The sequence below is a fragment of the Acidovorax sp. 59 genome, assembly GCF_002754175.1.
GTDB lineage: Bacteria > Pseudomonadota > Gammaproteobacteria > Burkholderiales > Burkholderiaceae_C > Acidovorax > Acidovorax delafieldii.
In genome coordinates, this window is record NZ_PEET01000001.1 from 4,764,653 (window position 1) to 4,942,500 (window position 177,848).

At 66.6% G+C, this 177,848-nt stretch carries 160 protein-coding genes and 1 pseudogene (2 of these 161 running past the window's edge); 100 read left to right on the forward strand and 61 right to left on the reverse strand.

The window, feature by feature from the left end:
* The 10 genes from CLU87_RS21810 to glnE form a co-directional block, all read right to left on the reverse strand.
* On the reverse strand, nt 1–97 hold the beginning of the coding sequence (locus tag CLU87_RS21810) for a cyclopropane-fatty-acyl-phospholipid synthase family protein (RefSeq protein ID WP_099732305.1). The gene continues 1,127 nt to the left of window position 1, outside the view; the window shows 97 of its 1,224 coding nt (coding positions 1–97); its start codon is at nt 95–97; its stop codon lies beyond the left edge, outside the window.
* A gap of 23 nt (nt 98–120) precedes the next feature.
* Nucleotides 121–912: a DUF1365 domain-containing protein gene (locus CLU87_RS21815; protein ID WP_099731785.1), complete on the reverse strand. Its 792-nt coding sequence runs from the start codon at nt 910–912 to the stop codon at nt 121–123.
* Nucleotides 909–2,219 (reverse strand): NAD(P)/FAD-dependent oxidoreductase, encoded by a 1,311-nt coding sequence (locus CLU87_RS21820; RefSeq protein ID WP_099731786.1) that lies wholly within the window; start codon nt 2,217–2,219, stop codon nt 909–911. The genes CLU87_RS21815 and CLU87_RS21820 overlap by 4 nt, the downstream gene beginning before the upstream one ends.
* Nucleotides 2,220–2,463: 244 nt before the next feature.
* Nucleotides 2,464–3,048, reverse strand: a complete 585-nt coding sequence (locus tag CLU87_RS21825; RefSeq protein WP_056742863.1) for a glutathione peroxidase — start codon at nt 3,046–3,048, stop codon at nt 2,464–2,466.
* Nucleotides 3,049–3,379: 331 nt separating this feature from the next.
* Nucleotides 3,380–4,591: an HD-GYP domain-containing protein gene (locus CLU87_RS21830; RefSeq protein ID WP_056067843.1), complete on the reverse strand. Its 1,212-nt coding sequence runs from the start codon at nt 4,589–4,591 to the stop codon at nt 3,380–3,382.
* A 107-nt stretch (nt 4,592–4,698) separates the two neighbouring features.
* Nucleotides 4,699–7,833: an efflux RND transporter permease subunit gene (locus CLU87_RS21835; RefSeq protein WP_099731788.1), complete on the reverse strand. Its 3,135-nt coding sequence runs from the start codon at nt 7,831–7,833 to the stop codon at nt 4,699–4,701.
* A 12-nt stretch (nt 7,834–7,845) separates the two neighbouring features.
* Complete coding sequence (locus tag CLU87_RS21840) at nt 7,846–9,060, reverse strand: efflux RND transporter periplasmic adaptor subunit (RefSeq protein WP_099732306.1); 1,215 nt, start codon at nt 9,058–9,060, stop codon at nt 7,846–7,848.
* Nucleotides 9,061–9,327: 267 nt separating this feature from the next.
* Entirely contained in the window at nt 9,328–10,710 is a 1,383-nt protein-coding gene (locus CLU87_RS21845; RefSeq protein ID WP_099731789.1) for an efflux transporter outer membrane subunit, read from the reverse strand.
* A gap of 7 nt (nt 10,711–10,717) precedes the next feature.
* On the reverse strand, nt 10,718–11,401 hold the full coding sequence (locus tag CLU87_RS21850) for a CerR family C-terminal domain-containing protein (RefSeq protein ID WP_099731790.1): 684 nt from the start codon (nt 11,399–11,401) through the stop codon (nt 10,718–10,720).
* 257 nt (nt 11,402–11,658) lie between these two features.
* On the reverse strand, nt 11,659–14,424 hold the full coding sequence (gene glnE, locus CLU87_RS21855; RefSeq protein ID WP_099732307.1) for a bifunctional [glutamate--ammonia ligase]-adenylyl-L-tyrosine phosphorylase/[glutamate--ammonia-ligase] adenylyltransferase: 2,766 nt from the start codon (nt 14,422–14,424) through the stop codon (nt 11,659–11,661).
* 143 nt (nt 14,425–14,567) lie between these two features.
* Between glnE and CLU87_RS21860 the strand changes: the two genes are divergently transcribed.
* From CLU87_RS21860 to CLU87_RS21875, 4 genes are all read left to right on the forward strand, one after another.
* Nucleotides 14,568–18,725, forward strand: a complete 4,158-nt coding sequence (locus CLU87_RS21860) for a YhdP family protein (protein ID WP_099731791.1) — start codon at nt 14,568–14,570, stop codon at nt 18,723–18,725.
* Nucleotides 18,722–19,537 carry a carbon-nitrogen hydrolase family protein gene (locus CLU87_RS21865; protein WP_099731792.1) on the forward strand — a complete coding sequence of 272 codons (816 nt, stop codon included), beginning with the start codon at nt 18,722–18,724 and terminating at the stop codon, nt 19,535–19,537. The genes CLU87_RS21860 and CLU87_RS21865 overlap by 4 nt, the downstream gene beginning before the upstream one ends.
* A 95-nt stretch (nt 19,538–19,632) precedes the next feature.
* The gene (locus tag CLU87_RS21870) at nt 19,633–21,582 is read left to right on the forward strand and encodes a nitrogen regulation protein NR(II) (protein WP_233193888.1); all 1,950 of its coding nucleotides are present in this window, start codon (nt 19,633–19,635) and stop codon (nt 21,580–21,582) included.
* Nucleotides 21,583–21,667: 85 nt separating this feature from the next.
* A complete protein-coding gene (locus tag CLU87_RS21875; protein WP_056067854.1) occupies nt 21,668–22,297 on the forward strand; it encodes a response regulator transcription factor in 630 nt (209 codons plus the stop codon).
* A 36-nt stretch (nt 22,298–22,333) separates the two neighbouring features.
* On the opposite strand, the gene CLU87_RS21880 is transcribed toward CLU87_RS21875, so the two are convergent.
* Both CLU87_RS21880 and CLU87_RS23385 read right to left on the reverse strand, forming a co-directional pair.
* Nucleotides 22,334–22,984: an OmpA family protein gene (locus CLU87_RS21880; protein ID WP_056067856.1), complete on the reverse strand. Its 651-nt coding sequence runs from the start codon at nt 22,982–22,984 to the stop codon at nt 22,334–22,336.
* A 197-nt stretch (nt 22,985–23,181) separates the two neighbouring features.
* Nucleotides 23,182–23,325 carry a hypothetical protein gene (locus CLU87_RS23385; RefSeq protein WP_165836524.1) on the reverse strand — a complete coding sequence of 48 codons (144 nt, stop codon included), beginning with the start codon at nt 23,323–23,325 and terminating at the stop codon, nt 23,182–23,184.
* Between CLU87_RS23385 and CLU87_RS21885 the strand changes: the two genes are divergently transcribed.
* On the forward strand, nt 23,258–24,481 hold the full coding sequence (locus CLU87_RS21885) for a murein transglycosylase A (protein ID WP_099732309.1): 1,224 nt from the start codon (nt 23,258–23,260) through the stop codon (nt 24,479–24,481). The two genes, CLU87_RS23385 and CLU87_RS21885, sit on opposite strands and share 68 nt — an antisense overlap.
* Nucleotides 24,482–24,554: 73 nt before the next feature.
* On the opposite strand, the gene CLU87_RS21890 is transcribed toward CLU87_RS21885, so the two are convergent.
* Entirely contained in the window at nt 24,555–25,040 is a 486-nt protein-coding gene (locus tag CLU87_RS21890) for an Lrp/AsnC family transcriptional regulator (RefSeq protein ID WP_056067858.1), read from the reverse strand.
* 187 nt (nt 25,041–25,227) lie between these two features.
* Here CLU87_RS21890 and CLU87_RS21895 point away from each other — a divergent pair, with 187 nt between their 5' ends.
* From CLU87_RS21895 to CLU87_RS21915, 5 genes are all read left to right on the forward strand, one after another.
* Complete coding sequence (locus CLU87_RS21895) at nt 25,228–28,797, forward strand: indolepyruvate ferredoxin oxidoreductase family protein (protein WP_099731793.1); 3,570 nt, start codon at nt 25,228–25,230, stop codon at nt 28,795–28,797.
* Nucleotides 28,798–29,095: 298 nt separating this feature from the next.
* Complete coding sequence (gene yajC, locus CLU87_RS21900; RefSeq protein ID WP_015016243.1) at nt 29,096–29,431, forward strand: preprotein translocase subunit YajC; 336 nt, start codon at nt 29,096–29,098, stop codon at nt 29,429–29,431.
* A gap of 106 nt (nt 29,432–29,537) precedes the next feature.
* Nucleotides 29,538–31,421: a protein translocase subunit SecD gene (gene secD / locus CLU87_RS21905; RefSeq protein ID WP_099731794.1), complete on the forward strand. Its 1,884-nt coding sequence runs from the start codon at nt 29,538–29,540 to the stop codon at nt 31,419–31,421.
* A 12-nt stretch (nt 31,422–31,433) separates the two neighbouring features.
* Complete coding sequence (gene secF, locus CLU87_RS21910; protein WP_099731795.1) at nt 31,434–32,384, forward strand: protein translocase subunit SecF; 951 nt, start codon at nt 31,434–31,436, stop codon at nt 32,382–32,384.
* Nucleotides 32,385–32,401: 17 nt separating this feature from the next.
* The gene (locus CLU87_RS21915) at nt 32,402–34,801 is read left to right on the forward strand and encodes a DUF1631 domain-containing protein (RefSeq protein ID WP_099731796.1); all 2,400 of its coding nucleotides are present in this window, start codon (nt 32,402–32,404) and stop codon (nt 34,799–34,801) included.
* A gap of 126 nt (nt 34,802–34,927) precedes the next feature.
* Here the strand turns inward: CLU87_RS21915 and dprA are convergent, their stop codons facing one another.
* Together dprA and CLU87_RS21925 are read right to left on the reverse strand one after the other, a co-directional pair.
* On the reverse strand, nt 34,928–36,094 hold the full coding sequence (dprA, locus tag CLU87_RS21920) for a DNA-processing protein DprA (protein ID WP_099731797.1): 1,167 nt from the start codon (nt 36,092–36,094) through the stop codon (nt 34,928–34,930).
* Nucleotides 36,095–36,173: 79 nt separating this feature from the next.
* On the reverse strand, nt 36,174–37,376 hold the full coding sequence (locus CLU87_RS21925) for a LysM peptidoglycan-binding domain-containing protein (protein ID WP_099731798.1): 1,203 nt from the start codon (nt 37,374–37,376) through the stop codon (nt 36,174–36,176).
* 199 nt (nt 37,377–37,575) lie between these two features.
* Between CLU87_RS21925 and def the strand changes: the two genes are divergently transcribed.
* The 12 genes from def to CLU87_RS21985 all read left to right on the forward strand — a co-directional run bounded on the left by def (nt 37,576) and on the right by CLU87_RS21985 (nt 47,663).
* Nucleotides 37,576–38,085: a peptide deformylase gene (def, locus tag CLU87_RS21930; RefSeq protein WP_099731799.1), complete on the forward strand. Its 510-nt coding sequence runs from the start codon at nt 37,576–37,578 to the stop codon at nt 38,083–38,085.
* Entirely contained in the window at nt 38,085–38,591 is a 507-nt protein-coding gene (locus tag CLU87_RS21935) for a hypothetical protein (protein ID WP_099731800.1), read from the forward strand. The genes def and CLU87_RS21935 overlap by 1 nt, the downstream gene beginning before the upstream one ends.
* A gap of 62 nt (nt 38,592–38,653) precedes the next feature.
* Nucleotides 38,654–39,628 carry a methionyl-tRNA formyltransferase gene (gene fmt / locus CLU87_RS21940; protein WP_099731801.1) on the forward strand — a complete coding sequence of 325 codons (975 nt, stop codon included), beginning with the start codon at nt 38,654–38,656 and terminating at the stop codon, nt 39,626–39,628.
* A gap of 47 nt (nt 39,629–39,675) precedes the next feature.
* Nucleotides 39,676–40,449 (forward strand): AzlC family ABC transporter permease, encoded by a 774-nt coding sequence (locus CLU87_RS21945; RefSeq protein ID WP_369804346.1) that lies wholly within the window; start codon nt 39,676–39,678, stop codon nt 40,447–40,449.
* Nucleotides 40,446–40,781 (forward strand): AzlD domain-containing protein, encoded by a 336-nt coding sequence (locus tag CLU87_RS21950; protein WP_099731803.1) that lies wholly within the window; start codon nt 40,446–40,448, stop codon nt 40,779–40,781. The genes CLU87_RS21945 and CLU87_RS21950 overlap by 4 nt, the downstream gene beginning before the upstream one ends.
* An 83-nt stretch (nt 40,782–40,864) precedes the next feature.
* Nucleotides 40,865–42,064, forward strand: a complete 1,200-nt coding sequence (locus tag CLU87_RS21955) for a phosphoglycerate kinase (RefSeq protein WP_099731804.1) — start codon at nt 40,865–40,867, stop codon at nt 42,062–42,064.
* Between the two features lie 216 nt (nt 42,065–42,280).
* Nucleotides 42,281–42,967: a hypothetical protein gene (locus tag CLU87_RS21960; protein ID WP_056067885.1), complete on the forward strand. Its 687-nt coding sequence runs from the start codon at nt 42,281–42,283 to the stop codon at nt 42,965–42,967.
* Nucleotides 42,964–43,521, forward strand: coding sequence for a FlgO family outer membrane protein (locus tag CLU87_RS21965; RefSeq protein WP_056742900.1), 558 nt, complete (start codon nt 42,964–42,966; stop codon nt 43,519–43,521). The genes CLU87_RS21960 and CLU87_RS21965 overlap by 4 nt, the downstream gene beginning before the upstream one ends.
* Before the next feature lie 185 nt (nt 43,522–43,706).
* The gene (gene pyrF, locus CLU87_RS21970) at nt 43,707–44,531 is read left to right on the forward strand and encodes an orotidine-5'-phosphate decarboxylase (RefSeq protein WP_099731805.1); all 825 of its coding nucleotides are present in this window, start codon (nt 43,707–43,709) and stop codon (nt 44,529–44,531) included.
* Nucleotides 44,532–44,630: 99 nt separating this feature from the next.
* Nucleotides 44,631–45,530, forward strand: coding sequence for a LysR family transcriptional regulator (locus tag CLU87_RS21975; RefSeq protein ID WP_099731806.1), 900 nt, complete (start codon nt 44,631–44,633; stop codon nt 45,528–45,530).
* 169 nt (nt 45,531–45,699) lie between these two features.
* Complete coding sequence (locus tag CLU87_RS21980; RefSeq protein ID WP_056067894.1) at nt 45,700–46,674, forward strand: tripartite tricarboxylate transporter substrate binding protein; 975 nt, start codon at nt 45,700–45,702, stop codon at nt 46,672–46,674.
* Nucleotides 46,671–47,663 (forward strand): succinylglutamate desuccinylase/aspartoacylase family protein, encoded by a 993-nt coding sequence (locus tag CLU87_RS21985; protein WP_099731807.1) that lies wholly within the window; start codon nt 46,671–46,673, stop codon nt 47,661–47,663. The genes CLU87_RS21980 and CLU87_RS21985 overlap by 4 nt, the downstream gene beginning before the upstream one ends.
* A gap of 48 nt (nt 47,664–47,711) precedes the next feature.
* Here the strand turns inward: CLU87_RS21985 and CLU87_RS21990 are convergent, their stop codons facing one another.
* Complete coding sequence (locus CLU87_RS21990; protein ID WP_099731808.1) at nt 47,712–48,683, reverse strand: EamA family transporter; 972 nt, start codon at nt 48,681–48,683, stop codon at nt 47,712–47,714.
* Nucleotides 48,680–49,120: an acyl-CoA thioesterase gene (locus tag CLU87_RS21995; RefSeq protein WP_099731809.1), complete on the reverse strand. Its 441-nt coding sequence runs from the start codon at nt 49,118–49,120 to the stop codon at nt 48,680–48,682. Before CLU87_RS21995 ends, CLU87_RS21990 begins: the two co-directional genes overlap by 4 nt.
* A 323-nt stretch (nt 49,121–49,443) precedes the next feature.
* Here CLU87_RS21995 and CLU87_RS22000 point away from each other — a divergent pair, with 323 nt between their 5' ends.
* A complete protein-coding gene (locus CLU87_RS22000; protein WP_099731810.1) occupies nt 49,444–51,414 on the forward strand; it encodes a methyl-accepting chemotaxis protein in 1,971 nt (656 codons plus the stop codon).
* 102 nt (nt 51,415–51,516) lie between these two features.
* On the opposite strand, the gene CLU87_RS22005 is transcribed toward CLU87_RS22000, so the two are convergent.
* Nucleotides 51,517–51,894 carry a DUF779 domain-containing protein gene (locus CLU87_RS22005; RefSeq protein WP_099731811.1) on the reverse strand — a complete coding sequence of 126 codons (378 nt, stop codon included), beginning with the start codon at nt 51,892–51,894 and terminating at the stop codon, nt 51,517–51,519.
* Nucleotides 51,895–52,076: 182 nt separating this feature from the next.
* Complete coding sequence (locus CLU87_RS22010) at nt 52,077–53,600, reverse strand: aldehyde dehydrogenase family protein (RefSeq protein WP_099731812.1); 1,524 nt, start codon at nt 53,598–53,600, stop codon at nt 52,077–52,079.
* 312 nt (nt 53,601–53,912) lie between these two features.
* On the opposite strand from CLU87_RS22010, the gene CLU87_RS22015 reads away from it, so the two are divergent.
* Entirely contained in the window at nt 53,913–55,871 is a 1,959-nt protein-coding gene (locus CLU87_RS22015; protein WP_099731813.1) for a sigma-54-dependent Fis family transcriptional regulator, read from the forward strand.
* A 122-nt stretch (nt 55,872–55,993) separates the two neighbouring features.
* Here CLU87_RS22015 and CLU87_RS22020 read toward each other — a convergent pair whose 3' ends face one another.
* Together CLU87_RS22020 and ompR are read right to left on the reverse strand one after the other, a co-directional pair.
* On the reverse strand, nt 55,994–57,382 hold the full coding sequence (locus CLU87_RS22020) for an ATP-binding protein (RefSeq protein ID WP_099731814.1): 1,389 nt from the start codon (nt 57,380–57,382) through the stop codon (nt 55,994–55,996).
* Nucleotides 57,379–58,143: a two-component system response regulator OmpR gene (ompR, locus tag CLU87_RS22025; RefSeq protein WP_099732310.1), complete on the reverse strand. Its 765-nt coding sequence runs from the start codon at nt 58,141–58,143 to the stop codon at nt 57,379–57,381. Before ompR ends, CLU87_RS22020 begins: the two co-directional genes overlap by 4 nt.
* Nucleotides 58,144–58,400: 257 nt before the next feature.
* Between ompR and CLU87_RS22030 the strand changes: the two genes are divergently transcribed.
* Together CLU87_RS22030 and CLU87_RS22035 are read left to right on the forward strand one after the other, a co-directional pair.
* Nucleotides 58,401–58,973 (forward strand): hypothetical protein, encoded by a 573-nt coding sequence (locus CLU87_RS22030; RefSeq protein ID WP_099731815.1) that lies wholly within the window; start codon nt 58,401–58,403, stop codon nt 58,971–58,973.
* Nucleotides 58,974–59,010: 37 nt separating this feature from the next.
* On the forward strand, nt 59,011–59,991 hold the full coding sequence (locus tag CLU87_RS22035; RefSeq protein WP_099731816.1) for an alpha/beta hydrolase: 981 nt from the start codon (nt 59,011–59,013) through the stop codon (nt 59,989–59,991).
* 6 nt (nt 59,992–59,997) lie between these two features.
* Here CLU87_RS22035 and CLU87_RS22040 read toward each other — a convergent pair whose 3' ends face one another.
* Together CLU87_RS22040 and CLU87_RS22045 are read right to left on the reverse strand one after the other, a co-directional pair.
* A complete protein-coding gene (locus CLU87_RS22040) occupies nt 59,998–60,699 on the reverse strand; it encodes an aspartate/glutamate racemase family protein (protein WP_099731817.1) in 702 nt (233 codons plus the stop codon).
* Nucleotides 60,700–60,776: 77 nt separating this feature from the next.
* Nucleotides 60,777–61,703: a LysR family transcriptional regulator gene (locus CLU87_RS22045; protein WP_099731818.1), complete on the reverse strand. Its 927-nt coding sequence runs from the start codon at nt 61,701–61,703 to the stop codon at nt 60,777–60,779.
* Between the two features lie 141 nt (nt 61,704–61,844).
* Here CLU87_RS22045 and CLU87_RS22050 point away from each other — a divergent pair, with 141 nt between their 5' ends.
* Nucleotides 61,845–62,642, forward strand: a complete 798-nt coding sequence (locus CLU87_RS22050) for an SDR family oxidoreductase (protein WP_099731819.1) — start codon at nt 61,845–61,847, stop codon at nt 62,640–62,642.
* A 178-nt stretch (nt 62,643–62,820) separates the two neighbouring features.
* Here CLU87_RS22050 and CLU87_RS22055 read toward each other — a convergent pair whose 3' ends face one another.
* Nucleotides 62,821–63,804 carry a LysR family transcriptional regulator gene (locus CLU87_RS22055; RefSeq protein WP_099731820.1) on the reverse strand — a complete coding sequence of 328 codons (984 nt, stop codon included), beginning with the start codon at nt 63,802–63,804 and terminating at the stop codon, nt 62,821–62,823.
* Between the two features lie 157 nt (nt 63,805–63,961).
* Between CLU87_RS22055 and CLU87_RS22060 the strand changes: the two genes are divergently transcribed.
* On the forward strand, nt 63,962–64,903 hold the full coding sequence (locus CLU87_RS22060; RefSeq protein ID WP_233193838.1) for an oxidoreductase: 942 nt from the start codon (nt 63,962–63,964) through the stop codon (nt 64,901–64,903).
* Between the two features lie 99 nt (nt 64,904–65,002).
* Here the strand turns inward: CLU87_RS22060 and CLU87_RS22065 are convergent, their stop codons facing one another.
* Both CLU87_RS22065 and CLU87_RS22070 read right to left on the reverse strand, forming a co-directional pair.
* The gene (locus CLU87_RS22065; protein WP_099731821.1) at nt 65,003–65,539 is read right to left on the reverse strand and encodes a hypothetical protein; all 537 of its coding nucleotides are present in this window, start codon (nt 65,537–65,539) and stop codon (nt 65,003–65,005) included.
* Nucleotides 65,540–65,589: 50 nt separating this feature from the next.
* The gene (locus tag CLU87_RS22070; protein ID WP_099731822.1) at nt 65,590–66,318 is read right to left on the reverse strand and encodes an NIPSNAP family protein; all 729 of its coding nucleotides are present in this window, start codon (nt 66,316–66,318) and stop codon (nt 65,590–65,592) included.
* 136 nt (nt 66,319–66,454) lie between these two features.
* Here CLU87_RS22070 and CLU87_RS22075 point away from each other — a divergent pair, with 136 nt between their 5' ends.
* The gene (locus CLU87_RS22075) at nt 66,455–67,441 is read left to right on the forward strand and encodes a YafY family protein (RefSeq protein ID WP_099731823.1); all 987 of its coding nucleotides are present in this window, start codon (nt 66,455–66,457) and stop codon (nt 67,439–67,441) included.
* A gap of 127 nt (nt 67,442–67,568) precedes the next feature.
* Here the strand turns inward: CLU87_RS22075 and CLU87_RS22080 are convergent, their stop codons facing one another.
* Nucleotides 67,569–68,234, reverse strand: coding sequence for a TetR/AcrR family transcriptional regulator (locus CLU87_RS22080; protein ID WP_099731824.1), 666 nt, complete (start codon nt 68,232–68,234; stop codon nt 67,569–67,571).
* A gap of 112 nt (nt 68,235–68,346) precedes the next feature.
* On the opposite strand from CLU87_RS22080, the gene CLU87_RS22085 reads away from it, so the two are divergent.
* The 6 genes from CLU87_RS22085 (at nt 68,347) to CLU87_RS22110 (ending at nt 73,541) form a co-directional block, all read left to right on the forward strand.
* Entirely contained in the window at nt 68,347–68,775 is a 429-nt protein-coding gene (locus CLU87_RS22085; RefSeq protein ID WP_099731825.1) for a VOC family protein, read from the forward strand.
* A gap of 44 nt (nt 68,776–68,819) precedes the next feature.
* The gene (locus CLU87_RS22090) at nt 68,820–69,479 is read left to right on the forward strand and encodes a glutathione S-transferase family protein (RefSeq protein WP_099731826.1); all 660 of its coding nucleotides are present in this window, start codon (nt 68,820–68,822) and stop codon (nt 69,477–69,479) included.
* 34 nt (nt 69,480–69,513) lie between these two features.
* Nucleotides 69,514–70,002 carry a DUF1579 domain-containing protein gene (locus tag CLU87_RS22095; RefSeq protein WP_099731827.1) on the forward strand — a complete coding sequence of 163 codons (489 nt, stop codon included), beginning with the start codon at nt 69,514–69,516 and terminating at the stop codon, nt 70,000–70,002.
* A 149-nt stretch (nt 70,003–70,151) separates the two neighbouring features.
* Nucleotides 70,152–71,597, forward strand: coding sequence for an MFS transporter (locus CLU87_RS22100; protein WP_099731828.1), 1,446 nt, complete (start codon nt 70,152–70,154; stop codon nt 71,595–71,597).
* Between the two features lie 226 nt (nt 71,598–71,823).
* The gene (locus CLU87_RS22105) at nt 71,824–72,903 is read left to right on the forward strand and encodes a pirin family protein (RefSeq protein ID WP_099732312.1); all 1,080 of its coding nucleotides are present in this window, start codon (nt 71,824–71,826) and stop codon (nt 72,901–72,903) included.
* A 161-nt stretch (nt 72,904–73,064) separates the two neighbouring features.
* Nucleotides 73,065–73,541: a peptidylprolyl isomerase gene (locus CLU87_RS22110; protein WP_099731829.1), complete on the forward strand. Its 477-nt coding sequence runs from the start codon at nt 73,065–73,067 to the stop codon at nt 73,539–73,541.
* Nucleotides 73,542–73,589: 48 nt separating this feature from the next.
* On the opposite strand, the gene CLU87_RS22115 is transcribed toward CLU87_RS22110, so the two are convergent.
* Together CLU87_RS22115 and CLU87_RS22120 are read right to left on the reverse strand one after the other, a co-directional pair.
* Nucleotides 73,590–74,723, reverse strand: a complete 1,134-nt coding sequence (locus tag CLU87_RS22115; RefSeq protein ID WP_099731830.1) for a thiolase family protein — start codon at nt 74,721–74,723, stop codon at nt 73,590–73,592.
* Nucleotides 74,724–74,753: 30 nt separating this feature from the next.
* On the reverse strand, nt 74,754–75,581 hold the full coding sequence (locus CLU87_RS22120; protein WP_099731831.1) for an SDR family oxidoreductase: 828 nt from the start codon (nt 75,579–75,581) through the stop codon (nt 74,754–74,756).
* A gap of 114 nt (nt 75,582–75,695) precedes the next feature.
* On the opposite strand from CLU87_RS22120, the gene CLU87_RS22125 reads away from it, so the two are divergent.
* A complete protein-coding gene (locus CLU87_RS22125; protein ID WP_099731832.1) occupies nt 75,696–76,289 on the forward strand; it encodes a TetR/AcrR family transcriptional regulator in 594 nt (197 codons plus the stop codon).
* 153 nt (nt 76,290–76,442) lie between these two features.
* Here CLU87_RS22125 and CLU87_RS22130 read toward each other — a convergent pair whose 3' ends face one another.
* Nucleotides 76,443–76,769, reverse strand: coding sequence for a hypothetical protein (locus tag CLU87_RS22130; protein ID WP_099731833.1), 327 nt, complete (start codon nt 76,767–76,769; stop codon nt 76,443–76,445).
* Nucleotides 76,770–76,854: 85 nt separating this feature from the next.
* Nucleotides 76,855–77,793 (reverse strand): LysR family transcriptional regulator, encoded by a 939-nt coding sequence (locus tag CLU87_RS22135; RefSeq protein WP_099732313.1) that lies wholly within the window; start codon nt 77,791–77,793, stop codon nt 76,855–76,857.
* A 117-nt stretch (nt 77,794–77,910) separates the two neighbouring features.
* Here CLU87_RS22135 and CLU87_RS22140 point away from each other — a divergent pair, with 117 nt between their 5' ends.
* Together CLU87_RS22140 and CLU87_RS22145 are read left to right on the forward strand one after the other, a co-directional pair.
* Nucleotides 77,911–78,552 carry a glutathione S-transferase family protein gene (locus tag CLU87_RS22140; protein WP_099731834.1) on the forward strand — a complete coding sequence of 214 codons (642 nt, stop codon included), beginning with the start codon at nt 77,911–77,913 and terminating at the stop codon, nt 78,550–78,552.
* Complete coding sequence (locus tag CLU87_RS22145) at nt 78,549–79,550, forward strand: pyridoxamine 5'-phosphate oxidase family protein (RefSeq protein WP_099731835.1); 1,002 nt, start codon at nt 78,549–78,551, stop codon at nt 79,548–79,550. Before CLU87_RS22140 ends, CLU87_RS22145 begins: the two co-directional genes overlap by 4 nt.
* On the opposite strand, the gene CLU87_RS22150 is transcribed toward CLU87_RS22145, so the two are convergent.
* The 4 genes from CLU87_RS22150 to CLU87_RS22165 form a co-directional block, all read right to left on the reverse strand.
* Nucleotides 79,444–80,433 (reverse strand): TIGR03915 family putative DNA repair protein, encoded by a 990-nt coding sequence (locus CLU87_RS22150; RefSeq protein WP_233193839.1) that lies wholly within the window; start codon nt 80,431–80,433, stop codon nt 79,444–79,446. The genes CLU87_RS22145 and CLU87_RS22150 overlap by 107 nt on opposite strands.
* Nucleotides 80,434–80,448: 15 nt before the next feature.
* On the reverse strand, nt 80,449–81,723 hold the full coding sequence (locus tag CLU87_RS22155; RefSeq protein WP_099731836.1) for a putative DNA modification/repair radical SAM protein: 1,275 nt from the start codon (nt 81,721–81,723) through the stop codon (nt 80,449–80,451).
* Between the two features lie 136 nt (nt 81,724–81,859).
* Nucleotides 81,860–82,705, reverse strand: a complete 846-nt coding sequence (locus CLU87_RS22160) for a class III extradiol dioxygenase family protein (RefSeq protein ID WP_099731837.1) — start codon at nt 82,703–82,705, stop codon at nt 81,860–81,862.
* A gap of 12 nt (nt 82,706–82,717) precedes the next feature.
* Entirely contained in the window at nt 82,718–83,065 is a 348-nt protein-coding gene (locus tag CLU87_RS22165; RefSeq protein ID WP_099731838.1) for a protocatechuate 4,5-dioxygenase subunit alpha, read from the reverse strand.
* 76 nt (nt 83,066–83,141) lie between these two features.
* Here CLU87_RS22165 and CLU87_RS22170 point away from each other — a divergent pair, with 76 nt between their 5' ends.
* Nucleotides 83,142–84,095, forward strand: a complete 954-nt coding sequence (locus CLU87_RS22170; protein WP_099732314.1) for a LysR family transcriptional regulator — start codon at nt 83,142–83,144, stop codon at nt 84,093–84,095.
* Here the strand turns inward: CLU87_RS22170 and CLU87_RS22175 are convergent.
* Nucleotides 84,078–84,953, reverse strand: a complete 876-nt coding sequence (locus tag CLU87_RS22175) for a gamma-glutamyl-gamma-aminobutyrate hydrolase family protein (RefSeq protein WP_099731839.1) — start codon at nt 84,951–84,953, stop codon at nt 84,078–84,080. The two genes, CLU87_RS22170 and CLU87_RS22175, sit on opposite strands and share 18 nt — an antisense overlap.
* A 293-nt stretch (nt 84,954–85,246) precedes the next feature.
* On the opposite strand from CLU87_RS22175, the gene CLU87_RS22180 reads away from it, so the two are divergent.
* The 3 genes from CLU87_RS22180 (at nt 85,247) to CLU87_RS22190 (ending at nt 91,294) form a co-directional block, all read left to right on the forward strand.
* Nucleotides 85,247–88,816, forward strand: a complete 3,570-nt coding sequence (locus tag CLU87_RS22180) for a TonB-dependent receptor domain-containing protein (RefSeq protein ID WP_099731840.1) — start codon at nt 85,247–85,249, stop codon at nt 88,814–88,816.
* Nucleotides 88,788–90,809, forward strand: coding sequence for a CHASE2 domain-containing protein (locus tag CLU87_RS22185; protein ID WP_099731841.1), 2,022 nt, complete (start codon nt 88,788–88,790; stop codon nt 90,807–90,809). Before CLU87_RS22180 ends, CLU87_RS22185 begins: the two co-directional genes overlap by 29 nt.
* Before the next feature lie 128 nt (nt 90,810–90,937).
* A complete protein-coding gene (locus CLU87_RS22190) occupies nt 90,938–91,294 on the forward strand; it encodes an HPF/RaiA family ribosome-associated protein (protein ID WP_056742968.1) in 357 nt (118 codons plus the stop codon).
* 122 nt (nt 91,295–91,416) lie between these two features.
* On the opposite strand, the gene CLU87_RS22195 is transcribed toward CLU87_RS22190, so the two are convergent.
* The gene (locus CLU87_RS22195) at nt 91,417–92,382 is read right to left on the reverse strand and encodes a PDR/VanB family oxidoreductase (protein ID WP_099731842.1); all 966 of its coding nucleotides are present in this window, start codon (nt 92,380–92,382) and stop codon (nt 91,417–91,419) included.
* Nucleotides 92,379–93,434, reverse strand: coding sequence for an aromatic ring-hydroxylating dioxygenase subunit alpha (locus CLU87_RS22200; RefSeq protein ID WP_056742972.1), 1,056 nt, complete (start codon nt 93,432–93,434; stop codon nt 92,379–92,381). Before CLU87_RS22200 ends, CLU87_RS22195 begins: the two co-directional genes overlap by 4 nt.
* 270 nt (nt 93,435–93,704) lie before the next feature.
* Between CLU87_RS22200 and CLU87_RS22205 the strand changes: the two genes are divergently transcribed.
* The 8 genes and pseudogenes from CLU87_RS22205 (at nt 93,705) to CLU87_RS22245 (ending at nt 101,440) form a co-directional block, all read left to right on the forward strand.
* Nucleotides 93,705–94,481 carry a GntR family transcriptional regulator gene (locus tag CLU87_RS22205; RefSeq protein WP_056742974.1) on the forward strand — a complete coding sequence of 259 codons (777 nt, stop codon included), beginning with the start codon at nt 93,705–93,707 and terminating at the stop codon, nt 94,479–94,481.
* Nucleotides 94,482–94,623: 142 nt separating this feature from the next.
* A pseudogene (locus tag CLU87_RS22210) lies at nt 94,624–95,811 on the forward strand (ABC transporter substrate-binding protein); the annotation flags it as partial.
* Nucleotides 95,812–96,127: 316 nt separating this feature from the next.
* Nucleotides 96,128–97,000, forward strand: coding sequence for a branched-chain amino acid ABC transporter permease (locus CLU87_RS22220; protein ID WP_056067972.1), 873 nt, complete (start codon nt 96,128–96,130; stop codon nt 96,998–97,000).
* Nucleotides 97,000–97,995 carry a branched-chain amino acid ABC transporter permease gene (locus CLU87_RS22225; RefSeq protein WP_056742977.1) on the forward strand — a complete coding sequence of 332 codons (996 nt, stop codon included), beginning with the start codon at nt 97,000–97,002 and terminating at the stop codon, nt 97,993–97,995. Before CLU87_RS22220 ends, CLU87_RS22225 begins: the two co-directional genes overlap by 1 nt.
* 1 nt (nt 97,996) lies before the next feature.
* Nucleotides 97,997–98,770 (forward strand): ABC transporter ATP-binding protein, encoded by a 774-nt coding sequence (locus CLU87_RS22230; protein WP_099731844.1) that lies wholly within the window; start codon nt 97,997–97,999, stop codon nt 98,768–98,770.
* The gene (locus CLU87_RS22235) at nt 98,763–99,494 is read left to right on the forward strand and encodes an ABC transporter ATP-binding protein (protein ID WP_056067978.1); all 732 of its coding nucleotides are present in this window, start codon (nt 98,763–98,765) and stop codon (nt 99,492–99,494) included. The genes CLU87_RS22230 and CLU87_RS22235 overlap by 8 nt, the downstream gene beginning before the upstream one ends.
* Before the next feature lie 8 nt (nt 99,495–99,502).
* A complete protein-coding gene (locus CLU87_RS22240; RefSeq protein WP_099731845.1) occupies nt 99,503–100,483 on the forward strand; it encodes a tripartite tricarboxylate transporter substrate binding protein in 981 nt (326 codons plus the stop codon).
* Between the two features lie 42 nt (nt 100,484–100,525).
* On the forward strand, nt 100,526–101,440 hold the full coding sequence (locus CLU87_RS22245) for an NAD(P)-dependent oxidoreductase (RefSeq protein WP_099731846.1): 915 nt from the start codon (nt 100,526–100,528) through the stop codon (nt 101,438–101,440).
* 116 nt (nt 101,441–101,556) lie between these two features.
* Here CLU87_RS22245 and CLU87_RS22250 read toward each other — a convergent pair whose 3' ends face one another.
* Nucleotides 101,557–102,522 (reverse strand): LysR substrate-binding domain-containing protein, encoded by a 966-nt coding sequence (locus CLU87_RS22250; RefSeq protein WP_099731847.1) that lies wholly within the window; start codon nt 102,520–102,522, stop codon nt 101,557–101,559.
* Nucleotides 102,523–102,685: 163 nt separating this feature from the next.
* On the opposite strand from CLU87_RS22250, the gene CLU87_RS22255 reads away from it, so the two are divergent.
* From CLU87_RS22255 to CLU87_RS22290, 8 genes are all read left to right on the forward strand, one after another.
* Nucleotides 102,686–103,378 (forward strand): substrate-binding domain-containing protein, encoded by a 693-nt coding sequence (locus CLU87_RS22255; RefSeq protein WP_099731848.1) that lies wholly within the window; start codon nt 102,686–102,688, stop codon nt 103,376–103,378.
* A gap of 35 nt (nt 103,379–103,413) precedes the next feature.
* Complete coding sequence (locus CLU87_RS22260; RefSeq protein ID WP_056742987.1) at nt 103,414–104,448, forward strand: amidohydrolase family protein; 1,035 nt, start codon at nt 103,414–103,416, stop codon at nt 104,446–104,448.
* 1 nt (nt 104,449) lies between these two features.
* Entirely contained in the window at nt 104,450–105,133 is a 684-nt protein-coding gene (gene ligK / locus CLU87_RS22265) for a 4-carboxy-4-hydroxy-2-oxoadipate aldolase/oxaloacetate decarboxylase (protein ID WP_056067987.1), read from the forward strand.
* Nucleotides 105,134–105,219: 86 nt separating this feature from the next.
* Nucleotides 105,220–106,224, forward strand: a complete 1,005-nt coding sequence (locus tag CLU87_RS22270; protein ID WP_099731849.1) for a tripartite tricarboxylate transporter substrate binding protein — start codon at nt 105,220–105,222, stop codon at nt 106,222–106,224.
* 33 nt (nt 106,225–106,257) lie between these two features.
* The gene (locus CLU87_RS22275; protein ID WP_099731850.1) at nt 106,258–107,187 is read left to right on the forward strand and encodes an amidohydrolase family protein; all 930 of its coding nucleotides are present in this window, start codon (nt 106,258–106,260) and stop codon (nt 107,185–107,187) included.
* Nucleotides 107,188–107,191: 4 nt separating this feature from the next.
* Nucleotides 107,192–107,632: a protocatechuate 4,5-dioxygenase subunit alpha gene (ligA, locus tag CLU87_RS22280; protein ID WP_099731851.1), complete on the forward strand. Its 441-nt coding sequence runs from the start codon at nt 107,192–107,194 to the stop codon at nt 107,630–107,632.
* Nucleotides 107,633–107,634: 2 nt separating this feature from the next.
* Nucleotides 107,635–108,501: a class III extradiol dioxygenase subunit beta gene (locus CLU87_RS22285; RefSeq protein WP_099731852.1), complete on the forward strand. Its 867-nt coding sequence runs from the start codon at nt 107,635–107,637 to the stop codon at nt 108,499–108,501.
* Between the two features lie 24 nt (nt 108,502–108,525).
* Nucleotides 108,526–109,479 carry a Gfo/Idh/MocA family oxidoreductase gene (locus CLU87_RS22290; RefSeq protein WP_099731853.1) on the forward strand — a complete coding sequence of 318 codons (954 nt, stop codon included), beginning with the start codon at nt 108,526–108,528 and terminating at the stop codon, nt 109,477–109,479.
* Between the two features lie 76 nt (nt 109,480–109,555).
* Here CLU87_RS22290 and CLU87_RS22295 read toward each other — a convergent pair whose 3' ends face one another.
* From CLU87_RS22295 to CLU87_RS22305, 3 genes are all read right to left on the reverse strand, one after another.
* Nucleotides 109,556–110,161 carry an ATP-dependent Clp protease proteolytic subunit gene (locus CLU87_RS22295; protein WP_056743000.1) on the reverse strand — a complete coding sequence of 202 codons (606 nt, stop codon included), beginning with the start codon at nt 110,159–110,161 and terminating at the stop codon, nt 109,556–109,558.
* A gap of 134 nt (nt 110,162–110,295) precedes the next feature.
* Nucleotides 110,296–111,615: a flavin-dependent oxidoreductase gene (locus CLU87_RS22300; protein WP_099731854.1), complete on the reverse strand. Its 1,320-nt coding sequence runs from the start codon at nt 111,613–111,615 to the stop codon at nt 110,296–110,298.
* Between the two features lie 232 nt (nt 111,616–111,847).
* A complete protein-coding gene (locus CLU87_RS22305) occupies nt 111,848–112,648 on the reverse strand; it encodes a nucleotidyltransferase domain-containing protein (protein WP_108499261.1) in 801 nt (266 codons plus the stop codon).
* A gap of 183 nt (nt 112,649–112,831) precedes the next feature.
* On the opposite strand from CLU87_RS22305, the gene CLU87_RS22310 reads away from it, so the two are divergent.
* The 3 genes from CLU87_RS22310 (at nt 112,832) to CLU87_RS22320 (ending at nt 115,384) form a co-directional block, all read left to right on the forward strand.
* Nucleotides 112,832–113,635: a sigma-70 family RNA polymerase sigma factor gene (locus CLU87_RS22310; RefSeq protein WP_233193840.1), complete on the forward strand. Its 804-nt coding sequence runs from the start codon at nt 112,832–112,834 to the stop codon at nt 113,633–113,635.
* Between the two features lie 62 nt (nt 113,636–113,697).
* Nucleotides 113,698–114,306, forward strand: coding sequence for a YdeI family protein (locus tag CLU87_RS22315; RefSeq protein ID WP_099731857.1), 609 nt, complete (start codon nt 113,698–113,700; stop codon nt 114,304–114,306).
* Nucleotides 114,307–114,364: 58 nt separating this feature from the next.
* Nucleotides 114,365–115,384, forward strand: a complete 1,020-nt coding sequence (locus CLU87_RS22320) for an aldo/keto reductase (RefSeq protein ID WP_099731858.1) — start codon at nt 114,365–114,367, stop codon at nt 115,382–115,384.
* A gap of 79 nt (nt 115,385–115,463) precedes the next feature.
* On the opposite strand, the gene CLU87_RS22325 is transcribed toward CLU87_RS22320, so the two are convergent.
* Together CLU87_RS22325 and CLU87_RS22330 are read right to left on the reverse strand one after the other, a co-directional pair.
* Nucleotides 115,464–116,384, reverse strand: a complete 921-nt coding sequence (locus CLU87_RS22325) for an OmpA family protein (protein WP_099732315.1) — start codon at nt 116,382–116,384, stop codon at nt 115,464–115,466.
* A 107-nt stretch (nt 116,385–116,491) separates the two neighbouring features.
* Nucleotides 116,492–116,869, reverse strand: coding sequence for a DUF4398 domain-containing protein (locus CLU87_RS22330; RefSeq protein WP_099731859.1), 378 nt, complete (start codon nt 116,867–116,869; stop codon nt 116,492–116,494).
* Nucleotides 116,870–117,242: 373 nt separating this feature from the next.
* Between CLU87_RS22330 and CLU87_RS22335 the strand changes: the two genes are divergently transcribed.
* Nucleotides 117,243–118,346 (forward strand): mechanosensitive ion channel family protein, encoded by a 1,104-nt coding sequence (locus CLU87_RS22335; RefSeq protein ID WP_099731860.1) that lies wholly within the window; start codon nt 117,243–117,245, stop codon nt 118,344–118,346.
* Nucleotides 118,347–118,454: 108 nt separating this feature from the next.
* Here CLU87_RS22335 and gap read toward each other — a convergent pair whose 3' ends face one another.
* A complete protein-coding gene (gap, locus tag CLU87_RS22340) occupies nt 118,455–119,453 on the reverse strand; it encodes a type I glyceraldehyde-3-phosphate dehydrogenase (RefSeq protein WP_099731861.1) in 999 nt (332 codons plus the stop codon).
* Between the two features lie 88 nt (nt 119,454–119,541).
* Nucleotides 119,542–121,623, reverse strand: a complete 2,082-nt coding sequence (tkt, locus tag CLU87_RS22345; protein ID WP_099731862.1) for a transketolase — start codon at nt 121,621–121,623, stop codon at nt 119,542–119,544.
* Nucleotides 121,624–121,746: 123 nt separating this feature from the next.
* Between tkt and speD the strand changes: the two genes are divergently transcribed.
* The 5 genes from speD (at nt 121,747) to pyk (ending at nt 126,648) form a co-directional block, all read left to right on the forward strand.
* Nucleotides 121,747–122,136, forward strand: a complete 390-nt coding sequence (gene speD, locus CLU87_RS22350) for an adenosylmethionine decarboxylase (RefSeq protein ID WP_056068022.1) — start codon at nt 121,747–121,749, stop codon at nt 122,134–122,136.
* Entirely contained in the window at nt 122,133–122,909 is a 777-nt protein-coding gene (locus tag CLU87_RS22355; protein WP_099731863.1) for a nucleotidyltransferase family protein, read from the forward strand. Before speD ends, CLU87_RS22355 begins: the two co-directional genes overlap by 4 nt.
* Nucleotides 122,906–124,303, forward strand: coding sequence for an aminopeptidase P N-terminal domain-containing protein (locus tag CLU87_RS22360; protein ID WP_099731864.1), 1,398 nt, complete (start codon nt 122,906–122,908; stop codon nt 124,301–124,303). Before CLU87_RS22355 ends, CLU87_RS22360 begins: the two co-directional genes overlap by 4 nt.
* Nucleotides 124,304–124,317: 14 nt before the next feature.
* Complete coding sequence (locus CLU87_RS22365; protein WP_099732316.1) at nt 124,318–125,103, forward strand: CPBP family intramembrane glutamic endopeptidase; 786 nt, start codon at nt 124,318–124,320, stop codon at nt 125,101–125,103.
* 108 nt (nt 125,104–125,211) lie between these two features.
* On the forward strand, nt 125,212–126,648 hold the full coding sequence (gene pyk / locus CLU87_RS22370) for a pyruvate kinase (RefSeq protein WP_056743254.1): 1,437 nt from the start codon (nt 125,212–125,214) through the stop codon (nt 126,646–126,648).
* A gap of 73 nt (nt 126,649–126,721) precedes the next feature.
* Here the strand turns inward: pyk and CLU87_RS22375 are convergent, their stop codons facing one another.
* A complete protein-coding gene (locus CLU87_RS22375; RefSeq protein ID WP_056068027.1) occupies nt 126,722–127,285 on the reverse strand; it encodes a phosphatase PAP2 family protein in 564 nt (187 codons plus the stop codon).
* Nucleotides 127,278–128,039: a phosphatase PAP2 family protein gene (locus tag CLU87_RS22380; protein ID WP_099731865.1), complete on the reverse strand. Its 762-nt coding sequence runs from the start codon at nt 128,037–128,039 to the stop codon at nt 127,278–127,280. Before CLU87_RS22380 ends, CLU87_RS22375 begins: the two co-directional genes overlap by 8 nt.
* Nucleotides 128,040–128,131: 92 nt before the next feature.
* On the opposite strand from CLU87_RS22380, the gene CLU87_RS22385 reads away from it, so the two are divergent.
* The 8 genes from CLU87_RS22385 to CLU87_RS22420 all read left to right on the forward strand — a co-directional run bounded on the left by CLU87_RS22385 (nt 128,132) and on the right by CLU87_RS22420 (nt 138,178).
* Complete coding sequence (locus CLU87_RS22385) at nt 128,132–128,836, forward strand: response regulator transcription factor (protein WP_099732317.1); 705 nt, start codon at nt 128,132–128,134, stop codon at nt 128,834–128,836.
* Nucleotides 128,833–130,224 carry a histidine kinase dimerization/phospho-acceptor domain-containing protein gene (locus tag CLU87_RS22390; RefSeq protein ID WP_099731866.1) on the forward strand — a complete coding sequence of 464 codons (1,392 nt, stop codon included), beginning with the start codon at nt 128,833–128,835 and terminating at the stop codon, nt 130,222–130,224. The genes CLU87_RS22385 and CLU87_RS22390 overlap by 4 nt, the downstream gene beginning before the upstream one ends.
* A gap of 91 nt (nt 130,225–130,315) precedes the next feature.
* Nucleotides 130,316–131,380, forward strand: coding sequence for a class II fructose-bisphosphate aldolase (gene fba / locus CLU87_RS22395; protein WP_099731867.1), 1,065 nt, complete (start codon nt 130,316–130,318; stop codon nt 131,378–131,380).
* 317 nt (nt 131,381–131,697) lie between these two features.
* Complete coding sequence (locus CLU87_RS22400) at nt 131,698–132,423, forward strand: hypothetical protein (protein WP_099731868.1); 726 nt, start codon at nt 131,698–131,700, stop codon at nt 132,421–132,423.
* Nucleotides 132,424–132,486: 63 nt separating this feature from the next.
* Nucleotides 132,487–134,085, forward strand: coding sequence for a Re/Si-specific NAD(P)(+) transhydrogenase subunit alpha (locus CLU87_RS22405; RefSeq protein WP_099731869.1), 1,599 nt, complete (start codon nt 132,487–132,489; stop codon nt 134,083–134,085).
* A 35-nt stretch (nt 134,086–134,120) separates the two neighbouring features.
* On the forward strand, nt 134,121–135,533 hold the full coding sequence (gene pntB / locus CLU87_RS22410) for a Re/Si-specific NAD(P)(+) transhydrogenase subunit beta (protein WP_099731870.1): 1,413 nt from the start codon (nt 134,121–134,123) through the stop codon (nt 135,531–135,533).
* Nucleotides 135,534–135,627: 94 nt separating this feature from the next.
* Nucleotides 135,628–137,307 carry a long-chain-fatty-acid--CoA ligase gene (locus CLU87_RS22415; protein WP_056068036.1) on the forward strand — a complete coding sequence of 560 codons (1,680 nt, stop codon included), beginning with the start codon at nt 135,628–135,630 and terminating at the stop codon, nt 137,305–137,307.
* 118 nt (nt 137,308–137,425) lie between these two features.
* Nucleotides 137,426–138,178 carry a 5'-methylthioadenosine/adenosylhomocysteine nucleosidase gene (locus tag CLU87_RS22420; protein WP_099731871.1) on the forward strand — a complete coding sequence of 251 codons (753 nt, stop codon included), beginning with the start codon at nt 137,426–137,428 and terminating at the stop codon, nt 138,176–138,178.
* A gap of 202 nt (nt 138,179–138,380) precedes the next feature.
* Here the strand turns inward: CLU87_RS22420 and corA are convergent, their stop codons facing one another.
* The 5 genes from corA to CLU87_RS22445 all read right to left on the reverse strand — a co-directional run bounded on the left by corA (nt 138,381) and on the right by CLU87_RS22445 (nt 142,696).
* On the reverse strand, nt 138,381–139,367 hold the full coding sequence (corA, locus tag CLU87_RS22425) for a magnesium/cobalt transporter CorA (RefSeq protein ID WP_099731872.1): 987 nt from the start codon (nt 139,365–139,367) through the stop codon (nt 138,381–138,383).
* 222 nt (nt 139,368–139,589) lie between these two features.
* Nucleotides 139,590–140,378: a uracil-DNA glycosylase family protein gene (locus CLU87_RS22430; protein ID WP_233193841.1), complete on the reverse strand. Its 789-nt coding sequence runs from the start codon at nt 140,376–140,378 to the stop codon at nt 139,590–139,592.
* Nucleotides 140,379–140,432: 54 nt separating this feature from the next.
* Nucleotides 140,433–140,933, reverse strand: coding sequence for a ribosomal protein S18-alanine N-acetyltransferase (rimI, locus tag CLU87_RS22435; RefSeq protein ID WP_056068154.1), 501 nt, complete (start codon nt 140,931–140,933; stop codon nt 140,433–140,435).
* Between the two features lie 22 nt (nt 140,934–140,955).
* Nucleotides 140,956–141,669: a tRNA (adenosine(37)-N6)-threonylcarbamoyltransferase complex dimerization subunit type 1 TsaB gene (gene tsaB / locus CLU87_RS22440; RefSeq protein WP_099731873.1), complete on the reverse strand. Its 714-nt coding sequence runs from the start codon at nt 141,667–141,669 to the stop codon at nt 140,956–140,958.
* A 46-nt stretch (nt 141,670–141,715) separates the two neighbouring features.
* Nucleotides 141,716–142,696, reverse strand: a complete 981-nt coding sequence (locus CLU87_RS22445) for a DMT family transporter (RefSeq protein WP_099731874.1) — start codon at nt 142,694–142,696, stop codon at nt 141,716–141,718.
* Between the two features lie 78 nt (nt 142,697–142,774).
* Here CLU87_RS22445 and dacB point away from each other — a divergent pair, with 78 nt between their 5' ends.
* From dacB to CLU87_RS22470, 5 genes are all read left to right on the forward strand, one after another.
* Entirely contained in the window at nt 142,775–144,250 is a 1,476-nt protein-coding gene (dacB, locus tag CLU87_RS22450; protein WP_099731875.1) for a D-alanyl-D-alanine carboxypeptidase/D-alanyl-D-alanine-endopeptidase, read from the forward strand.
* Nucleotides 144,251–144,281: 31 nt separating this feature from the next.
* On the forward strand, nt 144,282–144,551 hold the full coding sequence (locus CLU87_RS22455) for a SemiSWEET transporter (protein WP_056743054.1): 270 nt from the start codon (nt 144,282–144,284) through the stop codon (nt 144,549–144,551).
* A 133-nt stretch (nt 144,552–144,684) separates the two neighbouring features.
* The gene (locus CLU87_RS22460) at nt 144,685–145,983 is read left to right on the forward strand and encodes a lipase family protein (RefSeq protein WP_099731876.1); all 1,299 of its coding nucleotides are present in this window, start codon (nt 144,685–144,687) and stop codon (nt 145,981–145,983) included.
* 165 nt (nt 145,984–146,148) lie between these two features.
* The gene (locus CLU87_RS22465) at nt 146,149–147,291 is read left to right on the forward strand and encodes an SGNH/GDSL hydrolase family protein (protein ID WP_099731877.1); all 1,143 of its coding nucleotides are present in this window, start codon (nt 146,149–146,151) and stop codon (nt 147,289–147,291) included.
* 25 nt (nt 147,292–147,316) lie between these two features.
* Nucleotides 147,317–148,003: an OmpW family protein gene (locus tag CLU87_RS22470; RefSeq protein ID WP_199170864.1), complete on the forward strand. Its 687-nt coding sequence runs from the start codon at nt 147,317–147,319 to the stop codon at nt 148,001–148,003.
* An 89-nt stretch (nt 148,004–148,092) separates the two neighbouring features.
* On the opposite strand, the gene CLU87_RS22475 is transcribed toward CLU87_RS22470, so the two are convergent.
* The 4 genes from CLU87_RS22475 to purE form a co-directional block, all read right to left on the reverse strand.
* Entirely contained in the window at nt 148,093–149,046 is a 954-nt protein-coding gene (locus tag CLU87_RS22475) for an SGNH/GDSL hydrolase family protein (RefSeq protein WP_099731878.1), read from the reverse strand.
* A gap of 75 nt (nt 149,047–149,121) precedes the next feature.
* The gene (locus tag CLU87_RS22480) at nt 149,122–150,138 is read right to left on the reverse strand and encodes an L-threonylcarbamoyladenylate synthase (protein ID WP_099731879.1); all 1,017 of its coding nucleotides are present in this window, start codon (nt 150,136–150,138) and stop codon (nt 149,122–149,124) included.
* A 14-nt stretch (nt 150,139–150,152) separates the two neighbouring features.
* Nucleotides 150,153–151,322, reverse strand: coding sequence for a 5-(carboxyamino)imidazole ribonucleotide synthase (locus tag CLU87_RS22485; RefSeq protein WP_099731880.1), 1,170 nt, complete (start codon nt 151,320–151,322; stop codon nt 150,153–150,155).
* Entirely contained in the window at nt 151,319–151,813 is a 495-nt protein-coding gene (purE, locus tag CLU87_RS22490) for a 5-(carboxyamino)imidazole ribonucleotide mutase (protein ID WP_055395445.1), read from the reverse strand. The genes CLU87_RS22485 and purE overlap by 4 nt, the downstream gene beginning before the upstream one ends.
* A 156-nt stretch (nt 151,814–151,969) precedes the next feature.
* Here purE and trxA point away from each other — a divergent pair, with 156 nt between their 5' ends.
* Nucleotides 151,970–152,878 carry a thioredoxin gene (gene trxA, locus CLU87_RS22495; protein ID WP_099731881.1) on the forward strand — a complete coding sequence of 303 codons (909 nt, stop codon included), beginning with the start codon at nt 151,970–151,972 and terminating at the stop codon, nt 152,876–152,878.
* 20 nt (nt 152,879–152,898) lie between these two features.
* On the forward strand, nt 152,899–153,762 hold the full coding sequence (locus tag CLU87_RS22500) for an META domain-containing protein (RefSeq protein WP_233193842.1): 864 nt from the start codon (nt 152,899–152,901) through the stop codon (nt 153,760–153,762).
* Nucleotides 153,763–153,804: 42 nt separating this feature from the next.
* On the opposite strand, the gene CLU87_RS22505 is transcribed toward CLU87_RS22500, so the two are convergent.
* On the reverse strand, nt 153,805–154,728 hold the full coding sequence (locus CLU87_RS22505; RefSeq protein WP_099731883.1) for a phosphoribosylaminoimidazolesuccinocarboxamide synthase: 924 nt from the start codon (nt 154,726–154,728) through the stop codon (nt 153,805–153,807).
* A 220-nt stretch (nt 154,729–154,948) separates the two neighbouring features.
* Between CLU87_RS22505 and CLU87_RS22510 the strand changes: the two genes are divergently transcribed.
* The 4 genes from CLU87_RS22510 (at nt 154,949) to hprK (ending at nt 158,338) form a co-directional block, all read left to right on the forward strand.
* Nucleotides 154,949–156,178, forward strand: a complete 1,230-nt coding sequence (locus CLU87_RS22510) for an MFS transporter (RefSeq protein WP_099731884.1) — start codon at nt 154,949–154,951, stop codon at nt 156,176–156,178.
* Between the two features lie 243 nt (nt 156,179–156,421).
* A complete protein-coding gene (gene hpf, locus CLU87_RS22515) occupies nt 156,422–156,757 on the forward strand; it encodes a ribosome hibernation-promoting factor, HPF/YfiA family (RefSeq protein ID WP_015016131.1) in 336 nt (111 codons plus the stop codon).
* 113 nt (nt 156,758–156,870) lie between these two features.
* Complete coding sequence (locus tag CLU87_RS22520) at nt 156,871–157,338, forward strand: PTS sugar transporter subunit IIA (protein WP_056068066.1); 468 nt, start codon at nt 156,871–156,873, stop codon at nt 157,336–157,338.
* A gap of 43 nt (nt 157,339–157,381) precedes the next feature.
* Nucleotides 157,382–158,338, forward strand: a complete 957-nt coding sequence (hprK, locus tag CLU87_RS22525; RefSeq protein ID WP_056068067.1) for an HPr(Ser) kinase/phosphatase — start codon at nt 157,382–157,384, stop codon at nt 158,336–158,338.
* A gap of 110 nt (nt 158,339–158,448) precedes the next feature.
* Here the strand turns inward: hprK and fur are convergent, their stop codons facing one another.
* Nucleotides 158,449–158,865, reverse strand: a complete 417-nt coding sequence (fur, locus tag CLU87_RS22530; RefSeq protein ID WP_056068069.1) for a ferric iron uptake transcriptional regulator — start codon at nt 158,863–158,865, stop codon at nt 158,449–158,451.
* A gap of 89 nt (nt 158,866–158,954) precedes the next feature.
* Here fur and CLU87_RS22535 point away from each other — a divergent pair, with 89 nt between their 5' ends.
* From CLU87_RS22535 to lptE, 6 genes are all read left to right on the forward strand, one after another.
* Complete coding sequence (locus CLU87_RS22535; RefSeq protein WP_099731885.1) at nt 158,955–159,518, forward strand: outer membrane protein assembly factor BamE; 564 nt, start codon at nt 158,955–158,957, stop codon at nt 159,516–159,518.
* Nucleotides 159,519–159,581: 63 nt separating this feature from the next.
* Complete coding sequence (gene dapB, locus CLU87_RS22540) at nt 159,582–160,421, forward strand: 4-hydroxy-tetrahydrodipicolinate reductase (RefSeq protein WP_099731886.1); 840 nt, start codon at nt 159,582–159,584, stop codon at nt 160,419–160,421.
* A gap of 13 nt (nt 160,422–160,434) precedes the next feature.
* Nucleotides 160,435–161,223, forward strand: a complete 789-nt coding sequence (locus CLU87_RS22545; protein ID WP_099731887.1) for a MotA/TolQ/ExbB proton channel family protein — start codon at nt 160,435–160,437, stop codon at nt 161,221–161,223.
* A gap of 82 nt (nt 161,224–161,305) precedes the next feature.
* Nucleotides 161,306–161,758: a biopolymer transporter ExbD gene (locus CLU87_RS22550; RefSeq protein ID WP_099731888.1), complete on the forward strand. Its 453-nt coding sequence runs from the start codon at nt 161,306–161,308 to the stop codon at nt 161,756–161,758.
* Nucleotides 161,759–161,857: 99 nt separating this feature from the next.
* A complete protein-coding gene (leuS, locus tag CLU87_RS22555; RefSeq protein WP_099731889.1) occupies nt 161,858–164,551 on the forward strand; it encodes a leucine--tRNA ligase in 2,694 nt (897 codons plus the stop codon).
* A 4-nt stretch (nt 164,552–164,555) separates the two neighbouring features.
* Nucleotides 164,556–165,053, forward strand: coding sequence for an LPS assembly lipoprotein LptE (gene lptE / locus CLU87_RS22560; protein WP_056068079.1), 498 nt, complete (start codon nt 164,556–164,558; stop codon nt 165,051–165,053).
* 127 nt (nt 165,054–165,180) lie between these two features.
* Here the strand turns inward: lptE and rocF are convergent, their stop codons facing one another.
* Nucleotides 165,181–166,158: an arginase gene (gene rocF, locus CLU87_RS22565; RefSeq protein WP_056068081.1), complete on the reverse strand. Its 978-nt coding sequence runs from the start codon at nt 166,156–166,158 to the stop codon at nt 165,181–165,183.
* Between the two features lie 188 nt (nt 166,159–166,346).
* Here rocF and holA point away from each other — a divergent pair, with 188 nt between their 5' ends.
* Both holA and CLU87_RS22575 read left to right on the forward strand, forming a co-directional pair.
* Complete coding sequence (gene holA, locus CLU87_RS22570) at nt 166,347–167,402, forward strand: DNA polymerase III subunit delta (RefSeq protein ID WP_099731890.1); 1,056 nt, start codon at nt 166,347–166,349, stop codon at nt 167,400–167,402.
* Nucleotides 167,375–168,769, forward strand: coding sequence for an FAD-binding oxidoreductase (locus CLU87_RS22575; protein ID WP_233193843.1), 1,395 nt, complete (start codon nt 167,375–167,377; stop codon nt 168,767–168,769). Before holA ends, CLU87_RS22575 begins: the two co-directional genes overlap by 28 nt.
* Nucleotides 168,770–169,263: 494 nt before the next feature.
* Here CLU87_RS22575 and CLU87_RS22585 read toward each other — a convergent pair whose 3' ends face one another.
* A complete protein-coding gene (locus CLU87_RS22585) occupies nt 169,264–169,602 on the reverse strand; it encodes a hypothetical protein (protein WP_099731893.1) in 339 nt (112 codons plus the stop codon).
* A gap of 46 nt (nt 169,603–169,648) precedes the next feature.
* On the opposite strand from CLU87_RS22585, the gene CLU87_RS22590 reads away from it, so the two are divergent.
* From CLU87_RS22590 to CLU87_RS22615, 6 genes are all read left to right on the forward strand, one after another.
* Complete coding sequence (locus tag CLU87_RS22590; protein WP_099731894.1) at nt 169,649–170,929, forward strand: glutamate-5-semialdehyde dehydrogenase; 1,281 nt, start codon at nt 169,649–169,651, stop codon at nt 170,927–170,929.
* A gap of 60 nt (nt 170,930–170,989) precedes the next feature.
* Nucleotides 170,990–172,453: a Trk system potassium transporter TrkA gene (trkA, locus tag CLU87_RS22595; RefSeq protein WP_099731895.1), complete on the forward strand. Its 1,464-nt coding sequence runs from the start codon at nt 170,990–170,992 to the stop codon at nt 172,451–172,453.
* 175 nt (nt 172,454–172,628) lie between these two features.
* Nucleotides 172,629–174,095 carry a TrkH family potassium uptake protein gene (locus tag CLU87_RS22600; RefSeq protein WP_099731896.1) on the forward strand — a complete coding sequence of 489 codons (1,467 nt, stop codon included), beginning with the start codon at nt 172,629–172,631 and terminating at the stop codon, nt 174,093–174,095.
* A 95-nt stretch (nt 174,096–174,190) separates the two neighbouring features.
* The gene (gene gshA, locus CLU87_RS22605; protein WP_015016114.1) at nt 174,191–175,486 is read left to right on the forward strand and encodes a glutamate--cysteine ligase; all 1,296 of its coding nucleotides are present in this window, start codon (nt 174,191–174,193) and stop codon (nt 175,484–175,486) included.
* 257 nt (nt 175,487–175,743) lie between these two features.
* The gene (locus CLU87_RS22610) at nt 175,744–177,612 is read left to right on the forward strand and encodes a potassium transporter Kup (RefSeq protein WP_056068096.1); all 1,869 of its coding nucleotides are present in this window, start codon (nt 175,744–175,746) and stop codon (nt 177,610–177,612) included.
* Between the two features lie 172 nt (nt 177,613–177,784).
* A protein-coding gene (locus tag CLU87_RS22615) for a benzoate/H(+) symporter BenE family transporter (protein ID WP_099731897.1) crosses the window boundary here: on the forward strand, nt 177,785–177,848 show its beginning. 1,124 nt of this gene lie beyond the right edge of the window; the window shows 64 of its 1,188 coding nt (coding positions 1–64); the start codon lies at nt 177,785–177,787; its stop codon lies off the right edge, out of view.

The window sequence follows — 177,848 nt, forward strand, 5'->3', positions numbered from 1 at the left end:
GCTGCAGCTTGTGCAGCAGCTTGAGCGCTGTGCGTGCGGCTGCGGGGGTGCCGGCGGGCAGGGCTTGGGCAGAGCGGGGGGCGGTGGTGGAGTTCATGGCGGTCTCGTTCGTCATGGAAATCAACGGGTCACGGCGGCGGCGGGCGCCTCGGGCTTGCGGTGGAAACGCACGCGCTTGAGCCACAGCTGCAGCGCGTGCCAGTGGATGCGGGCGATGATGGCCAGCGTCATGGCGGGGTAGCCCCAGAGCGCCTGGCGCAGGGTCTGTGCGGTGATGGCCTGCAGGGTGCCGCTCACGCTGGTCTGGATGAGGGGGCCGGTGTCGTCGTCGTGGTCGATACGCACCACGGTGCGGCCTGCGTCCTGTGCACCTGCCTCGGTGCGCATGAAACGAAAGCGGTAACCGCCGCTCACCTCGCAGAAAGGAGACACGTGGAACACCTTGCGTGCTTGCTGTTCCGCGCCGTACTGCGGCGCATCCAGCAGGTAGCAGTGGCGCTCGCCAAAGGTGTTGTTCACCTCTACCACGATGGCGCGCAGGTGGCCGTCCGCACGGTGGCAGTACCAGAAGCTCACGGGCTTGAAGGTGTAGCCCAGCACGCGGGGGTAGCAGTGCAGCCAGACCTCGCCCGTGGCGTCGGTGATGCCTTCGGTGCGCAGCAGTTCGTCCAGCCAGGCCAGCGCCCCGCCCTGTGCCGCGCTGCGGCCGTCGCCGTGGTCCACGTCATGGAAGCTGATGGCGCCACGCCGGTTCACAGCCAGCTCCCCACGCATGCCGGGCAGGCTGCGCATCGGCAGCATCAGGAAAAACGTGGGGTAGGCGAACGCATGCCGCCGGGGCCGCAGCCGCGTGTGGCGCACCTGGCCGAAGCCGATCAGGGGCGCTGCGGTGGGGGCCGGCGCGTGGCTCACGCGGCCTCCGCCAAGGGGGCTGGCAGGGCCGCCCGCAATTGTTCGGCCACGGCCAGGCCGGATTTCAGCCCGTCCTCGTGGAAGCCGTAGCCCGTCCAGGCGCCGCAGAACCAGGTGTGCTGCTGCCCTTGCAGCTTGCCCACCTGCTGCTGCGCGCGGATGGCGGCCATATCGAACACCGGGTGGGCGTATTCGTAGCTGCCGATCACGTGCTCGGGCGCAATGTCACGCACCGGGTTGAGCGACACCACCACGGGCTGCGCGAACGGCACGGGCTGCAGCTGGTTGATGAGGTAGTGCAGGCACACGCGGGCCGACTCTCGGCTGCGCTGTTGGGCGCGCTCATAGTTCCACGCGGCCCAGGCGGCGCGGCGCTGGGGCAGCACCGACGTATCGGTGTGCAGCACGGCGCGGTTGGCCTGGTAGCGGATGGCGCCGAGCACGGCGCGCTCCTGGGTCGTCGGCTGGGCCAGCAGCGCGAGCGACTGGTCAGAGTGTGTGGCCAGCACCACCTTGTCAAAGTGTTCGGTGCGGTCTGCAGTCACCACGCGCACACCGGCGGCATCGCGCTCAATGCGGCGCACGGGCGTGTTCAGGCGCTTGTCGGCAATGCCCGCCACGATCTTGTCCACATAGTGGCGCGCGCCGCCGGACACCGTCCACCACTGCGGCCGGTTGCTCACCTGGATCAGGCCATGGTTGTGGCAGAACCGGATCATGGTGGCCACGGGGAACTTCAGCATCTGGTCCGTGGGGCAGCTCCAGATGCAGCCCAGCATGGGCAAGAAGTACCAGTCGCGGAACGCGTCGCCAAAGCGGTGCTCGCGCAGGAAGTCACCCAAGGGCTGCATCAGCGCGGCCTCGGCCTGCTTTTCGGCAATGCGCGTGCACAGCTTGTTGAAGCGCAGCAGGTCGCGCAGCATGCCCAGAAAGCGTGGGTTGACCAGGTTGGAGCGCTGGGCAAACACGGTGCTCAGGTTGGTGCCGCTCCATTCCAGCGCGCGGCCACCGCCCAGGGCTGCGGGCACCTGCACCGAAAACGACATGTCGGATTTGGCCGTCTCCACGCCCAGCTCGGCCAGCAGGCGGATCAGATGGGGATAGGTGCGCTCGTTGAACACCAGAAAGCCGGTGTCCACGCCGTGTGTGACCGGGGCGCCTGACGCATCGGGCAGGGTGACATCGACGGTGTGGGTGTGGCCGCCGAAGTAGTCGCCCGCCTCGAACAGCGTGATGTCCGCCTGGCCGCGCAGCTGGTGCGCGACGGAAAGCCCGGAGATGCCGGAGCCGATGATGGCGATTTTCATGACCGGCTCCCTCTGGCCGGTGCACGGAATAAAAAGGTTGCGAAGCGTCCCGAAACGAATAAGAGAGGGAGGGAGGAGAAGCGCTCCAGGAGGTCAGTCGGAACCCGGGGGCCCGAAAGGCTTCGCAACATTAAAACTGTACGCTGCGCAATCGTCTTGCGCAATGGATAGAGTGAGGCCGCTCCGGCGAAGTTCCAGAGGGCGCCTGTATTTTTTTTCAAGAAATGTAAAGAAGTCATTGCGCTCACCGGGGTGTGGGCAGGGCGAGCTGCTGTTCGATGGCACGCACCAGGCCCTTGTTGTCCGGCCCGGTCAGGCTGGAGTAGTTGTCCACCAGCTTGCCGTCGCGCCCCAGCAGGTATTTGTGGAAGTTCCAGCGGGGCGCCGTGCCCGACAGCTGCGCCAGTTGCTGGTACAGCGGCGAGGCCTCCGGGCCCTTCACGCTGCTTTTGGCAAACATGGGAAATTTCACCCCGAAGGTGTTTTCGCAGAAGTCGGCGATTTCCTTGTTGCTGCCTTTTTCCTGGGCAAAGTCGTTGGACGGGAAGCCCAGCACCACCAGCCCCTTGTCCTTGTAGCGGGCATACAGCTCTTCCAGCCCCTTGTACTGGCCGGTAAAGCCACAGAAGCTGGCCGTGTTGACCACCAGAACCACTTTTCCGCTGTACTGGCAAAGCGACTGCGGCTTTTCGTCCTGCAGGCGCGGAAAGGTGTGCTGCAGCGTGGCCGGGCACGCTGCAGGCGCATCGGCCGCTTGGGCGGCGGGCGCCAGCAGCAGCCAGGCCGCCAGCGCGGTGGCTGTCGAGAGGAGTCTTGTCAGGCGGTTCATAGGACTTTGGGCAGTGAGTACGGCCAATTTAACCATTTCATCATTTTTTGTCCACATGAGTTTTTATTTGTACTGAATGGTTTACGTGGTGCGAACGCATTTGGATTCAGATTTCGGAAGTAACGGGGTGAGGGGGCCCAAAACGGCCGTGCAGCCCAAACGGCGCCGGCCGATCACCCGGCAGGGAAAAGGGGCGAGCGCGGCGTCAGACCCGGTGCCAGGCACCAGGAGCCAGGCATGAGGCGACGCTCAATGCTGAAAACAGGGGGGTTGTCCGCCGCAGACAGCGGCGGCACGCAGAACCGGGGGGCTCGCAGCGCCCTCCCAGGCGTCAGACCATCTGCAGCAGGCGGTCCAACGACAGGTTGACCCGCACGTCCTTGAAAGCCACCACACCGGTGACCTTCCAGGGCGGCATGCCCGTATCGCGGGGAATGGGCTCGCCCGTGGCCATGCCGTCGCGGTTGGTCACCACGGCCACGCGAGGGGTGGTGGCGGTGGTGCCCCGGCGGATGACCACGCCCACTTCACGGCTGGCCAGGCGCACAAAGGCACCGGGGGGATAGACGCCCAGGGTCTTGACGAGGGCGGCGCCGGCCTCGTCCACCTGGTGCTCTTCGTCGTAGTAGCTGGCCTGCATGGCGGCAGTGACAGGCATGGGCAGCCGCGCGGCGCGGGGGGCCAGGCGGGCACCAAAAATGTCGGCGCGCTGCAGCAGGCGGGCCATTTGCTGGGCTTCGGTCTTTTTGGCCAGGGGCCCGGGCGTGCGGTGGTGGTGGCAGCGCACGGCCTCCAGCCACACCGGGTCGGCCACGCCCAGATGGCGCAGCAGCGCCTCGGACCGCGCCGCGTGGTCTTCCACGGCGGCAATCTGGGTCGCGGTGAGGGGCTGGGTCTGCAGCACCAACTGGTCCTGCAGCTCGGTCATGGCGATGTTCATGCTCAGCGCTGCGTGCCCCAATTGCTGCACCCGGCCGCTGGGCCAGCGCAGCATCTCGCGGGCCACCACCATGCACACGCAGCTGACCAGCATGGAATGCGTGGCGCTGTACATGCGCGTTTCCTGCGCCGAGAGATAGATCAGTGCCAGCAGCGTGGCGTCGGGCGTCTGCTCGCAATGGCGCACCAGCTCGTCGTGCAGCGCCTGAAACCGCCCGCCAAAGTCGCTGGGCGATGGGGCGCGCAGCAGCTGCGTGGCGCGCAACTGCAGCTCGGGCCAGTCGGGCAGGGTTTTGCCCGCACGCGCAGCGGCCGCTGCGGCGGCCTGCTCGCCGGCCGTCATCTTCATGGCGGCGATCTCGCCCAGGTTGGTGTCGGCGATCAGCATGCGCTGCAGCTGCGCCAGGTAGGCGCGGTGGCTGCCGCCGGATTCGTCGGTGTCCACGCACAGCTCGCGCCCGCGTTCGACCAGCTTGGCCAGTTCGTCGCGGGTGCGGATCACATAGCCCTTTTGCGCCAGCAACACGCCATCGGCCCCCCGCAGCACAAAAGGCAGGGGATGGCCCAGCTGGATGGATTCGATGTTGAGGCTGACGAGGTTCATGGTGCGCGTTGCATTATCCGACGGCTACCTCCCGCCAAAGCCCGCGCGACCCCCGTGATTGCCCTGCTTTTTGGGCTCACGCCGGGGGGCGGCGCCAAGACTCGGCGTCAGGGGGCGGAGGGAGGTGCTGGTTGCGCCGTGGCTGCGGCTGTGGGGGCCGCCGGTGCGCCCGGGGCATGGCGCCCCCCGCGCAGGCGGCGGGCCAGCCGGCCGAACCCTTGCCCCAGGTCGTCCACCCCAGTAAACACCGCCGGAATCACCAGGAGGCTCAGCAGCGTGGAGGTGATGAGCCCGCCAATTACCGCCACCGCCATGGGCGAGCGAAAGCTCGCGTCCGCAGCACCCAGGCCGATGGCGATGGGCAGCATGCCTGCACCCATGGCCAGCGTGGTCATGATGATGGGCCGTGCGCGCTTGTGGCAGGCGTCGATCAGCGCCTCAAAGCGCGTCATGCCATGCTCGCGCCGCGCCAGAATCGCGTACTCCACCAGCAGGATGGAGTTCTTGGTGGCAATGCCCATGAGCATGATCAGCCCGATGAGCGAGGGCATGGAGAAGCTCTTTTGCGCTATCAGCAGCCCCACAAACGCGCCACCCAGCGACAGCGGCAGCGCCGCCAGGATGGTCACCGGGTGCAGGAAATCCTTGAACAGCAGCACCAGCACGATGTAGATGCACAGCACGCCGGTGAGCATGGCCAGGCCGAAGCTGGCAAACAGCTCGCCCATCATCTCGGCGTCGCCAATCGTGATCTGGCGCACGCCGGCTGGCAGGTTCTGGATGGAGGGCAGCGCTTCCACCGCCTTGGTCACGTCGCCCAGCGGCTGGCCCGAGAGTTCGATCTCGAAGTTCACGTTGCGCGCGCGGTCGTAGCGGTCCACCACGGCCGGGCCGCCGCTGAACTCCAGCGTGGCCACCTGGCCCAGCATCACCGGGCCCTTGGCGCCGGGCACCGGCAGGCGTTCCAGCAGCGACAGGTCCTTGCGCGCATCGTCCTGCAGCTTGACGACGATGGGCACCTGGCGCGCGGCCAGGTTGAGCTTGGGCAGCGACACGTCGTAGTCGCCCACGGTGGCAATGCGCAGCGTTTCGGCAATCGCACTGCTGGTCACGCCCAGGTCGGCGGCGCGCGCAAAGTCGGGGCGCACGGCAATTTCGGAGCGCACGAGGCTGGCGGTGGACGAGATGCTGCCCAGGCCGGGGATGGTGCGCAGGTCTTTCTCGACCGCCAATGCGGCCGTGGTCAGCGCCTGCGGGTCGTCGCCCGTGAGCACCAGCACGTACTTCTCGCCCGAGCCGCCCAGGCCCACCTTGCTGCGCACGCCAGGCAGCGTCTCCAGCGCGGCGCGGATCTGGTTCTCGATGCCCTGCTTGCGCGGACGGTCGCCGCGCTCGGACAGCAAGATGGTCAGCGTGGCCTTGCGCGTTTCGGTGCTGGCGCCTCCCATGAAAGGATCAGTGCCGGCCGATCCGCCGCCGATGGTGGTGTACACACTTTGCACATGCTCCACCTTGGCGATGCGCTGACGCGCGTCTTCGGCCACGGCACGCGTCTGCGCCAGCGTGGCGCCGGGTGGCAGCTCCAGGTACACCTGGGTCTGCGAGTTGTCGTCCGGCGGGATGAAGCCCGTAGGCAGCAGCGGGATCAGCGCCAGCGAGCCGATGAAAAAGGCCGCCGTGGCAATGAAGGTCATCCACCGGTGCTTGATGCACCACGCGGCCCAGCGCAGGTACACCGTCATCCAGCGCGGGTCCTTGTGGTCGCCCACGATGGGCTTGAGGATGTAGGCCGCCATCATGGGCGTGAGCAGGCGCGCCACCACCAGGCTGGCAAACACCGCGAGCGACGCCGTCCAGCCAAACTGCTTGAAGAACTTGCCCGCAATGCCGCTCATGAACGCCGTGGGCAGAAACACCGCGATCAGCGTGAAAGTGGTGGCGATCACGGCCAGGCCGATCTCGTCGGCCGCCTCCATGGCCGCCTGGTAGGGCGTCTTGCCCATGCGCAGGTGGCGCACGATGTTCTCCACCTCCACGATCGCGTCGTCCACCAGGATGCCCACCACCAGCGACAGCGCCAGCAGCGTGATCACGTTGATCGAGAAGCCCAGCCAGTACATGCCGATGAACGCCGGGATCACCGACAGCGGCAGCGCCACGGCCGACACGAAGGTGGCGCGCCAGTCGCGCAGGAAGAGCCACACCACCAGCACGGCCAGCAGCGCGCCTTCGTACAGCAGGTGCATGGAGCCATCGTATTCCTCCTGCACGGGCTGCACGAAGTTGAAGGCCTCGGTGATTTCCAGGTCCGGGTGCTGCGCGCGCATCTCCTGGAGGGCCGCCTGCACGGCAGCGCCCACTTCCACTTCGCTCGCGCCCTTGCTGCGTGCGACCTCGAAGCCCACCACCGGCTTGCCGTTGAGCAGGGCCAGCGCGCGGGGCTCGGCGATGGTGTCTGTCACCGTGGCCACCTGGTCCAGCCGCACGTGGCGGCCGTCCGACAGTGCCAGCGTCAGGCCCGCCAGCTCCTGCGCCGACTGCACGGTGGCCAGTGTGCGCACCGGCTGCTCGCTGCCGCCCAGGTCGGTGCGGCCGCCAGCACTCTCCGTCTGCACCAGCCGCAGCTGGCGTGACACATCGGCCGCCGTGGCGCCCAGGGACTGCAGCTTGACCGGGTCGAGTGCCACATGCACCTCGCGCTGCACACCGCCCACGCGGTTGACGGCGCCCACGCCGCGCACGGTGAGCAGCTTCTTGGCCACGGCATCGTCCACAAACCAGGACAGCGCCTCATCGTCCATGCGGGCCGACGCGATGGTGAAGGCCAACACGGGCTGCGCGGCCAGGTCCATCTTGGTGACGATGGGGTCGCGCACGTCACCCGGCAGGTCGCCGCGCACACGGGCCACGGCGGAGCGCACGTCGTCCAGCGCCTCCTGCGTGGGCTTCTCCAGCCGGAACTCGGCGGTGATGGTGGCGCCGCCGTCCTGCACCTTGGTGTAGATGTGCTTGAGGCCCTGCAGCGTGGCGATGCTGTTCTCGATCTTGCGCGCCACGTCGTTCTCCAGCTGCGCGGGCGAGGCGCCCGGCAGCGCCACGGTCACGGAGATCGTGGGCAGGTCGATGTCGGGAAAGTTCTGCACCTTCATGGCGTTGAAGGACAGCAGGCCGCCGAAGGTCAGCAGCACAAACAGCATCAGCGCCGGTATGGGGTTCTTGATGGACCAGGTGGACACATTCATGTGGAATGCTCCTTAATTGATAGCTGTTTGCGCATGATTCACTAGCGCTACAGGCACTTTTTGCATGAAATGCTGGCTGGAGGACTGCTTGCCAGCCGCTGGCGCCGCCGCAGGGGCCGCCACGCGCACCAGGTCGCCATCGTTCAAAAAGCCCGCACCGCGCACGGCGACGGAGGCTCCAGCATCCAGGCCCGACAGCACCTCGACCCGGTCGGCCACGCGGCGGCCGGTCTGGACCTTGCGCATCTGCACGCGCTGGTCTCCGCCCACCACAAACACGTACGAGAACCCGTCGCGCACCACCAGCGCCTCTTGTGGCACGGTGAGTGCGTCGCTGCTGCCCAGTGCAAACTCGCCCCGCGCAAACATCCCGGCACGGAAGTCGGTGTTGGCGGGCAGGTCCACATAGACCAGCGCATTGCGCGTTTGCGGGTCCACCGTGGGCGCGACCATGCGCACGGTGCCCTCGGCCACGGCGCCGCTGGCGGCGGTGACACTGACCTTGGCCCCAGGCTGGATGCGTCGCAGCTCGGTGGACGTGACCTCGGCGCGCCACTCCAGGCGGCCCTTGCGCACCATGCGGAACAGCTCCGTGCCTGCCCCCACCACCGCGCCCACGGTGGCCGTGCGGGCCGAGATCACGCCGCTGTCAGGCGCCACCACCTGCGTGTATTTGAGGCGCAGCTGCTGCGCGTTCAGCGCGGCCTTGGCCGCTTCCACGCGGGCCTGGACGGTTTGCTCAGCCGTCGTGAACTGCTGGATCTGCTGCTGGCTGAGTGCGCCCGTGGCTTGCAACGAGCGGGCGCGGTCGGCATTGGCGGAGGCCTCGGCCGCATTGGCCTGGGCTTCGAGCAGGCTGGCGCGGCTCTGGGCCACATCGGCCAGCACCGTGTCGGCCGAGAAGGTGGCCAGCACCTGCCCGGCCTTGACCACATCGCCCACGTTCACACGCACCTCGGTCAGGCGCAGGCCGTTGCTCTCGGCCCCAATGCTCGCCTCTTGCCACGCGGCGATGTTGCCGTTGGCCGCCAGGCGCAACGGCACCTGCATGCGCTGTGGCTGTGCCGTGCTGACGGTGAGCGCAGGCCGGGGCTGGCCCGCCTTGGGTTCATCGGCGGCACGCGATGCGCCCGAGAAAACCAGCGCACCGCCCGTGGCCAGCACGCAGGCGGCGATCACGGCGAGGGCGGTGGGGGAAAACTTGAAGGAGAAAGAGGAGTGTTGCATGTGCATCTGTCCTGGGGAGTTCATATCAGCTGTGCATGGTGTTGGGCGTGGCCCACTGCGCTCGAAACTGGCGATGCGCAGACGAGGGCAGCCCAGCAAGGGCCGCCCCGCAGCGAGGGCTGCGTCCCCCTGCCAGGATTGCGCAGCAATGCGAGAGCGGGGGCTGAGCGCCGCGGCTCCGAGCCTGCCTGCGCAGGCTTGGACGGCGGTGAAGAGCGGCCGCCTCCGGCGGACGCACCGAGGCGCAAAGCGCCTCAGGGGGGTGTCTCATAGCTTCCATCCACCACCGGCGGCGCGGTACAGCGCAATCCAGGCGGTCTGGCGTTCGTGCTGCAGCGCGACCAGCGCGTTCTCGGCGGCCAGTGCTGTGCGCCGGGCATCTTCCAGCTCCACCAGACTGGCCAGGCCACCACGCCAGCGCGCCTCGGTCGCGTCGAACGACGCGCGGTAGCCCTCGGCGGCCGTGCGTGCACTGGCACTGCGCTCGGCCGTGCTTTGCAGGCGCACCAGGGCTTGCTCGACCTCGCTCACAGCCTGGCGCACCTTGGCGCGGTACTGCGACGCGGCCTCGTCGTAGCGGGCCTGCGCCGCATCGGTCTGCGCGGCGCGGCGGCCGCCGTCAAAGATCGGCACGCTGAGCGCCAGCGGGCCGATGGTCCAGGTGTTCAGGTCGGTGGTCACGCCCCCCGTGCGCACCTGGGCTGCACCCACACTGCCGCTGAGGGTCAGACGTGGGTAGCGCTGGGCCTGGGCGCTGGCGACGTCCTCACTGGCGGCAGCCACTTCGCGCTCGGCGTTGTACACGTCGGGGCGCTGGGTCAGCACCTGGGCGGGCAGTGCGTCAATGGTGAACAAAGCGTCCGGGGCCGCAGCCACCGGCTGGGCCAGCCGGGTGCGCAGCGTGGGTTCTTCCCAACCGGTGAGCGCCACCAGGGCCTTGACCTCCACATCGCATTGCATGCGTTGCTGTGAGGCGCGGGCCTGGGCCTCGGCGGCGCTGGCGCGTGCCAGTGCGGCCGTGGCGGGCGCAGTAAAGCCCGCACGTTCGCTGAGTTGGGACAGGCGGGACGTTTCGCTACGGGACTGCGCATCGCGCTCGGCCACCTGTTGCTGGGCCAGGCAGGTGCGGATGCTGCTGGTCTGCTGTGCCACCTCGGCTGCCACGCTCACGCGCGCCTCGTGCCACAGGGCCTGCGCGCCGGCCAGCCGCTCATCGGCAGCGGTTTTGGCGGCGCGGTTGGCGCCAAACAGGTCCAGCTCCCAGCTGGCCTGCAGCCCTGCCTGCGAGGTGGTCGCCACGCGCGCCAGCTGGTCATTGAAGCCCCGGCTGGCGCTGGCCTGTGCGTCGAGCGAAGGCAGCAACGCCGCCCGGCTGCCCACCTGCGTGGCGCGGGCCTGCGCAATGCGCGACTGGGCCTGCGCGATGCCCGGGCTCACGGCCTGGGCGGCGTCGATCAGCTCGACCAGCAGCGGGTCTTGCAGCTGGGTCCACCAGTGGGCCATGCCCGTGAGGGAGCCCTGGTGCGGCAAGGGTGCGTTCCAGGCCGCAGGTGCGGGTGCCGATACCTGCGCAGGTGGTGCGGTGGTGGAGCAGGCCACCAGTGGCAGGACCAGCGCCAGCCACAAGGGTTTGTGTGAGATCAGTCGCATGTGCAAGTCACTCTGGGGTACGGGGAGAGGAGTTTTTTTTGGCGGGGGCGGCCGCGCGGGCCGCAGCGCGGCGCTGGCGTTCCCCGTCCACCATGAACTGGGCAAAGTCCACCAGCCGGGATGTGGTGGCGGCCAGCCCCCGTGGCGTGGCGGTGAGTCCGGGGCGCACGGCCTGCACCACGTCGCGGCCCACGTAGTACTGCAGCGCCAGGGCGGTGATGGCCATGGCCAGGCGGTGCACATCGTCATCGTCAGTTTTCAGGCCGAACTCCTTGCACAGTAGGCCGACGAGCGCGGCGTGGGCAGGCTTGATCTCGCACTCCAGCTCCTGCTGCCACAGCCCGGTGGGGTCCAGCATTTCGCGAAAGTGCAGGCGCATGCACAGCTCGACCAGGTCGCCTTCGTGCAGGGGTTGCATGAAGCTCTGGATCAGCAGCTCGATGAACGCAGGCAAGGTGTCCGGCCAGGCATCCACAGCGATGGGGCTGCCCATGGGCTCGGTGAACGCTGCGCAGTACAGCCCGTTCTTGTCGCCAAAGTAGTAGCTGATGGAGGCCGGGTTGACACCCGCCGCCTGGGCAATGTCGCGGATGGACGCCTTGGCAAAGCCGTTTTCGGCAAAGAGGCGCAAGGCGGCGTGTAGCAGCCGCGCGCGCGCCTGTGCGCCTTCCGTGGGCGGTGGGGGGGGCATGGAAGGCCGGGCTGGCTTGGGGGCTGAATCTGGCATGGAGCCGGATTACAGCACTATTTAATCAAACGATTGATTAAATTTTTGTTTCAAAAAATATCGTGGGTGTTTCGGCCGTGTTTTTGCCAGGGATGACCTGTTGAATGCAGCGAGGGACGGGCAGATGGGATGGAGGTTTTGCACCGTTCCAATATATGGCGGGGAGGGGGAAGGCGACCCCTCCAGAAGTCGGCCATCCCTTGCGCAGTGCGCCCGGCCGATCAGGCCGATGGGGCTGCGGAGCCGAAGACCGCCGACCACAGCGCCAGCACGGCATCGCGCTCGGCCTGCAGTGCGGGTGGCGTGACCTGGGTGGGCGCCTCGTCCAGCCGCGCCACGTGCTGTACACGGCGCAGTTCGCGGTAGGCGTCGGCGGCTGCGTGGCCCACGCCTGGGGGCAGCAGGCCCACTTGCTCGGCCCGCTGCAGCAGTGCAATGTTGCCCAGGTTGCCACGCAATTCAGGGTGGGCGGCAGACTGCGAGAGCACTAGGTACTGCACGGCAAATTCGGCGTCCACCATGCCCCCCGGGCTGTGCTTCACGTCGAAGCGACCGGCGGGCGTGGGGTGGGCTGAGCGCACCCGCTCGCGCATGGTCACGATTTCGTCTTTCAACGCCAGCGGGTCGCGGGCAGAGGTGATGACGGCCTCGCGCACAGCGTCAAAGCGCTCGCGCAAGGCCTCGCTGCCCATCACGAACCGCGCACGTGTCATGGCCTGGTGTTCCCAGGTCCAGGCGGTATTGCTGCCGCGTTGCTGCTGGTAGTTGGCGTAGGCCTCGAAGCTCGTCACCAGCAGGCCCGAGTTGCCATTGGGCCGCAGGGCCGTGTCGATCTCGTACAGGTCGCCCTCGCCGGTCTTGACGGTGAGCCAGTTGATGAGCTTGCGCACAAAGGCCGCGTACACCTCGGGGGCGCGTTCGTCGTCGTCGTCAAATACAAAGACGATGTCCAGGTCGCTGCCGTAGCCCAGCTCCTTCCCGCCCAGCTTGCCGTAGCCAATGATGGCGAACTGGGGCTCGTCGCGGTGGCGGTTCTTGAGGCGGCTCCAGCACCACTGGCTGGTGATGCGCAGCACGCTGTCGGCCAGCGCGCTCAGGTCGTCGGCCACCTGCTCGACGGTGATGCGGCGCTCCACATCGCGCGCCAGGGTGCGGAAGGTTTCGGCATGTTGCGCACGGCGCAGCAGGTTGAGCAGGGTTTCGTCGTCGTCCTCGCCGGTAGAGCGCAGCGACGCCAGGCGCATGCCCAGCTCGCGTTCAAAGTCGGCCACCACAAAACGTTCGGACAACAGTGCATCGCCCACCAGCTCGTCGATCACACCGGGGTGCTGCAGCAGGTACCGTGCGGGCCATTTGGCCGCGCCCAGCAGGTGCAGCAGCTGTTCGTGCACCGACGGCCGCTCCAGCAGCAGCGCCAGATAGCTTTCGCGCCGCAGCAGCGGCTCCAGCCAGTTGGCCAGGCGCACGGTGGCCTCTTCGGTGACGCGTCCTTCCTTGAGCCACTGGGCCGTGCGCTGCACCAGGCGGAACAGGCGGGCCCGCGCCTCGTCACGGAGTCCGGCCACGCGTGGGTGGTTGCGCCACTCGGCCACACGTTCGCGAAAGCCCGGTGGCAGTTGCTCCAGCAGGCCTTCCAGCTCTGGAGGCGGTGGTGCCGCCGCCCGGGGGCCACCACAGCCACCGCCACTGCATTGTTTTTTGCCGTTGCCACCCAGCAGGGTGTCGAACTCCTGGGCCACCAGCTCGCGATGTGCGTCCAGCTCGTGCAGGAAGGCGCAGCAGTCCTTGTAGCCCAGGGTGCTGGCGATCCAGGCCAGGTCGTCGTCGCGGGTGGGCAGCACGTGGGTCTGCTGGTCGTCCAGGTATTGGATGCGGTGCTCCACCCGGCGCAGGAATACATAGGCCCGGGCCAGCGCGTCGGCGGTTTCCTGCGGCATCAGGCCCGCATGGGCCAGGCGCTGCAGCGCATCCAGCGTGGGGCGGCGGCGCAGCTCGGGGAACTGCCCGCCGCGCACCACCTGCAGCAGCTGCACGGTGAATTCGATCTCGCGGATGCCACCGCGCGAGAGCTTGACGTCGTTGGCACGCTCGGGGTGCCCGGCGCTGCGTTTGGACGCATGGTCCCGGATCTGGCTGTGCAGCGAGCGCAACGCATCGAACACGCTGTAGTCCAGGTAACGGCGAAACACAAACGGCAGCACCACGCCGCGCAGCGCCTGCACCTCGGGGCGGCCGATGCACTCGCGGGGGGCCACCACGCGGCTTTTGAGCCAGGCAAAACGCTCCCATTCGCGGCCCTGCACCTGCAGGTATTCCTCCAGCGCGGCCAGGGACACCGATGCGGGGCCCGAGTTGCCGTTGGGCCGCAGGGCCAGGTCCACCCGGAAGACGAAGCCATGCTCGGTGGTGTCGCCCACCAGGCTGTAGATGGCCTTGACGGCGCGCGCAAAGTATTCGTGGTTGGAGATGCGCCCACGGCCATCGGGCATGCCGGCAGTTTCCCCATCGTGCTCATACACATAGATGAGGTCGATGTCGCTCGAGACATTGAGCTCGCGGGCGCCCAGTTTGCCCATGCCGATGATCCACAGCTGCACGGGCCGGCCCTGTGGGCCGCACGGGGCACCATGGCGTTCGTCCAGCTCGCGGCGGGCCTGCTGGCAGGCGCGGTCCAGGGCCAGCTCGGCCAGTTCGGTCACGGCCCGGGTGATGTCGGCCAGCGGTGTCTGCGCTTCGCAGTCCAGCTGGATCAGTCGTTCCATGACCAGCTGGCGCAGCACCCGCAGCGCGGTGCCCGTGTCGCAGCCGCGCGCGCACAGAGCGTCGTAGGCCTGCTCCATGGTCGCAAGCACCGGAACACCGGGTGGCAGCAGCGGCAGGTCGTTGGCGTAGCGGCGGTGCAGGCGCTGGTAGAAGCGGGAATGCTCGGCCAGAGGTCCCTCGGGCAGGGGCTGATGGCAGCGGGGGTCAGACAGAGAAGGATGCATGGCAGCCACAGCCGGATGTTGGACGGGAAGCGGGGTGCTGGTCTGCGGGCCCGACGGCATACAAAAGCTCACTGGGCACTCGGGACACGAGTGAACCCACGCCAGGGCTGCGGGTCATAATTCCTGCCACTTTCCATCTCACCATGATCGATCCCACCTCGCACCCCTCACGCCTGCTGAAAATAGTCGCAGGTTTTGCACGGTGGTCGCTGGGCTTGTTGCTCGCCTTCTGGCTGTTGCTGACCATCGCATGGGGGGCTCTTCATGGCTGGATTGTGCCGCGAATCGGTGATTTCCGCCCACAGTTGCAGGCGCAGGCCGCACGGGTATTGGGGGTTCCCGTGCAGATCGGCGCCATCGTGGCCCGCACCGAGGGGCTGATCCCGTCCATCGAGCTGTCTGATGTCGCGCTGCTGGATGCCTCGGGCCGCACTGCGTTGCGCCTGCCCCGGGTGGTGGTGGCGCTGTCACCCCGTTCGTTGCTGCAGTGGGGGTTCGAGCAGCTTTACATCGAAGGCCCCGACCTGGATGTGCGCCGGGCGAGTGACGGACGCATCTATGTGGCGGGGCTGGAGTTTGCCCAGAACCAGGGCGACAGCAGCGCTGCGGCCGACTGGTTGTTCTCGCAGGGCGAGGTCTACATCAAGGACGGCACGGTGCGCTGGACCGATGAGCAGCGCGGCGCTCCCGAGCTGGCGCTGGAAAAGGTGGATCTGGTTTTGCGCAACGGCAACTGGCGCCACAACCTCCGGGTGGATGCCACGCCGCCGCCGGAATGGGGGGACCGTTTCAGCCTGGTCGGCTTGTTTCGCGCGCCGCTGCTGCGCGCCCGCGATGGCAACTGGAAGCACTGGAACGGTCAGGTGTTTGCGCACTTCACGCGGGTCGATGTGTCGCATCTGCGGCACCACGCCGATGTGGGCATCGAGGTGGCGCAGGGCCGGGGCGCGCTGCGGGCCTGGGCCGATGTGCGCAGCGGCCAGGTGGTGGGGGGCACGGCCGACCTGGCGCTGGCCGATGTGAACACCACGCTGGCCGCCGATCTGCGCCCGCTGGTTCTTCCTTCCATCCAGGGCCGGCTGGGGGGGCGGAGGTTCACCGGCGGCTTTGAGTTCTCGACGCAGGCGCTGCAGTTCCAGACCGATGACGGTCTGACCTGGCCCGGCGGCAACTTGCGGCTGGTGCACACCGATGCCAACGGCAAGGCCCCGGCGCAAGGCGAGTTGCGGGCTGACCGGCTGGACCTGGCGGCCCTGGCGCAGGTGGCCAGCCGCCTGCCGCTGGGGACGGTCGCCCACGACGCCTTGCGCTCTTACACGCCCCAAGGGCTGGTGGAAGAGATCCAGGCCACCTGGAAGGGACCTCTGGATGCGTTGCAGCAGTACCAGGTCAAGGGGCGTATCCAGGGGCTGGCACTGGCGGGTGCCACGGATGGCTCGGCCCCCGCCCACCTGGGTCTGCGTGGCGCCAATGTGGACATCGACATGAACCAGGCAGGGGGCAAGGCGGCACTGACCATGGCGTCAGGTGCGCTGGTGCTGCCAGGGGTGTTCGAGGAACCCGTCCTGCCGCTGGACCGGCTCAGTGCCGACGTGCGCTGGCAGCTGGATGGCAGCCGTATTGCCGTGCAGGCCAATGATGTGCAGTTCGCCAACGCCGATGCGCAGGGCGATGCCCGTGCCACCTGGCACACCAGCGACGCATCCAAGGCGCCCCACCGGTCGCGCTTTCCGGGGGTGCTGGACCTCACCGGCACGCTGCACCGTGCCGACGGCATCCGGGTGCACCGCTACCTGCCCCTGTCCATTCCTGCCGATTCGCGTCACTATGTGCGCGACGCGGTGGTCGCCGGCAGCGCCAGCAATGTGCAGTTCCGCGTCAAGGGCGATCTGCACGACCTGCCCTTCAACGATCCCAAGCAGGGCGAATTCCGCATTGCGGCGCGCGTCAAGGACGTGACCTATGCCTACGTTCCTACTGCGCTGCAGCTTGCGGGCACCCTGCCCTGGCCTGCGTTGACTGACCTCGGCGGCGAGCTGATTTTTGAGCGTTCGTCCATGCAGGTGCGCGGCGCCAGCGGCGGCTTTGCAGGCAGCAAGGGCCTGCGGCTGTCCAAGGTCGATGCCCGCATTCCAGACCTGGCGCAGACCGTGGTGGGCGTGAGCGCCGATGCACGCGGCCCGCTGGCAGAGCTGCTCACGCTCATGACCACATCACCGCTGGGCCGTATGACGGGCAATGCGCTGGAGCAGGCCAGCGGCACGGGCAATGCCGACTTCCAGTTGCGACTGAGCCTGCCCATCAGCGATATCAACAAATCCAAGGTGCAGGGCAGCGTCACGTTGGCTGGCAATGAGCTGCGCATCACCCCCGACACCCCGGCGCTCACCCGCGTTCGGGGCGCCGTGCAGTTCAGCGAGACCGGGTTTTCACTGTCCAATGTGCAGGCCCAGGCGCTGGGCGGCCCCGTGCGGCTGGAAGGCGGCATGCGTGCGCTGGCGGCCAATGCCCCGGCCACCGAGTCGGCGGTGCAGATCCGTGCGCAGGGCACCGCCACGGCCGAAGGCCTGCAGCAAACCCCGCAGCTGGGCATGTTGTCGCAACTGGCGCGGCGTGCCACCGGCAGCGCACCTTACGCGCTGGCCCTGTCGTTTCGCCGCGGGGTGCCCGAGCTGCAGGTCAACACCAGCCTGCAGGGCCTGGCCTTGGCCTTGCCGCCCCCGCTGGGCAAGACGGCGGACAGCAGCCTGCCCCTGCGCTTTGACAACCAGGTGGCGCGTGAATCACTGGTGGGGTTGGCGAACAACAACGGCAACGGGAGCAACGCCCCCCCGCTGCGAGACCAGATCGTGCTGGACTTGGGGCCGCTTGGATCGGCCACCTATGTGCGCGACCTGAGCGGCGCCCAGCCGCGCGTGCTGCGCGGCGCCATCGGTGTGGGCCTGAGCAACGGCGAGTCCGCCCCGATGCCTGCGCAAGGCGTGGCTGCCAACATCAACCAGGGCAAGCTGGATGTGGACGCCTGGGACGAGGTGCTCACCCGGGCCACTGCCGCCGAGCCCGCCCCCCGGGGTGCCGCAGTGGCGACCACGCCTGCCGGGCAGGCCGTGGCACAGGACTATCTGCCCACCACCCTGGCGCTGCGCGCGCGCGAGCTCACGTTGCAAGGCCGCACGCTGCACAACGTGGTGGCAGGTGCGCTGCGCGACGGCTCCACCTGGCGTGCCAACCTCGATGCCACCGAACTCAATGGCTACCTGGAGTACCGCCAGCCCGGATCGCCCGACTTCAGCAACGGCCGTTTGTTTGCCCGGCTGTCGCGTGTGAACATGCCGCAAAGCGACGTGACCCAGGTCGAAGAACTGCTCAACGAGCAACCGGGCAACCTGCCTGCGCTGGACATCGTCGTGGAGGATTTCGAGCTGCGTGGCAAGCGGCTGGGACGGGTGGAGATGGAGGCCCAGAACCGGGGCGGCGAGGGGGTGCAGCGCGAGTGGCGCCTGTCCAAGTTCAATATCACGGCGCCCGAAGCAGCTTTCACTGCCAACGGCAACTGGGCGGTGCTCAATGCGGCCTCTGCAGGCCCCCGTTCGACCGAGCGGCGCACCGTGCTCAGCTTCAAGCTCGATATCCGCGACTCGGGCGATCTGCTGGCCCGCCTGGGCATGGCCAACGTGGTGCGGCGCGGCAAGGGCCGCATGGAAGGGCAGGTGGGCTGGATTGGCGCTCCCTTCAGCCCCGATTACCGCAGCATGACCGGGCAGATCAACCTGAATGTCGAATCCGGCCAGTTTCTGAAGGCTGATCCTGGTCTGGCCAAGCTGCTGGGCGTGCTCAGTCTGCAATCATTGCCGCGCCGCTTGACACTGGATTTTCGCGATGTGTTCAGTGAAGGTTTTGCGTTTGATTTTGTGCGCGGTGATGTACGCATCGAGCGCGGTGTGGCCACCACCAACAACCTGCAGATGAAGGGCGTCAATGCGGCCGTACTGATGGAAGGCAGCGCCAACATCGACCAGGAGACGCAGGACCTGCGTGTGGTGGTGGTGCCAGAGATCAACGCCATGACGGCGTCGCTTGTGGCCACGGCCATCAACCCGGTGATTGGCCTGGGCAGCTTTTTGGCACAGGTGTTTTTGCGCGGTCCGCTCATCGAGGCTGCCACGCAGGAATTCCGCATCGACGGCACCTGGGCCGACCCGCGGGTGGTGCGCGTGGCCCGCCGCGGGCGCGAATCGAGCCCTGCCACCGAGGCGACGCCCCGGGCCAACCCACCCCCCAAGACTGGAGAACCTTCATGAAAGTCGCCGCCATCCAGATGGTGTCTGGCATCGCGCTGGACGATAACCTGCGCGTTGCGCGCCAGCTGCTGGAACAGGCTGCGCAGGGCGGCGCTGAGTTGGCGGTGCTGCCGGAGTATTTTTGCCTGATGGGGCACAAGGACACTGACAAGCTCGCCTTGCGCGAGACCGCTGGTTCCGGCGTGATCCAGCAGTTTCTGGCCGATATCGCGCGCGCGCTTGAGATGTGGATCGTGGGCGGCACGCTGCCGATGGCCACGGGTACGCCGGACCGTGTGCGCAACACGACGCTGGTCTTCGACCCGACGGGTGCCTGTGTGGCGCGCTACGACAAGATCCATCTCTTTCGCTTCAGCAACGGCGCTGAACAGTACGACGAAGGCCGTGTCATCGACGCCGGTGACACCCCGGTGCAGTTTGATCTGCAAGCGCGCAGCGGTCAGCGCTGGCGGGTGGGGTTGTCCGTGTGTTACGACCTGCGCTTTCCGGAGTTGTACCGCGCGCATGCCCGCGCGAGTGCGGACCTGCTGCTGGTGCCGAGCGCCTTCACGCACACCACGGGTCAGGCGCACTGGGAAGTGTTGCTGCGTGCCCGCGCGGTGGAAAACCTGGCCTATGTGCTGGCCCCTGCTCAAGGCGGTGTGCACGCCAACGGCCGCCATACCTGGGGCCACAGCATGCTGGTGGACCCCTGGGGCAGCATCATCGCGCAGCGCGATCAAGGCGCTGGCGTGGTAGCCGGCGAGCTGGACGCGCAGCGCCTGAGTGCCGTGCGCGCTCAGCTGCCCGCATTGACCCACCGCGTGCTGTGAAGCCAACGCCCGTTAAACGCACCCTGCTGCAGCGCTGGCGCGGAGCCTGGCGTCGCTGGTCGTTATGGACGGCGCTGGTACTGCTCGTGGTGTCCATGCTTGCCACCATGGTGTGGCTTGCCGGGCGCTATGAAGCCAGCCAGGTGCAGACCCGTCTGGAGCGGGACACAGCCGATGCAGTCTCGGACATCCGCACCGCGCTGACGCACAACCTGCAAAGCCTGCAGGCACTTCCCAGCGACAACCCGAGCCATCTGGCCTGGGAGGTCGAGGCGTCTGACCTGCTGCGTAACCGGCGCGAGCTCGTGCGCATTGAGCTGCGCGATGCGAATCTGCGCATGCGCACCCACGTGCAGTCGCCCTACCGCCCGGTGGCCTGGGACATGCGGCTGCGCGACAGTGGCCAGTCGGACCTCACCATCGCCTGTGCCAACGCGCGTCGCCTGGGGGGGCCAGCGTATTCCAGCAGCTACTTTCAGCCCCATGGTGACGGCCTGGGCTCGGAGATGATGGAGCTGTGTGTTCCGTTGTCTGCCAGCGGACGCACCATGGGGTATCTGGTCGCGACGTATGCGCTGCAGGACATCCTGGCCAATCTGGTGGGGCACAACCTCACGCGCAGCCAGGAAGCCTCCTTCACAGAGGCCGACGGCACCCGGCTGGCGGTGCTGGGAGCGGCGCGACGGGGGTCGCGCATGTTCTCGGCGCAGCATCTGCTGGACTTGCCAGGCAGTACATTGGTGCTGCGCATGGACAGCTGGCACAGTGCACCCAGCCTGTTCCCCAATGTGTTGACGGCCCTGGTCACGGCCATGTCGATTGCGCTGGTGACGGTGATGGTGGTGCTGGTGCGCGACAACCGCCGCCGCCTGCGCGCCGAGCGTGACCTGGCCGATGCGCTGGCCTTTCGCAAGGCGATGGAGGACTCGCTGGTGACCGGGCTTCGCGCGCGCGACCTGGAGGGGCGCATCACCTACGTCAACCCGGCCTTCTGCGAGATGGTGGGCTTCAGCCCGCAGGAGCTGCTGGGCCTGAGCATGTCGGCACCCTATTGGCCCCCCGAGCGTGTGGAGGAATACCGCCAGCGCCAGGCCATCCGTTTTGCCGGCACCATGCCGCCGCGCGAGGGGTTTGAGTCCGAGTTCATGCGCAAGGACGGCACGCGGTTTCCCGTGCTGATCATCGAGGCCCCGCTCATCAATGCCCAAGGCCAACACACCGGCTGGATGAGCGCGTTCCTGGACATCAGCGAACAGCGCCGGGTCGAGGAGCTGTCCCGCGCCTCGCAGGAGCGGCTGCAGGCCACTGCGCGGCTGGCCACGGTGGGCGAGATGGCTTCGTTGCTCAGCCATGAACTCAACCAGCCGCTGGCCGCCATCTCCAGCTACGCCAATGGTTCCATCAACCTGCTGGAACATGCCGCTCCCGCCAGTGCGTCTGTACCCGAGCCCGACGCGCTGGAGGATGTGCGCATGGCCATGCGCCAGATTGCCCGCCAGGCCGAGCGAGCGGGCCGAGTGATCAAAAGTGTTCACGACTTCGTCCGGCGCCGCGACCAAGCCCGTGAGGCAGTGCATGCGCAGCAATTGCTCGATGCCATCCTGCCGCTGGTGAGCCTGCAGGCCCGCAAACTGGGCGTGCGCGTCAACACATCGGTGGAGCAGGGCCTGGCGCCCGCGCTGTGTGACCGTACGATGGTGGAGCAGGTGTTGCTGAACCTGGCGCGCAATGCCATGCAGGCGATGGATGATCCCGGCGTGCGCAATCGCGTGCTGGATATCCGGGTGCGGCGTGCTGCCTCCAACCCGCATAACGGCTGGATTGAATTTGCTGTGACCGATGTGGGAACCGGGATTCCCCCCGAGGTCGCAGAAAAACTGTTCACCCCGTTTTTCACCACCCGCCCGGAGGGCATGGGCTTGGGGTTGAGCATGTGCCGCACCGTCATCGAACAACACGGCGGTTTTCTCGGATTTGCGCCGAATGAGCCCCGTGGTACGGTATTCACCTTCACGCTGCCCGTTAACAATGGACCCACCCCCTGAGGCAGTTACGGCGGCCAGCGATGGGGCTTTGGTGCTTTCATCGTCTGCGCGTGACTGACATTGCAATGGACAACTGAACTGATCTATGGAGCCCATCACCAACGCCACCGTGTACATCGTGGACGATGACGCCAGCGTGCGCGAGGCGCTGGCCTGGCTGCTGCGCTCGCGCAGGCTGCCCAGCGAGTCCTTTGATTCGGCCGAAGCCTTCGATGCCATGCTGCAAAAGCGGCCCCCCCAACGCCAGCCCTGTTGCCTGCTGCTGGATGTGCGTATGCCTGGCATGAGCGGGCTGGCACTGTTTGACGTGTTGGCCGCGCGGGGCGACCTGGCCACCATGCCGGTGATCTTTCTCACTGGCCATGCGGACGTGCCCACCGCCGTGGACACCGTCAAGCGGGGCGCCTTTGATTTTTGCGAGAAGCCGTTTTCCGACAACGCGCTGGTGGACCGCATCGAGCAGGCACTCGCCCAATCGGCCGAGCGGCTGGCCCAGGTGCGCGAACGCAGTGACTTGCAGGTGCGGCTGAGCGAACTGACCGAGCGGGAGCGTGATGTGATGGACCTGGTGGTGGCCGGTCTTCCCAACAAGCTCATCGCTGACCAGCTCGACATCAGCGTGCGCACGGTCGAGGTTCACCGCTCACGGGTGTTCGACAAGATGCAGGTCAAGTCCGCTGTGGAGTTGGCCAACCTGCTGCGCACGGGTAACTGAGCCCACCTCCTGGCGGGGAGTTCGCAGTCCGGGCGATCAGCCCCGTGGTCGTTCGCCCACAAAAATCTCGACCCGCCGGTTGCGCGCACGGCCCTCGGCGGTGTCGTTGGTAGCGATGGGGTAACGCTCGCCCATGCCTTCGATCACGATGCGGCGGCCATCCACACCGCGCGCTGTCAGGTAGCTGCGGGTGCTTGCGGCGCGGTCCATCGACAGGGGGTTGTTGGTGGCATCGCTGCCTGTGCTGTCGGTGTGCCCCACGATACGTACGTCCGTGTTCGGGTTGTTGCGCAGGCCTGCGGCAAACTGGTCCAGGACCGGCGCGAAGTTGGGCTGGATGTCCGAGCGGCCCACGGCAAACGAGATGTCGCTGGGGATATTGAGCTTGAGCTGGTTGTCAGCCGTCTGGGTCACGGCGATGCCGGTGCCCTGGGTGGCCTGTTCCATCTCGCGTTTTTGGCGCTCCATGTTCTGCGACCAGATGTAGGTGCCGAGTGCCCCGACACCGGCGCCCACCACGGCGCCGGTCCCGGCGCTGCCGCCGGTGGCGGATCCGATGACCGCGCCTGCCAGCGCCCCAATGCCCGCTCCGGTGGCAGTGCGGCGCTGGGTGTCGTCCATGCTGGCGCATCCGGTGACCAGAACGATGGCGGCGGCAGCCCCGAGAATTTGAATGTGTGTGCGCATGTGTGTGCTCCTGGAAAATCGGTGGCGCTGGGTGGGCGGGCCTTGCACCCGCCGCGCTGTCGGAGCGTTATCGCGTCCCGTGCAGTGGCATCACCCAGCTCACGCCATCGTGGGGCCCGCGATGAAGCTGTGCCATCGGCGCGCTGGCCCATCGGTTGTAGGACAGGGCCGTCCCTGGGGCGCAACTCACTGCCCGTTCAAGGCGCTGGCGGATGCTTGTCGCTGTCGGCGGGCGGTGGGGACTTCAGTTCCCCTCCCTTGCGGCCCGAGAACATGGTCCACCACACGATAGCCACCAGTACCACCAGCGCCAGCAGCGCTTCAAGCAAAATCAGCCCCATGAAATTGACACTCCTGCGCGTTGCGTTAACCGCGCTGATTGTAGGAACGCTGGCCGCCTGCTCCACGCCCCCTGCCCCAGTCCCCGCACGCCCTGGGGGCACTCCTGCGCCGCTGCCGCCCAGTGCGGTGGTGCTGCCGGGCGACACCGGCCCGCTGCCATCGCCCATGGCGCAGCCCAAAAGCCGCTGGATTCCCGTGCGCTGGGCCGAGCTGCCGGGTTTTACCGAAGACGCGCTGCACGAAGCCTGGAACGCGTGGATCAAGAGCTGCGAGCGGCCCCAGCCGCCCTTCACTGCGCTGTGCAGCGAGGTCCGGCAGCTGAGCATTGCCACGGCCGATGAGCAGCGCGCCTGGCTCATCGCACGCTTGCAGCCCTACCGCGTCGAGGCCACTGACGGCAACGCCGATGGTCTGCTGACGGCCTACTACGAACCCATGATGGACGCGGCACGGCAGCCCGGCAATGGCTTCACGGTGCCTATCTATCGGGTACCCGCCAGCCTGGGGGCGCGCAAGCCCTGGTACACCCGCCAGCAGATTGACACCCTGCCGGAGGCCCAGGCCGCGCTCGCGGGTCGGGCCATTGCGTGGCTGCGTGATCCCATCGAGTCCATGGTGCTGCACATCCAGGGGTCGGGCCGTCTGCGCATCACCGAGCCCGATGGCTCGGTCTCGCTGGTGCGGGTAGCCTACGCAGGCACCAATGACCAGCCCTACCAGAGCGTGGGCCGCTGGCTGCTGGACCAGGGCCTGACGCGCGATGCGTCCTGGCCGGGCATCCGAGCCTGGGTGGCCGCGAACCCCCAGCGCACCAATGAGCTGCTGTGGAGCAACCCTCGCTATGTGTTCTTCCGCGAAGAGCCTTTGAGCCCGCTGGACGCCGGGTTTGGCCCGCGTGGTGCGCAGGGCGTGCCCTTGACGCCGGGCCGATCGATTGCGGTGGACCGGCAGAGCATTCCCTACGGCACACCCGTGTGGCTGGCTTCGTCCGGCCCGCAGGTGCAGCTCAACCGCCTGGTGCTCGCACAGGACACAGGCAGCGCCATCCTCGGTGCAGTGCGTGCGGACTATTTCACGGGTTGGGGGCCAGAGGCGGGTGACATCGCGGGCCGGCTCAAGCAGAACTTGCGCCTTTGGGCGCTGTGGCCGCGCTGAGGCGCTCATGAAATGAGGCGTGGCCCCAATCTGCCCTGCCTTTTGGAGCTGGCAGAGCCAGGGCGGCGCGCCTTCAAGCCCGTGTGCGTGTGAGGTGTGTCAGCGGCAGCGCCCCGCTGGCCTTCACCTCACCCAGCGAGAAGCTGGTGTGCATGTCTTTCACATTGGGCAGGTTCAGCAGCACGTCGCGCGCAAACTGCGAGAAGCTGTCCAGATCCCGTGCCACCACCTGCAGCTCGAAGGTGCCGGTGCCGCTGATGTAGTGGCACGACACCACTTCCGGAATCTGTCGGATGGCTTCCTCCATCTTGCGCGTGAGGTTGCCCGTGCTGCGGTCTGCATCCAGCCGCACGAAGGCCAGTACCCCGAGGCCGATCTTGTGCCGGTCGATCTCTGCGCGGTAGCCCTTGATGAAGCCTTGCTCCTCCAGCGCCCGCACGCGGCGCCAGCAGGGTGCGGCCGACAGGCCCACCCGCTGGGCCAGCTCGGCATTTGTCAGTCGGGCGTCAGCCTGCAGCTCGTTGAGGATGGCGATATCGAATTTGTCGAGAGTGTTCACAAAGTGGCAGAAAAGAGAAAGATCCTTTCTCAGAATAGCCTAAACACGGCACAGAACGCAAAGACATATCAGCGGCGCAGACATACACTTACCTGCACATTAGTGCCGTGGCCCTAAACGGGCCGCAGGTGCTGCCCCAGCGTGCCCACAAGGCGCGGACCCCACAAAAGCCATTGGAGACATAGCCATGAACGCCCCCCTGCCCGAGTCCATCCGCAAAGCGCTAGAGACGGTCACTTTGGATGACAAATACACCTTGGGCGAGGGCCGCGCCTTCATGAGCGGCGTGCAGGCCCTCGTGCGCCTGCCCATGCTGCAGCGCCAGCGCGATGCGGCGGCGGGGCTCAATACAGCGGGCTTCATCAGTGGCTACCGGGGCTCGCCCCTGGGCACGTACGACCAGGCGCTGTGGGCCGCCAAGAAGCACCTGGCGGCCAACAACATCGTCTTTCAGCCCGGCGTGAACGAAGAACTGGGCGCCACGGCCGTGTGGGGCACGCAGCAACTCGACCTGTACCCGCAAAGCAAAAAGTTCGATGGCGTCTTCGGCATCTGGTACGGCAAGGGCCCGGGCGTGGACCGCTGCTCGGACGTGTTCAAGCACGCCAACATGGCGGGCACCGCCAAGCACGGCGGCGTGATCGCGATTGCGGGCGACGACCACATCAGCAAGAGCAGCACGGCCGCGCACCAGAGCGACCACATCTTCAAGGCCTGCGGCACGCCGGTGTTCTTCCCGAGCAGCGTGCAAGAAATTCTGGACATGGGCCTGCACGCCTTTGCCATGAGTCGTTTTTCGGGCGTGTGGTCGGGCATGAAGACCATTCAGGAGGTGGTGGAGTCGTCCAGCAGCATCAACATCGACCCGGACCGCGTGAAGATCGTGATGCCCGAGGACTTCGTGATGCCGCCCGGCGGCCTGCACATCCGCTGGCCTGATGCGCCGTTGGAGCAGGAGGCGCGCCTCATGGACTACAAGTGGTACGCGGCCCTGGCGTACATCCGCGCCAACAAGCTCAACTACAACGTCATCGAAGGCAAACAGGACCGCTTCGGCATCATCGCCAGCGGCAAGGCCTACAACGACACGCGCCAGGCGCTGGTGGACCTGGGCCTGGACGACGACACCTGCCGCAGCCTGGGCATCCGCGTACACAAGGTCAACGTGGTGTGGCCGCTCGAAGCCACCATCACGCGTGACTTTGCCCAGGGCCTGCAAGAGATTCTGGTGGTGGAGGAAAAGCGCCAGGTCATCGAATACCAGCTCAAGGAGGAGCTGTACAACTGGCGCCCCGATGTGCGTCCCAACGTGCTGGGCAAGTTCGACGAGCCCGAGGGCGACGCCACCGGCGGCGAATGGAGCATGCCCAACCCCAGCCAGAACTGGCTGCTGCGCGCCAAGGCCGACCTCACGCCCGCCATCATCGCCAAGGCAATTGCCAAGCGCCTCAAGAAGCTGGGGGTGCCCTCTGACATCGTGGCCCGCATGGAGGCGCGCCTGGCCATCATCGAGGCCAGCGAACGCGCCATGACGGAGTTGAAGGTGGACACGGGCGAACGCGCTCCGTGGTTCTGCAGCGGCTGCCCGCACAACACCAGCACCCGCGTGCCCGAAGGCTCCCGCGCCGTCGCCGGCATTGGCTGCCACTACATGGTCAACTGGATGCCCGACCGCCGCACCAGCACCTTCACGCAAATGGGCGGCGAGGGCGTGACCTGGGTCGGTCAGCAGCCCTTCACCACTGACGCGCACATCTTCGCCAACCTGGGCGACGGCACCTACTTCCACAGCGGCCTGCTGGCCATTCGCCAGAGCATTGCGGCGGGTGTGAACATCACCTACAAGGTGCTCTACAACGACGCCGTGGCCATGACCGGCGGCCAGCAGGTGGGCGAGCGGCCCGAGGGCCACTCGGTGCTGCAGATCATGAACAGCCTCAAGGCCGAAGGTGTGGCAAAGCTCGTGATCGTGACCGACGAGCCGCACAAATACGACGGTGTGGCCCTGGCCGATGGCGTGACGGTGCACCACCGCGACGAGCTGGACACCATCCAGCGCCAGTTCCGTGAGATCAAGGGCTGCACGGCCATCATTTACGACCAGACCTGCGCCACCGAAAAGCGCCGCCGTCGCAAGCGCGGCAAGCTGGCCACCCCTGACAAGACCGTGGTCATCAACGACCTGGTGTGCGAGGGCTGCGGCGACTGCTCGACGAAGTCGAACTGCCTGAGCGTGGAGCCCGTGGAGACCGAGTTCGGCCGCAAGCGCCGGATCAACCAGAGCACGTGCAACAAGGACTACTCCTGCGTCAACGGCTTCTGCCCGAGCTTTGTGACGGTGGAAGGTGGCCAGCTCAAGAAGCCCAAGAAGGAGAAGAAGGGCGACCTGTCGGCGCTGCCCTTCATTCCTGAGCCCGTGCTACCCGTGGCTGAAAGCGCCTGGGGTATTGTGGTGGGCGGCGTGGGCGGCACGGGCGTGATCACCATCGGCTCGCTGCTGGGCATGGCCGCGCACCTCGATGGCAAAGGCGTGATCACGCAGGACGCCGGGGGCCTGGCGCAAAAGGGCGGCGCTACCTGGAGCCACATCCAGATCGCCAATCGCCCCGACGCCATCTACACCACCAAGGTTGATACCGCCAAGGCCGACCTGGTGATCGGCTGCGACTCCATCGTGGCCGCGCACAAGTACACCCTGGCTGTCATGCAGCCCGGCCGCACCTTTGTAGCGCTCAACACCCACAGCACGCCTACGGCGGCGTTTGTGAACAACCCGGACTGGCAGTTCCCTGGTGGCAACTGCGACGCCGCCATTGCCACCGCCGTGGGCGCGGCAGGTGTGGGCAGCTTTGACGCCGAGCAAGTGGCCACCCAGCTGCTGGGCGACAGCATCTACACCAACCCGCTGATGCTGGGCTACGCCTGGCAAAAGGGCCGCGTGCCACTCACCTACGCATCGCTGATGCGCGCCATGGAATTGAACGGCGTGCAGGTGGACAACAACAAGGCAGCGTTTGAATGGGGCCGCCGCTGCGCGCACGACCTGGCGGCTGTGCAGGCGCTGTTCCAGGCCGCGCAAGTGATCCAGTTCGTCAAGAAGCCGTCGCTGGCCGAGATGGTGGCCAAGCGCGTGGAGTTCCTGACGGGTTATCAGAACGCCGCTTACGCTTCCGAGTACCAGGCCTTCGTCGAGAAAGTGAAGGCGGCGGAAGCAAAACTGGGCAGCGGCACCCGCCTGTCTGAGGCGGTGGCCCGCTACCTGTTCAAGCTCATGGCCTACAAGGACGAGTACGAAGTGGCGCGCCTGCACACCGACAAGGCCTTCACGGACAAGATCGCGAACATGTTCGAAGGCGATTACAAGCTGGTGCACCACCTGGCACCACCCCTGACCGCCAAGAAGAACGACAAGGGCGAGCTGGTGAAGCAGCCGTTTGGCCCTTGGATGCGCAGCGCCTTCGGCCTGCTGGCCAAGATGAAAGGCCTGCGCGGCACGGCACTGGACATCTTCGGCAAGACCGAGGAGCGCCGCATGGAGCGTGCACTGATCGTCGAATACCGCGCCTGCGTCGACGAGCTGCTGGCCCGCCTGAACGCTGACAACCTGGCCTTGGCGGTGGAAATTGCCCGCATTCCCGAAGAGATCCGTGGTTACGGCCACGTGAAGGAACGGCACCTGAAGGCGGCGCGTCCCAAGTGGGACGGCCTGATGGCCCAGTGGCGCACGGGCGCCCCGGTCCAGCGTCAGGTCGCCTGATAGGTCCTTCTGCCGTCAGTGTCTCCCACAAAGCCCGCCTCTGTGCGGGCTTTTGCTATTAATAGTGTAGCTATCGAGGCATGAATCCCTAGCGCATCACCCGTTTTTGGCCTGTATTTCCGCTGGCAGGCCCTTGTGGGGCCCGCAGGTGGCAAACACCCGCTGCGCGCTTGGGTCTTCCCCCTTGGGCGGCGCTCGAGGCGCCGCATACAATGCCCTGTTCTGCCCCCGCAGGCGCTTTGGCGCTTGGTGTGGGCGGGTTGTGTGAATTTTGACCATCCGTTGTGGAGTCCAGTCCGTGTTTATTTCTTCCGCTTTCGCCCAAACCGCACCTGCCGCAGCCGCTGGCGGCGGTGACATCATGTCCTCTCTGACCGGCATGCTGCCCCTGGTGCTCATGTTTGTGGTGCTGTACTTCGTCATGATCCGCCCCCAGATGAAGCGCCAGAAAGAACACCGCGCCATGATCGACGCCATTGCCAAGGGCGATGAAGTGGCTACCGCCGGTGGCATCGTGGGCAAGGTGACGCGCCTGTCCGAAGGGTTTCTGCACATCGAGATCGCCAGTGGCGTGGAAGTGCAAATGCAGCGCAGCGCTGTGGTGCAGGTGCTGCCCAAGGGCTCCGTCAAGTAATCCATGAACATCCCCCTGAGGCGCTGCGCGCCCCGGCCCGTCCGGGCGCGGGGTCAGGGGGCGCTGGCGCGTAGGGCGCCAGCACAACTGAGGTGAGAGCGCGATCATGAACCGTTATCCGGTCTGGAAGTACGCGATCCTGGTGATCGTGCTGCTGGTGGGTGCCTTGTACACCCTGCCCAATTTCTTTGGCGAGGCGCCTGCTGTGCAGGTGTCGTCGGCCAAGGCCACCATCAAGGTGGATACCGCCGTGCAGCAGCGGGTGGAAGAAGCCCTCAAGGCCGCCGGTGTGACGCCTGACTTTGTGGCGCTGGAGGGCAACTCGGTGCGCGCGCGTTTCGACACGCCCGACACCCAGCTCAAGGCCAAGGACGCCATCCAGAAGGCGCTGGTGCCTGACGCCAACGACCCTTCCTACATCGTGGCCCTCAACCTCGTGTCGCGTTCGCCGCTGTGGCTCAAGGCCCTGCACGCCAATCCGATGTACCTGGGGCTGGACCTGCGCGGTGGCGTGCACTTCATGCTGCAGGTGGACATGCAGGCGGCGCTGACCAAGAAGGCCGAGTCCTATGCGGGTGACATCCGCACGGCACTGCGCGACAAGAACATCCGCCATGGCGGCATCAGCCGCGATGGCCAGTCCATCGACATCAAGGTGCGCGATGAAGCCACGGCCACGGCCGCGCGCAACCTGATCGCCGACCAGTTCGCCGATCTCCAGGTCACCACCACGCCAGAAGGCACTGAGTTCAAGCTGCGCGCTTCGATCAAGCCCGAAGCCACACGCCGCGTGCAGGAGCAGGCGCTCAAGCAGAACATGGTCACGCTGCACAACCGGATCAACGAGCTGGGCGTGGCCGAGCCCGTGATCCAGCAGCAGGGCCTGGACCGCATCGTGGTGCAGCTGCCCGGCGTGCAGGACACCGCCAAGGCCAAGGACATCCTGGGCCGCACCGCCACGCTGGAAGTGCGCATGGTGGACGAGGGCACCGAAGCCCGTTCTGCAGAGACAGGCCGTGGCCCCGTGCCGTTCGGCTCCGAGCGCTACCTGGAACGCAACGGCCAGCCCGTCATCGTCAAGAAGCAGGTTATCCTGACCGGCGAAAACCTGACCGATGCGCAGCCGGGCTTTGACGGCCAGACGCAGGAACCCACTGTCAACCTCACGCTGGACGCCAAGGGCTCCCGCATCTTCAAGGACATTACGCGCGAGAACGTGGGCAAGCGCATGGCCATCGTGCTGTTCGAAAAGGGCAAGGGCGAGGTCGTCACGGCCCCTGTCATCCGTTCCGAAATCGGTGGCGGCCGCGTGCAGATCTCGGGCCGCATGACCACGGCCGAGGCCAACGACACCGCCCTGCTGTTGCGCGCTGGCTCGCTGGCCGCGCCCATGGAAATCATCGAGGAATACACCATCGGCCCCAGCCTGGGCGCCGACAACATCGAGCGCGGTATCCACAGCGTGGTGTGGGGCATGGTGGCCATTGCGGTGTTCATGTGCATCTACTACGCACTGTTCGGCATTTTCTCCACCGTCTCGCTGGCGGTGAACGTGCTGCTGCTGCTGGCCATCTTGTCCATGCTGCAGGCCACGCTCACGCTGCCCGGCATCGCTGCCATGGCGCTGGCGCTGGGGGTGGCGATTGACTCCAACGTGCTGATCAACGAGCGCATCCGCGAAGAGTTGCGCGAGGGTGTGTCGCCCCAGGCGGCCATCCACGCGGGGTATGAGCGTGCCTGGGCCACCATCCTGGACTCGAACGTGACCACCTTGATCGCGGGCTTGGCGCTGCTGGCATTTGGCTCCGGCCCGGTGCGTGGCTTTGCTGTGGTGCACTGCATCGGCATCCTGACCAGCATGTTCTCGGCAGTGTTCTTCTCGCGTGGCCTGGTGAACCTGTGGTACGGCCGCAAGAAGAAGCTCAAGAGCGTGGCCATCGGTCAGGTGTGGAAGCCTGAGTCCGATAGTGCTGTGGCCAAGACAAACTAAAGGAGGAAGACCATGGAATTCTTCCGTATCCGCAAAGACATCCCTTTCATGAAGCACGCGTTGGTCTTCAACGCGATCTCCTTCATCACTTTCGCTCTGGCGGTGTTCTTCCTGCTTACGCGTGGGCTGCACCTGTCGGTGGAGTTCACGGGCGGCACCGTGATGGAAGTGGCCTACAGCCAGCCCGCCGAACTGGCCAAGGTCCGCGACACCGTGGCCGCACTGGGCTACCCCGACGTGCAGGTGCAGAATTTCGGCACCTCGCGTGACGTGATGATCCGCCTGCCCGTGCAAAAGGGCGTGACGTCCGCACAGCAGAGCGAGCAGGTGCTGGGCGCCTTGAAGGCTGCAGACCCCGCAGTGATCTTGCGTCGCACCGAATTTGTAGGCCCGCAGGTGGGCGAGGAACTGGTGCACGGCGGCCTGATGGCGCTGGCCATGGTGGTCGTGGGCATCGTGATCTACCTGGCCTTCCGCTTTGAGTGGAAGTTCGGCGTCGCTGCAATCATTGCCAACCTGCACGACGTGGTGATCATCCTGGGCTTCTTTGCGTTCTTCCAGTGGGAGTTCTCGCTGTCGGTGCTCGCCGGCGTGCTCGCAGTGCTGGGTTACTCGGTGAACGAATCGGTCGTGATCTTCGACCGGATCCGCGAGGCCTTCCGCAAGTACCGCAAGATGACCACGCACGAGGTGATCGACCACGCCATCACCAGCACGATGAGTCGAACCATCATCACCCACGCCTCTACCGAGGCGATGGTGCTGTCAATGTTCTTCTTTGGCGGCCCGAGCTTGCACTACTTTGCATTGGCGCTGACCATCGGTATCCTGTTCGGTATCTATTCCTCGGTGTTCGTGGCGGCGGCTATTGCCATGTGGCTGGGCGTCAAGCGCGAGGACCTCGTCAAGCCCGCCAAAAAGGAGGGGGATCCCAACGATCCCCATGCCGGAGCTACCGTCTGACCCGCTAATATCTGTTCATGCACACCACGCCCCCTTCTGTTCCGCAACGCCGCCTGGCCCGCCAGGCGCGCCAGCGGTTTGTAGAGGGGATCTGTGGAGGGTTGGTGGATCTGGACAAGACCGTCCAGGACTTCCTCACCGCGTTGATGAACCAGACGGGCACAGCCCGCGAGATGCAGTCGCGCCGGGATGCGTGGCTGCAGTACCAGCAAAAACATTCCGCATGGACGGAGCGCGCCGGCAAGGCCTGGCAAGAGGCGCTGGCTCCCCACGTCAGCTCTACACGTGGCCAGCTGGCGGCTGGTGGTGGTGGGCTCAGTCAGTTCGAGCTGCTCAGTGACGATGTGGTCGAGAACAAGATCCTCGCCTCGCGCATGGCATTGACGGTGAACGAGCAGGTCAGCCATCAGTTCGACACCTTGCGCCAGCGCACCCAGTCGCTGGAGGGGCAGGAGCTGGACAGTAGCGACATCCTGCGACCCGATACGGTATGCCTGTTGCTGGTGGAACAATGGGTGGAGGCAGGGCTACCCCGCACGGACCTGCAAACCGTGGTGGACCCCCTGCAGCGCGAGTTGGCCAACCTGCTTCAGAAGCACTACCAGGCGGTCAACGTGTTCTACGTAGAGCAGGGCATCACGCCGCAGGTCGATCTCAAATCCAAGGTGCGCCGCACGCAGGGGGGCACCGCCACGGGCAGTGGCGGGGGCGATTCGGGTTCTGGAGGCTTGGCTTCGCAGGCCCTGGCGCAGACCCGCCAGGCCATGATGGCCGCGCGCGGAGGAGTGCAGCAGCCTCCCGGCATGCCCGCTGGGGCTCGGCCGATGGGGCCACCGGGCACGCAGATGCCGCCCCCCGGACATGGCGGCTACCCCCGGCCACAACACGGAATGCCCACGGCCTTTGCCACGGGCATGACGCCGCTCGCCCGGGCACGCCAGCGTGCGCAGGGTGTGATGGGGCAGTTGCGACGGCTGCTCACGCAGCCCGCCACCGGCTTTGACATGGTGAATGCGCCGCCCGCTTCGGCCGCGCTGGCCCATGCACTCACGGCGCACCGCGTGCATGCGGACACCTACTACAGTGGCGTGGCCACGCTGATGGAAGACTACAGCCCTGCAGCCGTGGTCCAGTTGGTGGGCGCCGTGCGGGAGCGCTCCACCGAACTCAAGAAGAAAGCGACCACCTCGGGCGAGAAGGCCATCATCGAGGTGGTGGCGTTGATGTTCCAGAGCATCCTCGCAGAGGACCGGATACCGCCCGCCGTGCGGGTGTGGTTTGCCCGGCTGCAGGTGCCGGTGCTGCGTGTGGCCTTGGCTGAGCCCGAATTTTTCAGCAATCTCGACCATCCCGCCCGCAAGCTGATCGACCGCATGGGTGCCTGTGTACTCGGGTTTGACGCGACCAGCATCAATGGCAGCGCGTTGGAAGCCGAGATTCGCCGTGTGGTGCAGGTGATCGAGCAGTACCCCGAGACCGGACGCCGCGTCTTCCAGCTCGTCTATGACGAGTTCGAGAAATTCCTGGCCAAGTTCCTCACTGAAAAGCAGGTCACCTCGCGCCTGGTAAGCGTCGCCCAGCAGGTCGAGCAACGGGAAACGCTGGCGATCCAGTACACCATCGAGCTGCGCACCATGTTGCGCGACATGCCAGTGCGCGACGAGATCCGCGAGTTCCTGTTCAAGACCTGGGCCGAGGTGCTGGCGCTGTCGGCCGTGCGCGATGGCCCTCAACATGCCGACACGGTGGCCTTCAAGCGCACGGCAGCAGACCTCGTCTGGGCCGCCAGCGCCAAACCCAATCGCAGCGACCGGGCCCAGGTCATCCAGAACCTGCCCGCGCTGCTGCAACGCCTGCGCCAAGGGCTGACCCTGCTGGGCGTGAACGGCGCGGCGCAGGATGCGCAGGTCAAAGTGTTGACAGACACCCTGGCCGACGCCTTTTTGTCCAAGACGGCGTCCATTCCCCAGGCGCACATCGATGCCATGGCCAAGCGCCTGGCCAACCTCGAAGACTTCATCAGTGACGCCACGCTGGGTGACATGCCGCTCAATGCGGACAACATCGAGATGATGCTGGGCATCGACGCCTCGTCCATCCACGTGATTGCTGACAACGGTGCTCCGGTGGACGATGCCATGGTGGTCTGGGCGCAGGATCTGCAGCCGGGCACCTGGTACACACTGGACCACAACGGTGCATCGGCCCAGGTGCAGTACGCCTGGCAAAGCCAGCGCAAGCAGTTGCACCTGTTTGCTGCGGTGGATGGCAGCAGTTACCTGATCCAGTTGCGCCGCCTGGCGGCGTACCTGCAGGCTGGCTTGCTGGTGGCCCAGGACGAGGAAGGGCTCACGCTGCGCGCCACGCGCGATGCCCTGGCCAAGCTGGACGCCAACCCGGAACGATTGCTGGACTGAGCCCCCCGCAGGCGTTGCTCAGTGCCTGTGTGAGATATCCTGTGAGATCGTCAACAGGCGCTTATCCGGGATGCGTGTTGGCATCCCTTGCGCCCCTCTGGCCCCGGGCGATCACTGAGTGATCAGCTATCCCCTGCCGACCCGCTGAAACAACCCCCCCGGCAACCGCGCAATGCTGCCGTCGAGTTCCAGTTCCAGCAGGGCCACCTGCAAGGCCGATGCGCCCATGCCCGTGCGGGCGACCAGAGCATCCAGCCCCATGGGGTCGTAGCCCAAGGCGGCGAGCACGGGGTCTTCGCTGCCGTCCGATTCAGCGACTCCTGCGGCGTTCGCGCCTTCGTGGGGCAGGCCGGACATGGTGGTGGCGGGGATCTTGAGTTCTTCCAGTACATCCTGGGCAGACTCCACCAGCTTGGCGCCTTGACGGATCAGCGCATGGCAGCCGCGTGACTGCGGTGCATGAATGGAACCTGGAATGGCAAACACTTCACGCCCCTGCTCGGCCGCCATGCGGGCTGTGATCAGCGAGCCCGATGCCAGTGCGGCTTCCACCACCAGCGTGCCCTGCGAGAGGCCCGAAATGATGCGGTTGCGTTTGGGAAAGTTGGCTGGCAGCGGTGGAGTACCCAGGGGGTACTCGCTGACGATCAGTCCGAGTGCGGCAATGCGATGGGCCAGGTCCAGGTTCTTGCGCGGATACACGCGGTCGAGCCCGGTGCCTACCACGGCGATGGTGGCGGCCCTTGCGCAAGGGGGTGTCGCCGAGTCCAGCGCGCCTTCGTGGGCAGCAGTGTCTACCCCCAGCGCAAGCCCCGACACGATGGTCAAGCCTGCGCTGTGCAGCGCGCGGGCAAACAGGCGAGCGTTCTCTGCACCCTGGGCGGTGGGATTACGGCTCCCGACTACAGCGAGACAGCGATCACTGGGAAAAGGCTGGTGCTCCAGCAGTGATGCCGGGCCTATGAGGTACAGCAGCAGCGGCGGGTCTTCCGTGTCCAGCAGGGCTTGGGGATAGCGCAGGTCGCCCAGGCTCACGATGGCGCGCGCGGGGCCTTGTGGGACAGCACTGGCAAGCCATTGGGCGGTGGTCTGCCACAGGGCTTCCCACCCCTGCGGAATCTCGCGCAACGCCTTGGCCTGCGCGGCGGGCACACAGAGTTGCAGGGCGGCTTCGGTCTGCTGAAAGATGGATTGCGGCAAGCCAAAGCGTGCCAGCAGACGCCGCGCGGCCCCGTTGCCAATGCCTGGCGTCAAGGTCAGCCGCAGCCAGGCGCCGAGTTCGTCGTGGTCCATGGATACCAGTACGGCGCGGCAACGTGACTACCGCAGCGCAGGAACCCCGCGCGGCGATACGTACTACCGGCCCTCAGCGTTACTTGGGGTTGACCAAGCGGTCGCCGACGCGCACACCGTTGCGGATTTCCAGCAGCAGCACATAGGACACGCGCTCGAAGGTGCGGAACACCATGGCAGTGCCGTTGATTTCACTGGGCAGCTTGACCATCGCCCTGTTGCTGTCGGTCATGTCCTTGATGCGGTCGCCCTTGGTGAGCAGGCTGAGCACATGGCCAGGCTCCAGTCCGTCCTGCGAACCCATATTGATGGCTACCACCTGATTTTGGGCTGCGTAGGCCACGGCCGAACTGCCATAAATGGACACCACGCGGGCATCCACTTCCATCTCGGGGGCTCGGGGGGTGTAGCTCAGGAACGGACGCGCTGGCGCGGGGAGAAGGCGGTCACCAGCGCGGACCTCTTCTTTGGTGGCCGACAGATCCACGGTGGCGGGGATGTATTCCGCCGTGTATCCACCCTTGCCGTTCGGAATTTCTTCGAACGACTCGCCACGCACCAGTTCCGCTTTGCCCAGGTACTGGGCTTCGTATCCCAGCACTTCGGCCGTCACGGGGTCCTTGAGCGCCACGGCATTGCGGAAAACACGGTAGTACCGGGGTTCGCCCGCTTCTGCCAGCATGGGCGACGCGGCGTCCCCACGCACATAGACACGGTCGCCCGCCGCCATCAGCACGCGCTCTTCGGTCGTCGCGATCACGCGCGGGGCGCTCAGCAGCACTTGCTCGTCCACCACCAACGGCTCGACCAGGAACGGCTCAATGAGGTGCTGCTTGAGTGTGGGCAGCGCAGAATCGGCCAGACTGTCGCTGCGCGTGCGCGGCGAGATGCGTACGGTTTCGGGTTCGTTCGAGCGGCTGGTGCTCAGGCGGGCGTAGCCCCCTTCCTTGATGAGGTACAGCGTCTGGCCCGGGAAGATCAGGTGCGGGTTGGGGATGGCCTTGAGGTTCATGCCCCAGAGCTCGGGCCAGCGCCAAGGGCGCTTGAGGTACATGCCCGAAATGCCCCACAGCGTGTCGCCCCGCTTGACGGTGTAGGTGTCGGGGGCGTTGGGGGCCAGCTCTTCCAGGGGCACACCCCGCTCGGACACCTGCTGCGCTGTGGCGCGCTGGCCGCTGGAGATCGGGTAGTTTTGCGCCTGGGCCGGCATGACCAGCAGGGCGCCAGCAATGATGGTGAGCGCGCCCAGGGCGGTCCGCCGCACGCTGGTGAATGCCGTCATGTTGTTCCTTTTCTCATGCATTGGGAAACGCCCCCTCGCTGGCACCTCGGCGCACAAAGCAGGCGTGCGGCCGGGCAAATACGTTACAAAGCTTCTTAGATTCTCTGCTCAAGCCCTTGATTCGGCAACGATTATTGGCTCGCAGGGCGGCAGTAGGCCGCAAAAGTGGCGAAAATAGCGACATCTCTTACCTGCAGCCATGGCAATCCTTCCCATTCTCTGTTACCCGGACCCCCGGCTTCACAAGGTCGCCCGCCCCGTCCAGGCGGTGGACGACCGCATCCGCACGCTGGTGGCAGACATGCTGGCCACGATGTACGACGCGCACGGCATTGGCTTGGCGGCCACCCAGGTGGATGTGCATGAGCGGCTGGTGGTCATCGACGTGTCGGAGGAGCGCGATCAGCCCCTGGTGTTGATCAACCCCGAACTGGTCTGGACCAGCGCCGAAAAGCACCTGAACGAAGAAGGCTGCCTGTCGGTGCCTGGCATTTATGACGGCGTGGAGCGTTTTGACGCGGTGCAGGTGCGCGCGCTGGACGCTCAGGGCCAGTCCCGCGTCATCGAGGCCGACGGACTGCTGGCGGTCTGTATTCAGCACGAGATGGACCACCTGATGGGCAAGGTGTTTGTGGAATACCTCTCTCCCCTCAAGCGCAACCGCATCAAGACCAAGATGGTCAAGCAGCAGCGGGAGGCGCGCGGGTGATGCACGCAGCGCTCTGCGTCCGCCGGGGCGTCAGAGTGCTGGCGCTGGTGGCGCTGGCTTGCCAGTTGGTGGGCTGTGTGCTGCCGGCCCGTGAACGGCCCGGCGCGTTGCGGGCCGAAGTGATCGCTCGCCTGGGCCCGCCAACCGCCACGATAGCGCTGCCCTCTGGCGAGCGGCTGCTGTACTCGGAATTACCCGCCGGGTTTGCCGCCTACAACCTCGACTTTGATACCAGTGGCCGGCTGGTGCGCAACGAGCAGGTGCTCACGCAGCAGCGATTCGAGAACCTGCCCGTGGGCACCTGGACCCGTGCCGACCTGCAAAACACCTTCGGAATGCCCTTGCGTGTCGAGCATGTGGCGCGCTTTGATGGTGATATCTGGACCTACCGCTTCCGGCAGAACTCGGACCTGCGACAGGCCCATGTGCACCTGGATCGCCAAGGGGTGGTGCGCCAGGTGTTGTTCACCGACGAACTGCCGAATTTTGACAACGCACGCGATTGACTGGTTGGGTGGTCCCGCTGGGCCACTGAGTCCCGCGCCCACCTGAGCCGCTATCTGCTTTCATGAGAGTCATTTTTGCTGGTACCCCCGAATTCGCCCGTGTGGCCCTGGAGCGGCTGTTGTCTGCAGGCTTCACCGTTCCACTGGTTCTCACGCAACCGGATCGCCCCGCTGGCCGTGGCATGAAGCTGCAGGCTTCGCCTGTGAAGCAATGCGCACTGGAGCACGGCATTGCTATCGCACAGCCCCGCAGCCTGCGCCTGGATGGCAAATACCCCGAGGATGCCGCTGCAGCGCGCGAAGCCCTGCTCGCAGCCCAGGCCGATGTGATGGTCGTGGCCGCCTACGGGCTGATCCTGCCGCAGTGGACCCTGGATCTACCGCGCCTGGGCTGCCTGAACATCCACGCGAGCCTGCTGCCGCGCTGGCGCGGGGCCGCCCCCATCCACCGCGCCATCGAGGCAGGCGATGCGGAAACGGGCGTCACCATCATGCAGATGGACGCCGGGCTGGACACGGGCGACATGCTGCTCACCGAGCGCCTGCCCATCGCCCCGAGCGACACCACGGCCACCTTGCACGACCGCCTGGCCGCGCTGGGCGGTCGCATGATCGTCGAGGCGCTGGAGCTGGCCGCCTGCGGTGGCCTCACTGCCGTGCCGCAACCGGCAGACGGCATCACCTACGCCCACAAGATCGAAAAGGCCGAGAGCACGATCGACTGGACACTGCCTGCCGCAGTCATTGGCCAGCGCATTCGCGCGTTCGATCCCTTCCCGGGGGCCAGCACCGAGTGCAACGGCGAGACGATCAAGATCTGGAGCTATGCAATTGATAGCGTTCAAGGCATATCCGACCAGCGCCCCGGGCAGATTTTGGCTGCAGATGGCGCCGGAGTGACTGTCGCATGCGGTAGCGGCACGGCCTTGCGCCTGACCACGTTGCAGCGGGCGGGTGGCAAGCGGCTGGCGGCGGCTGATTTCTTGCGCGGCTTTGACCTGCAGCCGGGCATGGTGCTGGGCGCCAACCCTGCATGAGCGTGTCTGCTGCCCTGGGCCGGACACTGCGCCACCCCTCCTTCCGCATGGCTGCCATCGACATGGCGGGCACGTCGCTGGGCATCGCCGCCTGGGGGTTGGTCACCGGGGTGGCCATGGTCAAGAGTGGCATGTCGGTCGGCATGGCGGTGTTCATGTCGCTGCTGGTGTATGCCGGCAGTGCCCAGCTTGCCGTCATTCCGCTGCTGTCCGTGGGCGCGCCGCTGTGGGTGGTGTGGCTCACGGCCGCCTGCGTCAACCTGCGGTTTGTGATCTTCAGCAGCATGTGGCGCAGCTACTTTGCGCACCTGCCGCTGCGCCAGCGCCTGGCCGTGGGGTATTTCAGCGGGGACGTGATCTATGTGGCGTTCATGAAGCGCTTTCCGGAACCCCGACCGGCGCCAGAGCAGGTGCCGTACTTCTGGGGCGCTGCCTCTACCAACTGGCTGGCTTGGCAGGTGCCGTCCATCGCCGGCATCCTGCTGGCCAACGCGGTGCCCCTGTCTTGGGGGCTGGGTTTTGCGGGGGTGCTGGCCTTGCTGGGCGTGCTGCTGTCCCTGCTGTTCGACCGGGCCACCTGGCTCGCTACGGGCGTTGCAGCGACCGCGGCGATTGCTGCGTTTGCCTTGCCGCTCAAGCTCAACATCCTGGTGGCGTTGGCGGCCGCCGTGGCCGCGGGACTGCTGATGGAGGCCGTGGACCGCCGCCGTCGCCAACCCGAGTTGCTGCTGGTGCCCGCTGACAGCGTCATGCCGCCCGAGGAACGTGAGCATGTCGAGGCGGGCGATGTGGTGCCGCTGCGCCAGGAACGCCACCCATGAGCTGGTCCTGGATCTATCCCTTGCTGGCCACTGTGGGCCTGGCGGTGATCACGGTGGTGTCACGCTCTTTTTTCATGATCCCGGAGCGTGAGCTGCCCCTGCCCGACTGGCTCAAGCGTGGCCTCAAATATGCCCCGCTGGCCGCGCTCACCGCCGTCATCGCGCCCGAGATCCTCATGGTGCAGGGCGAGTTGATCGACACCTTCATGGACGCCCGCCTGCCGGCTGTGCTGTTGGCCAGCGTGTATTACTTCTGGCGCCGGGGCATCCTGGGCACCATTCTGGTGGGCATGGCGGTGTATCTGCCACTGCACATCGGCTGGGGCTGGTAGGTGCTGGCGGCGGCCGGCCGCGTCAGCAGGGCCGCCTAAAATGGCGCCCCTGATCCACCGGCCCCTCCAGGAAACCTTCCCCCATGAACATCCTTCGCTTTTCCGATCTGTGCGCCCAGGGCAAGGCCCGCAACCAGCGCGTCTTCATCCGCGCCGACCTGAACGTGCCGCAAGACGACGCCGGCAACATCACTGAAGACACCCGCATCCGTGCCTCCATTCCCGCGGTCCGCATGGCGTTGGACGCTGGTGCCGCCGTCATGGTCACCAGCCACCTCGGCCGCCCGACTGAAGGCGAATTCAAACCCGAAGACTCCCTGGCCCCCGTGGCCCAGCGCATGGCCGAACTGCTGGACCGTGAAGTGCCGCTGGTCGCCAACTGGGTGGATGGCGTGCAAGTGGCCCCCGGCCAGATCGTGCTGCTGGAAAACTGCCGCCTGAACGTGGGTGAGAAGAAAAACAAAGAGGAGCTGGCACGCAAGATGGCCGCGCTGTGCGACATCTTCGTGAACGACGCGTTTGGCACCGCCCACCGCGCCGAAGGCACCACCTACGGTATCGCCCAGTACGCCCCCATCGCCTGCGCCGGCCCGCTGCTGTCGGCCGAGATCGATGCCCTGACCAAGGCCCTGGCGCATCCCCAGCGCCCGCTGGCGGCCATCGTGGCGGGCTCCAAGGTGTCCACCAAGCTCACCATCCTGCAAAGCCTGGCCGACAAGGTGGACCAGCTCATCGTGGGCGGCGGCATTGCCAATACCTTCATGTTGGCGGCAGGCCTGCCCATCGGCAAGAGTCTGGCTGAGCCCGATCTGCTGGACGCCGCCAAGTCCGTGATGGCTGCCATGAAGGCGCGTGGCGCCGAGGTGCCGATCCCCACGGACGTGGTCGTGGCCAAGACATTTGCTGCGGATGCCCCCGCCACGGTGAAGGCCGCCACGGACGTGGCGCCCGACGACATGATCCTGGACATCGGCCCCGAGACGGCTGCCCGCCTCGCGGCCCAGCTCAAGTCTGCTGGCACCATCGTCTGGAATGGCCCCGTGGGCGTGTTCGAGTTTGCCGCTTTTGAGAACGGTACCAAGCAACTCGCCAAGGCGATTGCCGAATCCTCGGCCTTCAGCATTGCGGGTGGTGGCGACACGCTGGCCGCCATTGCCAAGTACGGCATCGACAAACAGGTGGGTTACATCTCCACCGGTGGCGGTGCTTTCCTGGAAGTGCTGGAAGGCAAAAAGCTGCCCGCTTTCGACATCCTGGAGCAGCGCGCAGCCGCTTCCGTGTAAGCAAATGCAAGGCGGGCCACCGCAAAGGTGGCTCTGCCTGCTTACACGCCTTGCATCGGCACACAACTGTGACCAAAAACAACGAACTGTGTACGCCGGAGCGTAGTTAGCGTAATTTTTTCTTGTTTTTGTTGAGGATACCGCCCAGAATTATTTTTCAATCGTGCGGGTCGCATCTGTTCGGATCCTCGCAAATTCAGTCCGTAGGAGGGAATCATGTCGTTTTCAAAGGCAATCAGCTTGGCCGTGCTGGCTGGCGCTGTGGCAACTTTGGTGGGGTGCGCACAGAGGGCGCCTATTCCCGTCGCGGAAAATTTCGAGTACACCTCGCAGCCCAAGGTTCGCTCCGCCGGACATTGGGACCTGGTCTCGCGCGATGTGGTCAATCAGACGCTGAGCACCCTGGACAAGGCCGGCGTGGCCCCCAACACCCCCCTGCATGTGTCCTTGCCCGCCAATGCCACGCAGTTTGAGACCGCGTTCCGCGAGTTCCTGATCACCAAACTGGTCCAGAACGGCGCCGTGGTGCAGCAGAACCTGGGCCAGGCCCTGGAAGTCTCCTACGGTATCCAGGTCGTGCGTCACAACAGCGACCGCCCGCACTTCATCCCTGGTCAGTTCACCATGCTGGCTGCAGGCCTGTTTGCCGCCTACGGCTTGCGCCATGAGCACATCGACGCCCAGCTGGCCGCAGGCCTGGGTCTGTCGATCGCCGCCGACTATGCCAACAGCATCAACTCCGGTGGCCCGACCAACACCGAGCTGATCCTGACCACCACCGTCACGCGCGGCGGCCAGTACCTGGCTCGCAAGACCGACGTGTACTACCTGGAAAACGCTGACACCCCGTTGTTCACGCGCCCCTCGTACAAGAACGTCAACATGAAGGTTGTCTCGCAATGAAAACCCCCGCACTTCTTCTGACGGTGCTGGCCGGCGTGGTGCTGGCCGGTTGCGCCAACAACGCTGCGCCGGTGCGCGTCGAGCCCACCTACCAGGAAGCCGCCAGCAGCCAGTTCATCCAGAGCAGCCGTGACGCGGTGACCAAGCTGACCACCGGTTTTGACATGAACTCGCTGGGTGGCGGGCCCGTGCTCGTGGCCACCGTGGTCAACGTCAACGACCTCAGCCGCGCCGCCCCGCTGGGTCGCACGTTGTCCGAGCAGTACGCCACCAGCATGGCGGCCAGCGGCTTCAACGTGAAGGAAATCAAGCTGCGCGGTGACGTGTTCGTGCGCGAAGGCCAGGGCGAGCTGCTGCTGTCGCGTGAGATCAAGGACATTGCCCGCAACCACAACGCCTCGCTGGTGCTGGTGGGCACCTACTCAGCGGCTGCCAACTACACCTACGTGAGCCTGAAGCTGGTGCGCACCGAAGACAGCCGCATCGTGCGTGGCTACGACTACGCGCTGCCCAACGACCGCGACGTGCAACGCCTGTTGGCTGTGCCCCGCTGATCTTTCGTTCTCACCAGGGACTTGTTGCTCCCTGTACTACCGCAAAAAGGCCGTCTCGACGGCCTTTTTTGTTGCCCGTCGGCACACCCCGGGGTGCCCGAAACCCCCGCTTCGCAGAACCTCTCTTCGACGATCACGGTCCCCGGCGGGGGCATCCCGTGCCCACCCACCTAAAATCACGCCCCATGAACTTCACCGACATGCTGCGCGACGCCACGGCACAGAACAACTCCCTGCTGTGCGTGGGCCTGGACCCTGAACCCACGCGGTTTCCCGCCGCGATGCAGGGCGACCCCCGCAAGATCTATGACTTTTGCGCGGCCATCGTGGACGCTACCGCCGACATGGTGTGTGCCTTCAAGCCGCAGATCGCCTACTTCGCTGCGCACGGTGCCGAGGACCAGCTCGAACGCCTGATGCAGCACATGCGGGCCAACGCACCGCAGGTGCCGGTGATCCTGGACGCCAAGCGCGGCGACATCGGCTCCACGGCCGAGCAGTACGCCAAGGAGGCCTTCGAGCGCTACGGTGCCGATGCCGTCACGCTGTCGCCCTTCATGGGCTTCGACTCCATCGAGCCCTATCTGGCCTACCACGGCAAGGGCGCGTTTTTGCTCTGCCGTACGTCCAACCCCGGCGGCGATGACCTGCAGACCCAGCGCCTGGCCAGCGTCGAGGGCCAGCCGCTCATGTACGAGCATGTGGCGCGTCTGGCGCAAGGCCCCTGGAACAAGAACGGCCAGCTCGGCCTGGTGGTGGGCGCCACCTACCCGCAGGAGATCGAGCGCGTGCGTGCCATCGCGCCCACGCTGCCGCTGCTGATTCCGGGCGTGGGTGCCCAGGGTGGTGATGCCGCCGCCACCGTGCGCGCCGGGCTGCGCAGTGACGGGCCGATCATCGTGAACTCGTCGCGGGCCATTCTCTACGCGTCCAAAGGGGAGGACTTTGCTGCGGCCTCGCGTGCAGAAGCCATGCGCACCCGAGGCGTTCTGGAAGCTGCCCGGGGCTGAGCCCTCTCACTCCGACCGCGGTGTCTGGTCCTACAAAGGGGCCGGCACAGCCCGGGCACCAGCCCACCGACCGGACAGCCGCCCCTTCAGGAGCCGACGATGCAGTTGAAATGGCTGGAAGACTTCATCGTGCTGGCGCAGGAGCGCAGCTTCACCCGCGCGGCGGAGCTGCGGCATGTCACCCACCCCGCGTTTGGCCGCCGCATTCGTGCGCTGGAAGCCTGGGCTGGCACGCCGCTGGTGGAGCGCGGCAGCGGTGGCCCGGTCACCCTCACGCCCGCCGGGCAGAGTTTTCTGGAGACCGCCGGCCACCTGGCCCGCAGCCTCACCCAGTCGCACGAAGAGCTGCAAAGCCTGGCCGGGCGGCAGGCCCGCACCGTGACCCTGGCCACGGGCCGCACCTTGGCGCGCACCGTGGTGGCCGACTGGCTGGTGCGCCTGCAGCCCATTTTGCAAGGCGGCGAGCTGTGCATTCGCACCCGGGCGCTGGCCGACACCGTGGGCATGCTGGAGCGCAACGAGGCCGATTTTTCGCTCGTGTACCACCACCCGGCTTTGGCCATCCGTCTCGATGCGCGGCAGTTCACGCACCTGACGGTGGCCTCCGACCGGCTGGTGCCCGTCTCGCGCGCCACGGCGCAGGGACAGGCGTTGCACCGGTTCGGGCCCGACGCCACGCGGGTGCCCTACCTGGCCTACGCCCCCCAGCTGGCCTTGGGGCGGCTGGTGGAAGACCACCTGGCGCACAACCCCCATGCGCCTCGGCTGCAGCGCGTGGTGGAGTGCGACTCGGCCGACGCCCACTACGAATACGTACAAAAAGGCCTGGGCGTTGCGTGGCTGCCCTGGTCCATGGTGTTTGCCGACTGCAAGGCCCAGCGCCTCGCGCTGGCGGGTGACGCCCGCATGGAGGTGCGTTTTGACGTGCGCCTGTACCGCCCCAAGCGCCGCCTGGGGCCGCTGGCCGAGGCGCTGTGGAAGGCCCTGGCGCAGCGCTGATGAGCGCGTGTCCACGGTGAGAGACCTGCGGGTTTCCCCGTGGCAGGCATCGCGAATCAGCACGACCTGGTGCCGTTTTGGCACCAACAGCCAGGGGCCGGTTTTTCACAATCCAATCCATACCTCACCCGCCCCATTCAGCCCCACGCCTTTGCCAAGGAGTTTCACCATGACCACCGTCCGTCCCTTGCGCCGTGCTGCACTGCTGTGCGGCCTGGCCGTTCTCGCTGCCCCTGCCATCGCGCAAGACGCCTACCCCAGCAAGCCCATCACCATCGTGGTGGGCTATCCGCCCGGCGGCAGCACCGACCTGACCGCACGCACGGTGGCCACCGAGCTGGGCAACAAGCTCGGCGTGCCGGTGGTGATCGAGAACCTGGGCGGTGCAGGTGGCGCGATCGGTGCGCAGAAGGTGGCCAACGCCGCACCCGACGGCTACACCCTGCTGGTGGGCGCCAACAACGAGATCGCCATCAACAAGCTCGTGACCAAGAAGGTCAAGTACGACATCAAGGACTTCACCGCCATCGGCCTCATTGCCTCCCAGCCGCTGGTGCTGGTGGCCTCCACCGGCGCGGGCGTCAAGAACATGGCGGAGTTCACGCAGAAGGTGTCCAAGAACCCCGGCAAGTTCAGCTACGGCAGCTCGGGCGTGGGCACGGCGCTGCACCTGGCGGGCGAGGCCGTGAAGGAGCAAGGCAAGCTGTTCATGACCCACATCCCCTACCGGGGCGTGGCGCCGCTCACCAGCGACCTCATGGGCAACAACCTGGAGTACGGCGTGTTCGTGCTCTCCAGCGGCCTGCCGCACATCAAGAGCGGCAAGGTGATTGCATTGGGCACCACCGAGGCCAAGCGCTCCGCCACCACACCCGACATCCCCGCGCTGGCCGAGTCGCCGCAGTACAAGAACGTGGACATCAGCGTGTGGTTTGCGCTCATGGCGCCTGCCAACCTGCCCAAGCCGGTGACCGACAAGCTCAAGAAGGCGCTGGCCGACAGCCTGCAATCGCCGGACTTCCGCAAGAAGATGGAAGCCAGCGGGTCCACCGTGGCCTCGCCCACCGTGAACATCGACCAGTTCCTGACCACCGAAGTGGCCAAGTACAAGAAGATTGTCGAATTCGCCAAGATCGAAGAATGAGCAGCAGCACTCTCCCCCCCGCATCCGTGCAACCCCTGGTGTTTGCGCTGCCCGCCCCCGACATCGGCGCCTGGCGTGCAGGCAACACCGGCACCGAAGGCGTGTGGCACTTTGACTCGGGCCGGCCCGGCCGCCACGTGATGATCAGCGCCCTGGTGCATGGCAACGAGCTGTGCGGCGCCTGGGCGCTCAAAGGCCTGCTCGACGCCGGTGTGCGCCCGCAGCAGGGCACGCTCACGCTTGCGTTCTGCAACCTCGATGCCTTCGACCGGTTTGACCCTGGCAACCACGACGCCTCGCGCTTCACCGACGAAGACCTCAACCGCCAGTGGCTGGACGAGCGCATCGATGCGGCCGACACCAACGAGCGCCGCCGCGCCGCCGCGCTGCGCCCGTGGGTGGCGCAGGCCGACTGGCTGCTCGACATCCATTCCATGCACGAGCCCTCGGCGCCGTTGCTGCTCACCGGCATCCAGCCGCGCAACCTGGCGCTGGCGCGTGCCATGCGCTCGCCCGAGCACATCGTGGTGGACGCCGGCCACAAGGACGGCGTGCGCATGCGCGACTACGGCCGGTTTGGTGACCTGGACGATAACGGCACCCGCTCGCTGCTGATCGAATGTGGCTTCCATGGCGACCCGGCCAGCCGCGCCGTGGCGCAGGACCAGTGCGTGCGCTTCATCGAGCAGTCTGGCGCCCTGAGCGCCGACGCACTGGCGCAGCAGCTGCCCGGCTGGCGCCTGCCCGACGCACCGCGCCAGTGGGCACTGGAGGTGACCGGCCCCGTGGTCGCCACCAGCAGCGCCTTCCGCTTCGTGGCGCCGTACACGGGCCTGGAAGTGTTCGAGAAGGCGGGCACGGTGATTGGTGACAACGACGGCGTGCCGGTGGTCACTCCGTACGACGACTGCGTGCTGGTCATGCCCTCGGTGCGCCAGGCACGTGCCGGGGTGACCGTGGTGCGCTTTGCGCGGCGCAGGTTGCTGTAGCCGGTGCGGTGGCTGAATGCTATCCAATTGATAGCTTTTGCAGCATATTCAACTAGCGCTACCGGCCATTTTGGCTTGTAGTCTGGGCCCCAGCACCACACAGGCCAGCGCCGCCACCACCAGCGCAATGCCCGCCCACTGCCAGGGCGCCACGCCCTCGTCCAGCAGCAGCCAGCCTGCGGTGAGGCCCACCACTGGCACCGCCAGACTGAACGGCGCCACGCGGTTGGCGGGGTAGCGCTGCAGCAGGTTGGTCCACAGCGCGTAGCCCACGATGGTGGCGGCCCAGCCCAGGTAGGCCACGGCGGCCCATGACAGCAGCGGCACGCTGGCCAGCGTCTGCCACTGCAGCCAGCGCGCGGCGTCAGGGTCGAACAGGGCGGACAGCGCCATGAACGGCAGCACCGGCACCAGGCTGCTCCAGATCACAAAGGCCAACGGATCAAAGCCCGGGCTGTGCTGCTGCGCCAGCCGCGCCACGATGTTGGACGACGCCCACATCGCCGCGCCACACAGCGTGAGCAGCAGGCCCGCCAGCGTGGTGGCTGCCGCCACCCCCATGCCGGAGCCCGGGCTCACATAGTTCATCGCAAAACACACCAGCCCCAGTGCGGCCAGCCCCATGCCCACGCGCAGCGGCAGCCCCGGCCGCTCGCGCAACAGCGCAAAGCCCAGCAGCGCCGTGAAGAACACCTGGGTCTGCAGCAGCACGCTGGCCAGCCCGGCCGTCATGCCCACCTTGAGTCCCATGAACAAAAAGCCGAACTGCCCAACGCCCTGGAACAAGCCGAACAGCAGCACCCAGCGCCAGTGCATGCGCGGCGGGCGCACCAGCAGCACCAGCGGCAGCGCTGCACACAGGTAGCGCGCGGCGCCCAGCTGGAAGGGGCTGAAGCTGCGCAGCCCCCACTTCATCGCCACAAAGTTCACGCCCCAGAGGATCACCACCACCAGCGCCGCGAGCAGGTCGCGCGCACGCAGCGGGCTGGTGGCGGATGCGGCCTGTGCAGCGCCGCTCATTGCGCCGCGCGCGCTGCGTCGATGTGGGCCTTCACGCGCTGGGCCAGTGCAATGTCGCCGGGCGTCTCGGGGCTCCATTTGTCTACGGTGCGCGGCTGGTCGCTGGCATCCACGGCGGTGTACACGGCCACGCAGTGCACCACATCCTCCAGCGGCGCGCCGTGGACGGCGCCGCTGCGCACCTCCACCGCCAGGCACATGCTGGTGTCGGTGGTGTAAGCCAGGCGCGCGTGCACCTCGACCAGATTGCCCGGCCGGATAGGGCGCACAAAGTGGGCGCCGCCCACAAACTCGGTCACGCAATCCCCTTGGGCCCAGGCGCTGGCGCAGGCAAATCCAGCCTCATCCACCCAGCGCAGCACCGTGCCACCGGGCACGCGGCCCGCCTGGGGCAGGGTGGACTGGGACGCCAGGAAACGCAGGGTGATCGAGTGCATGCCAGGGGCTCCAGAGGATGGGGATGTGTTCATTATTCTCCAGCGCACCGGCGGCCGTAGCCCCTTTGCGCACCGGTACACAGCCCGATACCGGCCGTCCAGCCACGGGCGGGGAAGCTCTGCGTGACTTGACCTGAGTCAAAACCATACTGCGGACACGTCCCTACATTGAGAACCATTCCGTTTGGCCTTCAGAGCGTGTTGGTGATCCCCTGCGAGATCGTCAACAGGTTCTTGAGAGGGCCGCTATCCAGTCGGCGGTGCCGACACCCGCCCCTGGGGCCTACTCTAAAGCGCACGCCGTGTGGCCTGCGTCCATTGCCATGTCATTGCTTCACCGGTTGAACCTGCTCGAAAAATTCCTCATCCTGGGGACCATCGGGCTCATGATGAGCGCCTTGCCCACCTTCCTGGTGGTGCGCGACTCCCTCCACGCCATCGACCACGCGCGCCTGGAAGCGCAGGGCGTGGCCCCGGCCCAGGCGCTCACGCTGCTGGTGCAGCGCATGCAGGTGCACCGTGGCCTGTCGGTGGGCATGCTGGGGGGTGACGAGTCGCTGGCCGCGCGCCGCCCTGCCGCGCGCGATGCGGTCAACACCGCGCTGGACGACGTGAGCGCCCGCTTTGCCGCCGCCAAGGTGCCTGCGGCGCAGATGGCGGCCTGGACCCAGGCGCAGCAGACCTGGCGCACCCTGGAGCAGGCCGTGGCCGCACGCAGCATCGAACAGGTGCAAAGCACCGCGCAGCACACCCAACTCATCGCAACGCTGCTGCAGCTCAACGAGGCGCTGGTGCATGCCTATGGCCTGCAGATCGACCCCGAGGCCGACACCCACGCGCTGGTGCAGGCGTCGCTGGCCCAAGCCCCCATGCTGGGGGAAAAGCTGGGCATGCTGCGCGCCCAGGGCGCCAGCGCCTTGGGCAAGCGCGAGCTCACGCCCCAGGGCAAGGGCCAGCTGCTGGTGCTGCAGCAACGCGTGGCCGAGCTGCAGGGCGACACCTTCCGGGGGCTGGACCGCGCCCTGCAGGGCAATGCCGAGCTGCAGCGCGCGCTGGGCAGCAGCGTGCAGGCCGTGCAAGGGCAGATCCAGCAGTCGCTGCAGATGGTGGAGCGCGACATCCTCAACGCCACGGAGCTGCAGCTGCCGTCCAAGGATTACTTTGACGCGTTCACCCGCACCATCGAGGCGCTGAACGCGCTCAACAACCTGTCGATGACCAGCCTGGACCAGGCGCTGCAGGCGCGCGTGGCGGGGCTGCAGCGCAACCTGCTGTGGGTGGCGCTGGCCTTGGTGCTCACGCTGTCGGCCACCAGTGCAATGGCGCTGGTGTTTGTGCGCTCCATGACCGGGCCGCTGTCGCAGGCCGTGGCGCTGTCACGCGCTGTGGCGCAGGGAGACCTGAGCGGCGCCCCCATTGCCCATGGCACCAACGAGGTGGGTCAGTTGCTGGAGGCGTTGCAGCAGATGCGCACACAACTCACGCAGGTGGTGCGCAACGTGCGCAGCGGGTCAGAAAGCGTGGCCACCGCCAGCGTGCAGATTGCCCAGGGCAACACCGACCTGTCGGCCCGCACCGAAAGCCAGGCCAGCGCGCTGGAAGAAACCGCCGCGTCCATGGAGCAGCTCAACGCCACCGTGCGCCAGAACGCCGACAGTGCCCAGCAGGCCAGCCAGCTGGCCGCCAATGCCAGCACCGTGGCCGTGCAGGGCGGTGAAGTGGTGGCGCAGGTGGTGGACACCATGCACGGCATCAACGCCTCGTCGCAGAAGATCTCCGACATCATCGGCGTGATCGACTCCATCGCGTTCCAGACCAACATCCTCGCGCTGAACGCCGCGGTGGAGGCGGCCCGTGCGGGCGAGCAAGGCCGGGGCTTTGCGGTGGTGGCCAGCGAGGTGCGCAGCCTGGCCGGGCGCAGTGCCGAGGCCGCGCGCGAGATCAAGACGCTCATCAGCGCCAGCGTGGAGCGCGTGGCCCAGGGCAGCGCCCTGGTGGACCGCGCCGGCGCCACGATGAGCGAGGTGGTGGGCGCCATCCGCCGCGTGACCGACATCGTGGGCGAGATCAGCGCCGCCAGCCACGAACAGTCCCTGGGTGTGGCCCAGGTGGGCGAGGCCGTGACGCAGATGGACCAGGTGACCCAGCAGAACGCTGCACTGGTCGAAGAGATGGCCGCCGCCGCCAGCAGCCTCAAGAACCAGGCCGAAGACCTGGTGCACGTGGTGTCGGTGTTCCGCCTGGGGGATGAAGCGGGTGGCCGTGGTGCCATGGCGGCGCTACGAATTCAATAGCTACAGCGGCATATTGCACTAGCGCTACCGGTCTGAATGACCCGAATTGTGCTGGAGCGGGCATGAAGGGGCGTCATGGAGGGCCGTACAGCCCCCGGGGGGTCACGCCGCAGGCCCGTGCGCGATGCCCAGTTCGGTCAGCTCGGCGTCGGTGAACACCCGCGAGCGCGTGTGAAAGGCCTTGCCCTCCGGCCCCTCCAGCGAAAACGTGCCGCCCGTGCCTTCGATCACATCGATGATGAGCTGCGTGTGCTTCCAGGTCTCGTACTGCGCACGCCCGATGTAGAACGGGCAGCCGCCAATATCGCCCAGGTACACGTCGCCCGCACCCATCGTGATCTCACCCGGCAGATAGCAGTTGGCCGCGCTGTTGTCGCAGCAGCCGCCACTCTGGTGGAACATGAGCGCAGGGCCATGCTTTGCTTGCAGAAAGGCCACCAACTGCAGCGCGGCAGGGGTGGCGGTGACTTTTTCGACCATGGGGTGTCTCCAGCGTGCAATGCAAAAAACGCGGCCAGTTGGAACAACGAGCCGCGTCAGTAGAAACGTTTCCAGCGGTTCACAAACCGTCTCTGGCTAGGCGCCTCCGTCGCAGACAGTGGCAGCGCCACGGCCAGACGGAGCAACGACGCCAGGGGCGGTTTTTGGACCGCCACCCCAGATCAGAAGAAGCCCAGCTTGTTTTCCGAGTACGACACCAGCAGGTTCTTGGTCTGTTGATAGTGGTCCAGCATCATCTTGTGCGTCTCACGCCCAATGCCCGACTCCTTGTAGCCACCAAACGCCGCATGCGCGGGGTACGCGTGGTAGCAGTTGGTCCACACCCGCCCGGCCTTGATGGCGCGGCCCATGCGGTAGGCCACATTGCCGTTGCGGCTCCACACACCGGCGCCCAGGCCATACAGCGTGTCGTTGGCAATGGCGAGGGCTTCGGCTTCGTCCTTGAAGGTGGTCACGGCCAGCACGGGACCGAAGATTTCTTCCTGGAAGATGCGCATCTTGTTGTGGCCCTTGAACAGCGTGGGCTGCACGTAGTAGCCGCCTTCCAGGTCGCCGCCCAGGTGGGCCTGGCCGCCACCGGCGAGCACTTCGGCGCCTTCCTGCTTGCCCAGGTCCAGGTAGCTCAGGATCTTGGTGAGCTGCTCTTTGCTGGCCTGCGCGCCCATCATGCTGTCGGTGTCCAGCGGGTTCTGGTGTTTGATAGCGGCCACGCGCTTCAAGACACGCTCCATGAATTGGTCGTAGATGCTTTCCTGGATCAGCGCGCGGCTCGGGCAGGTGCAAACCTCGCCCTGGTTGAACGCAAACAGCACCAGGCCTTCAATCGCCTTGTCCAGAAACGCATCGTCCTTGTCCATCACATCGGCAAAGAAGATGTTGGGGCTCTTGCCGCCCAGCTCCAGCGTAGCGGGGATCAGGTTGTTGGCAGCGGCCTGCGCAATCACGCGGCCGGTGCTGGTGGAACCGGTAAACGCGATCTTGGCGATGCGCTTGCTCTGCGCCAGCGGCATGCCCGCCTCGCGGCCGTAGCCGTTGACGATGTTGAGCACGCCGGGCGGCAGCAGGTCGGCAATCAGCTCGACCAGGATCAGGATGGAGATGGGCGTGGACTCTGCAGGCTTGAGCACCACGCAGTTGCCGGCACCCAGCGCGGGGGCCAGCTTCCAGGCGGCCATCAGGATGGGGAAGTTCCACGGAATGATCTGGCCCACCACGCCCAGCGGTTCCTGGATGTGGTACGCCACCGTGTTCTCGTCGATGTTGCTCAAGGCACCTTCCTGCGCACGCACGCAGCCCGCAAAGTAGCGGAAGTGGTCCACGGTGAGCGGGATGTCGGCGTTCAGCGTCTCGCGGATGGCTTTGCCGTTGTCCACGGTTTCGGCGTAGGCCAGGCGCTCCAGGTTTTCTTCGATGCGGTTGGCGATCTTGAGCAGGATGTTGGCGCGCGTGGCGGCATCGGTCTTGCCCCAGGCGTCGGCCGCAGCGTGGGCGGCGTCCAGGGCCAGCTCGATGTCTTCGGCCGTGGAGCGCGCGGCCTGGGTGTAGACCTTGCCGCTCACGGGCGTGATGACATCGAAGTACTGGCCCTTGACGGGCGGCACGAATTTGCCGCCGATGAAGTTGTCGTAACGGGGCTTGTAGGTGATCTTGGCGCCAGCGGCGCCGGGGGCTGCGTACACGGTCATGGTGTTGTCTCCTGCGATGGTTGTGTGCATCGGGCGGTCTCTTTAGGCCTGTCCGATGCCAATCCCTTACTCAAAACACATGCCAGCAGGCCACGGCGCGCGAAGTGTTGATTTCATTGGATTTTTTCGGCAGCCCAGGGCGGACACCTGTTGCAGCCGCCCGCATCGCGGTGTGCCGGGCCGCGACACCTGTCACGAAATGGAACAGTTGGCACACCGCTTGCGCCCACACCCTTGCCCCGCGCCGTCGAGCCCGCCATACTGGCCCACACACCACAAGCGGGCCGCCCTGAGCCTGCACGGAGACAAAGCGTGCGCCCCAACACTTCTCCCGTCGCCCTGCGACAGGCTCGCCAGCACCTGCTGGACTCTGGCCAGTGCCCCAGCGGCCTGGTGGACGAGCGCCTGGCGCGCTCCTGGTCGCGCAGCATGGCGGCCGGCCTGCTGCCCACCGGGCGGCCGCAGGCCATCGACCACCCCAGCAGCGGCACGCTGCGCCAGGTGCTGGCCAGCAACCCTGAGCTGCTTGCGCATTCGCGGCCGGTGATGGAATACCTGTTCGAGCAAGTGCGCCACAGCCAGAGCGTGGTGGTGCTGGCCGACCGGCGCGGCATGCTCATGCACACGCTGGGCGATCCGTACTTTGTGGACAAGGCCGAGCGCGTGGCGCTGACCAGCGGTGCCTCCTGGCACGAGGCCCACCGGGGCACCAATGCCATCGGCACGGCGCTGGCCGAGGCCTGCGCGGTGGAGGTGCACGGCGGCGAGCATTTTCTGGAGCGCAACAACTTTCTCACCTGCGCGGCTTCGCCCATCCTGTCGGCCACGGGCGAGTTGCTGGGCATCCTCGACATCTCGGGCGACTACCGCCACGGCCACGCCCACACGCTGGGCCTTGTGAGCACGGCCGCCCGCATGATCGAAAACCGCCTGCTGGCGGCCACCTGCAAACGCAACATCCGGCTGCACCTGCACAGCGCGCCCGAGGGCATTGGCAGCGTGGCCGAGGGCATCGTGGCCGTGTCGGCCGACGGCTGGATCGTGGGTGCCAACCGCGTGGCCCTGGCGCAGCTGGGCCTGCATGCGGGGGACGTGGGCGCCACCTTGCTGGAGCGGGTGCTGGATGTGCGGCTCGATGACCTGCTCTCGCACCACAAGCGCCGCCCCCAGCAGCCGCAGGCCTTGCGCACACTGCAAGGCGCCTTGCTGTTTGCCCAGGTGCAGATGGACGCCGCCTGGGTCGCCACCCCCACACGGCCCACCGCTACGGCTGCCGCAGTGTCCCAGCAAGACGCCCTGGCCCAGCTGGACACCGGCGACGCGCGCTGGCGCGCCGCCGCCGACAAGGCCCGCCGCGTGGTGGGCAAACCGATTGCGGTGCTGGTGCAGGGCGAGTCGGGCGTGGGCAAGGAGGTGTTTGCGCGCGCGCTGCACGCCAGCGGCCCGCGCCGCGATGCGCCGTTTGTGGCCATCAACTGCGCAGCCATCCCCGAGCACCTGATCGAATCAGAACTCTTCGGCCATGTGGCCGGTGCCTTCACCGGCGCGCGCAAGGAGGGCCACCTGGGCCGCCTGCGCGAGGCCCATGGCGGCACGCTGTTTCTCGACGAAATCGGCGACATGCCGCTGGCCCTGCAGACCCGTCTGCTGCGTGTGCTGCAAGAGCGCAGCGTGACGCCCGTGGGCGCCAGCAAGGCCGTGCCGGTGGACTTTGCACTGGTCTGCGCCACGCACAACCAGCTCATGCAGGCGGCGGAGCAAGGGCGCTTTCGGCAAGATCTGTACTACCGCATCAACGGCCTCACGGTGCAGCTGCCCGCACTGCGCGAGCGCAGCGACTTTGTGGCGCTGCTGCAGCGCCTGCTGGCCGACCTGGCGACGGAACAGGGTCTGGGTTTTGAAGTGCAGGTGGCGCCCGACCTGCTGGCCCGCCTGGCCGCCTACCCCTGGCCCGGCAACCTGCGCCAGCTGGCCAACGTGCTGCGCACCGCCTGCGCCATGCTGGCCGAGGGTGAAGACACCCTGGGCTGGGAGCACATGCCCGACGACCTGGTGCAGGCGCTGACGGCGGTGCCCGCCAGCCCGCGCAGCGATGCCGCAGCGGGCGCCGTTGTGGACGGCCTGCCAGCCAGCCTGAGCCTGCAGCAGCTGTCCCAGGCCGCCATCGACCAGGCGCTGCAGGCTGCGCGCGGCAACATGTCGCAGGCCGCGCGCCAGCTGGGCATCAGCCGCCAGACGCTGTACCGCAAGCTGAAGATGCCGGTGGCCTGAGGGCCTGCCAGGTTCATTGATTTGCTATTGATTTGACAGCTGCTGTCGCATATTCCACTAGCGCTCGCGGCACTTTTGGCTGAATTTCAGGGTGCAGCGTGCCCTGGGCGCGCCCGGCGGCCTCAGGCCTGTCCGCCGAGAGGTAGCACCAGTCGCGCCCGCAGGCCCGCGCCCGCCGCGCTGCGCAGCTCCAGCCGCCCGCCGTGGCTGCGCGCCACGCGCTCCACAATGGCCAGGCCCAGCCCCGCGCCCGGTGCGCCCGAACGTGCCGCTCCATCGCCGCGCGCAAAGGGCTGGCGAATGCGGTCCAGCTCTGCCGGGGCGATGCCGGGGCCCTGGTCCTGCACCTCCAGCCACACGCCGTCGGCATCCGCCCCCGTGCGCAGCAGCACCGGCGGCGTGCCGTGGCGCCAGGCGTTTTCCACCAGGTTGTCCAGCGCGCGGCGCAGGGCCTGGGGGCGCACCGGCACGTCGGGCAGCGTGCCCAGCGCCAGCCGCACGGTGCGCCCATGGTCGGCCTGCGCCTCGGCCACGGCCTGGGCCAGGTCGTTGAGCGATGCGGGGGTGGGCGCCTCGGCCTCGCCTGCGTTGGAACCGACCCGCGCAAACTGCAGGAACTGGCCCACGATGCCGTCCATCTCGTCAATGCTGCGCGCCATGCTCGCGGCCAGGGGGGCATCCACCTGTGCACCGGCAATCTCCACGCCCAGGCGCAGCTTGGTCAGCGGGGTGCGCAGGTCGTGCGACACCCCGGCCAGCATCAGCGCGCGTTCCTGCTCGGCAGCGGCCAGGCTGTGCGCCATGTGATTGAAGCTGCGGCCCACGGTGGCGATTTCTTCGGGTCCGTCTTCGGGCAGCGGCGCAGGGGGCCGGCCCTGCGCCAGCTGCCGGGCCGCCGCCACCACCTGTGCCAGCGGGCGGTTGATGTGCCGCTGCAGCCACCAGGCCCCCAGCAGCGCCAGCAGCATGCTGGCCAGCGTGGCGGCCAGCCAGGCGCCGGTGAACTCGCGCGTGGGGAACACGCTGGGCAGGTTCAGCCAATAGGTCTCCGCCCCCTGCGGCCCCTGGTGCACCACACGCAGCGCCAGCACGCCGGTGCTGTCGCGGCGCCATACGGGTTGCGATGTGCTTGTTGTCGCATCGTCCGCCCCCAGGCGGCGCGACACCGCCTGCACAAACTGCCGCTCCATGGGCGACAGCAGTGCACGCCGCGCAGCGTTCTCCGCTGCCACCGGCGGGGCCGACCGCACAGCCTGCTGGTTGAAGGCCTCGACAAAGGCGGCCCGCTGTGCCGGGGGCAGTGCCTGCAGCCCTGCGCGCAGCGCGCCCACATTGCGCGCCACGCCATCGGCCACCTGTGCCACGCGGGGCTGAAAGATCATCTGCCGCACCAGCACGGCCGCCACCAGCTGACCCAGCACGATGAGCACCGCCATCAGCAGCAGGTTGCGCCCGAGCAGGCTGCGCGGCCACCAGCCTCCGGCGGCCTGGGGTGTGGCGGAGGGGGTCATGCCCTGCCTCCGCCGCCCGGCGCTGCGCCATCGGGCACAAACACATAGCCCACGCCCCACACGGTGCGGATGTGGCGCGGCTGGGCAGGGTCGGCCTCGATGAGTTTGCGCAGGCGCATCACCTGCACATCGATGCTGCGGTCGGTGGCGGTGTGGTCGGGGCCATAGGCCAGTGCGATGAGCCGGTCGCGGCCCAGAGGCCGGTGCGGTTGCTGTACCAGCGCCTGCAGCAGCGCGAATTCGCCCGTGGTCAGGGGCACGTCTTGCGCACCTTGGCCGCCCTCGCCACCGTTGCGCTCCAGCCGGCGCTCGTCCAGCCATAGCGTGAACGCGCCAAACGCAATGCGTCCGCCCGTCTGGCGCGGCCCGGTGTGCGCACCCAGCAGGCGCTGGCGGCGCACCATGGCCTGGATGCGGGCCAGCAGCTCGCGCGGGTTGAAGGGTTTGGGCAGGTAGTCGTCGGCGCCCATCTCCAGGCCCACGATGCGGTCCACGGGGTCGCCCCTGGCCGTGAGCATCAGGATGGGAATGGTCTCGCCCTGCGCGCGCAGGCGGCGGCAGATCGACAGGCCATCCTCGCCCGGCATCATCACGTCGAGCACCAGCACATCAAAGCGCTCGCGCTGCAGCAGCACATCGAGCGGGCCCGCGCCATCGACCGTGCGTACGCTGTAGCCCTGGTCGCTCAGGTAGCGCTGCAGCAGCGCACGCAGGTCGGGTTCGTCGTCGGCGACCAGGATCTTGGCCAGGGCTTCCGTCATGGGGCGGTGTGTGGGTGTGGCAGCGGGTGGGTGCAGCCAAGGCTGCGTGCCAATGGTAGGGCCGAAAACACCGGGTGCCAGCGCGGGCAGGTGCTCCGGTGCATGACAACGCATGACACGCGACGGTGGTTTGTCATGCTTTGTCATACATCGTGCAGCGGGCGCCACAACTGGCTCATACCTGGCGGCCATAGTTCAGGCCAGCGCAGCACCCCGCTGCTTCGTACCCCCTGTTCTGTTGCAAGGAGCCCACCGCCATGTTCCCTTCCGTCCCGACACCGACCGCCCCTGTTGCCACTTACCGGGCCATGCTGCTGGCCGCCTTGGCCGTGGCGGCACTGTTGCTTCTGGCAGCGAACGATGCCAACGCACGCAGCCGCCACACGGTGGAGCACAACGCCGACGGCAGCACCACCGCCCGCACCGGCGTGGTCCGCGCAGCGCCGGGCGGTGGGGGCGTGCTGCGCGGCCGCAGCGTGTCCACCGACGGCCAGGGCCACGGCAGTGTGCGCAGCGGCGCTGCCGTGGTGGGCCCCAACGGCGCCATGGCTGTGCGCCAGGGCCAGAGCGCAAGGAATGCCGATGGCACGGCCAGCCACAGCAGCACCTTGGCCGCACAGGGCGACCGGGGCACGCTGCAGAGCACGGGCGCCGCTACGCGCAGCGCCGACGGCAGCGTGACCCAGGGCCGCACCACCACGGCCACCAGCGCAGCCACTGGCAACAGCGTGCAGACCAGCAGCTCGTACACCGCGGACACCGGCCGCACCCGCAGCGCCAGCTGCTTTGACGCCAGCGGCGCCCCGATGACCTGCCCTGCGCGGCCCTGATTTTTCATCTCTACTTCATTGAGCCAGGAGATCCCGCATGTCCCGTCCTTCCACCCCACTCTTCGAGTTCGCCTCACTGCGCACAGGCCTCGGCGCAGCGCTGTGCGCGCTGGCCGCCGTGTTGACCCCACCCGCCCACGCCCAGCTGCGGGGGCTGGGGCCTTTCGCGCAGGTGCGCGACACCGCTGCGGCCTTGCCCGTCGGTGTGCAGCGCGTGGCCGATGTGCCCTATGGTGCGGACCCGCTGCAGCGCATGGATGTCTACCTGCCCGCTGCTGGCGACGCCGCCAGCAGTGCTGCGGTGGCCAGTGGTACGCGCGCGCCGGTGATCTTCATGGTGCATGGCGGCGCCTGGCGCACGGGCGACAAGGCCATGTCCCGCGTGGTGCAGGAGAAGGTGGCGCGCTGGGTGCCCAAGGGCTTTGTGTTCATCTCGGTGAACTACCGCCTGTACCCCACCGTGAACGTGCTGCAGGAGGCGCAGGACGTGGCCATGGCGCTGGCCGCCGCGCAAAGCCGCGCCGCCAGCTGGGGCGCCGATGCATCGCGGTTCATCCTGATGGGGCACTCAGCGGGCGCGCACCTGGTGTCGCTCATCAATGCATCACCCACCCTGGCCCAGCGCGAGGGGGCCTGGCCCTGGCTGGGCACCGTGTCGCTGGACAGCGCGGCGCTCAATGTGCCCGTGGTGATGACCGCGCCGCACTACCCGTTTTATGACGAGGTGATGGGCGCCAACCCGTTGTTCTGGGCCGCAGTGTCGCCGTACCACGCGCTGTCGGGGCCGGTGCCGCCGTTCCAGTTGGTCTGTTCCATCGAGCGCCCCGATCACCCCTGCCTGCAGGCCCAGGGCATGGCCCGCCGCGTGCGCGACCTGGGGGGCCGTGCCGAGGTGCTGCCGCAGGAGCTGACCCACGGCGAGATCAACGCGCAGCTGGGCCTGGAGAGCGCCTACACGCGGGCCGTGGAGACCTTCATGGCCTCGCTGGATGCGGTGGTGGCGCAGCGGCTCAAGTAGTTGCGTTCAGTCCGCTTGCACGGCCCGCCGCAGCGCGGCACGGGCCAGCAGGCGGGTGGAGTCCAGCGTGGGCAGCGGGGAGTTGGCGTCGCTCAGGATCAGCGGGATCTCGGTGCAGCCCAGCACCACGGCATCGCAGCCGTCCTCGCGCTGCATGCGGGCGATGATCTGCTGGAACATGGCCACGCCCTCGGGGCGAATGACGCCGGGCACGAGCTCGTCCATGATGATGCGGTTGATCTCGCTGCGCTCGGCCTCCGTGGGGCGCACCCATTGCAGGCCCCGGCCCTGCAGCGCGTCGGGGTACACGTTGCTGTCCACCAGCCAGCGCGTGCCGGTGAGTGCCAGGCGCCGGTGGCCGCGCACTGCCGCCTCGGCCGCCACCACTTCGGCAATGTGCAGCCAGGGCAGCGGCGAATGGGGCAGCACCCGGTCCATCGCCTGGTGGATGGTGTTGTCGGGGCAGATCAGAAAATCTGCGCCTGCACGCGCCAGCTTGTGGGCGGAGGCCAGCATCAGGTCGGCCACGCCTTGCAGGTCATGCCGGTCCAGGCAGTCCACATAGTCGGCCAGCGACGGCGTGTGCAGCGTCACCTCGGGGTGCGCATGCGGGCGGCCCAGCAATGCGGCGCCTTCGGCGCACAGGGTGCGGTAACACAGGGCGGCACCTTCGGCGGAGCAGCCCACGATGCCGATGTGTTGGGGCATGACGGTGGTCCAGAGCGGTTGCAAAGGCCCATTATTGCCACCGCGCTGCCGCGGCCTGGCACCACACGCTGTGTCTGTCAGTCTCCACGCACCCTTTGCGCAAATCCGCGCGTGCTGAACTGCTCCAGCACAAAGTCCACAAACACCCGGGTGCGGGCGGGCAGCAGCTTCTTGCTGGGGTAGTACAGCGAGGTCGGCCCTGCATCGGCCCACCAGCCGGGCACCACCCGCACCAGGTCGCCCCGCGCCAGCCAGGGCTGCGCAAACGGCATGGGCAGCACGGCCAGGCCCAGGCCCATCAGCGCGGCCTGGCACATGGCCTCGGGGTCGTCGAACACGACGCGCGGGCGCAGCTCCACGGGGGCGGCATCGCCCGCCTTGTTGCGCAGCGTGGTGAGGTTGATGCGCCCGGTGCGGATATTGCGCCGTGCAATGCCGTCCCACTGCGCCAGGTCCGCCGGGTGGCGTGGTGCCCGCTTGCGGCCCTGCAGCAGTGCAGGCGCGGCCACAACCACCAGGTGGATGGGGCCCAGTGTGCGTGCCACCATGTCGGGGTTCAGGTTCAGGCCGCCGCCGATGCCGGCGTCAAAGCCCTCGCCGATCAAGTCCACCTGCCGGTTTTCAAAGCGCCAGTCGGGCTGGATAGCCGGGTAGCGCTGCAAGAACTCGGTGAGCAGCGGCACCAGGTACGCGCGGCCAAAGGCCTGGCCCATGCTGACCTTGAGCGTGCCCGCAGGCTGCTGCTCGGCCTCGGCCGCGTGGTCCACCGCATCGGCCAGGGCGGTGAGTGGCGGGCCCACTTGCGCCAGCAGGCGCTGCCCGCCCTCGGTCAGCGTGAGGCTGCGCGTGCTGCGCTGGAACAGCCGCACGCCCAGGCTGGCCTCCAGCCTCGCCACGTTCTTGCTCACGGCGGCGGGCGTCAGGCCCATGAGCCGTGCGGCGGCCGAAAAGCTGCCCGCTTGGGCGGACTGCACAAACGATTCGAGGTGGCTGAGGGGTTGCATGCGGTGTATTTTCAACCAAGGGTTGAAAGACATACAGCCCATTCATGGCTACCGGAGCATGAGTGTTTTTCTGACACTGCAGGTCTTCCCGGTTCGGTTGCGAACTATTTTCTGCATGCATCTTGTTGGAGAAACAACACCATGTCTTCCGTGTCTGAAACATCCCAGGTCTCCGCCCCTTCATCGCCTGGTCGCCCGCTGGCGGGCAAGGTCGCGCTCGTCACCGGCGGCGCGCGCGGCATTGGCGCGGCCATCGTGCGGCGCCTGGCGCGCGACGGGGCGGCCGTGGCCTTCACCTACAGCAGCTCCGCAGCGCCTGCGCAGGCGCTGGTGGCGGACATTGCTGCGAGCGGCGGCAAGGCCCTGGCCCTGCAGGCCGACAGCGCCGATGCCGTCGCCCTCACGCAGGCGGTGGACCGCGCCGCGCGCGAGCTGGGCCGCCTGGACATCCTCGTCAACAACGCGGGCGTCGCCATCGCGGGTGAAATCGGCAGCTTTGCGCTGGCCGACTTTGACCACACGCTTAACGTCAACGTGCGCGCTGTGTTCGTAGCCACCCAGGCCGCCGTGCGCCACATGGGACAAGGCGGTGCCTATGGCCGCGTGATCACCATCGGCAGCACCAACTCCGACCGCGTGCCATGGGCCGGATTCAGCGTGTACGGCATGAGCAAGGCCGCCATCGTGGGCCTGACCAAGGGCCTGGCGCGCGACCTGGGCCCGCGTGGCATCACGGTGAACAACGTGCAGCCCGGCCCCGTGAACACCGACATGAACCCCGCTGACGGCCCCATGGCGGGCGACATGCACGGCCTGATGGCCCTGAGCCGCCATGCCCACCCCGATGAGATCGCGGGCATGGTGGCTTATCTGGCCGGGCCGGAATCGGGCATGGTGACGGGGGCGAGCTTGCTGATCGACGGTGGGTTTGCGGCTTGAGAAGGTGTGAACGCACCCATCATGCCCGCTCATCCCGCCAAAACACACCCGCTCGTCGTTGCAAATGCTCGCCATAGCCCGCGCCATGGCTGTGCTTTGCGCCTAGACCGGCCGTGCTTTAGCGGCCTGCTCGGACACGCCGGATCCGTTCACACCTTCTGAGCTGTCAGCACGGCGCTCACTGCGTGGGCTTTCGCGCCCGGGGCGTTTTCTGCACCGCAGGGCCGTGGGTCGCCAGCTCTTTGGGCGTGAGCAGATAGGCGGGGTTGTTGGCCACCGTCTCCACCGCCAGGTCGATGAAGGCCCGCACGCGCGCTGGCAGCGCCGTGCGGCTGCCGTAGTACACGTAGAGCGCCAGGTGCTGCGCCACATGCTGGGGCAGCAGCGGCACCAGCTGGCCGCTGCGCACCAGCGGCGCGGCCGTCACGCCCACCAACTGGCCCACCGCGTGGCCGCCCAGCACCGCACGGGCCTCCACCTCGATGTCGTTGGTGCAGAAGGTGGGGTGGATGGTGCGCGCCACGATGTCGTCGGCCACCTGGAATTCCCAGGGCATGGGCTTCCCGGTCGATGCATGGCGAAAGCCGCTGCAGCGGTGCTGCGCCAGGTCGTCGATGCTGGCCGGCGCACCGTGGCGTGCGATGTAGGCGGGCGCGGCGCACACGATGAGCTGCAGCGTGAGCAGCCGCCGCGCCACCACGCCACCCTCGGGCGGGTAGCCCGAGCGGAAGCCGACATCCACGCGGTCTTCCACCCAGTTGCCGATGCGGTCGTCGAGCTGCACATCGGGCTCCACCAGCGGGTGGCGGCGGCAGAACTCGTGCAGCACCGGCCAGATCACCTCCAGCAGGATGGAGCGTGGCGCCACGATGCGCAGCGGCCCCGCCATTGCCTCACGCCCGCGCCGCGCGCCCTGCACCGCGTGCTGCAGCGTGGCCAGGCCCGGCTGTGCCGACGCCAGGAACTGGCGCCCTTCTTCGGTCAGGCTCAGGCTGCGCGTGGTGCGGTGGAACAGTCGCACGCCCAGGTGCGATTCGAGCTGCACCAGCAGCTGGCTGGACGCCTGTGGCGTGATGCCCTGCGCGGCCGCCGCCTGGCGCAGGCTGCCCAGCTCGGCGGCCTTGACGAAGTTGGCGATGGCGCGCAGTTCATTGATGGCCATGGTGGACAGGCATTGTGCGGGGTGGGTGTGTGGTGGATTGGCAAGCGTTGCTTGTGAATGAATCCAGAGATTATGGGCTAGTTGCATGGCAATGGCTTGCCTAAAGTCCACCGTCATGGGCACCGCCCATTGCTCAACACCACCTCAAGGACCAACCATGAACGCCGCACACACCACCCCCACCACAGCCACGACCACCACAGCCACGACCACCACAGCCACGACCACCACCCGTTCTTCCTACCCCCGCGTCTGGCTGATCACCGGCGCCTCGCGTGGCATCGGCGCGCGCATTGCCGAGGCCGCGCTGGCCCAGGGCGATGCCGTCATCGCCACGTCGCGCGATGCCGCATCGGTCGAAAAGCGCTTGGGCGCACACGATGCCCTGCTGCCCCTGGCGCTGGACGTGACCGACGAGGCCCTGGCCCGCCATGCTGTGGGCGCGGCGCTCGACCGCTTCGGCCGCATCGACGTGCTGGTCAACAACGCAGGCTACGGCCTGCTCGGCGCGGTGGAAGAGGCCACAGCCGACGAGGTGCGGCGCCTGTACGACACCAACGTGTTCGGCCTGCTGCATGTGACTCGCGCCGCGCTGCCCGCCATGCGCGCGCGCCGCGCCGGGCATGTGGTCAACATCTCGTCGCTGGGCGGTGTGCAGTCGGCCGCCGGGTTTGGTCTGTACTGCTCCACCAAGTTTGCGGTCGAGGGCATCACCGAGGCGCTGCATGCCGAGCTGGCGCCGCTGGGCATCCACGCCACGGTGGTGGAGCCGGGGTACTTCCGCACCGAGTTTCTGGACAGCGCCTCGCTGGCCGTGTCGCCCCGGGTGCTGGACGACTACGCCGAGAGCGCCGGTGCCGTGCGCGAGGCCGCCCGCCGCATCAACCTGAACCAGCCCGGCGACCCGGTGCGCCTGGCCCAGGCCGTGATGCAGCTGGTGGCCAGCCCCACGCCGCCGCTGCGCCTGCCGCTGGGCACGGACACGCTGCAGACCATTGCCGACAAACATGCCTTTGTGGCAAAAGAGACGGCGCAGTGGCGTGCGGTGGCGGTGTCCACAGACTTCCCGGTGCAGGAAGCTGCGCTTCAGGCGGCGTGAGTCCCTGCTCCTGTTGGGGTAGCTGGCAGCACCCTGCCGTCAGGCGGCAGGGGCTGTTGGGCCTCCCATTTTTGGGTCGGTGCTGGGGGCTGACCACGCTCACACAGGCCGTGCAAACTCCATCACCCAGTTCACCTCCCAGGTCGCGCCGCCATCGTCCGAAAACGCCTGCTGCCAGCGCGGGGCGCCGGTGTGCATCTGCGACCACTCGAAGCGCACGCGCACCGGGCGGCCCTCGAACAGCTCCTCGCCTTCAAACAGGCCCACACCGCCCTGGAAGCCACCCACCACGGGCGGCAGCAGCAGGCCGTTGGCCGGGTCCAGGCCGCCCGTGAGGTTGTCCAGCCAGTAGATGCTCCAGCGCTGCGTCACGGGGTTGAACACACGCAGTGCCATGCCCACGTAGCCGGGCTTCCATGCCAGCGGCGTGAAGTCGTCGAAGTTGCCGATGCCACCGGGCAATGGATGTGCGGTGCCCGTGGCGTCGAACACCTCCCAGTCGTGGCAGCCCGCGAGCCGGTGCACCAGCCGCGTGTTGCGAATGCGCCAGGGGCCCATGAGAAAGTCGAAGTCGCGCGCGGCACTGGGCGCGATGGTGGGCGACGGGATGGGAGTGAGGCGGGCTGGGGTGGACATGGTGGGGCTCCGTGGTGGTCGATGCGTCAGGGGGAGAGGTGTGCGGTGCGTCACGCATGCAGCGCCGAACGCGCGGTGGGCTGCAGGCGGAGCACCTCGGGCTCTGCCGCCAGCCAGGGCGCAAGACCGGGCGCCACGTCACGCGCCCAGGCCCCGCTGTCGGTAAACGATGTCAGCGCAGCCTCGTCGCCAAACAGGGCCAGGCCCACCAGCACGGGTTCGCCTTCGCGCACCGGCAGGCGGGCAAACGTGTTGGGGCTGGGCTCGGTGCAGAACCAGGCGAGCTGGCGCGCGCCGCCGCGCTGCAGGGTGGGCGTCATGCGGTGGCGGCAGAAGTCCAGCAGTGGTGGTGTGGCGGGCTCACGCAACGGCACCACGGTGACCTGCAGGACGCCAGCGGTGGCACCCTGCGCGCCCGGCTGCGGCCTTGCATGGTGCGGCAGGGCCGCCGTGGCGCCGGGCCAGGCGGGGCAGAGCAGGTGCACGTTGTCCGAATCGATCATGGTTGCATTGGCGGCGTGGCGGTGTGCCGCCCACACGGGGCCGCCATAGAAGCCCTCCAGCGCGCGGTGGCGCACCTGCATGTCGGCAAAGCTGCGCAGCCAGACGAACCGGTCGGGCCGGTCCAGGTCGCGGAACTGGCCCAGCACGCGCATGCCGACCGCCTCCTGGGTTTCCACAAACTCCCGGTCGAACAGGTCGATGAGCACCTCGCGCTGCTGGGGGTGCAAGGTGTACTGGCGCAGTTCAACGATGGCGTGGGGATCGGTGGTGGGCATGGGGGCTCCTGAAAAGGTAGGGGGGGCAACAAGGCAAAGACAGGCCTGCAGTGTGCGCACCGATACCTGCCAACCCATGGCAGGTATTTGCGCTATCTTTGGTGTTCTGTCTTTTTCACCACCCCTGCCAAAACCCATGCGCGCCAGCCGTTTGTTGTCCCTCCAGATGCTGCTGGAAACGCGCGGCCGCATGAGCGCGCAGGCGCTGGCCGAGGCGCTGGAGGTGTCGGTGCGCACGCTGTACCGCGATGTGGACCAGCTCAGCGCTGCGGGTGTGCCCATCTATGCCGAGCGGGGGCGCCACGGTGGCTTTGCGCTGCTGCCGGGCTGGAAGACCACACTCACAGGCCTCACGCCGTCGGAGGCGCAGGCCGTTTTCTTGAGCGGCCTGCCCGGCCCTGCGCAGGACCTGGGCCTGGGCGGCGATGTGGCGGGGGCGCGCCTGAAGCTGCTGGCCGCACTGCCCGCCGCCTGGCGCGACGACGCGCAGCGCGTGAGCACGCGCCTGCACCTGGACCCGGTGGACTGGTACCGCGAGAGCGACCCCACGCCGTATTTGCCCACGGTGGCAGCCGCCGTGTGGAGCGGCCACCAGATCACTCTGCGCTACGAGGGCTGGGCGCGCACGGCAGAGCGCACGGTGAGCCCGCTGGGCCTGGTGCTGAAAGCGGGTGTGTGGTACCTGGTGGCCTTGCCCACGGGAGCCGACACGCGCGGGCCCCGCACCTACCGGGTGTCGAACATTCACGCGGCCACAGCGCTGGACCAACCAGTCAGGCGCCCCGCACGCTTTGACCTGCCGGGCTACTGGGCCGCGTCGATCCGGCGTTTTGAGTCAGGCCTGTACACGGGCGAGGCTGCACTGCTGGCCACGCCCGAAGGGTTGCGCGGTCTGCGAGCGCTCAGCAGCGCCGTGGCGCGTGCGGTGGCCGCCGCTCCTCCGTCCCGTCGCAAGGACGGCCGCATGGCCGTGACGATCCCCATCGAGTCGGTGGAGCATGCCTGCGGGCAGCTGATGCGGTTGTCGCCGCAGGTGGAAGTGCTGCGGCCCCTGGCATTGCGCCGCGCGCTGGTGGCGCGGGTGCAGGCCACGGCGCGGCTGTATGGGCTGGTGGCCGGATGAGGCACGGGCGATATTTGCTGCAAATTAAATAGCAGCAAGGGCATTATTTGTGGGCGCTATCGGCCCATAGGATCATCGAAGCCCGTTCCAAGGCAGTTCTTGAGTGGACCCGGCGTGCGCGGTGCGCTCACAGCCCCCGTTCCACCATGTCCAGCAACCGCTGGCCCAGCAGGTCCAGCATCTGTTGGGGCGTGCCGCGCAGCGGCCCGTCGATGGCTAGCAGCGCCATGCCATGCACGGTGGACCAGGCCAGGTATTCGGCGCCGGGGCGGCGCGCGGGCGGCAGGGCGCCCGCGGCCACCAGGTCGTCCAGTGCGGCGCTCAGGTGCTGGAAGGGGTTGAGCCCCGTGGCACCGCCCATGGCGGGGTCGGGGGTTTGCTGCACCGTGAACCGGCCTCCGAACGCGGTGCGAAAGAGCCCTGTCTCGGTGTGCGCAAACCGCAGGTAGCCGGCGCCCACGGCGCGCACCTTGGCGTGGGCCTGCTCGGTGGGTGTGCCGGTGGTGGGCACAAGGGCCAGCTCGGCCTCCATGGACCGCGCGGCGGCGGCCACGGCAGCGGCGCGCACGGCGCCCAGCAGGTCGTCGCGGTTGGCGAAATGGCGGTAGGCCGCATTGGGTGCCACACCCGCGCGGCGTGTGGCCTCGCGCAGCACCACCGCATCCGGCCCGCCCTGGCGCGCCAGTTCGATGCCCGCGTCCAGCAGCGCACGGTGCAGATCCCCGTGGCGGTAGGTGGCGCGTGCGGCGGGTGCGCTGGAGGGGGCAGCTTTGTTGCGGGTGCTTACGGTCATGGATCGTTGGGATGTGGACACTGTCCATTATCTTTGTTATTGTTTGTGGACGGTGTTCACAATTGCGCGCCGAAACCCTTCCTGCCCCGTCCATGTTCCCCAGGAGACCCCCATGAAAGTCGAGCCCTACCTGATGTTCGAAGGCCGCTGCGATGAAGCGCTGGAGTTTTACCGCCACGCTTTGGGCGCCCAAGTCACCATGCTCATGCGCTACAAGGACAACCCCGAGCCCGCCGCCGGCGAGGGCTGCGCCGATGGCAGCGGCCCGGGCCCCACGCCCGAGATGGTCATGCACGCCTCGTTCACCGTGGGCGACACGCAGATCATGGCGTCGGACGGCATGGGCTCGGGCCACGCCAGCTTCCAGGGCATCTCGCTGGCGCTGAGCCCCGCCAATGCGGCCGATGCCAAGCGCTATTTCGATGCGCTGGCCGATGGCGGCAAGGTGCAGATGCCGCTCACCAAGACCTTTTTCTCGCAGGCGTTTGGCATGGTGGCCGACCGCTTTGGCGTGCCCTGGATGGTGGTGGCCCCCGAATGAGTGCAACCGCCATCACTACCACCGACTCCCCCACAGGAACCCGCATGCTCGCTCTCTATGGCCACCCTTTTTCGTCCTACACCCAGAAGGTGCTGATCGCACTGTACGAGAACGGGACACCGTTCGAACTGCTCAATCTTGACCCCGCAGAGCCCGTCAGCCATTCCGCCGACTGGTTGCGCCACTGGCCGCTGGCGAAGTTTCCGGTGCTGGTGGACGGTGACCACACGGTGGTGGAAAGCAGCATCGTGATCGAGCACCTGCAGCTCGCGCACCCGGGGCCTGTGCCGCTGATTCCCGCCGACCCCCGGGCGGCACTGGACGTGCGGTTCATGGACCGCTTCTTTGACCTGCACGTGATGGCCCCGGTGCAGCACGCGGTGAATGCCGCGCTGACCGGCAACGCCGAGCGCAAGGCAGAAGGCGTGGCCTGGGCTGCGGAGAAGCTGGAGAAAGCCTACGCCTGGCTGGAGGGCATGTGGGCAGGGCGCACCTGGGCGGCGGGCGAGTCGTTCTCGCTGGCCGACTGCGCTGCGGCGCCGTCGCTGTTCTATGCCGACTGGACGCACCCCATCGCAGCCACCTACCCGCAGCTGCGCGCCTACCGTGCCCGGCTGCTGGCACGCCCCTCGTTTGCACGCGCGGTGGAGGGCGGGCGCCCCTACCGCCACTACTTTCCGCTCGGAGCGCCCGACCGCGACTGAGCAGCGCCCGCAACACGGCACCAGGAGACCCCCCATGATGAACCCCGAACCCCACGCCATGCACCGCTGGCTGCAGCAGCTGCTGGGCGACTGGACCTGCGAGTCCCTGGCCGACATGGGCCCGGGCGAACCCCCCGCGCAAAGCCGGGGCACCGAGCAAGTGCGCGCGCTGGGCAGCCTGTGGGTGCTCTGCGAAGGGGCGGGCTCCATGCCCGGCGGGGGCGGCGAGGCCCGCATGCTGATGACGCTGGGCTACGACCCGGATCAGCAGGCGTTTGTCGGCACCTGGGTGGGCTCGATGATGACGCATATGTGGGTGTACCGCGGCACGCTGGATGCCGACCAGAAGTTGCTGACGCTGGAGACCGAAGGCCCCAGCTTCAAGGCCGACGGCGCCACCATGCGCTACCGGGACGTGATCACCGTCATCAGCGCCAACGAGCGCACGCTCACCTCATTCGGCCAGCAGCCGGACGGCGGCTGGAAGCAGTTCATGCAAGCCAAGTACACGAGAACCTCCTGAGCCGCTGCGCGGCTTCCCCCTGGAGGGGAACGCACCCGGTGGACTGGCCAAGCCAGCTCCACGGGCGCACTGGCCTGGCCCTCCGCCAGTCGCAAGTGCAACGCGCGTGACACACTGCGCTGCCAATCTCTTTTGATTTCCACCGTCCCATGACCCTCCGCATCGAAGGCCGCGCACGCTGGCCCGCACTCATCCTGCTGTGCCTGGGCGAGCTGATGATCGTGCTCGACACCACCATCGTGAATGTCGCGCTGCCCAGCATCAAGGCCGACCTGGGCTTTACCGAAACCTCGCTGGTGTGGGTGGTCAACGCCTACATGCTTACCTTTGGCGGCTGCCTGCTGCTGGGTGGGCGGCTGGGCGATCTGTACGGCCACCGGCGGCTGTTCCTGGCGGGCATCACGCTGTTCACCATCGCATCGCTGGCCTGCGGGCTGGCCAATACGCAGGGGCTGCTGGTGGCGGCGCGCGCGGTGCAGGGCGTGGGCGGCGCGGTGGTGTCGGCCGTGGCGTTGTCGCTCATCATGAATCTGTTCACCGAGCCCGGCGAGCGTGCGCGCGCCATGGGTGTCTACGGCTTTGTATGTGCCGGGGGCGGCAGCATTGGGGTGCTGTTGGGCGGGGTGCTCACCAGCGCATTGAGCTGGCACTGGATCTTTCTGGTCAACATTCCCGTGGGCGTGGCCATCTACCTGGCCTGTCTGGCGCTGCTGCCGGGCGGCAAGGGCCAGGCCCACGGGCAGCGGCTGGACGTGGCGGGCGCCCTCACCATCACCGCGTCGCTGATGCTCGCGGTGTACGCCATCGTCAACGGCAACGCGGCCGGGTGGACCTCGCTGCAGTCGCTGGGGCTGCTGGGGGCTGCGGCGGCACTGCTGGCGGCGTTTTTGTTCATCGAGTCGCATGTGGCTGCGCCGCTGGTGCCCCTGCCGCTGTTGCGGCTGCGCAATTTGGCCATCTCCAACGTGGTGGGCGTGCTGTGGGCGGCGTCGATGTTTGCGTGGTTCTTTCTGTCGGCGCTGTACATGCAGCTGGTGCTGGGCTACGACGCCATGCAGGTGGGCCTGGCGTTCCTGCCGTCCAACCTCATCATGGCGGGCTGCTCGCTGGGGCTGTCGGCCTGGGTGGTGATGCGTTTTGGCATCCGCCGCACGCTGGGCTGGGGGCTGCTGCTGGCGGCGGTGGGTCTGGCCCTGTTTGCGCTGGCGCCCACCGAGGGGCGCTTTGTGATCCACGTGCTGCCCGGCATGCTGCTGCTGGGCGTGGGCGCCGGCATTGCGCTCAACCCGCTGCTGCTGGCCGCCATGGGCGATGTGAAGCCCGAAGACTCGGGGCTGGCCTCGGGGGTGGTGAACACGGCCTTCATGATGGGCGGCGCCCTGGGCCTCGCCATCCTGGCCAGCCTGGCCGATGCGCGCACCGACCACCTGCGCCAGGCCGGGGCCAGCGTGCAGCAGGCGCTCAATGCGGGCTACCAGCTAGCGTTCTGGGTGTCGGCCTTGTGCTCGCTGGTGGCCGCAGTGCTGGGTGGTTTCGTGTTGCGCCCGGCACCGCCTCCGTCCGCCGCCGCGCCTTCCCACGCGGGTGCCGTGTGAGGAGATGGGGTGCTATTCAATTGATAGCTGTTCAGGCATATTCCACTAGCGCATGCAGTCATTTTGGCTTGAAATGGTGGCGAAGCTGTGTGCGCACGCTGTGCGGCACTGTCCTGTATGCCGCACCGCACTGTTCCACCCAGCGCACTTCTGAAAGCGGCCGCTGGCCTTATCTTTGGCAGGCGTGCTGCCCGATAGCCGGTGGCGCAAACCCAAGGAGTCCTTGATGTCGTCCTCCCCCACCGTGTCTTCGTCTGCCGCCAGCCTGCCCGTCGTGCAGGCCCAGGCGCTGGGTCCGCTGTGGCCCACGATGGACCCGTTCCTGTTCTGTGCCCACCATGACGACGCCTACCCCGCAGGCAATGGCGCGTTTGCGCCCGCCGTGTCGCTGGAGGGCCGCCAGATCGGCAGCGACTTCAGCCGCAAGGACGGCTGGAGCATGTACCACGGCGACACGGTGCCCGGCTTTCCGGGCCACCCGCACCGGGGCTTTGAAACCGTGACCCTCGTGCGCAAGGGCCTCATCGACCATTCCGACTCGCTGGGCGCCGCCGCGCGTTTTGGCGGGGGTGATGTGCAGTGGGTCACGGCGGGCAAGGGCATCGTGCATTCGGAGATGTTCCCGCTGCTCAACGCCACCGAGCCGAACCCGCTGGAGCTGTTCCAGATCTGGCTGAACCTGCCCGCGAAGAACAAGATGGTGGAGCCGCACTTCACCATGCTGTGGAACGAGCGCATTCCGCGCCTGGTCCACCACGACGACGCAGGCCGTGCCACCACGGTGACGGTGGTGGCGGGCGCCCTGCCCGGCGCGCCCGCGCCGCTGGCGCCGCCACCCGAGTCCTGGGCTTCGCAGCCCGAGGGCGATGTGGCGATCTGGACGCTGCGCATGGACCCCGGCGCGCAGTGGACGCTGCCTGCCGCGCGCGGCCAGGGCACGCGCCGCATGCTGTACTTCTTTGTGGGCGACAGCCTGCGCGTGGGCCCGCAGGACGTGGGCCAGCACGCTGCGCTGGAGCTGGTGGCCGGCCAGGACTGGCTGCTGACCAACACCGGCGCCACGCCGCTGGAATGCCTGCTGCTGCAAGGCCAGCCCATCGCCGAGCCCGTGGCGCAGTACGGCCCGTTTGTGATGAACACACAGGCCGAGATCATGCAGGCCATGAACGACTACCGCCGTACCCAGTTCGGCGGCTGGCCCTGGCCCGACCAGGACCCGGTGCACGGCACCGAAGCGCGGCGTTTTGCGCGCTACCCCGGCCAGACGAAGGAAGAGCGCCCGGCTGAGGCCCCGGCGGGCGCATAGGGTTGTTCAACAGGCCCTGCCAAGCTTCCACGAGGCCCTGCGGCAGCCGTCCGGCGCCTCGTGGACAATCCGGGGTTTCGTTCTGACCCGCGCGGCGGCTGGTGGCATACCCCTGCCAGCCCCGCGCCGATTCTTCACCGCCTGAAAGCGCAAGCACCACCATGGCCACCACTATCACCAAAGACTCCGCCGTCACCATCACCTACAAGGTCACCACCCCCCAGGGCAAGCCGCTGGATGCGGGGCACCTGTCGTACCTGCACGGTGGCTACGAAAACATCTTCCCCAAGGTCGAGGCCGCACTCGATGGCAAGGCCGTGGGCTTCAGCACCACACTGCAGCTGGCGGTGGAAGACGCCTTCGGCGCGCGCGATGAAAGCCTGGTGCGCACCATTCCCAAAAGCGAGTTCCCGCCCGGCGTGAAGGTCGGCGGCCAGCTGCAAGGCGTGGGCAACGACGGTCAGCCCGCCGTGTTCAACGTGGTCAAGATCAAGGGCCCTGAAGTGCATCTGGACGGCAACCACCCGCTGGCAGGCCAGGCGTTGACCTTCAGTTGCAAGGTCACTGAAGTGCGCGCTGCCAGCCCCGAAGAAGTTGCGCACCGCCATGTGCATGGTGCGCATGGCCACCACCACTGATAGTCATTCCAGAGGCCGCTGCGCGGGCCTCTGATTTGCCTCTGCTGGTTATAGGGCCTCCAGCACCGTCGCAATGCCCTGGCCGCCACCAATGCACTGTGTGGCCAGCGCATAGCGGCCCTTCTCGCGCTGCAGCAGCGCAGCGGCCTTGCCCGTGATGCGCGCACCGGTGGCGCCCAGCGGGTGGCCGATGGACAACCCACCCCCATCCAGATTGACGGTGTCTTCGCGCAGGCCCAGTTCGCGGATGCACGCCAGGGCTTGCGATCCAAACGCTTCATTGATCTCCACGACATCCAGATCACTGACCGACAGCTTCGCGCGGGCCAGTGCCTTGCGTGTGGCGGGTACGGGGCCCATGCCCATGTACGCGGGATCTACGCCCGCAGTGGCCATTGCGCGGATGCGGGCTAGCGGGGCCAGGCCGTGCCGCGCTGCATATGCGTGGGTGGTCACCAAGACAGCCACTGCACCATCGGTCAGCGGCGACGAGGTGCCTGCGGTCACCACACCATCTGCGCGGAATGCGGGCCGCAGCGCCGCCAGTGCTTCCAGTGTGGTGCCGGGGCGGATGCAGCCGTCCTGAGTGACCCAGTCGCCCGACGCCAGGGTAATGGGCACGATTTCGTCTTTCAGCAGCCCCGCCTCACGCGCCGCCGCAGCCTTGTGGTGCGACGAGACGGCCAGTGCTTCCTGATCAGCGCGGCTCACCCCGTATCGGTGGGCAACATTCTCGGCCGTCTCTCCCATGCCGATGTACGCATCGCTGTGCTCGTACAACGTGGGGTGGGCCGAGAAGTTGAAGCCCCCCTGCGGAACCATGGTCATGGACTCGACGCCAATGCACAGAAAGGCCTCGCCCAGGCCTGCCTCAATCTGTGCGGCGGCGATATGGATGGCGGACATGGACGATCCGCAAAAGCGGTTCACCGTCATGCCACCCACTTCGTGTGGCAGGCCCGCCAGCAGCGACACGATACGCGCGATGTTGTTGCCCTGTGCCGCCTCCGGGTAGGCGCAGCCGGCAATCACGTCTTCAAGGGTTGCAGGGTCGATGCCGGTACGCTGTAGCAGGCCCGTGACCACCTGCGCGGCCAGAGTGTCGGGCCGCACATCGGCCAACGCTCCCTTGCGGGCGAAGTGGAACGGGGAGCGGGCATAGGCAGAAATCAGTGCTTGCATGGTCAGACCTCGGTTGTGGTGCAGGAAGGCTCAGGCGCTGGTGGTGACCGCGTAGCGTTGGGCAGGCTGACGCAGCGACAGGAAAGGCCCGAGCGCCCGGCGCGCGTCTTCCAGCGCGTTCCACTCGTGCACCGCTTCCAGCGAGGGGATGGTCACCGCTTCGCCCTGATCCAGACCGGCCAGCGCGGCATCCACCATGGCGTCCACGTCCATCAGCATGTCTTGCGGCAGGTGGCTGATGGGTGTACCCGCGCGGTCCCAGATCTCGGTGCGTGTTGCACCCGGCATCACAGCCTGCACGCGGACGCCTATCGGCCCCAGCTCCTGCTGCAGGGACCGGGTGAGGTTCAGCAGGTAAGCCTTGGTACCGCTGTACGTGCCGCTGAACATCTCCGGCAGCAGTGCCAGAACGGAGGCAATGTTGATCAGCGTGCCTGCCCTCCGCGTCGCAAAGCCCTTGGCTGCGGCCGCAGCGAGCCGGGTGGGTGCCAGCACGTTCAGCGCCACCATGCGTTCCACGGCATCGATATCGGCGTCCAGCAATGTCCCTGTCACCGCAATTCCCGCGTTGTTGAGCAGCAGCGTGATGCTGGCGTCGCTGTGCAGACGCTGCTCCACACGGATCAGGTCGCTGCGGTCCATCAGGTCCGCCTGCAGCACCTCAGTCTTCACCCCGGTCTCCTGCGCCAGACGGTGGGCGAGTGCAGCCAGGCGTGCGGCGTCACGCGCTACCAGGATCAAATCGTAACCACGGCGCGCCAGCCGGTCTGCGTACACGGCACCAATGCCGGACGAAGCGCCTGTGATGAGGGCTGTGCCCAGAGATGGGCGCGAAGAATGGTTTGCTGTGGTGGTCATGGCAGTTTCCTGAAAGCTTTTTTAGATGATGATCGTCACGTTTAAATTATATGATGATCATCATATAAAATGTCAAGACCAAGTTTCAGTGCATGTTGCCCAGGGAGATACACAATGAAAGTCAGCAAGGAACAGATGGCGGAGAACCGTGAGCGCATCCTTGATGCGGCCGCGCAGTTGTTTCGCGAAAAGGGTTTCGACGGCATTGGTGTGGCCGACCTCATGAAGAGCGCGGGGCTCACGCATGGCGGGTTCTATGGGCACTTTGCGTCCAAGGACGAGCTGATGGCGCAGGCCAGCGCAAGGGCCTTGCACCGGCTGCAGACTGCCTGGGCAGCCATTGCGCGTGACGCTGTGGATAAGGGGCAGGACCCTTTGGCAGCTATCGAGGCGGCTTATCTTTCGCCCCGCCACCGAGATGCACCCGGTCAGGGTTGTCTGCTGGCCGCACTGGGCGGTGATGCAGCCCGGCAGGGGCCGGCCGTGCGTCATGCCGTGACCGAGGGCGTGCGCGCCCAACTGGAAGGACTGGCCACCTTGGTGCCTGGCCGTACCAAGGCTGCGAAGCGCCAGCGTGCGCTGGCCGACTATGCGAATCTGGTAGGCGCCATGGTGTTGGCGCGCGCGGTGGACGATGAAGAGCTGTCGAACGAAATCCTGAATGCAGCCGCAGCCTCACTGCGCTTGCCGGAGCCTGTCCCGCGGTGAGTGCCCACGGTGCATGAAATGAAGCGCGCTGGATCTTGCGATCGCATTTCTTGTCCTCGCATTTCTGCGGGTGCTACAGCGACAGCATGGAACCCTGAGATAGAAAAACTCAAAGCCCGCAGAGCGGGCTTTGTGTAGTGGTCGACTGGGAACTTACTTGGCTGCTTCAGGCTTGGCAGCGTCGGCCTTTTTCTCTGCTGCTGCCTTGGTCTTCTTGGCCTTCGCCTTCTTCTCTGCCTTCTTTTCTGCAGGGGCAGACGCTGTGGCGGTTGGCGTTACTGCGGGCTTGGCTTCGGCTTTGGCCGCTGGTGTGGCGGGCGTGGCCGGAGTCGCTGGGGTGGCAGGCATGGCCGATGTGGCAGGGGTCGCAGGCGCCGCGGCCTTCGCGGGGGTTGCTGGCGTTGCGGGGGCCGCAGGGGCTTGGGCAAACGATGCGGTCACAAAGAAACCGGCGAGCAGGGCAGCGAGGAGCTTGTTCATGAGAAATCCTTTCAGATCGGATGACCGCCCGACACAGCGTCGGACTTAGCTATGCAACGGCGCTCGGAGGCGTTGCGATGACAGGTTACGAAGTCATTGGCAACAAGGCGTTACCGCGGCCCAGACCGCGCCCGTTCAGCACCGGCTCCTTGGTCAAGCGCTCGCGTGCCCATTCGACAAAGGCGCGCACTTTCGCCGGGGCCCGCCGGCCTGCGGGGTACACGATGTGCACGGGCACGGGGGGCAGTTCGTGGTCGGCCAGCACGATGCGCAAGCGCCCTGCGCGCAGGCCGGCTGCGGCCTGGTAGGCAAGGCAGCGGGTCAGGCCGATGCCTGCCTCTGCGGCGGCAATGTCCACCTCGTTGCTGTTGCTGATCCAGGTGAATTGCGGCTGGCCGGTGGCGCCATCGCGAAACTTCCAGGGCGCTGGCGTGCGTGCATCAAAGGCGAAGCCGATGGCCCGGTGGCTGCTCAGGTCGGCCGGGTGGCGTGGCTTGCCGTGTTGCGCCAGGTAGGCGGGAGACGCCACCACCAGGCGGCGCAGCGCACCCACTTGCACGGCAGTGAGGCCGGAGTCAGGCAGGTGCGCGATGCGGATGGCCACGTCCATGCCTTCTTCGAGCAAATGCACCAGGCGGTTGACGAACAGAGTGCGCACCTGCACGCGCGGCTGGGCCTGCAAAAAGCCCTGCACGATGGGGGCCACATGCTGGATGCCGAACATCTGCGGTGCCGTGATGGACAGCAGCCCCTGGGCCTCGGCCTGTGCACCGCTGGCGGCCTGCTCGGCCTCGTGCAGGTCGTTCAGGATGGGGCGGCAGTCTTGCAAAAAGCGCTCGCCCGCCTCGGTCAGCCGCACCAAACGTGTACTGCGCTGGAACAGCAGCACACCCAGCCGCGCCTCCAGCGCCGCAATGGCGCGCGTGACAGCCGTGGCCGAGCAGCCCAGCCGCCGGCCTGCCACGGCAAAGCCGCCCGCATCGGCCACGGTCACAAAACAGCGCAAGGTGTCGAGGTAGTCCATGTGACCCATTATTGCGGATGCCGCAATTATGAAAAGCGGTGATTGGCTATTCACATCGCCGCTTGCAATAGATATCGTCGAGCCATCTTTTCACTCACCCACCGACGAGGCTTCACCATGTTCCCCTCCACCCCGCTCCAGCTGTACCGCATGCCCATCTCGGGCCATTGCCATCGCGTGGAGCTGATGCTGTCCCTGCTCGGCTTGCCCTATGAACTGATTGATGTGAATCTGCTGCGCGGCGAACACCAGCGCGCGGAGTTTCTGGCGCTCAACCCGCTGGGCCAGGTGCCCGTGCTGGTGGACGCGGGCCAGGTGCTGAGTGACAGCAATGGCATCCTGGTTTATCTGGTGCAGCGCTACGCCCCCGGCAGTGCCTGGCTGCCACAAGACGCCGTGGGGCAGGCTCAGTTGCAGCGCTGGTTCAGCCTGGCGGCGGGCTTTCTGGCGCCGGGCATCGGAGGGCCGCGCTTTGCGGCGTTGACGGGCCGTGCCGTGAACGAGGTGGCGCAGGCCACCGGCAAGCGCCTGCTCGCCTTCATGGAGGACGAACTGCAGGGGCGGGCCTGGTTGCTCGGGGGTTCAGCGCCCAGCCTGGCCGATGTGGCCATGGTCAGCTACACCTCGCAGGCCCACCTGGCGGGGCTGCCGCTGGATGCCTACCCGCGCATTGCGGCCTGGGTGGCGCGCATGCAGGCCTTGCCGGGCTACCCGGTGCTGGCCGACCAGCTGCCCACTGCCGAGCAGGTGGCGGCATGACAGCCACCGTGGCCGCTGCATCGGTTGCGGCGCCGGTGCCGCCCGAGGCTTTCCACCGCGGTGAGCAGGCCCTGCAGGCGCGCGTGGGTGTGCGCGAGCGCATGGCGGCCGTGGGTGCGATGGTGCTGCGTGATCACATGCCCGACCAGCACCGTGAGCTGTTTGAAAAGCTGCCCACCTTGCTGCTGGGGACGCTGGATGAACAGGGCCAGCCGTGGGCCACGATGCTTGCCGGACCTCCCGGGTTTGTGCACACCCCCGATGCGCAGCACATGCAGATCGCGACTGCGCCGGATTCCAAGGACCCGGTGCTCACACACCTGGCGCCAGGCGCGGCCGTGGGCGTGCTGGGGCTGGAGCCGCACACGCGGCGGCGCAACCGCATGAACGGGCGGGTGGCAGCGTTTGGCGATAACGGCCTGGACGTGCAGGTGGTGCAGAGCTTTGGCAACTGCCCCAAATACATCCAGGCGCGGCAGCCAGGCCTGCGCGCTGCGCTGGCCGCTCCGGGCCCGGTGCAGTGGCTGGGCGCCGGACTGGACGCCGCCGCCATCGAGCGCGTGCAGCGTGCCGACACCCTGTTCATCGCCAGTGCCTCGGCGCCACGCCCTGGTGCCGAGCACAGCGAAGGCGTGGATGTATCGCACCGGGGCGGCGAGGCAGGCTTTGTGCAGGTGGCGAACACGGAGGCCGGCGTGGTGCTGAGCCTGCCGGACTACCCTGGCAACCAGTTCTTCAACACCCTGGGCAACCTCGCTCTGCACCCGCTGGCAGGCTTGCTGGTGGTGGACTATGAAGAGGGCGGCTTGCTGCACATTGCCGCGCAGGCCGAGGTGCTGTGGGACCGCGCAGCGCGTGCGCCCTGGCCCGGTGCACAGCGTGTGCTGCGGCTCACGGTGCTGCGCGCCCTGTGGCGGCCGCAGGTGCTGCCGTGGCGCTGGACACCGCCGGTGTCGGCCCCTCAGTTCCGGGTGATGCGCGAGGCAGCGCTGGACTGAGTGGGGCACCACCAGCGGGCCGCGCACGGGGTGCCGTTGTCCCCGCGATGCGCCTGCGCGGCACGGTGGCCTCGGCCTCCACCATCTTGGCGCTGCGCTCGTGTGCTGTCTGCGCCAGCTCAGTGATGAGCGCGGCCTCGGGCAGGTTGTGCCAGTAGTGCGTGGGCATCTCCTTCTTCATCATGGCCAGCTTGAGCCGCGCGGGGTTGAAGATGTGGCGGTAGTAGGTGAGCCACAGCGCCTCGCCCGCATCGGGCGGCGGCGCGTCGCTGCGCTGCGCGCCGGGGCCGGTGTGCAGCTGCTGGCCGTCCCAGCGCACGCTGGCGTCGGGCGTGAGGATGGCCCAGCGCATCTGCGTGAAGCGGCGGATGAAGAAGCCCGCGTTGGCCACGGTGATGTAGTGGTCGGGCTCGAACCAGGCCATGTGCAGGGTCTGGCCGTCGGGTTCCACCACGGGCCGGAAGCGCACAAAGGCGTGCATCTTGTGGATGTCCCGCCGCACGCTGCGTACCATGTGGTGGGCCAACATGCGGTCGGCGTCCAGCGGGTCGTGCCGCGCGGCGTCGGCTTCATGGCCGCCCTGCGCCATGCGCCACAGCAGGCGGTACATCAGCGCAAAGCGGCCCGGGTCGCGGTGCAGGATGAGCTGCTCGCACAGGTGCACAAAGTCGGGCGGTACGCGCAGCGGCGGCGCATCGGGGGCTGCGCTGGGCCAGGTGTCGCTGGCAGCAGGCTCGGGCGCGAACAGGTCTTCAGCGGCATCCGCCAGGCAGCGCCAGTCCACAGCCTGCGGAGGCACGTTGGCTTGCACCAGGGCGCGTGCCGCTTGGCGAAAACCGGGCCAGTCGGTGGCGTGGTCCAGCGTGATGGTGTGGCGCTGCATCCGTGCCGCTCCAGCTCAGAACAGGCTGCGCTGCACCGGCGGCGGCGTCAACTGCGCGGCGAGGTCGGCAGCGTCCAGCGCACGGCCGGGGCAGTAGTCGGCCGCCTCTACAAACGGTAGCACTTTCTTGAGCGGCACATGCAGCCGCGCCAGGTCCGCATGCCGCAGGCGGCGCACGCGGCGCGCGGCCAGCAGGCGGTCCACCGTCTGCACACCAAACCCGGGCACGCGCAGCAGCAGTTCGCGCGGGGCAGTGTTGAGGTTGACCGGAAAGCGCTCGCGGTGCGCCAGCGCCCAGGCCAGCTTGGGGTCCATGTCCAGCGCCAGCATGCCCTGCTGAGATGTCGGCACGATCTCGTCGTGGGTGAAGCCATAAAAGCGCATCAGCCAGTCGGCCTGGTACAGCCGGTGCTCGCGCACTGTGGGCGGCGCTGCCAGCGGCAGGGCGTGGGCGGCGTCGGGGACGGGGCTGAAGGCTGAGTAGTACACGCGCCGGAGCTGGTGCGCGCCATACAGCCGCGCGCTGGTGGCGAGGATGATGCGGTCGCTGGTGGCATCGGCCCCCACGATCATCTGCGTGCTCTGCCCGCCGGGCGCGAAGTGCGGCACGCCGGCACGGCGTGTGGTGCGCGACTGCGGCATGGACACGATGGGCTGTGCAGCCTGCTCCTTGCGCGCGGCGCGGGATTCGCCAATGTGCACCGCCATGCGGGCCATGGACCGGTCGATGGCGGCGCTGTTTTTCTCAGGGGCCAGCGCCTTCAGGCCCTCGGCTGTGGGCAGCTCGATGTTGATGGACAGGCGGTCGGCATAGCGGCCAGCGCGCTGCATCAGCTCGGGCGATGCGTCGGGAATGGTCTTGAGGTGGATGTAGCCGCGAAAGTCGTGCTCCTCGCGCAGCACGCGGGCCACCTCCACCACCTGCTCCATGGTGTAGTCGGGGCTCTGGATGATGCCGCTGGACAGGAACAGCCCCTCGATGCAATTGCGGCGGTAGAAGTCCAGCGTGAGCCGCACCACCTCATCGACCGTGAAGCGCGCGCGGGACACGTTGCTGGTGACACGGTTCACGCAGTACAGGCAGTCGTACTGGCAGAAGTTGGTGAGCAGAATCTTGAGCAGCGAGATGCAGCGCCCGTCCGGCGCATAGCTGTGGCAGATGCCCATGCCCTCGGTGGACCCCATGCCGCGCCCGCCCACCGAGTCGCGCGGCGCAGCACCGCTCGATGCACACGAGGCGTCGTACTTGGCGGCGTCGGCCAGGATGGCGAGTTTGGACTGTAAATTCACTGGATGAATTTACAGTATTTTGATTGTCTGACGCCAGCCTGGGGTCAAGCGATAGCGGCAATGTGCTCCTGATTTGATAGCTGCAAACGCATGAAAATCATGCGCTTGCAGCCAAAATCATCTAAAAATTGCTGGACTACACCGTTTCGAGGGCCATCACCGCCGTGGCCGTGTTCGAAATGGGGATGTGATAGTTGCTGTGCACCCGCCGCACCCCCGCGCTGGCGGTGGACAGCGCCCCGCGCATGGCCAGCCACATCAGCAGTTCCACGCCCTGGGTGCCGGTCTTTTCCACCAGCTCGTGCACGCTGAACTGCGTGGCCCACTCGGGGTTGGTGGTCAGGCTTTCGATGAACTGCAGGTCAAACGCCTTGTTGATGAAGCCCGCGCGCTCGCCGTCGAGCTGGTGGCTGAGGCCGCCCGAGGCGATCACCGCCACCTTCTTGTTGCTGTCCCAGCTCTGGATGGCCTGGCCCACGGCCTTGCCCAGGGCGTAGCAGCGCTTGGCCGAGGGCAGCGGGAACTGCACGGTGTTGATACACACTGGCACCACCGTCACGGGGCAATCGCCCTCGGGCCAGAAGAGTTTGAGCGGCAGCGTGCAGGCGTGGTCCACCAGCATCTCCTGGCAGGTGGTCACGTCAAACTCTTGCTCGATGAGTGTGTTGATGAGGTGCCACGACAGGTCCACCTCGCCCGGGAACGGCGGCAACGTGGGGATGCCCCAGCCTTCGTCGGCATTGTTGTATTGCGCCGCTGCGCCCACAGCGAAGGTGGGCATCTTGTCGAGAAAAAAGTTCAGGCCGTGGTCGTTGTAGAACATCACCACCACGTCGGGCTTCTTCTCGCCCAGCCATTGGCGGATGGGAGGAAAACCGTCGAAGAACGGCTTCCAGTAAGGCTCGTTCTGCAGGCCCTTGTGGATGGCGTTGCCAATGGCCGGGATGTGCGAGGTGCCGAGGCCGCCGATGAGTTGTGCCATGGGTTTGTCTCCTTATTTGCCTGCGGCCACGAGCATGGCCTTGAATTCGTCTTTGGTCATGCCCGTCTGCTGCGCGCCGATGTCCTGCATGTCCAGCTTGAAGATGCCCGCAAACTTGGCCAGGTAGTAGGCGTTGCCGCCTGCGGCGATGAGCTGCAGCACGTTCTTGGCGCGGATGGCGGCGGCCTGCTGTTCGTTCAGGCCGTACGTGCGCATGTACGCCTCTTCGTCGGCCACAAAGGCCTTGCGGTTGGCCTCGTTGTTGAACGAGAAGCACATCTTGTTCAGCGCATAGCCCTTGCGGGCCTGGTCGCCATCGAACGGCGTGGTGCCGGGGATCGGGGGGTTGAGGGAAGGCATGGAAGTCTCCGGGGCTTGATGTAAGTCAGCCCGCAGTGTCGCGACGGCATTGCCAAAGATGAAGGGGGCCAAGATCATCGAATGCATGAGCAAATTCGATGGATCACAGCTGGACGGGCACCTGCTGAAGCTGCTGCTGGCGGTGCTGGAGACGGGCAGCATCACGGCGGCGGCCGATCGCCTGGGCGTCACCCAGTCGGCGGTGAGCCATTTGCTCGACAAGCTGCGCGCCATCACCGGCGACCCGTTGTTTGTGAAGCGCGGGCGCGGCATCGTGCCCACCGCACGCGCCGAGGCCCTGGCCCAGCCCGCGCGCGACATGCTGCACCAGATGCAGCGGTTTGCCCAAGGGGCCGACTTTGACCCGCGCGCTTGGCAGACCGAGCTGACCATCGCCGCCAACGACTTCCAGCGCGATTTGCTGCTGCCCGCGCTGGCTGCCCGCCTGCGCAGCGCCGCACCGGGCGTCACGCTGCGCATCGTGCCCAGCGGCGCACCCAGTGCGGAGCTGTTGCGCTCGGACGCCTGCCAGCTTGTCATCAGCCCCCGCCCGCCGGAGGGCACCGACATCGTGCAAAAGCGCTTGTTGGAGGATCAATACCGCGTGTTCTACGACCCCGCCGTGCGCAGTGCTCCGCTGTCAGAGACCGAGTACCTGGCCGCGGACCACGCCACCGTGGCCTACGAGGCGCGCCGGGGGCTGGAGCTGGACCAGCTGCTAGAGGCGCGCGGCGTGCGCCGTCGCATGGTGGTGCGTGTGCCGGGCTTTGCGGCCCTGCCCGCGTTCGTGCGGGGGACTGCGCTGCTCACCACCGCGCCATCGCTGATGGCGCGCACCGCCTTGGCAGCGCTGGCGCATGTGCCGGTGCCAGTGGCTTGCCCCAGCCTGCCCATGTACCTGATCTGGCATGTGCGCTACCAGCAGGACGCGGCGCACCGCTGGTTGCGGGCACAGCTGCAGGAAGTGCTGTTTGCGGTGTTGCCGCCGGGCAGGGGTGCACCGGCGTCTGCGTCAGTTGCGCTGCCGTGACAGTGCTTGACGCAGCCGCCGCGCGGCCCGCTCCCGCAGCGAGGGCGCGGGGCGCGCCGCAGGTCGCGGGTGGGCCTTGGCTTGTTCACAAGCCGCCAGAAAGTCATTCAGGATGGCCGTGTCGTCCAGCGTGTCCGAGCCCTGCTTGTGGAACTCGGGGTGCCATTGCGTGGCGGCGATGTAGCCGCGCCCTGGCGCGGGCTTGAGGCGAATCGCCTCGGGCACGCCATCGGGTTCGCTCAGTGCCTCGACCACAAATTCCGGCGCCACCCGCTTGATGCCCTGGTGGTGGATGCTGTTGACCCGGGCGCGTGGCATGTTGGGGTACAGCGTGGCCAGGTGCGAGTCCGGCAGGATCTGGATGTCGTGGAAGTGCTGGTCGTAGGTGGTGGCGTTGCGGTGCTGCTGCGCGCCGGGGTGCTGGGTCTCGATGTCTTGGTACAGCGCGCCGCCAAAGGCCACGTTGATGAGCTGCAGGCCCCGGCACACGCCAAAGATGGGCTTGCCCACCTGGGCAAAGGCTTTGACCACGGCCAGGTCGTACAGGTCGCGCACACGGTCGCCCACCCACTCCTCGCGCAAGGGCTCCTCGCCATAGTTGCCCGGCCACACGTCGGCGCCGCCGTGCATCACGATGCCGTCGAGCCATTCGGCGTAGTGGTCTAGCGTCACGTCACCACGCGCGGTCTCGCCTGTGGGGCAGGGCACCATCACCACCATGGCACCGGCCGACATCAGCCAGTGGGCGATGGACTGCTCGACGTATTGCAGCGTCTTGCCCGTGAACAGCGGGCGTGCAGGGTCGGCGTGTTGAAAGCAGGCGGACAGTCCAATCTTGAGGCGGGGGGCAGCAGGCATGGGGGAAAGCTCCGGGCAGCGCTTGTGCGCGTGATTCCTGCAGTTGTAGCACCGCACCCCCTGTGGCGTCTGTAGGAAAGGGCCGTGCGGAGCGGCGCGTCGCCTCCATGGGCTGGTGGGGCACGCAAAGCGCCACAACCTGCAACGAAATGTGGCTTTCTTCATGAAATGTGTCCGCATGTCGACGGGGGGCGGGCGAAATCTGGGGGGCTGATCGCCATAATTTCGGCTCACCCGGTGCCAGGGAGGGGCGCCCGGTGGCGCGATGCACGCCTTCCCCGAAAGCAGAAAAAATGTCCCATCCAAAATTCCGTTTGTCCGCCCTGGCTGCGCTGGTGGCCGCGACAGCTGCCGCCTGTCCGCTGGTGGCACAGGCCACCGTGCCCGCCGGTGCGGCGGCAGAGATCATCAGCCTGCAAGGCGCAGGTGACCAGCGTGCCGCCTCCGCAGCCGACTGGGGCCCTGCCCGACTGGCCCAGGCCCTGGCCCAGGGCGACTTTGTGCGCACGCGCCAGGCCGCCAAGATGGCGCTGCTGTTCGCGGACGACACCCAGCTGCGACTGCACCAGAACACGGTGCTGCAGGTCAAGGGCGTGGCCACCCCGGCACAGCCCGTGACCACCTTGCTGCTCAACGCTGGCCGTGCGTGGACGCAGACCAAACGTGCCGACGGCAGCCGCCTGAACCTGGAGACACCGGCCGCGACGGCTGCGATCCGTGGCACCGATTGGGACATCAGTGTGGAGGACGATGGCCGCACGCTGATCACCGTGCTGTCGGGCACGGTGGAGTTTTCCAACGCGCAGGGCTCGGTGTCGGTGGGCGCCAACGAAGCGGCGCTGGCCGAAGTGGGCAAGGCCCCGGTCAAGCTGGTGCTGAGCCAGCCGCGAGACCGCATCCAGTGGGTCAACGCGCTGCGTGCCGACCCGGTGCCCCACCTGTCGGCCGAGCCCGTGCCTGCAGCGCTGGCGCCCGTGCGGGATGCCCTGGCGGCACGCGACCTCGGGGCGGCCCGTGCCGCGCTGGCGCAGGCGCGCACTACCGCAGCGCCTGTATGGGTGGATGTGTTTGATGCGGCTGTGGCCCTGCAGGCGGGCGACCTGCTGGCCGCACGCGGGTCGCTGACGCGGCAGGTGGCTGCGGTGGACGCCGCGCCGCTGCCCGCGTGGCTCATGCAGTCCGACGTGCAGCTGATGGAGGGGGAAGGGGCTGCAGCGGCCGGGACGCTGCGCACGGCGCTCCAGCGCTGGCCCGCCCACCCGGCGCTGGTGGCGCAACTGGCGCGCGTGCAGATCCTGAGCGACCGGGTGGACGAAGCGGCTGCCACCCTGGCCCCCGCGCAAGGCACGGCCCACGCCGACCTGGCGCTGGTGCGCGCCGAGCTGGCCCGGCGCCGGGGCGATGCGCCTGGCACGCTGGCCGCCTATGCCGAGGCCCAGACTTTGGCGCCAGGCGATGCACGCGCCTGGCAAGGCCTGGGCAGTGCGCATGCCGAGCGCGAAGACCCGCGCCCCGCCCGCGAGAACCTGCGTCGCGCGTTGCAGCTGTCGCCGCAATCGCCCGGTGCCTGGGGCGAGCTGGGCACGCTGGAAACCTTTGTGAACCAGTTCACCGAAGCGGGTCAGGCGTTTGCCACCGCGCTGGGTGACAACCCGGCAGACTACGTCGCGCTCACCGGCCAGGGGCTGCTGCACCTCAAGCAAGGGCAGCCGGATGCCGCGCTGGATGCGTTCTTGCGGGCGGGCGTGATGGAGCCGCGCTATGCCCGCGCCAAGACCTGGACTGCCGTGGCCTACTACCAGCTGGGCCGCCATCAGGATGCGCTGACCACCTTGCAGCAGGCGACCGTACTGGACGACAAGGACCCTGTGCCCTACATGCTGCTGGCGCAGATCCACACCGATCTGTTCCAGCCCGGCGAAGCGGTGGAGGCTGCGCGCGCCGCCGTGGGGCGCATGCCATATCTCAAGTCGCTCAACCAGGTGGCCAACGACCAGAAGGGCAGTGCGAACCTGGGGTCATCGCTGGCGTTCTTTGGCATGGAAGACTGGGCGCTGGAGATGGCGCAGCAGAGCTTCTACCCCTACTGGGGCGGCAGCCACCTGTTCATGGCAGACCGCTATGCGGGCGAATTCAACAAGAACTCGGCGCTGTTCCAGGGCTTTCTGACCGACCCCATGGCGTTTGGGGGCAGCCAGCGTTATTCGCCGCTGCTGCAGCAGCCCGGCAGCCACGGATCGGTAGGCGTGACGCTGGACCGCGAGTTCTACCGGATGCGTGCGCCAGCGGTCACGCTCAATGGCCTGGACAACAGCCATGTGCCGGTGTCGTGGTTCTTCAAGGCGCAGACGGCGGATGTGAGTGCCTATCCGTTCGACCTGCAGGTCAACCGCCTTCCTGCCATGCGTGCGGGCGAGGGAGACCTGCGTGCCCATGCCATCACCGCTGGGGTGGGCATGCAGCCCACCGAGCGCATCAACCTGTTTGCCTACGCCAATCAGTTCAGCATGCGCCTGCGCGGCCAGAACGCGCAGGAGACTTCGCTGGACGACACCGTCACCCAGGGCGCTCTGGGCATGGCCTACCGGTGGGGGCCGACGGAGCAAACCTGGATCAAGCTGGGCCGCAGCGTGGACAACCTGCAATTGCTGCGCTACCCCACGGCCTACATCGAGCCACCGTTCCTGACCGTCATGGGCGTGAGCAGTGCCCCGCGCAAGGACTTCAGCGACATTCAGCTGCGCCACACCGTGGACACCACCCCCGGCAGCCGCTGGAGCGTGACGCTGGAGCATGTGCGCGAGCGCCAGAACAACCTGCTGGCGGGCGAGGCCGCCGTGGTGGCTGACATTCCAAACGTGGGCCTGTACCGCGACTACCTCGTCCTGGCAGGCTACAACCGCATTGACCGTCGTTACACCGGCCTCACCCTGGCCACCACGCAACGCCTGGACCCGGCGCTGAGCCTGGACGCAGCCCTGGGGCTGCAGCAAATCCGCCACCGCGTGGACGGCCTCACGCAGAGCTATCTGGTGGGGCTGGATGCCCTGAGCGAAGACCAGGCCCGCCGCGCGGACACCGAGCGCGTGGTCACGCCGCGCCTGGGCGCGGTGTGGCAGCCTGCTGCGGGCACCACGCTGCGCGTGGCCTATCAGGACTGGCTGCGGCCTCTCAGCGTCTCCACCCTCGCCAGCGTGGAGACCGCAGGCATCCCTGTCGAGGACCGCCTGGTGGAGGCTGGAGGGCGCCACAAACGCACAGTGGCACAGCTGGGCATGGAGGTGGGTGCCAACACCTTTGTGGGCCTGCGGGCCGACCACCTGCGGGTGAACAACCCCGGCACGATTGGTGTGGACCTGCGCACGCCCAGCCTGCCGTTCCTCGAAGAGATGCGCAACGCGCAGCTGGTCAACCTGTCCACCAGTGATCTGTTGGAGGACACGCCGAGTTTTGAGCGCGGCACGCTGCAGACCTTGGGTGGCACGGTCAACCACATGTTCAGCCGCCGCTGGTCGGGCTACGCCAAGTACCTGTACCAGCACAGCGAAAGCCGCATGCTCGATGGTGGTGCCGAGGTGGTGGGGCGCATTCCCTACATTCCGCGCCATACCGTGGCGCTGGGTGCCACCTGGGCCAGCGCGCAGCGCCTGTACCTGAGCGCGCGCGCGGTGTACCGCTCGGAGCGGTTTGAGGACAAGGAGAACCTCACGCGCCGTGCGCCGGGCTGGGGCGTGGACCTGATGGGCTTCTGGGAAACGCAGGACAAACGCTGGGTGGTGGGCGTTGCGGCCATGAACCTGTGGGCGCCCAAGTCCGACCGGCAAAAGACCCGCTATGTCCTGGATGCGCGCTATCGCTTCTGATGGGGCGGCGATGCCGCACGCCCGACAGCGCCAGCGGTGGCTCTCGCTCGCGGCGGGGGTGCTGGCGCTGCTGCTGGTGGGGGCGGCCACGCTCAGTCGCACCTGGCATGCGCTGGAGTTCAAGACCTTTGACGTGCTGACGGCGCTGGCGGCCCCCCACCGCACGACGGTGCCGGTGGTGATTCTTGCGATCGACGAGCCGACGTTTCAGGAGCTGCAACAGACCTGGCCATTTCCGCGCAGCGTGCATGCGGCACTGCTGGAGCGGCTGCGCGCAGACGGTGCCCTGGCCGTGGGGCTGGACATTGTTTTTGCCGACCCCACCACCGAGGCTGAAGACGCCGCTCTGGACCGCACGATGGCCCAGGTGGGGCAGGGCTTGCCCGTGGTGCTGGCCTCCACCCGCGAGAAGATCGACAGCGCCAATGCCGCGCTGTGGATGGACATCCAGCCGCTGCAGCGGTTTCTGGACGCTGGCGCCGATGCGGGCGATGCCGGGGTCGAGCCGGACGACGACTTCGTGGTGCGCCGCGCCCCCGTCGCGCGCGAAGGCTTTGCGCTGCGGCTGGCCCAGCGCGTGACAGAGGCGCGCGGCCAGACCCCGGCGCTGCACCATTTCGACTGGATCGGCTACCGGGGCCCGCGCGGCACGTTTGACACGCGCTCGTACTACCAGGCGCTGGAGCCGGGGCTGCTGCCTGCAGGTTTCTTCAAGGGCAAGATCGTGCTGGTGGGGCGCTCGGCGCGCACCGCCACCGAGCTGGCGCACTCGCAGGCCGACCTGTTCAACTCGCCGTTTGGCACGGCGGGCGGTGAGCGGCTTTTTCCGGGGGTGGAGCTGCAGGCCACGCTGCTGGACAACTACCTCACCGGCGGTGGGCTGCGCAGCGTGTCGGACGCATGGACCCTGGTGATCACCGTGCTGCTGCTGCCGGTGCTGTTGGGGGCGAGCCGGCGGCTGCACCCGGCGGGCGCGGCGGCGCTGACGGCGACGCTGGTGGTGGCCGTGGGAGCCGTGTCGTGGGGGCTGTTTGCCGGCCCGCGCCTGTGGTGGCCGCCGCTGTTGCCTGCGGCGGCGGCAGTCGCCATTTATGGGGCGGCTGCGCTGGTGGGCTATGCCGTGGTGCGCCAGCGCGCGCGCCAGACGCGGGCGATGTTTGCGCAGTACGTGCCGCCCGCCGTGGTCTCGCGCCTCATTGCGCAGCCCGAGCTGATGCGCCTGGGTGGCGAGGCACGCGAGGTCACGCTCATGTTCACCGACCTGGCCAACTTCACCACGCTGTCCGAGCAGCTCAGTGCCGAGCAGACGGTGGAGGTGCTCACCGGCTACTTCAACGCCATGACGCCGATCGTGCACGCCACGGGCGGCACCGTGGACAAGTTCATTGGCGACGCGGTGATGGCCTTCTGGGGTGCGCCGCTGGACGACCCGCGGCATGCCGAACACGCCGTGGCCGCCGCCATCGCCATGCAGCAGGCCATGCGGGCGCTGGTGGCCGACCTGCGCGCGCGCGGCCTGCCGCCCATCCACATGCGGATCGGGCTGCACACGGGGCGTGTGGTGGTGGGCAATGTGGGCTCGGACCAGCGCTTTTCATACACGGCCATTGGCGACGCGGTGAACCTGGCCGCGCGGCTGGAGGGCGCCAACAAGGCGTTTGGCACCGGCATCCTGCTGTCGGCCGCCACCGCAGCGCAGCTGCCGCCGACAGCGGCGTTGCGCGCGCTGGACGATGTGATCGTCAAGGGCAAGACCGAGCCCGTGCGCGTATTCACGCCGTGCGAGGATGCGGCGGTGCGTGATGCCAGCCTGGCCGCGTTGAACGCCTTCCATGCGCGTGACTGGGCCGGCGCCGAGGTGCAGCTGGAAATGGTGCTGGAACGGCTGCCCGGAGACCCGGCCGCTACCCGCCTGCTGGCGCGTGTGAATGAAGCGCGGGGGTTGCCTGCCGATGCGCCCTGGCAGGCCGCCGTGGCGCTCGACAAACTGTAAGAGCCTGTGGACCATCCCCCGCGACATCGTCACCAGGCTCTCTACATCCTTTGACATGTATTCACCGGGGGTATGGATGCAGGTGCCATGATGGGGGCTTCGCAACTTCATCAGGAAGGACCCTCTCCATGCAAGTACAAGTCAACACCGACGACCACATCCACGGCGGCGATTCGCTGGCGCGCTGGATCACGGACGAGTGCAAGAGCCGGCTGTCCCGCTTTCAGGACCATGTGACGCGGCTGGAGGTGTTCCTCACCGATCTGGATGCGGGCAAGTCCGGTGCCAATGACAAGCGCTGCCGCATTGAAGCGCGTGTCACGGGCCGCCAACCCATCACCGTGACTGATGAGGCCGACAAGATGGCCAACGCCTTCATCGGCGCGGCCGACAAGCTGGCCCGCGCCCTCGACACTGACCTGGGCCGTGTGAAGGACCGCAATGGCCGCGACACCATCCGTGTGGCCGCCGACGAACGGGATTGAAGTGAATTCGAAGTGAAATGGGCTTCTAGCGCATGATTTTCATGTGCTGGTAGCTATCAATTCAGGAGTAATGAAAAAGGCGCTGCAGCCCGAAGGTTGCAGCGCCTTTTTGTTGGGGTCGCCTACAGGTCGAGCACCAGCAGCTTGCTGCGCGCGCGGGAGCAGCAGGGCATGAACTGCTCGTTGGCCGCCTTTTCTTCGTCGGTCAGGTACATGTCGCGGTGGTCCACCTCGCCTTCCAGCACGCGCGTGAGGCAGGTGCCACACACGCCTTGTTCGCACGAGGTCAGGATGTCGATGCCCTCCTTGCGCAGCGCTTCCACCACCGACACATCGGGCGCAATGGGGTAGACCTTGCCCGTGCTGGCAATGCGCACCTCAAACCCCTGGTCGCCCGAGGTGTCCTGCGCCGGGGCGCCAAAGTATTCCAGGTGGATATGGTCCTGCGCCCAGCCCAGGGCCTTGGCGGTGGTCACCACATGGTCGATGAAGCCTGCCGGGCCACACACGTACAGCCGCTTGTCAGGGCCGGGGGCCGCCAGCACGGCGGCGGTGTCCAGCTTCTGCTCGGGGGCGCCTGCATCGAAGTGAAAGTGGGCGTGGGGCGCAATGGCCGATGCGGCAATTTCGGCCGCAAACGCCGTGCGTTCGGCAGAGCGGGTGCAGTAGTGCAGCGCAAAGTCAGCACCCGTGCGCGCCAGCCGGTCGGCCATGCACAGCAGTGGCGTCACACCAATGCCGCCCGCCAGCAGCAGCGTGCGCTGTGCAGGGTGCAGCGCAAAGTGGTTGCGCGGCGTGCTGATGGTGATCACGTCGCCCTCGTGCACGCTGTCGTGCATGGCGATCGAGCCGCCGCGCGATGCCGGGTCACGCAACACGGCGATGCGGTAGCGGTGCGACTCGTGCGAGGCATTGCACAGCGAGTACTGCCGAGTCAGCCCGCCCGGCAGGTGCACATCGATGTGCGAGCCCGCGCTGAACGGCGGCAGTGCGGCGCCGTCCAGCCGCGCCAGCTCATAGCTGGCGATGCCCTCGGCTTCGGCCTGCTTCTTGACGACGCGGACCTGCAGGGTCTCCTGCGCGGTCATGCGGCCACCGCCTGTGCTGTGGCAGGCGCGTGTTCTGCCGCCAGCAGGCGGTCCAGAATCTTGCGCGACTGCACGCCACCCGCATCGATGTTGAGCATGAGCAGCTTGCGGTCGGGGTAACGCAGCAGGTTCTCCTGCTGCAGCTCCAGCATCTGCTGGTCCTCCGCAAAGATCTTGCCCTGGCCGTCGCGGATCTGGGTGGTGAGCGACGGGTCTTGCGGCTTGAAGTTGCGGGCCATGCCCCAGAAGTAGTGGATCGACGTTTCGGTCTCGGGCGTGATGAAGTCCACCACGATGCTCGATGCCTTCTTGTCGGCCGGGGCGTTGTAGCCGCCGTTGCCGGCCAGGGCCACGCCCACCTCGATCAGCACATGGCTGGGGGGCGTGAAGTGGCAGATCTGCCAGCGGTCCACCAGCTGGTCGTCGGGCAGGCCGTTCATGCGCAGCGCCATCTTCCAGAACGGGGGGGCTTCAATGCCTTCCATGAAGCGGCTGGTGATCACCTCGTCGCCCTCCACGCGGGTCTTGCAGGGCACCTCGTCGATTTCCTTCTGGCCGATGCTGGTGGAGTGCACATAGGTCTCGTGCGTCAGGTCCATCAGGTTGTCGATCATCAGGCGGTAGTCGCAGGCGATGTGGTACAGCCCGCCGCCGTAAGCCCATTCAGGGTTGTTGGCCCAGGGCAGGTGGTGGATGGTGGCGGGGTCGGCCTTGTCGGCGTCGCCGGGCCACACCCAGATGAAGCCATAGCGCTCCACCACCGGAAAGCTGCGCGCCTTGGGGAACCCCTGCACGCGCTGGCCGGGCATGGACACCGACTTGCCCGTGCATTCCACCCGCAGGCCGTGGTAGCCGCATTGCAGGTGGCCTTCGCACACTGTGCCCAGCGACAGCGGGGCGCCCCGGTGGGGGCAGAAGTCGTCCAGCGCGGCGACCTGGTCGGGCGCGGGGCGGTAGAACACGATCTTCTCGCCGCAGATGGTGCGGCCCAGGGGCTTGTCCGCGATCTCGTCGGGCGTGCAGGCTACGTACCAGGCGTTCTTGGGATACATGGTTGTCTCTCTCCGTGGGTGGATGGTGTCGTTGCAGGCTTGGTATACAGCCCGCTCGCAGATCGCAGGCTAGGTGGGGCGATTGTGCGAAAAAGGCGAGTTTATGTATACATAGTAAAGGCGTAAAGCAGCTATTGCACTCCGGCATATCTTCTAACTTGTTGTTTTGTAATGTGTTGAAGTGTTTTTGAGTGGATGTTGTTTTGGTTTCTGTATACATTGCGCTGACTGACTCTCTCCCCGTCGCTGGTCGCATCGCTCCCTATCGCCATGAACCCTCCCGAACCCCTGACCATTGCCCTACCCGCCGAGGCCGCCGAGGCAGGTACCTCGCAGGCCGTCAAGGCGCAATTGCGCCTGCGCGAGATGATCCTGGCGGGCGAGCTGCCCGGCGGCGCCCGCATTGCCGAGCTGACCCTCGTCGAGAAGCTGGGGGTATCGCGCACGCCCATTCGCGCCGCGCTGATGCGGCTGGAGCAGGAGGGCCTGCTGCACCGACTGCCCGGTGGCGGCTACGCCGTGCGCACGTTCTCTGAAACCGATGTGGCCGACGCCATTGAACTGCGCGGCACCATGGAAGGGTTGGCCGCGCGCCTGGCGGCCGAGCGGGGCGTGGCCCCCGCCCTGCTGGCCGAGGCCCATGCCTGCCTGGACGCCATCGACAGTGCCCTGGCCCCGCCCACGCTGGATGACGAAGGTTTTTCGCGCTATGTGGAGCTGAATGCACGGTTTCACCTGCTGCTCAGCCGCATGGTGGGCAGCGATGTGGTGGCGCGGGAGCTGGACCGCGTCAAGGGCCTGCCGTTTGCGTCGCCCTCTGCGTTTGTGGTGGTGCAGACGCATTCGGCCCAGGCGCGCGACATGCTGGTGGTGGCGCAAGACCAGCACCGCCAGGCGCTCGATGCCATCGAGCGGCGCGAGGGTGCACGGGCCGAGGCCATCCTGCGAGAGCACTCGCGCATCACCCGGCGGAACCTGCTGGCGGCGGTGCAGGCGTCGCAGGTGCAGGGCTTGCCCGGTGTACAGCTGATCCGCGAGCGGGCATAACGGCCGGTGCAGGCGTCCGGGGCTTCTTGGGTTATTGCATTTGGCGATACCTGAATGCTTGAATTTGCGCTTGTGAAATAACGCAGCCCACGCCAAACTCCCGCCAGCATTTTCTGTATACAACGACTTTCCACAGGAGACAACGATGCAAAAACGCCACCTTCTTCGTGCCTCGGCTGCCGCCGCCATCGCGCTGTCCACCGGCCTGACCGTGTTGCCCGCCGTGGCGCAGGACAACGTGTTCAAGATCGGCCTGGTTCTGCCCATGACCGGCCAGCAAGCCACCACCGGCCGCCAGATCGAAGCCGCGGCGCGCCTGTACATGGCCCAGAACGGCGACATGGTGGGTGGCAAGAAGGTGCAGCTCATCATCAAGGACGACACCAGTCTTCCTGATGTGACCCGCCGCCTGGCCCAGGAGCTGGTCGTCAACGAAAAGGTCAACGTGCTCGCCGGCATGGGCATCACGCCCTCGGCCATGGCCACCGCCCCGCTGGCCACGCAGTCCAAAACCCCCCTGGTGGTGATGGCTGCCGCCACGTCCAGCATCACCGAGGCCTCGCCCTACGTGGTGCGTACCAGCTTCACGCTGCCGCAAGTGTCGGTGGCCCTGGCCGACTGGGCACCCAAGAACGGCATCAAGAAGGTCGTGACCCTGGTGAGCGACTACGGCCCCGGCATCGACGCCGAAAAGTTCTTCAACCAGCGCCTCACGTTCAACGGCGGCCAGGTGACCGAAGCCCTGCGCGTGCCGCTGCGCAACCCCGACTTCGCCCCCTTCCTGCAGAAGGTGCGCGACGCCAAACCCGACGCGCTGTTTGTCTTTGTGCCCTCGGGCGCGGGCGCTGCGGTGATGAAGCAGTTCCTGGAGCGCGGCATGGACAAGGCCGGCATCAAGCTCATCGGCACCGGCGACGTGACGGACGACGATCAACTCAACGACATGGGCGATGGCGCCCTGGGCGTGGTCACCTCGCACCACTACTCGGCTGCGCACCCCTCGCCCATGAACAAGAAGTTCGTGGAAGCCTTCGAGAAGGCTAACAAGGGCTTGCGTCCCAACTTCATGGCCGTGGGCGGCTATGACGGCATGCGCGTGATCTATGAAGCGCTCAAGACCACCAAGGGTGCCGGCGGCGGTGACGCCCTGCTGGCCGCCATGAAGGGCCAGATCTTCGAAAGCCCGCGCGGCAAGGTGTTCATCGATGCGCAGACCCGCGACATCGTGCAGGACGTGTACCTGCGCAAGGTGGAGCGCGTGAACGGCCAGCTGTATAACGTGGAGTTCGACGTGATCAAGGACGTCAAGGATCCCGGCAAGACTAAGTAAGCCCCCTGAGCCGCGACCCGCTCGGTGTGTCCGCCAGATGCGGCCACTCTTCGTTGCCGTCCAAGCCTGCGCAGGCAGGCTCGGAGCCGCGGCACTCAGCCCCCAGGGGGACGCCGCCAGCTCGGCGGGGCGGCCCTTGCGCGGCGGCCGCTGGTCTGGGCCGCGCCAGTATTTACGGGCAGGCTCCCTCTCGATCCGTTCGGACTGAGCCTGTCGAAACCGGGGGCCGCAGGTTGAACGTCCGGCTTTGGTGATTCGTCGCACTTCCACAGCCCTGAGCAGGGTGGTGCACTTTTGTCTTCAATGAAGTGATTTCATGCTGACCATTCTTTTCGACGGCGTTGCCTACGGCATGCTGCTGTTCATCCTGGCAGTCGGCCTGGCCGTGACCATGGGGCTGATGAACTTCATCAACCTCGCGCACGGGGCCTTTGCCATGGCGGGGGGCTACATCACCGTGCTGCTCATGCAGCGGCTGGATGTGCCCTTCCTCGTCTGCCTGCCCATCGCCTTTGTCGGTACGGCCTTGCTGGGCGGCGTGCTGGAGCGCACGCTGTACCGCCCGCTGTACCACAAGGCCCACCTGGACCAGGTGCTGTTCTCCATTGGCCTGGTGTTCATGGCCGTGGCCAGCGTGGACTACTTTGTGGGCTCCACGCAGCAGATCATGCAGCTGCCTGAATGGCTCAAGGGCCGGACCGAGATCGGCACCGGTGCCCTCATGCTGGGCATGGGGCACTACCGCCTGTTCATCATCGCGGTGTGCGCTGCGCTCACCGTGGGCCTGCAGTATGTGCTCACCAAAACCCGCTTCGGCAGCCGCCTGCGCGCCAGTGTGGACGACCAGCGCGTGGCCGCTGGCATGGGCATCAACGTGAACATCGTGTTTTTGTCCACCTTCGCTTTTGGGTCCGGCCTGGCGGGCCTGGGCGGAGCGCTGGGCGCGGAGGTGCTGGGTCTCGACCCGAGCTTCCCGCTCAAGTTCATGATCTACTTTTTGATCGTGGTGGCGGTGGGCGGCACCTCGTCCATCACCGGCCCGCTGCTGGCCGCGCTGCTGCTCGGCATTGCCGACGTGGCAGGCAAGTACTACATCCCCAAGCTGGGCGCTTTCATTGTGTACAGCCTCATGATCCTGATCCTCATCTGGCGCCCCCAGGGCCTCTTTGTGCGCAAGGGGGGCAAGTGATGTCAAACCTGCAAAACACCTTGCTGCAGGCCCGGCGCTTTCGCTGGTGGGAGCCCGTGCTGTGGCTGCTGGCCTTTGCCGCGCCGCTGGCGCTGCCGAGCCACGCACTCATCATCAACGAGATCGCCATCGTGGCGCTGTTCGCGATTTCGCTGGACCTCATCCTGGGCTACACCGGCATCGTCTCGCTGGGCCATGCGGCTTTCTTCGGGCTGGGCGGCTACGCGGCCGCGCTGTTTGCCAAGCATGTGATGCCCGACCCGCTGGTGGGCCTGGCCGTGGGCATTGGCGCGGCCACCGTGCTGGGCGCCGTGGCGTCGCTCACCATCATGCGCGGCACCGATCTCACCCGCCTCATGGTCACGCTGGGCGTGGGACTGGTGATGCTGGAGCTGGCCAACAAGCTCGACTGGCTGACCGGTGGCGCCGACGGCCTGCAGGGCGTGATGATGGGGCCGGTGCTTGGCCAGTTCGAGTTTGACCTGTACGGCCGCACGGCCGCGTGGTATTCGCTCACCGTGCTGCTGGTGTTCTTCCTCATCGCGCGCCGCATCGTGCAGTCGCCTTTTGGTGCCACGCTCAAGGCCATCCGCGACAACCGGCTGCGCGCCATGGCCATCGGTATCCCCGTGACGGCCAAGCTGGCGCAGGTGTACACGCTGGCCGCTGCGCTGGCCGGTGCCGCGGGCGCACTGCTCACGCAGACCACAGGCTTTGCCTCGCTCGACCTGTTCGAGTTCCACCGCTCGGCCGACGTGATGCTGATTCTGGTGATCGGCGGCGTGGGCTGGCTGTACGGCGGCATCCTTGGCGCCATTGGCTTCAAGCTGCTGCAGGACGTGATCTCGTCCATCACTCCGCAGTACTGGACCTTCTGGGTGGGCTTGTTCCTGGTGGTGCTGGTACTGGTCGGGCGCGACCGTCTGTTCCGCCCCTGGACCTGGTTTGGCGCCGGTCGCAAGGCTGGGGTTGCCTCCAAAGCGGGAGGCCATTGATATGAACACGACAACCTCCACCACCGTGCTGTCGGCCAAGGGCTTGGTCAAGCGTTTTGGCGGCATCACGGCCACCAACAACGTCACGCTGAACCTGCAAAAGGGCGCGCGCCATGCGCTCATCGGCCCCAACGGTGCGGGCAAGACCACGCTCATCAACTTGCTGACCGGCGTGCTGGAGCCCACCGAAGGCTCCATCACGCTCGAAGGCCAGGACATCACACGCCTGGCACCGCACCAACGGGTGCAGCGCGGCATGGTGCGTACGTTCCAGATCAACCAGCTGTTTGACACGCTCACGCCGCTCGAAACCCTGGCGCTCACGGTATCGCAACACCAGGGCCTGGGCGGCAAGTGGTGGCAACCGCTGGGTGCGCGCAAGGCCGTCACCGAGCGCTGCGATCAACTGCTGGAGCAGTTCCACCTCACGTCCGTCATGGCCGAAGAAACGCGCGTGCTGGCCTACGGCAAGCGTCGCCTGCTGGAGATTGCGATTGCGCTGGCCTGCGAGCCGCGCGTGTTGCTGCTCGACGAACCCGTGGCCGGTGTGCCCGCCGGCGAGCGCGAGGAGCTGCTGCAGACCGTGGCGGCCCTGCCCGCCGATGTCTCGGTGCTGTTGATCGAACACGATATGGACCTGGTTTTCAGCTTTGCCAACCGCATGACGGTGCTGGTCAACGGCACCGTGCTCACCGAGGGCGACCCGGACACGATTGCCAATGACCCGCAGGTGAAGGCGGTGTACCTCGGCCATGGGGAGGATGCGCATGTCTAAGACAGAACTCCTGCGCATCGAGGGCCTGAGCGCAGGCTACGGCGAGGCCGTGGTGCTGCAAGGCATTTCGCTGGCCCTGCCCGAAGGCGACACGCTGGCCCTGCTGGGGCGCAACGGCACGGGCAAGACCACGCTCATCAACACGCTGGCCGGGGCCACGCGCCAGCATGCCGGCACAGTGAGCCTGGCCGGCGTGGCGCTGCACAAGTTGCCCCCACACGAACGCGCGGCGGCCGGCATCGGCTGGGTGCCGCAAGAGCGCAACATCTTCAAGTCGCTCACGGTGCACGAGAACCTCACGGCCGTGGCGCGCCCGGGCCGCAAAGGATCGACCGCACGGCCGTGGACGCCCGAGCGCGTGTACGAAATGTTCCCGCGCCTGGCCGAGCGCAAGACCAACCTGGGCACACAGCTGTCCGGCGGCGAGCAGCAGATGCTGGCCGTGGGCCGCGCGCTGGTGCTCAACCCGCGCCTGCTGCTGCTGGATGAGCCGCTCGAAGGCCTCGCGCCCATCATCGTGGAAGAGCTGCTGCGCGCCATCCGCCGCATCACGCGCGAAGAGGGCCTGTCGGCCATCATCGTGGAGCAGCATCCGCAGGCCATCCTGGCCATCTCGGACCACGCCGCCGTGCTGGACCGGGGCACCGTGGTGCACACCGGCAGTGCCGCCGAGCTGAGCGCCCAGCCTGACCTGCTGGACCGCCTGCTGGGCGTGGCACGGTAGCGCGCGCCATGGGCAGCGCCGTGCACCGCAGAACCCTTCTGGCCTGGCTGGCAGCGTCGTTCGGCGGTGCGGCCAGCGCGCAGGCCGCTTTCCCCTCACGCCCGCTGCGCATCGTCGTGCCCAATGCGGCGGGCGGTGCGGCCGACATCACGGCGCGCACGGTGGGCCAGAAGATCGCCGGCCCGCTGGGGCAAAGCGTGGTCATTGAGAACAAGCCCAGCGCAGGCGGCGTGGTGGCGGGAGACCTGGTAGCGCGGGCTGAGCCCGACGGCCACACGCTGCTGCTGGTGAGCAGCGGCACAGCGGTCAGCGCCGCGCTGTTCCAGTCGCTGCCGTTCGACACTCTCAAGGACTTTGCGCCTGTCTCGCTGCTGGCCACGTTTGATCTGGCCGTGGTGGTGAAAGAAGGCGGGCGTTTTGCCACCCTGGCCGAGCTTCTGGCTTATGCGCGTGCCCACCCGGGCAAGCTCAATATCGGCACGCCACAGATCGGCACCACACAGAACCTGGCGGCCGAGCTGTTCAAGGTGACGGCGGGCATCGACGCGCAAGTGGTGCCTTTCAACGGCACGCCGCCGGTCATCACGGCGCTGCGGGGTGGCGAGATCGACGTGATGATCGACATCCTGGGCGGTCTCATGCCACAGATCGGCGCCAAGGCCCTGCGGCCGCTGGCTGTGATGGGAGTGCAGCGGGCGCCGCAGTTGCCCGACGTGCCCACGGTGCGCGAAAGCGGCGGGCCACTGGCGGGCTTCAACGTCACGTCGTGGAACGGCCTGGCCGTGCCCGCCAAGACACCTGCTGCCGTGGTGGAGCGTCTGTCGCGCGAAGTGCAGACCGCACTCGCCCAGCCCGATGTGAAAAAGCGCCTGCTGGAGCTGAATCTGAATGCCCAGGGCAGCACCCCCACGCAACTGGGCGAGCACCTGGCGGCCGATGTGCGCCGTTGGAGTGATGTGATCGCCCGGGCCAAGATCGCGCGGCAGTGACGGTTGCTGCGCTTCGGCTTTTGTGACCGAAAGGCAAATCGGATGAACATCACACACATCGGCCTCGTGGGCTATGGCGAGGTGGGCAAGATCTTCAGTGCGGGCTTGCGTGTCCAGCCCGGCGTGGCCTCGGTCGCTGCCTGGGACCTGAAGCTGGCCGACCCCGCGCACCGCGACGCCCTGCAGAAGCACGCCGCGCAAGCGGGCGTGGTGGCCGTGGATGGGATGCAGGCACTGTGCACGCGTTGTGACTGCATCATCTCGGCCGTCACCGCATCGAACACGCTGGCCGTGGCGCAGGAGGCCGCGCAGCACATCCGCCCCGGCACCGTGTTCCTGGACCTCAACTCGGCATCGCCCGGCACCAAGCAGCAGGCCGCTGCGCTCATCGAGGCGCGGGGTGCGCACTATGTCGAGGCGGGCGTGATGACCTCGGTGCCCCCCTACGGCATCCGCGTGCCCATGCTGCTGGGCGGCGTGCAGGCTGCCGCGCTGGCCACTGTGCTGACCAGCTGGGGCATGGATGCCAAACCCGTGAGCGAGCAACTGGGCGTGGCCAGCGCCATCAAGATGTGCCGCAGCATCATGATCAAGGGCCTTGAAGCCCTGGTGATTGAGAGCTACGCCACCGCCCGCCACTACGGCGTGGAAGACCATGTGCTGCCCACCTTGGCCGAGACCTTTCCCTCCATCGACTGGCACGAACAGGGTCGCTACTTCTTCAGCCGCGTCGTGCAGCACGGCCAGCGCCGCGCCGAAGAGATGCGCGAATCGGCCCACACGGTGCACGAGGCCGGCATGGAGCCACTGATGGCCTCGGCCATCGCCGCCAAGCAGCAGTGGGTGGCCGACCTCGCGCGCGAAGGCGTCTTTCACGGCCTGCCCAAGGACGCGCGCTGGCAGGACTATGCGGACCGGGTGTTGGGCCGTTTGTCCGTCGTGCCTGCAAAGGACTGAGCCTGCGAATCGCCACCCGCCGGTGAAACTGGCGCGGCGCAATGCCAGAGGCACCGAGCAAGGGCCGCCCCGCAGCGAGGGTGCCGTCCCCCTTTGGGGGGATGCCGCGCAGCGGCTCAGGGGGGAGACCTATACAACGCCTGCAGCGTCGTCCGAATCAGCTCCGCCATCGCCTGCTGTGTGAGTGTGGCCGGGCGTTGCGAGCTGACGGCCATGAACAGCTTGCTGCGCAGGCGGGTGCTGCCGCCTTCCTCCTCTCCGTCCCCATCGCTGCCCGCGCCGTGGATGGGCCGGGTACTGAACACTTCCGATTTGCCCGACGTGGTGACCGCATTCATGGGCAGCACCGCGCAGCCCGCGCCATCGGCCACCAGGTCCAGGATGGCCGCCACGCCATCGATCTCCAGGCTGATTTGCGGGCGCTTGCCGCGTGCGGCCAGTTCGGATTCCACCAGCATGCGGATGGAGTTGGGGCGCGTAGGGATGACCAGCGGAAAACGCGGCAGCTCGTCCAGCGGCAGGGGCGTGCGGCCCAGGGCATCGGCCTCCGCCTCGCTCTGGCCGGGGGCGCGGCGCTGCACCAGAAACAGGTCTTCTTCCAGCAGCGCCGTGGTCTCGATGCCCGGCGCGGGCGTGGTGTTGTAAAGCAGTGCGATGTCGAGCAGCCCGGTGGTCAGCGATTCGCGCATGGCAACCGACAGGCCCTCGCTGATGGCCAGCGCCGCGTCCGGCATCTTCACGCGGAAGGCGCGGGTCAGCGGCACGGTCAGCACCTTGGCAATGCTGGGTGGCAGGCCGATGGCCACGCGCCCGGCCAGGGCGCCGCGCACGCGGCCCAGCTCCTCCCGTGCGCGCTCCACCTGGTGCAGGATGCCGCGCCCGTGCTCCAGCAGCAGCTTGCCCGCCTCAGTGGGCGTGGCGCCTCGGCCGTTGCGCACCAGCAGGTTCTGGCGCAGCTCCACCTCCAGCAGGCGCACCTGGCGGCTCAGCGCAGGCTGGGCGATGTCCAGTACCACCGAGGCGCGGGTAAAGCTGCCCAGCTCGGCCACCCGCACAAAGTATTCGATCTGCTTCAGGTCCATGGGCAAGGCTCTCTGCTATAGCTGTAGGTCAACGATCACGGAATGATATATCTGGTAGTGCTGGTGCCGCCTTCATGTTTGGGCTGCGGCTGCCCACAATCGGCGGCATGTATACAACTGCACGCACCGCCTGGGCCACCCGCAGCCCGGCAGGAGACAACGCATGACGGCGCCTGTGATCCGAGGCATTTCTTCCATGGCCACGCGCCAGGTGCTGGCCGATCTGGTGGCCGGTTTTGCGCAGCAGTCGGGCACGCAGGCTGTCATCGAATCGGTGGGCGGTGTGGACGCCGCCAAGCGTGTGGCGGCCGGTGAGGTATTCGACGTGGTCATCCTTGCGTCCGACGCCATCGACAAGCTTTTGGCTGCGGGCCATCTGGTGCCCGGCAGCAAGGTGGACTGGGTGCACTCCGGCGTGGCCGTGGCCGTGCCTGCCGGCGCGCCGCTGCCCGACCTGTCGAGCGAAGACGCCGTGCGCGCTGCCGTGCTGGCTGCGCCCAGCATCAGCCTGTCCACTGGCCCCAGCGGCGTGGCGCTGGCCAAGCTGTTCGAGCGCTGGGGCATTGCCGATCAGATCGCCCCGCGCATGGTGCAGGCGCCCCCCGGTGTGCCCGTGGGCTCGCTGGTGGCCAAGGGTGAGGTGGCGCTGGGCTTTCAGCAACTGAGCGAGCTGCTGCACGTGCAGGGCATCCAGATCGTGGGCCCGCTGCCACCGGCCATCCAGATCACCACCACGTTTTCCGCAGGCGTTGGCGTGCATTCGCAACAGGTGGATGCAGCACGTGCGTTGCTGGCTTACCTGGCCTCTCCCGCTGCGGCGGACGCCAAGCAAAAGCAGGGCATGACCCCCGCCTGACCGATCACAAGAACACCTTCCAGGAGCACCCAAACATGAGCCTCATCATCGACTGCCACGGCCACTACACCACGGCCCCCAAGGCGCTGGAGAACTGGCGCAATGCGCAGATCGCCGGCATCAAAGACCCAGCCGCCATGCCCAAAGTGGCAGACCTGCACATCAGCGACGACGAGCTGCGCGAGTCCATCGAGACCAACCAGCTCAAGCTGATGAAGGAGCGCGGCAGCGACATCACGCTGTTCAGCCCGCGCGCCAGCTTCATGGCGCACCACATCGGCGACTTCAATGTGTCCAGCACCTGGGCCGCCATCTGCAACGAGCTGTGCTACCGTGTCTCCACGCTGTTCCCCGACCACTTTGTGCCCGTGGCCATGCTGCCGCAAAGCCCTGGTGTCGATCCGGCGACCTGCATCCCCGAGCTGGAAAAGTGCGTGCACGAATACGGCGCCGTGGGCATCAACCTGAACCCAGACCCTTCCGGCGGCCACTGGACCAGCCCCCCGCTGACCGACAAGCACTGGTACCCCATCTACGAAAAGATGGTGGAGTACGACCTGCCCGCCATGATCCACGTGAGCACCAGCTGCAACGCGTGCTTTCACACCACCGGCGCGCACTACCTGAACGCCGACACCACGGCCTTCATGCAGCTCATCCAGGGCGACCTGTTCAAGGACTTCCCCACGCTCAAGTTCCTGATCCCGCACGGCGGCGGCGCGGTGCCCTACCACTGGGGCCGCTTCCGTGGGCTGGCGCAGGAGATGAAGAAGCCGCTGCTCGACGAGCACCTGATGAACAACGTGTACTTCGACACCTGCGTGTACCACCAGCCCGGCATCGACCTGCTGAACACCGTGATCCCGGTGAAGAACGTGCTGTTTGCCAGCGAGATGATCGGCGCGGTGCGGGGCATTGACCCCACCACCGGCAACTACTACGACGACACCAAGCGCTACATCGAGGCCTCCACCATCCTGAGTGCCGACGACAAGCACCAGATCTACGAAGCCAACACGCGCCGCGTGTTCTCCCGACTCGATTCACGCCTGAAGGCAAAGGGGCTCTGACATGTTTGAACTTGGCGTTGTCTATCGCAACATCACCCGCGCTGACCGCGCAGCCGCTGACGGCCTGGCTGCACTCGGCTCGGCCACCGTGCACGAGGCCATGGGCCGCGTGGGCCTGCTCAAGCCCTATATGCGCCCCATCTACAGCGGCCAGCAGGTCAGCGGCACGGCCGTCACCGTGCTGCTGCAGCCTGGCGACAACTGGATGATGCATGTGGCGGCCGAGCAGATCCAGCCCGGCGACATCGTGGTGGCGGCCGTCACCTCGGAGTGCACCGACGGCTACTTTGGCGACCTGCTGGCCACCAGTTTCCAGGCGCGTGGCGCGCGCGCCCTCATCATCGACGCCGGTGTGCGCGACGTGAAGACGCTGCAGGAGATGAACTTCCCCGTGTGGAGCCGCGCGATCAGCAGCAAGGGCACCATCAAGGCCACGCTGGGCTCGGTCAACATCCCCGTGGTGTGCGCCGGTGCACTGGTCACGCCGGGCGACGTGATCGTGGCCGACGACGACGGTGTGGTGTGTGTGCCCGCCGCCCGCGCGGCCGAGACCCTGGCCGCCGCGCAAAAGCGCGAGAGCTTTGAGGGCGAGAAGCGCGCCAAGCTCGCCAGCGGCGTGCTGGGCCTGGACATGTACAACATGCGTCCCGGCCTGGAGAAGGCGGGCCTCAAGTACATCGATTGAGCGGTTTTTCAGTCTTTTGGGCTGCAAGCGCTAGTCAATCATGCGCTTGCAGCTATGTAATTAATAGCAAACAGCTTCTTCTTTCCATGCGTTGTTCCGTGTCTCCCGTTTCTCTCTCCCGCCGTGTGGGCCTGGCCGTGGGCCTGGCCACAGCCCTGGGCTGTGTGCCCCAGTTCGCCTCGGCGCAGGTGTTTCCGTCCAAGCCCGTGCGCATCATCACGCCCTTCCCCGTGGGCGGTGGCCCGGACGGTGTGGCCCGCCTGGTGGCCGAAAAACTCGGCCGCGCCTGGGGCCAGCCTGTGGTCGTCGAGAACCGCCCCGGTGGCAATGGCTTCATCGCCATCGACGCGTTCAAGCGCGGCGCCAAGGACGGGCATGACCTGATCGTGCTCGACAACGTGCACCTGGCCGCCTACCCCAGCCTGTTCAAGAAGCTGCCGTACGACACGGCCAAGGACTTCGACACGCTGCTGCCGCTGTTCAAGACCTATTTCTTCTTCACCGTGGCCGCCAACAGCAAATACAAAACCGTGGGCGACATCGTGGCCGACGCCAAGGCCAACCCTGGCAAGCTCAACTACGGCTCCTGGTCCATCGGCAACCCGGTGCACCTGGGCTCCGAGCTGTTTGAAAGCGCCACCGGCACGCAGATGGAGCACGTGCTCTACAAAGAAACCACGCAGCTCTACACCTCGGTCTCCACCGGCGAGCTGTCGTTTGCGCTGGGCAGCGCCGCCACAGCCGGGCCGCTGCAACGTGCGGGCAAGCTGCGCTTTCTGGCCGTCACCGCGCCGCAGCGCTTGGCCAGCTTTCCGGATGTGCCCACCGTGGGCGAATCGGGTGGCCCCAAGGGCTTTGAGGTGACGGGCTGGAACGCCATCGCCGTGCCGCCCGGCCTGCCCGCTGCCGTGACCGACAAGATCCGCAAGGACATCGAGCAGGCCCTGTCCGGCGCCGATGTGCAGGAGAAGTTCAAGAGCTTTGGCTACGAGCCCTTCCCCACAACGCGCGCGCAGTTCGCCCAGTTCGTCAAGGACGAGAGCCAGCGTTTTGGCGACGTGATCAAGAAGGCCAACGTGTCCCTCGACTGACCTGCCCCACCCAGCAACCAAGGACCCACGCCCATGAGCGAATTCACCAAGACCCCCGGCTGGCTGGACTGGTACGCCGGCCCCAGCAAACCCCGCTTCCAGGTGCCCGCAGGCGCTGTGGACGCGCACTGCCACGTGTTCGGCCCCGGTGCCGAGTTCCCCTACGCGCCTGAGCGCAAGTACACGCCCTGCGACGCCAGCAAATACCAGCTGTACGCGCTGCGCGACCACCTGGGCTTTGCGCGCAACGTGGTGGTGCAGGCCACCTGCCACGGTGCGGACAACCGCGCGATGGTGGATGCGCTGGTGCACTCTGGCGGTAAGGCGCGGGGCGTGGCCACCGTCAAGCGCTCGGTCACCGACCAAGAGCTGCAGGCCATGCACGACGCCGGTGTGCGTGGCGTGCGCTTCAACTTCGTCAAGCGCCTGGTGGACTTCACGCCCAAGGACGAGCTGATGGAGATTGCCGCGCGCATCGCCAAGCTCGGCTGGCACGTGGTGATCTACTTCGAGGCCGTGGACCTGCCCGAGCTGTGGGACTTCTTCACTGCACTGCCCACCACCGTGGTGGTGGACCACATGGGCCGCCCCGATGTGAACAAGCCGGTGGACGGACCGGAGTTTGAGCTGTTCCTGAAGTTCATGCGCCAGCACCCCAATGTGTGGAGCAAGGTGAGCTGCCCCGAGCGCCTCTCCGTGACTGGCCCCAAGGCCCTGAACGGCGAGCAAAATGCCTACACCGACGTGATCCCGTTCGCCCGCAAGGTGGTCGCAGAGTTCCCCGACCGCGTGCTCTGGGGCACCGACTGGCCGCACCCCAACCTCAAGGACCACATGCCCGACGACGGCCTGCTGGTGGACTTCATTCCGCACATCGCCCCCACGGCCGAGCTGCAGCAAAAGCTGCTGGTGGATAACCCCATGCGCCTCTACTGGCCCGAAGAAGTGACAAAGAAAGGCTGATGCCATGCCACTCGACAAACCCTACCTGGACGTGCCCGGCACGACCATCTTCGACGCCGAGCAAAGCCGCAAGGGCTACTGGCTCAACCAGTTCTGCATGAGCCTGATGAAGGCCGGCAACCGCGAGCGTTTCAAGGCCAACGAACGCGCCTACCTCGATGAATGGGCGATGACCGAAGAGCAGAAGCAGGCCGTGCTGGCACGCGACCTGAACTGGTGCATCCGCTTGGGCGGCAACATCTACTTTCTGGCCAAGATCGGCGCCACCGATGGCAAGAGCTTCCAGCAGATGGCGGGCAGCATGACCGGCATGACCGAAGAGGAATACCGCAACATGATGATCAGCGGCGGCCGCTCGGCCAATGGCAACCGCGTGATCGGCGAAGACGGCGACGCACAGGCACACCGCCAGCCACAAGGCGCTGCCGGCAATAAAGGAAACTGACCATGGCCAAGATCACCGCCTCCGTGTTCACGTCGCACGTGCCTGCCATTGGCGCTGCGCTGGACCTGGGCAAGACGCAGGAAGACTACTGGAAGCCGCTGTTCGCGGGCTACGACTTCTCCAAGCAATGGATGAAGGACAACAAGCCCGACGTGATCTTCCTGGTCTACAACGACCACGCCACGGCCTTCAGCCTGGAGATGATCCCCACGTTCGCCATCGGCACGGCCGCGCAGTTCCAGCCCGCCGACGAGGGCTGGGGGCCCCGCCCCGTGCCCGTGGTGCAGGGCCACCCCGACCTGGCCGCGCACATTGCGCAGTCGGTCATCCAGCAGGACTTTGACCTCACCATCGTCAACAAGATGGACGTGGACCACGGCCTCACCGTGCCGCTGTCTCTGATGTGCGGCGAGCAAGACCCCAAGACGGGAGCTTGGCCCTGCCCGGTGATCCCGTTCGCCGTCAACGTGGTGCAGTACCCCGTGCCCAGCGGCCGCCGCTGCTACAACCTGGGCCAGGCCATCCGCAAGGCGGTGGAGAGCTACGAAGAAGACCTGAATGTGCACATCTGGGGCACGGGCGGCATGAGCCACCAGCTGCAGGGCCCGCGTGCCGGCCTCATCAACAAGGAGTTCGACAACGCCTTCCTCGACAAGCTCATCAACGACCCCGAGGCCGCCGCCAGCATCCCGCACATTGACTACGTGCGCGAAGCGGGCAGCGAAGGCATTGAACTCGTGATGTGGCTCATCGCGCGTGGCGCGATGGCCGACGTGGCCGGAGGCAAGCCCCCGAGGCTGGCGCACCGCTTCTACCATGTGCCCGCGTCCAACACCGCCGTGGGCCACCTGATTCTTGAGAACACCTAAAAATCACGCCAAAGGACACACACCATGACCATCAAAGTCGCACTCGCCGGCGCTGGCGCCTTCGGCATCAAGCACCTGGACGGCATCCAAAACATCGACGGCGTCGAAGTCGTCTCCCTCATCAGCCGCGACCTGGCCAAGACCCAGGAAGTGGCCGACAAGTACGGCATCAAGCATGTCACCACCGACCTGGCCGACAGCCTGGCCATCAAAGAAGTGGACGCCGTGATCCTGTGCACGCCCACGCAGATGCACGCCAGCCAGACCATCGCCTGCCTGGAAGCGGGCAAGCATGTGCAGGTCGAGATCCCGCTGTGCGATGTGCTGGCCGATGGCGAGAAGGTCATCGCCCTGCAAAAGCAGACGGGCCTGGTGGCCATGTGTGGCCACACCCGCCGCTTCAACCCCAGCCACCAGTACGTGCACCAAAAGATCACGGCGGGTGAGTTCAACATCCAGCAGATGGATGTGCAGACCTACTTCTTCCGCCGCACCAACATGAATGCGCTGGGCCAGGCCCGCAGCTGGACGGACCACCTGCTGTGGCACCACGCTGCCCACACGGTGGACCTGTTCGCCTACCAGGCCGGCAGCCCCATCGTGAAGGCCAACGCCATCCAGGGCCCCATCCACCCCACGCTGGGCATCGCGATGGACATGAGCATCCAGCTCAAGGCCGCCAACGGTGCCATCTGCACGCTGTCGCTCTCGTTCAACAACGACGGCCCGCTCGGCACTTTCTTCCGCTACATCGGCGACTCGGCCACGTACGTTGCGCGCTACGACGACCTGGTGAATGGCAAGGAAGAGAAGATCGACGTGAGCAAGGTCGATGTGAGCATGAACGGCATCGAGCTGCAGGACCGCGAGTTCTTCGCCGCCATCAAGGAAGGCCGCGAGCCCAATGCCAGCGTGGCTCAGGTGCTGCCGTGCTACCAGGTGCTGCACGACCTGGAGCTGCAGCTCAACGCAGGCTGATTGCAAGCCCAATGGGCTGCTGGCGCTTTTGTATCAAGCGCCGGCAGCTATGCATTTGATATTTCGGGGGCTGGCCTCACCCCTTCAATGCCGCCTTGTGCTCGATGATGCGTGAGACCAGGCCGTAGTCCACCGCCTCTTCGGCCGACAGCCAGCGGTCGCGCTCGATGTCTGCCAGCACCACCTCCAGCGGCTTGCCGGTCTGCCGGGCGATGGTGGCTGCAATCCGCTCACGCGCTTTCACCATCTCGCGCGCCTGGATGGCGATGTCACTGGCCGGTCCGCCGGCGCCACCGCTGGGCTGGTGGATCAGAAAGCGCGTGTTGGGCAGGCAGAACCGCCGCTCGCGTGGCGCCGCCAGGTACAGGTGCGTGGCCGCGCTGCCCACCCAGCCGGTGCCAATCATGTTCACCGGTGCAGTGATGAAGCGCACCAGGTCGTGGATCGTGTCGCCCGACTCCAGGTGCCCCCCGGGCGAGCTCACCAGCATGTCGATGGGCTCGGCACTCTCGGCATCCAGCGCAATCAGCCGCCGCGCCACATCGGCGGCCAGGGTGTCGGTGATGGTGCCAAAGACCAGCAGGGTGCGGGCCTTGAAGGCTTTTTCTTCCAGGTAAGACGTGCGCGGTTCGGCGCCTTGGGTGGGGGCTGAAGCGGGTGTGGTGGTATCTGGCGTGTCCATGGGGCAAGTCCTTGCGAGTGATAGGACTGCCTTGACGAACGAGAGACGCCGGGCGTGACATTTCTCTGCGCTTGCATATCCAGGCCAGCGCTGCAGTGCGGACCCACTGGCCCGCACTGCGCCCCTCGGACTGTTCAGCCTGCGGCCACGCGTTGCCCCGGCGCAATGGTGGGCGGCGCCGCATTCAGCGTCTCGATCGCAAAGCCCGCCGCCGCCTTGTAGCGGGCCATGAAGCCCTCGCGCTCCTCACGCGGCAGCACGTCGTCGATGTGGTCGAACACCCCGCCGCAGCGCTCGTCCACCAGCCCCAGCAGACCAAACGGGCCGGAGCCCCGGTTGCGCAGCACCAGCGCAGAGATGTCCTTGCACAGCTTGTCGTCGTACGCGCGCAGCGCCTCCGGGCCGACACCCTGCGTCACCAATTGCGCCCCCAGCACGCGCGCGTCCACGATGGCCTGGCTGGCACCGTTGGAGCCCACGGGGTACATCACATGCGCCGCGTCGCCCAGCAGCGCCACGCGGCCGTCTACCCAGGTGGGCACGGGGTCGCGGTCGATCATGGGGTACTCAAAAATATCCTTGGCGCCGCGCAACATGGCGGGCACGTCCAGCCAGCTGTAGTTCCAGCCCTCGAAGTGGTGGATGAACTCATCCAGTGCCACGCGCCGGTTCCAGTCGCCCTGCTGCCAGCCGCCCTGGTTGTCGACCGTGATCTCGGCGATCCAGTTGATGGTGGCCAGGCCTGTGGCCGGGTCGGGCGGGGTGATGGGGTAGAACACCACACGGTGCCGCAGCGAGCCCACGCCCACAAACGACGCGCCCGTGCGCACCGGCACCCCCGGCGTGGTGCCGCGCCACATGATGGCGCCGCCCCACTGGATGGGCGGCTGCGTGGGGTGCATCTGCGCCCGCACGGCCGAGTGCAGGCCGTCGGCGGCAATCAGCAGCGAGCCAGCTACCTCACGCTTCTCTCCGTCGCGTGTCTCGACAATGGCGGTGACGCCGTTCGCATCCTGCCGGTAGCCCACCACCCGCTGCCCCAGCTGCACTGCGTCGGTTCCCAGGCGCTCTCGCACCGCGTTGAACAGCATCATCTGCAGCTGCCCCCGGTGCACCGAATACTGCGGCCAGTGGTAGCCCGCCTCCAGCCCGCGTGGCTCGGCGTACACCTCGTTGCCGTTGCGACCCACCAGCGCCCATTCGCGCGCCTGCAGGCCGATCGTGTCCAGCACCTCGTTGCCAAACCCCAGGTCGTGCAGTTCTCGCACGGCGTTGGGCTGCAGGTTGATGCCCACGCCCAGCGGCTGCAGCTCGGGCACCGATTCAAAGACGATGCAGGGCACGCCGATCTGGTGCAGGGTGAGGGCAGTGGCCATGCCACCGATGCCGCCGCCGGCGATCAGCACGGGGCGGGGCGAGGAGGGGGGTGAAGTAGGAGTAGGGGCGCCAGACATGCCGAGATTGTCCATGGAACGGCGGGTGGAGCTTGTCGCGGGGGGGAATAGCGGGTGGCTTTTTGCTGCGGGTTGTGCCCGTTCAGCCAGCCTTGTCAGGCGTAGCTACCTATGTTTCCCCCAGGCCAGAGGGTTAGGCTGCATTGCAACTGCTGGGTGACATTGGGGTGGGTGCTATCGGCCAGAACCGGAACTTGCGGCTCCAGGGTACGTGAAGAACGCCCCGGGGCCTTCAACCCATTTGGCTGCGTACTTGGTGCAAAAAATTCATGGCAACGTATTCGCCGTCTGTGTTCACTTTGACCGTCGACGCACGAAGGGTCCGATACGCCGCGATAGTGTTCTCCAGCGCTTCCAACAATGCGGGAGCATTCAGAGTAGCAACCGTGTTTGCCAGCAATGACGCCAACTCTGGCACTAGTTCTACCCGCCGAACACCGATGGGTGCCTTGCCCGCACGTTCAAGCCCAAGCGGACCAAGCACGCACCCGCGCAAAAAAGAGAAGAAGTCCAACGCCTCCTGCAGTTCTCCGCGGGCAATCTTCGAGGCGCCGTAGTGCACCCACACCCAGAATCGATCTTCGATCCACTGGTGGTCGGGCGGGGGAAATGCTCGCTTCCCGTGGGCTAGTGCCTCGGTCAGCCGCACATCGCGCTCCCACAACACGGTGGGTTGGTCGACCCGGTCTTTCAGATCCTCAATGCGAACAAACTTGAGGTCAACATGAAGGGCGGGTGGTCCGTAAAGGCAGATCAGTAAGCGTGGCTCGCCGACGTGCTCGCCTGTGAACGCTGCCACCAGCCGCCCGAGCTTGGAAGCGACTTGCTTGCGGCTCTGCATCACCTCGTCAAAGCTCGCGCCCTCGCACACGACGACCAAATCTAGATCGCTGTAGTCGTCCATCAGGTCTGCAGAATAGGAGCCGGCCGCTGCAACACCGACAACCCGGGAGTCTGCTGCCAAGATAGAGACGGCGCGATCGAGGAAATCGCGGTGGAGTTGGGGCGTGGAACGAGGGTGATGGATCAACATGTTGAGACTTTACAGAAGTCCGCCACACCGATCGATTGGTACGCTACGCGCAAGGTCTGCTTTGGGCCTGAGCCCTTCCTTCGACCCAACGCCGGATCCTTGCATTCGTCCATCAACTGCTGTCCTAGTCTGCTTTGGGTCTGCCTGTGGCACCATGCTCCGATGCGAAAAGACGAACACACCGTGGCGCTCGTACGCGCCAGCCGCAGTGCCTTGGTGCGCGCCGCCACGCGCCTTCTAGGCCCGGTCGATGCTGAAGACGCGGTGCAGGACGCCTATGTGCGCGCGCTGGAGGTTAATGCCCCTGCGCTCAATGCTGCCCAGGCCTGGCTGCTGACAGTGGTGCGCAATCTGGCCATCGACCGTTTGCGGCGGCGCCAGTGGATGGCGCAATGGCTGGCTGAAGCCGTTCAGAGCGCGCACGCCGATGTCGCAGACGCTGGCGCGGTCGCACCCTCTGCGGAGGCCGATGCTGCTCTTGCGCAGCAGGCCATGCTCGCGCTGCGGCGACTGGCAGAGTGTGTGACGCCCGCGGAGGGCGCTGCGGTGCTGTTGCATGCGGTGTTCGATGCCAGCCATGCCGAGCTGGCGCAGGCCAGCGGTCGGTCTGAAGTAGCCAGCCGCCAGCAACTGCGCCGCGCCTTGCAGCGGTTGCGGCAGGCGCAGGAGGGCGACGAATCCAGCCATGAACCCAAGGGCGCCACCGCAGCAGCGCTGCGCCTGTATCTGCAGTCGCTGCAATCGCGAGACCCACAGACACTGTGGGCGCTGCTGCGCCAGCCGTCCGTCAGCGCGGGGGCGGTGCATGCCGCAGCCCAGGCGATGCAGCTTGTGCTGCCGCGTGCCCAGCACGCAAGCGCCACTGTGGGTGGGGTGGTGCAGGTAGGCGGGCAGTTAGGGCTGGTGCTCACGCTCGATGGTGTGACGCTGTGCGTGGTGCCGCTGGGGCCACACGCCGAGCAAGTGCATGACGCCGTGGTGGCCTGAACCGCGCACCTGCAGCTGCAACTGGTAGGAAGAAGGCAAGACGGAAGGACGTTTGCAGCACCATGATCCAGCAGCCCGCGCCCACCTTCTTTGCCTCCCCGCAGGCGTTCCGCGATTGGCTGGAGCGCCACGCCGCCAGCGCGACGGAGCTGCTGGTGGGTTTTCACAAGGTGGGCTCGGGCCGCCCCAGCATGGGCTGGCCGGAGTCGGTGGACGAAGCGCTGTGCTTTGGGTGGATCGATGGCATTCGGCGGCGTATTGACGAGCACACGTATTCGATCCGCTTCACTCCGCGCAAGCCGTCGTCGATCTGGAGTGCGGTCAACATCGCCAAGGTGGAGCAGCTGCAGGCGGCAGGCCGCATGACGCCTGCGGGGCTGGCCGCCTTCGCGCACCGCAAGGCAGACAAGTCGGCCATCTACTCGCACGAGCAGGCGGGGGTGGCCGAGCTGCCGGTGGCGCTGCAACGCACGTTCCAGAGCAACAAGGCCGCGTGGCGGTACTTTCAGGAGTCCACACCGCCCAGCTACCGCAAGGTGATGCTGCACTGGGTCGCATCCGCCAAACGTGATGCGACCCGGGAGGCGCGGTTTGCGCAGCTGGTGGCCGCCTGTGCTGCGGGCGAGCGCATTGAGCTGTGGGCGAAGCGGCCACCCGTTGCAAAGGCTTAGCCCAGCCTCCAAGCCCGAGCCACCCGGTGGGTTGCCTCGCTTGCCGTAAGCTCGCGGCATGCAACAAAGAAACCTTGGACCTTTCTCCGTCTCGGCCATCGGCCTGGGCTGCATGAATCTGTCGCACGCCTATGGCGCCCCGGTGTCTGCCGAGCAGGGCGAACGCGTGCTGCTGGCCGCGCTGGATGCGGGTGTGACGCTGTTTGACACCGCCGCGCTGTACGGCTTTGGCGCCAACGAAACCCTGGTGGGCCGTGTGCTGAAGCAGCACCGCAGCCGTTTCACCCTGGCCAGCAAATGCGGCATGCAGGGCGTGGATGTGAATGGCGACGGCAAGCTGGTGCGCGTGATTGACGGCCGCCCCGCCACGCTGCGCCAGACCTGCGAAGACAGCCTGCGCCGCCTGCAGACCGACGTGATCGACCTGTACTACCTGCACCGCTGGGACAAGAAGGTGCCCATTGAAGACAGCGTGGGTGCGCTGGCCGACCTGGTGCGCGCGGGCAAGATCCGCAGCATCGGCCTGTCGGAGGTGTCGGCCGCCACGCTGCGCAAGGCGCACGCGGTGCACCCCATTGCTGCGGTGCAGACCGAGTATTCGCTCTGGACGCGCAACCCCGAGATTGCTGTGCTGGACGCCTGCCGAGAACTGGGCGTCGCCTTTGTGGCGTTCAGCCCCGTGGCGCGGGGCTTTCTGTGTGGCGATCTGCGCGATGTGAGCACGCTGGATGCCAAGGATATCCGCCGCGCCATGCCCCGTTTTGCGCCCGACGCCTATGCCGCCAATCTGAAGCTGCTCGATGGCTACCAAGCCATTGCGCACAATGTGGGTTGCACCCCCGCCCAGCTGGCGCTGGCGTGGCTGCTGCACAAGGCTGAGCACATCATTCCCATCCCAGGCACCACCAGTGTGGAGCATTTGCAGGACGACCTGGGTGCTGCCAACGTGCGACTGGACGCCGCCACCATGGCGCGGCTGGATGCGCTGATCAACGAGCGCACGGTCGTGGGCCACCGCTACAACGCACAAGCCGCGAGCGAAGTCGATACCGAAACGTTTGAAGACCGCGCAGCGTAGGCGGCGCGGTCTTTGTGGGCTTCAGTGCAGGTTCGCTGCAGTTTCAATACGACTTGACGGTGAGGCTTTTTGTGGAGCCTCAACGGCCTCGCAAATTGCCCTTGTCATCGGCAATCACGATCTCCACACGGCGGTTCATGGCGCGGCCTTCGGGCGACGCGTTGTCAGCCACCGGGTGGGCCTTGCCGTAGCCGCGTGCGGCGATGCGGCTGCTGTCCACGCCGCGCTGCACCAACGCATCGCGCACGGCCTGCGCGCGGCGGTCTGACAGGTCCTGGTTGTAGCTGTCGCCACCCACGCTGTCGGTGTAGCCCTCGATCAACAGCTTGCGGTCCGGGAACTGTTTGAGAAAGTTCGCCAGCTTGTCCAGGCGCGGGCCGGCCTGGGCCGAGAGTTCGGCCTTGTTGAAGGCAAACAGCACATCGCCCAAGGTCACCAGCAGGCCGCGTTCGGTCTGCTGGGCTTCGAGTTCGCGCAATTGCGCTTCGAGTGCGCGCACGCGGTCTTGTGCCGCATTGGCCTGGGCCATGGCAGCGGTGGCTTGCGCCTGCTGTTGTGCGGCGCGTTGCTCGGCGCTCATCGCCTGCTGCTGGGCTTGCTGGGCGCGCAGGCGGGCCGCGTCAGCCTCTTGGGTGCGGGCCTGCAGACGGATGCGGTCGCCTTCGCTGCCTGCCTGTTTGATGTTGGCATCGAGCTGGCGTGCGCGGGCTGCATTGGTGGCGATCTCGGCGCGTTGGCGGGCGATGTACGCCAGGTGGTTGGTCTCGGACGTGTCGCGGTCATCGGCCCACACGCGGTCGGCCTTGGCCAGTGCGTCGGTGGCTTGCTTCAGTTCGAGCTGCGCGTACTGGTTGACGGCCGGGTCTCCTGCAGCGGTGCTCACTGCGGTACGGGCCTCTTCCAGCGCGGGCGATGGGGTGGTGCTGGCGCAGGCGGCCAGCAGGCCTACGGCAATCAGGCTGGTGCACAGGGCGGTGGTTCGGTGAAAAAAGCGATGCATGGTCAGGTGTTCCTTGAAATGGGGGGAGGTCAATCGCGGGGCCTCAACGGTGTTGGGCGTGAGTCGAAGCCAGGTTGGGCGCTAAGGCTTCAACGTCTGGCGCTGGCCTAGCGCGGCGATCGGCGGTCGATTTCTTCTTGCAGCGCTCGGATGCCGTCTTGCACTTGCGTCAGGTTGGCGGCATTGCTGGCGGCGTCGGCGCGGGTTTCGGCCACGCGGGCATCTACCTCGGCCTCAGCGGCCAGGCGGCGCGCGGCCACATAGTCCTTTTCAGCCATGGCTTTTTCGGCCTGCATCAGCTTCTCGCGCGCTTGTTGCAACTGCACGGGGGCGCTGGTGGCCACAGCCGGGGCAGCCGCCACGCGGTTGACAGTGGTGCGGGTGACCGCCATCTGTTCGGTGGGCGCCGGGGTGGAAGAACAGGCGGCCAGTGCGCCCAGTGCGAGTGCCGCTGTGGCGGTACGGATCAATGCGGATGAATGCATGGTGTGGTGGACTCCTGTGGAGGTTGTGGGATGTGCCGCACCGAGATTTCGGGCGGGCAGCCAGCGGTGTTCTGGTGTTGATGCATTGTTGGGGCCCGCGCGGCACCGGGGCGTAGGCCCTGCCTCTGTATTGCTGTGGGGCATGTCTTACGAACACTTGCAAACGGGGCAGACCAGCGGCGAATTGGCCGTTGCCTGATCAACTGCGGAACTCTGACTTCCACGGGGTCTCGATCAAGGACGTTGCGCACCTCAGCGCTCCATTGCGGGGCTGAAGCACCCTGCATGGCCGAGGTCACGGGTGACCCCGTGTATCAGCCCCGCCCACGCGCGCCCCATCCCGTCACTGCACCACGAAGAGGAGAGTCCCCGCATGCAGCCGTCCAACTTTATGACCTGGGTCCAGGAGGCCACCTTTGCCGGCGTGCCGCTGTGGAGCCTGTGCGTGGCCCTGGCGGCCACCACGGCCACCTATGCAGCCATCCTTTTGGTGCTGCACCTGCTGACCCGCCGCGCCAAGGTGTGGGCCACGCAGTCGCACAGCGGCATGGCGCAGACCATGGTGGATGTGCTGGAAGGCACCAGCCGCACGCTGATGCTGGTGGTGGCTCTGCTCGTGGGCGCGAGCCTGCTGGACCTGCCCGGCCGCTGGGAGAACCGCCTGAGCCAGCTGTGGTTTGTGGCCGTGGCGCTGCAGATGGGCCTGTGGGGCATGCGTGCCATTGGCATTGGTGTGCGCCGCTATGTGGAGCGGCACTCGTCCAGTGGCATGACGCAGGTCAGTGCCTCGGCCACGCTGATGTCCTGGGGGCTGCGCACGCTGCTGTGGAGCGTGGTGCTGCTGGCCATCTTGTCGAATGTGGGCGTGAACATCACGGCCTTTATCGCCAGCCTGGGCGTGGGCGGCATTGCGGTGGCGCTGGCGGTGCAAAACATCTTGGGAGACCTGTTTGCCTCGCTCGCCATCGCGGTGGACAAGCCGTTTGAGGTGGGCGACTTCATCGTGGTGGGCAATGTGTCGGGCACGGTGCAGGTGATTGGTCTCAAGACCACACGCATCCGCAGCCTGCAGGGCGAGCAGATCGTGATGTCCAACACCGACCTGCTCAAGCAGACCATCAGCAACTTTCGCATGCTGGAGCGGCGGCGCATCGTGTTTACCTTTGGCGTGGCCTATGACACCACCCCCGAGCAGGCGGAGGCGATTCCAGGCGTCGTGCGCAAGCTCATCGAGTCGCACCCGGAGCTGCGCTTTGACCGCGCGCATTTCAAGGCGCTGGGTACCAACTCGCTGGACTACGAGGTGGTCTACATCGTGGAAGACCCGGCCTACAACCTCTACATGGACTTGCAGCAGTCCATCAACCTGGGGCTGCTGCGCGAGTTCAAGGCCATGGGTGTGGCGTTTGCGTTCCCCACCCGCACGGTGCACATTGCCAGCACGCCGCCGCAGGCCCCTGCTGCTGCGGTGTCCTGATTGCGCAGGCGGGTACTGCGTAGGCAAAAAAAAGCCGGCAGCCTTTGCAGGCGGCCGGCTTGAACAGGGTAGTTACCTCTAGCGCTTTTTCAACTTCTCAAAGAAAGCTTACTTGGCGACCACGCGCACCATTTCCAGGCACTTGTTCGAGTAGCCCCATTCGTTGTCGTACCAGCTCACGACCTTCACGAAGGTGCCGTCCAGCGCGATGCCGGCGTCAGCGTCAAAGATGGACGTGCGGGTATCGCCACGGAAGTCGGTGGCCACCACCTTGTCTTCGGTGTAACCCAGTACGCCCTTCAGGGCGCCTTCGGACTGGGCCTTCATTTCGGCCTTGATTTCTTCGTAGGTGGCAGCCTTGTCCAGCTCCACCGTCAGGTCCACCACCGACACGTCGGAGGTGGGCACGCGGAAGGACATGCCGGTCAGCTTCTTGTTCAGCGCAGGGATCACCACGCCCACGGCCTTGGCAGCGCCAGTGCTGGAGGGGATGATGTTTTCCAGAATGCCACGGCCGCCGCGCCAGTCCTTGTTCGAAGGGCCGTCCACGGTCTTTTGCGTGGCGGTGGCTGCGTGCACGGTGGTCATCAGGCCGCGCTTGATGCCCCACTTGTCGTTCAGCACCTTGGCCACGGGGGCCAGGCAGTTGGTGGTGCACGATGCGTTGGAGATGATGGCCTGGCCTGCGTAGGTGTCGTGGTTCACGCCGAACACGAACATGGGGGTGTCGTCTTTCGACGGAGCCGACAGGATGACCTTCTTGGCGCCAGCGTCAAGGTGCTTCTGCGCGGTGACCTTGTCTAGGAACAGGCCGGTGGATTCGATCACCACGTCGGCGCCGACTTCGTTCCACTTCAGGTTGGCGGGGTCGCGCTCTTGCGTGAGGCGGATCTTCTTGCCATTGACGATCAGGGTGTTGCCCTCGACCGCTACGGTGCCCTTGAAGCGGCCGTGCACCGAGTCGTACTGCAGCATGTACGCCAGGTACTCAGGCTCCAGCAGGTCGTTGATGCCCACGACTTCGATGTCGCTGAAGTTCTGGATGGCCGAGCGCAGCACGTTGCGGCCGATGCGGCCGAAGCCGTTGATACCAATCTTGATCGTCATAGGGAGCCTCTTCAAAGTTGCAAAGTCGAAATCATGAATTGGCCGCCGCGCGCCCGCTGGCAGCGGTGCGCAGCGGGCAAAGGGCGTTTTAACGGGCCTTCTTGGCGGGCTTCAGGCGGGCCGCGCCGATGGCCACCAGCACTGCGTCGGCCACGTTCTCTTCGGTGAATCCGAAATGCTTGAACAGCACAGGCGCAGGGGCAGATTCGCCGTAGGTGTCGATGCCCACCACGGCGGCGCAGCCGTACTTCCACCAGCCGTCGGTCACGCCCATTTCCACGGCCACGCGCGGCACGCCCGCAGGCAGCACACTGCTCTTGTACTTGGCATCTTCGCGGTCGAAGGTGGTGGTGCTGGGCATGGAGACCACGCGCACGCCGATCTTCTTGTCGGCCAGCAGGCGCTGGGCCTTCAGGGCCAGCTGCACTTCAGAGCCGGTGGCAATGATCACGGCCACGGGCTTCTTCTTGATGCCCACGTCGGCAGGCTCGCTCAGCACGTAGGCGCCGCGCGAGATGTCGCCCAGGTCGCGCTTGGGCGCATAGGGCAGGTTCTGGCGCGACAGGGCCAGCACGGTGGGCTTGTTGCGGTTGGACAGGGCCACGCTCCAGGCCACGGCGGTTTCTGCCGTGTCAGCGGGGCGCCAGACATCGAGGTTGGGAATCAGGCGCAGGCTGGCCACGTGCTCGATGGACTGGTGCGTGGGGCCGTCTTCGCCCAGGCCGATGGAGTCGTGCGTGAACACGTGGATTACGCGCTGCTTCATCAGGGCAGCCATGCGGATGGCGTTGCGGCTGTAGTCGCTGAACGTGAGGAAGGTGCCGCCGTAGGGAATGAAGCCGCCGTGCAGCGCCACGCCGTTCATGATGGCGGCCATGCCGAATTCGCGCACGCCGTAGTTGATGTGGCGGCCACCGATCTTTTGGCCGTTTTCGAGCGCGGTCTGCACCACGTTGCCCTGCATGTCAAAGCGCAGATTGGGTGTGCTCTTGGTGTTGGTGAGGTTGGAGCCTGTCAAGTCGGCGCTGCCGCCCAGCAGTTCGGGCAGCGCAGCGGTGAAGGCTTCCAGCGCCAGCTGGCTGGCCTTGCGGCTGGCCACGGTCTCGCCCTTGGTGTGCGCGGCCACCACGGTGTCCACGGCCACTTGCGCAAAGTTGGCGGGCAGGTCGCCCTGCATGCGGCGGGTGTATTCGGCAGCCAGCTCGGGGAAAGCCTTGCTGTAGGCGGCAAACCGTTCGTTCCAGGTGGCTTCAGCGGCAGCGCCAGCGGCCTTGGCGTCCCAGCCGGCGTAAACATCTTCGGGGATCACGAAGGGCTCGCTGGTCCAGCCCAGGGCTTCGCGCGTGAGCTTGATTTCTTCGGCGCCCAGGGGCTCGCCGTGGGCCTTGGCGGTGTTCACGCGGTTGGGGCTGCCCTTGCCGATGTGTGTCTTGCACACGATGAGCGTGGGGCGCTCGGTCTGCTTCTTGGCTTCGACGATGGCTGCGGCCACCTTGTCGGCGTCGTGGCCATCAATGGGCCCGATCACGTTCCAGCCGCTGGCCACGAAGCGCAGGGGGGTGTTGTCGGCAAACCAGGGAGCAACCTGACCGTCGATGCTGATGCCGTTGTCGTCGTACAGGGCGATCAGCTTGTTGAGCTTCCAGGCGCCGGCCAGCGACACGGCTTCGTGGCTGATGCCTTCCATCAGGCAGCCATCGCCCAGGAAGGCGTAGGTGTGGTGGTCCACCACGGCGTGGCCTTCGCGGTTGAACTCGGCAGCCAGCAGCTTTTCGGCCAGCGCAAAGCCCACGGCATTGGTGATGCCCTGGCCCAGCGGGCCGGTGGTGGTTTCCACGCCGGGGGTGATGCCTACTTCGGGGTGGCCGGCGGTCTTGCTGTGCAACTGGCGGAAGTTCTTCAGCTCGCCGATGGGCATGTCGTAGCCGGTGAGGTGCAGCAATGCGTACAGCAGCATCGAGCCGTGGCCGTTGGACAGCACAAACCGGTCGCGGTCAAACCACTGGGGGTTGGTGGGGTTGTGCTTGAGGTGGCGGCTCCACAGCGCCACGGCCATGTCGGCCATGCCCATGGGGGCGCCGGGGTGGCCGGAGTTGGCTTGTTGAACGGCGTCCATGGCCAATGCGCGGATCGCATTTGCCATCTGTTGGGATTGCTGGGTGTTGGCCATGGGGGGAGAGTTCAGGGTGGGTGAGTCGGGGGAAACCCGGCATTTTACCGAGGTGGCTTGCGCTCACCTGAATTCGCAGGCTGCCAGCAGGAAGCCCGGTGGCAATGCACTACAGTGCGGCCCATGCAAGGACTGCATCTCACCGCCGATCTCCATGGCTGCCGTTGCGCCTCCGCATGGCTGCTGGACGCTACCGCCCTGGGCCGCGCCTGTACCGAAGCGGTGCGCGCCGCTGGGCTCCAGCCTGTGGGGCAGTTGTTCCATGAATTTCCTGCCACCGAGCACGGCCCCGGCGGGGTGACTGCCACGGTGTTGCTGGCCGAGTCGCACCTGTGCGTGCACACGTGGCCCGAGCAGCGCGGCGTGACGCTGGATGTGTATGTGTGCAATTTCGGCGCCGACCATTCGGCCAAGGCGCGTGCGCTGATGGAAGCCTTGCTGGCCTTGTTCGACCCCACCACCGTGGAGCGCCATGCGCTCCAGCGGGGCTCTGTGAGCGGGGTGGCGGCATGAGTGCCGCCCGCCATCAGGTGCCTGCCCTGCTTCTGGCCGCAGGCCGTGGCGAGCGCATGCGCCCGCTGACCGACAGCATGCCCAAGCCGCTGCTGCAGGTGCAGGGCCAGCCACTGCTGCAGTGGCACCTGCAGGCTTTGCTGGACGCAGGTGTGGAGCGGGCGGTGATCAACACCGCATGGCTGGGCGAACAGATCAGCGCGTTTTTCTCCAGCGTTTTTGCCTCCAAGCGCAGGAAAAATATGCCTGAGCAGCTATCAATTTCATACTCCCACGAAGGGGTGGACTTTGGCGGCGCGCTGGAAACCGCTGGCGGTATCGCCCGTGCATTGCCGCAGCTCGGCCCGGTGTTCTGGCTGGCCGCAGGCGATGTGTTTGCGCCCGATTTCGTGTTCGACAGCGCAGCGGTAGCGGCCTTCGAGGCCAGCGATCATCTGGCCCACCTGTGGCTGGTGTCCAACCCCACCCACAACCCACGTGGCGACTTTGGCCTGTCGGCCGACGGCCTGGCGCTGAACCTGCCCGCCGACGACTCCACACCGCGTTACACCTACAGCACCATCGCCCTGCTGCGCGCCGAGCTGTTTGCAGGGCCTTGGTGTGACATTCCGCCTGGCAATCCGGGCGGCATCAAAGCCCCGCTGGCGCCGCTGCTGCGCCGGGCGATGGACAATGGCCGCGTCAGTGCGCAGCTCTACACCGGCCGTTGGACCGATGTGGGCACGCCCGAGCGGCTGGCCGAACTCAATTCCTATTCTCACGACGCGCCATGAACACCACCGTGCCTGCCTCCGTCTATGCCCAGCGCCGTGCGCACCTGGCTGCCCAGCTGGGCCCAGGGGGCATCGCCATCATCCCCACGGCGCTGGAGCGCCCGCGCAACCGCGACAGCGACTTTCTGTTCCGCCACGACAGCTACTTCTATTACCTGACAGGCTTTACCGAGCCTGGCGCCTGCCTGGTGCTGGCGCACGATGGCCGCAGCACGCTGTTCTGCCAGCCCAAGGATCTGGAGCGCGAAATCTGGGATGGCTACCGCCTCGGCCCGGCCGCTGCGCCCGCCGCGTTGGGCGTGGACGCCGCGCATTCGATGGCCGAACTGGACAGCAAGCTGCCGCGCCTGCTCGAAAACACGGCCTGCGTCTGGTACCCGTTTGCCACGCACAGCGGCTTGGCGGCGCGGGTGGAGGGCTGGCTCAACGTGGTGCGCGGCCGTGTGCGCTATGGCGCCATCTGCCCCGCAGAACAGAACGACCTGTGCACGCTGCTCGACGAGATGCGCCTTTTCAAGGACACCCACGAGCAGGACATCATGCGCCGCGCCAGCGCCATCAGTGCGCAGGCCCACATCCGCGCCATGCAGCGCTCGGCCCGCATGCTGCGCGCCGGGGAGGATGTGCGTGAATACCACCTGGATGCCGAGCTGCTGCACGCGTTTCGCGAGGCGGGCTCGCAGTACCCGGCCTACAGCTCCATCGTGGCCGCCGGTGCCAACGCCTGCGTGCTGCACTACCGGGCCGATGCAGCCCCGGTGCGCGATGGCGAGCTGGTGCTGATCGACGCGGGCTGCGAGCTGGACAGCTACGCCAGCGACATCACGCGCACCTTCCCCGCCAACGGAAAATTCACGGGCCCACAGCGTGCGCTGTACGACCTGGTGCTGGCCAGCCAGGACGCGGCCGTGGCTGCCACCAAGGCGGGTGCCCGCTTCAACGACCCGCACGACGCCACGGTGGCCGTGCTGGCGCAGGGCATGCTGGACCTGGGCCTGCTCGACAAGAACAAGGTGGGCACCGCGCAGGACGTGATCGACAAGCGCGCCTACTTCCAGTTCTACATGCACCGCACCAGCCACTGGCTGGGCATGGACGTGCACGACTGCGGCAGCTATGTGGAGCCCGGCGAGGTGGGGCAGACCAGCGAACGCAAAGACCCGCTCTCGGGCGAAACGATCACCAATCGCCCCAGCCGCATCCTGCGGCCCGGCATGGTGCTGACCATCGAGCCCGGCATCTACGTGCGCCCCGCCGACGGCGTGCCCGAGCAGTTCCACAACATCGGCATCCGCATCGAAGACGATGCCATCGTCACCGAGACGGGTTGTGAGCTGATCACGCGCGGTGTCCCGGTGAAGGCCGACGAGATCGAAGCGCTGATGCGCGCCTGAGCGTGGGCAAAACCATGGCCGTGGACAACACTGCCGGGGCAGACGCGGCGCGCGCTCCGGCGCAACCCGGCAAGTGGCGGCTGGGCGGTGCGCTGTGGCTGCTGGGCATGCCCGGCGTGGTGGCGGTGGTCTGGGCGCTGCTGCCCACCCTGAAGGCCAATGAAGCCCTGCTGCCGCTGCCACCGGAGGTCGTGCTGGTGCTCAGCGGGTTGCAGACGGCGGTGCTCCTGGCGCTGGCCGTGGCGCTCGGGGTGTGGCTGGCGCCTCGCGTGGGCCTGCAGGCGCCGGCCATGTCTTCCTGGCTGGCCGGCCGGCCCGCAGGGCCCGCGTTTCGGGCCCAACTCCTGCCCGGAGTCTGCGGTGGTGTGGCGGGCGCTGCGTGGCTATGGGTGCTGTCCCGACTGGCGCCCACGGCGCTGCAGCCCTCCGATCCTGCCAGTGCCATGCCATTGGCGGTCAAGTTGCTGTATGGCGGCATCACCGAAGAGCTGCTGGTGCGCTGGGGTGTGATGACCCTGCTGCTGTGGCTGGGCTGGCGCCTGCTGCTGCGTGGTCATGGGCGGCCAGGCAAGGGGCTGGAGGCTGCGGCGGTGGTGCTCAGCGCTGTGTTGTTTGCCGTGGGGCATCTGCCTGCCGCGCAGGCGCTGGCCGGGGTGTTGACCGTGCCCGTGGTGGCATTCGTGCTGGTGGGCAACACGGCCTTTGGTCTGGTGGCGGGCTGGCTCTATGCGCGCCACGGCCTGGAGGCGGCGATCATTGCGCATGTGCTGGCGCATCTGCTGTCATCTCCACTGCTCTGAGAGGCCGAGTCACGGTGCCGCTGCACGGGGTAACTCGCATGTAACCGCTTCGTGTGAGAATTGAAACTCGATTACATCCCCAACGACCGAGAGAAAAGAGACATGTCCATGCCTACCCGCCGCGCTACCAAGATTGTTGCCACCCTGGGTCCTGCATCGAGCGACCCGGCGCTGCTGGAGGCGATGATCCGAGCGGGGGTGAACGTGGTGCGGCTGAACTTCAGCCACGGCAAGGCGCAGGACCACATCGACCGCGCTGCCACCGTGCGTGCAGCCGCCCAGCGGGCAGGCCGTGAGGTGGCCATCATGGCCGACCTGCAGGGGCCCAAGATCCGTGTGGGCAAGTTTGCCGAAGGCAAGGTGCAGCTGGAATCGGGTGCCAAATTCGTGCTCGACGCCTCGCGCACCGAGCTGGGCGACATCGAAGGCGTGGGGCTGGACTACAAGGAGCTGCCGCGTGACGTGAAAGCGGGTGACCTGCTGCTGCTCAATGATGGCCTGATCGTGCTCACCGTGGATGCGGTGCGCGGTGAAGAAGTACACACCACGGTCAAGGTGGGCGGCGAGCTGTCGAACAACAAGGGCATTAACAAGAAGGGCGGCGGCCTCACGGCACCGGCCTTGACGGCCAAGGACATGGAAGACATCCGCACGGCCATGAGCTTCCAGGCCGACTATGTAGCGGTGAGCTTTCCCAAGAACGCGACCGACATGGAGATGGCGCGCCAGCTGTGCAATGTGGCTGCTTCCGAGTACCGCCACAAGCCGGGCCTGATCGCCAAGATCGAACGCGCCGAGGCCATCCCGCACCTGGAGGCCATCTTGCGCGTCTCTGACGGCATCATGGTGGCGCGTGGCGACCTGGCGGTAGAAGTCGGCAACGCGGCCGTGCCCGCGCTGCAAAAGAAGATGATCCGCATGGCGCGCGAGCTGGACAAGGTCGTGATCACCGCCACGCAGATGATGGAAAGCATGATCACCAACCCCGTGCCCACGCGTGCCGAGGTGAGTGACGTGGCCAACGCCGTGCTGGATGGCACCGACGCCGTGATGCTGAGTGCCGAGACGGCCGCAGGCCGCTACCCGCTCGAGACCGTGGAAGAGATGGCCACCATCTGCGCCGCGGCCGAAGCGGCGGAAGACCACCAGCTCGATGCCGACTTCACCGGCCAGACCTTCGGCCGGATCGACCAGTCCATCGCCATGGGGGCGCTGTTCACCGCGCACCACCTGGGCGCCAAGGCCATCGTGGCCATGACGGACAGTGGCGCGACGGCGCTGTGGATGAGCCGGCACAGCATCCGCATCCCCATCTATGCGCTCACGCCCAAGGTGGCCACGCAACGCAAGATGGCCATGTACCGCAACGTGCGCCCTTTGCTGATGGACACCAGTGCCGACCGCGACACCGCGCTGGATCAGGCAGAGCGCCACCTCAAGAGCCGCAACATCGTGCAAAAGGGGGATGTGTACGCCATCACCTGCGGTGAGCCCATGGGCGCACCCGGCGGCACGAACATGCTGAAGATCTGCGTGGCCAGCTGACCGATCGAGGGGTTGCACCCTCACCGCTGCGGGGCAGCGTCCCGGGCAGGAGTCCGGCGGCGCTGGGCGGCGGTCAGTGCGCGTTGCCTTGTGGCGACTTGTGCTCCAGGGCTGCTTGCCAGCGCGGTGCGCGCGCGGCCAGTGCGTGGATGGCCGCCGCTGCCAGCCCACCGGTGACCAGGCCCGCCAGCACATCAGACGGGAAGTGCACTCCCAGGCAGACGCGGCTCCAGACCATGGCGGCTGTGACCGCCGCGGCCAGCCAGGTCAGCCCGCGAACCGGCCGCAGGGCGAGACTGGCCGCCAGCGCGGCGGCGCCTGCCACATGCATGCTGGGAAAGCCTGCGCGAGCGGCATGCTCGATCCACTGGACGCCAATGCCCAGCTGCGCAGGCCGCGGCGCCGGCACCGCCAGTCGCAACAGCTGTACTCCTACCCACGCCAGGGCCATGGACGCGAGCGCCAGCACCAGGGCGCGCCGCTGCGCTGCGTTGCCCAGCACAAAGCTGCCGAGCAGCAGGCCGCCCATGGCGGTGGGCAGTTGCTGCGACACCCACCGGGCCACCGTCACCACTGCGGGCAAGGTGGCGGCGTCGGCATTGAGGGCCTGAAACAAGGCCAGGTCGAGTTCAAGCATGGGAGCTGTCCGGTGGCGTGGTGGTGCTGGCGAAATGTGGAAAGCGCGGGCGCAGTGCTGTGGCCGCCAGGTCGCAGAGCCAGCCGGTCGTCCAGCACAGCCAGCCTGTCCACAGCGTGTGGCTCATGAAATGGGCGCCACGCACCTGCTGGGCCGCACCCAAGACGAACCCCGCCAGCAACGCACCCGCCAACCACCAGCGTGCGGCCGACGGTAGCTTGTGGCGCAATGCGAAGTAGCCTCCCAAAAAGGCGAATCCCGCCGACGCATGGCCCGCCGGAAAACAGCGGCCGCTGCCGCCATCGAGCACTCCCAGCGCCCAGTGCGACACGTGGCGTGCCACGCCGCCAAACTGCGCAAGGTCCCAGGGGCAACTGGTGGCGCTGAGGTTTTTGGTGATGCTGACCACGGCCAGCGAGAGCAGGGCACTCACGGCCATCTGCAGGCGCTCGCTGGCGTCCAGCTTGCGCAGAAAGCCGCGTGGCCACCACACGCTCAGGGCCAGCAGCAACACCAGCAACCATCCCAGGCGGCGGGCCCCTTCGTGCAGCACCTGCACAAAAAACCACTGGTCCCGCATCGGAAATCCGTTGGACGACCCAAACACCTGGGCAAACGCCAGGTCTTGCCCTGCGGCATCCCAGGCCACCACACAGGCCAGTGCTCCCAGAGTCCAGACAAGCAGTGTGTGGCGGTGGGAGGGGGTTCGGGACGCAATGGGTGCGGTGGACGGCGTGACGGGCGAAGGCTGCATGGCCTGCAAGATAGGCGGTCGTACTTAACGCCGTCTTAAAGCCGATGCTGCCCTTGTCCCGCCCCTGTCCGATGGGCTGCGACAATGCCTGCATGCGAATACTCGTGGTCGAAGACGATGCGGGCATAGCCAGTGGCCTGCGCAGCAACCTCCAGCAACGCGGCTATGCGGTGGATGTCAGCGACGGCGTCGCCAGTGCCTGGAGTGCCCTGCGCGCCGAGCGTTTCGATGCCGTGCTGCTGGACCTGGGGCTGGTGGACGGTGACGGTAGCGAACTGCTGCGGCGCCTTCGCCTGAGCCCGCCCGCCACCGGGGCCGCGTCGTCCGCCTTGCCGGACCCCTCTACACCGGTGCTGATCGTCACGGCGCGTGACCAGGTGCACCAGCGCATCGCGGGGCTGGACCAGGGCGCCGACGACTACCTGACCAAGCCGTTTGATGTGGACGAGCTGGACGCGCGCTTGCGGGCGCTGCTTCGGCGTGCAGCAGGACGGGCGTCGCCCACCATCCGTCTGGGTGATATCGAGCTGGACCCCGCGACCCGCACGGTGCGCCAGCAAGGCAACCCCGTGGAGATGTCTCCGCGCGAGTTTTCCGTGCTGCTGGTGCTGCTGGAGGCGCGGGGCCGGGTGCTGTCGCGCCAGCAGATTGAGGAACGCCTGTACAGCTGGGATGCCGCGGTGGAGAGCAACGCGGTCGAGGTCCACATTCACCACCTGCGCCGCAAGCTGGGCAGCGCCTGTATCCAGACCATGCGCGGGGTGGGTTACTTCATGCCGCAGGAGAAGCCCGCGTGAACGCGCCCGCATCTCCTCGCCCGGCGCCCGGGCGCCGCCCATCGTTGACCCGGCAGCTGCTGCTGTGGTCGTTGGGCGCGCTGGCCATCGTCTGGGGCAGCTTCGTCTTCATTGGCTACCGGACCGGTGTGCATGAGGCCGATGAGCTGACTGACGGGCACCTGGCCAGCGTGGCCGCGCTGCTGCTCAACCTGCGGGCCACCGAGGCGATGGAAGGCCCACAGCGGACCGAGCGCACCCCCACACCCTGGCTCAAGACGCACGACTATCAGCAGACCATCAGCGTGGTGCAGTGGGATGCGCAGGGGCGGGTGCTCTCGCTCACGGGCTCGGTGTCCGAGCCGCCTTTCAGCGATGCCGAGGGGTTTGCCGACCTGACACTGGGGCCCGACAAGGTGGCCTGGCGCAGCTTTTCGCAATGGGATGCCGGGCGCACCCGCAAGATCATGGTGATGCTGGAGCTGCGCGAGCGGGACGAGCTGGCGGATGACATTGCCGGGCAGCTCATTGAACCCGGCTTGTGGTTGCTGCCTGTGGTGTCCCTGGCCTTGGGGCTGGCGCTGTGGCGCGGCTTGCGGCCCCTTTATGCACTGTCGGCCGATGTGGCGGCGCTGGACCCGGCCAGCGCCCAGCGCCTGGCCTCGCGCCATGCCTGGAGCGAGTTCGAGTCGGTCGTGGCGTCGATCAATACGTTGCTGGACCGCCAGCAGGTCGCCATGGTGCGAGAGCGCCGCCTGGCCAATGAGGTGGCCCACGAGCTGCGCACGCCGCTGTCCTCCATCGCACTGCAGGCCAGCGCCCTGGCGGGGGAACTGACGGAAGAAGCCCGTGCCCAGGCGCTGGCGCGCATCGGCCAGGATGCTCTGCGCGCGGGTCACGTTCTCAACCAGCTGCTGGCCCTGGCCCGCGCCAGCCGGGCTGAGCTGCACGAAGCCAAGGCGCCCGTGGACCTGAGCGCACTGGCGCGGTCGGTGTGCGCCGACTATGCCCAGGCGGCGTGGAAACGCGGCGATGACCTGGCCCTGTCAGCCCCGCCTGCTCTCACCGTGCCCGGCCATGCGGTGTTGCTGGACATTGCAGTGCGCAATCTGGTGGAAAACGCGCTCAAGCACACGCCCGAAGGCACCCAGATCGCGGTCCAACTGGGCTCCACCGACACCGGTGGCGCGTGGCTGCAGGTGTGTGACGATGGGGCACGCCAGCAGGTGGGCAGTGCGGTGGGCCGTACTGCGGCCTCACCGGTGGACAGCCTGCACCTGGGTCATGAAATCCTGCGCCGCGTGGCGGACATCCATGGGGGGCACTTTGGTGCCGCACCTGCGCTAGCGCCCTTTACCACCTGCTACCGGTTGGATTTGCCATCGCCCTCCGTGTTGTCCCCCGGTTAAAATTGCGAGTTACGAAGCGGTTACCACCGCGTTGCCCGGTGCTACAGCGCCTCGCGCCCTCCTTCTTCAACCCACCACGGACCCCACGACCATGCCCCTCGTTTCGATGCGCGAACTGCTCGACCATGCCGCTGCCAACAGCTATGGCATCCCTGCCTTCAACGTCAACAACCTGGAGCAGGTGCAGGCCGTAATGGCTGCTGCGGACGAAGTGGGCGCTCCCGTCATCCTGCAGGCCAGCGCTGGCGCACGCAAGTACGCGGGCGAGCCGTTCATCAAGCACCTGATCCAGGCGGCGGTCGAGGCCTTCCCTCACATCCCGCTGGTGATGCACCAGGACCACGGCACCTCGCCCAAGATTTGCCAGGGTGCCATCGACCTGGGCTTTGGCTCGGTGATGATGGACGGCTCGCTGATGGAAGACGGCAAGACCCCTTCGTCCTTCGACTACAACGTTGAAGTGACGCGCAAGGTGGTGGACATGGCGCACAAGGTGGGCGTTACGGTCGAAGGCGAACTGGGCTGCCTGGGCAACCTCGAAACCGGGGATGCGGGCGAAGAAGACGGCATTGGTGCGGTCGGCAAGCTCGACCACAGCCAGATGCTGACCGATCCCGAAGAAGCCGCCGTGTTTGTGAAGGCCACCCAGCTGGACGCCCTGGCCATCGCCATCGGCACCAGCCATGGCGCCTACAAGTTCAGCCGCAAGCCCACGGGCGACATCCTGGCCATCAGCCGCGTGAAGGAAATCCACCAGCGCATCCCCAACACCCACTTGGTGATGCATGGCTCCTCGTCGGTGCCTGCCGAGTTGCTGGCCATCATCAACCAGTACGGCGGCAAGATGAAGGAAACGTACGGCGTGCCCGTCGAGGAAATCCAGGAAGCCATCAAGCACGGCGTGCGCAAGATCAACATCGACACCGACATCCGTCTGGCGATGACGGGCGCGGTGCGCAAGTTCCTGTTTGAAAACCCCGACAAGTTCGACGCCCGCGAATGGCTCAAGCCCGCCCGCGAAGCGGCCAAGCAGGTGTGCAAGCAGCGTTACCTGGAGTTCGGCTGCGAAGGCCAGGGCAGCAAGATCAAGGGCCTGAGCCTGCAGGCCGTGGCCGCCCAGTACGCCTCGGGTGCGCTGGCCCAAGTGGTGAACTGATCGTTGGCACCAGGCCCTGCGGGGCCGCTGCCCAGCCTGGCTGCTTTGTGCTGCCAGGCTTTTTTTTGCCTGTTTGCGGGGGGAGACTGGGGAGTTCCCTCTACTGCAGACAAAGGCGACAGCGACAAGATTTTCTTCATGTAAGCTCGCGGTCAGCTTGCCCACCGGCAGCGCCGCAAGAAGTGTCCGATACCAGGGCGCTTTCAACACATTTTTCACCAGCTACACCGCGCTGGTTGTTGCATGGCAGAAGCCGTCGAGGGACGGACTTGGGTGCCGTGGGATGATTGAAGGCGAATTCGTATGAACCTTTCTCTATGACTCTGACCATTTCAAAGTTCCGGCGGCTGTTGCCTGTGTTGGCTGTGACGGTGTTCACGGTGGCGTGCGCGCCCCTGACCGTTCCTCCCAAGTCCGAATATCCAGTCGGGCGTGCCCGCCTTGTACTGCCGCCGGGGGCCTGGCAGGACCTGGGCACTTCGGAGGAAACCGTTGCGGGCTCTGCAGGGCGTATTGCACTTCAGACCCGCGATGTGGGGCTGCGTAATGCGCAGGGAGACTGGCTGGCCGTGTTGCGTGTGCAGACCAACCGTGCCGGGGACCTGAGTGGTTCTCCGCAGGGCATCGGTTATTGCCCCACCCAGCAGGACGTCACCGTGGAGGATGGCGCTGCAGGGAGCCCCGTGCGTGCAGACTGTCTGCGCCTCAAGCGATGGGGAAGCAGTTCCCAGTGGCTGGACAAGAACCGGCCGGACCTTGTCGAGTGGCTCAGCACCCGCCAGATCACTCTGACCCAGCCCTTTACCTATCTGAGCTATCGCTACGTGACGGAGGCGGGTGCCTGGGTGAAGGTCGATGCCTTGGTGGACCAGCGGCTGTTGCGTCCGGCTACGCGCAATAACGAGGAGTTCCTTGTGGCGGGAAGACCCGCGCTGCAATGGGGGCGTGACCTGGCCCAGGCCGTGCGCCTGAGCTCCGGCATGGTGGACGGCCACCTGGCCATTCCGCCCTTCCCGTTCCCTGCGCCCACATCCAAACCCTAGCGCGCCAGTCCTCCCCTGCCTGGCGGCCTTGCATAACGATTACGAAACTCGAGGAGACCTCTAATGCAGACAAGCCCCGTCCCGCAGCCGCAGCGTATCGGCGTGCCCAGGGAGACCTTCCCCGGTGAAAAGCGCGTGGCCACCGTGCCCGATGTGGTGGAAAAGCTGATCAAGCTGGGCTTCACTGTCGCGGTGGAGTCTGGGGCTGGGGATGCCGCCAACTTCAGTGACGACGCCTACCGCGCTGCGGGCGCCGAGATCGTGGGCGACGCTGCCTCGCTGTGGGCTGCATCCGATATCGTCTTCAAGGTCCGCCCGCCCAGCAGCGATGAAGTGGCGCTGATGCGCGAGGGCACGACGCTCGTCGACTTCATCTGGCCCGCCCAGAACCCTGAACTGATGCAGCAGCTGGCGGCCCGCAAGGCGACGGTGCTGGCCATTGACTGCCTGCCGCGCACGCTCTCGCGCGCCCAGAAGATGGACGCGCTCACTTCCACCGCAGGCGTCAGCGGCTACCGCGCCGTCATCGAGGCGGCCAATGCCTTCGGCCGCTTCTTCAACGGCCAGATCACGGCCGCAGGCAAAGTGCCGCCCGCCAAGGTGTTCATTGCAGGCGCTGGCGTGGCCGGTCTTGCCGCCATTGGCACCGCAGCCAACCTGGGCGCCATCGTGCGCGCCAATGACACCCGTGCCGAGGTGGCCGACCAGGTCAAGTCACTGGGCGGCGAGTTCGTCAAGGTGGACTACGAGGAAGAAGGCTCGGGCGGCGGCGGCTATGCCAAGGTCATGAGCGAGGGCTTTCAGGCTGCGCAGCGCAAGATGTACGCCGAGCAGGCCAAGGACGCCGACATCATCATCACCACCGCGCTGATTCCGGGCAAGCCCGCGCCCAAGCTCATCACCGCCGAGATGGTGCAGAGCATGAAGCCCGGCAGCGTGATCGTGGACATGGCGGCCGAGCAGGGCGGCAACTGCGAGCTGACCGTGCCCGGCCAGGCCGTGGTGCGCCATGGTGTGACCATCGTCGGCTACACCGACCTGGCCTCGCGCCTGGCCAAGCAGTCGTCCACGCTGTATGCCACCAACCTGTTGCGCCTGACGGAAGAGCTGTGCAAGGCCAAGGACGGCGTGGCCGTGGTCAATATGGAGGACGACGCGATCCGCGGCCTCACTGTGGTCAAGGAAGGCTCGATCACCTGGCCTGCGCCGCCGCTCAAGCAGGCGCCGGCACCCGCGCCCAAGGCGGCAGCCCCGGTGGCCGAGAAGAAATCGAGCCACGGCACAGGCGCACCCATGTCCGCCAAGACGCTGACCATCGTTTTTGCCGTGCTGGCTGTGCTGTTCTGGGCCATCGGTGCCTACGCTCCCGTGGCCTTCCTGGGGCACTTCACGGTGTTCGTGCTGGCCTGCTTCATCGGCTACATGGTGGTGTGGAACGTCACACCCGCGCTGCACACGCCGCTGATGAGCGTGACCAACGCCATCTCCAGCATCATCGCCATCGGCGCGCTGGTGCAGATTGCGCCGCCCGATGCGGGCGTCAACGGGCGCCCGGACGGGCTGATCCTGTGGCTGGCCTTTGCGGCCCTGGTGCTCACGGCCATCAACATGTTCGGCGGCTTTGCGGTCACGCGTCGCATGCTCGCCATGTTCCGCAAGTAATCCGATAACGACAAGAACAACGAGGAGCACAGAACATGTCCCAAAGTCTCGCTACCGTGGCCTACCTGGGCGCGGCCATTTTGTTCATCCTGAGCCTGGGTGGGCTCTCCAACCCTGAAACCTCGCGCCGGGGCAACCTGTTCGGCATGGTCGGCATGGCGCTGGCCGTGCTGGCCACGGTGTTCGGCCCGCGCGTGAGCCCCGCAGGTGTGGCCTGGATCGTCGGCGCTCTGGTCATTGGCGGCGGCATCGGCCTGTATGCGGCCAAGGTCGTCAAGATGACCCAGATGCCCGAACTGGTCGCGCTCATGCACAGCCTGGTGGGCCTTGCGGCTTGCCTGGTGGGGTTTGCCAGCTATGTCGATACCTCGATTCAGCTGCAGGGTGCCGAGAAGATCATCCACGAGGTGGAGATTTATGTGGGCATCCTGATTGGTGCCGTCACCTTCAGCGGCTCGCTGATTGCCTTTGGCAAGCTCAACGGCAAGATCGGCGGCAAGCCGCTGCTGCTGCCCGGCCGCCACTGGCTCAACCTGGCCGCGCTGCTGATCGTGATCTGGTTTGGCCGTGAGTTCCTGCGCGCCGAGACCGTCGAGCAAGGCATGGTGCCGCTCATGGTGATGACAGTGATCGCGCTGCTGTTCGGCATCCACATGGTCATGGCGATTGGTGGTGCCGACATGCCGGTGGTGGTGTCCATGCTCAACAGCTACTCGGGCTGGGCGGCGGCGGCCACGGGCTTCATGCTGTCCAACGACCTGCTCATCGTGACCGGCGCGCTCGTGGGTTCTTCGGGCGCCATCCTGTCCTACATCATGTGCAATGCGATGAACCGCAATTTCATCAGCGTGATTGCGGGGGGCTTTGGTTCGGGCGCGGGCACGCCCGCCAAAAAGGGCGAAGCTGCCGAGCCGCAGGGCGAGGCCGTACCCGTCAGCTCCGCTGAGACGGCCGAGCTGCTGCGCGACGCCAAGAGCGTCATCATCGTGCCCGGTTACGGCATGGCCGTAGCCCAGGCGCAGCACACGGTGTACGAGATCACCAAGACCCTGCGCGAGAAGGGCGTGGATGTGCGCTTTGCCATCCACCCCGTGGCGGGCCGCATGCCCGGCCACATGAACGTGCTGCTGGCCGAGGCCAAGGTGCCCTACGACATCGTGATGGAGATGGACGAGATCAACGAGGACTTCCCCGATGCCGACGTGGCCATGGTCATTGGCGCCAACGACATCGTGAACCCCAGCGCGCTGGACGATCCGTCCAGCCCCATCGCTGGCATGCCGGTGCTCGAAGTGTGGAAGGCCAAGACCTCCATCGTGATGAAGCGCTCGATGGCCTCGGGCTATGCGGGGGTGGACAACCCCTTGTTCTACAAGGACAACAACCGCATGCTGTTTGGCGATGCCAAGAAAATGCTGGATGAGGTACTGACCGCGCTCAAGAGCTGACGGGCATAATTCCTCCACAATAAAAGCACGATCGTGCTGAAAAACATCGGCGTGCTTGCAGGACCCCCATAAAACCTACCAGGAGACAATCCCAATGACCGACCGCCCGTGGCTGGCCGCCTATCCACAAGGTGTTCCCGCAGACATCGACACCACGCAGTACAGCTCCCTTGTGGCGCTGATGGACGAGGCGTTCAAGAAGTACGCCAACCGCGTGGCCTACAGCTTCATGGGCAAGGACGTGACCTACGCCCAGACCGATTCGCTCTCCAGCGCGTTTGCGGCCTATCTGCAGGGCCTGGGGCTGGTCAAGGGCGACCGCGTGGCCATCATGATGCCCAACGTGCCCCAGTACCCGGTGACCGTGGCGGCCGTGCTGCGCGCGGGCTTTGTGGTCGTCAACGTGAACCCGCTGTACACGCCGCGCGAGCTGGAGCACCAGCTCAAGGACTCGGGCGCCAAGGCCATCGTCATCATCGAGAACTTTGCCACCACGCTGGAGCAGTGCATCGCGCACACGCCCGTCAAGCACGTGGTGCTGTGCGCCATGGGTGACCAGCTCGGTCTGCTCAAAGGGACCCTGGTCAACTACGTGGTGCGCAACGTCAAGAAGATGGTGCCCGCCTACAACCTGCCGGGTGCGGTGCGCTTCAATGACGCCGTGGCCCAGGGCACGCGCGGCACCCTCAAGAAGCCCGACATCAAGCCCGACGACATCGCGCTGCTGCAGTACACCGGCGGCACCACGGGCGTCAGCAAGGGCGCGGTGCTGCTGCACCGCAACGTGATCGCCAACGTGCTGCAGTCCGAGGCCTGGAACGAGCCCGTGATGAAGAAGGTGCCCGCAGGTGAGCAGCCCACCAGCATCTGCGCGCTGCCGCTGTACCACATCTTCGCGTTCACGGTGAACATGATGCTGAGCATGCGCACGGGCGGCAAGACCATCCTGATCCCCAACCCGCGCGACCTGCCTGCGGTGCTCAAGGAGCTGTCCAAGCACACCTTCCACAGCTTCCCGGCCGTCAACACGCTGTTCAACGGCCTGGCCAACCACCCGGACTTCAACACCGTCAACTGGAAGAACCTCAAGGTCTCGGTGGGTGGTGGCATGGCGGTGCAGGGTGCTGTGGCCAAGCTCTGGCTCGAAAAGACGGGTTGCCCCATCTGCGAAGGGTATGGCCTGTCGGAGACCAGCCCTTCGGCCAGCTGCAACCCCACCACCAGCACCGAATACACCGGCACCATCGGCGTGCCGCTGCCCAGCACCTCCATGAAGCTACTGGACGATGAAGGCCGTGAGGTCACCACGCTGGGCGAGCCGGGCGAAATCGCCATCAAGGGCCCTCAGGTGATGGCCGGCTACTGGCAGCGCCCCGATGAAACCGCCAAGGTCATGACCGAAGACGGCTACTTCAAGTCGGGCGACATCGGCGTGATGGATGCGCGCGGCTTCTTCAAGATCGTGGACCGCAAGAAGGACATGGTGCTGGTCAGCGGCTTCAACGTGTACCCCAACGAGGTCGAAGAAGTGGTGGCCAACTGCCCTGGCGTGCTCGAATGCGCCGTGGTGGGCGTGCCCGACGAAAAGACCGGCGAGGCTGTGAAGCTCGTGATCGTGAAGAAGGACCCGGCGCTCACCGAAGCGCAGGTCAAGGAGTTCTGCCGCCACGAGCTCACGGGTTACAAGCAGCCCAAGGTGATCGAATTCCGCACCGAGCTGCCCAAGACCCCGGTGGGCAAAATCCTGCGCCGCGAACTGCGCGACAAGAAGTGACGCGGCCTGCTGGCACGTCACAATCCCCAGGCGGCTTCGGCCGCCTTTTTTGCGACCGCGCTGCCCAGGGTGGCGCGGGTGTTTTGTGTCCCCATGACATGACCCCAAGGACCTTTGCATGAGCACTGCCATCCTGAGTGCGCTGCCCGAAGAACAGAGCTCGCTGGTGCAACAGCTGGCGCACCCGCAGCGGCTGATGCACGCTGGCCGCGCGTTCTGGCGCGGAGAGCTGCACGACCGCCCGGTGGTGCTGGCGCTGTCGGGCATCGGCAAGGTGGCTGCTGCCACCACGGCCACGGCCTTGATCGAACATTTTGGGGTGGCGCGCATCGTCTTCACGGGCGTCGCGGGTGGTGTCGGCGATGGGGTGTACCGGGGCGATGTGGTGGTGGCGCAAGACTATGTGCAGCACGACATGGATGCCTCGCCGCTGTTCCCTCGGTGGGAGCTGCCGGGATACGCACGCACCCGCCTGGCGTGCGATCCGGTACTGACTGCTATGCTTTTGGAAGCTGCCAACCTATGCGTCACTGACGCAAGCGGTCTCTGGGGCTTGAAAAATATTCATGGGGGTGCCCATCGGGCGCACCAGGGCCTAGTGGCCAGCGGCGATCGTTTTGTGGCCACCGCACAAGAGTCCGAGCGCCTGTGCACCTCCCTGCGCGCGGCCGGGCACGATGTGCTGGCCGTGGAGATGGAGGGTGCCGCCGTCGCCCAGGTGTGCCATGACTACAGCCTGCCCTTTGCCGCGGTGCGCACCATCTCCGACCGCGCCGACGACGCAGCCCACGGCGACTTCGCCCAATTCGTGCAGACCGTGGCCAGCCGGTACGCCGAGCACATGGTGCTGTCGTTCTTACAAAAACTATGAAATTGATAGCGACTAAGGCATGTTGCACTAGCGCTTGCGGCAGATTTTCCCTCTAAAGAGCACTCCACCGCATCCCATTTGCCGTTCGATACGATGCGCTGAAACCGGCGCAATGTATCTACCAGCGCCACCGCGGAACCGGCTTTGCCGGGCCGCTGGAGGCGTCCCCCCTCGGGGGGAAGGCGCGCAGCGCCATAGGGGGCTACTTCAACCAGCCCCGCTTGCGGAAGTACCACATGGGCCCGAGCGCGCTCGCCAGCATCAGGCCCAGCGCATACGGGTAGCCCAGCGACCAGTCCAGCTCGGGCATGAACTTGAAGTTCATGCCGTACACGCTGGCGATCAGTGTGGGTGGCAGCAAGGCGACGCTGGCCACCGAGAAGATCTTGATGATCTTGTTCTGGTTGATGTTGATGAAACCGACCGTGGCGTCCATCAAGAAGTTGATCTTGTCGAACAGGAACGCCGTGTGGTTGTCCAGCGACTCGATGTCGCGCAGGATCTGGCGGGCTTCCTCGAACTGCTCGGAGTTGAGCATCTTGGAGCGCATCATGAAGCTCACGGCGCGGCGCGTGTCCATCACGTTGCGGCGGATACGACCGTTCAAGTCTTCCTGGCGGGCGATGGCGGCCAGCACCTCGCCAGCGCGGGTGTCGGTCACGTCGCCGGCCAGCACCTGCTTGCTCACGGCCTCCAGCTCGTCGTAGATGTTCTCCAGCGTGTCGGCCGAGTATTCGGCGTCGGCGTCGAACAGCTTGAGCAGCACTTCCTTGGCGTCTTCAATCAGCCCGGGCGCGCGGCGCGCGCGCATGCGCAGCAGGCGGAACACGGGCACGTCTTCATCGTGGATGGAGAACAGCACGCCCCGGCTTTTCAGGTTGGTGTTGTGCTGGTTCAGGATGAAGGCCACGCGCACCGAACGGGGGTTTTCGTCGTCATCGATCAAGAAGTCGCTGCGGATGTGCAGCTCGCCGTTGTCTTCCTCGTAGAAGCGGGCGGATTCCTCGATGTCCTCGTCCATCGCATCCTCGGGGATGGACAGGCCGTAGTGCTGCTTGATCCAGCGCTTCTCTTCGAGCGTGGGGGCTTCCAGGTCCACCCAGATCGGCTGGAACTTGGTCAACTCTTCCAGGGACTCGATTTCTTCCTGGAACAGCCGGCCATTGGCGAGCGTAAAGATGTTGAGCATGGGCTCACTCCCTTGTTTTTTGGCGTCTGCGGTGTGGGGGTAGGGGTGCTTTCAACCCCACAGCAGTCAAATGCGCCGGGAGCTGAAAGCTACCAACTCGGGTAGGTTTCCAAGGAGCTGTCTCCGTAAAAATTAGGCAAGCGGCGGATTATGGCACCGGGCGATGATCTCGCCGGTCCGGCGGGGGGCATGGAAGGGGGCTGGGGCCCTGCCAACAGGCTCTCAGCCCTCGGCCTCGGCACTGCGCACCATGGCCAGCGCCCGGCACAGGTCGGCCCAGGCGGCGGCCTTGTTGTCTTGCGAGCGCAGCAAAAAGGCGGGGTCGTAGGTCACCACCGCCGGGCAACCGGCCAGCACATGCGGGCCCGCGCGCAGGCGGCCCAGGGGCTCGGTCCGGCCCAGCGCCGCGCGTGCCGCCACATGACCCAGCACCAGCACCATGGCGGGCTGCAGCTGGGCCACAGCATCGGCCAGGCTGGCCGGGATGTCGGCGCTGGCTTCCGTGCCGGGCGCAGACCGTTCCAGCGCCGCCAGGAACACGCGCGGGTGCCGGTGCAATTGCATGGCCCGCAGCATGTTGTCGAGCAAGCGGCCCGCATCGCCACCCAGGGGCTCGGCGGGGGTCAAGCTCTCGGCCACGATGAGCCAGCCCCGGCCCAACCCGGCGGGCGTTTGCGCCGGGTCGGCGGCGGGGTAGAGCGTCTGGCGTGGGTGCAGCCGCAGGGCGGGCGCGGCCGCGCCTGTGGTGGCAGGTGCAGGAGTCGGAGCCGGCGGTGCGCTGCGGCTGGTGGTGTGGGCTGGTGGCGCTTGAGGGCGCTCGGCGAGCGCAGGGGCCGGTGTCTGTGGTTGTGCGCGCGGCGGCGTCATGGCAGGTGCCGCCACGGCCGCAGGATCTGCTGAGGCGGTTGCCGGGGGCTGGGCGCTGGCCTCCTGGGCGGGGGATGGGCCCCACACGGTGACCCCCATTTCTTGCAGCATGGCGCGCTGGCGCGCATCGAGGTGGAGGCTCATACGGAAAGAAAACAGGCCATCGGTGGTTCAGCAGGTACGGGGTGCGGTGCGCGGTCAGAGCGCCAGGCTCATGACCACGGCATCTTCGCGCTGTCCGTGTGCTGCGGGGTAGTAACGCTTGCGGTCGCCCACGCGGCGGAATCCGTGGGTCTGGTAGATCTGCTGGGCGCGCAGGTTGCTCGCCCGCACCTCCAGCCACAGCCATTGTGCACCGCGCCCGCGTGACCACAAGGCCAGGGCGTCCAGCAGCACGCGGGCCCAGCCCTGGCGCTGGTATTCGGGGGTGACGGTGATGTTGAGCAGGTGCACCTCATCCACCCCCATCATGGCCACAAAGTAGCCCAGCAGATGGTCGTCCGCCATCAGGAGCTGCGTCTCGTAGCCAGACGCCATGGCGTCGGTGAAGTTGCCACGGGTCCAAGGGTGCGAATAGGCGCGCTGCTCCACGGCCAGCACGGCATCGAGCCGGGCCAGGGTCAGGGCCTCAAAGCGCGCCTCGGGGCGGTTTTGGCTGGCATCGGACGGCGATGTGGAGGAGGTAGGCAGTGCGCTCATGCTGGATTCGTTCACCCTTTTTTCAGGGCGTCACAGCCGCCTGGGCGGCGCGCAGTGCGGCGCGTTCAGCGGTGGTTTGCGCCACTTTATCGCGGATGTAGCGGGGCAGGGCGTCACCAGCGGCCACGGCATGGCCCGCTGCAATCAGCGCGGGCGCCAGGCGCAGCAGGGCCGTGGCGGTGGGCAACGCGGTGACGTGCGTGGCGGTCGGTGCCAGCCGGTCGCCATAGGCTGCGCGGGCATTGCCGGCTACCGTCCAGCCATCGGGTGGCTGCACCGACTCGGGCGCCCCCAGGCCAAAGTCTTCGTCTGCGCGCCAGCGGGCTTCGGCGGGCAACCATTCGCAGCGCGCGTGGTAGACCTCGTCCATGCGGGCATCCAGCACCGCCACCACGTGGGTACAGCCGTGTTGCTGGCGTGCTTCCTCCGCCACGGCCAGCAGGGTGTCCACGGGCAATACCGGCACGCCCTGACCGCCCTTGGCGCCAAAGGCCAGCCCCTGGGCCACGGCGCAGGCGGTGCGCAGTCCGGTGAAAGAGCCGGGGCCGCGCCCGAACACCACCGCATCCAGCATGTCGAAAGTCAGGCCCGCCTGCGCCATCAGCGCACGCACGGCGGGGATCAGCGCCGCCGAGGCCTGTGCGCCCCCCGGCCCCTGGTGCTGCCAGACCCCATCGCCATGCTGCACGGCGATGGAGAGGGTGTCGGTGCTGGTGTCAAAGGTGAGCAGATTCATGGGCAGGGTCGGAAGATCTTGGGTGGCGCGGTCGGTGAGCAGGCGCTCAGGAGGTGGCTGTGGCTGGGGTGGACGGGGCCTGGCTTTTGCGCAGCACGCCCAGGAGGATACCGGCGGTGACCAGCAGCAGGCCGGCCACCAGATTCCAGTGCATCGGCTCGTCCAGGAAAATCACCGCCCCCATGGCGGACAGACCGGGCACCAGCGCCGTGATCATGGTCGAGCGTACGGGGCCGTAGTGCTGGATCATGCGCGTGAAGCCAATGCCGGAGACCACCACGGAGCCACCGCCCTGGAACAGCATCTGGAACGCGATCTCGCTCCACGGCGCCTGGGCCAGATGGCTGGTGACCGCACCCAGCCAGACCAGCAGCGCGTAGCTGGGCAGGTACACCACGCAGGCAAACGCGGTGATGGCGATGGTGGCCTGCACCGCATCGACCGCGTGGCGCCGCGCCAGCACGCTGTAGGTGGCCCAGGACGACGCGGCCAGCATGAACAGCAGGTCGCCCTTCCAGACGTCCCCGCCCGAAAACGCCGCCAGCAGACTGCGCCCGCCCACCAGCAGGTCGCCCGCCACGATCAGCGCCAGGCCTGCAGCGCGCAGCGGCGTGATGTGGTCGCGCAGCAACCAGGCGGCCAGCAGCGCCGTCCACAGCGGCAAGCTGCCCGGCATGAGCACCGCCGCATGGGTGGCCGGTGCATGGAAGAACCCTGAATAGGCCAGCAGTGCGTACAGCAGCCCGCCAAAGCTGCCCAGCAGCGCCGTGGTGCGCAAGGGCAAGGGGGAGATGCCTGCCAGGCTGGACGGCGGTGCCGAGGCCCCCAATGCCGTCTGGCGCCGTCGCACCATCCACCAGCCCCAGGGCAGCAGCACCAGGCTGGCGCCCACGATGCGCAGCAGTGCGATGTCGAACGGGGTGAGCGTGCGCTGGGCCGAGGCGCGGGCGATGATGATGAAGCCCGTCCAGATGGTGACGGTGACCACGGCCGCCAGCAGGCCGATGGTGCGGGGAGAAAAACGCATCGCGCGATTATCGGCGCCCGCCGCATGCCGTGCTGGCGCGGGGCCTGGTGCGGGTGCGCGGGCGATAGACTCCCCGCCATGTTGTCTGTTTCTGCTCTTTGGCGCCGCCGTGTGCTGCGTGGTGTGGTGGGTTGTGCGGCTGCGTGGCTAGTGGCTGCAGGCGGGGCGGGCCTGGCGGGGGCGCAGACGGGCGGGCCGCCTGCTGGCTCGCTGCCGCCCGAGGTGGAGGCCGCCCTGGCGCGCGCCAGGCTGCCGCGCGAGTCCCTGTCGGTGGTGGTGGTGGACGCGCAAGCTGCCGGCAAGGCCAGCCCGCGCCTTGCGCACCGTGCCCAGGTGCCTGTGAACCCCGCGTCGGTGATGAAGCTGGTGACCACCTATGCAGCGCTGGAGCAGCTGGGCCCCGCCTACGTCTGGAACACGCCGGTGTATGTGCAAGGCACGGTACAGGACGGCAGCCTGCGGGGCAATGTCTACATCCAGGGCCAGGGCGACCCCAAGCTGGTCATGGAGCGGTTGTGGCTGCTGATGCGGCGGCTGCAGGGCCAGGGCATCCAGGTCATCGTGGGCGATATCGTGCTGGACCGCACGGCGTTCGACGTGCCGGACCAGGACCCGGCACGGTTTGATGGCGAGCCGCTGCGGCCCTACAACGCCTCACCGGACGCCCTGCTGCTCAATTACAAATCGTCGGTGATGACCTTTGTGCCCGATGCGGCCGCCGGCCTGGCGCGCGTCCAGTACGACCCGCCTCTGGCTGGAGTGCAGCGCCAGCCCACCGTGGCGCTGGCGGCGCCAGGCGCCGACTGTGGTGACTGGCGGACCGCCCTGCGTGCGGAGTTGTCGGACCCCTCGAAGGTGTCGTTCCAGGGCGTGTACCCCGCTGCGTGTGGCGAGCGGGTGTGGCCGGTGGCGGCGGCCGACCCGCGCGGCTTTGCGGCGCGGGCGGTGGAGGGCATGTGGCGCGAACTGGGCGGCAAGCTCACGGGCAGCGTGCGCGACGGCAAGGTGCCCCCGGGCCTCAAGCCCGCGTTTGTGGTCCCGTCCCCTGCGCTGGCCGAGGTAGTGCGCGACGTGAACAAGTACAGCAACAACGTGATGGCGCAGCAGGTCTTTCTGACCCTGGCGCTGCAAAAAAGCGGCGTGGCCACATTCGACGGCGCCCGCGAGGTGCTGCGCCAGTGGTGGCAGGCCCGCATGGGCGATGCCGACCTGCCGCAGGTGGACAACGGCGCCGGGCTCAGCCGCGACGCCCGCCTGACCGCACAGGCCCTGGCCCGCATGCTGCAGGTGGCGTGGGTATCGCCCGTGATGCCCGAGCTGGTGGCGTCGCTGCCGATCACGGGCGTGGACGGCACGCTGCGCCGCAGCCAGAGCCGTGCTGGCACCGCCCACCTCAAGACGGGCAGCCTGCGCGACGTGATGGCCGTTGCAGGCTATGTGCATGCCGCCAGCGGGCGCCGCTATGTGTTGGTGGCGGTGGTCAACCACGCCAATGCAGGGGCAGCGCGGCCCGTGCTCGACAGCCTCATCGACTGGACGGCGCGTGAGCAGTGAATAATCGCTGCTGCCCTGCGTTTTCCCCACCATGCAACTCCATGAACTGATCGGCTACCTGGCCGCCTGCCTGACCACCTGCAGCTTCGTGCCGCAGGCCCTGCACACCTTTCGCACGCGGGACGTGAGCGGTATCTCGCTGGGCATGTACAGCGTCTTCACCGTGGGGGTCGCGCTGTGGCTGGCCTACGGCCTGGCGCTGGCGGCCTGGCCCATCGTGGTGGCCAATGCCATCACCCTGGCCCTGGCCGGCACCATCCTGGGCATGAAGCTGGTGTACAGCGCACGCCGTCCTGACTGACCGGGCGGGGCCGCCCTGGCGCGCTGTCGCCTAGGTGTCTGGCGAGGCATGGCCTCCCGCGTTATCCCCTATGGATGCTGCAGCGCAGGTGCGCGCACGATGCGTCGTTCTTCACTGACCGAGGTATCCATCCATGACCTATTTCCGCCTTACCTGTGTGGCCGCTGCGGCGGTCCTGCTTGTCGCCTGCGGTGGCTCTGACGACCCGGCGCGCGGCGCACTGATTGACCCCCCCGCCACGCTCACGACGCTCACCGTGGCGCAGATCGACGCGGCCACGGCCAGCAGCGGTCTGCAGGCGATCAGCGGCAAGGCCAAGTGCGATGTGAAGGTGGTGTCGCTGAACTATGCGACCGTGGGGGCCAAGAGCGGCGAAAACACCAACGCCTCGGGCGTGATGCTGGTGCCAGCCGGCAGCTGCACCACTGCAGCCCCGCTGGTGGCCTATGCCAAGGGCACCGATGTGCAAAAGCCCCGCACCCTGGCCAACCCGCAGGACAGCGAAACCTTCCTGCTAGCGGCCATGTACGCCGCGCAGGGCTATGCCGTGGTGGCCACCGACTACCTGGGCTTTGCCAAGTCGGGCTACAGCTACCACCCCTACTTGCACGCGGATTCAGAAGCCACATCGGTCATCGACTCGGTGCGCGCGGCACGCAATGCGGCAGGCACGGTGGGGGCCACGCTGTCGGGCAAGGTGATGTTCACCGGTTACTCGCAGGGCGGCCACTCGTCCATGGCAGCGCAGCGCGCGGCCGAGCGGGACTACGGCAACGAATTCAATGTGGTCGCGGGCGCGCACTTGGCCGGCCCCTACAACCTGTCGGGTTCGCTGCGCATTCCCGACGCGATCGCGGGCGTGCAGTTCTTTGTGCCCTACCTCGTCACCGCCTGGCAGAAGGTCTATGGCAACGTCTACACCGACGTGAAGGACGTGTTCAAGGCGCCGTACTCCGGCTACATCGAGAACCTGCTGCCCAACCCCACGCTCAACTACACCACCCTGGTGACCACGGGCACGCTGCCCTCGGGCACACCCAACCAGGCGCGTGACGCGCTGTTCCAGTCGGCGTTCATCACCGGCTCCCAGACCAGCGCCACCCACCCGCTGTACCTGGCCGCCAAAAAGAATGACCTGCTGGGCTGGACCCCCAAGGCGCGTGTGATGCTGTGTGGCGGTGCTGGCGACCCCACCGTGCCGCCGGCCGTTCACATGGTCGTCATGAAAGCCGACTTTGACAGCCGGGGTGTGACGAACGTCAACACAGTCGATGTGGACGCTGCCATCCAGGCCACCTACGGCCCTGGCGGCAAGGCGCCCACCGACCCTAACTCGGCAGCCTTTGCCACCTACTACGGCAGCTACCACGGCACCTACGAGCCACCTTTCTGCCACGCGCAGGCCAAGGCGGTGTTCGACACCGTCAAATGACAGCCGTGATGCCTGTGTGAAGCGCTGAACGAGCCCCACAGGCTTTTAGAACCCCACCCCTAAGCCCCACCGGTGTTTACCCGGTGGGGCTTTTTTGCGTTGGCGAATATGATTCTTGAGAAATAGCACGGTCGTTCTATTTTTACGATAACAGGAGTGATACCGATGGTTTTTCAGCGCAAGGCTTTGTGGGTTTCTCTGGCGGCAGCATCGCTGCTGCTGGCGTGTGGGGGCGGCGGTGCCGACACTTCGCCGGTGGCGCCCATCAAGACCGTCAAGGTCATGGGTGACAGCATTGCCGACAGCGGCACGTTTGGCTTCAAGTTCACGGTGCAGGGCAGTGCCCCCACAGGCCCGGCGTCCACACCCATCTGGCCCGAACTGGTGGCCAGCAGCTACGCAAACACGCTCTGTCCCCGCTATGTATCCACCGGCAGCGCTTTCAACAGCGCGGCGGGTTGTACTAACTACGCCATTGGCGGCGCGCGCATCAACAACTTCACGGCGCCTGCGTCGCCTGTCTCCATCGTCAAGCAGCTGACCGATGCAGGGGCTGACGGCTTCAGCGCGGGGGACCTGTTGCTGATCGACGGTGGCGGCAACGACGCTGCGGACCTCATCGGTGCCTACCTGTCGGCCTCCAAGGATGGCGGCAAGACCTTCGGTGCGGTGCTCTCCACCCTGTTGCCTGCGGCCACGGTGAACGCCGGCCTGGCGGGCGGTGCTACGGGCCAGGTCCAGGTGGGCGGCGCCTACATGGTGGCGCTGGCTGACAAGTTCCACGACGCGATCGAAGCCAATGCCTTGAGCAAGGGCGCGCAGCGTGTGGCGGTGCTCAACATGCCCGCCATCGACAAGACGCCGCGTCTGCAACAGGTGCTCGGTGGCATCACGGCGTCGGCCGGCGCCGCCGCCAGCGCGCAAGTGCAGGGGCTGCTCAAGGCTTGGCTCGAAGCCTTCAACGCCCAGCTGGCCAAACGTTTTGCGGGCAATAGCAAGGTGGTGGTGGTGGACTTCTACACCTCGTTCAACGACCAGGTGGCGAACCCCGCACAGTTCGGGCTTACCAACGCCAAGAACACCGCGTGCCCCATCACCGGCCAAGGTGCTGACGGCCTGCCCACCTACACCTTTCCCACCTGCACGGCAGCAGCTTTGTCGGCACAGACGCCGCCCGCAGGCGCCACGGGCGGCGCGGACTGGTGGAAGACCTATGCGTTCTCCGACAGCTTCCACCCCACGCCGTATGGCCACCAGCTGGTCAGCCAGTTGGTCTCGCGTTCGCTGGCCCGCGCGGGCTGGCTGTAATTGGCTGTTGAAGGGTTCAAATACCATGCAAAACAAAACCATCACCCCTTCCCTGGCTGGCGCTGTGGCCGCACTGGCGCTCTCCTTGTCCGGTGGCGCCCAGGCGCAAACCGCTGGCAGCTGGCTGGTGCGCGCCGGCGCCACGCAAATCTCGCCGCAGGTCACCAGTGGCGACCTGTCTGCGCCCAGCTTCACGGGCACCAAGGTGGACGTGCATGCCGACACGCAGCTGGCTGGCGGCATCACCTACATGCTCACCGACCACTGGGCGGTGGACGTGCCCCTGGCACTGCCTTTCAAGCACAACATCATGGGCGCCGGAGCCATCGGCGGCGTGGGCAAGATCGGCGAGGTCAAGGTGCTGCCCATGACCGTGTTCGCGCAGTACCGCTTTCTGGAGGCCAATGCCCGGGTGCGGCCCTACGTGGGCCTGGGTGTGACCTACGCCAAGTTCTTCAAGGAGCGGGGCACCGCCGCGTTGACCGGTCTGACCGGCGGCAGTCCCTCGCGCCCCACCACACTGAGCGCTGAATCGCGGTTTGGCCTGACGCCACAAGTGGGCGTGAGCATTGCGCTGAACGACCAGTGGTCGCTGGACGTGGCGTACTACAAGACCTTTGTGAAGACACGCAACACGCTGTCCACGGGCCAGACCATCGACGTCAAACTCAACCCCAACGTGGTGGCATTGGGCGTGGTGTATCGGTTCTGATCCGCACAAGGTGGCAGACCAGCCGCCCACAAAAAAAAGGCCGCCCCGAGGGCGGCCTTTTTGTTTTGGGGCGCCTGCAGCGCTCCGTCTTACCAGCGCGCGCGCAGGCGGTCGTAGGCGTAGGTGCCAAACTGGCGCTGGGCCGATGGCGTGAGGTACACGCTGTCGGCAAATACGAACGAGGTGGCATTGGCACCCGACAGCAGCGTGGAGGACGTGCACAGGGCCGAGTTGACCTGGCCTGCGCCAATGCCGATGCCGTTGTTTGCGTCCACCGACGTGCACACTGCCGCCGTGGAGTTGTTGAAACCATAGTTGCCCGGCACGCTGGTGTACAGGTTCACGTAGTAGGCCGAGTCCACGTACAGCACGTTGGCGCCCAGGTCCACGATGCCCACCAGCAGGCCTTCGTTGAAGCGGCTGCTGGCGTTGCTCAGCAAAGCTTCGCGGCCGATGGTCTTGGCCCAGGGGGTCTTGCTCAGGTCGTAGGTGCCGGTCACCACCACATACTTGGCGCCCGCCGTCACCAGGCGGCGCACCTGTGCAGCCAGGTCCTCCCCAGCCTTGCGGGCGGCGGCCACCATGGCGTCCTGGGTCTGGGTGCCTGCGTTCACAGCGGCCATGCCGGCGATCACGTCGCTGATACCGCCGCTCACGATCACCACGTCGGTGGCCGCAAAGCTGCCACTGGCCAGAAAGGTATCGATTTGTTCGGTGACGGTCCGGGTGCTGGCATTGCCTGTGGCGTCGGGCTTGGCACTGACGCGGGCGTTGCCAGTGGCGTAGCTCAGGCCGCCTGCGGAGACCGGGGCGAGCGACTTGCCGTAGTTGGCCACCAGTTGCAGGGTCCAGTTGTTGACGCTGCCGTCATTGACGGTGTAACGCGAGCCGTTTTGCCCCACATCGTTCATGGCGTCGCCGAACGCAATAAAGCGCTGGGGCGAGATGGCCGATTCGGTGGTGCTGGAACCGCAGGCCGCGAGCAACGCGGCCGACGCACATGCGGCGACCATGATGGTGCGGCGCATCCAATTTGCTGCCATGTATTTCTCCAGAAAAGTGGGGGGTAGTTTAACGACGCAAAGTCAACGGATGTAAAGCGGCGCCATCGTGCCGGGTCAGGCGGCGGAGGCGCGCTGCAGGCGGTCGCGCACGCCCTCCCAATCGGGGCTCGCCGGCGGGGTCTCGATCCAGATCAGCTTCACGCCCTCGTCGTCAAAACCGCGCAGCACGGCGAACAGCTGCTGCGCCGTGGCAGCCGCGTCATCGGGCATGCGCCGCATGACCAGCTTGGAGGACCGACTGCGCAACGCAGTGCGGGCATAGATCGCAATGTGGGCGGCATCGGTACCCAGCAGGTCCAGGCTGGTCTGCAGTGCCTTCGCGTCCATCAGCCGCACCTTGGCGCTGGGGGCATAGTGGGCCTCCAGCGTGCCCGAGGCGCGGGGTGTGGCCGTGGGCAGGTCTTCCTTGGACAGCGGGGCCATGCCGCAAGCGGCCGCAATCTGCGCCCGGGTGATGGCGCCGGGCCGCAGCAGCACCGGCACACCGCGCGTGCAGTCCACGATGGTGCTTTCAATGCCCACATCGCAGGGCCCGCCGTCCAGCACCAGCAGGTCGGAGCCCAGCTCGTCCTGCACATGCTGGGCGGTGGTGGGGCTCACGCGGCCAAAACGGTTGGCACTGGGGGCTGCAACGCCCCACACGGGAGGGCCGCCGGCCTCGTTGCTGTCGCCAGCGGCTGCGCAGGCCACCAGCAGTGCGTGGGCCACGGGGTGCGCGGGGCAGCGCAATCCCACGCTGTCCTGCCCGCCGGTGGCGGCGGTGGCTACGCCGGGCAAGCGCGGCAGGATGAGCGTGAGCGGGCCGGGCCAGAAGGCATCAACGAGCTTTTGTGCAAAGCCGGGCACTTCACTGGCGAAATGCGCAATGCCCTCGGCATTGGCCACGTGCACGATCAGCGGGTGGTCGCTGGGCCGCCCCTTGGTGGCAAAGATCTGCGCCACGGCGGTATCGCTGCTGGCATCGGCTGCGAGGCCATACACCGTTTCGGTGGGGAGACCCAGCAGGGCGCCGCTGCGCACTGCGCGTGCAGCGGTGGCGATGGCCTGGGGGTCGTTGCCGTCGAGAATCATGGAAACAGTCTGGCTCAGAAGGGCTCGATGCCCAGCAGCGCTGCAGCCTGCAGGGCCGTGGCGCGCGCAGCCTCGGGGGTGGCGGCGGTGATGTTCAGGTGCCCCATCTTGCGGCCGCGCTTGGCGTCGCGCTTGCCATACAGGTGCAGGTGGGTGCCGGGTAGGGCCAGTACCTGGGCCCAGGGCGGGGTCTGCTCCGCGTCGCCGTGGGCAAACCACAGGTCGCCGAGCAGGTTCAGCATGACGGCGGCGCTGTGCTGGCGCGGCTGCGTCAGCGGCAGGCGGGCCATGGTGCGCACCTGCAGCTCGAACTGCGACACATCGCAGGCGTTCTGGCTGTAGTGGCCGCTGTTGTGTGGGCGCGGTGCGATCTCGTTGACCACCAGGCTGCCGTCCTGCAGCACGAAGAACTCCACGCACAGCACGCCCACATACTGCAGGCCTTCTGCTACAGATTTTGCAGCGGCTACCGCTTGATCCACTAGCGCTTGCGGCAGATTTCCTTCATGAACCTCGGTCACGGCCAGGATGCCGTCGCGGTGCAGGTTGCGCTGCACCGGCAGGTGCACCATCGTCCCATCGGCACCACGCGCCACGATGACGGAGCATTCCAGCTGCAGCGGCAGCATCTTCTCCAGCACGCAGGCCACTTGGCCGACCGAATCCCAGGCGGCGGCCAGATCGGCGGGCGTCTTCACGCGCACCTGGCCCTTGCCGTCGTAGCCCATGCGGGCCGTCTTGAGGATGCCGGGCAAAAGGTGGGGGGATACGGCGGCCAGTTGCTCTGCGGTTTCGATCACGGCATAGGGCGCGCAGGGCACGCCGCAGGCCACAAAGTGCGCCTTCTCGCGTGCACGGTCCTGCGCCACCGACACAGCGCTGGCGGCGGGCGACACGGGGCGTTGCGCGGCCAGGGTGGCCAGTGCAGCGGCGGGTACGTTCTCGAACTCGGTGGTCACCGCATCCGACAGGCGGGCCAGCTCCGCGAGGCCCTGCGGGTCTTCGTAACCTGTCTGGATGTGGTGGTGGCTCACCAGCCCGGCAGGGCTGGTGGGGTCGGCATCGAGCACGGCCGTGAAGTAGCCCATGGCCTGGGCCTGGTGGACGAACATGCGGCCCAGCTGGCCGCCACCCAGAACACCCAACGTCGATCCGGGGAGCAAGGGTTGCATGGCGGCGCTCATGCAGCGGGCGGCAGGGTCATGTTGCGGGCCACTTCCGTCTGCTCGGCGCGGAAGGCTTCCAGGCGCTGGCGCAGCTCGGGGCTCTCATTGGCCAGCAGGGCCACGGCAAACAGGGCGGCGTTGGCCGCACCGGCGGTGCCGATGGCAAACGTCGCCACGGGGATGCCTTTGGGCATTTGTACGATGGAGTGCAGCGAATCCACACCCTGCAGGTGGCGGCTGGCCACGGGCACGCCCAGCACGGGCACGGTGGTCTTGGCGGCGATCATGCCGGGCAGGTGGGCAGCACCGCCGGCCCCGGCGATGATGGCCTTCAGCCCCCGGCCGGCGGCGGCCTCGGCGTAGGCAAACATGTCGTCGGGCATGCGGTGGGCCGACACCACGCGGGCCTCGTGCGCGATGCCGAACTGTTCAAGGATTTGCACTGCATGCTGCATGGTGTCCCAGTCGCTGCTGGAACCCATGACCACGCCGATCTGGATGGGTTTCATGGTGTGGAAGGTGCTGGCCGGCAGGCCTTGCCTGCCCAGCCGCTGTAGGTAGAACCCGCGATTTTACTTTTTGCGCCTCCCTGGCGGGTGTGGGGCTGTTTCGATGGGCCAAAATAGCGCGCAAACCGCTCCATAGGCCTCGGGCCCCACACCATCATGATTGACGTCACCGTAGAGAACTTTGAAGCCGAGGTGGTTGCCGCCTCGATGAACGTGCCCGTGCTGGTGGACTTCTGGGCGCCCTGGTGTGGCCCCTGCAAGTCCCTGGGGCCGGTGCTGGAGAAGCTGGAGACGGAATACGCGGGCCGCTTCAAGCTCGCCAAGATCGACTCCGACCAGGAACAGCAGCTGGCGGGCATGTTCGGAATCCGCAGCATTCCTACCTGCGTGCTGCTGATGAACGGTCAGCCTGTCGATGGTTTCATGGGCGCCTTGCCCGAAGGCCAGGTGCGCGCCTTCCTCGACAAGCACGTCCCCACCGCTGAAGAGATGGTGGCCGAGGCCGAGGAAGAAGAGGCGCAGGAAGCTCTCGCCGGAGGCGATACCGGCACCGCATTGGAGAAGCTGCAGCATGCCGTCGTGACCGACCCCGCCAACGATGACGCGCGCTTTGACTACGTCAAGCTGCTGCTGCAGCTGGGGCGCGAGGACGATGCCAAGGTGGCTTTTGCTCCCGTGATTGCCAAGGCCGCCATGTCGCGCAAGCTGGGGGCCCTCACGACCTGGATGGATGCTCTTGATTTTGTAGCGTCTGGCGCATATGACGCTAGCGCTGAGGCCGAATTTGAGGCAAAAATTACCGCGAACAAGCGGGATTTCGACACCCGCTATGCCCGCGCCCGCTGGCTCATCACCCAGCAGCGCTGGACCGACGCCATGGACGAGCTGCTCGAAATCCTCATGCGCGACAAGGCGTGGAGCGAAGAGATCGCCCGCAAGACCTACGTCGCCATCCTCGAACTGATCGAGGCACCCAAGCCCAAGGTCGCCGAGGGCCAGATCCCGCCCGAAGACCCGGTGGTGGCCACCTACCGCCGGCGGTTGTCGAGTGTGGTGCTGAGCTGAGGGCTCAAGAGGTTGCAGTGGTGAACGGCGCGACGCAGGCGCTCTCCATCCAATTGCCACCCTGGCGCAATGGGGCACGTCTAGGCTGTCTACGCCGCGGGCTCTATAGCGGCGTTTTGGCGTGGATACTGGGGGTGACTGGTTGCGTGACGCGTCCCCCTGCTCCAGACGCCGTGGTTACGGGGGTGGCGCTTTCGCGAGAGCGTGTCATGCTGCCGCCCGAGGCTGTTTTTGAGGCCACTTTGCTGGATGTGACCCAGCCAGACCAGCCGCCCGTCGTTTTGGGGCGGCAGCGCCGCCAACCTGCAGGTCAGCCCCCTTACGCGCTGTGGATTCCCTACCCCTCTGCGCGGTTTGTGCCCAAGGGGCGTTATGAGGTGCGAACCACCGTCACCTTGGAGGGGCGATTGCTTCTGGCCAGCGACAGGCGCTACTCCGTGCCGCAGGACGCGGCGTACCGCCATGTTGATGTTCAAATGCAGCGGCTGCTGCCGCTGGCTGCCACTGTGGAGGCGTCCGTGCCCCTGCTGCTGACCCATTGGCGGCTCGTCGAAATGGCTGGGGAGGCCCTATCCCGCCCTGCCGATGGTGTGTCGGTGCCCCATCTGGTTTTCCAGGCAGATGAGCCGCGGGTGGCAGGCTCGGGCGGCTGCAACCGCTTTCTCGCCGACTATGAGTTGCAACCTCAGAGCGGACACCTACGCATGGGGCAGCTCGTGTCCAACATCAGCTTGTGCCTGCAAAGCAGTGGGCTAGAGACCCAGTATTTTGAGGCGCTGCTGGCGGTGCGGGGCTTTCGCCAGGTCGGCACGCAGCTCCTGCTACGGGGGGCCGAAGGCGAGCAATTGCTGCGTTTTGAAGCCGTCGAAACGCTGCCGGGCTAGGCTTCAAAGGGGCTTTTGGCGGGTGCCACTCCCACAGCAGATTTATGCCGATGTCAGTCGCTCCAGGGCCTCACGGTACTTCGCCGCCGTCTTTTCAATCACCGCCTGGGGCAGGCGGGGCGATGGAGGGGTCTTGTCCCAGGGCTTGCCGTTGACCTGGGCCTGCTCCAGCCAGTCACGCACAAACTGCTTGTCGTAGCTGGGGGGGTTCTCGCCCTTGGCCAGGGCTTCAGCGTAGCCCTCCACTGGCCAGTAGCGGGAGCTGTCGGGGGTGAGTACTTCGTCCATCAGCACCAGCGTGCCGTCAGGGGCCAGGCCAAACTCGAATTTCGTGTCGGCAATGATCATGCCCTTGGTGAGCGCGATGTCGGCCGCGGCCTTGTAGATGGCAATGCTCAGATCGCGGATGCGGGTGGCCAGGTCCAGGCCAATCATCTCCACCGTGCGCTCGAAGGTGATGTTCTCATCGTGCTCGCCCATGGCGGCCTTGGCGGCGGGCGTGTAGATGGGTTCGGGCAGCTTGGCGGCGTTGGTCAGGCCTTCGGGCAGGGGCACGCCGCAGACCGAGCGCGATTCCTGGTATTCCTTCCAGCCGCTGCCAGCCAGGTAGCCGCGCACCACGGCTTCGACCGGGATGGGCTTGAGGCGCTGGACCAGCATCGAGCGGCCACGGATTTGAGGGGCTTCCTCGGGGCTCACCACGCTCTCGGGTGCGTCGCCTGTGAGGTGATTGGGGCAGATGTGGCCGAGCTTGTCGAACCAGAACAGGGCCATTTGGGTGAGCAGCTCGCCCTTGCCGGGGATAGGCTCGCCCATGATGACGTCGAAGGCCGACAGGCGGTCGCTGGCCACCATCAGGATGCGGTCGTCGCCCACGGCGTAGTTGTCACGCACCTTGCCGCGTGCCAGCAGGGGCAGCGAAGTCAGGGCCGAAGTGTGCAGGGCGGTGGAGCTGGGCTGGGTCATGGTGTCGGTGTGGGCGGTGGGTGTCCGCTGCGGGCAGTCCGAAGAACGTAGGGGAAAGGGGCGCGCGGCAGGGGAGGCCTGGGCGCAACCGGTGGATTTTACGCGCCGCTCTGAAGGGCGGCGGATTCCGCGGGGAATGCGCCGAGAAGGGTGTGTTCCGGGCAGGCATGCGGCACACTGGGCGGCCCTGAACCTGCCTGGGCCCCTGCGGCCGTCTGCTGTGTCTTCTTCTACGCCTGAGCTTTCCCCCCGCCGCGAACTGTGGCTGCTGCTGACGCTGGCAGGCATCCAGTTCACCCACATCCTGGATTTCATGATCATGATGCCGCTGGGCCCGCAGCTCACGCAGCTGTTTGCGATCACCGACGCGCAGTTTGGTTTGCTGGTGTCTGCCTACACGCTGTCGGCGGGGGCGTCAGGCCTGCTGGCTTCGACTTACATCGATCGCTTCGGTCGCAAGCGGCTTCTGCTGGTGCTCTATGGCCTGTTTGGGCTGGCGACGCTGGCCTGTGGCCTCGCGCCCACGTACGGCACGCTGATGGTGGCACGCATTCTCGCGGGGACTTTTGGCGGCGTGCTGTCGGCCTTGTCGCAGACCATCGTGGCGGACGTGGTGCCCTTTGAGCGGCGCGGGCGTGCCATGGGCATCGTGATGACGTCGTTTTCCGTGTCCACGGTGGCTGGCGTGCCCCTGGGGCTGATCCTCGCGCAGTACGGGGGCTGGAACCTGCCGTTCATTGGCATTGCCGCCATGGTGGGAGTGCTGGCCGTGCAGGCGGCCCGCACGCTACCGACCATGGCGGGCCATGTCCAGGCTGCCAACGGGCGGTCTGTGCTGAGCGGTATCACCCAGGTGCTGGCGGATAGCAACCACCGGTGGGCATTTCTGTTCTCGGCGTTGCTGATGTTTACAGGTTTTACGGTGATTCCCTACATCACCATTTACATGCAGACCAATGCGGGTGTGCGCGCCGATCAGGTTCCGCTGGTGTACCTGTGCGGCGGGGTGGTGACCTTGTTCACGGCACGCCTGTTCGGGCGCATGACCGACCGGCATGGAAAGGTGCCCACCTTCCGGTGGCTGGCCCTCGCAGGCCTTCCCTGCATCCTGGGTATCACGCTGGTACAGGGGTTGCCGCTGTGGGGCGTGTTGATGGTGTCCACGCTGATGTTCACCTTTGTCAGTGGCCGCATGATTCCGGGCATGGCCATCATTGCCTCTGCGGCGCACGCGCCTTTGCGAGGGACCTTCATGACGCTGAATGCCTCCGTGCAATCGGCGGCGATGGGTGTCGCGTCTTTTGTGGGAGGGGTGCTGATCAGCCGTGATGCGCAGGGGCTGGTACAGAACTACTGGGTGGCTGCGCTGGTGGGCATCGGCGCCAGCCTGCTGTCGATGCTGGTGGTGGGGCGCCTCACGCTGCATGGTGCGGCGCCGCCGGCACCGTGACAAGGGAGGGGCTTGCGCTGCACTTTGGCCAGTCCCTTCAATCCGCCCATTGTGCGCGCTTTTCGGGTGCTTGGCACCTTGCCGGGCATAACCCAGCGGCCTGCGGCGGTATGGGATTGCATTTCAGGGAGGGCAGGGGCATAGTGAACCCACGACGTCAACAACAGATGCATCCAAGTTCGCCGAGCCGCTCCTCTGATCCAGGACGGCGTTTTTCCACCGAGAGCCACAGGAGACTTATTTATGAACTTGACGATCAGCGGTCACCACCTCGAAGTTACTCCCGCCTTGCGCAACTATGTCACCACCAAGCTGGACCGGATCACCCGCCATTTTGACCAAGTTGTCGATGTCAAGGTACTGCTGACGGTAGAGAAGCAAAAGGAAAAGGAAAAGAGACAGCGAGCGGAATGCAACATCCATGTGAAGGGCAGCGACCTGTTTGCCGAAAGCTCCCACGCCGACCTGTATGCGGCTGTGGACGAACTGGTCGATAAGATGGACCGTCAGGTGGTCCGCCACAAGGACCGTTTACAAGATCACCACCACGAAGCCGCCAAGCGCGAACTGCACGCTTGATGCGCCAGCCCTGAGCCTGGCACAGCAGCCGCCCCTCTCGGGCGGTTTTTTTGTTGCCTGACGCGCCGCGCTCAGGGTTTTCGCCAATATGTGCATAATTGTTACCCTTGACCATGAACCGACTCGCCTCCATCCTGCCCTCCGCTCAAGTGCTTGTGAGCGTGGACGCCACTAGCAAGAAGCGTGCTTTTGAAGAAGCGGGTCTGCTGTTCGAGAGCCAGCACGGCCTTTCCCGGGCGCTGATCACCGACAGTCTGTTTGCCCGCGAACGCCTGGGCTCCACCGGGCTCGGTCATGGTGTGGCCATTCCCCATGGGCGCATCAAAGGCCTCAAGGCCCCGATGGCGGCCGTGTTTCAGTTGCTCAATCCCATTGGGTTCGATGCGCCGGACGAGTTGCCGGTGGGGCTGCTGATCTTTTTGCTGGTGCCCGAGGCGGCCACGCAAAAACACCTGGAAATCCTCTCCGAGATTGCCGAGTTGCTCAGCGACTCTGCCTTGCGTGAAAAGCTCAAGGCCTGCGCTGATGCCGCCGAACTGCACGGCATGATCGCGGGCTGGCAATCCACCCAAACGGCCTGAGTGCTTTCTCCGCCGCCTGCGCTGATCACCCTGACTGACTGCCGTGAAGCCCAATGTTGTCAGCGCCGATGTTCTTTTCGAGGAATTTCGCGGCCCCCTGAAGTGGGAGTGGGTGGCAGGTCTCGGAGCCTCCGAGCGCCGTTTTGACGAAGTGGCCGTGCGCTCCGCGCGTTCCGGCGCCGACCTGGTCGGCTATCTCAACTACATCCATCCGTACCGGGTTCAGATCCTCGGCGAGCGCGAGATTGCGTACCTGAGCAACGCCTCCCCTGACGATTGCAAGCGCCGCATCGCCCGTATAGTGACGCTGGAGCCCCCCGTTCTGGTGCTGGCCGACAACCAGACCGCACCCGACGCGCTGGTGTCGATGTGCGAGCGTGCGCAGATTCCGATGTTTTCCACGCACGAGTCGTCGGCGTTTGTCATCGACGTGCTGCGCGCCTACCTGTCCAAGCACTTCGCTGACCGCACCACGATGCACGGTGTGTTCATGGATATTCTGGGCCTGGGCGTGATGATCACCGGCGAGTCGGGCCTGGGAAAGAGCGAGCTGGGCCTGGAGCTGATCTCGCGTGGCAACGGTCTGGTGGCCGACGATGCCGTGGATTTGTTCCGCATCAACCAGACCACCATCGAGGGCAAGTGCCCCGAGCTGCTGCAAAACCTGCTGGAAGTGCGCGGCATCGGCCTGCTCGATATCCGCGCCATCTTTGGCGAGACGGCGGTGCGCCGCAAGATGCGCCTCAAGCTCATCGTGCACCTGGTGCGTAAGGAGACGCTGGAGCGTGACTACGAGCGTCTGCCCTACGAGCCGCTCACGCAGGACGTGCTGGGCGTGCCGGTGCTCAAGGTCGTGATCCAGGTGGTCGCCGGCCGCAACATCGCCGTGCTGGTCGAGGCCGCCGTGCGCAACACCATCCTGCAACTGCGCGGCATCGACACCTACCAAGAGTTTGTCGAACGCCATCGCCGTGCCATGGAGCGCGATACGGGCGGCTAGCGGCCTCAGGCCACCGAAACTGGCGCGGCCCATACCAGGGCTCCCGTGCAAGGGCCGCCCCGGGAGCGTCTCCCTTGGGGGGAAGACGCCGAAGGTGGCTCAGGGGGGAGTCATTTCTTAGCGCAGTCGGCGCACTGCCCGTACAGGGCCATGGTGTGGTCCTGCACCAGCCAGCCCTTGGCTTTGGCCACAGCATGCTGCCGCTTTTCGATCTCGGGGTCGTAAAACTCTTCCACCTTGCCACACGAAGTGCAGATGAAGTGGTCGTGGTGTTGCCCTTCGTTGAGCTCGTACACCGCCTTGCCGCTCTCGAAATTGCTGCGGATCAGGATGCCGGCCTGCTCGAATTGTGTGAGCACCCGGTACACGGTGGCCAGGCCGATGTCCGAGCGCTCTTCCAGCAGCACGCGGAACACGTCTTCGGCCGTCATGTGGCGCTGCGCACCCTTCTGGAAAATCTCCAGAATCTTCAGTCGGGGCAGTGTGGCCTTGAGTCCCGTGCTTTTGAGTTCGTCGATATTGGTCATGGCTGGCTCTTTCGGGGGCGGGCAACCGGCTCAGGGTCCGGAGGGGCTGCCGCTACAATGGGACGATCATATCCTTTGGCCTTTTACCCATGCCCGTCCAAGCCCGTTACAGCGCCCGTCTGAGCCTGGTTGTGTTGATCGGTGCCAGCATGGCCGCCCTGACCGGTTGCGGCAGTCTGGATGGCGCCAGCAGCCGCATCGCCAACATCGTCAAGCCCTACCGGGTGGACGTGGTGCAGGGCAATTTCGTGTCCCGCGAGCAGGTCGAAGCCCTGCAGCCCGGCATGAGCCGCCAGCAAGTGCGTGAGATTCTCGGGACGCCGCTGGTCACCAGCCTGTTCCATGCGGACCGCTGGGAGTACGTGTTCACGCTCAAACGCCCTGGCGAAGAGATTCAGACCCGCAAGCTGACCGTGTTCTTCAAGGGCGATGCCCTGGAGCGCTCCGAAGGCGATGAAATGCCGACCGAGACCGAGTTCGTCGCCACGCTGGGTGCGCGCGACGGTGCCAAGGGCAAGGTGCCGGCTTTGGAAGCCACGCCGGAGCAACTGGCCAAGTACCCGGTCAAGGAGCGCCCCGCGCCAGCAGCGGCCACACCGCCGGCATTGCCTGCCGCCACCAGTTACCCGCCGCTTGAAGCGCCCGCGCGCTGAACCTTGCGGCCCTGGCAGTGAGCCCGGTGCGCTGGCTGCCCTATCAATGAACAGGATCTTTTCATGACCGCGACTTCTTCGCCTGCGGCTCCCGCGGCATCCCCCCTCCGTGTAGCCGTCGCCGGGGCTTCGGGCCGCATGGGCCGCATGCTGATCGAGGCCATCCGCGCCAGCGACGACTGCGTGCTGGCCGGTGCACTGGATGTGGCCGCCAGCCCGGCCATCGGCTCGGACGCCACTGCCTTTCTGGGCTACGCCAGCGGTGTGGCCATCACGGCCGACGTGGCGGCCGGCCTGAAGAACGCCGAGGTGCTCATTGACTTCACCCGCCCCGAGGGCACGCTGGCCCACCTGGCCGTGTGCGCCCGGCTGGGCGTGAAGGCCGTCATCGGCACCACCGGCTTCACCGATGCGCAAAAGGCCGAACTCGACGCCTACGCACAGCGCACCGCCATCATGTTCTCGCCCAACATGAGCGTGGGTGTGAACGTCACGCTCAAGCTGCTGCAAATGGCCGCCAAGGCCATGGCCACGGGGTACGACATCGAAATCATCGAAGCCCACCACCGCCACAAGGTCGATGCACCCTCGGGCACCGCGCTCAAGATGGGCGAGGTGATTGCCGAGGCCCTGGGCCGCGACCTCAAGGACTGCGCCGTGTACGCCCGCGAAGGCGTGACGGGCGAGCGCGACCCCTCCAGCATCGGCTTTGCTGCCATCCGTGGTGGCGACATCGTGGGCGACCACACCGTGCTGTTTGCGGGCATCGGCGAGCGCATCGAGGTCACGCACAAGTCCTCCAGCCGCGCCACGTACGCGCAGGGCGCCTTGCGCGCTGTGCGCTTCCTGGCTGCCCACAAGACTGGCATGTTCGACATGTTCGACGTGCTGGGCTTGCACTGATCCGCCGACTCCCATGGACGCGCTCCACTGGTGGCGCCAGGGCGATGCCGTGACGCAAAGTGCGGCACTGGTCTTGCTGGCCATGTCGGTGGCAAGCTGGGTGGTCATTGTGTGGAAGCTGCGGCTCATGCGCCGCGCCAGTGCCGACGTGGCCCGTTGCACGGCCGCGTTCTGGCAGGCGCCCTCGCTGGCCCTCGCGCAGCAGCGTTTGCAGTCTTTTGACCGGGATGCGCTAGTGCTTCCTTTGGTGGTTGCTGCAAATTTGATAGCGAATCACGACAGCATGGCCCAGTCCACGCTGGCCACGGCTGGCAGCCTGTCGCAGCGGCTCACGCGGGTGCTGCGCGATGCCCTGCACGATGTGCTGGGACGCCTGCAGTTTGGCCAGGTGCTGCTGGCCACGGTGGGCTCCACGGCGCCTTTTGTGGGGCTGCTGGGCACCGTGTGGGGCATATACCATGCGCTCACCGCCATGGCAGGCGCGGGGCAGATCACCATTGATCGCGTTTCCGGCCCGGTGGGCGAGGCCCTGGTCATGACGGCGGCTGGGCTGGCCGTGGCAATCCCTGCCGTGCTGGCCTACAACGTATTTGGCCGCTTGCTCGGTCGCATTGAGGCTGACCTGGAAGGGTTTGCGCGCGATCTGCGAGAGCTGATCATCGACACGGCCCCCGTCCACAGTTTGGCTGGCACCACAGAAGGCCTGAGCAATGCGAGCCAACCCGCCGCCGGGCCGCTCCAAGGCGGGGCCGCCCCCTTGGGGAGCAGCGAACCACGCGCAGCGGGGAGTGTGGGGGCATGAGCCGACCCGCCGCCGGGCCGCCCCAAGGCAGGTCAGCCCCCTTGGGGGGCAGCGAACCACGCGCAGCGGGGAGCGTGGGGGCATGAGTTTCGGACGACTCGAACGCACCACCGGGCCGCAGCCCATGAGCGACATCAACATGACGCCGCTGGTGGACGTGATGCTGGTACTGGTGGTCATCTTCATCCTCACGGCACCGCTGCTGGCCAGCTCCATCCGGCTGGACCTGCCGCGCACCGAAGGCGCCACGCCCGGCACGGCCCCGCAATTCGTCACGCTGGTGGTCGACGCCTCGGGCCAGGCCTTTCTGGATGACCAGCCCCTGTCGCAGGCTGCGCTGGCCGAGCGCTTGCGCCGCATTGGCGCCGAGCGCCCTGACACCGAGGTGCAGCTGCGCGCCGACGCTGCCGTGCCCTATGGCCGCGTGGTCGAAGTCATGGGCGCGGCCCACCTGGCTGGGCTGCAGCGCATCGGATTTGTGGCCGAACCTGCGGCCAATCCTGTGTCGCCTGCGTCTCCAGCCCCGTCCCGCTGACCCGCCCCGGCTGCTGGCACGCCGGTGCCAGTCCCTGACCGCCTAAAATCCCTGCAGCGCGGCCCTGCGGCTGCACTCTTCTCTCACCCCCGAGCTCCCATGCAAGACAAATACTCTCCCCAAGACGTCGAACGCGCGGCGCACGACCACTGGACCGCCACCGACGCCTACCGCGTGACGGAAGACACGAGCAAGAAGAAGTTCTACGCCTGCTCCATGCTGCCCTACCCCAGCGGCAAGCTGCACATGGGCCACGTGCGCAACTACACCATCAACGACATGCTCACGCGCTACCTGCGCATGAACGGCCACAACGTCTTGATGCCCATGGGCTGGGACGCGTTCGGCCTGCCCGCCGAAAACGCGGCGCTGAAGAACGGCGTGCCACCGGCCAAGTGGACGTACGAAAACATCGCGTACATGAAAAAGCAGATGCAGGCCATGGGCCTGGCCATCGACTGGAGCCGCGAAGTGGCCACCTGCGACCCCACTTACTACAAGTGGAACCAGTGGCTGTTTTTGAAGATGCTGGAAAAGGGCATCGCTTACCGCAAGACCCAGGTCGTGAACTGGGACCCGGTGGACCAGACCGTGCTGGCCAACGAGCAGGTGATTGACGGCAAGGGCTGGCGCACGGGTGCGGTGGTCGAAAAGCGCGAGATCCCCGGCTACTACCTCAAGATCACCGACTACGCCGAAGAGCTGCTGGACTTCGTGACGGGCGACAAGTTGCCCGGCTGGCCCGAGCGCGTGAAGCTGATGCAGGAGAACTGGATCGGCAAGTCTGAGGGCGTGCGCTTCGCCTTCACGCACGACATTGCAGGCGACGATGGCGCATTGATCGGCGACGGCAAGATGTACGTGTTCACCACGCGCGCCGACACCATCATGGGCGTGACCTTCTGCGCCGTGGCGCCGGAGCACCCGCTGGCCGCCCACGCCGCCAAGACCAATCCTGCTCTCAGAGCCTTTATCGAAGAATGCAAGAGCGGCGGCACTACCGAGGCCGAGCTGGCTACCCAAGAGAAGAAGGGCGTGCCAACGGGCCTGTTCGTCACCCACCCGCTCACCGACGAAAAGGTCGAGGTCTGGGTCGGCAACTACGTGTTGATGGGCTATGGCGACGGCGCCGTGATGGGGGTGCCCGCGCACGACGAGCGCGACTTCGCGTTTGCCCTCAAGTACGGCATCGAGATCAAGCAGGTGGTGCTGGTCGATGGCGAACACTTTGACTACCACCAATGGAACGACTGGTACGGCGACAAGCAACGCGGCGTGACCATCAACTCCGACAGCTTCAGCGGCCTGTCGTACAAGGAGGCCGTGAACGCCGTGGCCCATGCGCTGGAGCAAAAGGGCCTGGGCGAGAAGAAGACCACCTGGCGCCTGCGCGACTGGGGCGTGAGCCGCCAGCGTTACTGGGGCACGCCGATCCCGATCATCCACTGCGACGAGCACGGCGCCGTGCCCGTGCCCGAAAAAGACCTGCCCGTGGTGCTGCCGCAAGACTGCATCCCCGACGGCTCGGGCAACCCGCTGCACAAGCACGAAGGCTTCCACGCGGGCGTGACCTGCCCCGTGTGTGGCAAGGCTGCCCGCCGCGAGACGGACACCATGGACACGTTCGTGGACAGCTCGTGGTACTTCATGCGGTACTGCGACCCAAAGAACAGTGAAGCCATGGTCGCTGGCGGCGCCGATTACTGGATGCCGATGGACCAGTACATCGGTGGTATCGAACACGCCATCCTGCACCTGCTGTACGCCCGCTTCTGGACCAAGGTCATGCGCGACCTGGGCCTGGTCAAGGTCGATGAGCCCTTTACCAAGCTGCTCACGCAGGGCATGGTGCTCAACCACATCTACAGCCGCCGCACTGCCAAGGGCGGCAAGGACTACTTCTGGCCGCACGACGTGGAGCATGTGCTCGATGAAGGCGGCAAGATCATCGGTGCCAAGCTCAAGAACGAAGCCACCAGCGGCGACGGCCTGCTGCCCGTGGGCACGCCCATCGACTACGAGGGCGTGGGCACCATGTCCAAGTCCAAAAACAACGGCGTGGACCCGCAGGACCTGATCGAGAAGTACGGCGCCGACACGGCCCGCCTTTACACCATGTTCACCGCGCCGCCCGAAGCCACGCTGGAGTGGAACGACGCTGCGGTGGAAGGCAGCTACCGCTTCCTGCGCCGCGTGTGGAACTTCGGCCTCAAGCTCTCGGCCATCGACCGCGACGCTGCCATGGCCAGCGTGGCCGGTGCCAGCAGCCTGCAGGATGTGCAGTTTGGCAAGGAAGCCAAGGCCCTGCGCCTGGAGATCCACAACGTGCTCAAGCAGGTGGACTACGACTACCAGCGCATGCAGTACAACACCGTGGTCTCCGGCGCGATGAAGATGATCAACGCGCTCGAAGATTTCAAGGCCATGGACTCGGCCGGTGCCCAGGTGGCGCTGATCGAAGGCTTTGGCATCCTGCTGCGCTGCCTGTACCCCGCCACGCCCCACATCGCCCACAGCCTGTGGACGGGCCTGGGCTACGCTGGTGCGCTGGGCGACCTGCTCGATGCGCCCTGGCCGCAGGTGGATGCCGGCGCGCTGGTGCAGGACGAGATCGAACTCATGCTGCAGGTCAACGGCAAGCTGCGCGGCTCCATCCATGTGCCCGCCCAGGCCGACAAGGCCGAGATCGAGCGCATTGCGCTGGCCAGCGAGGCCTTTGTGGCCCAGGCCGCAGGCGCTCATCCGAAGCGCGTGATCGTGGTGCCAGGTCGTCTGGTGAACGTGGTGGTCTGACCCCATGAACAAACGCACACTGCTCAGTTTGGCCCCGGTGGCCCTGTTGTCTGCCTGCGGATTCCGGCTGCGTGGCGTGCCGGAGTTCGGGTTTGGCTCGCTCTACATCGCGGCCCCTGCCAGCTCGCCGCTGGCGCGTGAGCTGCAGCGCACACTCGACGGATCGGGCAGCCAGCTCAAACTGCTGCGCGACCCGGCCAGCATGCCGACGGCAGAGGCCATCTTCGATCTGCTGCAGGAGCAGCAGGAGCGTGTGGTGGTGGGCCTCAATGCGTCGGGACAGGTGCGCGAGCTGCAACTGCGCCTGCGTATCAAGTTCCGCCTGCGCACTCCCACGGGCGTGGAGCTGATTCCGGACACCGAGCTGCTGCAGCAGCGCGACATCAGCTACAACGAAACCATTGCCCTGGCCAAGGAGGCCGAAGAGGCGCTGCTTTACCGCGACATGCGGACGGATCTGGTGCAGCAGCTCATGCGCCGGCTCGCGGCGGCCAAGCGCTAAGAGCAGCTCACAGAACTCCCCTGGCGGCGTTGTCTCGCCTTGTCGTACTGGTCGTACTGCCTGCGGCGAAACGCCTGGCCATGGCCGCTTCGCTGAGTTTTGTGAGCTGCTCTAAGAATGTGCGCGCTCACGCGCTCAGCGTCGGCCCCTGGCCGTGCGAGGGCACGCGCATGAGCGTGCTCTTGCCAAACAGCGACTCCACCAGGTCCACCGCCAGCACGGCCGTGCGGTTGCGCACATCCAGCGCGGGGTTGAGTTCCACAATGTCCAGCGAGGCCAGGCGCCCGCTGTCGGCAATCATCTCCATGCACAACTGCGCCTCGCGGTAAGTTGGGCCACCGGGCACCGTGGTGCCCACCCCGGGGGCAATGTCGGGGTCCAGAAAATCCACATCAAAGCTCACATGCAGGTGGGTGTGCGCATCCAGCCCGGCCAGCGCCTGCTGCATGGTCTGGCGCATGCCCACCTCGTCGATGTAGCGCATGTCGAACACCTCCAGGCCCTGCTCATGCACAAAGCGCTTTTCGCCCGCGTCCACGCTGCGGATGCCGATCTGCCGGATCTGCGAGGGGTGCAGAGCCGGGCCACCGCCCGGCATGCGGGCCAACCCGGTCAGCGCCTCGGGGCCGAAACCGCACAGGCAGGCCACGGGCATGCCATGCACATTGCCGCTGGGGGTCAGTGCACTGGTGTTGAAGTCGGCATGGGCATCGAGCCACAGCACCCGCAGTTTTTTGCCCACCTCCGCGCAATGGCGGGCCACGGCGCTGATGCTGCCCAGGCCCAGGCAGTGGTCGCCACCCAGCAGGATGGGCAGGTGGCCCAGCTGCAGTTCTGCATACACCGCGTCGAACACGCGCTGGTTCCATTCCACCACCTCGGGCAGGTGGCGGTAGCCGTCTACGGGCGGCTGCCACGGGTTGGCCGGGCCACTCAGGTTGCCCCGGTCAAACACCTGCAGCCCGTGGGACTCCAGCGCCGCCTGCAGGCCGGCCACACGCAAGGCCTCGGGCCCCATGGAGGCGCCGCGCGCGCCGGCGCCGATGTCGGTGGGGGCGCCGATCAGGCTGGTGGGCTGGGCGCTGCGCAGGGCGGTGGGGGGCATGGCGGTCTGACTTTCTGGGGTATGGCAGTGGGCGGGAAGGGCGTGGGCGCCCGGGGGAATTCTCAGGGCTTTGGGCGCCAATGAACAGCGCCGCAGCTGATCGGTTCGTGACCTCTCTTGTGCACTGTGAGGGCATACGCTGGCAATTTGCGCAATGCCGGGCCTGCCCAGGCGATAAACTTTGCCGCATGCAAGTCGCCCTGGCCCAACTCTCTCAGCATCTTCAACGGGGCCTGTCGCCGCTTTATGTCCTGCATGGCGATGAGCCCTTGCTCCAGCAAGAGGCGGCCGACGCCATCCGCGCCACCGCCCGCACCCAGGGCTACACCGAGCGCAGCAGCTACACCGTGGCCGGTGCCCACTTCGACTGGAGTGCCGTGCTCGCCGCTGGCGGCAGTTTGAGCCTGTTTGCCGACAAGCAGATCGTCGAGATCCGCATTCCCTCGGGCAAGCCCGGCAAGGACGGCAGCGTGGCGCTGCAGCAGATCGCTGAATCGGCCCGGGGCAGCGACAGCACGCTCACCATGGTCATGCTGCCGCGCCTTGATAAAGCCACCAAAACCGGTGCCTGGTTTGCCGCGCTGGAGGGCAATGGCACCTCCATCCAGATCGACCCCATCGAGCGTGGCCAGCTGCCGCAATGGATTGCCCAGCGCCTGGCCGCACAGGGCCAGCGCGTGGTGGCGGGCGAAGAGGGCCAACGCACCCTGCAGTTCTTTGCCGACCGCGTGGAGGGCAACCTGCTGGCCGCGCACCAGGAGATTCAAAAGCTCGCGCTGCTGCACCCGGCGGGAGAGCTCACGCAAGCCCAGGTCGAAGCCGCCGTGCTCAACGTGGCGCGCTATGACGTATTCAAGCTGTCCGAATCCGTGCTGGCCGGGCAGACGGCCCGCGTGCAGCGCATGCTCGATGGTCTGCAAGCTGAGGGCGAGGCCGAAGTGCTGGTGCACTGGGCACTGGCCGAAGACATCCGTGCCCTCAAGCGCGTGAAAGACGCCATGAACGCCGGCCGCCCCTTGCCCATGGCCCTGCGCGAGAACCGCATCTGGGGCCCCAAGGAGCGGCTGTTTGAACGCATCCTGCCCAAGGCCAGCGACGCCGCTTTGGCTCGCCTGCTGCAGTCGGCCCACACGGTGGATGGCATCGTCAAAGGCCTCAAGCAGCCCGACTGGCCGCAAGACGGCTGGCAGGCCCTGCAGCGCCTGGCCTTGCAGCTGTGCCGCCTGACCAGCGCGGCGCGGTGATGGCGCATGTGGATGCCACCCTGCGGCCCTCGCAGGGTTCTCGGCCCCTGCGCCTCCCCAACGACGACTCCTCCAACGGCTGGTCCGCCATCCTGCCCCCGCGCACGCCGCGCCCTGCGCTGCAGGGCGAGGTGGTGGCCGACTGGCTGGTGCTGGGCGCGGGCTTTGCGGGCCTGGCCGCCGCGCGCCGCCTAGCCGAGCTGCGCCCCCACGCCCACATCGTGGTGGTGGATGCAGGCACCGTGGGCAACAACGCCTCGGGCCGCAACTCGGGCTTTGCCATCGATATGCCGCACAACATCGGCAGCTCGCTCGAAGAACTGCGCCAGGCCGCGCACTACCAGGCGTTGCTCACGGCTGGTTTGAGTGAGCTTGAGCAACTGGTAGGGCAGCACCGCATCGACTGCCAATGGCGCCGCGCAGGCAAGTACCACTGCGCCGTGTCGCCCGCTGCCGAGCGCACGCTGCAGCACCATGTGGATGAGTTGCGCGCCCTGGGGGCTGCGCACGAGCTGCTGGACCGCAACGCCCTGGCCGCGCGCCTGGGCACTCGCTACTTTGCCGCCGGGCTTTACACGCCGGGCACCGTGCTGCTTAACCCCGCCGCGCTGTGCCGGGGCCTGGCGGATGCGCTACCCGCCAATGTCACCTTGCACGAGCAAACGCCGGTGCAGCGGCTGGACCTATCGGGTGGCAAGGTGGTGGCTCACACCCCGCAGGGCAGCGTGCGTGCGCCGCAGTTGCTGTTGGCGGCCAATGGCTTTGCGCAACAACTGGGCTTGTTTGGCAGCGCCTGGGGTGCGGAGACGTTTCCGCTGGTCACCTTTGGTTCGCTGACTGCGCCGCTCACGCCCGAGCAGCGCAGCCGCCTGGGCGCGCCCGAGGGCTGGGGCGTGACGCCTGCGAGTGCCGTGACCGGGGCCACGCTGCGCTACACGGACGACCACCGCATTCTGGTGCGCCAGGGCTTTGAATATGCGCCGCAGTTCCGCGTCAGTCCTGCGGTGCGCGAGCGGGTGCGGCGCGAGCATGCGGCTGTGTTTGCCGCGCGTTTTCCGCAACTGGCCGATGTGGCGCTGGAGCATTTTTGGGAAGGTTCCATCGCCATCACCCGCAATGGCGCGCCGCGCTGGGGGCGGCTGGCGCCGCAGGTGCATGGCGTCGCCGGGTGCAATGGGGCGGGGGTGGTCAAGTTCACGGCCCTGGGGGCGTTGGCGGCGGATTTGGCGCTGGGGCAGGACCATCCGTTGTTGGCGCATGCGTTGGCGTTGGGTGGGCCGACGCGCATGCCGCCCCAGCCGTTCATGGGGCTGGGGGTGCGGGCTTACATTGCCCGGGAGAAGTGGTTGGGGCGGGCGGAGGTTTGAGGGGTTTCTGGAGTCTGGCGCTTTGTGGACGTGTGCTAGTAGCTATGAAATTTGGAGTTAGTGCCTCGGCCTAGGGCAGGAGCCGGGTTATCGCCCCGGCGGGCGACTCACTTTCTTTTGCTTCGCCAAAAGAAAGTAAGCAAAGAAAAGGCGACCCCCAGTCTGCGACCCCCACGCGGCGCGTGGAGGCAAACCTGCAGCGGTGCGGTTGCGGGGTGCGCCGTGGAACTCGCTTTGCGCTGCGCGCGCCGCTCAGACAGCCACGGCGAGCCAGTTCACGAAGCATGGGCGCTTCGACGCCCATGCCACCCCACAACCGCCCCGCCGCAGGCGCAGCCAGCAGGGGGGAGCCGAACATCCAAACAGCCAACAGCCAACAGCCAACAGCCAACAGCCAACAGCCAACAGCCAACAGCCAACAGCCAACAGCCAACAGCCAACAGCCAACAGCCAACAGCCCTTCGGGCCATCGCTGCGCTCGGCCCTTGGGCGTGTCAGCTGGCGTTCAATGTGCCCTGTGCTTTTTCAGCCCACATCGTCAAGTTCGCCACCAGATCCTTTTGGCTGAACGAGCAGCTTTCTTCCGAAAACAGCGCGCTCGATTCCAGTCGGTCCAGCAGGTTCAGCAGCACATCGCTGTAGCGCGGGGGCAGGGCGGCGAGCAGGGTGGTTTGCTCGCGGGCCAGGGTGCTGAGGGTGGCGGCGGTGTGGTCGCCGCGTTCAAAGGCTTGCAGGGCCTGGGTGAAGGTGGTGAGCTGGGTGTGGGCGGTGTCGGTCATGGCGTAGCCGGGCGGGGCCAGGATGGGTGATACGCCCGAGGGTAAAGCAGCCATGGGCCCGCGCCCACCGGGCCGATACCAAGTGCGGCAAAATCGCTGGATGAACGCCCTCAACGTCGCTGAATACACGCACTCTCTCGGTCTCCAGGCAAAAACGGCCTCTGCGCTGATGGCCAAAGCGCCGGCAGCTATCAAAAACAAAGCGCTCAAGGCGCTGGCCCGGTTGCTGCGCGAGAACGTGGCTGCGCTGCAGGTCGACAATGCCAAAGACCTGGAGCGCGCCGTGGCCAATGGGCTGGCGGGCCCGATGGTGGACCGGCTCAAGCTCACCCCCAAGGTGCTGGAGACTTGTGCCGAGGGCTGCGAGCAGCTGGCCGCCATGCCCGACATCATTGGCGAGATCCTGGGCATGAAGCAGCAGCCCAGCGGCATTCGCGTCGGGCAGATGCGGGTGCCGATTGGCGTGTTCGGCATGATCTACGAGAGCCGTCCCAACGTCACCATCGAAGCCGCGTCGTTGTCGATCAAGAGCGGCAACGCCTGCATCCTGCGCGGCGGCTCCGAGGCCATTGATTCGAACAAGGCGCTGGCCAAGCTGGTGCAGCAGGCGCTGGCCGAGGCGGGCTTGCCACAGGACGCGGTGCAACTGGTGCAGACCACCGACCGCGAGGCCGTGGGCCAGCTCATTGCCATGCCGCAGTTTGTAGACGTGATCATCCCGCGCGGCGGCAAGGGCCTGATCGAGCGCATCAGCCGCGATGCCAAGGTGCCCGTGATCAAGCACCTGGATGGCAACTGCCACACCTATGTGGACGACCCCTGCGACATCGCCATGGCCGTCAAGGTGGCCGACAACGCCAAGACCAACAAGTACAGCCCCTGCAACGCGAGCGAAGGCCTGCTGGTGGCGCGTGGCGTGGCGGCAGATTTTCTGCCCCAGATCGGCGCGGTGTACGCCGCCAAGGGCGTGGAGATGCGCGGTTGCCCCGAGTCGCTGGCGATTCTGCAGTCGGTACCTGGTGCCCACCTGGTGCCCGCCACCGAGCAGGACTGGAGCGAGGAATACCTGGCCCCGATCATCAGCGTGAAGATCGTGGCGGGGGTGGATGAAGCCATCGCCCACATCAACCGCTACAGCAGCCACCACACCGATGCCATCCTGACGCGCGACCACATGCATGCCCAGCAGTTCCTGCGCGAGGTGGATTCGGCCAGCGTGATGGTGAACGCCAGCACGCGGTTTGCCGACGGTTTCGAGTACGGCCTGGGCGCCGAAATCGGCATCAGCACCGACAAGTTCCATGCGCGCGGCCCGGTGGGCATTGAAGGCCTCACTTCGCTCAAGTACGTGGTGCTGGGCGAAGGTGAGGTGCGGGCCTGATGCGCTCCTGAAACGATAGCTGCTGGCGCATGTTCGACTAGCGCTTGCGGCCTATTTCATATGAAAATCATCATCCTCGGCGCCGGCCGCGTGGGCCAGAGCGTGGCAGACAGCCTGGTGTCCGAGCGCAACGACATCACCGTCATCGACACCGACGCCGCGCGCCTGCGCGACCTGGAGTCGCGGTTTGATCTGCGCGGGGTGGTGGGCAACGGCATCGAGCCTGCCGTGCTGGCCGAGGCGGGGGCCGAGGACACCGACCTGCTGATCGCCTGCGCTGCGCAGGACGAGACCAATTTGGTGTGCTGCAAGATCGCGCAGCTGCTGTTCAACATCCCCAAGCGCATCGCGCGGGTGCGGTCCACAGGCTTCGAGGCCCATGAGCGGCTGGTGGGCCCCGAGGGGTTTGCGGTGGACCGCATCATCTGCCCCGAAGAATCGCTGACCCGCTACATCGGCAAGCTCATCGAGTACCCCGAGGCCATGCAGGTGCGCGAATTTGCCGGGGGCCGCGCATGCCTGGTGTCGGTGCGGGCGCGTGTGGGGGCGCCGATGGTGGGCCACTCCATCGGCGCGCTGCGCGAGAGTGCGCCGGAGCTGGCGATGCGCATGGTGGCCATCTACCGGCGCTTTCCCGACGAGCCTGACCGCTTCATCGCCTGCGACGGCCGCACGCGCGTCGAGCCGGGGGACGAGGTGTTCGTGCTGGCCGCGCACGAGCACATCGCCAACGTGCTGGCCGCTCTGCACCGCCCGGCATCCCAGCAGCTCCAGCCTGTGCGCCGCATCATGATTGCGGGCGGCGGCCGGCTGGGTCTGCGGCTGGCGCGGCAGCTCAGCCAGGCGGGCGGGCGTTTTCACATCAAGATCATCGAGGACCATGCGGACCGCTGCGTGGAGCTGGCGTCGGCCCTGCCGCCTGAGGTGCTGGTGCTGCAGGGCGACACCACCGACGAAGACCTGCTGGGTGACGAAGGCATCGAGGAGGTGGACCTGTTCCTCGCGCTCACCGACGACGACGAGGACAACATCATGTCCTGCCTGCTGGCCAAGCGCATGGGCGCGAGCCGGGTGCTGGCCCTCATCAACCGGCGCAGCTATGCCGATCTGATGCACGGCACGCAGATCGACATCGCGCTGTCGCCCGCGCAGGCCATGCTGGGCGAGCTGCTGGCCTATGTGCGCCAGGGCGACGTACAGGCCGTGCACAGCCTGCGACGTGGGGTGGCCGAGGCGCTGGAGATCGTGGCGCGCGGCGACCGCAAGAGCTCGCGCGTGGTCGGCCGCAAGGTCAGCGATCTGCAACTGCCGCGCGATGTGCACATCGGCCTGATCGTGCGCGGTCTGCCTGACGCTTCGGAAACCACGGGTGCATCCGCTGCCGATCTGCGCGAGCCCGAGGTCATCATCCCGCGCAGCGCCACGGTGATCGAGAGCAATGACCATGTGGTGTTCTTCCTGCCCAACAAGCGGCTGGTGCGCGATGTGGAAAAGCTCTTCCGCGTGAGCGCGACGTTCTTTTGATGCACCCCCCTGAGTCGCTTCGCGCCTTCCCCCCGCTCTCGCAGCGCTGTGCGCTGCGGGCAGGAGGACGCCGCCAGCGCGGCGGGGCGGCCCTTGCGCGGCGGCCCTCGCCTGGGCTGCACCAGTATCGACGGCTGCATGCGATGTCGGCTGCCATGGACCAGGGGCCCGAGTCATGACGGACATGTTTCCCGTTCTGCGCGTGCTGGGCATTCTGGTGATGATCTTCTCGCTGTCCATGGGCCTGCCGCTGGCAGTCTCGCTGTGGACGCGCGACGGCGTCTGGTTTGTGTACCCGCTGTCCATGGGCGCCACGATGCTGGCGGGCGCGTGGCTGTGGTGGCGGTTGCGGCTGTTCCGGCAAGAGCTGCAGCCGCGCCACGGCGTGATGCTGGTCTCTCTGGTGTGGATGCTGCTGCCCCTGTCGGCCGCGCTGCCGCTGATGCTGGCCGGGCACTACACCGGGCACCCGCTGTCGTTCACGCACGCCTACTTCGAGGCGGTGTCGGGGCTGACGACCACGGGCTCCACCGTGCTGGCGGGCCTGGATGCGTTGCCGGTGTCGGTGAATGTGTGGCGCACCTTCTTGCAGTGGATGGGCGGCATGGGCATCCTGATTTTGGCCGTGGCCGTGCTGCCGCTGCTGGGCGTCGGGGGCAGCCAGCTGTTCAAGGCCGAGGCGGCGGGGCCGCTGAAGGACACCAAGCTCACGCCACGCATGACCGGCACGGCCAAGGGGCTCTGGGGGGTGTATGCGCTGTTTTCCGTGCTGTGTGGCCTGGCCTATTGGGCCGGGGGCATGGGGCCGCTGGATGCGTTGATGCACATGTTCACCACCGTGAGCCTGGGCGGGCTGTCGTCTCACGACCTGAGCTTTGGGTACTTCCAGTCGCCGCTGCTGGAGGCGATCTGCATCTTCTTCATGCTGGTGGCCAGCTGCAATTTTGCGCTGTACTTCGTCGCCATTCGCAAGGGCCAGTGGGGCGGCTTCTGGCGCGACCCGGAGCTGCGGGCCACGCTGGTGACGCTGATTGGCGGCGGTCTGCTGGTGGCTCTGCTGTTGTGGGCCAAGGGCGTGTATGGGCCGCTGGACGCGCTGCGCCATGGCATGTTCAATCTGGTGTCGCTGGCCACCACCACCGGCTACGCCACGGTGGACTACCTGGCATGGCCCGTGTTTGCGCCGGTGTTCATGCTGCTGCTGTCGGGTGTGGCCACCAGTGCGGGCTCGACGGGCGGGGGCATCAAGATGGTCCGCATGCTTATCCTCGTCAAGCAGGCGCGCCGCGAGATGAACCGCCTGGTGCACCCGCGCGCCGTGCAGCCGGTGCAACTGGGCGGCGCTGCAGTGGACAACCGGGTGATCTTCTCGGTGCTGGCCTTCATGCTGGTCTATGGCGGCACGGTCTTTGGGCTGAGCATGGTCATGCTGCTGACAGACCTGGACCCGGTGACGGCGTTCTCGGTGGTGCTGGCCAGCGTCAACTGCGCGGGGCCGGGCCTGGGCAGCGTGGGGCCGGCGTCCAACTACGCGGTGCTCACCGATTTTCAGATCTGGGTGTGCACGCTGGCCATGCTGCTGGGCCGGCTGGAGATACTTAGCTTTATGGCCTTGCTGACCCCGGCGTTCTGGCGCCGGTAGGGGGCAGGGCCGTGGCTGCACCGGGGGTGACTTGCGAAAACCCGGCCTGACCCCACATCCTACAATTCACTGCAATCGCTTCCCGAGGGCTTTCCATGGTTCCGCATCTCATCACGGCCCTCACCGGGCCGATCAACGAACTCGAACAGCGCATTCTCGACTCGATGCCCGCCATCGAACGCTGGTTCCGGCTGGAGTGGATGGAGCACACCCCGCCGTTCTACACGTCGGTAGACATCCGCAATGCGGGGTTCAAGCTGGCCCCGGTCGACACCAACCTGTTCCCGGGCGGCTGGAACAACCTGACCAAGGAGATGCTGCCCCTGGCCGTGCAGGCTGCGATGGCTGCCATCGAGAAGATCTGCCCCGAAGCGCGTAACCTGCTGATCATTCCGGAGAACCACACGCGCAACACGTTCTACCTGTCCAACGTGGTGCAGCTGCAGCGCATCTTCAACATGGCGGGCCTGAACGTGCGGGTCGGCTCCATCAGCCCCGAGATCAAGAAGTCCACGCTGATCGAGCTGCCCAACGGCGACACCGTGACCCTGGAACCCGTGGTGCGCACCAAGCGCCGCCTGGGGCTCAAGGACTTTGACCCCTGCACCATCCTGCTGAACAACGACCTCACCGCAGGCGCCCCCGGCATTCTGGAAGACATCCACGAGCAGTATCTGCTGCCCCCGCTGCACGCCGGCTGGAGCGTGCGCAAGAAGAGCACCCACTTCAAGAACTACGAAGAGGTGGCCAAGCGCTTTGGCAAGATGCTGGGTATCGACCCCTGGCTGGTCAACCCCATGTACAGCCAGTGCGGCGAGGTGGACTTTGCCGAGGGCACGGGCATGGACCAGCTGCAGACCAGCGTGGACGCACTCCTGACCAAGGTGCGCCGCAAGTACAAGGAATACGGCATCAACGAAAAGCCCTTCGTGATCGTCAAGGCCAACAACGGCACGTACGGCATGGGCATCATGACCGTGCGCGACGCCAAGGAGCTGGACGCGGTCAACCGCAAGACGCGCAACAAGATGGCCGTGATCAAGGACGGCCAGCCGGTGAGCGAAGTCATCATCCAGGAAGGGGTGCTGACGCAGGAGCGCGTGAACGACGCCGTGGCCGAGCCTGTGGTCTACATGATGGACCGCTACGTGGTGGGGGGCTTCTACCGCATGCACGCCGAGCGCGGTGTGGATGAAAACCTCAACGCCCCCGGCGCGAGCTTTGTGCCCCTGGCCTTTGAACACAGCACCCACATGCCCCAGCCTGGCGTGCGCCCGGGTGTGAGCGCGCCCAACCGCTTCTATATGTACGGCGTGGTGGCCCGGCTGGCGATGCTGGCGGCCAGCTACGAGCTGGAGGCCACCAACCCCGACGCCGAGGTGTACGACTGAAAACCAGGGTCTCTGGGGCCCCTTACGGGTCTTGGGGGCACCGGGTTTCAACGTCTGCGCCCTCTCGGCGACGCTGCACAGCGGGCCTGCGGGGGAGTGCGGTGGTCCCGCATGCCACGCCCGCGCCCGGTTGCCAAGGGCAAGTTGCTGCGTCGCAACATGGGGTTTCGCCTCCAATCGCTTGATCTGGCTCAGGCGCACAATAGCGTTCCCAAAAGTAACGGAACCCCGTCAGGCCCAGTGCGCGGGGGTGGTCAGTGCAAAGCTCCAAGTCATCGCTCGCAGCGCTCACGCTGGGCGCCATCGGTGTTGTGTATGGCGATATCGGCACCAGCGTGCTGTATGCCGTCAAGGAGGTGTTCGGGTCCGGCCATGTGCCGTTCACGCCCGCAAACATCTACGGCATCCTCTCCATCTTTTTCTGGACCCTCACGGTCATCGTCTCCCTGAAGTACGTGGTGCTGGTGCTGCGCGCCGACAACCACGGTGAGGGGGGCCTCATCGCCATGCTGGCCCTGGCCTCCCAGGCGGTCAAAGACAAGCCCCAGCTGCGCAGCGTGTTGCTGGCCGTGGGCATTTTTGGCACTTCGCTGTTTTACGGCGATGGCGTTATCACCCCGGCCATCTCGGTGCTGTCGGCGGTGGAGGGGCTGGAAGTGGTGTCGGATCACTTCAAGCACTACGTGATACCGATCACGCTGGTGGTGCTGTTTTGCCTGTTTGCCGTGCAAAAGCGCGGCACGGGCGGCATCGGCAAGTTTTTTGGTCCCATCACGCTGGTGTGGTTTGTCACCATCGCGCTGCTGGGCGTGTCGCATATCGTGGGGCATCCGGAGATCTTGTGGGCGCTGAGTCCGCACCATGCGTTGGGCTTCATGTGGGCCAACCCGGGCACCAGTTTCATCATTCTGGGCGCGGTGGTGCTGTGCGTGACGGGCGCCGAGGCCTTGTATGCCGACCTGGGCCACTTCGGCAAGCGCCCGATCCGCATGGCCTGGTTTGGTGTGGCCATGCCGGCGCTCACCCTCAATTATTTTGGCCAGGGCGCGCTGCTGCTGGCTGAGCCCGAGGCCGTCAAGAACCCGTTCTATCTGATGGCCCCCGACTGGGCGCTGGTGCCTTTGGTGATCCTGGCCACCATGGCCACCGTGATTGCCTCGCAGGCGTTGATCACCGGCGCATTCAGCGTGACCAAGCAGGTCATCCAGCTGGGCTACCTGCCGCGCCTGAACATCCAGCACACCAGCGTGCGTGACACGGGCCAGATCTACATGCCGCTGGTCAACTGGGGGCTGTTCGTGGCCATCGTGCTGGCGGTGGTGATGTTCCGCTCGTCGAGCAATCTGGCAGCCGCCTACGGCATCGCGGTGACGCTGGACATGCTGATCACCACCACGCTGACCTTCTTCGTGATCCGCTACGGCTGGCGGTATCCGCTGGCGCTGTGCGTTGCGGCCACGGGCTGCTTCTTTGTGGTGGACCTGGCGTTCTTCGCCTCCAACCTGCTCAAGCTGTTCCAGGGTGGCTGGTTCCCGCTGATGATCGGCGGCATCGTGTTCTCGCTCATGATGACCTGGAAGGAAGGGCGCCGCCTGCTCAATGACAAGCTGCGTGCCGACGCCATCGACCTCAAGGACTTCCTGGAGTCGATCTTCATCAGCCCGCCCACGCGGGTGGATGGCACAGCCGTCTTCCTGACGGCCGAAACCGGCGCGGTGCCCAATGCCCTGCTGCACAACCTCAAGCACAACAAGGTGCTGCACCAGCAAAACCTGTTTGTCACCGTGCACAACCACGAGACGCCCTGGATTGGTCTGGACAAGCGGCTGCAAGTCGAATCGCTGGGGCACGACTGCTGGCAGGTGGTGGTGCATTACGGTTTCAAGAACGACCCCGACCTGCCACGCGCGCTGGAGCTGCTGCGTGGGCGTGGTTGCGAGCTGGAGTCGATGACCACCAGCTATTTCCTGTCGCGGGACACCGTCATCCCCACCATCGGCAGCGGCATGGCGCCTTGGCGCGAAAAGCTGTTTGCCCAAATGCACCACAACGCCAGTGGCGCGGCCGACTTTCTGCACCTGCCCAATAACGCGGTGGTCGAGCTGGGCTCCAAGATCGAGATCTGACGGGCTGAGGGGGCTCCCCCTGGCCTGGGACGGGGGCCTTGGGCTGGTTTTGCGCTGTTTTTGCCTTGTAGCGCTAGTGCTCATTGTCTAAAATGCTATTAATACTGTAGCTGTTGGAGTGGGCTGACGGCCTGCCTGAGCGCCAGGCGCGCGCGGTGCCAGAATCGCGCCCATGCAATTTTTCAAAGACCTGAGCCTTTCCACGGCGGTGGCGGGTTTCGTGGCGGTGCTGGTGG

Coding starts and splice junctions, on each gene's coding strand:
- ligK (WP_056067987.1), top strand. CDS start 104,450: ATGTTTGAACTTGGCGTTGTCTATCGCAACATCACCCGCGCTGACCGC.
- CLU87_RS22085 (WP_099731825.1), top strand. CDS start 68,347: ATGAAAGTCGAGCCCTACCTGATGTTCGAAGGCCGCTGCGATGAAGCG.
- CLU87_RS22550 (WP_099731888.1), top strand. CDS start 161,306: ATGAGTTTCGGACGACTCGAACGCACCACCGGGCCGCAGCCCATGAGC.
- CLU87_RS22375 (WP_056068027.1), bottom strand. CDS start 127,285: ATGCTTGAACTCGACCTGGCCTTGTTTCAGGCCCTCAATGCCGACGCC.
- CLU87_RS22365 (WP_099732316.1), top strand. CDS start 124,318: ATGGCCGTGGACAACACTGCCGGGGCAGACGCGGCGCGCGCTCCGGCG.
- CLU87_RS21945 (WP_369804346.1), top strand. CDS start 39,676: ATGGCTGCCATCGACATGGCGGGCACGTCGCTGGGCATCGCCGCCTGG.
- speD (WP_056068022.1), top strand. CDS start 121,747: ATGCAAGGACTGCATCTCACCGCCGATCTCCATGGCTGCCGTTGCGCC.
- CLU87_RS22070 (WP_099731822.1), bottom strand. CDS start 66,318: ATGCCCACCACCGATCCCCACGCCATCGTTGAACTGCGCCAGTACACC.
- CLU87_RS22080 (WP_099731824.1), bottom strand. CDS start 68,234: ATGACCGTAAGCACCCGCAACAAAGCTGCCCCCTCCAGCGCACCCGCC.
- CLU87_RS22065 (WP_099731821.1), bottom strand. CDS start 65,539: ATGTCCACCCCAGCCCGCCTCACTCCCATCCCGTCGCCCACCATCGCG.
- CLU87_RS22205 (WP_056742974.1), top strand. CDS start 93,705: ATGAACCCTCCCGAACCCCTGACCATTGCCCTACCCGCCGAGGCCGCC.
- tkt (WP_099731862.1), bottom strand. CDS start 121,623: ATGGCCAACACCCAGCAATCCCAACAGATGGCAAATGCGATCCGCGCA.
- CLU87_RS22130 (WP_099731833.1), bottom strand. CDS start 76,769: ATGAACAAGCTCCTCGCTGCCCTGCTCGCCGGTTTCTTTGTGACCGCA.
- CLU87_RS22585 (WP_099731893.1), bottom strand. CDS start 169,602: ATGGCTGCTTTACCCTCGGGCGTATCACCCATCCTGGCCCCGCCCGGC.
- CLU87_RS22470 (WP_199170864.1), top strand. CDS start 147,317: ATGCAAAACAAAACCATCACCCCTTCCCTGGCTGGCGCTGTGGCCGCA.
- CLU87_RS21865 (WP_099731792.1), top strand. CDS start 18,722: ATGAAAGTCGCCGCCATCCAGATGGTGTCTGGCATCGCGCTGGACGAT.
- CLU87_RS22030 (WP_099731815.1), top strand. CDS start 58,401: ATGTTCCCTTCCGTCCCGACACCGACCGCCCCTGTTGCCACTTACCGG.
- tsaB (WP_099731873.1), bottom strand. CDS start 141,669: ATGAATCTGCTCACCTTTGACACCAGCACCGACACCCTCTCCATCGCC.
- CLU87_RS21845 (WP_099731789.1), bottom strand. CDS start 10,710: ATGCGACTGATCTCACACAAACCCTTGTGGCTGGCGCTGGTCCTGCCA.
- lptE (WP_056068079.1), top strand. CDS start 164,556: ATGAACAAACGCACACTGCTCAGTTTGGCCCCGGTGGCCCTGTTGTCT.
- CLU87_RS22545 (WP_099731887.1), top strand. CDS start 160,435: ATGGACGCGCTCCACTGGTGGCGCCAGGGCGATGCCGTGACGCAAAGT.
- pyrF (WP_099731805.1), top strand. CDS start 43,707: ATGAACTTCACCGACATGCTGCGCGACGCCACGGCACAGAACAACTCC.
- CLU87_RS22415 (WP_056068036.1), top strand. CDS start 135,628: ATGACCGACCGCCCGTGGCTGGCCGCCTATCCACAAGGTGTTCCCGCA.
- CLU87_RS22250 (WP_099731847.1), bottom strand. CDS start 102,522: ATGGACCTGAAGCAGATCGAATACTTTGTGCGGGTGGCCGAGCTGGGC.
- corA (WP_099731872.1), bottom strand. CDS start 139,367: ATGCTCAACATCTTTACGCTCGCCAATGGCCGGCTGTTCCAGGAAGAA.
- CLU87_RS22220 (WP_056067972.1), top strand. CDS start 96,128: ATGCTGACCATTCTTTTCGACGGCGTTGCCTACGGCATGCTGCTGTTC.
- CLU87_RS22185 (WP_099731841.1), top strand. CDS start 88,788: ATGTCCTGGATGCGCGCTATCGCTTCTGATGGGGCGGCGATGCCGCAC.
- CLU87_RS21840 (WP_099732306.1), bottom strand. CDS start 9,060: ATGCAACACTCCTCTTTCTCCTTCAAGTTTTCCCCCACCGCCCTCGCC.
- secD (WP_099731794.1), top strand. CDS start 29,538: ATGAACCGTTATCCGGTCTGGAAGTACGCGATCCTGGTGATCGTGCTG.
- CLU87_RS22385 (WP_099732317.1), top strand. CDS start 128,132: ATGCGAATACTCGTGGTCGAAGACGATGCGGGCATAGCCAGTGGCCTG.
- CLU87_RS22240 (WP_099731845.1), top strand. CDS start 99,503: ATGGGCAGCGCCGTGCACCGCAGAACCCTTCTGGCCTGGCTGGCAGCG.
- CLU87_RS22235 (WP_056067978.1), top strand. CDS start 98,763: ATGTCTAAGACAGAACTCCTGCGCATCGAGGGCCTGAGCGCAGGCTAC.
- CLU87_RS21860 (WP_099731791.1), top strand. CDS start 14,568: ATGATCGATCCCACCTCGCACCCCTCACGCCTGCTGAAAATAGTCGCA.
- CLU87_RS22010 (WP_099731812.1), bottom strand. CDS start 53,600: ATGACCGTGTACGCAGCCCCCGGCGCCGCTGGCGCCAAGATCACCTAC.
- CLU87_RS22110 (WP_099731829.1), top strand. CDS start 73,065: ATGGCCACCACTATCACCAAAGACTCCGCCGTCACCATCACCTACAAG.
- CLU87_RS21880 (WP_056067856.1), bottom strand. CDS start 22,984: ATGCGCACACACATTCAAATTCTCGGGGCTGCCGCCGCCATCGTTCTG.
- CLU87_RS22060 (WP_233193838.1), top strand. CDS start 63,962: ATGAACGCCGCACACACCACCCCCACCACAGCCACGACCACCACAGCC.
- CLU87_RS22040 (WP_099731817.1), bottom strand. CDS start 60,699: ATGCCCCAACACATCGGCATCGTGGGCTGCTCCGCCGAAGGTGCCGCC.
- CLU87_RS22255 (WP_099731848.1), top strand. CDS start 102,686: ATGACGGCGCCTGTGATCCGAGGCATTTCTTCCATGGCCACGCGCCAG.
- CLU87_RS22270 (WP_099731849.1), top strand. CDS start 105,220: ATGCGTTGTTCCGTGTCTCCCGTTTCTCTCTCCCGCCGTGTGGGCCTG.
- CLU87_RS22140 (WP_099731834.1), top strand. CDS start 77,911: ATGTTCCCCTCCACCCCGCTCCAGCTGTACCGCATGCCCATCTCGGGC.
- CLU87_RS22330 (WP_099731859.1), bottom strand. CDS start 116,869: ATGCATTCATCCGCATTGATCCGTACCGCCACAGCGGCACTCGCACTG.
- CLU87_RS22225 (WP_056742977.1), top strand. CDS start 97,000: ATGTCAAACCTGCAAAACACCTTGCTGCAGGCCCGGCGCTTTCGCTGG.
- CLU87_RS22055 (WP_099731820.1), bottom strand. CDS start 63,804: ATGGCCATCAATGAACTGCGCGCCATCGCCAACTTCGTCAAGGCCGCC.
- CLU87_RS22305 (WP_108499261.1), bottom strand. CDS start 112,648: ATGTTGATCCATCACCCTCGTTCCACGCCCCAACTCCACCGCGATTTC.
- ligA (WP_099731851.1), top strand. CDS start 107,192: ATGCCACTCGACAAACCCTACCTGGACGTGCCCGGCACGACCATCTTC.
- holA (WP_099731890.1), top strand. CDS start 166,347: ATGCAAGTCGCCCTGGCCCAACTCTCTCAGCATCTTCAACGGGGCCTG.
- CLU87_RS21830 (WP_056067843.1), bottom strand. CDS start 4,591: ATGAACCTCGTCAGCCTCAACATCGAATCCATCCAGCTGGGCCATCCC.
- CLU87_RS22260 (WP_056742987.1), top strand. CDS start 103,414: ATGAGCCTCATCATCGACTGCCACGGCCACTACACCACGGCCCCCAAG.
- trxA (WP_099731881.1), top strand. CDS start 151,970: ATGATTGACGTCACCGTAGAGAACTTTGAAGCCGAGGTGGTTGCCGCC.
- CLU87_RS22485 (WP_099731880.1), bottom strand. CDS start 151,322: ATGAGCGCCGCCATGCAACCCTTGCTCCCCGGATCGACGTTGGGTGTT.
- CLU87_RS21950 (WP_099731803.1), top strand. CDS start 40,446: ATGAGCTGGTCCTGGATCTATCCCTTGCTGGCCACTGTGGGCCTGGCG.
- rocF (WP_056068081.1), bottom strand. CDS start 166,158: ATGCCCCCCACCGCCCTGCGCAGCGCCCAGCCCACCAGCCTGATCGGC.
- CLU87_RS21995 (WP_099731809.1), bottom strand. CDS start 49,120: ATGCACTCGATCACCCTGCGTTTCCTGGCGTCCCAGTCCACCCTGCCC.
- CLU87_RS22405 (WP_099731869.1), top strand. CDS start 132,487: ATGCAGACAAGCCCCGTCCCGCAGCCGCAGCGTATCGGCGTGCCCAGG.
- CLU87_RS21985 (WP_099731807.1), top strand. CDS start 46,671: ATGAGCAGCAGCACTCTCCCCCCCGCATCCGTGCAACCCCTGGTGTTT.
- fba (WP_099731867.1), top strand. CDS start 130,316: ATGCCCCTCGTTTCGATGCGCGAACTGCTCGACCATGCCGCTGCCAAC.
- CLU87_RS21895 (WP_099731793.1), top strand. CDS start 25,228: ATGAACGCCCCCCTGCCCGAGTCCATCCGCAAAGCGCTAGAGACGGTC.
- CLU87_RS22325 (WP_099732315.1), bottom strand. CDS start 116,384: ATGCATCGCTTTTTTCACCGAACCACCGCCCTGTGCACCAGCCTGATT.
- CLU87_RS22275 (WP_099731850.1), top strand. CDS start 106,258: ATGAGCGAATTCACCAAGACCCCCGGCTGGCTGGACTGGTACGCCGGC.
- CLU87_RS22090 (WP_099731826.1), top strand. CDS start 68,820: ATGCTCGCTCTCTATGGCCACCCTTTTTCGTCCTACACCCAGAAGGTG.
- CLU87_RS22290 (WP_099731853.1), top strand. CDS start 108,526: ATGACCATCAAAGTCGCACTCGCCGGCGCTGGCGCCTTCGGCATCAAG.
- CLU87_RS22100 (WP_099731828.1), top strand. CDS start 70,152: ATGACCCTCCGCATCGAAGGCCGCGCACGCTGGCCCGCACTCATCCTG.
- CLU87_RS22125 (WP_099731832.1), top strand. CDS start 75,696: ATGAAAGTCAGCAAGGAACAGATGGCGGAGAACCGTGAGCGCATCCTT.
- CLU87_RS22535 (WP_099731885.1), top strand. CDS start 158,955: ATGCCCGTCCAAGCCCGTTACAGCGCCCGTCTGAGCCTGGTTGTGTTG.
- CLU87_RS22315 (WP_099731857.1), top strand. CDS start 113,698: ATGATCCAGCAGCCCGCGCCCACCTTCTTTGCCTCCCCGCAGGCGTTC.
- CLU87_RS22175 (WP_099731839.1), bottom strand. CDS start 84,953: ATGCCTGCTGCCCCCCGCCTCAAGATTGGACTGTCCGCCTGCTTTCAA.
- glnE (WP_099732307.1), bottom strand. CDS start 14,424: ATGCATCCTTCTCTGTCTGACCCCCGCTGCCATCAGCCCCTGCCCGAG.
- CLU87_RS21980 (WP_056067894.1), top strand. CDS start 45,700: ATGACCACCGTCCGTCCCTTGCGCCGTGCTGCACTGCTGTGCGGCCTG.
- CLU87_RS22120 (WP_099731831.1), bottom strand. CDS start 75,581: ATGACCACCACAGCAAACCATTCTTCGCGCCCATCTCTGGGCACAGCC.
- gshA (WP_015016114.1), top strand. CDS start 174,191: ATGGTTCCGCATCTCATCACGGCCCTCACCGGGCCGATCAACGAACTC.
- CLU87_RS22360 (WP_099731864.1), top strand. CDS start 122,906: ATGAACACCACCGTGCCTGCCTCCGTCTATGCCCAGCGCCGTGCGCAC.
- CLU87_RS22045 (WP_099731818.1), bottom strand. CDS start 61,703: ATGCAACCCCTCAGCCACCTCGAATCGTTTGTGCAGTCCGCCCAAGCG.
- CLU87_RS22445 (WP_099731874.1), bottom strand. CDS start 142,696: ATGCGTTTTTCTCCCCGCACCATCGGCCTGCTGGCGGCCGTGGTCACC.
- trkA (WP_099731895.1), top strand. CDS start 170,990: ATGAAAATCATCATCCTCGGCGCCGGCCGCGTGGGCCAGAGCGTGGCA.
- CLU87_RS21955 (WP_099731804.1), top strand. CDS start 40,865: ATGAACATCCTTCGCTTTTCCGATCTGTGCGCCCAGGGCAAGGCCCGC.
- CLU87_RS22505 (WP_099731883.1), bottom strand. CDS start 154,728: ATGACCCAGCCCAGCTCCACCGCCCTGCACACTTCGGCCCTGACTTCG.
- CLU87_RS21935 (WP_099731800.1), top strand. CDS start 38,085: ATGCACGCAGCGCTCTGCGTCCGCCGGGGCGTCAGAGTGCTGGCGCTG.
- CLU87_RS22190 (WP_056742968.1), top strand. CDS start 90,938: ATGCAAGTACAAGTCAACACCGACGACCACATCCACGGCGGCGATTCG.
- CLU87_RS22160 (WP_099731837.1), bottom strand. CDS start 82,705: ATGGCACAACTCATCGGCGGCCTCGGCACCTCGCACATCCCGGCCATT.
- CLU87_RS22400 (WP_099731868.1), top strand. CDS start 131,698: ATGACTCTGACCATTTCAAAGTTCCGGCGGCTGTTGCCTGTGTTGGCT.
- CLU87_RS22600 (WP_099731896.1), top strand. CDS start 172,629: ATGACGGACATGTTTCCCGTTCTGCGCGTGCTGGGCATTCTGGTGATG.
- CLU87_RS22145 (WP_099731835.1), top strand. CDS start 78,549: ATGACAGCCACCGTGGCCGCTGCATCGGTTGCGGCGCCGGTGCCGCCC.
- CLU87_RS23385 (WP_165836524.1), bottom strand. CDS start 23,325: ATGGGGCTGATTTTGCTTGAAGCGCTGCTGGCGCTGGTGGTACTGGTG.
- CLU87_RS21965 (WP_056742900.1), top strand. CDS start 42,964: ATGAAAACCCCCGCACTTCTTCTGACGGTGCTGGCCGGCGTGGTGCTG.
- CLU87_RS22095 (WP_099731827.1), top strand. CDS start 69,514: ATGATGAACCCCGAACCCCACGCCATGCACCGCTGGCTGCAGCAGCTG.
- CLU87_RS22075 (WP_099731823.1), top strand. CDS start 66,455: ATGCGCGCCAGCCGTTTGTTGTCCCTCCAGATGCTGCTGGAAACGCGC.
- CLU87_RS22335 (WP_099731860.1), top strand. CDS start 117,243: ATGCAGCCGTCCAACTTTATGACCTGGGTCCAGGAGGCCACCTTTGCC.
- hpf (WP_015016131.1), top strand. CDS start 156,422: ATGAACTTGACGATCAGCGGTCACCACCTCGAAGTTACTCCCGCCTTG.
- CLU87_RS21925 (WP_099731798.1), bottom strand. CDS start 37,376: ATGACGGCATTCACCAGCGTGCGGCGGACCGCCCTGGGCGCGCTCACC.
- CLU87_RS21870 (WP_233193888.1), top strand. CDS start 19,633: ATGCTTGCCACCATGGTGTGGCTTGCCGGGCGCTATGAAGCCAGCCAG.
- dapB (WP_099731886.1), top strand. CDS start 159,582: ATGACCGCGACTTCTTCGCCTGCGGCTCCCGCGGCATCCCCCCTCCGT.
- CLU87_RS22285 (WP_099731852.1), top strand. CDS start 107,635: ATGGCCAAGATCACCGCCTCCGTGTTCACGTCGCACGTGCCTGCCATT.
- CLU87_RS22105 (WP_099732312.1), top strand. CDS start 71,824: ATGTCGTCCTCCCCCACCGTGTCTTCGTCTGCCGCCAGCCTGCCCGTC.
- leuS (WP_099731889.1), top strand. CDS start 161,858: ATGCAAGACAAATACTCTCCCCAAGACGTCGAACGCGCGGCGCACGAC.
- rimI (WP_056068154.1), bottom strand. CDS start 140,933: ATGAGCGCACTGCCTACCTCCTCCACATCGCCGTCCGATGCCAGCCAA.
- CLU87_RS22005 (WP_099731811.1), bottom strand. CDS start 51,894: ATGGTCGAAAAAGTCACCGCCACCCCTGCCGCGCTGCAGTTGGTGGCC.
- CLU87_RS21960 (WP_056067885.1), top strand. CDS start 42,281: ATGTCGTTTTCAAAGGCAATCAGCTTGGCCGTGCTGGCTGGCGCTGTG.
- CLU87_RS22430 (WP_233193841.1), bottom strand. CDS start 140,378: ATGAGCCTCCACCTCGATGCGCGCCAGCGCGCCATGCTGCAAGAAATG.
- CLU87_RS22590 (WP_099731894.1), top strand. CDS start 169,649: ATGAACGCCCTCAACGTCGCTGAATACACGCACTCTCTCGGTCTCCAG.
- CLU87_RS22020 (WP_099731814.1), bottom strand. CDS start 57,382: ATGACCCCCTCCGCCACACCCCAGGCCGCCGGAGGCTGGTGGCCGCGC.
- CLU87_RS22295 (WP_056743000.1), bottom strand. CDS start 110,161: ATGGACACGCCAGATACCACCACACCCGCTTCAGCCCCCACCCAAGGC.
- CLU87_RS22000 (WP_099731810.1), top strand. CDS start 49,444: ATGTCATTGCTTCACCGGTTGAACCTGCTCGAAAAATTCCTCATCCTG.
- CLU87_RS21835 (WP_099731788.1), bottom strand. CDS start 7,833: ATGAATGTGTCCACCTGGTCCATCAAGAACCCCATACCGGCGCTGATG.
- pyk (WP_056743254.1), top strand. CDS start 125,212: ATGCCTACCCGCCGCGCTACCAAGATTGTTGCCACCCTGGGTCCTGCA.
- dacB (WP_099731875.1), top strand. CDS start 142,775: ATGTTGTCTGTTTCTGCTCTTTGGCGCCGCCGTGTGCTGCGTGGTGTG.
- gap (WP_099731861.1), bottom strand. CDS start 119,453: ATGACGATCAAGATTGGTATCAACGGCTTCGGCCGCATCGGCCGCAAC.
- CLU87_RS22195 (WP_099731842.1), bottom strand. CDS start 92,382: ATGACCGCGCAGGAGACCCTGCAGGTCCGCGTCGTCAAGAAGCAGGCC.
- CLU87_RS21885 (WP_099732309.1), top strand. CDS start 23,258: ATGGTCCACCACACGATAGCCACCAGTACCACCAGCGCCAGCAGCGCT.
- CLU87_RS21975 (WP_099731806.1), top strand. CDS start 44,631: ATGCAGTTGAAATGGCTGGAAGACTTCATCGTGCTGGCGCAGGAGCGC.
- secF (WP_099731795.1), top strand. CDS start 31,434: ATGGAATTCTTCCGTATCCGCAAAGACATCCCTTTCATGAAGCACGCG.
- CLU87_RS22135 (WP_099732313.1), bottom strand. CDS start 77,793: ATGGACTACCTCGACACCTTGCGCTGTTTTGTGACCGTGGCCGATGCG.
- ompR (WP_099732310.1), bottom strand. CDS start 58,143: ATGACGGAAGCCCTGGCCAAGATCCTGGTCGCCGACGACGAACCCGAC.
- CLU87_RS22455 (WP_056743054.1), top strand. CDS start 144,282: ATGCAACTCCATGAACTGATCGGCTACCTGGCCGCCTGCCTGACCACC.
- CLU87_RS22480 (WP_099731879.1), bottom strand. CDS start 150,138: ATGATTCTCGACGGCAACGACCCCCAGGCCATCGCCACCGCTGCACGC.
- CLU87_RS22245 (WP_099731846.1), top strand. CDS start 100,526: ATGAACATCACACACATCGGCCTCGTGGGCTATGGCGAGGTGGGCAAG.
- CLU87_RS22355 (WP_099731863.1), top strand. CDS start 122,133: ATGAGTGCCGCCCGCCATCAGGTGCCTGCCCTGCTTCTGGCCGCAGGC.
- CLU87_RS22465 (WP_099731877.1), top strand. CDS start 146,149: ATGGTTTTTCAGCGCAAGGCTTTGTGGGTTTCTCTGGCGGCAGCATCG.
- CLU87_RS21875 (WP_056067854.1), top strand. CDS start 21,668: ATGGAGCCCATCACCAACGCCACCGTGTACATCGTGGACGATGACGCC.
- pntB (WP_099731870.1), top strand. CDS start 134,121: ATGTCCCAAAGTCTCGCTACCGTGGCCTACCTGGGCGCGGCCATTTTG.
- CLU87_RS21820 (WP_099731786.1), bottom strand. CDS start 2,219: ATGAAAATCGCCATCATCGGCTCCGGCATCTCCGGGCTTTCCGTCGCG.
- CLU87_RS22165 (WP_099731838.1), bottom strand. CDS start 83,065: ATGCCTTCCCTCAACCCCCCGATCCCCGGCACCACGCCGTTCGATGGC.
- CLU87_RS21825 (WP_056742863.1), bottom strand. CDS start 3,048: ATGAACCGCCTGACAAGACTCCTCTCGACAGCCACCGCGCTGGCGGCC.
- CLU87_RS21915 (WP_099731796.1), top strand. CDS start 32,402: ATGCACACCACGCCCCCTTCTGTTCCGCAACGCCGCCTGGCCCGCCAG.
- CLU87_RS22300 (WP_099731854.1), bottom strand. CDS start 111,615: ATGTCTGGCGCCCCTACTCCTACTTCACCCCCCTCCTCGCCCCGCCCC.
- CLU87_RS22200 (WP_056742972.1), bottom strand. CDS start 93,434: ATGTATCCCAAGAACGCCTGGTACGTAGCCTGCACGCCCGACGAGATC.
- CLU87_RS22150 (WP_233193839.1), bottom strand. CDS start 80,433: ATGCAGCGCCACACCATCACGCTGGACCACGCCACCGACTGGCCCGGT.
- purE (WP_055395445.1), bottom strand. CDS start 151,813: ATGAAACCCATCCAGATCGGCGTGGTCATGGGTTCCAGCAGCGACTGG.
- def (WP_099731799.1), top strand. CDS start 37,576: ATGGCAATCCTTCCCATTCTCTGTTACCCGGACCCCCGGCTTCACAAG.
- CLU87_RS22380 (WP_099731865.1), bottom strand. CDS start 128,039: ATGCAGCCTTCGCCCGTCACGCCGTCCACCGCACCCATTGCGTCCCGA.
- fur (WP_056068069.1), bottom strand. CDS start 158,865: ATGACCAATATCGACGAACTCAAAAGCACGGGACTCAAGGCCACACTG.
- CLU87_RS22230 (WP_099731844.1), top strand. CDS start 97,997: ATGAACACGACAACCTCCACCACCGTGCTGTCGGCCAAGGGCTTGGTC.
- CLU87_RS22460 (WP_099731876.1), top strand. CDS start 144,685: ATGACCTATTTCCGCCTTACCTGTGTGGCCGCTGCGGCGGTCCTGCTT.
- CLU87_RS22420 (WP_099731871.1), top strand. CDS start 137,426: ATGAGCACTGCCATCCTGAGTGCGCTGCCCGAAGAACAGAGCTCGCTG.
- fmt (WP_099731801.1), top strand. CDS start 38,654: ATGAGAGTCATTTTTGCTGGTACCCCCGAATTCGCCCGTGTGGCCCTG.
- CLU87_RS22115 (WP_099731830.1), bottom strand. CDS start 74,723: ATGCAAGCACTGATTTCTGCCTATGCCCGCTCCCCGTTCCACTTCGCC.
- CLU87_RS21850 (WP_099731790.1), bottom strand. CDS start 11,401: ATGCCCCCCCCACCGCCCACGGAAGGCGCACAGGCGCGCGCGCGGCTG.
- CLU87_RS22475 (WP_099731878.1), bottom strand. CDS start 149,046: ATGGCAGCAAATTGGATGCGCCGCACCATCATGGTCGCCGCATGTGCG.
- CLU87_RS22035 (WP_099731816.1), top strand. CDS start 59,011: ATGTCCCGTCCTTCCACCCCACTCTTCGAGTTCGCCTCACTGCGCACA.
- CLU87_RS22520 (WP_056068066.1), top strand. CDS start 156,871: ATGAACCGACTCGCCTCCATCCTGCCCTCCGCTCAAGTGCTTGTGAGC.
- dprA (WP_099731797.1), bottom strand. CDS start 36,094: ATGGACCACGACGAACTCGGCGCCTGGCTGCGGCTGACCTTGACGCCA.
- CLU87_RS21990 (WP_099731808.1), bottom strand. CDS start 48,683: ATGAGCGGCGCTGCACAGGCCGCATCCGCCACCAGCCCGCTGCGTGCG.
- CLU87_RS22320 (WP_099731858.1), top strand. CDS start 114,365: ATGCAACAAAGAAACCTTGGACCTTTCTCCGTCTCGGCCATCGGCCTG.
- CLU87_RS22180 (WP_099731840.1), top strand. CDS start 85,247: ATGTCCCATCCAAAATTCCGTTTGTCCGCCCTGGCTGCGCTGGTGGCC.
- CLU87_RS22050 (WP_099731819.1), top strand. CDS start 61,845: ATGTCTTCCGTGTCTGAAACATCCCAGGTCTCCGCCCCTTCATCGCCT.